The sequence below is a fragment of the Mesorhizobium sp. M1182 genome (genome assembly GCF_040318335.1).
Lineage (GTDB): Bacteria > Pseudomonadota > Alphaproteobacteria > Rhizobiales > Rhizobiaceae > Mesorhizobium.
Genome location: NZ_JAMYMD010000007.1, coordinates 1 through 224,675, shown reverse-complemented (window position 1 = coordinate 224,675; position 224,675 = coordinate 1). Strand labels below are relative to the sequence as shown.

Sequence of the window (224,675 nt, the reverse complement as noted above, 5' to 3'; positions counted from 1 at the left end):
AGATACGGTCCGTTCCGTTGGCTTCGAGCGCATCGACGATGAGTTGTCCGCCGGTCTTCATTTTCCTGACCTCTCCAGTTCGGCAAGGATTTCTTCGGTGTGTTCGCCGAGACGCGGCGACGGGCGCTCATAGACCAGCGGCGTGCCGGACATGACCATCGGCGCCCGCACCGAGGGCAAGAGATTGCCATGGCCGTCATCGAGGTCGAGCCGCATGCCGCGCGCGATGGTCTGCGGGTCGGCAAACATCTGGCCGATGTTGTTGATCGGGCTGGCTGGAACCCCGGCGGCTTCGAGCCTGGCCAGCAGCGGGTCGCGATCGAAGGCTTTCAGCGCCTCGATCATGTGCTCGCGCAGCTTCGCCCGGTTGGCGACGCGGGCGGGATTGGTGGCGAAGTCAGGGTTCGACGCCAGCTCGTCGAGGCCGACGGCAGCGCAGAACTTTGCGAACTGGCCATCATTGCCGACCGCCAGGATGATGTGGCCATTCTTTACCGGCACCACTTCGTAGGGCGCGATGTTCATGTGCGCATTGCCCATCTGCACCGGCGACTGTCCGGAGACGAGATAGTTGAGGTTCTGGTTGCCGAGCGTCGAGATCTGGGTGTCGTAGAGCGCCATGTCGATATGCTGGCCTTCGCCGGTCTTCTCGGCATGGCGAAGCGCCGCCTGGATGGCGATGACCGAATAAAGCCCGGTGAAAACATCCGAAATAGCGACGCCCGCCTTTTGCGGTTCGCGGCCGGCTTCGCCGGTGATCGACATCATGCCGGCCATGCCCTGGATGATGAAATCATAGCCGGCACGCGGCGCATACGGTCCCGACTGGCCAAAACCGGTGATCGAGCAATAGATCAGCCGCGGGTTGATTTTCCTCAGGCTGTCATAGTCGAGGCCGTATTTCTTCAGTCCGCCGACTTTGAAGTTTTCGATCAGCACATCCGATGTCGCGACCAGCCGGCGCACCGTCTCGGCACCCTCGGGCGTCGAGAAGTCGATGGCGATGGAGCGCTTGCCGCGGTTGCAGGAATGGTAATAAGCGGCCGAAAGGTTCTCGCCGTCATGGCCGATGACGAAGGGCGGTCCCCATTTGCGGGTGTCGTCGCCGCCGTCCGGGCTCTCGACCTTGATCACGTCGGCGCCGAGGTCGGCAAGCAGCTGTCCGGCCCATGGCCCGGCGAGGATGCGTGCGAGTTCGATGACGCGGATGCCTTTGAGCGGAGGCTCAGTCATGGATCACCGTGGTTGATCGAAAGCGCAGCCTCTATCAATCCCGCGCGCCGCTGTCACGGCCCTTGCAATGGGCCAGTATCACTGTGCCCTCAGCACGCGGTCGGCCCAGGCGGCAAAATCCTCCATGATGATGTCTCGGTTGACCTCGTTGAGGCTTTCGTGGCGGGTTTTGGCGTAAACCTTTGAAACGAGATTCGAAAAACCCATCATGTGCATCCGGCCGGCAAGATGGCTGACCGCCTTGCCGCCGTCCGAGGCCGGATCTTGCTCGCCTCCGACCAGATTGACGAACAGGTCGCGCCGCACGCCGGAAAAATTGCGGTCGCTGCCGCAATGCAGCGTCATCATGACGATGTCCTGCCACATCGACACCGATGCATCCCAGCCGCAAAGCGGGTCGGCGATGTATTTCTCGACTTCAGCGGCATCGCGCGACAGCCAGTCGAACGGCGTCCGGTGATTGGGCACCGCCTTGCCCCAGGCCCGGAACGTCAGCCGGGGCAGCAGGCGCGACGGCACGTCTGAGCCAAGCCGGAACTTTTCCCAACCAAGCATGGCCAGCGCGATTTGGCCGAGCAGTCCGGCCGAGAAATTGCCGTTCCAGATCGCGGCGGCATGGATGCGCGCCGAGTGGCGGAGGACAAAGTTCAGCGCGACCGACGCGCCCAAGGAGTGACCAAAGATGATGACCGGCAGGCCCGGCTGTTCCCTGGCGATGAGATCATGGACGGCGGCGACATCGGCGATGACCTTGGCACCGCCATCCGCATCGGCGAACCTGCCAGGTGGCGCGTCGGGCGCCTTGGTGGCGCCGTGGCCACGGTGGTCGTGCGCGTAGACCTGATAGCCGCGCTCGCCAAGGAAATCGGCGAAACGGGCATAGCGCGCCGCGTGCTCGGCCAACCCGTGATTGACCTGGACAATGGCGCGCGGTTGGCCGATGGCGTGTTTCACATAAAGGTTGAGCTCGGCGCCGGTCGGCGATGCCAGCATCCTCTGCTTGTCAAATGGCATGTCTCGCTCCCGTCGGCGACTGTTGGGCGACGCAGCGATCGACGTCAAGGGACGTAGGGTACCCATTCGACGGTAGTTGACAGCATGCTGTCAATGTGATTACATGACAGCATGCTGTCAAATGGTCAGCGGCAGATTGGGGGTAAGACTATGAAAACCACCGGGGCCATTTCGCGGCGTGCAATCTTGCTGGCGGGCTTCGCCTTCACGACGGCCACTCTGTTGTCAGGGATTGCTGCGTTCAGTCAGGAAACCAGGGAGATGACCATGATGACGTCCACTGTTCCAGGCCCGCAAGGCCAGCTTGCCACTTATAGGATCAACGCCGGCAATGGCCTGCCGATCATGTTCCTGCATGGAGATTGCAGCCGCGCTTCCCACTGGGACCGGGTGATGCAGCTCTCCGTCGAAGGCCGCGAGGCGGTAGCCTTCGATTTTCGCGGTCATGGCGCCTCCGCGCCGGCGCAGGACGGTGACTATGGTTATGACGGTCGTGCAATGGATGTCGGTGCCGTGGCCGACGCGTTTGGCCTGAAGCGGTTTCTCATTGTCGCGCACAGCGGCGGCGGTGGCGTGGCGCTCGCTTATGCCGCCAGCCATGCCGACCGGGTCGCCGGTGTCTTGCTCGTCGACCCGGCGACCGATCCTCGTGCGCTGCCGCAGGCGATTCGTGACGGCTTTGTCCGCGATCTGGCCGGTCCGCAAGGCCGTGATGTCCTGAACGCCTATTACACGTCGATTGCCGGCCCTAACGCGGTTGTTCGCCAGCGTGTTCTGGCCGATGCGGCAGTGGTCGATCCGGCGGCGAGGGCAGGTGTCGGCAAGGCACTGGCCGAATGGAACCCGGAGCCGGCACTCGATGCGTATCGCGGGCCTATGTTCGTATTGGCTACCGAGGCCAGTGACACTCCAGCCGCGCTCTACCGGCTGCGCACGGACATTCCGCGCCAGATCGTGGCGGGCAGCGGCCATTGGGTGATGCTTGACAAGCCCGAGGTCGTAGCCGAAGCCGTTAATAATTTCGTCGCGACCATCGAGGCCGGTCAGAAATGACGACCAGGACCGAGGCGGCAAATGTGCTCACCGAACTGGTGCTTGCCGTGTTCAGGATGAACGGCAGTTTTCTGGATGCGGCCGACCGGCTGGCCGCTCCAACCGGGCTGACGGCAGCGCGCTGGCAGGTTTTGGGTGCAGTTTTGAAGGAGCCGAAATCTGTGGCCGACATCGCCCGCGACATGGGTCTCGCCCGTCAGAGTGTACAGCGGCTGGCCGACATACTGGCTGCGGAGGGGCTTGCCGCCTACGCCGACAACCCGGCGCATCGCCGCGCCAAGCTGTTGTCGATAACCGATGCCGGCCGGGCAGCGGTCAAGAATATCGGCACACGCCAGCATGTTTGGGCGAACCGCGTTTCGGAGGGTATGGACGCCGACGTGCTGAAAGCCTCGCTTGATCTGCTGCGCACCCTGACGGAACGGGTGGAGGCGGGCGGATCCTGATCGACCACGCGCGAGCCGTCTCAATGCGCTGGCGATTGTTTTTACGGCCGGCGAAAGAAATCGTAATTCTGACATGTCGCAAGTTTCTAGCTTGCGGCGTGAATCACGAGGAGTGCCGGAATGCGGATTTGGGCGATATGGGGGGCGGTGTTTCTTGCGTTTGCTGGCGCAAGCGCGGCGCGGGCCGATGTGAAGATGACCGGCTCTTTCGTCGCCGATGCCGCCTGTCCGGCAACGCAGGCGATCAAGAGCGGCAAGAATCCCGGCAATGTCTCGACCGCGGCTGGTCAGAGTTATGATCTGCTGGCCGGCAACAAGGACGCGCCCACCCACTACCTCATTCGCGTGCCGGGCGCCGATCCGGAGCGCCGCTGGGTCAAGATCAGCTGCGGTCGTGTTTCGGGCGGCAGCGCGTCGACGATGCCGGCTGCACCGGCGCCTGCCGAGCCGAACAAGCCATCGGCGTCCGGAAAGCCGGAATATGTCTTCGCGCTGAGCTGGCAGCCGGCTTTCTGCGAGACCAAATCCAGCAAGGCCGAATGCCGTGCGCAGACCGCCGCCGGTTTCGATGCGACCCACTTCACCTTGCATGGGTTGTGGCCGCAGCCGAACGGAAATTTCTATTGCCAGGTCGCGGCAAGCGACAAGGCGAACGACGATCCGGCACACTGGCGGGATTTGCCGCCGGTCACCCTTGACCCGAAAACGCGAGCGGAACTCGACCAGGTGATGCCGGGCACCGCGTCCGCCCTCGAAAGGCATGAGTGGATCAAGCACGGCACCTGCTACGGCAAGAGCCAGCAGGAGTATTTCGCCGACGCCTTGAACCTGATGCGCGCGATGAATGCGTCGCCGGTGCGCGATCTCTTCATCAAGAACATCGGCAAGCAACTGACATCCGATCAGATCCGCAGCACCTTCGACAGTGCCTTCGGCAAAGGCGCGGGCGACCGGGTCCGCGTGTCCTGCGTGGTCGATCCTTCGAACGGCAGGCGGCTGATCGGCGAACTGACGCTCGGCCTGACCGGCCCGATCGCTCCGAACGCTTCGCTCGGTGCCCTGCTGCTTGCCTCGGCGCCGACAGCCAAGGCCGGCTGCCCGAAGGGCGCGGTCGATGCCGTCGGGTTCCAGTAAACAGGCCGTACGCGACTGTCGCTTTGCACCGGGGATGGTATGATCCCGGGCGCATCATTCATAGGGGGTGGCGATGAGTGGTATGACGAGCGGCGCGCTGGCGCGGCTGGCGTTCTGGGCCAAGGGCATGACGGCGATCCGCGACGGCCATATGGAGTGGCCGGGCTTTTCCTACACCGAAGTGGAGTGGGCTCGCATGACCACGCTCGCCAAACCCGTCGGCGGCGGCACCTACCAATTGTTTACGCTGGTCAACGCGGCGATCTTCATCGCCATCGCCGCGCTCGGGATGTTCTGTGTCTTCCTGCCGCTGGCGGCGCTGCTGTTCCCGGTACCGGCCGAAACCAGTGCGCTCAAGTTTTCGCTGCTCCTGGCGGCATGCGCCTTCCTGATCATCGGCATCGGCCTGCCGATTTCGCTGCGTCTTTCGACCACGCTCGTGGCGCCGAAGGCAATGCGGGCCGCGCTTGTCGCCGTGCCCGGCGACCAGGCGCTTGCGGCAAAAGTGTCATGGCAGATCAATCGGATCACGCTCGTGCTCTGCGGCCTGCTGGTACCGGGCATTCTTCTGTTCATTGCCTACGATATCGAAGCCGGCCCGATTATTACCGCGTTGAAATGGCTGGCGATCGCGCTGATGGCGGTTTCGGTTGCGATCGGCGGATGGCAGCGGCGCAAACAATCCTGATTGAGCCAATCGCAGGCCTGGGCAGCGTTACGCGCCGGCGCTGCGCTCCGGCCTGGTCCATGTGTTGCGGGCGTCTGCTTCGTTGCCGCCCGGTTCCCCGACAACGCGATCGCGTCCCGTGGATTTGGCCTTGTAGAGACGCTGGTCGGCCAGCGCAAAGAGATCGGCAAGGCAACGGGTCGTCTCGCTGACCGTCGAGATGCCGGCGCTGACGGTAATGTCGAACCGGCTGGTGCTCGCGGACGTCTTGACCGCTTGCCTGACGGTTTCACCCAGCAGCCTGGCGAGCGGCTGCGGACGCCAGCCGAGGATGGCGAATTCCTCACCGCCGATCCTGAACAATTGATCTTCGGTCCCGACAAGTTCGCCAAGCAAAATCGCCAGGGCTTTCAGCACCTTGTCTCCCTCGGCGTGGCCGAAGCGGTCGTTGATCGATTTGAAGTGGTCGACATCGATGATCAGCAGGCTGAGCGGCCTGGCGGTCCGCAGGCTGGCGGTAACGGCGGCCTCGCCATCGCTGTCGAAGCGCCCCCTGTGCAGGAGGCCGGTGAGGCCGTCGCGACCAACATGCTCGACCAGCGCCTCATAGCGCTCGCGATAGGTCAGCGTGTCGAAAATGTCGGAAAGCCCGCGCGGCGCCGGCACCTGCCGCGCCTCGAACCACCTGATATAGGCGACCAGCATGGTGCTGTAGACCAGGGCCGCTGCCATCTTGGCGAACCAGCCGCCGAAGAACACCGCGACCGGCGCACCGGTGACGAAATGCAGCGCCGTGAAAAAGCCTGCCTGGTCGAAGGTGAGCACGCAGGCGACGGAGACCAGGATGCGGGTGAAAAGCGCCTTGCGCAGGTATTTGCCGAGCTTTTCATAGAGCAGAATGATCAGGATGGCGTCGACGAACAGCAGTGTCGTGCCCCACACCATCAGCCAGCCCATCTCATCGATAAAGCCGATGTCGGGAAGCTTGCCGTCGGGCAGCAGTGCGATGTCGTGCAGGCGCAGGATCAGCACGAGCCCGACCATCAGGGCATTGCCGAGCAGCAGGCCGTAAATCGGCTGCCGGACAGTTGCCGCGTCCTCCTTGATGTAGAGCAGGAGAAGCATCACCAGCTTGCCGGAAAACAGCACGGCCGAACCCGGCGATACCATGCCGAACGGCAGCGCGACGTAGAAGACGCTGGCGAGATAGGTTTCCAGGAAATGCATGACGCCAAGGGCGCAAACAAAGACGCCGAGGCCGATGCGGCCCCTGAACCGGAAAAGCGTGACCATGATGCCGAAATAGAGAACCGCTTCGGCAAAAAGCAGGAAACTGTTCAACACGGCCCGATCTCTCTCCCCGAAATCGCGGCTGCCAGCGATTTCCCATCCAACATTGTTTGACGCGGAATGATTAACCGGAGCTTTCGCCTGGGCGCCGGCACGAAATGAAGCGGCTAAGCGTTTGCGGGTGCGACCAAATCCGCCTGGAGCGGGTCATCGTTTCACGGAACCGCTGAACCGCTCCATCTTTTTTGTTTTGACGCAATTCCGGACGGAAAACCGTTTCACATTTTTCCTGGAATTGCTTTAGGGCCAAAACTGTTTGCCGTTCGGGGCCGCATCGCTTACATAGCCCCCAACTTCCATCCAATCCGACATCAGTCGACTTTTCAGGGAAAGCGCGCGTGGCACGCCAGTTCATCTATCACATGGCCGGCCTCAACAAGGCCTACGGCACCAAGAAGGTGCTCGAGAACATCCATCTGTCCTTCTACCCGGACGCCAAGATCGGCATCCTCGGCCCCAACGGCGCCGGCAAGTCGACGATCCTCAAGATCATGGCCGGCATCGACAAGGAGTGGAGCGGCGAGGCCTGGCTGGCCGAGGGTGCTACCGTCGGTTACCTGGCGCAGGAGCCGGCGCTCGATCCGAACAAGAACGTGTTCGAAAACGTCATGGAAGGCGTCGCCGCCAAGACCGCCATCATCGAGCGCTACAACGAATTGATGATGAACTATTCTGACGAGACGGCGGACGAGTCGGCCAAGCTGCAGGACGAGATGGACCGGCTCAACCTGTGGGATCTCGAACAGCAGGTCGAGATGGCGATGGAGGCACTCGGCTGCCCGCCCAAGGAGGCCGATGTCACCAAGCTGTCGGGCGGCGAACGCCGTCGCGTCGCGCTTTGCCAGCTCTTGCTGCGCCAGCCCGACCTTCTGCTGCTCGACGAGCCGACCAACCATCTCGACGCCGAGACGACGGCGTGGCTGGAAAAGCATCTGCGCGCCTATCCGGGCGCGGTGATGATCATCACCCACGATCGCTACTTCCTCGACAATGTCACCGGCTGGATTCTCGAGCTCGATCGCGGCCGCGGTATCCCGTACGAAGGCAACTACACCAAATACCTCGAAGCCAAGGCCAAGCGGCTCAAGCAGGAAGGCCGCGAGGACGATGCGCGCCAGCGGGCGATCGGCCGCGAGCGCGAGTGGATCCAGTCCAGCCCGAAAGCCCGGCAGACCAAGTCGAAAGCCCGTATCCAGGCCTTCCAGGATCTGCTGGATGCAGCCGACAAGCGGCGTCCGAGCGACACCCAGATCGTCATTCCGCATGGCGAGCGGCTCGGCAATGTGGTGATCGAGGTCGAGGGCCTGTCGAAGGGCTTTGGCGACACGCTTTTGATCGACGATCTCGAATTCAAGCTGCCGCCGGGCGGCATCGTCGGCGTCATCGGCCCGAACGGCGCCGGCAAGACGACGCTGTTCCGCATGATCACCGGCCAGGAAAAGCCCGATGCCGGCACCATTCGCGTCGGCGAGACGGTCAAGCTCGGTTATGTCGACCAGAGCCGCGACGCGCTCGACCCGACCAAGACGGTCTGGGAAGAGATCTCGGGCGGCGCCGAAGTGGTCAAGCTCGGCAAGTTCGAAGCCAACACCCGCGCCTATTGCGCGTCGTTCAATTTCCGCGGCGGCGACCAGCAGCAGAAGGTCGGCAACCTGTCCGGCGGCCAGCGCAACCGCGTGCATCTGGCCAAGATGCTGAAGACCGGCGGCAATGTGCTGCTGCTCGACGAACCGACCAACGATCTCGATACCGAAACGCTGGCCGCACTCGAAGACGCGCTCGAGAGCTTCGCCGGCTGCGCCGTCATCATCTCGCACGACCGCATGTTCCTCGATCGTCTGGCGACGCACATCCTCGCCTTCGAGGGCGACAGCCACGTCGAATGGTTCGAAGGCAATTTCGAGGATTACGAGCAGGACAAGATCCGCCGGCTTGGGCCTGAGGCGGTCAATCCGCATAGGATGACGTATAAGCGGCTGACGCGGTAACAACGGATTGGTTGCAAGCGCCCCAGGCTGCTCGTAGAATTACCGGAAGGAGATAAACATGCTTAATGTCGAGCTTCCTACCGCGCTGGAAAAACGCCTCGAGATCGTCGCAAGGAAAACTGGCCGGACAAAACATGACGTAGTCGTTGAGGCCATTGTCGAGCAAATTCAGGATCTGGAAGACGGACTAATCGCCCTCGAGCGCCTTAACGATGGTGAAGGTGAATGGCTTTCTCTGGCCGAAGCTAAGGAACGACTGGGATTGGACGCAAGCGACCGCAGTGACGGTTGATCGTGTGGACAATTCGTGTCGAGAAGCGTGCACTGAAGGATATCTCCAATTGCAAAGGTCCGATCAGCGTCGGATTGTGGACTTCCTGGAAAACAGGCTCGCCTCGCGCGATAATCCACGCGAACTTGGCGAAGCGCTAACAGGACCACTGGCAGGTCTCTGGAAATATCGTGTGGGCTCATTCCGAATTCTGACAAGGATCGATGATAGCGCTGTCGCGATTTGGGTGGTTCAAGTAGGCGACCGTCGCGAGGTCTATCGATGAATACAGTCGCGAAGGTGAGACCCGACTGGTCCGCCGCCCTCTACCTGAAGTTTGAGGACGAGCGCACCCGCCCCGCGCGCGATCTCGTTGCGCAGGTGCCGGTGCCGGAACCGCGCCGGGTGGTCGACATTGGCTGCGGGCCGGGCAATTCGACCGAATTGCTGGTCGAGCGCTGGCCGCGGGCGCAGATCAGCGGCTTCGATACCTCGCCCGACATGATCGAGAAGGCCAGGGCGCGCCTGCCCGGTGTCAGCTTTGCCTTGGCGGATGCGGCGGCGTGGCAGCCGACCGAACCGGTCGACGTGATCTTTGCCAATGCGGTGTTTCAATGGCTGCCGGAGCATCCGGCGGTCTTCCAGCGGCTGATGGGATTTTTGGCGCCCGGCGGCGCGCTTGCCGTGCAGATGCCGGACAATATGGCCGAACCTTCGCACCGGCTGATGCGGGAGACCGCGGCCGAGATGCCGTCTGCCGAAAAGCTCGAGCGCGCGGCCCGCGCGCCGCTGCCGCCGGTCGCGTTCTATTACGACCTTTTGTCGCCATTCTCGGATCGGCTCGATATCTGGCACACGATCTACAACCATCCGCTGGCCGATGCCGAGGCGATCGTCGAGTGGGTGAAATCGACGGGGCTGAAGCCGTTCCTCGATCCGCTCGACGAAAACGAGCGGCAGCTTTTCCTGAAGCGCTACGCGGCCGGGATCAGCGAAGCCTATCCGAAAACGGCAAGCGGCAAGGTGTTGCTGCGCTTTCCCCGTCTCTTCATCGTGGCGCGGCGTTCCGCTTAGAAACGCTTAGCTACACCCAAAAACAGCCAGCAGCGGATGCTTGACCGGCTTTCGCCGTCATGCGCATCTCGCTGGGGCACGGCCCTTTATGGGCCATGGGGGTGGATGATGACACTGAAAAAGATGGGTTTCGGCGGCAGCATTTGTGCGGCCGCTGTGCTTGCCTTGTCTCTATCGGCGGAGGCCAAGCGAGCGCGCTGCTTCACCAGCGACGACGGCTATTTCTCGTGCAGCTATCGGGCGCTGGACGATGCCGGCAGCTTTCGCATCTCGGCGCCGGGTTATCCGACCTACGTCCTGGAAATCGACGGACCGGGTTTTGCCTATGGCTATGTCAATCTCGGCCGCCGCAACGTGCCGCTGCCCGGGCAATTCGTGCGCAGCGGCGATGACGGTGCCTGCTGGAACAACCCGCAGACCAATACCAAGCTCTGCGCCTGGTAAAGACCCGTCCCAGGGACTTGATTTAAACGGGCATAAACTGGCTAGGTGCAAAAGAGGTTGCGCCGAGCTTTTTGCGGCGTCGACATGAAGCCGCAACGCCTGCGCACGGGACGAACTGGAAATGCATCGCGTCATCATCAGCGGCATCGGCGTTGAAATCCCCGAAGCCTTGATCACCAATGAGGAACTCGTCGCCAGCTTCAACGCCTGGGTGGACATGGAGAACGTCCGCCGCGAGGTGTCGGGCGAGCCGCTGGTACAGAAATCGGACAGTGCCTTCATCGTCCATGCCTCGGGCGTCCAGACCCGCCATGTCATCGAACGGGAAGGCATCCTCGATCCGACCCGCATGGCGCCGCGTTTCGCGGCGCGGCCCGACGATGCGCTGTCGCTGGAGGCCGAGTTCGGCATCGCTTCGGCCCGCAAGGCGCTCGATCATGCCGGGCTGAAGCCTGGCGACATCGACCTGGTGATCTGCTCGGCCTCGCACCATCAGCGGCCCTATCCGGCGATCGCCATCGAAATGCAGCAGGCGCTGGGCACGAAAGGCGCCGGCTTCGATATGGGGCTTGGCTGCTCTTCGGCAGCGGCGGCGTTGCACATCGCCGTCAATCTGGTACGGGCAGGGGCGCATAAACGCGTGCTGGTGACGACGCCGGAGATCATCACCGGTCACCTCAATTTTCGCGACCGGCAGACGCATTTCATCTTCGGCGACGCTTCCGTGTCGATGGTCGTCGAAGGGCTCGCCCAGGGCGAGAAGCGGCCGGGCCGCTTCGAGGTGCTCGATACGCGCGCCTGGACGCAGATGTCGAACAGCATCCGCACCAATCTCGGTTACTATACCCGCGCCACCCAGGACGATCCGTACATGATCGATCTGGAAGGCAATCTGATCAAGCAGATCGGCAACAAGGTGTTCAAGGAAGTCACCGTCGCCGGCCACAAGTTCATCGTCGAATTCCTGGCCGAGCACGGGCTGACGCCGCAAGCGATCCGGCGCTTCTGGCTGCATCAGGCCAATGCGCGGATGAACGCCATGATCCTGAAACTGTCGTTCGGCCATGACGTCGACCACGACCGCGCGCCGATGGTGCTGGAGCGCCTCGGCAACACCGCCGCCGCCGGCGCCATCATCGCCCTGTCGGAGAATCATGCCGACATGAAGGCCGGCGACTACGGCCTGCTCTGCGCCTTCGGCGCCGGCTACTCGATCGGCGGCGCGCTATTGCGCATGCTTTAGATTTTTTGTTTTACGCATGTCGTTGTCCCAAAACCACTGCACACCCTCGGTTCAAGCCCGAGGGCATGCTTTTGGGCGACATGCATTAGCCCGGCGCGAACGGCACCAGCATCGGAACGCGCCTGGCATAGTCGTCGTAAGCGCTACCCAGTTCACCGCGCAGAAAACGCTCCTCCAGCCTTGCCTTCATGACGATGCCGACGGTGATGAGGATGGCGCCGGCAACGCCCCAGACAGTGCCTTTCGCCGCCATGGTGGCGAGGATCGCCAGAAGCAGGCCGGTATAGATCGGGTGGCGGACCAGCCGGTAAGGGCCGGTGTCGACGACGCGATGCGCGGCCTTGGCGGTGACCGTGGCCGACCACAGGCGGCCAAGATGCAGCCGCGCCCACCAGGCAAATGCCAGACCGGCGGCAATCAGCGCCACGCAGATCCACGCTTCGGCAAGGTTCGGCGTCCAAAGCCTCAGCGGGCCGGCATAACCGTGCGCCGGGATGAAGAGCAGGATCGTGCCGAGCACCATGACGGCGCGGGATGGAAGCTCCACCCCGAAGCCGGCGCGTTTTTCGGCCCGGTCGGCCCAGAAGGCGGCCGCGGCCCATGAAACCACCCAGAGCAGCCAGAGCTGTGCGATTGCCGATGCGGGATGCATGATAAACCTCCGCGGGCTTGACCTGATCGATATTATCAACCGATGCAGCGCGGCAGCAATGCGGCACGCTTTGCACGAGGCTGATTCAACCAGGACGCTGGTGGTGCCGACCCGTATCAGCCGTCTTGATTGGAGCATCAACGCTTTCGACTGGACCCTATGAATCGACTTCGGCTAACTGCATCCGGCAGCTAGGAATGAAACCAATGCCGGATATGTTTCCCGAAGCCGAAACTCCGGTCGAGATCGTCCCGTCGCGAAAACTCGCCGCCAGGGTGGCGGCGCTCTATCTCGCATCATTCGATCGTTTTGAGACACGAGCGGTGGATACGCTGCAACTCGGTTTCGACGGCATCGACGGCGATTTCCATGCCGGCACGACGCGGCGCTCCGGCGGGCGGGAACCCTGGTATCGGCGCGGCACCGAGATGCGCAACGAACGGCAATTGTCGATCGTGGCTGCGGACGAACTGGCAATCGTCGCCGAACGGATGGGCATCGCCGAGATCAAGCCGGAATGGATCGGCGCCAATCTCCTGATCGAAGGCCTGCCGCGCCTCTCCATGCTGCCGTCCGGCACGCTGCTGTTCTTCAAAGGCGGCGCGACCGTCAAGGTCGACGCGCAGAACGGGCCTTGCCGGATCGCCGGGCGATCGGTCGCCGAAAATGCCGGGATGGCCGACCATGAGGCCGGCGCGCTGCTGTTCCCGAAGGCGGCGAAGCGGTTGCGCGGGCTCGTCGCCTGGGTCGAGAAGCCCGGCACGATCGCGGCCGGCGAGGAGATATCGGTACGCGTGCCCGAGCAGTGGATTTACCGGGCCTAGTCCAGGCAAGGCGACCTCTAGTCACGGCGTATTTTGTTCTTGCTTTGTGCCGGCAGCTATGCTACTAATTTGGGTATGGTGCCAATTGGGCTCCAACGACCCGCCCGCGAGGCGGGTTTTTTATTTCAGGCTTTGAAAGTTCCGATGCTGCCGACCTGAGGTCGGCGGGACAGCGCCCCCCTCTGTCCTGCCGGACATCTCCCCCACGAGGGGGGAGATTGGCCGTCACCTTTCAATTTCGCCAATCACAACGGTGAAGCGCCGTAGAACTCGACGCGTGTGCCTGCCATTCTCTACGCCTCATCCTCATCGTCGAGCAGACGGGTGGCGCGCCAGCGGGTGAGCACATTGTTGGTCTGTTCGATGACGAAGAAGCGCGCGGAATCGCGGTCATAGCCTTCGGCCAGCAGCTTTTCGTAGTCGGTGTGCATATGGCGGATGTGGGCTATTGTCGCCAGCCACACGGCAATGCTCGGCGGCAAGGTCTTCATGTGCACGGCGCCGGCATCGGCACGGATCTTCTCCATGTCGGCATAGGGCGCCAGCGGCAGCAGCGCTGTCAGCGCCTTGGCGATAGCGCGGCGGCGGCCGGTCGGCGCGCTCATCACTCCACCGGCCCTGGCTCGTCCCGCCCAGCGATGGTCGCATCGGCAAAGGCATCAGTCGAGGCGAAATAAGGCTTGATGTCGATGACCGGCGTGCCGTCGAGCACGTCGATGGCATCGAGATCGACGCGGCCGGTGTCGATGTCGACGGCAACCAGCTTTGCGACATGCAGCCCAATTGGGTTCGGCCGGGCAGGGGAGCGCAGCGAAAAGACGCCTTTCGGTTCAGCCGCATGGCGGGGTTTCTGGACAATCAGTTGCCGCGGCGCATGGTGCAGCCAGGACAGGATGATCACGTGGCTGGCGCGTTCCAGCCCAAGCAAGCCGTCCCGATAAAGCGGGTCGATGACCAAGTGCGCCGGCTGTTCCGTCTCCCGCGCCGCCTTCATGTTTTTGGGGCAAGTCTCCCGCGTGATCCAAGGCGAAGCGATGCGGCCGATGAAGACGACATGGCCATCCGGCGGCATCGTTGCCGGGTCGGTTTCCAGGAGCTTTTCGCCGCTGCGCGTCTCGAACATGGTTCTCGCCCCGATCATGCGTCCGTTTTTGCGCGATCCGCCACGCATGCGTCATTTTCTTGTCCGGAAGCGACATAGCGCTTGCAAGCCTATCCAAACCGACATAAACATATGTTTATATCTTTTCAAAGAGAATGCTCGCATGCATGTCGCTCTCGACACGATGGTAGATACATTGAAGGCGGCGGCGGAATCCAGCCGGCTGCGCATATTGGCGCTGCTGTCGCGCGGCGATCTGACCGTTTCAGATCTCACCGAAATCCTCGGCCAGTCGCAGCCGCGCGTCTCGCGCCATTTGAAATTGCTGCTGGAGGCCGGGCTGATCGGCCGCTACCAGGAGGGCTCGTGGGCGTTCTTCCGGCTATCGGATTCCGATGCGTCGCGCGATTTCGTGCTTAGGCTGGTCTCCGGCATCCGCGGCGCCGATCCGCAGGTCGAGCGTGATCTCGAACGGCTGGCCGCAGTCAAGCGCAAGCGGCAGGACCGGGCCGCCGAATATTTCTCGGTCAACGCCGCAAGCTGGGACCATATCCGCTCGCTGCACGTGCCGGATCGCGCCGTCGAAGCAGCCCTCATCAAGCTCGTCGGCAAGCGGCCGTTCCAGTCGATGCTCGATCTCGGCACCGGCACCGGACGGCTGCTCGAGATATTTTCGCCGCTCTATCGGCGCGGTGTCGGCATCGACATGTCGCGCGAGATGCTGACGGTGGCGCGCGCCAATCTCGACAAGGCCGGCGTTTCGAATGCGCAGGTGCGCCAGGGCGACATTTTCGCGCCTCCGGTCGAACGCGACGCCTTCGATCTCGTTACCATCCATCAGGTGCTGCACTATCTCGACGATCCCGCCCGCGCCATCCGCGAGGCAGCGCGTCTGCTGCGCCCGGCCGGCCGGCTGGTGATCGTCGATTTCGCGCCGCACACGCTGGAGTTCTTGCGCGACGAGCACGCGCATATGCGTCTCGGCTTTTCCGACCGGCAGATTGGCGACTGGTTTTCCGAGGCCGGCCTCGACCTCGAGGACAGCCAGGAATTCGAGCCGCGCGGCGGCAACGAGGCCAAGCTCACCGTCAAACTCTGGCTCGGCCGCGATCGGCGCATGCTGATTGCCGAGCCTTCCAACGACAGACAACCGGCCAATGCGTATCCGATAGGGGAAACCGCCTGATGAACCAGTTCCGCTTCTCCCGCCGCCCCGACATCGGCGACAAGGTCAGGGTTTCGTTCGAGTTCTTTCCGCCGAAAAACGATGAGATGGAAGCAAGGCTGTGGGACACGGTCACCCGGCTTGAGCCGCTCAAGCCGAAATTCGTCTCGGTCACCTATGGCGCCGGTGGTTCGACCCGCGAGCGGACGGCCCGCACCGTCAAGCGCATCCTCAATGAAACGACGCTGACGCCGGCGGCGCACATGACTTGCGTCGATGCGGCGCGTCACGAGGTCGATGCGGTGATCCGGGAGTTCGCCGATATGGGCGTCAAGCGTTTCGTCGCCCTGCGCGGCGATCCGGCCGAGGGCGTCGGCGCGGCCTACCGGCCGCATCCGGAAGGCTATGCCAATGGCGCCGAACTGGTTGATGCGCTGAAGGGCGCCGGCGATTTCGACATATCGGTCTCGGCCTATCCGGAAAAGCATCCGGAAAGCCCGGATTTCGCCACCGACTTCGATATGCTGAAGCGCAAGGCCGACAACGGAGCGACGCGGGCGATCACCCAGTTCTTCTTCGACAACGATCTCTATGAGCGCTATGTCGAGCGGGCACGGCGGGCCGGCATCTACATACCGATCGTGCCGGGCATATTGCCGGTGCACAATTTCACCCAGGTCGCCAACTTCTCGGCGCGGTGCGGCGCCTTGGTGCCAGCATGGCTGGCCGAGCGTTTCGATGGGCTGCAGAACGATCCGCAAACGCATGCGCTGGTGGCATCTGCCGTGGCCGCCGAGCAGGTGCTGGACCTTGTCGAGCGCGGCGTCGGCGATTTCCACTTCTACACGATGAACCGAGCCGATCTGGTCTTCGCCATCTGCCACATGATCGGCATCAGGTCGCACGAAGTCGAGGCGGCGGGATCAGCCGCGGCGTAAGGCGGCAAGCTCCTTTTTGAAATGTCAAAGATCGGGGGAATGCAAAAGGCCGGGCAAAATGCCCGGCCTTTTCAAATGGTTTGGAGTATTCGGTGCTGGTCTTCCCCCGCTCAGCGGCCTTATGGAAGGACGCCCATAATGAGGGCGCCGATGAATGCAAACGCAGCACAAATCATCAATGCGTTGATCGGCCTCGTCAGTCCCATGTCATAGCCTCCTCTTAAAGAGCTATGGCGAGAGTCTAGGGTCATTTGTGCCACAGGCAAGCAGAAACTTTGCTGCAATGCGACGAGATTGTGGAATTTGCGACCTGCCGTTTGCCGTTAGGCATTGAAACTCTTTGTCAAAAGCCGGCCCGGGACCTGTGAATAATTTGTGGCAAAGCCGTGGCAGCAGCGAGAATGGCAGCGCTACCGCGGCGGAAATCGGAATCGATTTTCGGAACGACTGAAGATTCGACGCATCCTTTGCGCATCCAACCGGATGCTGCACGCTATACGCACGCTATACGAATGCGGTGGGCAACCGGCAGCGTTGTGAGATAGCCAGGACTTGAATTTTCTGCCAATTGGCAGTATATTGTCTGCCAAGTGATGGAGGCCGGAATGAGTGTCGGTTATGCGGTTCGCGATCCTGCAAATCAGGCTTTGCCGGCAAATCTGGCGGATGCCTCGGCACGGGCGCGGCTCACGCCAGCGGCTGTTGCCGGCATCGTCAGGCTCGCAGACATCTGGCATCTGACCAGCACCGAGATCTGTACCTTGATCGGCGACGTGTCGGAGAGAACCTGGTTCCGCATGAAGAAAGGCGAGTGGGAGGGCGTTCTCTCCCAGGATTCGCTGACACGCATCAGCGCCCTGATCGGCATCTTCAAGGGACTGCGGCTTCTGTTCTCCGAAGCGCTTGCCGATGAATGGGTGCGGTTGCCGAACAAAGGGCCGCTTTATGGTGGCCGGCGCCCCCTGGACGTGATGATCGAGGGCGGCATTCCGAAGCTGCTGCAGGTTCGCCAACACATCGACGCTTTGCGCGGTGGACTTTGAATGCAGATCCCGCCGCGCGCTGACATTTCCCAGCGCGACACGATCCGGCTGATTTCGACAGGCAGGCTCAAGGAACCGGTCCTGATGCCGTTGGCCAGGAATCATGGAGATTTGGAGGACCTTGCGGAGCTCGAAGGGGCCACCAGCGGCCGTCTTCAGGCGCAGCAAGGGGGATTGCCCGACCTCGATCCGCGCGAACTGGTTTTCGGGAGGCCGGGCTACACCTTCATCAATGCGGCTTTCGCTTACACCCGTCCGGGCGGCAATCGTTTCAACGATGATGCCAGGGGCGTCTGGTACTGTGGGTTCGATGCGGAAACCGCGCTCGGCGAGGTCTCTTTTCATCTGACGCGCGAGCTTGCCGCAATCGAACGGTTTGAAAACGTCACCGACTACGCGGAGCTCGTTGCCGACTTCATAGGCTCGTTTCACGATCTGCGCGGTGCTGAGTTCAGCAAGGACCCGGTGCTCGATCCGGATACCGCCTTAGCCTATCCTGCCGGTCAGGCGCTGGCGAAGCAACTCCGCAAGCAAGACGCCGCGACCGGTCTTGTGTATCCTTCCGTGAGACATGTCGGCGGGACCTGCCTTGCCGCCTTCCTTCCCGATCTCGTTCAGAATCTCAGGCAAGGCGGTATCTGGCGTCTGGAATGGCAGGGTTCATCTGTTCCCGCGATCACGCCCATATAGCGCACGATCGGGAGCGACAACTTCGCTGCGCCATCTCTAACGCCGCCCGAACAGGCGACCGTCGATGGTGACGAGGCCGAGGGCGATCAGCGCCATGCCGCCGAGTTCGAACAGTTCGAGCCGCTCGCCCAGGAACAGGAAACCGAGCAGGATGGCACTGGCCGGCACGATCAGCGTGACCAGCGAGGCGTTGGTGGCGCCGGCCGAGGCGACGAGATTGAAATAGAGGATGTAGGCGAAGGCCGTCGACAGCAGCGCCAGTGCCAGCACCGCCGCCCAGACCGGCGGCGAGGCCGAAAACAGATTGGCGGCATCATAGGTGAACAGAACGACCGGGATCATAATGATGGTCGAGCAGGTCAATTGGCCGGTGGCAATGACCGGTGACGGCACACCCTTGAAGCGGCGGGCGATCATCAGCGCAACCGCATAGGATAGCGATGCTCCGATGAGCGCGAATTTCGCCCAGACCGGACCGCCGAGCCCGGCGACGAGGCCGGGGCCGATCATCACCGCCGTTCCCGCGATACCGAGGGCGATGCCGGCAAGCTTGTTCCACGACAGCTTTTCGTCGCTGGTCAGGGCGTTGGCGAGGATCAGCGTCCAGAACGGCGTCGTCGAATTGAGCACCGAGGCGACACCGGCGCCAAGCTTGGTCTGGCCGGCAAAGATCAGCGAGAAAGGGATGACGTTGTTGGCGAGCGCCAGCAGGAAGAACAGGCCGGCATGCGGCAAGGCGAGGCGAAACGACGGGCCTCGGACCGCAAGATAGAGCTGCAACGCGATCGCAGCTATGGTGACGCGGAACAGCACCAGCACCAGCGGCGGAAGTTCCGCTACCGCAATACGGGCAAAGAAGAACGAGCCGCCCCAGATGGCGCCGAGCAGCAGAAGCTGCGCCCAGTCCTTGAGCACCATCGGACCGCGCATCGTGGTGGTGGCAGCTATCGCCATTGGTCGTCCTCCCAGACGAGATGCCTTCCTCTTCAGGCGTCTGTTCACGCCATACCCGATCCGGCCGCAAGGGCCACCCGAAACCTGAGCGATGGCCTAGCTCGCTCATAACCGGCGTGCAGCACCGGCGTAGCGCCGCGAAGCCAGGGCGGCGAGACATAGAATTGTTTTCATTAGCCGCTAGCTTGGATTAATTGTGCGCAGCCTCAGTCAAGGGATTCGTCCATGCAGCGATTCGAAAATGCCCGCGAGGCAGCGCTGGCGCTTCGCCCGGACGATCCGATCTATTGCTTCCGCCCGCAGGTGCTGAAGGCGGACGCCAAACAGTTCATGGGCATGTTTCCCGGCAAGACCGCCTATGCGGTCAAGACCAATGGCGAGCAGATCGTGCTCAACGCCCTGGTCGAGGCCGGCGTCGGTGCCTTCGATGTGGCCTCGCCCGGCGAATTCGCCGCCGTGCGCGCCGTCTCGCCGGACGCCGAGATGCTCTACATGCACCCCGTGAAGGCGCAGTCGGACATCAGGCTGGCGCTGGAAAAATACGCCATCCGCGTCATTTCGCTCGACCATGAGGACGAGGTCACCAAGCTGACCAGGGTGGTGCGGGCGCTCGACATCGATCCGGGCGCCATCACCGTGTTCGTGCGCATCCAGACGAAAGGCTCGGCGGCCTACGAACTGTCGAAGAAGTTCGGCGCCGGACCGGCCAATGCGGTCGAACTGGCCGAACGGCTGAACCGGACGGGCTACAAGGTCGGGCTGTGCTTTCACGTCGGCAGCCAGATCGAGGATCCCGACACCTATGAGCGGGCGCTGGCCTCCGCCGACTGGGTGCGCAACCGCGTCGGCTTCGACGTTGCCGGGCTCGATGTCGGCGGCGGCTTTCCCGCCGAATACGGTCATGATCCGAACAGCCGCAAGCCGGAAATGCCGTCGCTCGGCCAGATCATGTCGCGGCTGTCGGGCGACCTCCAGGAGTACCAGTTCGACCAGTTGCCGCTGGTGGCTGAGCCCGGCCGGGTGATCGTGGCGCGCTGCCTGTCGCTGATCGTGCGCGTGCTGCTGCGCAAGGGCAAAAGGCTCTACATCAATGACGGCATCTGGGCATCGCTGTCGGATTCATGGACCGGCAAGATCACGCTGCCGGCACGCTTCATCCCCGATCCGGCGATCCGCTCGCGCAATGGCGAGGACAAGACCATCGTGCCGTTCAAGGTCTGTGGCGCGACCTGCGATTCCGTCGACATATTGTCGCGGCCGTTCTGGCTGCCCGAGACAGTCGATACCGGCGACTGGATCGAGATCGGCCATATCGGCGCCTATTCGCTGTCGCTCAGAACACGGTTCAACGGCTTCTATCCCGACACATTCGTCGAGGTGGCGACGCCGTTCGACGAAGGCGATGCGCCGCAGGGGTTCGCCAGCCTGGAGACGATGGCGGATTAGTGGATGGTGGAATAGTGAATGGTGAATGGTGAATAGTGAATAGTGAATAAATGAATAGTGGTAATTCTGGTGCTCAATGCGGCTCCGGTGCTATTCTTTTCACCATTCACCATTCACCATTCACAGTCTCGCCAGCAGCTCCGGCGTCGGCCAGCCGTCGACCGGCAGGCCCAGCCGCTTCTGCTCCTTGCGGATCGCTTCGCGGGTGTTGGTGCCCAGGATGCCGTCGACGGTGCCGACGTCATAGCCTTTCGCCTCGAGCTTGGTCTGTAGCGCCTTCATCTGGTCGGCGTCGAGGCCGGGTTCGGGGTTGCGCGGATCGAATCGCGGCGCGCCCCCCAGTCGGGCGGCAAGATTTGCCGCGGTCAGGGCATAGGTGAAGGACTGGTTCCACTCGAGATAGACGTCGAAATTGTCGTAGGTCAGAAAGGCTGGCCCCTTGCGACCCATGGGCAGCGCCAGGCCGGCCTTCAGGCCGTTGTCGAGAAGCGGCGTACCGTCGGGCCTGGTAACGCCCCACTGGCTCCATTGCGTCAACGGCAGCTTGTTGGTGCGTCCCGTCTGCTCCCACGGCAAATCGTCAGGCACACGGACTTCCTCGATCCAGGGCTGGTCGCGCTTCCAGCCGCGCGACTGGATCTTGCTGGCCGTGCTCATGATCACGTCCGGCGCGCTGCCGCGCAGGTCGACCAGGCCGTCGCCGTCGCCGTCGACGCCGTGGCCGAGATAGTCGGAAGGCAACATCTGGGTCTGGCCGATCTCGCCGGCCCAGGCACCGGTGACGTCGGCCGGCACCACGCCGCGATCGATCAACATCAGCAGCGGCACGATCTGCGGCCGGAACAGCTGCGGACGGCGGCAGTCATGCGAGAGGCTCACCAGCGCGTTCAGCGTATGAAAATCGCCCTGCACGGCGCCAAAATCGGTCTCCAGGGCCCAGAAGGCGGCGATGACCGGCGCCTGCACGCCGTATTCGCGATCGGCGCGGACAAAGACCTCGGCATATTTTTGCAGATTGGCCGCACCTTGCTTCAGCCGATGGGACGAGATCATGCGGTTCGAGAATTCGATGAAGGTCTGGGTGAAGACGCCCTGGGCGCGGTCGCGTGCCAACGCCTTCTCATCGAGGGTGGCGTTTTCCAGCGCATCAAGGCCGGCAGCGCCGACGCCGGCCGCCCTGGCCTCCGCCGCCACGCCGTGCTTCCATGACTCGAAATCCCCGCCGCATTGCTGTGCCGCGGCCGGCACGGCGGTCAGGAGCAGCGCCGCGAGAAGTCCAAAGCGCAATCGCATCGCTATCCTTCCAAGAAGATTACCGGCGGTTGCAGGCATTCGTCGTTGGCTGTGTCGAAAAGCAGGCGGCAGGCCTGGTGTCAACGGGTGTTCTGCCGCAACCACTTCTTCCACGCGGCTTCGGAGCCGTTGAAGACGCTGATGTCGGCGTTTCCGGCCATGCCCGGCACGACACCCGTTCCGGTATACTGCCAGAAGGTGAAGGGATGGCTGCCGTATTTCTGGCGCGGGTGCCCGGCGACGGAGCGCAGCCAGTAGGGGTAATTGCGGAAGCCCGATAAACCGTTATCTTCGAAGAAATCGACAGACGTGTAGATGATTGGCTTCTTGCCGTAGTATTTTTCGACGATTTCGAGGAACGTGCTCATCTCGCTGCGTACCGTGGCCGGATCGGGCCGCAGCTTACAGGTCGGCGATTTCGGGTTCCATTCCATGTCGAGAACCGGCGGCATCGCCGAGCTGTCTTTGGGCACGTTCTGGATGAACCAGCGCGCCTGGGTAGCGGCCGGCGTGCAAAAGTAGAAGAAGTGATAGGCGGCGCGGGGAATGCCCGAGGCCTTGGTGCGGCTCCAATGCTCGCTGAAAGCTTCATCGAACCGGTCTCCGCCCTCGGTTGCCTTGATGAAGGCGAAGGAAATGCCGCTGGCCCTGGCCGCCGGCCAGTCGATCGAGGTCTGGTATTTGGAAACGTCGGTGCCGTGGACGGCATAGCTCCACGGTGCGCCGCTGTCCCATTCATGCGGGTCGGAATCGGCAAAACGCGGCGCGCGTACCGCAACCATCGAGGCGCTGGACGACGACAGCGATGGCGTCAGATCCTCGACCGTCGAGCAGGCACCAAGCAGCGTCAGCGTGATGAGAACCGCGAAACGGCGCATCGCTACTTCCCGAGCCGGTTTCAGCCGGCCGCTGATGGGTCTTTCCGCGGGTGCCCCTCGACCGGGCGCAGCGTGTCTGAAACCGACTTACGCGACGCACCTGGATCTTCGTTTCATGCATTCCCAAACCGTTACGCAGTTTTGGGACGCATGCATTCAAGCCCCGCCGGACGGTCACCCCACAGGATCGCCCGGTCTGTCCCAAGCGCGTCGCTTCGACGCGCTTAGCTCTTTTGTCTATGCATGTCGTTGTCCCAAAACCGCTGCGCACTTCTGGGCGACATGCACCTGTGATCGCCGATCATGGTTGATATTCGGTTGACGGCGCTCGACAAGAGCCGCGATTTTGCCGAAACAATGGCGGCAAATCGATGACATAGATCGCGCTCAGGGGAATTCGAAAAAATGCAGATCCTCCTGAAGTTCGTCAAATGGCTGCTCGGCCTGGCTGTGCTGGCCGCTGCGATACTCGCCGGCTGGCTGTATTTCGCGCCGCCGGAACTGATCCGCGTCGGTTCCGGCTATGCCGCCAAGATCGTCTGCTCGAACGTCTTCATCGCCGGGCGAGACGCCAACGACGTGCTCGCCGTCGATGTGCAGGCGCCGGGTCATCCGCTGCTGAAGCTGATGAGAGTGTCGGTGGACAAGGAGAAGGGAACGGTTTCGGCGGGCCTGTTCGGCGCGCTCGGCAAAAGTGTCGCGGTCGCCCGCGACGGGCTCGGCTGCGCCTCGGTTCCCGACGGCGATATTGCCGCCGCCAAGGCTGTCGCCGGAGCTGCACCGACGCCGGCGCCGCTGCCCGATCTGATCTGGCCGGAGGGCGACAAGGCCGATGCCTCGCAGGATCCCGATGTCGCGAAAGTCCTCGACGATCCAGCCATGACCGGCGCCGGCATGCGGGCGGTGGTGGTGGTCAAGAACGGCCGCATCGTCGCTGAGCGCTATGGCGACGGCTTTTCCGAAAAGACGCCGCTATTGGGCTGGTCAATGACCAAGACGGTGAATGCGGCGATCGTCGGCACGCTGGTGAAGGAGGGCAAGCTGGCGATGACCAACCAGGGTCTGTTCGGTCCCTGGAAGGGAGATGGCCGCGCCGTGATCAGCCTCGCCGATATGATGGCGATGTCGAGCGGGCTGGAATTCAACGAGGATTACGGCGACGTCGCCGACGTAACGCGCATGCTCTATCTCGAACCGGACATGGCGGGCTTTGCCGGATCCAAGCCGCTGACCGGCGAGGTCGGCAAGGTGTTTTCCTATTCGAGCGGCACGGCGGTGATGCTGTCCCGATTGTGGCAGGACGCGATCGGCGACAAGGACAAGGCACTGGCGTGGCCTAGGACCGCGCTGTTCTATCCGCTCGGCATGCAGAGTGCAGTGCTGGAGGCCGACGAGCACGGCACCTTCGTCGGCTCGTCCTACCTCTACGCCACGGCACGCGACTGGGCGCGCTTCGGCCAGTTCCTGCTGCAGGGCGGCGTCTGGAACGGCAAGGAGATGCTGCCCGCCGGCTTCGTCGACTGGATGCGGGAACCGGCAACTGCCTCGAAAGTCTACGGCAAGGGGCAATTATGGATAGAAGGACCGGGCGACGAAGAAAACCCCGGCGCCGGCACTACCGCCGGCCTGCCCAAGGACACCTATTGGATGGAGGGGCATGATGGGCAAACGGTTGCCATCATCCCCTCGGAGCAGCTGGTTGTGGTGCGGCTCGGGCTGACGCCGGCCAGGCTCGGCTATCGGCCGCAGGTGATGGTGGCGGGGCTGGTCAAGGCGCTACACTGAGGAATGCGGCGGTCGCAGTCTTGTCTATGCGGCTGTCGCCAAAGGCTTGGCGCGATCAACACGCGCCCGCTCGTCGGGTGAGTTCATAACCGTCCAAAGATCATTACGGCGCTGGACGTTCAACCAGAAATCCGGGCTGTTGCCAAACACCCGCGCCAGAATGAGCGCGGTAGCCGCCGTCACGTTGCGGCGGCCGTTGCACAATTCGTTCACATGCTTGCGCTGGACGCTCATAGCTTCGGCCAAAGCCGCCTGTGTCAGGCCGAGTGGTTGCATGAATTCTTCCGTAAGAATTTCGCCAACCGTTGCTGGCTTGCGTGCGGTCATCAACATGTCTCACCTCACTTATATATAACTGTGGTCGTCGAGATAGATGTCCGACGCCTCGCCCCGGCCCCCGTCCCAGCGGAAGACCAGCCGCCATTGTTTGTCGACACGGATCGAATGGAAGCCTTCGAGATTGCCGCGCAACTTCTCGAAATGGTTGCTCGGCGGCACACGCAAATCCTGATCGATCGCCGCGTCGTCAATCATCTGGAGCTTGCGGAACAAACGGCTTTCGAGATCGGACGGAATATTGCGGGAATGGGTGTCGTCCACGAAGAAAGCCCGCAGCCATCCATCTCTAAATCCGATGATCATCCCATGCTTCCGGCGAGGAGATAATGTACCACTCATTGGGTCACATGGCAATGTGTGATTTAGCCAATTAACTGATTTCAGCCACGGCCCCCATTTAGGATTGGAGCCCCAAAACCTTCCACGCCAAAATTGATATTAGATGGCGATCTTGATCACGGCGAGCCAGCTGTAGCCGCGATAAAGTGTTCTGAATCGAAGGCTTGCACCAACTCTCGCAGATTCCGATTCCAGAACGTCGCGCAGGGTTTCACGCGGCTGGACATGGAATTTTCTCAACCAGCCGCGCAGCAGCGTGCGGAACCAGCCGGGCAGGGCCTCCTGCTGGCCGAAATCGACGACGTGCAGCGAGCCGCCCGGTGACAGGGCAGCAAGAGCCGCGAACACTGTCTTCTCCCAGCCGGGAATCATCGACAGCGAATACGAGACAAAAATGCGGTCGAAACTTTTGACGCCGAACAGTGCTTTCGCGTCGAAATCCGTGGCGTCGCCGCGCGCCAGCGTGACGCGGCCGGAGAGGCCTTCGCGCGCGAGGGCGGCAGTGGCCGTCTCCAGCATCTCGGCCGAAATATCGAGGCCGAAGAAGCGCGCGGCGGGATAGCGGCGGGCGGCGAGGATGATGTTGCGGCCGGTGCCGCAGCCGAGCTCGAGCACGGTGCCGCCGGCCGGCACATCCAGTCCGGCGATAAGCCGGTCGCGGCCGAGCAGATAGTATTTGCGGGTCAGGTCGTAGATATGACGCTGCCAGCGGTAGACGCCGTCCATCAGCTCGGCATGGCTGGCCGGCAAGTCGGTCGTGCTCATCAGGACCGCTTCACATAGAGATGGAAGCCACCATAGATGGCCGAGCGGTCGCGCTCCGAAAACTCGCGCGAAGCGTCGTTCTCGTAGCGCCACTGGTCGAGCAGCGAATTCGAGACGCGGCCGGGCAGCAGGCTGGGTTCCGCTGCGGTGCGGAAGATGACGCGGGCGCCGGTTGAGGCGGTTCGGGTGATCTCGGCCCACAACCCGTTGAGCTGGTGGTCGGTCATCCAGTCCTGTGCATCGAGCAGCACGAAGCGATCCACCGAGCCGGCATCCTTGCCGGCAAGGAACTCGATCAGATTGGCGTGGTGGATGGCAACGCGATCGACATTGTTGCGGATCGTCTTGTAGTTGCACTTTTCGAGATAGGCGGGCAGGGCGGCCTCGCCCGGATCAGGGTAGCGGCGGGCGAAAGCCTGCCAGGCGAAATAATTGGTCTTCAGCGGAAAATCGCAGGCGAGCTTTTCCAGTCGTGCCTTCAGCACGCTGGCCATGGTGCCGTCACCCGAGGTGATCAGCGAATCGTACTGGGCCGGCGGAATGCCGAGGCCGAACAGCGAGGCTTTTCGCGAGGTCGCCCATTTCAGCAGCGGTTTTTCGAAGACCGGCGCCAGCTCTTCGTCAAAGAAGCGGCGCTGATCGGCGATGCTCTTGGCGTCCATGATGCCGGCCGGGTCGACGCCGAAGAATTTTGCCGTGCGGTGGCCTATGGCGATGAACAGGCCAAGCAGGCCGGTCTGGTAGAAATTGCGGTCGAACACAGCGATGCGGCGACGGCCGCGCCAGTTGCGGCGCTCCCAATAATGGCGGCTGACCGGGTCGAGATGCGGTGCGATGAAGCGATCGTAGGCCTGTGAATTGTGCCCGGTCTCAGCCGCGCCGAAGAAACGGAACAGGTCGCCCTGCGAGGGCAGGTGACGGACGGCTTCGAGCTTCATGCGGTTCAGCGCGATATGGGCAGCGTTGAGGTCGACGGCATCGATCCTTTCCGGCGAGCGGGTGAGATAGGCAAGGATGTTACAGCCGCCGGAGGCAATGGTGACGATGCGGTGGCCCGTCCCGAGCTGCATCGCGTCCATGTCGATTTCGGGGTCTTCCCAGATCTGCGGATAGACGAGGCCGGAGAACAGGAAGGCGAACAGGCGCTCGGAGATGCCGGCTTTCGACAGCGGGCGGTTCTGGTAGACGGCCTTGCCGACTTCCTTGCCGCGGCGAAAAACCAGTTCTCCAGAAATGTCCGTCATGGCAAGGCGATTCCCCGTTTGCTTTGCCGCAAGCGGGTAGCGCAGGGTGATGACAGGCCAGTGACAACCTGTTGACGCGAGTTCAGGCCTTGCCAAATCCACCTGGGGTCGGCGTCGTCACGATGACCGCCTCGCCGGCGTCGAGGATGGTCTGATCGCAGGCTTTCAGCGTCTCGATCGCGCCGGTCTTGCGGCGGACCTTGGTCGAACCGGCCTCGCCATCGCCGCCTCCGTCCAGTCCCCGCGGCGGGCGGTTGCGATGCGAGGACAGGATGGCGCATTCCATTTTTTCGAGGAAGCGGATGGTGCGCCTGGTGCCGTCGCCGGCATTCCATTTGCCTTCGCCGCCGGAGCCTTCGCGGATATGAAAATCCTCCAGCAATACCGGGAAACGCAGTTCCAGCACTTCCGGATCGGTCAGGCGCGAATTGGTCATATGGGTGTGGACGCCGGAGGTGCCGGCAAAACCGCGGCCGTCGTTCATCCGGCCGGCCGGCGAGCCCGAGCAGATCGTCTCGTAATACTGATACTGCTTGTTGCCGAAGGTGAGATTGTTCATCGTGCCCTGCGCATTGGCCATCGCGCCCATGGCGCCGAATAGCGCGTTGGTGACGTGTTGCGAGGTCTCGACATTACCGGCGACGACTGCCGCGGGATAGGCGGGTTTCAGCATCGAGCCGTCGGGAATGATGATGTTGATCGGCCGCAGACATCCGGCATTCATCGGGATGTTGTCTTCGACCATGACGCGGAAGGCATAAAGCACAGCGGCTCGGGCGACCGGCTCTGGCGCATTGAAATTGTTCTTCATCACCGGCGACGTTCCGGTGAAGTCGACGGTCGCTTCGCGCTTCCGCCGGTCGACCGATATCTTCACCTTGATCATTTGGCCGGTGTCGGTCGGGTATTCGTATTCGGAACTGTCGGGCAGCCGCTCCAGAACGCGGCGCACGCTTTCGGCGGCATTGTCCTGGACATGGCCCATATAGGCTTCGACCACATCGAGGCCGAAATGGGCGACCATCTTGCGCAGCTCGGCGACGCCCTTTTCGTTCGCGGCGATCTGCGCCTTGAGGTCGGCGATGTTCTGGTGCGGATTGCGCGCCGGGTAGGGGTGGTCGGTGAGCAGCGTCTCCAGGTCCTTCTCGCGGAACCGGCCGCGATCGACGATGCGGAAATTGTCAAACAGCACGCCTTCCTCGTCGACGGTTGTGGCAAGCGGCGTCATCGAGCCGGGCGCGGTGCCGCCGATGTCGGCATGATGGCCACGCGAGGCGACGTAGAAGAGGATCTTCGGCGATTGGCCGATCTCCCCCCTTGTAGGGGAGGTGGCGGCGAAGCCGCCGGAGGGGGTCGTTGCGGCAGTGCTCGACGCACTTGTGGTGCCTTCTGCGAGGACCCCACCCGGCCGCTTCGCGGCCACCCTCCCCTCAAGGGGGAGGGAAAACACCGGCGTCACCACTGTGATATCAGGCAGATGGGTGCCGCCATTGTAAGGTGCGTTCAGCGCAAAGACGTCGCCGGGATGGATGTCGCCGGAGTTCAACCGGATGATGGTTTCCACCGAGCGGTCCATCGAGCCGAGATGCACCGGCATATGCGGCGCGTTGGCGACCAGCGCGCCATTCCGGTCGAAGACGGCACAGGAGAAGTCGAGGCGCTCCTTGATATTGACCGAATAGGCGGTGTTCTGCAGCGTCACGCCCATCTGCTCGGCGATCGACATGAACAGGTTGTTGAAGACCTCCAGCATCACCGGATCGGCTTCGGTGCCGAGTGCGGCGTGTCGGCGCTTCTTCTCGACGCGCCGCATCAACACGTGATCCTTGGCGGTGATCTCGGCCTGCCAGCCCGGCTCGACGACAATGGTCTGGTTTGGCTCGATGATCAAAGCGGGGCCGGCGATCTTGTTACCAGGCTTCAGCGTTTCGCGAGGGAAAATGCCGGCGTCGCGCCAGACGCCGTCGACAAAGATTTTCCGGTTCCCGGAAGGACTTGCGGCCATGTCTTCAACAACTGAATCGCTTTCGTCGCGGCCGGTGCCGCCGGTATCGGTACCTTCGACGCCGATCGACTCAACGATCATCGGCTTGTCGTCGTAGACGAAACCGAACTGTGCCTTGTGCGCCGATTCGAAGTCCGCCTTGGCCTGCGCAATCGAGCCGTGCCCGAAGTTCACAGGCAGCGCGGTATCGGTGCCGTCGTAGCGGATCTGCAGCACCGGTCTCGAGACGACCGCGTCTTCGCTGATGCCTTGCGCGGCGAGTTCGTCGATGACGGCTTTGCGCAGCGTTGCGATGAGTTCATCGATCGCTGGCCCGGAATTGTCCGCCAGCGGCTTCAGCAGCGCCTGCTGGCGTGACGCAAATACAGAGGATAGGCCGATGCCGTATGCCGAGAGCAGGCCTGAGAAGGGATGGATCAGCACCGCCTCCATGCCGAGCGCATCGGCGACCAGGCAAGCGTGCTGGCCGCCGGCGCCGCCGAAGCAGTTCAGGAGGTATTCGGTGACATCGTAGCCGCGCTGCACCGAAATCTTCTTGATGGCGTTGGCCATGTTTTCGACGGCGATGGTGATGAACCCTTCGGCGACGGTTTCCGGGGAGCGGCCGTCGCCGATCTCGGCGGCAAGGGCCGCGAATTTTTCGCGAACCGTCTGGACGTCGAGCGGTTCGTCCTGGCCCGGTCCAAAAATAGCCGGGAAGAACTCGGGCTGCAGCTTGCCCAGCATGACATTGGCGTCAGTGACGGCCAACGGGCCGCCGCGCCTATAGGCGGCCGGGCCGGGATTGGCGCCGGCCGAATCCGGCCCGGCGCGAAAGCGGCCGGCCTCGTAATGCAGGATCGAGCCGCCGCCTGCAGCGACGGTGTGGATGCGCATCATCGGCGCGCGGATGCGCACGCCGGCGACCTCGGTGTCGAAGGCGCGCTCGTAGTCGCCATCGTAATGGGCGACATCGGTGGAGGTGCCGCCCATGTCGAAGCCTATGACCTTGCCGAAACCGGCGAGTTTTGCCGTCTCGACCATGCCGACGACGCCGCCGGCCGGGCCGGACAACAGCGCATCCTTGCCCTGGAACATGTCGGCGGCGGTGAGGCCGCCCGACGACATCATGAACATGAGGCGAGGGCTTTCCCTCCCCCTTGAGGGGAGGGTGGCGGCGAAGCCGCCGGGTGGGGTCGGCTCGACTGGGTTCGACCTACTCTCCCCCCTTGAGGGGGAGATGGCCGCAAAGCGGCCAGAGGGGGTCCTGTCAGAAGGCACCACAGGGGCGTCGAGCACTGCCGCAACGACCCCCTCTGTCGGCTCCGCCGACATCTCCCCCTCAAGGGGGGAGAGGACGCCCAGTTCCTTTGCCACCCTTTGCACATACCTAGCCAGGATCGGCGACAGGTAGGCGTCGACCACGGTGGTGTCGCCGCGGCCGACCAGCTTGATCAGCGGCGAGACCTCGTGACTGACCGAGACCTGCGAAAATCCGAGTTTTCTGCAGACCTTCGCAACTGCCTTTTCGTGATCGGGATGTTTCCAGGCATGCATGAAGACGATCGCGACCGCATCGATGCCGTCCGCCTTGGCTTGCTCAATAGCCGGGCGTACCGAAGCAATGTCGAGCAGGCGCTCGACACTGCCGTCGGCGCGAACCCTTTCGTCGATCTCGACGACGCGCTCATAGAGCTGTTCGGGAAGGATGATCTGCTTGGCAAAGATATCTGGCCTGGCCTGATAGGCAATCCTCAGCGCATCGCGGAAGCCTTTGGTGATGAGCAGCAGCACACGGTCGCCCTTGCGCTCGAGAAGCGCATTGGTGGCAACCGTGGTGCCCATCTTGACATCGCCGATCAGAGCGGAGGGGATTGGAGCGCCGGGTTGGACGCCGAGCAAATCGCGAATGCCCTGGATGGCAGCGTCGGCATAGGCTTCGGGATTCTCGGACAGCAGCTTGCGCGGGTGCAGCGCGCCTTGCGGGTCACGGCCGATGACATCGGTGAAGGTGCCGCCGCGGTCGATCCAGAAATCCCATTTTGCAGTCACAGCGGCGCTCCCGGGATTTTTCCCTGTTCGATCTGTTAGCTCGCGAGGCCCTGACCGGCAATCGTCAAGTGATTGGAATATGTTACAGGCAGAAATGCAACGTTACGAAACTCATGCGCAGCTTACGCATTGTGTCCTCGACCGCCGCTGGTAACGGAGGCGTGATTAGAGGAGAGATATCATGAAGAAACTCATTCTTGCGTCGGTGTCGGCGCTTGCGTTGCTTGGCCTTGCCGCCTGCAGCAACAGCGGCACCGACAACACCACGACGCAGAGCACCAACCCGCCGGCATCCGACCAGACGATGGAGCCGGCTGCTCCTGACGCCAACAAGCCTGCCGAGCCGGCTCCGGCTCCGGCACCTGCGCCTGCGCCGGCTGCTCCGGCTCAGTAGTCAATGTGACAGCCAAGGAAAGGCTGGCCTCACAGGCCGGCCTTTCTGCTGCTTACGATACCAGCGCCTGGCGGCCGAGTGCGACGACGTGAGCGCTGGCGCCAGCCGCCTCAGGCATTGCGCCAAATCGATTGGGCCAGCCCCTGCGGCACTGTCTTGGCTTGATAGCGATGGGTGGTTGGTCCTATGAAGCCCCCATGTCGATTTGGGACCGCCTTGGCGACTTCGTCACACGCGTTTCATCTTCAGCGTCGTCAGGCGTCGCCGAAGTGGTCGAGGCCGTGCGCACGGTTTTCTCCGGCGATGCCGATCTGCGCCGGCGCGTCGCCTTCTCGGTGGCGATGATCGCCCTGTCGGCCAAGATGGCCAAGGCAGACGGCATCGTCACGCAAGACGAGGTGCGCGCCTTCCAGGAAATATTCGAGGTGCCGAAGGAACAGAGGCGCAATGTGGCGCGGCTCTACGATTTGGCCAAACGCGACATTGCCGGTTTCGAGACCTATGCCGAGCGGATGGCGCAGCTTTGCGGTTCGGGCCATTCGAACTGCCTGATGCTCGAGGATATACTCGACGGGCTGTTCCACATCGCCAAGGCCGACGGGCTGGTGCATGAGCGCGAGGGCGAATTCCTGCATCGCATCGCCGAGATATTCCGCATCGATGAGGCGCATTACCAGAGCATCCTGGCCCGGCATGTCGATCTGGGTGCCGCCGATCCCTATGTTGTGCTCGGCATCGAGCGCGGGAAGCCGTTCGAGGAGGTCCGCAGGCGCTACCGCAAGCTGGTCTCCGACAATCATCCGGACCGGCTGATCGCACGCGGCCTGCCGCAGGAATTCATCAAGATCGCGACGACCAGGCTGGCGGCGATCAACGCGGCCTATGAAATGATCGAGCGAGGCCTGCGGCACGCATGAGCGGCTTTCCGCCCGATGAGCCGAGCGCCGAGGTCAGGGTATCGCCGAATTTCGGACCACGGCGCGGGACGCTCGGACCCGATATGATCGTGCTGCACTACACCGGCATGGCTACCGGCGCCGGTGCCGAGGCATGGTTGTGCGATCCGGCAAGCGAGGTCTCGTCGCACTACCTGGTCCATGAGGACGGCCGCATTGTTCAGATGGTAAGGGAAAGCGACCGCGCCTGGCATGCCGGCAAGAGCTCGTGGTTCGGACAGAGCGACATCAACTCCTGTTCGATCGGCATCGAGATCGTCAATCCGGGGCATACGCTCGGCTATCGCAACTTTGCAAAACCGCAGATCGGTGCGGTGATCGGCCTGTGCGCCGGCATCATCGAGCGCCATTCCATTCCGGCGCAGCGGGTGCTTGCCCATTCCGACGTGGCACCGGGGCGCAAGGTCGATCCAGGCGAGAAATTTCCATGGAAGGCCTTGTTTGCCGTCGGTATCGGCCATGTTGTGCCGGCAGCACCGATCCGGCGCGGCGCCGTGCTGAAGCCAGGCGATACCGGCGCCGAGGTAGAGGCGCTGCAGTCGATGCTGGCGCTCTATGGTTATGGCGTCGAGATCACCGGCGCCTTCGATCGGCAGACCGAAATCGTGGTAGAGGCATTTCAGCGGCATTTCCGGCAGCGCCTGGTCGATGGCATGGCTGATGGATCGACGATCCGCACGCTGGAAAGGCTGCTCGCTTCCGTAAGGATAGCCTCTCTCAAATAATCTTTTGCCAGCTTGAAAATTACAATCTGTTACTCAAAGTGACTTGCGTCGCCTTCTTTGGCGCCAATTCCGTCGTCAAAGGCGATCCGTACAGATTGTCGGACGTCTATCCCCCAAATGTTCCGATGTTGATTGAGGGTATCTGCGCGAAGTTCTTTGTGCAGATCAAACAGAACAGGATCACATGCAGAAATTGACCGTTTTAACGGCAGCCATTGCTGCCGGCGTAATGACTTTTGCCTTCAGTGCGGCAAACAGCGCACCGCTGAGCCAGCGGGCCGATCAGGGCTTCAGTGCCGCAGCCGGCAAAACCGCCGTGCCGAAAGCCACCCGTGGTGCAAAAGTAGAGAAGACCGCCACCGCAAAAGTGGAACAAGCAACCGCGGTAAGGACGAAAAAGCCGGCCCCTGCGAAAAAGCCAACCGCTGCAAGAAAGACAATCTCAAAACACTATGTGAAGCGTAACCGCAAAAGCATCGACCACATGGCAACGGCGTCAGTCGCTCCGAAGAGCAGGCCAGCGCCTCAGGCGGTGGTAGTCGGCGCCAGCGGACAGTATTCGGCGATCATTGCGCGTTATGCCGCCAGCTATGGCGTCCCGGTGTCGCTCGCCAACGCCGTCATCAAGATCGAAAGCAACTACCAACCGAACCAGGTCGGCAGCGCCGGCGAGATCGGCCTGATGCAGATCAAGCCGGCGACGGCGCGGATGATGGGCTATAGCGGTTCGGTTCAGGGCCTCTATGATCCAGATACCAACATCAAATACGGCATGAAGTACCTCGCCATGGCGCGGGATCTCGGCGGCGGCACGACCTGCGGCACGATCCTGAAATACAATGCCGGCCATGCCGCCACACGGATGAACCCGGTGTCCGCAGCCTATTGCGGCAAGGTCAAGGTCCAACTGGCTGCACTTGGAGCGCCCGCCTGACAAGCGACAACTTGCTTTTTCGTTTGCGTTTTCGGGCCTGAACCCCTTTATACGCCTTGCCAGCTGGCCGGGCGGCCGCACCCGCGAAGCCGAAAGGCTGCGGGTGAGGAAAGTCCGGGCTCCATGGAGACACGGTGCCGGTTAATGGCCGGCGGGGGCGACCCCAGGGAAAGTGCCACAGAAAGCAAACCGCCACGATCCAATCGTGGCAAGGGTGAAAGGGTGGGGTAAGAGCCCACCGCGCGACTGGCAACAGGAGCGGCACGGTAAACCCCACCGGGAGCAAGACCGAATAGGGGCGGTGCGAGGGGAAACCCTCGAGGGCTGTTTCCGGCTCACCGTCCGGGTAGGTTGCGTGAGGCGTATGGCAACATGCGCCCAAGATGAATGGCCGCCACGTTCTCGCCGTGTAAGCGGCGAGGGCCATACAGAACCCGGCTTACAGGCCAGCTGGCAGTTTTCCCCGATAAAAGGAAATCTCCTGATATCAGCAGGTTGCGTCTTCGGGCGCAGCCGTTGGTTCAGTTTTCGACCCGCAATTAAGCGCGGCATTCCTTGAAAATGGTGCGATTAAATCGTACCATTTGGATGACGGTATTCAGGAGCGCGTCATGGGACAGGTCGATAAACGCAGCATCACGCTGTCGCCGGAATTGGCGGCGGTGGTCGACGACGTGGTCGCCGCCGGCGAATATGCCTCGGCGAGCGAGGTGATCCGCGACGCGCTGCGGCAATGGAAGGACCGGCGCGACCTGCTCGGCTACACGGTCGAGGAATTGCGCAAGCTGGTGCAGGAAGGGATCGACAGCGGGCCGGGACGGTTTGCGTCGATCGACGAAATAAAGGCCGAAGCGCGGAGACGATTGAAACCCGACAGCGCGGCATGAATTTGCTGCCCATCATCCGAACCGCAAATGCGGAAGAGGATTTGATCGCGATCTGGCTTCATGTTGCGCAAGACAACGAGGCTGCAGCCGATCGATTGCTCGATCGGATCGAAGCCCGCTGGCAGCAAGTGGCCACTTATCCCTTCTCAGGTGCCCCGCGCGAAGACATCGCAACCGGAATCCGTCACCTGATCGTCGGCGAATACCTCACCTTGTATCGTGTCCGCGAAGAGGCGATCGAAATCATTCGCGTGCTGCACGGCCGGCGCAAGATCGACGCCGACGATCTAAGTTCGTGATTGCCGATTCAGCCACCGATTGCGTCCAGCGACGCCTCGATCGCCTGCCAAAGCTCTTCCACCGGCTCGCAGCCGATCGACAGGCGAACGAAGCCGGGGGGAACGGCATCTCCCCTTTTTGATCGCCGTTCGGCCGAAGTGTGTACGCCGCCGAACGAAGTCGCTGCCTGCATCAAGGCGCAGTTGTTGATGAAATCCTCGGCCTTGTCCTCCGAGGCGAGCACGAAGGAGATGAGAAAACCGAAGCGCTCCATCTGGGCGCGGGCAAGATTGTGCGATGGATCGCTCTCCAGTCCCGGAAAGCGCAAGCCGCTGATCGCGCGATGGTTTTTCAGTCGTCGCGCTATCATTTCGGCGGAAGCGCACATGCGGTCGAAGCGCACGTCCAGCGTTTCGAGGCCGCGATGCACCAGCCATGCCTCGAACGGCCCGGGGATGGCGCCCGACGTCTCGCGCCAGTCGGTCACCCTCGAGATAATGTCCGCGTCGCGGCTGGCGACATGGCCGAACAGCACATCGGAATGGCCGTTTGGTGCCTTGGTGTCGGCGGCAATGACGATGTCTGCGCCGAGATCGAGCGGGCGCTGGCCGAAAGGCGTCATCGTCGTGTTGTCGACCACAAGCCCCGCACCCGCTTTGTGCACGGCTTCGGCGACGGCTGCGATGTCGCATATATCCAGTCCCGGGTTGGCGGGCGTTTCGACGAAGGCAAGCCGGTATCCGTCGAAGCCGCCGTCGAGGAAGCTCGACGTCGGCCGGACATCATAAGCGACGCCGAAGGACTTCAGGAAGCGCTCTGCCAGCGCTCTCGTCGTGTGATAGCCGTCGGACGGCAGCAGGATACGGTCGCCGGCTTTGAGCAGGCCTAAAAATACTGCCGAGATGGCAGCCATCCCCGAGGGAAAGGCGACGCATGGGGCGTCTTCCAGATGCGCCAGCATGTGCTCGACCGCATCCCAGGTTGGATTGCTGAAGCGGCCATATTGATCGAAGCCGGTGGCGTCGCCGGGCGCATGAAAGATGGCGGCCATCGTCAGGGGCAAGGGGATCGGGTCGCCCTTGGCCAGCCCGCCGCGGCGCAGATGGGGAAGTGCCGCGGCGCGTGACTTGGCTGTTTCGGACATGGTTTCAACCTCGTTACTGACCGGAAAAGGGATGCCGAGGCTATGCGCGGCAGCGATCCGCAGCAAGTCGGCTCCGGTTGGGCCACACGGCTCTAAACGCTTCGTTAGGCTTAATAGAGGATAAAGACGGGAGTGCCGTCAAAGCTGCTCTCCCCAGTCGTGGCAGGCGTGTTTTGAAAACTGTTCCCGTTGACGCCCATAACACCCCATGATATCCCATTCCGATACTCGAGCCTTCGTTCCGTGTCAGGGTGAAGCGTACGCCAATCGGGCAGCCGCGGCGGCTGCGCGTTTGCCTGCGTTCGCCCGTCACAACGAAGCGGGTTTTGGACGTCGACCGGGCCGGGGCGGCGCGGACAGGAAGATGCAGAGGGGTGCGGCGGCGCAAGCGGCCGTAACGCGTAATGGACCGGTTTCTGTCGAACGCGGTGAACAGGATCGATGCGAAGGGACGGGTGTCCGTGCCGGCGCATTTCCGTGCCGTTGTGCAGAAACGCGGCTATTCGGAACTTTATGCGCTACGCTGCCTGGATCGCCCGGCGATGGATGTCGGTGGGCTCGACCTGCTCGATCGCTACGAGCAGCGCATCGCCCAGGAAGACCCGTTCCTGCAGACGGCGGACGACATGTCGTTCTTCTGCCATGGCGATGGAACGTTTCTGAAGCTCGACCAGGACGGCCGTATCACGATGAGCGATTTCATTCGCGAGCATACCGGCATTTCAGCGGAAGTGGCCTTCGTTGGCCGCGGCAATTTCTTTCAGATCTGGGAGCCGGGACGGCTCAGCGCCTATGGGACGGAAGCACGCGCCCGGCTTTTGCAGCTTCGGCAGGGGACGAAGCCCGAGGAGCGGCCGGAATGATGGCGGGCGACGGCGATGAAGTTCATGCCGTTGGCGGACCAGCCCGTCACATTCCGGTCCTCCTTGCCGAAGTTCTGGAGGCGCTGGCGCCGACAAAAGGCGAGGTGATCGTCGACGGCACGTTCGGTGCCGGCGGCTACACGAAGGCCATTCTGGCAAGCGGAGCCTCGGTCGTCGCCATCGACCGCGATCCGGATGCGATCGCGGCGGGGCGGGCCCTTGAACAGCAGTCCGGCGGCAAGCTCAGGCTTGTCCAGGCACCGTTCTCGACGCTCGACGAACAGGTTGAAAGTGCCGATGGCGTCGTGCTCGACATCGGCATCTCCTCCATGCAGATCGACCAGCCGGAGCGCGGCTTTTCGTTCCGGGCCGATGGGCCGCTCGACATGCGCATGGCGCAGGCGGGCCTGAGCGCCGCCGACGTCGTGAACACCTTCAAGGTGGGCGATCTTGCCCGCATCTTCGGTTTTCTCGGCGAGGAACGCCATGCCGGGCGCATCGCCCGCATGATCGAGAGCCGTCGCGAAAAACGCCCCTTCCAGCGCACGCTCGATCTTGCCGATGCCATCGAGACGCATATCGGTCGCGCGCCAAAGGACAAGATCCATCCGGCCACCCGCGTTTTCCAGGCGCTGCGCATCTTCGTCAACGACGAACTCGGTGAACTGGCCAAGGCACTGTTTGCCGCAGAGCGCGTGCTGAAACCGGGCGGGCGGCTTGTCGTGGTGACCTTCCATTCCCTGGAGGACCGCATCGTCAAGCGCTTCATCGCCGACAGAGCCGATTCAGCGACCGGATCGCGGCACCTGCCCGAGGCGCAGGCGCGCACCGCCACCTTCACCAAGAAGGGCGGCGGCGTAACGCCTGGCGATGCCGAGATAACGGCAAATCCGCGGGCGCGCTCGGCAAGGCTGCGCGCTGCGATCCGTACAGAGGCGCCGGCGCGCGCCGGCGATTTTTCGATTTTCGGCCTGCCAAAACTGCCTGGCCCAAAGCTTCCCGGCGCCGATCGACCGGGAGAGAGGTGAGCACGTGTTTCGTACCAGCGACATAGTCCTGATCGCCGTGATGGTTTCGGCGGCCGCCCTGACCTACAAGACCAAGCGCGAGGCCGAGGAGCAACTGGCGGCAGTGCACAAGATCCAGGCGCAGATCCGTTATGAGGAGGACACGATCGACCTGCTCAAGGCGGACTGGAGCCTGCTTACCCAGCCGTCGCGCCTGCAGAAGCTCACCGAAATCTACAAATCGCAACTCGGACTCGAGCCGGTCAATGCGCGGCAGATCGTCGGGCTGGACGATCTGCCGGCGAAACCCGTCAATATCGAGGACCTTTCATCGCAGCGGCTGGGCGGCATGGCCGATATCGGCGGCAAGGATCCCGTGGTGACCGGAGGCGTCGTCCAATGATCACCGGATTTCCAATGGCTGCCAGATTTCCAAAGATTGGCAGGCTGCTGAAGCGCGGTTCGAAGCCCGGTGCAGGCGGATCAATCGTGGTCGAAGGTGCCCGCAAGGCGACCGGTGGCAAGGGCAGGACCCGCATCGTCATGACGATGGCAGTGTTCTTCGGCATCTATTCGACCATTGCCGGGCGGCTGGTCTATCTGGGTTTCCAGAATCCCGACCTGTCGGGCGGCCCGCAGAGCCGGGTGACGGCATCGCGACCCGACATCGTCGACCGTAACGGCGAAGTGCTGGCGACCGACATCAAGACCGCGTCGCTGTTTGCCGAACCGCGCCGCATCGTCGATGCCGACGAGGCGATCGAAAAGCTGTCGACGGTGCTTCCCGAGATCGACTACGAGCAGACATACAACAAGCTGAAGAGCGGCGCCGGGTTCGTCTGGCTGCAGCGGCAACTGACGCCGAAGCAGCAGGCCGACATCATGCAACTCGGCATCCCCGGATTCGGCTTTCGCACCGAAAAGCGCCGGTTCTATCCGGCCGGCGAAACCTCGTCCTACATTGTCGGCCTCACCAACATCGACAATCAGGGCATCTCCGGCATGGAGAAATACATCGACGAACAAGGCTTGAGCGACCTTCAGGCGTCGGGTCTGGCGGTGGCCAAGGATTTGAAGCCGGTGCAGCTCTCGATCGACCTGCGCGTCCAGCATATCGTGCGCGATGAGGTCGCCACCGGTATGGAAAAGTACCACGCGATCGCGGCGGGCGCCGTCGTGCTCAACGTCAAGACCGGCGAGGTGCTGGCGATGGCGTCGGTTCCGGATTTCGATCCGAACAACCCCTATAACGCGCAGGACAAGGACAGGCTCAACCGTATGTCGGCCGGCCTCTATGAAATGGGGTCGACCTTCAAGAGCTTCACCACCGCTATGGCGCTCGATTCCGGCAAGATAACGCTGCAAAGCCGCTTCGACGCGTCGCGCCCGATCAGGATCGGCCATCAAACCATCCATGATTTCCATGGCAAGGGCCGGGTACTGTCGGTGCCGGAAGTGTTCATCTACTCCTCCAATATCGGCTCTGCCAAGGAAGCCGAAGCGGTTGGCATCGACGGACACCGCGAATTCCTGCATCGCCTGGGAATCCTCGAGAAGATGCAGACCGAACTGCCGGAAGTGGCTCGGCCGACCGAGCCCAAGGTCTGGAAGCAGGTCAATTCGATCACCATCGCCTTCGGCCACGGTGTGTCGACGACGCCGCTGCAGACAGCGGTCGGCTGCGCCGCGCTGATGAATGGCGGCTATCTGATGGACCCGACCTTCCTGCCGCGCACGCAGGAGCAGGCGATGGCGGTGGCCAAGAAAGTGGTCAGCGACAAGACGGTCGAGGGCATGCGCTATCTCTATGCCCTCAATGCCGAAAAGGGATCCGGCCGCAATGCACGGGTGCCAGGATACCGGGTGGGCGGCAAGACGGGAACGGCGGAGAAGGTTGTCAACGGCCGTTACTCGAAGGAAAAGAATTTCAATGCCTTCGTTGCGGCTTTTCCGATGGACGATCCGCAATACATAGTGCTTACGATCGCCGACGAACCGAAGCCGGAAAAGCCCGGCATGGGTGGTACGGCCGCCTCGAACGCGGGCATCATGGCTGCAAACATCATCCGACGTGCGGCTTCCATGCTTGGCGTGAAGCCAGATTTCAGCCATGAAAATGGTGCAACGCTGGTTTCCTATCAGTGATTCTTGGGGCGCGCCGGCAACTGCGCGCTATTTTGTTGCGATGAACGGGGTTCGATGAAGCTGAAAAATCTAGCCGGTATCCTGCCTGTCGAGGGGACAGCTTCCTTCGACATGGAGGTTACAGGGATTTCGTCGGATTCCCGCCAGGTAACACGGGGCATCGTCTTTTTCGCGCTCACCGGCTCCAAGGCGGATGGCGCAGCCTACGCAGCCGATGCCGCAAGCCGCGGCGCTGCAGCGATCGTGGTCGGCAAAGGCAGTGCGGTCGCCGGGCTGCCAGTCCCGGTTCTTGTCGTAGACGATCCGCGCCTTGCACTGGCGCTGAGTGCTGCACGTTTTTTCGGCATGCAACCGCAAACCATGGTCGCGGTGACCGGAACCAGCGGCAAGACCTCGGTCGCCGCATTCACCCGGCAGATATGGGAGCAGGCGGGTTTTGCCGCCGCCTCGATCGGCACGACCGGCGTGGTGGCGCCGGGCCGCAACGAATATGGCTCGCTGACCACGCCGGATCCGGTGGCACTGCACAGGCTGCTCAAGGAGCTGGCGGAGGCCGGCGTCACCCACGCCTCGATGGAAGCGTCCAGCCATGGCCTCGACCAGCGCCGGCTCGACGGCGTCAAGCTCGCGGCCGGCGGCTTCACCAATCTCGGCCGCGACCATATGGACTATCATCCGACGGTCGAGGAGTATCATCGCGCCAAATTGCGTCTGTTCGACGCGCTGCTGCCGAAGGGCGCGCCGGCGGTCATCTTTGCCGACGACCCGTGGTCGGAGCCGACGATCAAGGCGGCGCGGGCAGCGGGACTGAACGTGCTGACGGTCGGCCGCCACGGCGATTTCCTGCGGCTGAAGCGGGTCGAGCACGAGCGCCACCGCCAGCGCGCCGAGGTCGAAGCGGACGGCGTTCTCCACGAAGTCGACTTGCCGCTGGCCGGCGACTTCCAGATTGCAAATGCGCTGGTGTCGGCCGGACTCGCCATTTCGACTGGAACATCTGTTGCCAAAGCGTTGATGGCGCTGGAGAAATTGAAGGGCGCGCCGGGACGGCTCGACCTTGTCGGGACGGCCGCCAACGGCGCGCCGGTCTATGTCGACTACGCGCACAAGCCGGATGCGCTGGAAAACGTGCTGGCTTCGGTGCGCCCCTTTACCACCGGCCGCGTCATCGTCGTATTCGGTTGCGGCGGCGACCGGGACCGAGGCAAGCGGCCGATCATGGGCGAGATCGCCACAAGACTGGCCGACGTGGTCATCGTCACCGACGACAATCCCCGCTCGGAAGTACCCGAGACGATCCGCGCCGCGATCCTGGAAGCCGCACCTGGCGCCATCGAGATCGGCGACCGGCGCAAGGCCATCCACGAGGCGGTCGGGATGCTTCACGCTGGCGACACGCTGATCGTGGCCGGCAAGGGCCATGAGGAAGGCCAGACCATCGGCACCGAGACGCTGCATTTTTCCGATCATGAGGAAGTTCGCTCGGCGCTGCGGGAGCAAGCGGCGTGAGCTATCTGTGGACCTCCGAGGCGCTGGTTGCCGCCATGGATGGCCGGCCGCTCGGTCCGATGCCTGAAGCCATCGCCGGCATTTCCATCGACAGCCGCAGCCTGCAGCCGGGAGACGCTTTCTTCGCCATCAAGGGCGAGGCCATGGACGGCCATGATTTCGTCACCGCCGCTATCAAGGCGGGCGCCGGCGTGCTGGTCGTCGCCGAGGGCAAGCTGCCGTCGCTGGGGCGGCTGACGGCACCGATGATCGTCGTGGAGGACGTGCTTGTCGCTCTGGAAAAGCTCGGCGTTGCGGCGCGCGCACGCTCAAAGGCCAGGGTCATTGCCGTGACCGGATCGGCGGGCAAGACCACCACCAAGGAAGCGCTACGCCACGCTCTCTCCGCGGTCGGTACGGTGCATGCATCGGCCCAGTCGTTCAACAATCACTGGGGCGTGCCGCTGACGCTGGCGCGCATGCCGCAGGATTGCGACTATGCCGTCTTCGAGATCGGCATGAACCATCCCGACGAGATCCGGCCGCTGGTCAAGATGGTCCGGCCGCATGTCGCCATCGTCACGTTGATCGCGGCCGCTCACCTCGGCTTCTTCCGCAACCTGGACGAGATCGCCAAGGCCAAGGCAGAGGTTTTCGAGGGATTGGAGCCCGGTGGCGCCGCCCTTCTCAACCGCGACGATGCGCGCTGGAAGCTGCTGGAGAAGATGGCCAAAGAGGCCGGCGTCGAGCATGTCTACGGGTTCGGCGAGAATGCCCGGGCGACCTTCAAACTGATCAAATGCGAGCTCAATGCCGATCACTCGGTCATCACCGCCAAGATTGGCGGGCACGAGATTGTCGCCAGGATCGGCGCGCCGGGCCGCCATATGGTGCAGAACGTGCTCGCGGTGCTTGGTGCCGCGCATCTGGTCGGTGCCGACGTTAACAGGGTTGCGCAGGCGCTGGCCGATCTTTCGCCCGAACGCGGACGCGGCAAGCGCTATGTGTTGCGTCACCCCAACGGGCCGATCACACTGATCGACGAGAGCTACAACGCCAATCCGGCGTCGATGAGCGCTGCAATGGCACTGCTCAACACGACGCCGGTGTCGGGCGAGGGCAGGCGCATTGCCGTGCTCGGCGATATGCTCGAGCTCGGCAGCCATTCGGCGAAATTGCATGCCGCGCTTGCCGGTCTGATCGTCGGCACCGACACGCGCACGGTCTTTCTCGGCGGCCCGGAAATGCGGGCGCTGGCCGACGTTTTGCCCGACGAGATCAAGACGGAATACCGCGCCGGTGCGGAAGATCTGAAACCGGTTCTTCTATCGGAATTGAAGCCCGGCGACGTGGTCATGATCAAATCGTCGAAGGGCATAGGCTTTTCAAAGCTGGTCGAGGCGTTGCTCGGCAAGTTTCCGGCGGAAGCCACAACCAGCAGACAGACCTAGGATCGGTCCGGGGGACGCAAGCGCATGCTAACACTGCTCGTCGAATTTGCGGACAAGATCTCGGTCTTCAACGTCTTCCGCTACATAACATTCCGCACCGGCGGAGCGCTGATCACAGCGGCGCTGATCGTGTTCATCTTCGGACCGACCATCATCAATTCGCTGCGGCTGCGGCAAGGCAAGGGCCAGCCGATCCGTGCCGACGGGCCGCAGACGCATTTCAAGAAGGCGGGAACGCCGACAATGGGCGGACTGATGATCCTGTCCGGCATCGTCGGTTCGTCGCTGCTGTGGGCGAACCTGTCGAGCATCTACGTCTGGGTGGTCCTGCTGGTGACGCTGGGATTCGGCTCGATCGGCTTTTACGACGATTATCTCAAAGTAACCAAGCAATCGCATCTCGGCTTTTCCGGCAAGGCGCGGCTGGGGCTCGAATTCGTTATCGCCGGCATCGCCGCCTGGGTGATCATGCATAACGGCCAGGCGCCGTTCTCGTCATCGCTGACATTCCCTTTCGCCAAGGAGTTTCTCGTCAATCTCGGCTGGTTCTTCATCCCGTTCTCGTGCTTCGTCATCGTCGGCGCCGGCAATGCGGTGAACCTGACCGACGGTCTCGACGGGCTGGCGATCGTGCCGATCATGATCGCGGCCGCATCCTTCGGCGTCATCGCCTATCTCTCTGGCAACGCGGTGTTCGCCGAATATCTGCAGATCCATTTCGTGCCCGGCACCGGCGAACTTGCGGTGGTCCTTGGAGCGGTGATCGGCGCCGGTCTCGGCTTCCTCTGGTTCAATGCGCCGCCGGCGGCGATCTTCATGGGCGACACCGGCTCGCTGGCGCTGGGTGGGCTGATCGGCACGGTCGCGGTGGCGACCAAGCACGAGATCGTGCTGGTCATCGTCGGCGGTCTGTTCGTCGTCGAGATATTCTCGGTCATCATCCAGGTCGGCTACTTCAAGATGACCGGCAAGCGCGTCTTCCTGATGGCGCCGATCCACCATCATTTCGAAAAGCTCGGCTGGACCGAAAGCCAGGTGGTGATCCGCTTCTGGATCATCGCCGTCATCCTGGCGCTGGTCGGCCTGTCGACCCTGAAGCTCAGATAGGAGGCCGCTTGATCCCCGCCGCATCCTTTTCAGGCAAGCGCGTTTCGCTCTTCGGGCTCGGTGGCTCGGGGATTGCCACGGCGCGCGCGCTGATCGAGGGCGGCGCGGATGTGCTGGCCTGGGACGACAATCCCGACAGCGTCGCCAAGGCCGGCGCGGTCGGCATCACGACAGCGGACCTGCGCGGTGCGGACTGGGCGAGGTTTTCCGCCTTCGTGCTGTCGCCCGGCGTGCCGCTGACGCATCCCAAGCCACACTGGACCGTCGAGTTGGCGCGGGGCTCAGGCGTGGAGATCATCGGCGACATCGAGCTTTTCTGCCGCGAGCGGATGCTGCTGGCACCGGCAGCACCTTTCATTGCCATTACCGGCACCAACGGCAAGTCGACGACCACGGCACTGACGGCGCACATCCTAAAATCGGCTGGGCGCGACACGCAGATGGGCGGGAATATCGGCCGCGCAGTGATGACGCTCGATCCGCCGCAGCCTGAACGGCATTATGTGGTTGAGTGCTCTTCCTACCAGATCGATCTTGCCCCTTCGATCAACCCGACGGCCGGTGTGCTGCTCAACCTGACGCCGGACCATCTCGACCGCCATGGCACGATGCAACACTACGCCTCGATCAAGGAGCGGCTGGTGGCCGGCAGCGAGACGGCAATCATCGGTGTCGACGATTCCTGGTGCGCCCAGATCGCCGATCGGCTGGAGCGGGCCGGCCGGCAGGTCATCCGCATCTCCAAGCGGCTGCCGCTGACCGACGGCTATTTCGCTGACGGCACCAACTTAATGGAAGCCGTGCACGGCCGCTACAGCCGTGTCGCCTTCCTCGAAGGCATCGGCTCGTTGCGCGGCCAGCACAATGCGCAGAACGCGCTGGCCGCCGCCGCCGCCTGCCTCACGGTCGGGCTCGAGCTCGGCGAGATCCAATCCGGACTGGAGAGTTTCCCTGGGCTGGCGCACCGCATGGAGCAGGTCGGCCGCAAAGGGCATGTGCTGTTCGTCAACGATTCCAAGGCGACCAATGCCGATGCCGCTGCACCGGCGCTGTCGAGCTTTGCGCGTATCTACTGGATTGCCGGCGGCCTGCCGAAAGAGGGCGGCATCGAGCCATTACGCGGCTTCTTCCCGCGCATCGCCAAGGCCTATCTGATCGGCGAAGCCGCACCGGCCTTTTCGGCGACGCTGGGCGAAGCGGTGCGCTACGAGATATCAGGCACGTTGGCGGCGGCAGTCGAACACGCCGCCCGCGATGCGGCCAGGGATAGTAGCGGCGAGGCAGTGGTGCTGCTGTCGCCGGCATGCGCCAGTTTCGACCAGTTCAAGAATTTCGAAGTCCGCGGCGAGGCGTTCAGGCAAGCCGCAACCGCCATTGATGGCGTGAAGCCCATCGGAGGGACACGATAATGCAAAGCCGTCTCGACAAAAGCCCTGTGGCGACCTGGTGGTGGACGATCGATCGGTGGTTCCTGGCGGCGTTCCTGTCGCTGATGGGGCTCGGCATCGTTTTGTCTTTCGCCGCAAGCCCGGCGGTGGCCGAGCGCATCGGGCTAGACAGTTTCCACTTCGCGACGCGCCAGATTATCTTCACCATTCCGGCACTTGGGGTGATGCTGGCCGTCTCGTTCCTTGAATCCAGGCAGATCCGGCGCATGGCGCTGGTCATGCTGTGCATCATGCTGTTTTTGATGGTGGCCGTGCTCTATATCGGCGTCGAGGTGAAGGGCGCGCGGCGTTGGGTGTCGCTTGCCGGCCTCTCGATCCAGCCGTCCGAGTTCCTGAAACCGGCCTTCGTCATCATCTGCGCCTGGCTGTTCGCCGAGCACAAGCGCCAGCCGGACATTCCGGGCAATTTGTTCGCCATGTTGCTGCTTGCGCTGGTCATCTCGCTGCTGGTGGCGCAGCCTGACCTTGGGCAGACCATGCTGGTGCTCGGCACCTGGGGGGTGATGTTCTTCATGGCCGGGTTGCCGTGGCTGTGGATCGTCGCGCTGGGTGCTGCCGGCGTCGGCGGCGTGTTCGCTGCCTATGCGGTGTTCCCGCACGTTGCCGGCCGCATCGACCGCTTCATGACCGGCGAGGGCGACACGTTCCAGGTCGACATGGGCCGCGAGGCGCTGATCAATGGCGGCTGGTTCGGCGTCGGGCCGGGCGAGGGTACTGTCAAGCGGGTCATCCCCGACAGCCACGCCGACTTCGTCTTCTCCGTCGCCGGCGAGGAATTCGGGCTGATCATGTGTTTCTTCATGATGTCCATCTTCGGTTTCATCGTGCTGCGCGGTCTCAACACGGCGCTCAGGGAGCAGGACGATTTCACCCGCTACGCGGTTGGCGGCCTGGTCACGGTCTTCGGCCTGCAGTCGGTCATCAACATGGCCGTCAATCTGCAGCTGATGCCGGCCAAGGGCATGACGCTGCCGTTCATCTCCTACGGCGGCTCCTCGCAGATCGCGATCGCCATCTCGATGGGCATGGTGCTGGCGCTGACGCGCAAGCGCCCGGAAAAGCGCAAGCAGCTGGGCTTCATGCCGTCGCCGCGTGCGATGCCGGCGGAGTGAGATGGCGAAGGGGGTCATCCTTCTGGCGGCAGGCGGAACCGGCGGACATCTGTTCCCGGCCGAGGCGCTGGCGCACGAACTGACCGGGCGCGGCTGGGCGGTGCACCTGGCGACGGACGAACGCGCCGAGCGCTTTGCCGGGCAGTTCCCGGCGGCCGCCATCCATCCGATCCAGTCGGCGACGATGGGGTCGAAAAATCCTTTTGCCGTGCTCGCCGCATTTTGGAAAATCTGGCGCGGGGTGCGGCAGGCATCGGCCGTCATCGCCAGCGTCAAGCCCGCCATCGTGGTCGGCTTCGGCGGCTATCCGACGCTGCCGCCGCTCTATGCCGCGACCCGGCGCAAGGTGCCGACGCTGATCCACGAGCAGAACGCTGTGATGGGCCGTGCCAACCGGGCGCTCGCCGGCCGCGTCGACGCTATTGCCGGTGGTTTCCTACCGGAAGACACAAGTGCTACAGGCGTCAAGACGGTGACCACCGGCAATCCGGTCAGGCCGCAAGTGCTGGAAGCGGCGAAGACGCCTTATGCCGCATCGGCCGGTGAAGAGCCGTTCCGATTTCTGGTGTTTGGCGGCAGCCAAGGCGCGCAGTTCTTTTCCGATGCGGTGCCGGCGGCGATCGCCCGGCTTTCCGATGCACAGCGCAGGCGGCTGGCGATCACCCAGCAGGCGCGCGCCGACGATGTGGCGCGGGTGAAAGCGGCCTATGCCACGCTTGACATCGAGGCCGAGGTGTCGCCCTTCTTCACCGACATGGCGGCGCGGCTGGCGGCGGCGCATCTGGTGATGTCGCGCTCCGGCGCATCGACCGTATCGGAAATCGCGGTGATCGGCCGGCCGGCGCTGCTGGTGCCTTATCCGCACGCGCTCGACCACGACCAGGCGGCGAATGCGGCGGCCCTTGCGGCAGCGGGCGGCGCCGAGGTGCATCCGCAATCCACGCTTTCGGCGGAGCGGATCGCCGTGCTTGTCGGCGGGCTGATGGATGATCCAGGCAAGGCGGCGACAATGGCCGCGGCGGCGAAATCGTCCGGAAAACCGGATGCCGCGCGGTTGCTCGCCGATCTGACAGAGGCTATTGCGTCCAGGAAATCCGTTTCGGAATTCAGGAAGGAGACGCACGCATGAAGATGCCACAGACGATCGGCCTCGTGCATTTCATCGGCATTGGCGGCATCGGCATGAGCGGCATCGCCGAGGTGCTGCACAATCTCGGCTACAAGGTGCAGGGATCCGATCAGGCCGACAGCGCCAATGTGCAGCGGCTGCGCGACAAAGGCATCGAATGCTTCGTCGGCCATCAGGCCGAAAACCTCGGCGAGGCCGAAGTGGTCGTCGTCTCCACCGCAATCAAGAAATCCAATCCGGAGCTGAAGGCGGCGAGAGAGAAGTTGCTGCCGATCGTGCGGCGCGCCGAAATGCTGGCCGAACTGATGCGCTTCCGGCAAGCGGTGGCGATCGGCGGCACGCATGGCAAGACGACGACGACTTCGATGGTGGCGACGCTACTCGAAGCCGGCGGGCTCGACCCGACGGTAATCAATGGCGGCATCATCAATGCCTATGGCACCAATGCCCGCATGGGAGACGGCGAATGGATGGTGGTCGAGGCCGACGAGAGCGACGGCACCTTCCTCAAGCTGCCGGCCGAGATTGCCGTCGTCACCAATATCGACCCCGAGCACCTCGACCATTACGGCTCCTTCGACAAAGTGCGCGAAGCGTTTCGTCAGTTCGTCGAGAATGTGCCGTTCTACGGCTTCGGTGTGATGTGCACCGACCATCCCGAGGTGCAGGCGCTGGTCGGCCGCATCGAGGACCGGCGCGTCATCACCTATGGCGAAAATGCGCAGGCCGACGTGCGCTTCACCAATCACCGCATGGACGGCCCGACCTCGGAATTCGACGTGGTGATCCGCGACCGCAAGACGCACGGCCAGATAACGATATCAGGCCTGCGGCTGCCTATGCCCGGGCGCCACAATGTTTCCAATGCGACGGCGGCGATTGCCGTCGCGCATGAGCTCGGCCTTTCGGCTGAGGCAATCAAGAAGGGCCTGTCGTCCTTCGCCGGCGTCAAGCGCCGTTTCACCCATACCGGTTCGTGGAACGGTGTCGATGTGTTCGACGATTACGGCCATCATCCGGTCGAGATCACGGCGGTACTAAAGGCTGCGCGCAGCGCTACCAAGGGTCGCATCATCGCCGTTACCCAACCGCATCGCTTCACCCGGCTGCGCGATCTGTTCGACGAGTTTTCCGTCTGCTTCAACGATGCCGATACGGTAATGGTGGCGCCCGTCTATGCGGCCGGCGAGGAGCCGATCGACGGCGTTACGTCCGACGCACTGGTGTCGCGCATCCGCTCCGGCGGCCATCGCGACGCACGCTACATCGAAGGTCCGGCGGCGATTGCGCCGATTGTGCGCGAGGTGGCGAAGCCGGGCGATTTCGTCGTCTTCCTCGGCGCCGGCAACATCACGCAATGGGCCTATGCGCTGCCCAGGGAACTCGGCGGGACCATCTCATGATGCGCGGCCAGGCGTTGATCGAGAAGCTCGGCGACCGGCTTGCCGGACTGCGCGGCCGCATCATGCCCAATGCCGAGATGGACAAGATCACCTGGTTTCGAGCCGGCGGGCTGGCGGACGCATTGTTCCAGCCGGCCGACGAGGACGATCTTGCCACGTTCCTGAAGGCGGTGCCGGAGGAAATTCCGCTGACCATCGTCGGCGTCGGCTCGAACCTGCTTGTCCGTGACGGCGGCATTGCGGGCTTTGTCATCCGGCTTTCGGCCAAGGGTTTTGCCGAGACCGAAGTGATTGCGCCGACCACGATCAAGGCGGGCGCCGCGACACCCGACAAGCGCCTTGCGGCCGTTGCCTACGAGGCCGGCATCGGTGGCTTTCATTTCTACCACGGCATTCCCGGCGCCATTGGCGGAGCGCTGAGGATGAACGCCGGCGCCAATGGCGTTGAGACGCGCGAGCGCGTGGTCGAGGTGCGGGCACTCGACCGCAAGGGCAATGTTCATACGCTGAGCAATGCCGATATGGGCTATGCCTATCGCCATTCAGCGGCGCCGTCCGGGCTGATCTTCACGTCGGCGCTGCTCGAAGGCATTCCCGAGGACAAGGCGGCGATCAAGGCCGCGATGGATGCTGTCCAGAACCATCGCGAGACCGTGCAGCCGATCCGCGAAAAGACCGGTGGCTCTACCTTCAAGAATCCTGAGGGCACCTCGGCCTGGAAGGAGATCGACAAGGCCGGCTGCCGCGGCCTGATGGTCGGCGGGGCGCAGATGTCGCCGATGCATTGCAACTTCATGATCAACACCGGAACCGCCACGGGCTACGAGCTTGAATATCTCGGTGAGACGGTGCGTGCGCGCGTGCTCGAAAGATCAGGCATCCGGCTGCAGTGGGAGATCAAGCGCATCGGTAATTTTCGGCCGGGCCATGCCGTCCAGGAATTTCTCGGACAGTTGCTTTAGGCAAGCTGACCGCCGTTGCCTTTTGGACTCATGAATTCACATTTTGCTGCCGTTTTTGCGGAAAGTGAATCCATCGGAATCGTAAGCACTTGCCAGCGAATCAACTCTCTGATTCTCTGCCCTGAAGCGTTTCCTGATTTGAGTCGTTTCGACGCGTTACTCGCGTTTCCGTCTGGGGGGCAACCTGCCGGGAGACTCGGACTCAATGTTGCGGAAACACGGGAGCGAAGTTGCTCGGGCGCATTTGAGTGCGCGCGATGCTTTTCGGGGCATGCACGATGGTGCAGGCCTGCTGTGAGAGGAAATGACGGGGAATGACAAGCAAGCATGTGGCCGTCCTTCTGGGGGGATTCTCGTCCGAGCGGCCCGTGTCCCTGTCGTCGGGTAAGGCCTGCGCCGATGCGCTCGAGGGAGAGGGCTACCAGGTCACCCGCGTCGACGTCTCGCGCGATATCGGCTCGGTGCTCAGCGCGCTCAAGCCCGACGTCGTCTTCAACGCACTGCACGGCCCCTTCGGCGAGGACGGCACCATCCAGGGCATCCTCGAGTACCTCGCCATTCCGTACACCCATTCCGGCGTGCTTGCCTCGGCGCTCGCGATGAACAAGGAACAGGCCAAGAAGGTCGCCAAGGCGGGAGGCATTCCGGTGGCGGAATCGAAGGTGGCCAATCGCTTCGCCATCCAGAACAAGCACCCGATGAAGCCGCCCTATGTCGTCAAGCCGGTCAACGAAGGGTCGAGCTTCGGTGTCGTCATCGTCCATGAAGGCCAGTCGCATCCGCCGCAGATCATCGGCTCGTCCGAGTGGAGATATGGCGATACGGTGATGGTCGAGCGTTATGTGCACGGGCGGGAATTGACCTGCGCGGTGATGGGCGATGTGGCGCTCGGTGTCTGCGAGATCATCCCGACCGGCCATTCCTTCTACGACTATGATTCAAAATACGTCGCGGGCGGATCAAAACACGAATGCCCGGCAAAACTTTCACCGAATATTTACCAAAAAATACAGACACTGACGCTCAAGGCTCACCAAGCTATCGGCTGTCGGGGCGTTTCCCGGTCGGACTTCCGTTATGACGATCGTCACTCCGAAAACGGCGAAATTGTCTGGCTCGAGGTCAACACCCAGCCGGGCATGACGCCGACGTCTTTGGTGCCGGAAATCGCCGCGCAAGCGGGACACTCGTTCGGCGATTTGTTGAGTTGGATGGTGGAGGACGCTTCGTGTCTGCGTTGAAGTGGGGACAGGGCAAGGGGAAGGGCGCGGCCGGGCCGGCGCTGTTCGGCATGCCGTTGTCGTTCGACCATTTCGTGCTGCCGCGCCTGCTCCGCCGGCCGGTGCGTGTGCTGGCGCGCCTCGGCGAAGGCGACTTCGAAGCGCCGCCCTATTGCGCTGCCATGCTGTCGGCGGCACTGCTTGTTTCGAGCAGTGCCTATGGCGCCTATCTCGGCGGATATTCCGACGCCATCGTCCAGAGTGTCACCGCCCGCACCGGCTTTGCCGTCGACCAGGTCAAGGTCGTCGGCAACCGCGAAACGTCCGAGATCGATATTCTCGACAGGCTGGAACTCGACGGCTGGACCTCGCTGATCGGCTTCGATGCCGAAGCGGCGCGCGAACGCATCACCACGCTACCCTGGGTCGAAGCCGCGGCAGTGCGCAAGGTCTACCCGCATACGCTGGAAGTGCGCGTCGAGGAGCGCGAGCCGTTCGCGTTGTGGCAGCAAGGCAGCGCGCTTTCGGTCATCGAGAAATCCGGCACCGTCATTGCGCCGTTCTCCGGCGGCAAGCAGATATTGCTCCCGCTGATCATCGGCACCGGCGCGCCGGCCACAGCGCCGGATTTCCTGGCCAAGATCAAGAATTATCCGGAGCTCGCCGCGCGGATCAAGGGCTACATCCGCATCGGCGAACGGCGCTGGGATCTCAAGCTTGAAAACGGCATCACGATCAAGCTTCCCGAAGACGGTGAGGATCAGGCGATTGCCGACCTGGTCAGGATGGATCACGAGAACGGGCTTTTGACGCGCGACATCGCCGCCGTCGACATGCGCCTTTCCGATCGTCTGGTCGTCCAGTTGACGCCGGAAGCGGCGACACAGCGCCAAGCCGCGCTCGACGAAAAGCCCAAGATGCTGAAGCCCAAGCCGGAGACGAAGATATGAGCTGGCTTGGCGGCAATAGCGATGCCTCGTCGCGCCGGTCCGGCATCCTGACGGTGCTGGATGTCGGGTCCAGCAAGGTCTGCTGCGTGGTGGCCAAACTCAAGCCGCGCGAGGATGGCAAGCTGCTGCGCGGACGCTCGCATCGCGTCCAGGTGATCGGCATCGGCCACCAGAAATCGCAAGGCGTGAAATCCGGCGTCGTCATCGATCTCGACCGTGCCGAGCACGCCATCCGTCTTGCCGTCGACGCCGCCGAACGCATGGCGGGACTGACGGTCGATTCGCTGATCGTCAACATGACTGCCGGCCGGCTGAAGAGCGAGGCTTTTTCGGCCACCATCAATCTCGGCGGCCATGAGGCCGACGAGGCTGACATCAAGCGCGTGCTTGCCGCCGGCGCCAAGCAGGCGTTGCGGGCCGAGCGCGAGGTGATCCATTCGCTTCCCGTAGCCTTTTCGCTGGATGCCGAGCGCGGTGTTCGCGATCCGCGCGGCATGGTTGGCGACCAGCTTGGCGTCGACATGCACGTGCTGACAGGCGACGCAGCGCCCTTGCGCAATCTGGAGCTCTGCATCAACCGCTCGCATCTGTCGGTTGAACGCATGGTGGCGACGCCCTATGCCAGCGGGCTTGCTGCGCTGGTCGACGACGAGCTCGAAATGGGCGCAGCCTGCATCGACATGGGCGGCGGCACGACGACGATCTCGGTGTTTTCGGAAGGCAAGTTCGTCCATGGCGATGCCATCGCGATCGGCGGCAACCACGTCACGCTGGATATGGCCAAGGGCCTGTCGACCTCGCTCGATGCCGCCGAAAGGCTGAAAGTGATGCATGGCTCGGCGCTGCCTGGCAGTGCCGACGACCGCGACCTGGTTTCCATCCATCCGATCGGCGAGGACGGCGAGGTGCCGTTGCAGATACCGCGCTCGGTGATGACGCGCATCATCCGCGCCCGCATCGACGAGACGCTGGAATTGTTGCGCGACCGGCTGAACAAATCCGGCTACGGCAACGCCGTCGGCAAGCGTGTGGTGCTGACCGGCGGTGCCAGCCAGCTTGCCGGCCTGCCAGAAGCAGCACGCCGCATTCTCGGCCGCAATGTGCGCATCGGACGCCCGCTTGGCGTGGCAGGCTTGCCCGAGGCGGCCAAGGGGCCGGCTTTCTCGACCCCGGTCGGACTTCTGATCTATCCACAGATGGCGAGCTTCGAGAGCCGGCCGGCGAAGGGAATTTCCGGTCTTCGGATGACCGGAACAGGCGGAAAACTGCATCGAATGAGTCAGTGGTTGAGAGACAGTTTTTAATTTTGACGGGGACAGCCCCATAGGCGGCCGCGGCGGCGAAGCGGCGGGAAAGGCAAAGGACGGAGACAATGACCATCAATCTGCAGAAGCCGGACATCACCGAGCTCAAGCCGCGCATCACCGTGTTCGGTGTCGGCGGCGGCGGCGGCAATGCCGTCAACAACATGATCACCGCCGGCTTGCGCGGCGTCGAGTTCGTGGTGGCCAACACCGACGCGCAGGCACTGACGATGTCGAAGGCCGAGCGGCTGATCCAGCTCGGCGCGCATGTCACCGAAGGTCTCGGCGCCGGATCGCAGCCTGAAGTCGGGCGCGCGGCGGCGGAGGAATGCATCGACGAGATCATCGATCATCTCTCCAACACGCATATGTGCTTCGTCACTGCCGGCATGGGCGGCGGCACCGGCACCGGGGCGGCTCCCGTCGTTGCCCGCGCTGCCCGCGAAAAGGGTATCCTCACCGTCGGCGTCGTCACCAAGCCGTTCCACTTCGAAGGCCAGCGCCGCATGAAGACGGCCGACATGGGTATCGAGGAACTGCAGAAATGCGTCGATACCCTGATCGTCATTCCCAACCAGAACCTGTTCCGGCTGGCCAATGACAAGACCACCTTCGCCGATGCCTTCGCGATGGCCGACCAGGTGCTCTATTCGGGCGTTGCCTGCATTACCGACCTGATGGTCAAGGAAGGCCTGATCAATCTCGACTTCGCCGACGTCCGCTCGGTCATGCGCGAAATGGGCAAGGCGATGATGGGAACCGGCGAGGCTTCGGGCGAGGGCCGCGCAATGGCCGCGGCGGAAGCCGCCATCGCCAACCCGCTGCTCGACGAGACCTCGATGAAGGGCGCCAAGGGCCTGCTGATCTCGATCACCGGCGGCCGTGACCTGACCCTGTTCGAAGTCGATGAGGCGGCAACCCGCATTCGCGAAGAGGTCGACCAGGACGCCAACATCATTCTGGGCGCCACCTTCGACGAGGAACTCGAAGGCGTCATCCGCGTGTCGGTGGTCGCCACCGGCATCGACAAATCGGCGGCCGAAATCGCTGCCGCGCCGATCGCCATCCGCGCGGCTCCGCCGAAGCCGGTCAGCCGCCCGGCGGCCCAGGTCACGGAAATGCGCCCGGCGCCTGTCCAGCAACCAATCTATGAACCACGTGCTGCCGACCCGGTCGCCGAGGCCATTCAGCTCGCCGAAGCGAATGCGGCAGCGATGGCGCAGGCCCGCCCGGCACCGGTCGCGCATGCGGAAGACTTCCGTCCGCAGAGCAAGATTTTCCAGGCGCCTCCCGCTCAACCGCAGCCAATGATGCAGCCAGCGGTTCAGCAAGCGATGCAGCCCGCTCCGCATCGTGAAATGCCGCAGCCGGTTGCCGCGGCACCCCAGCGCATGCCGCGGGTCGAGGATTTCCCGCCGCAGGTGAAGGCCGAAGTGGAGGCCAAGGCGCGCCCGGCCGACCACGAAAACAGCGGCCCGATGGGCTTGCTCAAGCGCCTGACCAACGGCTTGACCCGCCGCGAAGAGGAGCCTGCAAGGCTGCAGCCGGCGCAGCCGCGCGAACCGAAACTGCGCCAGGCGCCGGCGGAAGTGCGCCGCCTTGCCAGCCAGGATCCGCAGCTTTACGCGCCGCGCCGCGGCCAGCTGGACGAGCAGGGCCGACTGACGCCGCAGAGCCGGGCTGTCCAGGAAGACGATCAGTTGGAGATTCCCGCCTTCCTGCGCCGACAGGCCAATTGATCTGTTAACGGTTCGTAACAGTTATTAACAGGCGAGCAGGAAACTGTTCGCCTGTTAACCTTAAAGTGATTGTAAAACAAGGACTTATGGGGCAATCCCGCGCTGGACCGCAGTTACAAAGAGTAAGAAACCGTGATTTGGAGTCTCCCCGCGGGACCATTATCTTCGCCACCGACCAAAGTCGGTTTGCTGGGAGTCTCGGGGAAGTGGCCCTGCCTGCCGATCAATCAAGAACCGCGCCCTCAGGGCAGAAGCGGACCTAGGCAGCATGGGCTATGGGGATTGTTTTGCACGACTATCAGACGACACTTAAATCGCGTGCGACGCTGACCGGCATCGGCGTTCACAGTGGCAATCCGGTCACCGTCCATTTCCTGCCGGCGGACGCCGATACGGGTGTCGTCTTCCAGCTTTCGAATGCAAGCGGAAGCCACGAATTTCGCGCGCTCGTTTCCGAGGTCGGTGCCACCGACCTCTGCACCATGCTCGGCGATCCGCAGGGCGAGCACATTGCCACGGTCGAGCATCTGATGGCGACGCTTTTCGGGCTTGGGATCGACAATCTCGTCATCGAAATCGACGGCCATGAGGTGCCTATCCTCGACGGTAGCGCAGTGATGTTCATCGAGGCCATTGACCAGGCAGGCGTCGAAACGCTGCCGGTCAAGCGTCGCTACATCAGGGTGGTCAAGCCGGTTCGCATCGAGAACGGCGCCTGCTGGGCGGAGTTCCGACCCTATGACGGCACGCGCTTCGAGATCGAGATCGATTTCGAAAGCCCGGCGATCGGGCGCCAGCTTTTTGCATCCGACATGAACGCCGACATTTTCCGGCGTGACGTCGCGCGGGCCCGCACTTTCGGTTTCATGAAGGACGTCGAGCGGCTGTGGGCGGCCGGCTATGCGCTCGGCTCCTCGTTGGAAAACTCCCTGGTGATCGGCGACGACAACCGCGTGATCAATATGGGAGGCCTGCGCTATCCCAACGAGTTCGCGCGCCACAAGACGATGGATGCGATGGGCGACCTGGCGCTCGCCGGTGCCCGGTTCATCGGCTGCTTCCGCTCCTATCGTGGCGGCCACAGGCTGAACGCAGCTGCGCTGCGCCGTCTCTTGTCCGACCGTTCGGCTTTCGAGATCGTTGAGACGACGCGCCGCGAGCGCGGGCGTACCGCGGAGATGAGCGCCGTCAACGCACCCCTCTATGCGCCCTGGATGATCTGATTCTTAAGGTCTTGCGGCTCCCGTTGCGGTCAAGCTGTGTTGCATGGATGCATCACCGGCCTGCCAAATTACACAGCTTTCCAGGTAGCGCCAAAGCGCCACAAAAAAGTGCGATTGGCCGGGGATAGCGTTGCCGGGCAAGGCAATTATGGTTTATGGCTGCTGCCGTCGACTGAAATGACGCCGAAAGGGCGGAATCCAAACATGTTTTTCAAGCGAGTTGGTCAATCGAAGGCGCCGCGGCGGGCTGTTTTCCTGGCGCTTTCGGTGGTCGTTCCATCGCTGTTTCTGTCGGCCTGCATGTCGTCCGAGAAGGACGTCGATCTGTCGACCTATGTCGATCAGACCGAGCCGGCCGACGTGCTCTACAATCAGGGTCTCGCCAATCTGAATGCCGGGCGACTGCAGGAGGCAAGCCGCAAGTTCGATGCCGTCGACCGCCAGCATCCATATTCCGAATTCGCCCGCAAATCGATGGTGATGGGTGCCTTTGCCGACTACCGTCAGGGCAATTACGATGAGGCGATCGGTTCGGCCAAGCGCTACCTGACCCTCTACCCGTCGACCGACGATGCAGCCTATGCCCAGTATATTATCGGGCTGAGCTACTACCGCCAGATCAAGGACGTCACCCAAGACCAGAAGGAAGCGCGTCTTACCGCGCAGACGATGCAGGATCTGGTAACGCGCTGGCCGACTTCCGAATATGTTGATGATGCCAAGGAGAAGATCCGCTTCGCCAACGATCAGCTCGCCGGCAAGGAGATGCAGATCGGCCGCTACTATCTCGAGCGCCGCGAATACATCGCGGCCGTCAAACGGTTCCGCAACGTCGTGGAGAACTATTCCAACACACGTCATGTCGAGGAGGCGCTGGCGCGTCTGACCGAGAGCTACTATGCGATGGGGCTGACGTCGGAAGCGCAGACCGCTGCGGCCGTGCTCGGCACCAACTATCCCGACAGCCAGTGGTACAAGGACTCCTACAAGCTCCTGCAGAGTGGTGGGCTCGAGCCGCGCGAGAATGCCGGATCGTGGATCTCCAAGGCCGGGAAGCTGATCACCGGCGCCTGAGCGGCGCGTCACCATGCTCTCCAGACTGTCGATCCGCGATATCGTTCTGATCGAGAAGCTGGACATCGACTTCTCGTCCGGCCTTTCGGTCCTTACAGGCGAAACCGGCGCCGGAAAATCCATCCTGCTCGACGCCTTGTCGCTGGCGCTTGGCGCCCGCGGCGACGCTTCGCTGGTGCGGCATGGCGCGGCACAAGGCCAGATCATCGCCGTGTTCGACGTGCCGCGCAACCACGCGGCTCGCATGTTGCTTGCCGAGAATGCCATCGAGGACGACGGCGAAATCATCCTGCGCCGCGTCCAGACGGCTGACGGCCGCACGCGCGTGTTCGTCAACGAGCAGCCGTCCAGCGTGACGCTGATGCGCGACATCGGCCGTGCGCTGGTCGAGATCCACGGCCAGCATGACGAGCGCGCTTTGGTCGATCCCGGCGCCCATCGCGAGTTGCTCGACAGTTTCGGCGGCCATCTCGGCGCTGCTCGGGCAACCGGCGAGGCGTGGCGGCATTGGCGTACCTGCGAGCAGGAATTTTCACGGCACCGGGCCAAAGTCGAGGCAGCTGCCCGTGAGGCCGATTATCTGCGTGCAGCGGTCGCCGAATTGACCAGGCTCGATCCGCAACCTGGCGAAGAGACCGAGCTGGCCGAATTGCGCGCCTTGATGATGCGTGCCGAAAAGATCGCCTCGGAAATCCACGATGCGCAGGATGTGCTCTCGGGTCCGTCCTCGCCCTTGCCGCAACTGGCCAGCCTGCTCAGGCGGCTGCAGCGCAAGGTCACCGAAGCGCCCGGGCTGCTCGAGGATGTCGTCAAGTCGCTCGACGAGGCGATGCTGTCGCTCGACGCGGCGCAGTCGGGCGTCGAAGCAGCACTTCGCGCCACCGAATATGATCCGCAGCGGCTGGAGAAGGCTGAGGAGCGGCTGTTTTCGCTGCGTGCCGCCTCGCGCAAGCACAGCGTCGCCGTCGATGACCTGGCGCAATTGCGTGACACCATGGCTGCCGACCTTGCCGATCTCGACGCCGGCGAGGAGCGCCTGCAGGCGCTGGAGAAACAGGCTGCGGCGGCGCGCCAGGCCTATGACACTACGGCGGCCCAGCTGTCGTCGCTTCGCCATGCGGCGGCTGTCGGGCTGAGCAAGGCGGTGATGGCCGAACTGCCGGCGCTGAAGCTCGAACGCGCCGAGTTCATCGTCGAGATCGCAAGCGATGCCGAGAGCCGCATGGAAGAAGGCATCGACCAGGTCGAGTTCTGGGTGCGGACCAATCCCGGCACCAGGCCAGGACCAATGATGAAGGTCGCTTCCGGCGGCGAGCTTTCGCGCTTCCTGCTGGCGTTGAAGGTCGCGCTGGCTGATCGCGGGTCGGCGCCGACCTTGGTCTTTGATGAAATCGACACCGGCGTCGGCGGCGCGGTTGCCGACGCCATCGGCCAGCGGCTGGCGCGGCTGGCAAAACGCGTGCAGGTGCTTTCGGTCACGCATGCACCGCAAGTGGCAGCGCGCGCGGCGACGCATTTCCTGATCTCCAAATCGGGCGGTGCCGACCGGGTCTCGACCGGCATCGCCGAGATGGACCGGGCGGCACGGCAGGAAGAGATCGCACGCATGCTCGCCGGCGCCACCATCACCGACGAGGCGCGTGCGGCGGCCGAGCGGCTGCTGCGGGAGAACACCGCGGCAGCGTAGAGCTGTTCATCGTTTCACCGAAACGCCGAACCGCTCTACCTCTTTGTTTCTGCGCAGTTCCGGACGGAAAACCGTTTCACACTTTTCCTGGAATTGCTCCAGGCGAGTTCGTTTCCGGCGCTCGTGACCTGAGTCAGGGTATGGCGCCATCCTGCTGTTCAGGAATGATTTTCTGTGTCTGGTCTCTCCCTCATGAGAAAATCCTGTTCTATTGTGTCGCGCCACCGTGGAGGGAGCAGTGCATGGACGAAAAACCAGTCGATTCGCTCAGCGAAAGCGAGGCGGCAAGCGAGTTGAAGCGGTTGGCGCAGGAGATCGCCGAGCACGACCGGCGCTACCATGGCGAGGACGCGCCGATAATCACGGATGCGGAATATGACGCGCTGACCCGGCGCAACCTCGCCATCGAGCAGCAGTTCCCGCATCTTGTGCGCGAGGATTCGCCCTCACGCAGGGTCGGCGCGCCGCCGGCGGAAGGTTTTGCAAAGGTGCGCCACGCGGTGCCGATGCTCAGCCTCGCCAAGGCCTATACCGACCAGGACGTCGCGGACTTCATAGAACGGGGCCGGCGATTCTTTGATCGCGACAAGGAGCTGAACATCGCCTTCACGGCTGAGCCGAAGATCGACGGGCTATCGGCTTCCCTGCGGTATGAAGGCGGTGTGTTCGTGCAGGGGGCAACGCGCGGCGACGGCGTCGTCGGCGAGGACATCACCGCCAATCTCAAGACCATCGCCGATATTCCCAAGACCTTGAAGGGACCGGACTGGCCCGAGGTCATCGAAATACGCGGTGAGGTCTATATGACCTACGCGGAATTCGAGGCGCTGAAGCAGCGTTCGGCGGCGATAGGCGGCCAGGATTACGTCAATCCGCGTAACACGGCGGCCGGATCGCTGCGCCAGAAGGACCCGTCCGTTACCGCCAGCCGCAACCTCAAATTCTTTGCCTACGCCTGGGGCTATACTTCAAAGGATCCAGCTCCGACCCAATACGATTCCGTGCAAAAATTCGCGGAGTGGGGGTTCAAGGTCAGTCCGCTGATGGTCCGGGCAAAGTCGGTCGACGAACTGATCGCGCATTATCACCTTATCGAGGCCCAGCGCTCATCGCTCGGCTACGACATCGACGGCGTCGTCTACAAGGTCGACCAATTGGAGTTGCAGCGCAGATGGGGCTTCGTCACCGGCGAACCACGCTGGGCGATCGCTCATAAATTTCCGGCCGAACAGGCGATGACGACCGTGCTCAGGATCGACATTCAGGTCGGCCGTACCGGTACGCTGGCGCCCGTTGCCCGGCTTGCGCCCGTCACGGTCGGCGGCGTCGTGGTCGAAAATGTCACGCTTCACAACGAAGACTACATCAAGGGTCTGGACAGCAACGGCCAGCCGATCCGCGACGGCAACGACATCCGTATCGGCGACACGGTGGTCATCCAGCGGGCGGGGGACGTCATTCCGCAGATCGTCAGCGTCGTCGTCGACAAGCGTCCGCCAGATGCCGTGCCCTACGAATTCCCGCACAAATGTCCGATCTGCGGCTCACCCGCAACGCGCGAGATCAACGAGAAGACCGGCAAGGAGGATTCCCGCCGACGGTGCACCGGCGAGCTGATCTGCCCCGCGCAGGCCGTGGAAGGATTACGCCACTTTGTGTCGCGCGGCGCCATGGATATCGAAGGCCTGGGCGCTGAAAACATAGACCTGTTCTTCAATGCCGGGTTGGTCAAGACTGCCGCCGATATCTTCACCCTCCGGGACCGCCGTCCCGCCGTCACCAAGGCGCTGGCGGAGCGACGGGAGGAGCAGGCCAGGCAGCGTGAGGCCGCATCGGGCAAAACGCGCAAGAATGTACGCAGCGTCGAGGAACGCAACTATGACGGCCTCGACAAGCTCTTCGCTGCCATCGACGCCCGCCGCGAACCCGAACTCGATCGCTTCATCTTTGCGCTGGGCATCCGCCATATCGGCGAAACGACGGCCGCTGTGCTCGCCCGAACCTTCTCGACGATCGAGGAGTTGATCCGCATTGGCAAGGAGACAGCAGCAGCAGCCGATCCACACACCGTTTTTCCTTCAATCAACGGCATCGGCGATACCGTGATAGGCGCGCTTCGCGATTTCTTCGGCAATGAACGCAACGACGCCGTGCTTGAAGCGCTGCTCACACAGATCCACCCGAAGCCGTACATTGTGAACGTCTCAGCCGATAGTGCGGTCGCCGGCAAGACAATCGTGTTTACAGGCACGCTGGAAAAGATGACGCGCCCGGAGGCCAAGGCGATGGCCGAACGTCTCGGCGCGAAGGTCGCCGGCTCGGTTTCCGCGAAGACCGATCTCCTGGTGGCAGGCCCGGGCGCCGGTTCCAAGCTGAAGGACGCGACCAAATTCGGCATCGAGGTGATCGACGAGGACACCTGGTTGCAGCGGATCGGCAAGGGCGCGTGATGGCTGCTGCGTTCAATGGTTTTGGGCAAAAGGCCATTCCCTTCCTCAAGGCGCTGGATTTTCATCAGAGCCGGGAGTGGTTTTTGGAAAACCGCGATCTTTTCGAGCGCGACCTGCGCGATCCCTTCGGCGATCTGGTCGAGACGCTCTCCGAGCGCTTCACAGCATTGGGGTTCGGCCTGCGCGGCGACCGCAAGAAATCGCTGTTCCGGATTAATCGCGACGTGCGTTTTGCCAAAGACAAACGGCCTTACAACCAGCATCTGTCGGCGATCCTTTCGCCCGACGGCACCAAGATGGAACAGGGCGTGTTTTACGTCCATATCGGGCTCGAGCGATGCTTTGCCGCCATTGCCTGGTGGCAGCCCGGACCGGAGCTATTGCTGGCGCTGCGCAACGCGATCGCGAAGCGGCCCGCTGAATTCCGCAGCCTCGTCGCGGCGCTGAAGAAGAATGGTCTCGAGCTCGACCCGGACGGCTGCATGAAGCGCACGCCGCGCGGCTTCGAGCATATCGCCGAGCCCGATCTCGCTGCCGCGATCCGCAACCGGCATTTTGCCGTCCGGCACGCAATCGAGCCGGCGGATATCTACGGAGCTGGATTGGTCGACGACCTTGTCGACTTCGCCATGCGGGCAAAACCGCTGCTCGACTGGGGCAGGGCGATCGAAGGCAAGGCTTCGCCGCGCTAGGCACGGAAGCGTGCTTGCCGCGACGCTTCAGCTGTCATTTCCGCTGATCGTTTGCCTCAAGCGAATTGGTGTGACAAGCCGGACCGCCCTCCCTACATACGGCCGTTCCCGAGGAGCGGTCGATGTCGGCGGAAGCAATCTCCGAAAACAGTGCGAAAAGCGATTTCTGGGACGGCGTGCGGCTCAGCATGCCCGTCGTGGTGGCGTCGGCGCCGTTTGCGTTGCTGTTCGGAGCGCTCGCAGTCGACAACGGGTTTTCCGTGCTCGAAGCGTTCCTGATGAGCGCAACGGTGTTCGGCGGCGCCAGCCAGATGGTCGGCATCGAGCTGTTCGGCCAGCATGTCGCGCCGTGGCTGATCGTGCTGTCGATCTTCGCCGTGAATTTTCGCCATGTGCTCTATTCGGCTGGCATCGGCCGGCGCATTGCGCATTGGCCGCTGGTGCAGCAGGCGATAGGCTATTTTGTGCTGACCGATCCGCAGTTCGCGGTGGCCGAGCGCAAGGCGGAGGCCGGCGAGACCGTCGGGTTCACCTGGTATATGGGGCTTGGGCTGCCGGTCTATGTGTTCTGGATCATCGAAAGCGCGCTCGGCGCGATGTTCGGCAAGCTTATTCCCGACACCCATGCGTTGGGCATCGATTTCCTGCTGCCGATATATTTTCTCGGCCTGGTCATGAGCTTCCGCAAGCGGCCGCTGTGGCTGCCGGTGGTCGTCGCCAGCGCTGCCGCCTCCATCATTGCATACAAAACGGTCGGCTCGCCCTGGCATGTCTCCATAGGTGCGCTGGCCGGCGTGCTGCTCGCCGTCATCCTGCCGCCCCGCCACAGCGGCGTGGAGGCACGGCCATGAGCACGACCTTGTGGATCATCATCGCCGCTTCGATCGCGACCTATCTGACCCGCATCGGCGGTCATCTGGTGATCTCGCGTTTCGATCAAATCCACCCGCGCGTCGAAGCCGGGCTCAGCGCCGTTCCGGCGGCGGTGCTGACCACGCTGGTGGCGCCGGCGGCGCTCAGCGCCGGGCCGGCGGAATGGGCAGCCTTGATCGTCGCCGGCCTTGTCTCACTGCGCGGCGGCCTTATGGCGATGTTCCTGGCGGGTGCTGCCGTGCTGATCCTCGCGCGGCAGCTCGTCGGCTGATCGACTTTTGCCTTGGCGGCGAGAGCACACATGCGCTTTACCGCAGCGACTATTGCCGCGCCGACCCGCGACAGGCTCAGCCGGATCGCCTCCGCTCTCTCCTGGTGGGCGCCACGCACGGCGTCGCTATAGAGCGCTTCGCGCTGCTTCGGCGTCAATGCGCTTAGATCGATCGGCTGGATGCCGAAGGGCTCACGCGACATTTCCATCTCCCCTGGTTTGCCGTGTTGATCGGCAGCTACACCGGCGATTTACGGGAAAGGCATAATCAGTTAAAATGAATAATTAAGATCGTTATGTTCTCCAGGAGAGATGTATGGATTTGGCCGATCTGCGCATCTTCCGCACGGTGGTGCGCGAGGGCGGAATCACCAGGGCGGCGGAAAAACTGTTTCGCGTGCAGTCGAACGTGACCACACGCATCCGGCAGCTCGAGGAGGATCTCGGCGTGCAGCTGTTTATCCGGGAGGGCAAGCGCCTGCACGTATCGCCGGCCGGTCACAGATTGGTCGGCTATGCGGATCGGCTGCTGGCGCTTGCGGAGGAGGCGCGAACGGCGATGCTCGATCCACGCCCGCGCGGCACTCTTCGCCTAGGTGCCATGGAGAGCACCGCCGCGGCACGGCTTCCAAGTCTGCTCGCCGAATACCATGCACGGCATCCCGAAGTGGAAATCCAGTTGCGCACCGGCAATCCGCAGGTTCTCGCGACCGCCATGCTTGCCGGCGAACTCGATGCAGCCTTCGCCGCCGAGCCGATCGCTGACGTTCCGTTCGAAAAGCTGCCCGCATTCCACGAGCAGCTGGTCATTGTCTCGGCGGCATCGCGCGTTTCGGTCGAAGACCACCTGGACATGCCCAAAACCATGATAGCCTTCGAGCACGGCTGTCCGCACCGCAAGCGGCTGGAACAATGGTATGCGCGCAGAGGGTTCATGGCCGAGAAAACCATCGAGCTTGGCTCATACCATGCCATCCTTGGTTGCGTGGTGGCTGGCATGGGCATAGCGCTGATGCCGAAAAGCGTGCTTTCGGGTTTTCCGGAAAGCCGCTGGCTAAAGCTGCACGAACTGCCCGCTGACGAAGACAATGCCGTCACAGTGTTGTTCTGGCGCAAGGGAGCCGGTTCTCCCAACGTCACCGCTTTGCAGGGACTGCTTGCGGAGCAAAGCCTGTCAACCGGCGTTGCCGCCGCGGCTATTGCTTGAAGTCGTGCGGCAGCGGCGCGGTTGCCTTTTCCAGCCAGGCCAGCGTTTCGCCGTCGAGCATCGGTCCGATCTCGGCCAGTACGCGCGCATGGTATTCGTCAAGCCAATGCAACTCGTCGCGGGTTAAAAGGTCCGATCGGACCAGCCGCTTATCGATCGGCGCCAGCGTCAGTGTCTCGAAGCCGTGCATGGCGATGTCGCCGCCCTCGATTGCCTCGGCCGGTGTCACCAGAATCAAGTTCTCGATGCGGATGCCGTAGGAACCTTCCTTGTAATAGCCGGGCTCGTTGGAGACGATCATGCCGGCCAGCAGCTTCTCGGTACCGGTCTTGGCGATACGCTGCGGGCCCTCATGCACGGCAAGATAGGAGCCGACACCGTGCCCGGTGCCATGGGCGAAATCGCAGCCGTGTCTCCATAGCGCCAGGCGCGCCACTGCATCGATTTCGGAGCCGCGCGTGCCCTGGGGGAAGCGCAGCATGGAGATGCCGATCATGCCTTTCAGCACCAGCGTGAAGCGCTCGCGCATCTCCTCGGTTGGCGCGCCAATCGGAACCGTGCGGGTAATGTCGGTGGTGCCGTCCTGGTACTGCCCGCCGGAATCGAGCAGGAACAGCTCGCCATCGCCCAGCTTGCGATTGGTGGCGCGGGAGACGCGGTAGTGCATGATAGCGCCGTTAGGACCAGCGCCGGAGATGGTATCGAACGATACGTCGCGCAGCGGCATCTGCGTTTCTTCGCCGGTCTGACGGCGCGTCTCCTCAAGCCTGGTGACAACGGCGATTTCGTCGAGCGTGCCGGGCTTCTGGCGGTCGAGCCAGCACAGCAGCTTGGCGACCGCGGCGCCGTCGCGGCGATGTGCGGCGCGTGCGCCGGCGATCTCAGCTTTGTTCTTTGTTGCGCGTGGAATGCGGGCCGGATCGGCCGTGGCAATGACGGTGCCGCCATTATCCTCGACCAGCATTCTGAGCTTGTCCGCCGCGAGAACCGGGTCCAGCGCGATTTTTGCGCCGCCCTTGGCCCGGGTGACGATTGCCGATTCGAATTCACCTGGTTCGTGCAATTCGGCGAGCTGCGTCAGGTAGGCCGCGACGGTGCGCGAAAACTTGCGCTGGTCCATGAAAAGCAGATGCGAGCCGTCGGCGGCGAGCACGGCAAAGCCGAGCGCCAGCGGTGTGTGCGGTACGTCGCCGCCACGAATGTCGAAGGCCCAGGCAATGGAGGAGGGGTCGGTCAGTACGGCATGGGTGGCGCCGTCCTTCTCGATGGCCGCCGCCAGCCGCACCAGCTTGTCCTTGGCCAGTTCGCCGGCAAAGCCGATCGGGTGGATCTCGACCGGCGCCAGTGGCGGCCCGGGCTGGTCCTGCCAGATCGCGTCGATCGGATTTTGTTCGAGCGGCACCAGTATCGCGCCGGATTTCTCGGCCGAGGCCTTCAGCGCCTTGACGTCACTGATCGTATGGAGCCACGGATCGAAGCCCAACCGCACGCCCTTGCCGAGATTGTCCTTGATCCAGTGGGCCGGCGGGTTGTCGACAAGGCTCTCGATCGAAAAGATGTCGAGATCGACCTCCTGGCGCACCTGCAGCGTGTAGCGCCCGTCGACAAACATGACGGCGCGCTCGCCAAGCACAATGGCGACGCCGGCCGAGCCGCTGAAGCCGGTCAGCCATTTCAGCCGCGCCGAGCGGTCGGCGACATATTCGCCCTGGTGCTCGTCGGCACGGGGCACGATGAAGCCATCCAGCCCGTTCGCCGCCAACCATTGGCGCAACAATGCCACGCGCGGCTTGCCAACGGCCGGATCGCCGGCGGAATCGAAGGTCTGGAACATGTCGGCTCTCCTCGAATGCTGGTGCGACCGTAGCGCATGACTTCGAAAATCGGAATCGATTTTCGGACCGATCATTCCCGGTTGCTGCGTGTCTCTTTGCGCATGGACGCCATGCAGAATCGACGATTTCAAAAAGCGTCAGCGGAGCTTACCTTCTTAATGTGGAGGAAAAGTCCTGTTGCCCTGCAAAGGAGACCGTCATGTCCACGATTTCACCTAGACGCGGATTTTTCAAAAACGCTGTGAAAGCGCTGATCGAAGCTCGCCAGCGCGAAGCGAGCCGGTATGTAAGCGGCGTTCTGCTTGGCTTTGACGACGAAACGCTGAAAGCTCACGGCTACGATCGCGAACAGCTAAAGAAAGCGGCGAACTCGCGCTAAGTCCGAGCGGATTCCGGCTTGCGTTGAAGGCGTCGCGCCTCAGCGCTTGAGGTGAATCGTCACCCAGCCCTCGCGGTGCAAGGTGCGGACGTGCCGGAATTTCTGGCCGACATAGGCCGCGATTACCGCATCGCGCTGGCGCTCGAGGATGCCCGACAAAACAATCGAGCCACCGAGCGCGATATGCTCCGCCATTTGCGGCGCCAGGCGCATCAGCGGCCGCGCCAATATGTTGGCGACGATCAAGTCGAAGGGCGCGCGCGCGGCAAAGATCGGGTGGTGGAATCCGGGCGCCATCACTGTTTCGACGAGCCCCTTGACGTGGTTCAGCCGCGCATTGGCGGCGGCCACCTTGACGGCGACCGGGTCGATGTCGGTCGCCAGCACCGGTATATGCGCGAGCCTGGCCGCTGCGATCGCGAGCACCGCGCTGCCGGTGCCAAGGTCGAGCGCGTTGCGTGGATGCTCGCGCCGTACGACCTGCTCCAGCATTTCGAGGCAGCCGGCGGTGGTGCCGTGATGACCGGTGCCGAAAGCAAGGCCGGCCTCGATCTCTATGGCGATTTCGCCGCTGTGGCGCTTCCTGCGGTCATGCGCGCCATGGACGAAGAAGCGCCCGGCCCGCACCGGCTTCAATCCCTCCAGCGAGCGCGCCACCCAGTCGATGTCGGGCAGCGTTTCGCGCGCTATCGGTTTCGACAGCGACAGTCCGGCAAGTACATCCCTGAGCCGCGCCTCGACCGCATCGACGTCGTCGCCGGCATAGAGCGATACTTCGTGGATGTCGCGGTCCTCGTCGACCTCGAGCACCGCAATCGGCAGGCCCTCATCGTCGAACGCCGCACCGAGCGCCGCGAAGATGCGATCAGCCTCGATCTTGCCCGCGGTGAAATACAAACGCGTCTGCGTCATTACCGGATGTGTCAACCTTCCGCCGCCAGCCGTTTGAGCTTGGCGATGGCGGCGTCCGGGCTTTCGCCATAGGCAATAGTGCCGGCGAAATCGCCCTTGGCATTGAGCAGCAGCACCGAAGCGGTGTGGTCCATCGTGTAGTCACCGTCGTTCGTGTCGACTTTCTTCCAGTAGATGCCGAAGGACTTGGCCATGGCGTGGACCTTATCCGGATCGCCTGATATGCCGAGGATGCGATCGGAGAAATTGCTGACATAGGTGTTCATGATTTCCGGCGTATCGCGCTCCGGATCGACCGTAACGAAATAGGCACGCAGGTTCTTGCCGTCGTCGCCCATCGTCTTCAGCCAGCCGGCCAACTCGAAAAGCGTGGTCGGGCAGACTTCCGGACAATGCGTGAAGCCGAAGAAGACGACGCTGGGGTGGCCGCGAAACGCGGCTTCGGTGACCGGCGCGCCCTTCTGGTCGACCAGCGTGAACGGTGCTCCGAACGGCTCGCCGCCATAATGTCCGCGGTACCAGTCGAAGGTGAGCCAGCCGATTCCGGCGGCCATCAGGACGAGAATACCGACCAGAATTGAACGCATCATCAGTGAAAGTCCGTCGTTATTCCATCGGGCGCCGGGTTGGCGCCGTGAAGGCCCTGGCTTGGCGAACACTCTTAGCGGTTCGGTCGCGCCGACGCAAAGATGTCGCGTTGCCGCAACCGGCAATCCTGTGGGAGGCGATCTGCTTGCAAAGCACTGCCGTTCGTCCCACCTGAGGTCGGCAAAATTTGAACCGCAGGAGGCCTCTTTGCGAAAACGGATTGGCGGCGCGTTAGCCGCATGCCTTGTCATTGGCGCCGGCGCGGCCGCCGCCGAGGAAGTCGGCAAGGTCGGCGTCGATTGGCTCGGCAACGATATCATCGTCGAGGCGATCAAGGATCCGAAGGTCGAGGGCGTGACCTGCCACGTCTCCTATTTCGACCGTGGCGTGATCGACCGCCTGCAGAAAGGCAACTGGTTCGAGGACCCGTCCGATTCCTCGATCTCCTGCCGCCAGACCGGGCCGATCACCATTGGCGACATCGACATGAGCGAGGCCGGCGAGGAGGTGTTCAAGCAAGGCATCAGCCTGATCTGGAAAAAGCAGGTGGTGAACCGCATCTACGACAAGGCCAACGAGACGCTGATCTACCTGTCGCATTCGCGCCAGGTGCAGGATGGCTCGGCAAAAATGTCGGTCACCACCGTGCCGCTCTACGGCCAGAACGTGGTGTGGACCAGCGGCAAGCCGAAATAGAGACTTAAGGTGCTACAGGGTCCTTGGCGCGTCCAAACTGATGCGCGGCGCTGCACTCGGCTTGCGAGACTATGCGCGCGGGCGTAAAGCGCCCGCATGGACCGTCCTGAACACCTTGTCCTAAAAGATCCCGAGCCGCGCATCCATCCGACGGCGGAGCTGAAGGCGTGCAAGCTTGGACGTTATGCGTCGATCGGCGAGCGCGTCATCCTGCGCGAGGTGATGGTCGGCGACTTTTCCTACTTCGAGCGCCACGCCGAGGCGATCTATACGACGATCGGCAAATTCTGCTCGATCGCCGCCAACAGCCGCATCAATGCGCTGGAGCACCCGGTCGAGCGGCTGACGCAGCACAAAATCAGCTATCGGCCCAACGAGTACTTCCGCTGGCTGGGTGTCGATCAGGCATTCCGCGACCGGCGGCGGGCGAGAGCCGTCAGCATCGGCCACGATGTCTGGATCGGCCATGGCGCCGTGATCATGCCGGGCGTGGCGATCGGCAATGGCGCGATCGTCGGTGCCAACTCGGTGGTGACGCGCGACGTGCCGGCCTATGCAATCGTCGCCGGCGTTCCGGCCACGCCATTGCGGCAGCGCTTCAGCGCGGGAACTGCGGCCCGGATCGAACGTCTTGCCTGGTGGGACTGGCCGGTCGAGAAACTGGCCAGGGCAGTCCCCGACATGCAGGCCTTGCCCATCGAGGCTTTCCTCGACCGCTGGGAAAACGGCGCCCCCTGACTTCGGGGCGTATCTGCAAGCGGTCCGACGGCCTGCGCGATCTGCTCCTCCAACAATGTACCCGCGATCTTCCGCCACGAGGGAACCAGGAGCGGCTGCCAACTGTTTCTGCAGACACAATGAACTCGGCTTCCGTCCGGGTTCGTCGCCCGGCTGTTGAGGGAGTTTGAATGATTGAGAAGCTTTTCACCAGGATCGCCAACAACGTCGCCCATTTTGCCGGCCTGCCGCCGACGTTTGCCGTCTGTTTCCTGATCATCGTCGTCTGGGCGGCAAGCGGGCCGATGTTCGGCTTTTCGGACACCTGGCAGCTCGTCATCAACACCGGCACGACGGTCGTCACCTTCCTGATGGTGTTTCTCATCCAGAACACCCAGAACCGCGATGGCGCCGCGATCCAGGCGAAGCTCGACGAATTGATCCGGGTCAGCACAGCCCAGAACACCTTCATCGGTATCGAACACCTGACTGAGACCGAGGTCGAAGAGATCCGCAAGAAATGCGAACAGGCAGCGAAGCGGCATGATCAGAAGCTTGCCGAGTTGGCAGCCGAGAAAGCCATGGCGAAGAAGCGGAACACGAAGAAGCACGCAGCGGCGTGATATAAAGGTCCGGCGCATACCTGCGAAGATCGGATCCGATTCTTTGCTCTGGTGATCTTCGGTTCGGGATCATGCGCTGCGTGTCATGAATGCCGCGAAAGCATCCTTGTAGTCCGGATGCCAGCGCGACAGAGCAGGACGGTTCTCAATGATATCGCCAATTGCCCAGGCCATGCGCTTTTCGTCCATGGGCCGGGTCGCCTCGTTATCGGGACACAGGATGTAGAAATCGCCACGCAGCAGCGAGGCCAGCATGAAGTCGATGACCTGCTCGCCGGTCCAGGCGCCGGCCGGCTTTTCGGTCGCACCTTCGGTCAGGCCGGTAAAAGTGAACCCGGGAATGAGCAAATGCGCCGCGACATTGGCGCCGGGCTCGTTGCGCAGCGCGTGTGCAAGGCCCTCGGTATAGGTCTTCACGCCAGCCTTGGAGACGTTGTAGGCGAGGTTGCCGGGCGGCGTGGTGATACCTTGCTTGGAGCCGGTGTTGACGATCAGGCCGGGCTTTCCCGCCGCCAGCATGCGTGGCGCGAACGCCTCTACGCCATGGACGACACCCCAGAAATTGATGTCCAGCAGCCGCTTCCAGGCGTCACGGTTCTCCCAGGGCTTGCCGGGGTTATTGCCGACGCCGGCATTGTTCATCAGCAGCGACACGTCGCCGAAAGTGCCGGATGTCCGTTCGGCCAGCCGGTCGAGGTCTTCGGCCTTCGAGACATCGGTGGCGACGGCAAGTACGGCGCTCTGCCCGCCGATAGCAGCGACGGCGCGGGCAGCCTCATCAAGGCGTTCGCCGCCGATATCGGCCAGCACGATCTTCATGCCCATCGCCGCCAGCCGTTTGGCGGCGGCAAGGCCGATGCCGCTGGCCGCGCCGGTAATGACGGCGACATTGCCGGAGGCAAGTGCAGGCAGGGCGGTCTGGATCTCGGCGTCGGTGGTCATGATTTTCTCCTGTTCTGGCCGCGGCGAACTTAGCGCGGAAAAAGGCTCGCGCAAGCCGATCCCGGCATCTTCGGGTTGACCGCATCGGCGGGCGCTGCGCATGCTGATATCGAAAAAGGAGACCTGACGATTGACCGACTGGATCGAGATCCTGAAAGAACAGACCGCCACCGGCGACCAGATGAGCCGCGAGGTACCGCAGATGCTCGCCAATCCCGACATCAGCGAAGCGCAAGTTATGACGCTGTTTTCGGCGCTCGAAAAACAGGCCGAATTCGTCGAAAAGCTGCGTATGGCGCTGGAAAAATTCGGCCATGATTTTTCAGTGATCAAGGCGGCCGAGCGGCTGGAGGAGCGCTACGCCGACCTTGCCGCTTCGGTAGCGGAAAAGCTGAAAGCAATGCGAGGCTAGACGGGGCCTATTTTCTCGATCAGCCGCTCGAAGCGTCTGTCCGGCACGAACCAGATCATCGCCACCAGGACATAGATCGAGACACCGATCCAGTGATTGACGAAGGTCAGCGCGATGGCGGAAAGATAGAGGACCAGCGAGATCTTTCCCTTGAGGTCATTGCCCAACGCCCTGGCGAAGAGAGTCTCGTTGCCGTGCAGTCGATGCAGGGCCATGGTGAGGATGTTGAAGCCGATGGCGCAGAGCGCTAGGTCGACGCCATAGACAGCAACCGGCACCGGCGCGAAATGGTTCTCACCCATGAAGGCTGTCGTCGCCGGCATCAGCGATAGCCAGAACAGCAGGTTGAGGTTCGCCCACAGCACGCGGCCGTCGACCCGCTGCACGGTATGGAACATGTTGTGCAAATTGTTCCAGTAGATGCCGACATTGATGAAGGACAGCACATAGCTGAGGAAGATCGGCCAGAGTGGTGCCAGCGCGGAAAAATCCTCGCCATGCGGCACCTTCAATTCCAGCACCATGATGGTGATGATGATGGCGACCACGCCATCGGTGAATGCCTCGACTCGTCCCTTGCCCATGAATCTCCCCTGACAATCCGCTGAAGTTAAAAGAGGATCTCGCTCAGCGCCATCGGCAAAGCTGCCAAACTTGTCAGGAGCAAGCCGGGGAGGGGGAACGGCTGACGCGAAAAAGGCGTTAGGATGTCAGATCCCGAACAGCAAAAGGTCGAAAAAATGACCGCTCACGCTCAAGTCATGACGCGCGATTACGAACTCGGCGGCCGCGCTGCAGCGGCCACCGTGGCCGCTATGATCGCGGCTCTTTTCGCCGGCAGCACGGCGCTGACGCCGCTTTACATCATCTACAAGCAGGTCTTCGGCTTCTCACAGATCACTTTGACGCTGGTCTACGCCGTCTATGTCATCGGCAATCTGGCGGCGCTGCTGATGTTGGGGCGTGTGTCCGATGTCATCGGGCGCCGTCCAATGGCATTGGCCGGGATGGCGGTGGCCGTGGTCAGCGCGGTGGTTTTCCTGTTCGCCGAAAATGTCGCCTGGCTCGACATCGCCCGAATTCTGAGCGGACTGGGAATCGGCGTCGGCGCGGGCACCGGCACCGCCTGGCTCGCCGAATTGCTCCCGACCGACGACAAGTCACAGGCGGCGACGATTGCCACCAGCACCAATTTTCTCGGCCTCGGCCTCGGTGCGCTGGGGGCCGGGTTGCTCGCCGAATACGCGCCTTGGCCGCTCAGGCTGACATTCGTCGTCTACCTGGCGATGCTCGCGACTGTAACCCTGCTCGTCTGGCGCACGCGGGAAACCGTTTCGCGGCCGGGGAAACTGGCTGACGTTTCGATGCGGCCGCGGCTTTCCGTACCCGATGACATCCGCGCAAGTTTCGTTGCGCCGGCGGTGACCGGCTTTGGCGCAATGGCGCTGGTCGGCTTTTATGCAGCACTCGCACCGAGCATTTTGGCGCAGCAACTGCAGGTAACCAACCATGCCGAAGCCGGCGCTCTGTTCTTTGAATTGGCGATCGTGACGGCCGCCACCATTGTAGCGACGGCACGTCTTTCGAGCCGAGCCGCGATGTTCGCGGCGCTTGCGCTGATGATCCCAACCGTCGCGATGATTGTTGCGGCGCAGGTCTTCGCCTCGATGACCATAATGATTGCCGGCACCGCCTTGTGCGGCGTGGCGGCAGCGCTCGGCTATCGCGGCGGCTTGCAAGTGGTGAACGAGATCGCGCCGGCGGACCGGCGCGCCGAAGTCGTCTCGGCCTTCTTCATCTGCTGTTTTTGCGGCAACGCGCTGCCGGTCATCGGCATCGGCGTTCTGTCGACGGTGGCAGGTGCGACCGCGGCAAGCGTGGCCTTTGCCGGCATGATTGTCGTCTTTTCCCTGGTCGCTCTCGGGTTTGGCGCGAAATACGCGCGCTGAGCCGACCTTTCAGCCGTTCGGTGTCTCGGGCGAAAGGTGCGCGCGCTGGCGCGGTACGCCGAGGCCGGTATCCGGCGGTTCGCCGGCAGCCGGCCGGCTCTCGATCATGTGCAGGCTGCGCCAGCGGCCGAAGCGATAATAGGCCGCGGCCAGCACGAGCGAGGTTATAGAGCCAGCCGGAAAGCTCCACCACAGAGCTTCCTCGCCGATCACGCTTCGGAAGAAATAGGCGAAGCTGGTGCGCACCAGCAGCACCGAGATCACCAGGATGATCAGCGGCGGCATCACCGCGCCGGTGGCACGCACGGTGGCGAAGAGCACGATGGTGATGCCGAACAGGATGAAGGACCACGACGCGATCTTGTTGATGTGAGTGGCGATGTCGATTGCTGCACTGTCGCTGCCAAGGAAGAGGCTGAGCACCGCGCGATCGAATACGAACAGCAGCGCGACGAGCATCCCGGTGAGCACAAGGTTGAAGCCGACGCCGGAGGTGGCGATGCGTCCAATCCGGTCCCAGCGCCTGGCGCCGACATTTTGCGCCGCCATGGACGACACCGCGGCGCCGATGGCGAGCGCCGGCATCTGGATATAGGTCCAGAGCTGTGCGGCTATGCCGTAGGCAGCTGCAACCTGCGAGCCGTACGAGTTGACCATGCCCATCACCGTCAGCGCCGCGGCCGAAACGACGATCATCTGCAGGCCCATCGGCACGCCCTTGAAGACGACGATGCGCAGCAGCGCCGGGTCCGGCCGCAGCAGAGCGAGATTAGGGCCGGCCAGCCGCAGCGGGTGCTTGCGCGCATAGAGCACAATCAGGATGGCAACCACGCTTACCGTCTGGCCGATCAGCGTCGAGGTGGCCGAGCCGGCGATGCCGAGTTCGGGGAACGGGCCGATGCCGAGGATGAGCAACGGGTTCAAAACGACGTCGAGCATGACGGCCAGCGCCATGAACAGGAAAGGCGTGCGCGAATCGCCGGCGCCGCGCAGCACCGTCATGACGAAGGACAGCAGGTTCATCATCGGCACGGCGAGGAAGATGATGCGCAGATAGGAGCGCGCCAGCGGCAACGCGTCGGCCGGCGTGCCGAGCGCATCGAGGATCGCATCGACCCAGATCCAGCCGCAGACCGCGAACACCACCGAGACGAGGAAGAAGAAGGTGGCGCTGGTTCCGACGATGCGCCGGGCTTCGGGCAGGTCACGAGCGCCGACGGATTGTGCGACCAGGATGGTCGCCGCCATGCCGATGCCGAAGACGGTGCCGAGGATGAGAAACAGCACGAGGTTGGCATTGGACGTGGCGGTCAGCGCCGCTTCACCGAGGAAACGGCCGACCCACACGGCATTTATCGAGCCGTTGAGCGACTGCAGCACATTGGAGCCGAGCACCGGCAGGGCAAACAGCAACAGGGTGCGCGGGATAGGCCCACTGGTGAGGTCGCCGGTCTGCCGGCGCGGGGGCATGTTGTCGTCCATGGCAGGCAACTCGGCGAAGGCTTGTCTGAGTCCGCAATGATTGCCGATTTAACGGGAGAGGTCGATGCGGCGCTGTAAATTCCGCCTGGCGTGCCTTGATCTAAGCATTTCTCAACCTTCCGGAATCGTATATTGATCCCGCACGCGTGGGGCCGCATTTTCCTGGATCTCATGGGTAGGCCGGGGGGCTCATGTCCGATATTCCGTTGTTTTTTGAGCGCCTGAACCGGCGCGCCTTTCTTGGTGCATCCGCTCTGGGCGCGGCCTCCGTGGCTCTTTCGTCGTGCACTACGACGGACGTGGCGGCGCCGGTGCCCGCGGCACCAAGCGATCCGGCTTTCGGCGATGCCGCAAGCATGTATGCCGCGCGCATGGACGAGGGCTATCAGCTGCCGGCAATCCCGGTAGCCAAGGTCGATCCGAAATTCGTGCGGCAAATCGTGGCCGACCCGACTGGAGAAAAACCCGGCACGATCGTCGTCGATACTTCCGAGCACTTCCTCTATCTGGTGCGCGACGGCGGCAAGGCAATTCGCTATGGCGTCAGCCTCGGCAAGGCCGGTTTCGGATGGACCGGCAGCGCCGTGGTACAGGCGAGGAAGAAGTGGCCGGTCTGGACGCCGCCGCCGGAAATGATCCAACGCCGGCCGGAACTGGCGAAATACAAGGACGGCATGCCGCCCGGCCCGCAGAGCCCGCTTGGTGCCCGCGCGCTGTATCTCTTCCGTGACGGCAAGGACACGATGTATAGGCTGCACGGCACGCCGGAGTGGGATTCCATTGGGAAGAACGCTTCCTCCGGCTGTGTGCGCTTCATGAATCAGGACATTATCGACCTCTACAGCCGCGTCGACGGCGTCGCGCCGGTCTTCGTGCGCCCGAACCTGTCGGCCGCCGGGAAGATCGCCGCCGTGTCGAACAGGACGGCCGAGCCGATCGATGCCGGCGTGCCAAAGGACGCGGAGATGTTGAGGTAAGTGCCTTCGACTGGATCGTCAGTCGCAGGTTTTTGCAACGCACCAGGACACCGTCCTTGCGCGGGCGAGCCGCAACTGAAGGTACAACCGCTCAATCGCGCCAGCTCAGGCGGACGCGTTCGGCGCGTCCGCCTGTATGGGTGCCGCTACTTCTTGGCGAGGCCTGGGAGCGTGACCTGATAGACCAGGAACATGGTGTCGACATCGGCGCCATCCTCGGCCTTGTAGGCCGCGCCGACCTGGAAGCCGTCCTGCGTGAGGAAATCATTGTCATTGGCGACGAACAGGAAATAGTCGTCGGGCAGCTTTGGATCGAGGACGCTCACCACCGACATCGCCTCCCATTTCTCCGAAAGGTTGTTGCGGTCGTTGGGCGCGCCATTGTGCAGCCCGAAGCGGCCGAGCTCGGTCTTGTCGTTGATGTCGATGAGCGGCGTCAGCTTGGCCGGCGTCACCGATGGATCGAGCTCACCCTTGGGCGCCAGCGGCTTGTCCTTGTCGAATTCTGTGCCGGCGACATCGGTTGCCGCAGACACATCGACGACGCTGATCTCGCGGTGGAGCGAGGTGTCGCCCTTCAGCCCCTGGCCATTGCCGCTGTCGCGCGCCAGCATCAGGAAGGTCTTGTCCGACAGCGCCACGATTTCGCTCTGCGCGGCGATCTTGGTTTTGCCCTTGGCATCGGTGAACACCGGCAGCGGCACGACATATTCATGCGCGAGCTTGAGCTGGCCGGGATCCGAGGCATCGTAGACCAGCGCGCGCGTGTTCTGACGCGTCGAGGCGGAATCGCCGCCATCCTGCCTTGGGGCCGACTGCAGCACGGCAATCAGGAACTTCCCGTCCGGCGTCAGCGCCATGCCTTCGAGGCCCTGGTTGTTCTGACGGCCGGTTTCGGGATCCTTCGGATCCGGGTCTGCCGCGCCAAGTCCCGGATTGTTGGAAGCAAAGTTTGGCGTCTCGTGACGCATCGGGACAAGCGCCGCCGGCGGCTGCGTTGCCGACATCAGACGCCCATCGGCGGAGAAGCGGTAGATGTTCGGACCGTATTCGTCCGAGATGAACATCGTGCCGTCGGGCAGCCGTGCGATCGCTTCGTTATCGAGCGCGAGCTTGCCGTTGGCTTCGGGCAGGATCGGCATGTCGTCGGTCGCGGCACGCACGCCGTTGAGCGGATCGAGGCCGGTTGCGTCGGCGCCCTTGTCGTCGGTCAAAAGCATGGTGTCGGCAAGCGTCGCCGTGAGGCCCGATTGTTCCTGGCCGGTGGCCGGTGCCGCACCCGGCGCGATCGGCGCGAACTCGAGGGCGATCGTGTTGAGGCGCGGACGGTAATCGGTGGTGCCGACGACATTGTAGCCGCGATCCGGCAGCAGCCACAGCGAGCCCTTATAGCCATCGGCGCCATGCGTCCAGCCGGCAGCGTCGATCGACATACCCGAGCCCGAGCCAAACGTCTCGCCGAACTTGTCCTTCTGGCTGGCCGGGATGCGGCCGACACCGACCAGGCCCTTGTTGACGAAGCCGACGCCGCCGACGGTCGCGGCGTTTTCAGCCAAGGCCGGGGTCAAGGCGGTGAACATCGCCAGCGCGACGGCGAGGGACGCGGTTCGGTGCAGGTTTTTCATGGATATCCTCTTTTGAGACAAAGCTGCCGGGATATGAAAAAGCGCCGCGTGGCATCGAGGATGCCGCGAAAGCCTTCGGAGAAGCGATCTAGGACGCGAACATGATACTTGCGTGACAGTGCCGCGCTTGCTTGTCCCCCATGGTCGCAACTGGCCTGGGTATGGCGAATTCGTCGTCGCCGAGCGAGCAATTAGCAACTTTACAAATAATCGTTCTAATGTAAAGTTATGACAATGGAAGGTCCCCGATGACTGCCTATCGTTTCGCCACCCGCCTCAATTCCTTTGCCTCGCGGCCACAGTCCGAGTGGCCCGATCTTGTCGGCAAACCGTCCATGCTGCAAATGGCGGCACGTGCGGCGAAGGTTGCGGAGTTGACCGATCTCGACCTCAACTTCCCCGACCATGTCGATGAAAAGCCTGCGGAAATAGCGCGCAAACTCGGCGATATCGGGCTTTCCATCAATGGTTTCGCCATGCGCTACTATTCCAATCCGGCTTTCAAGCTCGGCGCCTTCACCAACCCGGATCCTGCCATTCGCCGCGAAGCCATCGACCTGACCAAGGCCGGCATCGACGCCACCCGCGAGGCGGGCGCCAGCCTGATGACCTTGTGGCTCGGGCAGGATGGCTTCGACTATGCCTTCCAGGTGGACTACGCAGCGCTCTGGCAACACGAAATCGATGGCATTCGTGAAGTTGCGGCGCATGATCCGGGCTGCCAAATCAGCCTTGAATACAAACCCAACGAGCCGCGCTCCTACAGCCTGATGCCAGATGCGGCGACTACATTGCTGGCGATCCGCGAGATCGGCCTGCCAAATCTCGGCGTGACGCTCGATTTCGCCCATGTGCTCTATGCCGACGAGCAGCCGGCCTTTGCCGCAGCACTCGTGGCGCGACACAGCAAGCTGCTCGGCGTGCATCTCAACGACGGCTACGCCAAGCGCGACGACGGCCTGATGGTCGGGGCCGTGCATACGCTGCAGACGATCGAGCTGCTCAGGCAGATCCGTCGAGACGGCTATGCCGGCGCCATCTACTTCGACACGTTCCCCGACATGACCGGGCTCGACCCGGTCCACGAATGCGAAGTCAACATCGCGACTGTCAAGCGCATGCTGCGCTTCGTCGATCGGCTGGAAAAGGACAATCGCCTGTCCACTGCCGTCGACCGTCAGGACGCGGTCGCCTCGCAGGCCATCATCCAGGAAGCCATGCTCGGGCCGGACAGCTGAGGCCGGCGGCATAGACCGTTTTTCAACAAGGGAGGAAGATCATGAAATTTCTACTTGCCACCGCTGCCGCTGCCCTGATGGCGCTGTCCATCGGCTCGGCTTTTTCCGCGGACCTCGCGCCGCTCAATTCCGACACCGAGAAGGATCGCATCGACTGGTCGCAGCTCGAGGCCAAGTTCGGGGCCTTCCCCAAGCTGCCCGAGGGCACCAAGGCGGGTGCGGTCTCCAAGACGCTGACCAACGAATACTGGCGCTCGCTGGGAGAGGGCTACAAGTCGTTCGGCGACCGCACCGGCGTGCCCGTGGTCTACCAGGCGGCGCAGAGCGAGGGCGACCAGCTCGGCCAGCTCACCATCGCCGAAGGCCTGGTCACGCAAGGCTACAACGTGCTGCTCGTTTCGCCGCAGACCGACTCCAACCTGCAGCCGATCATGGAACAGGCCAAGGCAGCCAATGTGCCGGTGGTCAACGTTAACGACGCGGTCATCCCGCAGGCTGAGCACTATGTCGGCAATGTCCAGCGCGACAACGGCGTGCGCGTCGCCAAATGGTTCATCAAGAACCGGCCGGACGGCGGCAAGGTCGCCATCGTCGAAGGCCAGGCCGGCGTCTACGCCGCCGTCCAGCGCACCGACGGTTTCAAGACAACGATCACCGAGGCCGGCAAGTTCGACGTCGTCGCCAGCGTCCCCGGTAACTGGGATCGCCAGACCTCCTACGACGCGGCCACCAACATCCTGCAGCAGCACCCCGACCTGATCGGCTTCTATGCCAACAATGACGGCATGGCGCTGGGCATCGTCGAGGCGGTCAAGGCTGCCGGGCTGCAGGACAAGGTTGCGGTCTTCGGCACCGACGGCATCTCCGACGCCTATGCCTCGATCCGCGCCGGCGAGCTGACCGGCACCGTCGATTCGTTCCCGGTGCTGACCGGCGAGGTGGCGCTGGAATCGGCGCTGCGGCTGGTGGCCGGGCAGAAGCTGCCGCGCGTCGTTGCCACGCCGCAGGCGCTGATCACCAAGGACAATGCCGACCGTTACTCCGGCGGCGGCGATGCCGTGCGCAAGGCGCTGCTCGAGGACGCGGCAGCGGGCCAGTAGAGCAGGGCCGGCAGGTGCCGGCCTTGGGTCGGCACCTTGCCTGGAGAACCGAAGCAATGTCAGCGCGGCTGCAATTCGAGGGCATTTCCAAAGAGTTTCCGGCTGTGCGGGCGCTGAGCGAAGTGTCGTTTTCGGTCGGCGCCGGCGAGATCCATGGCCTGCTCGGTGAAAACGGCGCCGGCAAATCGACGCTGCTGCGCATATTGTCAGGCGTCTACCGGCCGACGGCGGGAAGCGTGCTGATCGACGGCAAACCGGTGACGCTGAACAACCCGGTCGCGGCGCGCGCCGCCGGCGTGGCGATGATCCATCAGGAATTACAGCAGGTGCCACGCCTCAGCGTCGCCCAGAACATGTTCCTCGGCCATCCGTTGAGGCGCGGCGGCGTCTTCGTCGCACGGCGCGAGCAGGAGAGCCGCGCTGCGGAAGCGTTGGCCGCCATCGACCCGACCATCGATCCGGCAGCCCCGCTTGGCAGCCTGAAGGTGGCGCAGCGGCAGATCGTCGAGATCGCGCGGGCGCTGCTCGACCGCGCCAGGATCGTGGCGATGGACGAGCCGACGTCGAGCCTCACGCCGAGCGAGTTCGAACGGCTGGCGGAAGTCATTGCCGGTCTGGCACGCGACGGTGTCGCGGTCGTCTATGTCTCGCACAAGCTGGACGAGGCGTTCGGCATCTGCCAGCGCGCAACCATCATGCGCGATGGCGTTGTGGTCGAAACCGTCGATCTCGCAAAGGTGTCGGAAAAGGCCGTCGTTTCGATGATGGTCGGCCGCGAGCTTGCCCAGGAACAACACCGCTCGCATGCTTCCCCCGAGATCAGGCTGAGCGTGCGTGGCCTCGCCTCGGCAACCAAGGTCCGTGACGTTTCGTTCGACCTGCATCACGGCGAGGTGTTGGGCATTGCCGGCCTGGTCGGGTCCGGCCGCACCGAACTGCTGCGGCTGCTGGCCGGCGCCGACCGGGCCTCATCAGGCGCAATAGAGATCGACGGCAAGGCGGTAAAGCTTTCCAGTCCGCGCGACGCCATCGCGGCCGGCATCGGCCTGGTGCCGGAGGAGCGCAAGCGCGAAGGCATCGTGCCGTTGCGGTCGATCTCCAGCAACATGGCGCTGGCCTCGATGGGCGTGTTCGCGCCGCGCGGCGTCATCGATCACAAAAGGCTGAAACGGGTCGCGGCCGAGAAGATGAAGCGGGTCAATCTCAGGCCGTTCCTGCTCGACCGGCCGATCCGCCTGTTCAGCGGCGGCAACCAGCAGAAAGCGATCATCGGCCGCTGGCTGGCGGCGGGAACGCGGATCCTTCTGTTCGACGAGCCGACGCGCGGCATCGATGTCGGCGCCAAGGCGGAGATCTACCACCTGATCGAGGAACTCGCCGCCGAAGGCCATTCGGTAATCGTCGTGTCGTCCGAACTCCCCGAGGTGATCCGGCTCGCCGACCGCGTGCTGGTCATGCGCGACGGCACGGTCGCCGCCGAACTGGGCCGCGCAAGTCTCAGCGAACAGGCGATCGCCGCGTACGCCATACCCCAAACGGAGATTGAGGCCGGCAAGGCGCAAGGCCATCGGGCCGGTGCATAACAGACAGGACCAGCGGATGACCGATATAACTCAACACACAGCAGCGCGCCCAAGGGCAGATTTCCTGCACCGGTTTTCCGTGCGCGACGCCGGCACGCTGATCGGCCTGGTGGTGATCCTCGCCGTCTTCGGGGCGCTGGTCCCCGGCTTCTTTGCCGAGCGTAACCTGATCAACATCCTGCAGCAATCGAGCATCAATGCCTGCCTGGCGTTGGGCATGACGCTGGTCATCATCTCGGGCGGCATCGACCTGTCCGTCGGGCCGACGGCAGCCCTTTCGGCGGTCATCTCGGCCTCGATGCTGGTTGCCGGTGTGCCGTTTCCGCTGGCCATCGCCGCCGGCTTCGCCATCGGCCTCGCCTGCGGACTGCTCAACGGCGTGCTGGTTGCCTATGTCGGGCTGCAGCCCTTCATCGTCACGCTGGGAACGCTCAGCACCTACCGGGCGCTGGCGCTGATCTATACCGGCGGCAATCCGGTGCTTGGCCTGCCTGCCGGCTTCCGTGCCATCTTCAACGGCTCGCTGTTCGGATTGCCGTTGGCGGTCATCATCGTGGCCGTGGTCGCGCTGATTGCCTGGATCATCCTCAAGAAGACACCGTTTGGCGAATATCTGCTCGCCGTCGGCGGCAATGAGGAAGCGGCCTACATAGCCGGCGTGCCGATCGCCCGCACCAAGATCGCCGCCTATATGATCTCGGGCCTGCTGGCAGCGCTTGCAGCGCAGATCCTGATCGGCCGGCTGGGTGCCGCCGAACCCATTCTGGGCAATCTCTGGGAGCTCGACGCCATAGCAGCGGCGGCGATTGGCGGTGCCTCGCTGATGGGCGGCAAGGGCAGCGTCGTCGGCACCATCCTGGGTGCCGTCATTCTTGGCAGCATGCGCAACGGCCTGACGCTGATGAACGTGCAGTCCTTCTATCAGCTCCTGGCAACTGGCCTTATAATCCTCGCCGCGATGCTTATCGATCGCGTGACGAGGGGACGTGGATGACCTTGACCGGGCTGGACCTGAAAGCAGTAGGACCGCGCATTCGCATGATGATGCCGCATCTGACGCCGCTCGAGGCGAAGGTGGTTGAAACCGTATTCGGACGGCGCGGCTTCGACGAGACCATACAGCTCAAGCAGATCGCCGAGGAGGCCGGTGTGTCGGAGGCGATGGTGGTCAAGATCGCCAAGAAGCTGGGTTTTTCCGGCTATCGCGACTTTCGCACGGCGGTCTATGAATACAGTCGCCTGCCGACCGCCGAGATGCATCAGGAGCTGTCGGTGGACGACAGTTCGGCCGAGATCGTGCAGAAGGTGTTCCGCACCTCCATCCAGGCGCTGGAGGAGACGCTCGCCATCCTCGACATGGACGATTTCGACCGTGCCGCCGATCTGCTTTACCGCGCCAGGAACCGCGATTTCTACGGCGTCGGCGGTTCGGCGCAGATCGCACGCGACGTCTCGCACAAATTCCTGCGCATCGGCATCCGCACCTCTGTCTACGACGATTCGCACATGATGCTGATGTCGGCCTCGCTGCTCGGCGCCGACGACATTGCTGTCGGCTTCTCGCATTCCGGCAACACGAGCGCCGTCATCGACGCCATCCAACTTGCGCGCAAAAGCGGCGCGCGTACGCTGGCCATCACCAACTATGACAACTCGCCATTGGCAGCCGTCGCCGACATCGTGCTTTGCTCGACCGCGCAAGGCTCGCCGTTGATGGGTGAGAACGCAGCGGCCCGCATTGCCCAGCTCAACATTCTCGACGCGCTGTTCGTCGCGGTCGCGCAACGCGACTACCAGGCGGCGGAGCGCAATCTCGGCCGCACCATGTCTGCGGTGACGTCGAAACGGAAAGACAAGGGCACATGACGGCTTCCCCGCCGCTGGTGACCGTATTCGGCAGCCTGCATTACGATATCATGGTCGAAGCCCCCGATCGCCCGCGCAAGGGCGAAACGGTCACCGGCCATGCCTGGCATCCGAAATGCGGCGGCAAGGGCGGCAACCAGGCGGTGTCGGCAGCGCGGGCCGGCGTGCATGCGGCGATGATCGGAGCTGTCGGCGACGATGATTTCGGCCGCGCGCTTCTCGACAATCTTGATCGCAACGGCGTCGACCAGCGCTTCGTGGGAGTGGCTTCGGGCGCCGGCTCGGGCATGAGCGTAGCGATTTTCGACGACAGCGGCGACTATGGCGCGGTGATCGTCTCGGGCAGCAATCTCACTCTCGGCGAAAAGGACATTATTGAGGCGGCCGAGTTGATCGCGCAAACGGCGGTTCTGCTGCTGCAAAACGAGGTACCGGAAGCCGCCAACATTGCCGCGGCGCGAGCGGTGAAGGCGCATGGCGGCCGCGTCGTTCTCAATGCGGCGCCGGCGCGAAAGCTGACAGCCGAACTGATCGCGCTGACCGACATCGTCATCGTCAACGCCATCGAGGCGGAGTTCCTGGCCGGCGTTCCGGTCGTCGACACGCTCGAGGGTGCTGCGAAGGCGGCCGGCATACTCGTCGGTTCCTATCCGGCTGCAATCGTCACGGCCGGCGGCGAGGGCGTTGCCTATCGCGACCGCAACGGCCAGGCATTCGCCTTGCCGGCGATGCCGGTGGAGGTGGTCAGCACCCACGGTGCCGGTGATGAATTCGTCGGCGCCTTTGCGGCGTGGCTTGCGCGTGGAGAGCCCGTCGAGGCGGCACTTGCCGCCGCCAATGCCGCCGCTGCCTCGCTGGTCGCAACGCCGGAGCGCGAGCGCGGGGGTCTTGATCAATCTGAGCCTGCTCAGTGACCGCCGCGATTCAATCGCTGTCGCGCGCGATCAGTTCCAGTGGCCAGACTTCACGGATGATGCGTGCGCCTTCGGCGCCGGCGTAAGCCGGGATCGATGCCAGCAGCATTTCGGCCAACCGCTCGCCCATCGGCTCAAGCGCCGGGCGGAAGCCGGTCAGCGCCGGCGAAAAATAGCGGCAGAGCGGGGTGTCGACGATGACGATCACCGCAACGTCGTGGCCGGGCCTGATGCCCGCCTCGGCCAGAGCCTTGCAGCCGCCAAGCGCCATCGCATCATTGTTGAAGATGATGGCCGTCGGCGGGTCCTTGGAGCGCATGACCTTCGGCGTCACCGCGTAGCCGCCGGCCTCGTTGATGAAGCCGTCGGCGATCAACTCGGGGTCGAATTCGATGCCGTGCCGCCGCAACGCCGTGCGATAGCCGGCGAGGAACAGATAGCCGAAATTGAGGTCGAGCGACGGGCGGATGGCGGCGATGCGGCGATGACCGCGCGCGACGAGACGATCGACCGCGTCAGCCCCGGCTTTTTCGAAATCGAGGTCGAGCGAGGGATAGGCATCGCCGCCGGAGCGGCTGCGGCCGAGCGTCGCGAACGGGAAACCGGCCTGGGTCAGATAGTCGATGCGCTCGTCCTCGCGCCGCGTCCAGGCCAGCACCACCGCATCGGCCCGCCGCGTCTCGACGACACGGCGCAGGCGCTCCTGCTGATAGTCGCCCGGCGCGCCCATCACTACGATCAGGTCAAGGCCGCTTTCGGCGAGCTTGGCCTGCAACCCGGTCAGGAACGGAATGAAGAACGGCTCGCCATATTCCTGGTCGCCCGGATGCGGCTGCAGCATGAAGGCGATCGAATGGGTGGCGCCGCGCCGCAGGCTGCGGCCGGACTGGTTCGGTGAATAGTTCAGCTTCTTGGCCGCATCGAGCACGCGCTGGCGTGTGTCGGCATTGACGTCGGCGCGGCCGTTGAGCGCGCGCGACACCGTGCCGATGGAAATATTCAGGTGACGCGCAAGGTCGTGAATGCTGGACGCCAAAGGACAGTTCTCCCCCTTGCTTGGCTAGCACCGGCTGCTCTCCGGGCCAAGCCGACGCCACGATTTTTCACAGCCGGCCAATTGACATTCTACGCCATCGGGTGTGTTCTCGTAAACGTTTACGGAAGAACGTTTGCGGCTCTGCCGTGAACGCCGTGACGATCGGTCTGGAGGGGCCGAGAGGGAGGAGTGCTGGATGATCAATGTCGTCCTGGTCGGCTGCGGCGCGATGAGCAAGGCCTGGCTCGATGCGGCCAAGCAGATCGACGGGCTCGCCATTGTCGGCCTGGTTGATCTCGACGCTGAAAGGGCGCGGGCAAGGGCGCGCGAATACGAGCTTTCCGGCGCCGTCATCGGAACCGACCTCGACGCCGTGCTCGACCAGACCAGGCCCGACGCGGTATTCGACGTCGTGGTTCCCGCCGCCCGCCGCGAGGTCGCGCTTTCCGCCTTTGCCCACCATTGCCATCTTTTGACCGAAAAGCCGCTGGCCGACAGCCCGGACAATGCGCGTGCCATTGTCGAGGCGGCCCGCAGTGCCGGCCGCATCCATGCCGTCGTGCAGAACCGCCGCTATGTCGCCAATGTCAGGCGCATCCGGCGCTTTCTCGATTCCGGCGCCATTGGTGCGCCAACCAGCATCCACGCCGATTTCTTCGTTGCGCCGCATTTCGGCGGTTTTCGCGAAGAGATGCGCCATGTGCTGCTGCTCGATATGGCGATCCACACATTCGATGCGGCCCGCTACATGGTGGCCGGCGAACCGGCCGGCGTCTATTGCCAGGAGTGGGAGCCGACCAATTCCTGGTATCGGCAAGGGTCGTCGGCAACCGCAAGCTTCGACCTCGGCGGCGGCAAGCTGTTCACCTATGCCGGCAGCTGGTGCGCGGCCGGCTTCCGTACCAGCTGGGACAGCACATGGCGGATCGTCGCCGAGCGCGGCAGCATTGTCTGGGACGGCGCGGACGGGTTGAAGGCGGAAGTCGTGCGGCCGGTCCGTGAAGGCCTGTTCGACCGCACCGAACCGATAGCCGTGCCGCCGCTCGACCCGGCAGATCGCGTCGGCGGCCATCTCGGCATCATCCAGGATTTCGTCCGCGCCGTCGAGACCGGCACCGAACCGGAGACGCGCGGCGCCGACAACATCAAGAGCCTGGCCATGGTTTTCGCCGCAATCGAGAGCGCCGAAACCGGGCGCCGGGTCGCTATCGCCTCACAGGAAGGATCATGATGCCAAACCCGCTGCTCGACATCAGGATCGGCACCATGGTGCGGGCCAATCTGGACGACCCGGCCGCCTATGTCAGGCAGATCCTGCCGCTCGGCTTCGAGAGCATCCAGCCGTTCTTCTGGCAGACGCTGGGCGGCAAGAACATTCCGCGGTTGGCGGGCGAGATCCGCGAGGCGATCGGCGATGCCGATGTCGTCGTCTCGTCAATCGGGGTGTTCGGCAATCCGCTGGAGAGCGGTGAAGTCGATCGCGGCGTGCTCCAGGCGTGGGAAACGATCATCGACAACGCGCATCTGTTCGGCACCAATGTGGTCAGCGGCTTTACTGGCCGCATCCGCGGCAAGCCGCTGCCCGACAGCCTGCCGCGCTTCCGCGAGGTCTGGGGGAAGCTGGCAAAGCGGGCCGCCGACAAGGGCGTGCGCATCGCCTTCGAGAACTGCGCCATGGACGGCAATTGGGCCAGCGGCGACTGGAACATCGCCCATAATCCGGACGCCTGGGAGCTGATGTTCAACGAATTGCCAAACGACAATCTCGGCCTGGAGTGGGAGCCCTGTCACCAGTTGGTCTATCTGATCGACCCGATCCCGCAGATCCGCAAATGGGCGCCGCGCATCTTCCACGTCCATGGCAAGGACGCGACGGTGCGCTGGGACGTGATCCGCGAACATGGCGTGTTCGGCCGCCTGCCGTTCGTTCAGATGCGCACGCCGGGTTTCGGCGACAGCGACTGGGCGCGGGTGATCAGTGAGCTGCGGCTGGCCGGCTACAAGGGTGCCATCGACATCGAGGGCTGGCACGACCCGGTCTATCGCGGCGATCTCGAGATCACCGGCCAGGCGCGTGCGCTGGATTATCTCCAACAATGCCGGGGAGGCGCGAGCTACCTGCCGAACCCGGTGTGAGGCTAATGCATGTCGCGCAAAAGTGCCCAGCGGTTTTGCGATAACGACATGCATAAAAACAGGACAAGCCGGCGGGAGGTGCCGGCCAGCGAAAGATTGCGGCGCAATGCCGAAGCGATCGTCAAAACCCCTCGGCTAGCGAGGGAACAAAGGGAGGATAAGTGCATGAGCATTACGATGAGAAGGACAGTTCTGCGCTCGACCGTCGCGGCGGCCGCGATGGCGCTCGCCGCCGCACTCTCGATCCTGCCGGCGCAGGCGCTCGATGCCCAGTGGTGTAAGGATGTCCATATCCGTTTCTTCGTCGGCGGCGCCGAGGGCGATGCCTTCGGCACCATCGTCTATAATGGCGCCAAGCAGGCGGCGGCCGATCTCGGGCCGAAGGTCGACTACATCTTTTCCCAGTGGGATGTCGAGAAGATGGTGCAGCAATTGCGCGAGGCTGTCGCGGTCAAGCCCCAAGGCATCGCCATGATGGGCCACCCCGGCGACGCCGCGATCATGCCGCTGGCCGAACAGGCGCACAAGGACGGCATCAAGATGATGTACCAGAACGTGCCGGTGCCGACGGTCACGGCGGCGTTCGGCGGCGGCTATGTCGGTGCCCAGCAGGAGCAGCAGGGCCGCGCGCTTGGCGCCGAGGCGGTCAAGCTGGCCGGGCTCAAGGCCGGCGACAAGGCGATCATGATCGGCCCGTTCGAGAACGAGAGCCGCGGCGCGCGAGAACGCGGCACTGTCGCTGCCCTCAAGGAAGCGGGCGTCGAGGTCATACAGCTCTCCTCGCCGCCAAGCGGCGAATGGGCTTCTGACCCAAATCTGGCCCTTCCGGTGATCACCGCGGCACTGCTCAACAATCCCGACGTCAAGGCGGTTGGCTATCCCGGCGGACAGATGCTGGGCAACGTCCCGACTTACATGCAGGCGGCGGGCAGGAAGCCGGGCGATATCTTCAACTTCGGCTTCGACACCAGCCCGCAGATCGTCGAGGGCTTCAAGGGCGGCTGGGTGCAGCTGACGGCCGACCAGCAGCCGTTCCTGCAGGGCTATCTGCCGATCCTCAGCCTCTGCCAGCAGGTTGTGCTGGGTCTCGCACCGATGAATGTCGATACCGGCGCCGGCTTCGTCACGCCGCAGAATTACGAGATCGTCGCCGAGCTCGCCAAGCAGGCGCTGCGCTGACCTCCCAAGCCGTCGGCCGGGATCGAGCCCGGCCGGCGGGACCGCCGGCGAAAAGGCCGGCACGCGACAATCAAGCGAGGATCGCCATGGCCGAACGCATCATCGAACTGCGCGACATCACCAAGTCCTACGGCCAGGTCTATGCGCTGGGCGGGGTCAATCTCAGCGTCGATCGCGGCGAGGTGGTCGGCCTGATCGGCGACAATGGCGCCGGCAAGTCGACGCTGATCAAGATCCTGTCCGGCGTGGTCAAACCGACCAGCGGCGAGATTCTCGTCCGCGGCAAGCCGGTGACCGGATGGAGCCCTGCGCGCTCGCGCGACGCCGGTATCGAAACGGTGTTCCAGGACCGGGCGCTCGCCGTGCAGCAGACGATCGTACGCAATATCTTCATGGGCCGCGAACTCACCGGCTGGCTTGGCTGGCTGAAGGTCAACAAGGAGATCGCGGAGGCGAGCCGGCTGATGCGCGAGATCGGCTTCACCTCGAAAGTGTTCACGCCACAGTCGATCGTCGGCCAGCTCTCGGGCGGCGAACGCCAGGGCGTGGCGATCGCGCGGGCCATCTATAAGAAGGCGGAGCTGATTGTCCTCGACGAACCGACGACCGCGCTATCGCTGACCGAGACCGCCAAGGTCTTCCACTTCGTGCGCCAGGTGCGGGCGAGCGGTCGCTCGATCCTGTTCATCGGCCACAACATCCACCACGTCTTCGATATCGCCGATCGCTTCGTGGTGCTGGATCGCGGCAAGGTCGCGCTCAGCGCCGACCGCAGCGAGGTCAAATCGGCCGAAGACCTGATCAATTTCATGGAAGACGTCGCCCACCCCAGCGGATTGCCGGGGTTGCACGACGCGGGCGATGCGGGGAGGGCGGCACGATGAGCAAGACCATGGAACCCGATCTGCAGAGCCCCCTCGGCGGCACGCATAATGAGGCCGCCGGGAAAGAGTGGAGACACCCGTCCGACAATTGGCTGCGCGGGTTCATCCTCGACAACCGCGCCGCGCTCGGCACGCTTGCCGTGTTCATCGTCATGATGGCGGTGTTCATGATCGCCAACCCGATCGTCTTCACCACCTGGTATCTCTACAGCTCCGTACTCACCACGCTGCCGGTGGCGCTGTTCGTGGTGGTGCCGCTGGTCTTCGTCGTCACCTGCGGCGAGATCGACCTGTCGTTTCCGGCGACGATGGGCTTTGCCTCCTGGGTGTTTGCGCTGGTCGTGCAGGCCGGCTACGACCCGTTCCTCGGCATCGCCGCCGCAATCGTCACCGGCATGCTGCTCGGCTTCCTGGTCGGCTCGCTGGTCGTCTATGGCGGGCTGTCGTCGCTGATCGCCACGCTCGGCATGAATTTCCTGCTGCGCGGCCTGATCCAGATCATCAACGAGGGCAGGTCGACGGCACTGACCGGTCTTGCCGACAGCTGGGCCTACAAGATCTTCTCCAGCCAGCTTTATGGCATTCCGGTGCAGATCTTCTGGGCCATCGGCTTCGTCGTGCTGTCGGCGCTGCTTTACAACCGCCATCGCTTCGGCGCGCAGGTCAAGGTGGTCGGCGACAATCCAGACAGCGCCCAGCAGATGGGTATCGACGTCAAGCGCGTCAGGGTGAAGGTGTTCGTCTTCGTCGGTATCGGCGCGGCGATCGCCGGCACCTTTTCGGTGATGATCAACTTCACCTGGTGGCCGACGGCGGGCGACGGATACCTGCTGCCGGTGCTGGCATCGGTGTTCGTCGGCGGCACCCCGACCTGGGGCGGCATCGGCACGGTTGTCGGCGGCGCGATCGGCGCGGTCACGGTCTCGTTCATCCAGACCGGCGTCGTCGCGGCAGGCCTGAGCGGCTTCTATGTCCAGTTCTTCAACGGCCTGATCATCATCCTGTCGCTGCTCGGCCATAAGTGGAACCAGGCGCGGTATCGCTAGCGCCCGGCGGCCTCACACCCCGGTGACAAATCCATCCAGCACGCGTTTCTGGCCCGCCTTGTCGAAGTCGATGGTCAGCTTGTTGCCTTCGATGGCGGAGATGTTGCCGTTGCCGAATTTCTGGTGGAAGACGCGGTCGCCGACGCTGAAGGGGGACGGCGTGTCGGCGACGGATTTGGCGACCAGCTCGCCGTCGATGGTGCGGCCCTTGACCGAGGTGCGGCCGGCGCCGTAGCCGGAGTCGGTTTCGCCATAGCCGATGCGCTCGACCTGGTGGCCGGAGCGGGTGCCCCAATTGCGGTCGGTCGCCTCGGTGCGGTTGGCCTGAGCGCGCTGCCAGCCCGGTGTCGCATAGGTGCTGGAGAAAGCGCCGGATTTTTCAGCACCGTTATTGCCGCCAATGTTGTCGAAGCGCGATGCCCCATAAGGGTTCTGCCTGCCTGCACCTTGGCCGCCACGACCGGAGGCGAACGAGCCGCCGCCATAGGCATTGCCGTAGCCGCCGTAGGAGTTGCCGCTCTCGGAAACTTCGACATGGGCTTCCGGCAGCTCGTCGATGAAGCGTGACGAGATGGTCGATTGCCAGAGGCCGTGGATGCGGCGGTTGGAGACGAACCAGATGTGCAGGTTCTTCTTGGCGCGGGTCAGCCCGACATAGGCGAGGCGGCGTTCCTCCTCCAGCCCTGAGCGGCCGCCCTCGTCGAGGGAACGCTGGTGCGGGAACAGGCCTTCCTCCCAGCCGGGCAGGAACACGGTTTCGAATTCGAGGCCCTTGGCCGAATGCAGCGTCATGATGTTGACGGCATCGAGTTCGGCGTTCTGCTCGGCGTCCATCACCAAGGCGACATGTTCAAGGAAGGAGCGCAGCGATTCATACTCCTCCATGGAGCGGATCAGTTCTTTTAAGTTCTCGAGCCGACCGGGCGCTTCGACCGAGCGGTCGTTCTTCCACATGTCGGTGTAGCCGCTCTCCTCCAGAATGGTCTCGGCGAGCTCGGTGTGCGGGGTGGTTTCCAGCGCCTTCTGCCAGCGCTCGAAATTGGCCGCGACCTCACGAAGTGCGGCGCGTGGCTTCGGCTTCAGCTCGTCGCTCTCGGCGAGTTTTGCCGCCGCCTCCAGCATCGGGATGCGCAGCGAGCGTGCGGTGTCGTGGATCTGGCGGATGGTGGCCTCGCCCAAGCCGCGCTTCGGCACGTTGACGATGCGCTCGAAGGCGAGGTCGTCGGCGCCTTGCGCAACGACGCGGAAGAAGGCCAACGCATCGCGGATTTCGAGGCGCTCGTAGAAGCGCGGGCCGCCGATGACGCGGTAGTTGAGGCCGAGCGTGACGAAGCGGTCCTCGAATTCGCGCATCTGGAAGGACGCGCGGACGAGGATCGCCATGTCGTTGAGATTGTGCTTCTGGCGCTGATAAGCCTCGATGGTCTCGCCGACGGCGCGGGCCTCCTCTTCGGAATCCCAGGCGGCGTGGACATGCACCTTCTCGTCGTCCTCGGCGATCTTTTCGGTGAACAGCGTCTTGCCGAAGCGGCCCTCATTGTGGGCGATGAGGTGGGAGGCGGTGCCGAGGATGTGCGCGGTCGAGCGATAGTTGCGCTCCAGCCGGATGATGGTGGCGCCGGGAAAATCCTTGTCGAAGCGCAGGATGTTGTCGACCTCGGCGCCGCGCCAGCCATAGATCGACTGGTCGTCGTCGCCGACGCAGCAGATATTTACGGTGGACAGGCGCGGGCTTCCCTCCCCCTTGAGGGGAGGGTGGCCGGGCGAAGCCCGGTCGGGTGGGGTCCGTGCGGCAGTGCTTGACCTACCGGCGGCAGTGCTCGACGCTCTAGCGGTGCCTTCTGCGGCAACCCCCTCCGCCCGCTTCGCGGGCACCTCCCCCTCAAGGGGGGAGGATTGCGGCCGCTGTGCCAGCAGCCGCAGCCACATGTACTGGGCGGTGTTGGTGTCCTGATATTCGTCGACGAGGATGTAGCGGAAGCGCTTGTGGTATTCCTTCAGCACGTCCGGATTGGCGCGGAAGATGCGGATCGGATGGCACAGGAGATCGCCGAAGTCGCAAGCGTTCAGCGTTTTCAGCCGCTCCTGATAGGCCTTGTAGAGCTCGCGGCCCTTGCCGTTGGCGAAGGCACGGGCATCGCCCTCGGGGATGTCGGCGGGGCCAAGGCCCTTGTTCTTCCAGCCGTCGATCATCTGGGCGAACTGCTTGGCCGGCCAGCGCTTGTCGTCCAGCCCTTCGGCCTGGATAAGCTGCTTGATCAGGCGCACGACATCATCCGTGTCGAGAATGGTGAAGTCGGATTTGAGCCCGGCCAGCTCGGCATGTCTGCGCAGCAGCTTCACTCCAATCGAGTGGAAGGTGCCGAGCCACGGCATGCCCTCGACATTGCCTTCACCGATCAACAGGCCGATGCGCTGCTTCATCTCGCGCGCCGCCTTGTTGGTGAAGGTGACGGCGAGGATCTGCGAGGGGAAAGCCTTGCCGGTGGCAAGGATGTGGGCGATGCGGGTGGTCAGGACGCGCGTTTTGCCGGTGCCGGCGCCGGCCAGCACCAGCACCGGGCCTTCGGTGGTTTCCACCGCCAGCCGCTGCTCGGGGTTGAGGCCGTTGAGATAATCGGGCGCGTTGTTCTGGTTGCTGCGGGCAGCCATGGCGCGCGCGGCAATGCCCGACGGGGCCGCGGGCCGCGCGTTCGGTTCGTCAAAAAAAGGCATGTCTTCCGAAAAGCCGGACATCTCCCCCCGAATGTAGTGATTCGGCAGCGAAAGGCCAGAAGTGTCTCCGTTTTGTTCTCTGTCCAGTCGGTAGACTCACAATCTGAATGGGTCCGCTAACCAAAACGCCGGGCTTGCTGAGGGTCGGCACCGTAAAACGCCGAGCTTGCTTGACAGGGGAAGCGGGCCGGAGAAAGTTGCGTGGGGGCAGGAGCGCAATGCCGGGTTGCCCATGGACGCGTCGCGGAGCGCACCAGTCGAAGGAGCACCGTCTTGGCTGTGGTCATTACCTCCCTGATCCTTTTCCTCATCGGCTTGGCGGTTGGCGGCGGCGGCATCTGGCTCGTGACGCTGGGCGGCAGCTGGTACTACGTCATCGTCGGTCTAGCTTTCCTTGTCGCGGCCTGGCTGCTCTACAGGCGCAGATCCACGGCGCTGTGGCTCTACGCGGCGATCGTGCTCGGCACGCTCGCCTGGGCGGTCTGGGAGATTGGCTTCGACTGGTGGGAGCTCGGCCCGCGCGGCGGCATCATCGTGCTTGTCGCGCTATGGCTGTTGACGCCATGGGCGCGGCGCGGGCTTACCGGTCCCGACGGACGCGCGCCGCTTATCCTCGCCGTGCTGGCATCGCTTGCCGTCGCCGGCTATTCGATGACGACCGATCCAAAGGATATTGCGGGTGAACTCAACACCGACAAGGTGACGCCGACGGCCGATCTTGGCGGCAACGTGCCGGCTGGCGAATGGCACTATTACGGTCGCACGCAATATGGCCAGCGCTATTCGCCGCTCGACCAGATCACCGCTGAAAACGTTGCCAATCTGCAGCCGGCCTGGACCTACCGCACCGGCGACGTGAAAGGGCCCGACGACATCGGCGAGACGACCTATCAGGTGACGCCGCTAAAAATCGCCGACACGCTCTACATCTGCACGCCGCATAATTTCGCCATCGCCATCGATGCCGCGAGCGGCAAGGAGAAATGGCGGTTCGATCCGCAGGTCAAGCTCAACAAGGACCGCCAGCACCAGACCTGCCGCGGCGTGTCCTATTATGCCGATGCCAAGGTCGCCGCCGGCCAGCCCTGTGCCACACGCATCTACCTGCCGACATCCGACGCCCGGCTGATCGCGCTCGATGCGGCGAATGGCCAGGTCTGCCCGACTTTCGCCGAAGGCGGCACGCTGAACCTGCTCGCCAACATGCCATATCCGAAGCCGGGCTATTATTATTCGACCTCGGCGCCGCTGATCGTCGCCAACAAGATCATCGTCGGCGGCGCGGTCAACGACAATTATTCGACGCAGGAGCCGTCCGGGGTCATCCGTGCCTACGATGCCGACACCGGCGCGCTGTTGTGGAATTGGGATTCCGGCAATCCGGACCAGACGACGCCGCTGCCGCCGGACCAGACCTACACCAACAACTCGCCCAACATGTGGTCGACGGCAAGCGCCGACGAGAAGCTCGGCCTGCTTTATGTGCCGCTCGGCAACAAGACGCCGGACCAGCTCGGCGCCGGGCGCAGCGCCAATGACGAGAAATTCTCCTCGTCGATCACCGCGCTCGATCTCAACAGCGGACAATTGCGCTGGGTGCGGCAGACCGTGCACCACGATCTCTGGGACATGGACGTGCCGGCGCAGCCGACGCTGGTCGACATCACCACGGAAAGTGGCGTGGTGCCGGCGCTGGTCGGGCCGACCAAGCAGGGCGACCTCTATGTGCTCGACCGGCGCAGCGGCGAGCCGATCGTTCCGGTCAAGGAAGTGCCGGCACCGGGCGGCGCGATCGAGGGCGACCATACCTCGCCGACGCAGCCGGTCTCGGATCTCAGCTTCAGTCCGAAACCGCTGACCGGTGCCGACATGTGGGGCATTACCATGTTCGACCAGCTGGCCTGCCGGATCGAGCTCCGGAAGTTGCGCTATGAGGGCCGCTACACGCCGCCGTCGCTGCAAGGCTCACTGATCTATCCCGGCAATTTCGGCACCTTCAACTGGGGCGGCGTGGCAGTCGATCCGGTCCGGCAGGTGATGTTCGGCATGCCGACATACCTGGCGTTCATCTCCAAGCTGGTGCCGCGCGCCGACGTGCCGCCGCCCGGTGACACCAAGGGCAGCGAACAAGGCCTGAACCGCAATGACGGTGCGCCTTACGCAGTGATATTGAAGCCGTTCCTGTCGCCGCTCGGCATTCCCTGCCAGGCGCCGCCCTGGGGCTATGTGGCGGGTGCCGACCTTCGGACCGGCAAGATCGTCTACAAGCATCGCAACGGCACCGTCTACGACATGACGCCGCTGCCGCTGCCGTTCAAGGTCGGCGTGCCCGGCATTGGCGGGCCGATGATCACTGCCGGCGGCGTCGCCTTCCTCGGTGCGGCGGTCGACGACTATGTGCGCGCCTATGACCTGACGACCGGCAAACAGCTCTGGCAGGCGCGGCTGCCGGCCGGCGGGCAGTCGACACCGATGACCTACACGGTAGCCGACGGACGCCAGTTGGTCGTCATCGTTGCCGGCGGCCACGGCTCGGTCGGTACCAAGCCGGGCGACTATGTGATGGCCTATACGCTGCCGAAATAGAGAAGTTCCTTCAGAGCCCGAGATGCCCTTTCAGGTCGGGTACCGATGCAAGTACCTCACTGGTCAGCTGCGGGCCGGCGGCTGTCTCGGCCTGCTGGACCAGCATCGTGCCGGCCTGGCTGATCTGAGCGAGCGTGAGGCCTGATGCCTTGAGTATGGCGACGCCGTTGATCAGCGCGCCGGTCTTTTCGCCGAGAGCGCCACCGAGCGCGCCCTCCAGCGAGGACAGGAGGCCACCACCGGAAGCTGCGCCGGGAGCCATGACATCATATTGCTTGGCCAGGGCGTCGGCTCCCGGGATTTTGGCGAAGAAGCTGGACAGGGTCCTGCCTTCCGCCTCGTGTTCGAGCACCGAGAAAATCGTGCCGGCGATCTTTTCCGTCAAAGCCTGGTTGAGACCGGATTTCTGGGAGACGGTGTTGATGATGTCCTGAACGTCCATGACCTTTCCTCAGGCTTTGGTGTTTGCGGGCGGGTGCCGGTTGGCGCGGATCTTGATCAACGATCGTTTGAATGCGGTGAAGGCAGTGAACCGCAGCGCCAGCAAAGCCATAGCGGCGAGGGCGAACCCACTTGCCAGAAGCGGGGAGGGAAAGGTCATGGCATATTCCTTCGTCGTCAATCAGGCATTCTTTTCCCGCCGAATGGCCATTCTCGTTCGCCAAATGGCCCGAGTGAGGCATAGCCCGGTAACTTCTTTTTACATCGTGGTGCGTGCATTTAGCATTGCCACAAAGGACCAAAATTTAACGACAGTGCGGCGCGCGGCATCACGGCGTCGTGCAGGGACTTACGGCAGCCTCACTCAGCCGTGACTGGACCAGGCAAGCTTCGGCTCTATGTTGCCGCGGGGGGCGAGGAGCAAGCCATGACAACACCTGCCGGACCCACTGCCGCCGAGCCTGTCATTACCCAGGCGATGATCGATGCCTATGACGAATACACCCATCTGACGCTCGACCGGCGGCGCTTCATGGAGCAGTTGACCAGGCTTGCCGGATCGGGTGCGGCAGCTGCCGCGATCGCGCCGCTGCTGGCGGCGAACTCGGCCCAGGCGGCAATCGTGGCGGAAGACGATCCGCGTGTGAAAGGCGAGGACATCAGCTATCCCGGCAGCGCCGGCGAGATGAAGGGCTATCTGGTCAGGCCGGCGGACCAGACCGGCAAGCTTGGCACCGTCATCGTGGTGCACGAGAACAGGGGTCTCAACCCGCATATTCGCGATGTGGCGCGGCGCGTTGCGCTGGAAGGGTTCGTGGCGCTTGCGCCGGACTTCATGACACCGCTCGGCGGCACACCGGACGATGAAAACAGGGCACGTGACCTGTTTTCCCAGCTCGATCCAGCACAGGTCGCCGCCAATGCCGTGGCAACCGTCGCCTACCTCAAAGGCTACAAGGACGGCAACGGCAAGGTCGGCGCCGTCGGCTTCTGCTGGGGCGGCGGCACGGTGAACATGCTGGCCGTCAACGCGCCGGACCTCGCCGCCGCCGTCGCCTATTACGGCATGCAGCCACAGGCCGAGGACGTGCCGAAGATCAAGGCCGCGCTCATGCTGCATTATGCCGGGCTCGACACCCGCACCAATGCCGGCATCGATGCCTTCAAGAAGGCACTCGACGCGGCCCATGTCGAATACTCGGTCTATGTCTATGAAGGCGCCAACCATGCCTTCAACAACGACACGTCGGCGGCCCGCTATGACAAGAAGGCGGCTGACCTCGCCTGGGGCAGGACGATCGCCTTCCTCAAGGAGAAACTGGCCTGATCAGTCCGGCGCCGGCTTATGGAACGCCACGCCGGCCACCACCAGGGCGATGCCAAGGCAGTCGGTGAGGCTCGGCACCTGCCGCAGCACGATGACGCCGATCAACGTTGCGGTGACCGGCAGCAATGACAGCATCAGCGCGAAGCTGGAGCGCGGCAGCCGCGACATGGCAAGCTGGTCGCAAATATAGGGAATGACCGACGAGCAGATGCCGACGCCGACCGCCGCAAGCAGCAGCGGCGGCGCCGAGAAAGCCGGCAGAGCATCGGCGAAACCGATCGGCAGAACGACGAGAAGGGCGACCGCCATGGCGGCACCCAGCCCGGCGATGCCGTCGCCGGCGCCGCCGCGCGCGACGCGGTGGCCGAGCACGATGTAGCCAACGAACAGCGTGCCGTTGAGGAAGGCCCAGAACAGGCCGACGGGATCGCTCGACCATTTGACGTCGATCAGCAACAGGGTGCCGGCGACAGCGATTGCGAGGGCGGCGAGATTGCGCGGGCTTTTGAGGCCAACAAGCGCAACGCCGATGGTGCCGACGAATTCGATCGCCGCCACCAGCGAGATCGGCAGCCGGTCGAGCGCCAGGTAAAACGAGCAATTCATCACCCCAAGGCAGACGCCGAAAGCCACAAGCAACAACCGCGTCGAGCGATCGGCGCGGGCGAAGACCGCCCATGGCCGGGTCAATGGGGCAAAGACGAGTGCCGCGGTGGCGATGCGCAGCCAAGCCATGCCGAGCACGCCGACATGCGGGAACAGCAGCACCGCGAAGGCCGGTCCGAGATAGTGGAACACGGCGCTGACGCCGAACCAGAGATGCGGCGGGACCGCGTTTGCCAAGGTAAAGGCGGGGCCGGCGAGTGCCGGACTTGCCGCTGGGGCTTGCGTCCGATCTTGCATGGGATCAGTATCGCAGGCGATTTTTGCCATTGATATGGATGATGGCCGGGCATTGCGGCCATTTCCTTTCCGAAAGCAAGGAGTATTCCGCTGAAACGCCTTCGAAATGAAAATATCGATCTGGATCCGGCGGATCTGAAAATCCTGCGCCTGCTGGAAAAGGACGCGCGCACCAGCACCGCCGAACTGGCGCGGTCGGTCGGCCTGTCGGCGCCGAGCGTGGCCGAGCGCATCAAGCGGCTGCAGGAGAGCGGCGTGATCGAGGCCTATACGGTGCGCATCAATCCGGCCGCGCTCGGCATGAAATTGTCGGCGTGGCTGCGCATCAGGCCGGTGCCGGGCCAGCTCGCTGTCGTGGCCGAAATCATCCGCGACCTACCGGAGATCGCCCAATGCGACCGGGTCACCGGTGAAGACTGTTTCATCGCGCTGGCGCATGTCGCCTCGGTGGCCGAGCTCGAGCGGGTGATCGACCGGATCATTCCGTTCGCGATGACCAATACGGCGATCATCCAGTCGTCGCCGGTGGTGCCGCGATCGCCGCTGGGTGCGGTGAAGCGCCAGCCTTGACACTTGGGATCGTTCGTCAGCACATCATCAGAAATGCAAACCGGACGGCCGGTCTGTTTTTTCCCCCACCGTTCAGGCGTGGCCGCGTTTCATCCGCGCCTGCTTCAGGATGGCGCGCCAGCGGATCATGGCGAAGGGGATCGGCTCGTTGTTGTTGGCGATGTGGAAGATCTCGTTATTGAGGTTCTTCAGCGAGCGCCAGAAATCATAGTCGGTGATGCGTGGATCAGCCGCCAGCCTGTCCGCCTCGACCTTGATATCGGTTTTCATGCACGTTCCCCGAACCGCTGCTGCTCCGCCGCCCGTATCGCAATTCGATGCGGACGGTTTTCCAACGCCGCGCTGAGTCGTTCAACGTCTCAATTCGGCTTGTTCACGTTAAAACCTCGGTAAGGTTAACGGCGGTTGGACCGTGGTTCAAGCCTGCTTACGACGAATCCCGATCGAGCGGCCGGCGCGCTCCGGCATCGGCAGGGCGGCATGGGCGGCGCGCATCGCTTCCACCCTGGCCAGGACGTCGGCGGGGAAGGGCGCTACCTTCGGGCCAGCCATGTCGACGTGCAGCGACAATGTTTCTGAAGTGGCGGCGAGCCAACCGTCGACATGACGGATTTCCTGATAGGCCCTCAGCCGCTTCTCGTCATGGTCCAGCAGCTGGAACGAAACGGTGACCTTGTGGTCGAGATGCAACTCCTGGACGTAGCAGACATGGACTTCCGCCGTGTAGATGGTCAGCCGTCGTTCTTTCACGTAATCCGGCCCCATCCCCATCATCTCGAAGGCTTCGTCGGAGCAACGATCGAAAAGCACGTTGTAGTAGGCCATGTTGAGATGGCCGTTGTAGTCGATCCAGGCCTCCTCGATGTCCATGGCGCGGGAGACGAAAGGGGCGGGGATGGGCATCGGAAACTTCCTTCTCGTCATGCCGGGATGAGCGTGGACTGGACAGAGCGTGGTTCGTGAGACTACGCATCCGTAGATGCAGAACAAGGGTGGACGCTGGTCCATTCGCGGAGGAATCGATGGCTCTAAGCGACCTCAATCCGGTCGAGCGCAACGAAGAAGGCATTGCCGCCGTACTCGGCATCCTCAAGCAGCGGCTCGGCGAGCGATTCCAGACCGGCCAGGCGATCCGGGCCCAGCACGCGCACACCACGACCTATATTCCGACGCAGGCGCCGGACGGCGTCGCCTTTGCCGAGACGACGGAGGAGGTGCAGGAGATCGTGCGCGCATGCGCGGCGCATCGCGTGCCGGTGATCGCCTTTGGCGTCGGTTCCTCGCTGGAAGGCCACACCAATGCGCCGGGCGGCGGCATCTCGCTCGATACGTCACGCATGAACCGCATCATTGCGGTCAATCCGCAGGACCTCGACTGCACGGTCGAGCCCGGCGTGACGCGCGAGGACCTCAACCGGCATCTGCGCGACACCGGCCTGTTCTTTCCGATCGACCCGGGCGCCAACGCCTCGCTCGGCGGCATGGCGGCGACACGAGCGTCGGGCACCAACGCGGTGCGCTACGGCACGATGCGCGAAAACATCCTGTCGTTGACGGCGGTGATGGCCGACGGGGAAGCAGTGACGACCGGCAAGCGCGCCAAGAAGAGCTCGGCCGGCTATGATCTGACGCGGCTGCTGATCGGTTCGGAAGGCACGCTTGGCATCATCACCCAGCTGACCTTGAAGCTGCAGGGCATTCCACAGGCGATTTCAGGCGGCGTCTGCCCGTTTCCCAGCCTCGAGGCGGCGTGCAACGCGGTGATCGCGACCATCCAGATGGGCATTCCGGTGGCGCGCATAGAATTGGTCAACGCGCTGCAGATGCGGGCGATGAAGACCTATTCGAAGGTCGACTATCCGGAGAGCCCCTGCCTGTTCGTCGAGTTCCACGGCAGCGATGCCGGCGTCGCCGAACAGGCCGAGACCTTCGGCATGATCGCCGAGGAAAATGGCGGCGGTCCGTTCCTGTGGACCAGCGTCGCCGAAGAGCGGACAAAATTGTGGAAAGCCCGGCACGATGCCTACTGGTCGTCGCTGACGCTGCGGCCGGGCGCCAAGGGCCTGTCGACCGATGTCTGCGTGCCGATCTCGCGCTTTGCCGAATGCGTCACGGAGACCGAGGCGGATATCGCCGAGATGGGCCTGATCGCCCCGATCGTCGGCCATGCCGGCGACGGCAATTTCCATGTGCTGGTGCTGATGGACGTGGATGACCCGAAAGAGATCGCACTGGCCGAAAAATTCGTGGCGCGGCTCAATATGCGCGCCATCGCCATGGACGGCACCTGCACTGGCGAGCACGGCATAGGGCAAGGCAAGATCGGCTTCCTGCGGCATGAGCTCGGCCATGGCGTCGACATCATGCGCACGATCAAGCAGGCGCTCGATCCGCTGAATATCATGAACCCGGGGAAGATACTGCCGGGAAAGGACTGACGTCAGGTCGCCGCCGTGCCCCTATTTGCCTCTTTATCGACACGCTGATGCGGGTAGAGTGCCACTGACTTTCAATCAACTATCCAGGAGTTTATGCTCGCACGCCTGTTCGTGATCTTCGGTGGGCTTCTCGTGCTGGTGCTGTGTGCGGCGCTGGTGGTGCCGTACTTTGTCGACTGGACAGGTTACCGTGCCGATTTCGAGCGCGAGGCCAGTGCCGTCCTGGGCCGCAAGGTGACCGTGCGAGGCGATGCGACGGCAAGGCTGTTGCCGTTCCCCTCGGTGACCTTTTCCAACGTCGCCGTTGCCGGTGGCCCTAACGGCCAGCCGGCGATGACCGTCGAAACTTTTTCGATGGATGCAGAACTCGCGCCATTCCTGCGCGGCGAGGTGCTGATCTTCGACATGCGCCTAGTGCGGCCGAAGGCGACGATTGACATCGCCGCCGACGGCACGGTCGACTGGACGATACGGCCGTCCTCGCCCTTCGATCCCGGCCAGATCTCCATCGAGAAGCTGACGGTGACGGAAGGACAGATCGCGCTCAGCCACGCCGCCGGCGGGCGCAGCCATCTTATTTCCGAGATCAACTCGACGATCTCGGCCAAGTCGCTGGCCGGCCCCTGGCGGCTGGACGGCTCGCTGTTGCTGGACGGGTTGCGGACCACGATCGCCGCTTCCACCGGCAAGGCCGAACCGGACGGGCAAATGCGGCTCAGGCTCAAGGCCGATCCGGACGCCTATCCGCTGGTCATCGAGACCGACGGCAATGTGGGCCTCGTCGAGGGCGCCGCCGTCTATTCGGGCCAGTTCAAGATATCGGGCGCAGACCAGACTGCGGCGCGGCAGCTGGGCACCGGCGGCGAGGCGCTGAAAGTCAGCGCCGGCAAACCGGACCCGGGCTTCAGGCTGAACGGCAAGTTTTCGCTCGACCACCAGAAGCTCGGCGTCGACGAATTCCGCTTCGAGACCGGGCCGCGCGACAATCCCTACACTGCCGACGGCAAGGCTGCGGTCGACCTTGGGCTGAAGCCGCATTTCTCGATCGAGGCCAATGGCGCGCAGGTGCAGTTCGACGAGGCCGTGGGGGCGGCGGCCGGTGCCGGATTGACGCTGTCCGAGCGGGTGGCGGCGCTGGAGCAGGCGCTGCTCGACCTGCCGAAGCCGACCATACCGGGCACGGTCGAGGTTAAACTGCCGGCGGTGGTGGCAGGCGATACCACCGTTCGCGACGTGCACCTGTCCGCCGAGCCAGCCGAGGGCGGCTGGGCGGTAAAATCGCTGGCCGCCACGCTGCCCGGCCGCGCCAAGCTGGAAGCCAACGGCATGGTCAGCGTCGAGGACCATTTCGGTTTCACCGGATCGCTGCTTCTGGCGGTGGCGCAGCCCTCCGGCTTCGCCGCATGGCTGTCGAAGGACGTCGACGAGGCGATCCGCCGCTTGCCGGCCGCCGGCTTCAAGGCCAAGGTGGATTTGAGCGAGAAGCACCAGGCCTTCAGCGATCTCGAACTCATCCTCGGCAAGGCGAAGTTCTCCGGCCGCATCGATTCCAGCCAGCCCGACGACACAAGGCCATCGGTGCTGATGCAACTGGAAGGTGGCGAACTCGATGTCGACGGGCTCGCCGCCTTCGCCTCGATCTTCGTCAGCGACAAGGGCGCCAACCGCTTTTCCGACCGCGACCTCGATTTCCAGATCAAGGCCGGGCCGGTCAGCGCCGGCGGGTTGACCGCCGATAGCGTCGACACCGCGCTTAGATTGCGCGAGGGGCTGCTTGAGATCGACCGACTGTCGGTCGGCGGACTTGCCGGCGCCTCGATCAGCGCCACCGGCCGGATCAAGGATTTCCCGGCGAGCCCGACCGGCAAGCTCGACGCCTCGGTGGTCGCCGTCGACCTCAAGCCGCTGATCGACGTCGCCGTCCAGCATTATCCCGGCAATGCAGTGCTGAAGGGCCTGGCGGAGCGTGCTGCTGCCTATCCCGAGCTGTTCCAGGATGCGCGTATCGATGCGGTCACGAGTGCCGCAGACAATGGCGATGGTACGACCGGACTGGCAATGAGCGCACAGGGCAAGGCCGGTGGCTCGGCCTTTTCGGCGTCGTTATCCGGCAAAGGGGCGCTCGACCGGCCTCTCGAAGCGCCGGTGACGCTGACCTTCAACGCAAGGAATGCCGACGCCACGGCGCTGCTGGCGCTTTACGGTTTGCCGGCGCTGCCACTCGGCATGCTCGGCGAGGCGACCACCGAGGTCTCGGCCAAAGGCACGCTTGGCGGTGGCCTGGCGACACGATTCAGCCTGGCCGGCAACGACTTCAAAGCTGGTTTCGACGGGACAATTGCCGACACGGCTCAAGGCGCGGCCGCCAAGGGCAAGGTCAGCCTTGAAACGGCCGACATCGAGCCATGGCTGATGACGACCGGCGTTGGCCTGCCCGGCATGGGCACCGGCATGTCGACGTCGCTTGCAGCCGATGCCGATTACGGCAATGGTCTCCTGGTGCTGAGCGGCCTCAGCGGCGCCGTCAACGAAGCGGCGGTCTCCGGTGACGTAAATATCGACATCAAAGAGGGGCTGCCGCATCTTGCCGGCGCGCTGTCGCTGGACGAGCTGGACCTCGATCCGATGGCGGTGATGCTGTTCGGCGACCAGGCCTTCCTTGTCAATGACAGGACCTGGCCGACAGCACCGTTCAGCCAGAAATCCAGTCTGCCATTTACCGCCGATCTCGATCTGACGGCGGCGTCGCTTGCCGCCGGCCCGCTTGCCACCGCCTATGACGCTGCGCTGTCGCTGCAGCTCGACCAGGAGGGCATCCGCGTTTCCGACCTCAAGGCAAAGTTCCTCGGCGGCGCGTTGACTGGCCTGTTCGAGCTCAAGAACAATGACGGCACCGGGCTTTTCTCCAGTCAGATGAAACTCGCCGGCGCCGATCTGGTAGCCGTGCTGCCGGAGGCCGGCATCAGCGGAAGCGGCGAGTTCTCGACGGCGCTTTCGACCAGCGGCAAATCGGTCGACGCGATGGTTGCGGCGCTGTCCGGTTCCGGCACGGCGACGCTGAAGGGCATGACTATTGCCGGCTTCAATCCCGATGCCTTTGGCGCATTCATTGCCAAGGCCGACGCGATAGGGCGCGATATCGACGCGTCGAAGACCGCCGGCTTTGTGCCGCAGATCGCCGCGGCGGGCAGTTTTCCGGCGCAGGACACCGATATTGCCTTCACCATCGCCGGCGGCACGCTGAGGGCGCCGCCGGTCAAATTCGAAAGCCCGGGCGCGACGCTGTCCGCCGACATCACCGCCGATCTGAACACCAGCACCGTCGATGCCAAGGGCGAGATCGCCTACCGGCCCGGCGATGAGGCGCTGGTCGGCTCCGAACCGATTTTGAATTTCAGCGTCGACGGGCCGTTTGGCGCCACCAAACGGCAGTTCGACAGCGAGCCGCTGGCACAGTTCCTGACCCAGCGTGCGCTGGAAAAGGAGCAGCAGCGGGTCGAAGCCATGCAAGCCGCACTGCTCGAGAAACAAAGGCTGCGGCGTGAGGTGCGCTACTACGCTGCGCTGCAAACCGAGCGTGAAAGAGCGGCGGAGGAACTGCGCAGGCAACAGGAAGCAGCGCGGCTGAAGGCCGAGGCCGACGCCAAGGCAAAGGCCGAAGCCGAGGCTCAGGCCCAGGCCGAAGCCGAGGCGAGGGCGCAGGCTGAAGCCAAGGCGAAGGCTGAAGCGGACGCCAAGGCACAGGCGGATGCGGAGGCGAGGGCGCAGGCTGAGGCCAAAGCGAAAGCTGAAGCGGACGCCAAGGCAAAGGCCGAAGCTGAGGCGCAGGCCCAAGCCGAAGCGGAGGCCAGGGCGCAGGCTGAAGCCAAGGCAAAGGCGGATGCAGCGGCGAAAGCCGAAGCCGAGGCCAGGGCGAAAGCCGAGGCGGCTGCAAAGGCCGCAGCGGATGCCGAAGCCAAAGCCAAGGCGGCGCAACAGGCTGCCGAGGAAGCAGCGCAGGCCGAAGAACAGCAACGCCAGAGGGCGGAAGAGGCGTTGCGGATCGCCTCGGAAGAGAAGGCAAGGCTCGACGCCGAACGCAAGGCCGCGGCGGAGCGCGCGGAACGGGAGCCACCGGCCGCAAACAACGTGCCACCGCCAGTGCAGCCTCCGCCAAAGCTCAAGCTCGATCCCTCGTCGATCGACGATCTGCTGAAATCGCTGAATGGCGGGTGACGGCGCATCCCTTATGTGTCGCCTCCAGCAAGCAAGCGCTTCAGCATCGGCTCGATCCGCCCGAGTTCGTCGAGATGAGCGGCTGACAGATCGGCGAGACTGTCGTCGGCGCGCTCGGTCAGCCGCAGCAGCACGCGGCGGTGGTCCTCCTCGTCGTGGTCCCTCGCGACCAGCCCGGCTTCGCAAAGACGGTTGACCAATTCCACTGCGCTGTGATGGCGGATGCGCAGGCGCTCCGCGAGGTCGCCAATGGTCACTGGCCCTCCGCCGGGGAACCCTTTGATTGCAAGCAGGGCCTGATGCTGGCGTGGTGTCACCAACATCGCTCGTGCCCGCCATCCTCGGTGGCACGGCCGGCGACCCATCCGCAAGTCGGCACGCCGCCAGAAAGCAAGGTCTGCAAATGAAGTCCGATCACGCCAACCCCGGCCATCTGCGCGATTTTACCACCGATGCCCGGGTGCTGCTCATTGCCGGCATAGCGGTGGTGGTTGCGACGGCGGGGTTGTTTGCCGGCATTGCCCTCTTGAAGCTGATCCGGCTTGCCACGAACATCGCCTATTTTGGCCAGTTCACGCTCGCCGACCTGAAACTGCAGGATACGCTGCTTGGCAGGCCGAAGAACGCGACCGCTCGGCTTTGCTGGGCTTCCGTATCCGGCGCAGGAAACAGGATAGCGTTGCCTGAAGGCTACAACTTGCTGCGCTTGGCCCAATCCAGCACATAGAGCCGGAGCGCCGAGGAGAGATTGGCATCCCGCGGACGGCTCTCGTCGATTTCGGCGACAAGGGCGGCGAGCGTCAGTTTTCGCACGGCCGCGATGGCGACCAGGTCGTCGTAAAAAGGCTTTTCGAGCGAATAGCTGGTGCGGTGGCCGCGAATGGTGACCGAGCGCTTTTCCACCGGGCTCACGAGACGATCCTACTCACACTTCAAGCATCGGATTTGTCCGAATCGCCCGAATTTTCGCGGCGATGGCCGGCGACGAATTTATCGGCCTTGTCGGCGATCAGGCGGTCGCGATCCCGGCTGGGTTTGGAACGGCCATGCAGCGCCCGGTTCTGTTCGGCCAGGCGCTCCTTCTCGGCTCGCGCCTTCTGCTTGCGTGCCTGACGGAGATTGACGATCTCGGCCATGTCACGCCGCCCGTCCGGTCACTTCTTGCGGAAGGCGTCAAGCGACACCACGTCGGCGCCCTTGGCGCCGGCGTCGGCCGCGGCAGGCTTCTTTTCCGCCTCGGCGGTTTTCTTCTTCGTCTCGGGCTTTTTCTCGGCGACGATGGCCAGCGGTTCGGGAGCAGGCTTGGCCTTTGTCTCCTGTTCCGCCGGGGTATCGGTCTTGACGTCGAATTCGAGCTCGAAGTTGACGGACGGGTCGTAAAAGCCGCGTACGGCCGAGAACGGGATTTCCAGTTTCTCCGGCACGTCGGAAAACGACAGCCCGACCTCAAAGCCGGTGTCGCTCACCTTCAGGTCCCAATACTGGAACTGGATGACGATGGTCATCTGTTCGGGATAGCGCTCGCGCAGCCGCGACGACACGCGCACGCCCGGCGCGCCGGTGAGAAAGGTGATGAAGAAATGATGGTTGCCCGGGAGACCGGTGCGCGCGACTTCGGCCAGGACCTTGCGCATGACGCCGCGCAACGCCTCCTGGGCCAGAATGTCGTAGCGGATGTGGTCGTCGGCCATGTGGCTGTCGGGTTCCGTTGAATCGTCCTGATAGCTGTAATCAAGCTTGAGCGCGGCGTAAACCGGATATAGATCGCCGGCGTGCGGAAGCGAAGCCCATTGGCGACGATTTGATCGCCAAACGGCTTTGATCGTCAAGCGCTGGCGAGCGCGCCCTGATTGCTCGCCCGGGCCATAGGCTGCCGCTTGCCGAAGGCGCGCAGGAAGGTGCGCACGCCATTTGTCGCCGATTGCACCACCTCGTCCTCGGTCGGTGTGCCGCCGAGCATGAATGTCGTCTGCAACTCGGCATTGGCAAGCGCCATGAACTGGCGCGCTGCGACATCGGGATCGTCGATGTCAAGGAAGCCGGCATGAGCGAGGCGGGCGAAGCGGGCGGCGATCGCCGGCCATGTCCTGCCCGGTCCTTCTTCGCGCCATTCGGCGAACAACTCGGGATAGCGCCCGCCCTCGGTCTGGATCAGCTTGCGCAGGAATTTGCCGTCGCGGTTGCAGATGCAGTTGTGGTTCATCCGCACAGCAAAGGCGATGAGGTCGGCCTCGAGATCCTTCGGCTGATCGGGAAAAGTGGAAATCGTGGCAAAGATGCCGGCATTGCAACGTTCGGTGAGGTCGCGGACGATGGCAACGAAGAGTTTTTCCTTGTCGCCGTGATGATTGTAGATGGTCTGGCGGGAGACGCCGGCCTCGGCGGCAATCATGTCGATATTGGCACCGGCAAAGCTTTCGCGGCAGAAGACCGAGGCGGCGGCATCGACAATCGATATGCGCTTGGCCTCGTGGCCCCGCGGCGGGAAAATGTCAGGAGAGACGTTGGCCTTCATGCAAAACTATATAGAGGTGGTTGACGAATTAGACAAGCCTGTCTAAATTTGTGGACTTGCACGAAGGGGGTTTCGTTCCGCAGAAGAGTCGGAACTCCACGGGATGGAACGTCCTGGGGTTACACGCCGGTCCTCGGCGGCAACCAGAATTCGAAAGAGCCTGCTACCATGAACGCCAAATTCCTCCGCATTGCGGTCGTGCTCGGCCTATTGTCCGCGATCGGCCCGTTTGCCATCGACATGTATCTTCCGGCCCTGCCTTCAATCGGTGAGGATCTGCATGCCGGCACTGCCGCGGTGCAGATGAGCCTGCTGATCTTCTTTCTTTCCATGGGCTTCGGCCAGATCGTCGTCGGACCGATCTCCGACATGGTCGGCCGTAAGCTGCCACTCTACGGCGGCCTGGCGCTGTTCATGGTCGGCGGCGTCGGCTCGGCGCTGGCTCCCTCGATCGAATGGCTGATCGCCTTCCGCTTCCTGCAAGGGCTCGGCGCCAGCGCCGGCATGGCCGTGCCGCGCGCGATCGTGCGCGATCTGCATACCGGCACCGAGGCCGCCAAGCTGATGTCGCTGCTGATGCTTGTGTTTTCGGTGTCGCCGATCCTGGCACCGCTGACCGGTAGCCAGATCATCGAGAATTTCGGCTGGCGCGCCGTGTTCTGGACGGTGACGGGCGCGGCCGTGCTCGCCACCATCCTGCTGGCGACCTCGCTCAAGGAGACACGGCCGGTCGAGGAGCGCGCCGGGTCGTCCTTCGGGACGGCACTTTCCGGCTACCGCTTCCTGATGGGTGACCGCAACTTCCTTGGCCTGACGGCCATCGCCGGCTTCGGCATTGCGAGCTTCTTCGTCTATCTGTCGAGCTCGTCCTTCATCCTGATCGACCATTATGGCTTGTCGCCTTCGGTCTACAGCGTGTTCTTCTCGATCAATGCGGTTGCCTTTATCGGCATGTCGCAGCTGACCGGGTTGCTGTCGGAGCGGTTCGGGCTGCAGCGCGTGGTGCGCGTCGCGGTGACCGGCTATGCGACGACGATGGTGGTGCTGTTCGCGGTGATGGCATCGGGTGTCGACCGGCTCGACGTGATGGCGGCGCTGCTGTTCATCGGCTATGGCTTTCTCGGCCTGGTCATCCCGACGACGTCGGTGCTGGCCATGGAAGAGCATGGCGAGATCGCCGGTACCGCGTCGGCGCTGATGGGCACGCTGCACTTCGCCATCGGCGCGGTCGCCATGGGCGTCGCCGGCGTGTTTTTCGACGGCACGCCGCTGCCGATGGTGGCGGGCATCACGCTCTGCGCGGCGATCTCCTTCACACTGGCCAAAATAACGCTCGGCCGCAGCCGGGACGTCGCGGAAGCGCCGGCGGAGTAAACTTCGCTTATCGAGACAAAAAGGCCGGCCGATGTTCCCGGCCTTTTCACGTTTGCGGTCCCGGTTCAAAGCAGTCTATGCCTATATGACGGGTTCAGGACATGCAGCTTCGACATCTCAAAACCTTCGTAGCGGTCGCCACCACTTTGAACATCACACGCGCCTCCGAGCGGGTTCATCTTGCCCAATCGAGCGTGACCGAACAGATCCAGGCGCTGGAAAGCGATCTAGGCACGTCGCTGTTCGACAGATCACGGCGTGGCTTGAAGCTGACGGCGGCGGGACAACGCCTGCTGGACTATGCAAACGATCTCCTCGACCTCGCGGACGAAGCCCGTTCCGCAGTCGCCGACGCGAGCGGCACGGTTGCCGGTCGCCTGACTGTCGGCGGCCTGGAGACGCTTTGCTCGACACGCTTGCCAGCTGTGCTGGCGGAATTCCATCGGCGCCATCCCGATGTGGAACTGAACCTCAGGGCGGACGATAGCAGTGGGTTGCGTGCCGGCGTGACAAGCGGGGCGCTGGACGTATCTTTCCATTTCGGAGCCGTCCCGGCGGCGGCGCCGGAGCTGCGAAGCGAGCAAGTGGCATTAGAAGAGCTCGTCACCATAATGCCGGCAAATCACCGGTTGGCCGGATATTCTGCCATAACGCCCGACGATCTGGCCGACGAGGCCTTCCTCGTCACCCAGCCCGGTTGCGTCTATAGGCGGATGTTCGACGAAACGTTTGCCGCAACATTGCCTGACCGTCCAAAACTCGTCGGCGAGTTCGCCAGCATGGGCGCGATACGGAGCCTTGTTGAAGGCGGTCTTGGATGCGCGCTGGTCCCGCGTCTGGTGGCTTCCGCGGCTGACGCCAATATCGTCGTGCTGCCCTGGGTCGGAAGCAGCCCGGTGACGCCGGTCACCATGGTATGGCGCCACCGGCGCATTCAAGCGCCGGTGCTGCGGCTGTTCCTTGCAATGGTCCGCGAAATTTTGGCCATCGCTAGACCAGTCGCTGGCCACCATCGACATGAAGCACGGTTCCGGTGATGAAGCCGTTGTGCATGAGGGACGTGATGGCTTGGGCAATGTCGGCTGCCTGGCCGATCCGGCCGACGAGCAGACGCTTTGCCATGGCGTCCAGCGCGGCTGTCTTTCCGCTGCCGACGACGGCATCCCAAATCGGCGTGTCGACCCAGCCGGGCGAAACGACGTTGACGCGGATCGGCGCCAGTTCGACGGCAAGCGCGTAGGCGAGTGAGCCAAGTGCCCCATTAACGGCTGCCACCACCGAGCCTTTCGCCGCCGGACGATAGGCGGCGATGCCCGAGGTCAGCGTGATCGATCCCCCGGGCGTCAGACGAGGCGCGCCATGTTTGGCAAGAAGAAGCGGTCCGACGACTTTGGAATCCATCACTTTGCGCGCCACCGAGATATCCATCTCGGGAAGCAACACATAGACGCCGGTAACGTCGGCGGCGGTCGAGACGATGTGGTCGAGCGTGCCGACATCCTGGAACAGGCGCTGGACCTCGTCCTCGCTTGTGACGTCGGCTGCGATCGTCCTCAGCCTTTCCGGGTGAGGCAAGCGCTGCCGTGCGGCCGACAACCGGTCCTCGGAGCGGCCGACGATCGTAACCTCGGCGCCGGCGGCAAGCTGCTGTTCGGCCAGCGACAGCCCCATGCCGGAACTGCCGCCAACGATCAGGATGCGTTCGTGTTTTGGTGTGGTTTCCTGGTTCATCTTATCTCTCCATGAGGCAGCTCGCCGGGCATGACCACACGCGGCGAGAAACTGAGGCCTTGTCCCGCAAAGGCGTGGAAGAAGGGAAACGGGAAGAAACGAATACTGCCATCGGAGGTTCCGATGATGGGAGGCCCTTGGGCTTTCGCCTCAGCCTGAGACGCCTCAGCCTGAGACGTTGACGATGCGCGATTTTCTGTGTAGCAGCGATCATCATGAAGATCGCAATGGTTCTTGCAGTGGTAGGAAAGCGCACGGGCAGGATGGTGTAACCATCCGGCGACAGCCACCCGTGCGCGACAAACAGGCTCCCGACGGGGCCTTTTTTTATGCCCGAAATTCTTCTTACGCCCGATTTCGGCGATGCCCCGTCAGCCCATCCTCATCACGCTACGGGACAGAACCATGACAAGCGATAATTCCATTCAGCATACGAGCAACCGCATGACAGGAGCGGAGATCGTTCTCCGCGCACTCAAAGACAATGGTGTGGAGCATATTTTCGGCTATCCCGGCGCGGCCATATTGCCGATCTACGACAAGATATTCCAGCAGGACGACATCAAGCATATCCTCGTGCGCCACGAACAGGGCGCCGGCCATGCCGCGGAGGGTTATGCCCGGTCCACGGGCAAGGTCGGCGTGATGCTGGTCACATCAGGCCCAGGCACGACGAATGCCGTGACGCCCCTGCAGGACGCGCTGATGGATTCAGTGCCGATCGTCTGTCTGTCCGGACAAGTGCCGACAACATTGATCGGCTCCGATGCCTTTCAGGAATGTGACACGATTGGCATCACGCGATCCTGCACCAAGCACAACTCTTTGGTCAAAGACGTCAATGACCTGGCGTCAGCAATCCATACGGCGTTCCACATCGCCCGGTCGGGGCGACCGGGGCCTGTTCTCGTCGACATGCCAAAGGACGTTCTGTTTGCGTCCGGCGTGTATACGCCGCCATCGGGTGTTGCTGCGCTGAAAAATTATCAACCGAAGCTTCAGGGTGATATCGGCAAGATCGGCCAGGCGATAGCACTGATGGCCAATGCCAGCCGTCCCGTTATCTATGCCGGCGGCGGCATCGTCAATTCCGGCCCGGAAGCATCGAGATTGCTCAGGGAGCTGGTTCAACTGACCGATTTTCCGGTCACCTCGACGCTTATGGGCCTTGGAGCTTACCCCGCCTCCGGCAAAAACTGGCTCAAGATGGTCGGCCTGCATGGTTCCTATGAGGCGAACATGGCGATGCACGATTGCGACGTCATGATCTGTATCGGCGCGCGCTTCGATGACCGCGTGACCTCGCGTGTGGATGCTTTTTCGCCGAACTCCAGCAAGATCCATATCGATATAGATCCGTCCTCGATCAACAAGAACGTCCACGTCGATATCGGCATACAAGGCGATGTCGGCAATGTTCTGGATGACATGGTTCGTCTATGGCGCGCATTGCCTCAGAAACCGGATGGAGGCCGCCTCCAGGACTGGTGGAGAAGGATCGTCGGCTGGCGCGCACGCAATTCATTCTCCTACGAGATGAACAAGGATGTGATCATGCCGCAATATGCGGTGCAGCGTCTCTACGCGCTGACGAAGGATCGCGACACATACATCACCACTGAAGTGGGCCAGCATCAGATGTGGGCGGCCCAATTCTACGGCTTGGAAAAGCCGAACCGCTGGATGAGTTCGGGCGGCCTCGGGACGATGGGCTACGGCCTGCCGGCGGCGCTGGGCGTGCAGATCGCACATCCGGACAGCCTCGTCATCGATATCGCCGGCGACGCATCGGTTCAGATGACCATGAAAGAGATGTCGACGGCAGTCCAGTACGACGCGCCGATCAAGGTCTTCATCCTGAACAACGGATATATGGGCATGGTTCGCCAGTGGCAGCAAATTCTCCACGGCAACCGCCTCGCGCATTCCTATTCCGAGGCTTTGCCCGATTTTATCAAATTGGCCGAGGCGTTCGGAGCGGTCGGCCTGCGCTGCGACAAACCAGCCGACCTTGATGATGCGATCCAGGAAATGATCGATGTGGACCGGCCGGTGCTCCTTGACTGTCGTGTTGCCAAGCTCGCCAATTGTTTTCCGATGATCAGGACGGGCAGGGCGCACAATGAGATGTCACATGAGGCTGCCGACGAGACCTTTGGCAGCGCGATCGAAACGATCAGCCAGGGACTGGTATGAACGCAGCGGCGCCAAGGCGTATCAGGGCGTAAAAAGCCCAGGCCCGCAGCTGCACATATCGGGCGAGCCTGCGGCTGCGCATATCAAAAAGGGGGAGAAATGGAGGTTTCTGTTGCCAGGTACCTCCGAACCCCGCCTAGAAGTGCGAACCACTAGGGCTTGAATTGAAGCTATCGCACCGCTTACGCGGCGAGACGTGCTTCCGCATAGTTGTCGTTGGCAACTATAAGTTTAGCCCGATAACGGTGGTACAATGCCGGGCAAAAGTACGATCTTTACACCTTCGTCGATCCTATTTCGCCCCCAGCAAAAGCCGCTCCTGAGCAGCGGTTTTTGGTGGAGGCGCCGGGTACCGCCCCCGGGTCCGAACGGCTTATTTCATCGCCTGTTTATCGCCATAGTCGGTCGAGCCGACGAAGCGAATATAGAGACTGGCGGTGGAAAATGAAAGGCCGGAATGCCACTTTCGTCCGTGCCAAAGTGGATCATGAAGGGTTGACTTGCAGCCGGTCTCAACCGAAGCTTTGTGGCGGTGAGGAGACCTAGCGCATACTTGCGGCAGCGCGCCACAATCCTCATCGACCGGATCCCGTGGCGCCGACGAGGGGAATTTCGATGGCCGATTATCTCGCAGACGTAAAGAAGTATGATGCGGCGGCGGATGCCGACGCGGTCGCCAAGATCGTCAAGCATCTGGGCATCGCGCTCAGGAACCGCGATTCCTCGCTAGTGTCCTGCACCGACCCGGAGGAACTGAAGCGCGTCAGGAACAGCTGGGTCGCCGGCAAGCTCGGCGTCACCGACGGTGCCAAGGCGGATGCGGCTATCGAAAAGACCTGCAAGGCTATGGCGGCCGACAACAGCAAGAGCCGGGTGACATTCTATTACCTCGTCGCCAAGGATCTGGGCATGCTCGGCTCGCTCTGAGCAACCTCGCCGCCGGTGCTGGTGAGACTTCTGCTGGAATCGTCTCGCTTTGCTGTGTTCGGCCGACGGTCATTCGGCTATGATGGCTGACAACCCGAATCGGACCGGAGCCGATGCGCCAGTATCTCGACCTTCTGAAGCATGTGCTGGAAAACGGCGCTGATCGCGGCGACCGCACGGGCACCGGAACGCGCTCGGTATTCGGCTACCAGATGCGCTTCGACCTGGCCCGCGGCTTTCCGGTCACCACCACCAAGAAGCTGCACCTGAAGTCGATCATCCACGAACTTTTGTGGTTCCTGGCCGGCGACACCAACATCAAATATCTCAACGATCACGGCGTCTCGATCTGGGATGAGTGGGCCGACGAGAACGGCGATCTCGGCCCGGTCTATGGCAAACAATGGCGGTCGTGGCCGGACGGCCATGGCGGCGCTATCGACCAGATTGCGAATCTTCTGAAGGAGATACGCAAAAATCCTAATTCGCGGCGGCTGATCGTTTCGGCGTGGAACCCGGCCGAGGTGGAGGCCATGGCCTTGCCGCCCTGCCACTGCCTGTTCCAGTTCTATGTTTCGGAAGGCAAGCTTTCCTGCCAGCTCTACCAGCGTTCGGGCGATATCTTTCTCGGTGTGCCGTTCAACATCGCTTCCTATGCGTTGCTGACGCTGATGGTGGCGCAGGTGACCGGATTGAAACCCGGCGATTTCATCCACACGCTCGGCGACGCGCATCTTTACTCGAACCATTTCGAGCAGGCGCGCGAACAATTGCGGCGCACGCCCAAGGCGTTGCCGACGCTGTGGATCAATCCCGAGGTGAAGGATCTCTTTGCCTTCCGCTTCGAGGATTTCCAGCTCGAGAACTATTTCGCCGACGCGACGATCAAGGCGCCGATCGCGGTCTAGCACCATACCTGACCATCCATATCGAAATTGCCTACTGCGGCTGCGCCTTCGGGCCTTGTCAGCATCAATCTCGATCGGCCGACGTCGACTTGACGCGCAATCCGGGTCGCTGATTTTCATGTGAATATTTCCTTCGGCCTCGGTGCCGCTGTATCCAACGAAGATTATCGCAGGCCGGGAAAACCTCAGCTCAGAATGCCGTAGGCGGTAAAGAGCCTTTCCTTGTTATGTTCACATGGATATATCGATGGACGGCTTCGGGCGTTCCGAGACGAGGAGAGTTTCATGCTGGCGCGCAAAGGTTCGACGACGATTGCCATCGCGGGTCTCGCCGCCATGCTGATGGCCGCGGTGCCGGCGGCCCATGCCGATGACAAGGTGGTCGTGTTTGCCGCGGCGAGCCTGAAGGACGGGCTCGATGCCGTCAACAAGGCCTGCGAGGCCGATGTCGGCGAGGCGGCGACCATTTCCTACGCGGCGAGCTCGGCGCTGGCCAGGCAGATTGAAAGCGGCGCGCCAGCAGACCTGTTCATCTCGGCCGATCTCGACTGGATGAAATATCTTGCCGACAGGAAGCTGACCAAGCCCGAAACCGAAGTGAAACTGCTCGGTAACCAGATCGTTCTGGTTGCGCCACGGGATTCCAAGGTTGAAACCAGGATCGAAAAGGGTTTCGATCTTGCCAAGCTCGTCGGTGACGGCAAACTTGCCATGGGCGATGTCAAAGCTGTGCCGGCAGGCAAATACGGCAAGGCAGCCCTCGAATCGCTCGGTGCCTGGTCTTCGGTCGAAGGCAAGGTGGCGCAGGCCGAGAATGTCCGCGCCGCCCTAAAGCTGGTGTCGACCGGCGAGGCAGCACTCGGCATCGTCTACGCCACGGATGCGCATGCGGAGCCTGGCGTGAAGGTGGTCGGCACTTTCCCCGCGGGTACCCATCCGCCGATCATCTATCCAGTCGCCCAGCTTGCGGATTCGAAGAGCAGGGATACTCCGGCATTCCTGAAATGCCTGCAATCCGCCAAGGCTGGCGAACTCTTCAAGGCGCAAGGTTTTACAATCCTCGCGCCGAGCAACTGACGTACGGCACCGCACATGAACTGGCTGCTGGATCTCGCTCCCGACGAATGGAATGCGGTCCAGCTGTCGATCAAGGTGGCGACCGTGGCGATGATTGCCAGCCTGCCGCCAGGCATCCTGATCGCTCTTGTGCTTGCCCGCGGCCAGTTCTGGGGCAAGACGCTGCTCAATGGTCTGGTGCATCTGCCGCTGATCGTGCCGCCGGTGGTGACCGGCTATTTGCTGCTGTTGACTTTCGGCAAGCGTGGTCCGGCCGGCGCTTTCCTGGCCGAACATTTCGGGATCGTTTTTTCCTTCCGCTGGACTGGCGCCGCGCTCGCCTGCGGCGTGATGGGCTTTCCGCTGATGGTGCGGGCCATCCGGCTGTCGATCGAGGCCGTCGACCGCAAAATCGAGGCGGCCGCCGGCACGCTCGGCGCCAATCCGCTATGGGTATTCGGCACGATCACGCTGCCGCTGATCCTGCCCGGGCTGATCGCCGGTGCGATCCTCTCCTTCGCCAAGGCGATGGGCGAATTCGGCGCGACGATCACCTTTGTCTCCAACATTCCGAACGAGACGCAGACGCTACCGTCGGCGATCTACACTTTCACGCAGGTTCCCGGCGGCGACGCCGGCGCGCTCAGGCTGACGCTGATCTCGATCGTCATCTCGATGGCGGCACTTGTTGCCTCGGAAGTGCTGGCGCGGCGTGTCGGCCGGCGGATGGACATCGAATGACGGTTCAGGTCGACATCAGCCACCGGCTTGGCGATTTCATCGTCAATGCCCGTTTCGAAAGCGCCGGGCGGCTGACTGCGCTGTTCGGGCCTTCCGGCTCCGGAAAGACGACGCTGATCAATTTGATTGCCGGGCTGATCCGCCCCGACAAAGGTCGCATCGCGGCCGAGGGCCGCGTGCTGGTTGATAGCGATGCCGGTCTGTTCGTGCCGAAGCACAAACGGCGGATCGGCATGGTGTTCCAGGATGCGCGGCTGTTTCCGCATATGAGCGTGGCGAGCAATCTGCGCTATGGCCGCTGGTTCACGCCGGCTGCCGAGCGTTACGCCGATATCAATGCTGTGGTCGAACTGCTCGGGATCGGCCATTTGCTCGATCGGCGGCCGGCAAAACTCTCCGGTGGCGAGAAGCAGCGCGTGGCAATCGGCAGGGCGCTGCTTGCCAGTCCGAAATTGCTGCTGATGGACGAGCCGCTGGCGTCGCTCGATGAGCGGCGCAAGGCCGAGATCTTGCCTTACATCGAGCGGCTGCGCGACGAGACGAAAATTCCGATCGTCTATGTCAGCCACTCGATCGCCGAAGTGGCGCGGCTGGCGAGCGACGTCGTGGTGCTGATGCAAGGAAAGGTCGCCGCTTCCGGTCCGACCGGTGCGATCATGCAGCGTCTGGATCTATTGCCGGCCGAAGAGCGCGGCGAGGGCGGTGGCGTGCTGGATACCGCGGTTCTGCGCCACGACGAAGCCTTTGGCATGACGGTGCTAGGCTCATTGGCGGGCGAGATCCGGGTGCCGCTTCTGGCAACGCCAGTCGGTGCGCCGGTGCGCGTCCGCATCCGTGCCCGCGACGTGATGATCGCCACCGAGCAGCCGGTTGGCCTCAGCGCGCTCAACATATTGCCGGGCACGATCGTGGCGATAGAGCCGGGCGAAGGGCCCACGGTCGAGATCGGCATCGACTGCAATGGCGCAACCGTGCTTGCCCGCATCACCGAACAGTCGCGGCAGACATTGGAGCTTCGGCTTGGTCGACAGGTCTTCGCCGTGGTCAAGACGGTGAGCTTCGACCGGGCGAATACCGGCGCCGGCCTGCCCGCCGAGGCGGATGAGTGAACGGCCGATGATTCGCTATATCGTTTTGGAATAGCGGTATCGCCGCGGAACTTGTAGAATAGCGTGACCGCGGAGGAGCAAATGCCGTCGCTGAGTTTGCGGATAAATCTCGATCCAGATGGCCGCATCGGACCGGGCAAGATCGAGCTTCTGGAACAGATCGCCGCCTTCGGCTCGATTTCGGCCGCGGCACGCGGCATGGAGATGTCCTACAAGCACGCCTGGGATCTGGTCGAAGACATGAACCGCGTGTTCGGCAAGCCGCTGGTTGCGGCACAGACGGGCGGCAAAAAAGGCGGTGGCGCCCAGTTGACGTCGGTCGGGCTTGCTGTGGTCAGCCGCTTCCGCGCGATCGAGCGGGCTGCGTCTTCAGCAGCGGCGGCGCATATGGAGGCGCTGCAGGCCGAGATCGACGCAGCGTGACGCCGGCGGAATTCATGCCGCGTGTGATCCCTGTTACTTCTTAGGCTCGCCCGGCTTGCGCAGCAGATAGGTGTCCATGATCCAGCCTTTTTTCCGGCGGGCCTGCTCACGGGTGGTCACGATCTTGTCGCCGACGTCGCCAATCCGGCCCGAGATGACGATCTCGTCAGGCGTCCCGAGATAGGCGCCCCAGTGAACGGTGACGTCGTTGTCGTCCAGCGTGTTGAAGGCGCATTTGCCGTCCAGCATGACGATGGTGCTGCCGGCGTTTTCGGGCAGACCTTCCTCGGCGAGCCGGCGGCCGGTGGTGATCAAAATGGCGTCGCCGATCCGGTTCAATGCCATTTTGTGGCTGGCTGCGAGTGCCTGGATGGCGGTGATGCCAGGGACGACCTCCAGCTCGAACGCTACATTGCCTCTGAGGCGCACGCGCTCGAGGATGCGCAGCGCACTGTCGTAGAGCGACGGATCGCCCCAGATCAGGAAGGCGCCGCAGCCATCTTCAGGGAGTTCGTCGCGGATCAGGCCTTCGTAGATCGCGGCGATCGCCTCGTGCCAGTCGTCGACGGTCGAGCGGTAGGAAGGCGCCGGCTCGGCGCGCACCGGCACGTCGAATTCGACACGGCGCGAGTTCGGATTAATGACGAAGCGGTCGCAGATCTGGCGGCGCAATTCGGCGAGATCGTTCTTCTTGGCGCCCTTGTCGGGAATGAACAGCACGTCGGCCCGATTGAGACCGTTAATGGCCTGGACCGTCATGTGCTCCGGATTGCCGGCGCCGATGCCGATGACGAGAAGCTTGCGCATGGGCGAACTCCTGCCCGATCGGGACCGGCGTGTCCAGACCGACACGACATGCCGGCAGGCGCCGGCGCATTTGCCGAAAGGCTTTGAAACGCCACATTGAACAGCTAGAGTCATGTTGGCATTCTCGCCGGGGGAGTTTCCATGTTCCGTTACGTCCTGACCGCAGCCTTGGCGCTCTCGGCTACGCCTGCGCTCGCCAATGATTCGGTCGCCGAACTCGGCACCGGTGGGCTGATTCTTTCGCGCAGCGATGCGGTGGCGATGGAAAGCGAGGATCTCTACATCTCGCCGGAAAAAGTGATGGTCGATTACGTCTTCCGCAACAATACCGACAAGGATGTCGATGCGATCGTCGCCTTTCCGATGCCCGACATCGAAGGCGACCCCGAAGAAATACCAGCGATTCCGGAGGCGCAGAGCGACAATTTCCTCGGCTTCGAAGTGACGATCGACGGGGAGCCGGCAAAGCCGCAGCTCGAGCAGAAGGTGTTCGCGCTCGGCATCGACATCGGCGCTGACCTGAAGGCGCAGGGCGTGCCGTTCTATCCGTTCGGCGATGCGGCCAAGGCAGCGCTGGCAAAGCTGCCGCAAGCGGTCGCCGACGACTGGGTCAACCGCGGCATCATCATCGAGGACACTGCTGACGACGGTTCGGGCATGAAGACCGTCTATACGCCGTTCTGGCAATTGCGCTCGACCTATTGGTGGCGCTCGACGTTTCCGGCCAACAAGGCGGTCCATGTCTCGCATCGCTACAAGCCGAGCGTCGGCGGCACCTCCTCGGTCAGCTTCTTCTATGACGGCCAGTTCCAGGGTCAGTATGCCGCCTACAAGACACGCTACTGCATGGACGATGCCTTCGAGAATGCCGTGCGCAAGGCAGCCAAGGACGATCCCGACGGCTACCCCAAATATTTCGAGAACCGCATCGCCTATATCCTGACCACGGGCGGCAACTGGGCGTCGGGAAACATCGGCAGTTTCAAGCTGACCGTCGACAAGGGCGATGCGAAGAACCTGGTCTCGTTTTGCGGCGAAAACGTCAGGAAGATCGGACCGACGACGTTCGAGATGAAGGCGCAGAACTTCTACCCCGAGCATGACATCGACATATTGCTGCTGGAGCCGTCGGATGGCGGAAACGGCGGCTGATGGACCTCGCGCTTTATGTCGCCATCGCCGAGAACGGCGTGATCGGGCGCGAGGGTGGGTTGCCGTGGCGGCTGTCCACCGATCTCAAGCGGTTCAAAGCCGATACGATGGGCAAGCCCATCATCATGGGCCGCAAGACCTATGAAGGCATCGGCCGCCCATTGCCGGGCAGGCTCAACATCGTGGTGACACGAGACAAGGCATGGCGCGCCGAGGGCGTCGAAGTCGCGCACTCGATCGAGGACGCAATCGCGCTGGCGACGGTGCGCGGGCGCTGCATGGCCGGCGCCGACGAGATCTGCGTCATCGGCGGCGGCGAAATCTACGCTCAGGCGCTGCCGTTGGCCGATCGGCTGCACGTGACCCATGTTCTGGCCGCGGTCGACGGCGATGCCCATTTCCCGCCGATCGATCCGGCGCTGTGGCGGATCGTCCGCTCGCAGGAGGTGGAGGCTGGCGAAAAGGACAGCCATGCGACACGCTATTCGGTTTACGAGCGGCGCCGCGACGTGCATTGAAGGCGACAAAGGGGTCGCGACAGGTCTAGATGGACCCAAAGGCGGACAGTGGCGGCAGCCGATCGCGTTGAAAGCGTGCCGTCGCATCCCTATAGAAGAATAATATTGGATTTTGCGCCGGTGAGCCGGCGCTTGAGGGAATTCCAAGCGAAAGGACATTCATGCCCTGGAACGACAAGAGCGGCGGCGGCGGCCCGTGGGGCGGCGGCAACAATCAGGGGCCTTGGGGTCAGGGACCAAAAGGACCCAGCGGCCCGCAGGGCTCGCCTCCCGATCTCGAGGATATCATCCGGCGCGGGCAGGACCGGTTGCGGCGCGCGCTGCCGGGCGGCGGTGGCGCGAGCCCTGCCGTGTTCGGGCTGATTGCCGCGGCGCTGGTGGTGCTATGGGCGTTCAAGGCAGTGTACACCGTCCAGCCAGATGAAGTTGCGGTGGAGCTCAGGTTCGGCAAGCCGAAGGCGGAGCTGTCGCAGCCGGGCCTGCATTTCCATTGGTGGCCCATCGAAACGGTCGAGACCGCTAACATCGCCGAGCAGCTTGTCAGCATCGGCGGCGGCAGCACCAGCGGCGATGGCCTGATGCTTTCCGGCGACCAGAACATCGTCAACGTGCAATTCTCGGTGGCCTATCAGGTTTCCGACCCGAAGGCCTATCTGTTCGACGTGTCCGACCCGGGCGGCATGCTGCAGCAGGTCGCCGAAAGCGCGATGCGCGAAGCGGTCGGCCGGCGCCCGGCGCAGGACATTTTCCGCGACGACCGGCAAGGCATTGCGGCGTCGGTGCGTGAGATCATCCAGACGACGCTGGACGGCTACAAGGCCGGCCTCAACGTCAACGCAATTTCCATCGAGGACGCCGCGCCGCCGCGCGAGGTGGCAGACGCGTTCGACGAGGTGCAGCGGGCCGAACAGGACGAGGACAAGTTCGTCGAGCAGGCCAATCAGTATTCCAATCAGAAGCTCGGCCAGGCGCGCGGTGCGGCCGCACAGATCCGCGAAGACGCGGCCGCCTACAAGAACCGGGTCGTGCAGGAGGCCGAAGGCGAGGCGCAGCGCTTCATCTCGGTCTATGACGAATATGCAAAGGCGCCGGAAGTGACGCGCAAGCGGCTCTACCTGGAGACGATGGAGAGGGTGCTGAAGGATTCGAGCAAGGTCATCGTCGAGCAAGGCAACGGGCAAGGGGTGGTTCCCTACCTGCCGCTGCCGGCATTGCAGCAGAAGGCGCCGGCACCGGCCACCGGAGGAAACCAGTGATGGCCAACCGTCTTCCCGTCATTGCGGTCATCGCCGCGGTCATCCTGTTCCTGCTCTATTCGTCGGTCTTCGTCGTCAATGCGCGCCAGCAGGCGCTGGTGCTCAGGTTCGGCGAAATCGTCGACGTCAAGAACCAGCCGGGCATCTATTTCAAGGCGCCATTCTCCTTCTTCGATGCCGACACCGTCCAGCTGATCGAAAACAGGGTCCTGCGCTTCGACCTCGACAACATCCGTGTCCAGGTTTCGGGCGGCAAATTCTATGAGGTCGATGCCTTTATCGCCTATCGTATCTCGGACCCGCGTGTGTTCCGCGCCGCGGTTTCCGGCCAGATCGAACTGGCCGAGGCCCGGCTGAGGACGCGTCTCGACGCTGCCTTGCGCCGCGTCTACGGCCTGCGCGACTTCGAGGCGGCACTCTCGGAAGAGCGCGCCGTGATGATGCGCGAGGTGCGCGATCAGCTGAGGCCTGATGCCACCTCGCTTGGCCTGCAGATCGAGGATGTCCGCATCCGCCGCACCGATCTCACGGCCGAAGTCTCGCAGCAGACCTTCGACCGCATGAAGGCCGAACGTCTCGCCGAAGCCGAGCGGCTGAGGGCGCGCGGCAACGAGGCAGCACAGCGGATCAGGGCTCGCGCCGACCGCGAAGTGGTCGAAATCGTCGCCGAAGCGCAGAAAGAGTCTGAAATCCTGCGCGGTGAAGGTGAAGCCCAGCGCAGCGCGACGTTTGCCGGGGCCTATCAGCGCGATCCGGCCTTCTTCGATTTCTACCGGTCGATGAATGCCTATGGCACGGCGCTGAACAGCGCAGGAACGACGATGGTGCTGTCGCCGAATTCCGAGTTCTTCCGCTTCTTCCGCGACCCGGACAGCAAGGAAACGCCTGCGGCACCGGCGGCACCACCGCCAGCACCTGCCGCTCCCGCGCCACCGGCGGCTCAGCCAAGCACCGGCCAGTAGGGCCGGTGCAGGGATAGCCGGCGTAACAGAGGATTTATTCTCTGGCGGTAGCCATAGCCGCAAACGTGCCTTATTTCTTGCCAACATGACGCGACGCGGCGTTTTTTGCCGAAGCGCTTTTTTCAGAACACCCGGAGGCCTTTCGATGACATCCACCACCCTTCTGCGTGCAGCGAGGCGGACGTTCATCGCCGGGGCCGCTGCGCTTCTGGTCGGCGGCGTTGCCGTTCCGTCGTTCGTGGCGCCGACGATGGCAGCCGACGGGCCGCCCTCGGTTGCCGATCTCGCCGCCGGCCTGCTTGGCGCCGTGGTCAACATCTCGACGTCGCAGACTGTTAAAGGCACTGAGGGGCCGGGCGCAGTGCCGATGCCGCAGCTGCCGGAGGGCTCGCCCTTCCAGGACTTCTTCGACGATTTCTTCAAGAACCGTGGCGGCGACAAGGGCGGCGGCGGGCAAAAGGTGCAGTCGCTGGGCTCCGGCTTCGTGGTCGACGCCGAGCAGGGCATCGTGGTGACCAACAACCACGTCATTGCCGATGCCGACGACATCGAGGTGAATTTCTCCGATGGGGTGACGCTCAAGGCGACGCTGGTCGGCACCGACACCAAGACCGATGTCGCGGTGCTGAAGGTCGATCCGAAAGGGCACAAGCTGACGGCGGTGAAGTTCGGCGATTCCAACACGATGCGTGTCGGCGACTGGGTGATGGCGATCGGCAATCCGTTCGGTCTCGGCGGCACGGTGACGGTCGGCATCGTCTCGGCACGCAATCGCGACATCAATTCCGGCCCGTATGACGACTTCATCCAGACCGATGCCGCGATCAACCGCGGCAATTCCGGCGGACCGCTGTTCAACAGCAGCGGCGAGGTCATCGGCATCAACACGGCAATCATCTCGCCATCGGGCGGCTCGATCGGCATCGGCTTCTCGATCCCGTCGCAGCTTGCCTCGGGCGTCGTCGACCAGCTTCGCCAGTTCGGCGAGACGCGGCGCGGCTGGCTCGGCGTGCGCATCCAGCCGGTGACCGACGACATTGCCGAAAGCCTGGGCATGGCGACCGCCAAGGGCGCGTTGGTCGCCGGCGTTATCAAGGGCGGGCCGGTCGACAACGGCACCATCCAGGCCGGCGACGTCATCATCAAGTTCGACGGCAAGGACATCCATGAAATGCGCGACCTGCCACGCGTCGTGGCGGAGAGCCCGGTCGGCAAGGCGGTCGACGTGATCATCGTGCGCAAAGGGGTCGAGCAGACCGTCAAGGTGACGCTCGGCCGGCTCGAGGACGGCGAAAAGCTTGCCAGCGGCGGTGAAAACGGCAACGCCGACCAGGACGATGCCGACAAGGCGCCTGCGGTTTCGACGGCTGCCGTGCTCGGCATGACGATCGGCGAGCTCAATGAGGAGACGCGCACGAAATTCGGCATCGCCGCCGACGTCTCCGGAGTCGTCGTGACCGACGTCTCCAAGGATTCGGCGGCTGCCGAACGCGGCATCCAGCCGGGCGAGGTGATCACCGAGATCGCGCAGGAATCGGTCGCCACGCCCAAGGATGTCATGGACCGGATCGGCGCGCTGAAGGAGCAGGGGCGCAAGAACGCGCTTTTGATGCTGGCGTCGAAGACCGGCGAGCTGCGGTTCGTTACGATCCGGATGGATTGAGTCCGGAAGAGCCTGCAACGCTCTGATGTTAAAAGGAAAAGCGCGGCTAGCGGGCCGCTTTTTTTCTTGCCTGCCAGTCTGTGCGTGACAGCCTGTAGAAGACATGTCGCCTGAGTGCGGTGTGGCTGTCCGGAACACCGGGATGGTCGAAATCGGAGGCGGGGTCGGCGATCATGCCCAGGCGCTCCATGACGCCAGTGGACCGGCTGTTATCCTTGACTGCGAAGGACACGATTTCGTCGAGGCCAAGTCTTTCAAAGCCATAGGTGAGCCAGGCTTCGGCTGCTTCGGTGACATAGCCGCGGCCCCAGAATTCGGGTGCCAGCCGCCAGCCGATCTCGATCGTGCCGCGCGGCAGGAATGGCAAATGATCGGTTCCGGTTATGCCGACGAAGCCGATGCATTCACCTGTGGCTGCGATCTCAGCGGCCGCGAAGCCGAAGCCGTCGCGATCGATAGCCGCGCGCAACTCCTCCATCTTGGCGTCAGCCTGGGCGCGGTCGCGGCGAAACGGAAAGAATTCCATGACCAACTCGTCGGAATTGATGCGATGGAAGAGCTCGCGGTCACGATCTCCCCAGTTGCGCAGGATCAGGCGCTCGGTGCGGATCGGCGTCATTCGACAAATTCCTTCCGGCGATAACCCTGCAGATAAAGCAAGGCGGTGAGGTCGCCGTGGTCGATACGGATCTTTGCCTCGGCTGCCACGGCCGGCTTGGCATGCAAGGCGACGCCGATCCCGGCAAGACGGATCATGTCGAGATCGTTGGCGCCGTCACCGACGGCAATGGCATCGGCAGGCGTCAGGCCGAGGCCGGCGGAAATCTCGATAAGGGCTTCGGCCTTGGCGGCGCGGCCGAGGATCGGTTCGGCGACCAGGCCGGTGAAGCGGCGATCCTGCTCGATCAGGCGGTTGGCGCGATTTTCGTGAAAGCCGAGCAATGCTGCGATGCGGGTGGTGAAGATGTCGAAACCACCGGAGATCAGGGCCGTCCAGGCGCCATTGGCCGCCATTGTCTGGACGAGCGTGCGGCCGCCGGAGGCTAGCGTCAGGCGATTGTCGATGATGCGGTCGATGATTGCGGCATCGAGACCCTTGAGCAGCGCCACGCGCTCGCGCAAGGCCGGCTCGAATGCGATCTCGCCGTTCATCGATCGCGCCGTGATGGCGGCGACGCGATCCTTGACGCCGATCTCGTCGGCAAGCTCGTCGATGCATTCCTGGTCGATCATCGTCGAATCCATGTCGGCGATCAGGATCTTCTTGCGCCTGTTCTCGGCCGGCTGGACGGCCACGTCGATCGGTTCGGAAGCCAGCGCGGCACGCAGGCGCGCCGTTATTTCGGAAGCGTCGGCGGTCTCCGGCAAGTCGAGCTCGCAGGCGATGCCTTCGGCCAGCCAGCGAACAGCGCTTGCGCCGACCGACCGCGAGGCCATATTCGCTAGCGTCGGCGTCAATGCGCGGCCGGCGGGATGGGATAGAAGCGTGGCGATCAGCGGCATCGAAAATTCCAGCGGACGGGCGGGCGGCGGCCGCCTGAAGAACGCGATCCTGATAGCCGGGCCGACCGCCAGCGGCAAGTCGGCGCTCGCACTCGACCTCGCCGAGCGCAATGGCGGTGTCATCGTCAACACCGATTCCATGCAAGGCTATTCGGTGCTCGACGTGCTGACGGCGCGGCCTGGTCCTGCCGAACTCGCCCGCGTCCCCCACTTTCTTTATGGACACGTCGATCCGTCCACCGCCTATTCAACCGGCGCCTGGTTGCGTGATGTCATAAAGCTGATCGACGACGGCACGCTTTCGGAGCGGCCAGTGATTTTCGTCGGCGGAACCGGGCTTTATTTCCGGGCGCTCACGGAAGGTATCTCGGAGATGCCCGACATTCCGAAGTCGATCCGCGACCGCTGGCGCTACGAGCTCCAGGAACAGGGCGCAGTGAGATTGCACCGCATCCTGTTGCGCGAGGATTCTGCGGCCGGCATGATGCTGAAGCCGACGGATGGCCAGCGCATCGTGCGGGCGCTGGAGGTGCTCGACGCGTCGGGCCGTTCCATCCTGGACTGGCAGGCCGCGCGTGGCCGGCCGTTGATCGACGGGAGCAGCGCGCGTTTTTTCGTCATCGAGCCGGAGCGAGCGGCTCTGGTGGAGCGGATCGATGCCCGCTTCGACCGCATGCTGGATGAGGGGGCACTGGACGAGGTGAAACAGCTTTCAGCGCTCGGCCTCGATCCCGACCTGCCGGCGATGAAAGCAATCGGTGTTCGCGAGCTTCAGGCCGCGCTGGCCGGCGCCTTCAGTTTTCCCGAGGCCATCGAGCGCGCGAAAATCGCGACGCGGCAATATGCCAAACGGCAGGCGACCTGGTTCAGGCACCAATTGGGCCCGGAATGGCAGAGATTGCGTCCTGATGGGGGGATCGACTCGATGCTCTCACTCCCTCCTTCGAGCGCAACCTGAAAAGTCGACACCGAGGGGACATTTCGCGTTGAAGTTGTCCAGGTTAACTGTCCGTAAGTTCCCGCATGCCATAAGATCGCTACGAACTTTCCAACGGGGAGCAGATGCGTTTCCACAAGGCGGAATCAGCCTTTTTCGTCTTTATTTTTGTGATCCTGGCCGCCGGCCTGGTGACGCTTTACGCCTATGGGCTCCTGCAAACCCTGGCCGCCGACATTAGCAATACGCCTTCAAAACTCGATGAAATCGTCTATCTCAACAAGCTGCTGTTTGCGACGGGCGTGCTGTTGGCGACTGCGCTGTTCTTCGGCATTTTCTTCATCTACCCGCTGATCCGAAAGCAGGCGACGGAAGAAGGCAAGCTGCGCGCCATGACCGTTTCGCTCAGCGCGCGTTCGGAGACGCTGGAGCATGCGGCGCTCACCGACAGCCTCACCGGCATGCAGAACCGGCGTTATTTCGACGATGCGCTGAAGGAATATCTCGAAGAGTTCCGCCGCATCGAGAAACCAGTAGGGCTGATGATCCTCGACCTCGACCATTTCAAGCAGGTCAACGACAGCCACGGCCACGATGTCGGCGACGAGGTGTTGCGGGCGGTCGCCAACTGTCTCAAGGACATGACACGCTATCACGACGTGGTGGCGCGCCTGGGCGGCGAGGAGTTCGCGGTGGTCACGCCCAATATGGACGCCGAGCTGCTATCCAAATTCGCCGAGCGCATCCGCAAGGCGATCGCCAACATGTCGGTGCTGACGGGCAATGTCCGACTGAAAATCACCACCAGCGTCGGGCTTGCCGTCTGGGATCGCAAGGAAACCGCCGAGGAGTTCTATCGCCGCGCCGATCGCCAGCTCTATGAGGCGAAGAGGCAAGGGCGCAACCGCGTCTGTGCCTGAATTCCGTCATTGAATTCGTGATTCCGGCCGTCTGGTATCGTTTTCTTCGTTTCCGGTGCACGCAGACCGACATCACCCCGTCAAGCTGAGATGCTGCCTTTGCGGGGCTTGCCGGAAATAGAGGTGTTGCCGTGACTAAATCCGATCTCTCCGGTCTTTACCGAGGCTATATTGCATGCCTGAACAAGCAGGATTGGCCAAATCTGGGGAGGTTTGTTCATGATGAAGTGACCCACAACGGTCGCAAGCTCGGATTGTCCGGCTATCTCGAAATGTTGGTGAGAGACTTCGACGAAATTCCGGACCTTTATTTCAACATTCAGCTATTGGTTGCCGATCCGCCTTATGTAGCGAGCCGGCTAAGCTTCGACTGCGCGCCAAGGGGAACGTTCCTTGGGCTCGATGTAAGCGGGAAGAGAATTTCGTTTGCCGAGAACGTATTTTATGAGCTTCAGAGAGGGAAAATTCGCCAGGTGTGGTCAGTTATAGACAAGACAGCCATCGAAACTCAGCTTTGATATCTGCGAGCGCTGCCTAAAAGTCGCTCGGCTCAATCATTCTGGGGGACGCAGGCCGAAGGTCGCCGGCTTGAGGCCGTAGCGCAAGTCGAAATCGTCGTTTCGCTGGGTGCGTGCGGCCGACGGCTTGCGATAGTCCGAATCGCCGGCCTGCCGGCCCGGATCGACGACTTCCGCGAAAGGCATTGCCTGTTGTGATTTCGGCACGTTGCGCAGCCGTTCGACGATTGCCACGAGGTCGACCTCGTCGCCGGTTTCGGACGGCAAGGCATTCTCGCGTCTGGCGGTGCCGGGGATCAAATCCTCGGAGAGCTTTTCGAACTTCATCCGCATCGTCGTCGCCACGCCTTCCCCGAAGGCGATAGCCTCGCGCTGGCCCATGGAAGACAGGAACGCGAGCGTCGAAGCCGAGGAATCGGCGATCGCCGAGCGGATGATCGCCTGGTCCTGCTCGTTGGCGAGCCGCATGGCAAAGAACGTCGAGCACTGCGACAGGATGGTCGGGTCGAGTTCGCCCGGGCGCTGGGTGACGACGCCGAGATAACAGCCATATTTGCGGCCTTCCTTGGCGATGCGCGACAGCGCGTGCCGCGTCGGCGCGAAACCGAGGCGCGGATCGGCCGGCATATAGCGATGCGCTTCCTCGCACAGGAAGAGCAGCCGCAGGCGGCCTTCGCTCCACAACGCCAGGTCGAAGGCCAGCCGCGCCAGGACCGAGCAAACGGAATTGACCACCTCGGACGGCATGCCGGCCATTTCGAAGCAGGTCACCGGGCGGCCGTGATGCGGCACGCGGAAGATGTTGCCGATCGTCTCGTGGATGGTGTCCTCGATCAGGCGCGAGTTGAACATGAAACGGTAGCGCGGATCGGATGCCGCCGATTCGATACGTGTCTTCAGTGACCTGAGGGTCGGGCGATCGTTCTTGCTTTCCAGCAGCCCCATGCGCTCGTCGACCAGCTTGATGAGGTCGGCAATGCGATAGGGCACCGGCGCGTCTGCGGTCAGCGCATCGGTGCTGCGCCGTAGATAGTTGCCGGAGTTCGGATTGCGGTAGAGGTTCTTGGCCGCGGGGATGAGATCGCGCAAGGCGTCGACCTCTTCCGGGACCGTCTCGCGGCCGCGAAACAGCACCTCGGCAAATTCCTCTAGCTTGAACATCCAGAAGGGCAGGTCGAGCGTCGTCGAATCGACCCTGACGCAATATTCGGGCAACGACGCGGCGAACTCGTTGTGTGGATCGAGGATGAGCACGCGCAGGTCGGGCCGGGCGGCGATCGACTTGCGCAAGAGCAGCGACACGGCGGTCGATTTGCCGACCCCGGTGGTGCCGACAATGGCGAAATGCCGCGCCAGCGTATCGTCGATGGCGATATTGGCGTCGATCGCCTCGTCCTGCGACAGCGTGCCGATGGTGATCGAATGACGACCTGCGAGATCGTAGACGGCCTGCAGGTCGCGGCTGCGGATACGATGGGCAATGGCGCCGATATGCGGGTAGGTTGTGATGCCACGGTCGAAGATCGGCTTCGCGCCGGGTTCGGCCCCGTCGCGCACCTCGCCGATCAATTCGATGCTGACCTCGATCGGATTCTGGCCCTCGCTGCTCCACGCACGATCCGACTTGCCGATTTCATAGACCAGGCCGACGGTTCGTGATGTACCGAGATTGATCGAGATCATCTTGCCGACGCTCCACAGGCCGGTGACCGTGCCTTCGATATCGTCGGCATAGGCGCTGATGGTGGCGCGCGCGCCGTCGCATTGTACGACATTGCCCAGAATGCGCTTGTCGTTCTGCTCCGCCCTGCGGCGCTCCAGCAAAGTCGGTTCCCCAATGGAGGCTTCGCGTTCAACGAGCATGGATACGCCGGTCCCCTTTTCCCAAGCGATGAGCCTAGGCGAACGGGGTTAAGGTGGGATGAGGCCGGATGGTTTAGCGGACATTAAGGAGTTTGCGAAAACTGGATGAAACGGCCGTTGCTCTGTAGAAGAATTTCGATATATTGGATTAATGGATGATATAGCGAACGACATCTCCTCGACCATCGGCAGAAGAATACATACCGAAAGAGTGGCTCGAGGCTGGTCCTTGGCAGAACTGGCGGAGCGGTCCGATGTTTCGAAAGCCATGCTGAGCACGGTAGAACGCGGCATGACCAGCCCGACGGCGGCACTCCTTGTGCGTATTGCGGCCGCCTTCGGCATGACGCTGTCCACATTGATCGCAAGGGCGGAATTGCAGGGCGGTGGCCTGCTTCGCGAACGTGACCAGCCGCTCTGGCGCGATCCGGCTACGGGATATGTGCGGCGGCATCTTTCGCCGGTTTCGGACATGCCCCTCGAACTGATCCGGATCCAGTTGCCGGCCGGCGCCAAGGTAAGTTTCCCGGCGGCGTCTTATGCCTTCATCAGGCAACAGATATGGCTGATCTCCGGGCGGCTGGAATTCACAGAGGGAGACATCGTTCACCGGCTCGAACCGGGCGACTGCCTGGCGCTCGGCGCGCCATCCGATTGCGTCTTTCACGCTCCGGGGCCGGACGCCGCCGACTATCTGGTTGCGTTGGCCAGGAGCTGAGGTGAAGGCGCGCCGTCCAAAACGCTGCGACAATGGCGGTCCGCCGCTCGACGACTATGACGGTCCGCCCTGGGGCAAGGGCGACCCCTATGTGTTTCTTGCCTGGCAGACCGCCCATGCCCAGGCATGGAAAGTGCCGAGCCGCGAGATCATGCTGATGCGGCTGCACAAGGCCGAGCGGCTGGGCCTGACCTATGAGGAATACACGCTCGAACTGCTGGAACGCGGGCGACATCTGCAAGAGGAAGACGCCGATCGCATCGCGGAAATCCGGCGGGCCAGGAAGCGGAAGCGGACCAGTCGTTTCGACTGACGGACGGCGACAGGGGAACGACATGAGTTCGATCGAAATCAGGCCACTCAGCAATGCTGACGGAACGCAAAAAATGCTGACGGAACTGCTGATCGGGACAGTCGCTGCCGGCGGCTCGGTCAGCTTCATGCATCCGTTGGTGCCGGAGATGGCCGCGGCCTTCTGGAACAAGTCGCTTCAGGCGGCCGCCAGAGGCGAAAGGGCGGTGCTTGGGGCCTGGAACGGCGAGGCTCTGGTCGGCACCATCACCTTGCTGCTCGACTGCCCTCCCAACCAGCCGCACCGGGCCGAGATCGCCAAGCTGATGATCCGCCTCGATTACCGCGGCAAGGGCATCGCAACCCGCCTGATGGAGGCGGCGGAAGCCGTTGCTGTGGAGAAAGGCCGCACGCTGTTGGTCCTCGACACGGCAAAAGAGGAGGGGGCTTCCGGGCTCTATGAAAAGCTCGGCTTCACGCTGGCCGGCGAAATACCGGATTATGCGCTGAAGCCGCATGGCGGGCTCACAGGCACCCTCATCTACTGGAAACGCGTCGGCCGGACACGCTGATGGCGACAACGATGCACCTTTGCAACACCCGTCAGACCATCGCGGGCGTGGAAAGAATAGCTCTTGCGTCAAATTGGCGGCGAGCTTAGAGAAGCCGCCCATTCTGATCCGTCGTCCTGAAAGGAGACCTGTCAATGACCCGGCGATCCAGATCGACACATTCCGTGCCGACGCTGGAATTGCGTGCGGCTGACAGGGTTCCAATCAGGAAGAACGGCCATGGCAAAGTCCATGATCCAGCGCAGGCAGGATGCCGAGCGCGAACGCATTGAAGCATATGCCGTAACGCTGCGGCGGGTTTTTCCTGTCCCGCGTCCCGCTCCGGATTTCGAGCGGGCGCTCGACGAGGCACGTCGGGGCTTTGCCGGCATGGCGATCCGCGACGGCGCGCTGTGGCGTCCAAAGCTGAAGACGCGCGACCCCGCGCGGCTGCGGCTGGCCGCGGCGCGCCATCTCTATGCGCGCTACCCGGTTACAGCCGCGCTCGAGGGGATCTGGCTGGACAGCTCGGGGTTGAATGCCGGCGAGATTGCGCTTCGCAAGGCTTGGTATACCGCAGTGGCGCGTGGTGACTCGCTTTACAAGGCGGGCGCCTGTGCGTGGCTGTCTCGCAAGGAGGTGCATTGCTTCTTGAACTTGCCCGGCGATTTCACGTTCGACGAGGCATTTTGGGTGGTGATCGCCCGGTCCTACACGGATGATTCCGGGTTGGCGGCCCGACTTGCCAAGTCGAAAATCGCGCGCACGCCACGTAACGATCTGGCCTTCTGGCGCGACGTGACACGGTTCTTCTGCGGGCAACCCGCGTCGAAGGAGGAGATCGACGATCTTTGCGACTATATCGGCGCCGTGCACCAGCGCGATGCGGCGTACAGCCTGAAGGGTCGCACGCTTGCCTCGCTGCGTCGGCAGATGCTGGAATGGCATCGAGACATTGCCGCGATCGAACGCATCGAGGCAATGCGCCGCCGCGCTGCCGGGCGGACCACGCGTACTGCCGGGACGCAGTCGCAGGGTCGCGCCTGGGACGGCTCGTGCCTGGACGACTGGGACTGGCAGCCGTCGACCAAGGAGGCAAAGGCGCATGGCGAGCGTTTCTTCGTCCGTCAGTTGAAGACAGCCGAGGATCTGGTCGCCGAGAGCCGGGCGATGCATCATTGCGTCTCGATATACGCGGCCAAATGCATCGCCGGCAATGCCTCGATCTGGGTGCTGCGGCGCTCGGCGCTGGGCAAGATCGAGCGGTTGCTGACGATCGAACTCGACCCGCAAAACCGTGCGGTGCAGGTGCGCGGTTTCGGCAATCGTCTCGCCTCGCTCGAGGAGCGCAAGATCATCGAGCGCTGGGCCAAGGCGAGGGGTGTGGTGCTCTGCGCCTGAAACGGAACACCCGCGCGGCGGAAAGGCGGCGCGGGTGCATAATGGGCGGATGTGCCGACGTCGGGCCAAGTGCACATTCGCCGTTGACAGCGGCGTCAAACCAATTCTATTGTCCGCCACCATGAAAAAGGCACTCATTCTCGTAGGAAAGCGCGTGGGCAAGGCGGTGTAACCGCCGGGCGGTGACCTCCCATGCGCAAGACACAGGCTCCCTCGGGGGCCTTTTTTATTGCCCGAAACACGACTAAACGACGAGCAATCGCCAGATGGCGAACAGTACGGGACCAGAACGATGAGCAGTGGACAGAATGAGCGGCGCGAAATGCCAAGAACTGAAATGCCAAGGAGCGAAATGACGGGTGCCGAAATGGTGGTGCAGGCGCTGAAGGACAATGGCGTCAAGCATGTTTTCGGCTATCCGGGCGGCGCGGTTCTGCCAATCTACGATGAAATCTTCCAGCAGGACGAGGTCGAGCACATCCTCGTCCGCCACGAGCAGGGCGCGGGCCACGCGGCGGAAGGCTATGCGCGCTCGACTGGCAAGGCCGGCGTCATGCTGGTGACCTCAGGGCCGGGCGCCACCAATGCGGTGACGCCATTGCAGGACGCGCTGATGGACTCGATCCCGCTGGTCTGCCTGACCGGCCAGGTGCCGACTTCGCTGATCGGCTCGGATGCGTTCCAGGAGTGCGACACGGTCGGCATCACGCGGCCCTGCACCAAGCACAACTGGCTGGTGAAGGACGTCAACGAGCTCGCGGCAACGATCCACGAGGCCTTCCATGTGGCAACGACAGGGCGCCCCGGTCCGGTCGTCGTCGACATCCCGAAGGACGTGCAGTTCGCCAGGGGTATCTATGTCCCGCCGCAGACGGCGCCGCGCACCAGCTACCAACCGAAGGTCCAGGGCGATCTGGAAAAGATCAAGGCGGCGGTCGAGCTGATGGGGGCTGCCCGAAAGCCGATCATCTATTCGGGCGGCGGCGTCATCAATTCCGGCCCGGAGGCGAGCCATCTGCTGCGCGAGCTGGTCGACCTCACCGGCTTTCCCATCACCTCGACGCTGATGGGCCTCGGCGCCTATCCGGCGTCGGGCAAGAACTGGATGGGCATGCTCGGCATGCACGGCACGTATGAAGCGAACATGGCGATGCACGATTGCGACGTCATGCTCTGCATCGGCGCGCGCTTCGACGACCGCATCACCGGGCGGCTGACGGCGTTTTCGCCGAATTCGAAGAAGATCCACATCGACATCGACCCGTCGTCGATCAACAAGAACGTCCACACCGACGTGCCGATCATCGGCGATGTCGGGCGTGTGCTGGAGGATCTGGTGCGGCTGTGGCGGGCAACCGCCAAGGCCGACAAGAAAGCGCTTCACCCGTGGTGGGAGCAGATTGCCAAATGGCGCGCGCGCGATTCGCTCGCCTACAAGATGAACCACGAGGTGATCATGCCGCAATACGCCGTCCAGCGGCTCTATGCGCTGACCAAGGACCTCGACACCTACATCACCACCGAGGTCGGCCAGCATCAGATGTGGGCGGCGCAGCACTATCATTTCGAGAAGCCGAACCGCTGGATGACCTCTGGCGGACTGGGCACGATGGGCTACGGCCTGCCGGCGGCACTCGGCGTGCAGATCGCGCACCCGGATGCGCTGGTCATCGATATCGCCGGCGACGCCTCGGTGCAGATGACGATGCAGGAAATGAGCGCGGCGGTGCAGCACGAGGCGCCGATCAAGATCTTCATCCTCAACAACCAGTATATGGGCATGGTGCGGCAGTGGCAGCAGCTGCTACACGGCAACCGGCTGTCGCACTCCTACACCGAGGCGATGCCGGATTTCGTCAAGCTCGCCGAAGCCTATGGCGGCCACGGCATTCGCTGCGACAAGCCGGACGAACTCGATGATGCCATCAAGGAGATGATCGCGGTCAAGAAGCCCGTCCTGTTCGACTGCCGCGTGGCGACGCTCGCCAACTGCTTCCCGATGATCCCGTCCGGCAAGGCGCATAACGAGATGCTGTTGCCGGACGAGGCGACGGACGAAGCTGTCGCCAACGCGATCGACGCCAAGGGTAGGGAACTGGTGTAGTCTGGTTCAAGGAAGCTGTGCGAAAACAGCAGATTAGCGCAAAAGTTTGAAATCGAGATTCATGTCATGAACGCACAGTTGCAACCGACCGGCTCCGCCTATTTCATCGCCAAGGAGACGGAAAAACCAGAGAACCACACGCTTTCGGTCCTGGTCGACAACGAGCCGGGCGTGCTTGCGCGGGTCATCGGCCTGTTTTCGGGACGTGGCTACAACATCGAGAGCCTGACGGTCTCGGAAACCGAGCACGAAAAGCACCTGTCGCGCATCACCATCGTGACGCGCGGCACGCCGCACGTGCTGGAGCAGATCAAGCACCAGCTCGAGCGCATCGTGCCGGTGCACCGCGTCGTCGATCTCACCGTGCGGTCGCAGGAATTCGGACAGGAGCGGCCATTGGAGCGGGAACTCGCGCTGGTCAAGGTCGCCGGCACCGGCGAAGCCCGCGTCGAGGCGCTCCGGCTCGCCGATGCATTCCGCGCCAGCGTCATCGATGCCAACACCGAGCATTTCATCTTCGAGATCACCGGCAAGGGCTCCAAGCTCGATCAGTTCATCGCCATCATGAAACCGCTCGGGCTGGTCGAGATCTGCCGTACCGGGGTGGCGGCGATGAACCGCGGCCCGCAAGGGATGTGATCATGATGCTCGCGGCGGCAATTCGAGCAGGCGCCGGCGCAATCGTTCTTGCGGTCACGACGGCGGCGGCCAGCCAGGAGCCGGTATTCGACAAGTCAGTGCTGCCGAAATTGTTTGAAGAAATCGACCGCAGGGGCACACCGAGCTATTATTTCCAACAATGCCCGGCCGATATTTGGCGCAGGGCGTCGGGCGTCGATGACGCGCTCTTTTCCACGCCGGGAATAGATTACCAAGGTTGTGAGAAAGACGTCTTGGCCTGTGCCAGGCGGTGTTTCGACGGACGCAGGGGCGAAGCCTGTTTCGAGACGGCCAGGGTCATCCAGGAGCACTCGCCAGAAGACAAGCAATGGACCGAGGAGATGTTCGCCCAGGCCTGCGCAACTGGCAGTATCGGCGGCTGCACAAATCGCGGCGCGGGAATTCTTTTGGGTCGGCTTGGGCTAAACAAACTGCTTGCCGCCGGTAGTGCAAACGAATCTTGCCCTTATCGCACATTCAAGCTGAGCTGCAATGAGGGCGATGCCTGGGGTTGCACCATGTATGGCGGCGCCCTTCAGCATGGTGAAGGCGTCTCTGCGGACGAAGCCGAGGCGATGGCCGCTTACAAAAAGTCTTGCGAGATCGCTGTGGAATTTGACGCCTGCCGATACGCCAAGGCGCTCATGAAAACGATGCAAAGCCGCTAGGGCTTTTCAGATTTGCGCAAGTGCGATCTTTGCGCTGCCTCGCCTCGACCAAGTTCTTTGCTTTCTCTCTTGATAGGGCGCGATACCGGGCAGACATCCTGAACAAATCCATTCAGCGTGTTCACAAGATTGTTCTGGACCAGAGAATAGTGGATGAACTGTCCGTGCCGCTCCTTGGCGATGAGCCCGGCCGTCTCCAGAATGCTCAAATGCTGCGAGATCGACGGCTTCGACATCTCGAAGCGCGCCGCGATCTCGCCCGCCGTTAGGGAAGAGTGCGCAAGATAGGCGAGGATCTTGCGCCGGGGCGCTGAAGATAGCGCTTCAAACACGCGCTGTATCGCGCCATTTGCGTGAGCAGCCGTTTCGGCATCCGCTGCGTGCTCTGCATCTTCGATCACTGTCTGCCACCTTGTGATGCCGAGGCGTTGGCTGCGCCTCGGTCCGCTTTTCTTATTTTCATTTAGACTATTGCCTAAATACCTAATTCGCAGTAGTAGACGATTAGCTTACTGCCTAAGTAACGGACGACGCGCCAGAAGGCAAGGCTGTGGTCCGGAAATGTTCATGCAGGAGGAGGGGTACCGATGAAAACCATATCCACGGGCAGAATGATTTCCCAACAGGACAGTGACGCCGAAGACGGCAAAGTCGTGTGGGTGCCGGCAAAGTCGATCTGGGTCGGGGCGATGACGATCGCCGCCATTGTGTTGGGACCGATGACATTTAGCTGGAGTGCCTTCGCCTTATTCGTTGCGACAACGGCGGCGACAATCTGCGCCGGACACTCGGTGGGGATGCACCGTCTGCTCATCCACCGGTCGTTCAAGGTTCATATCTGGGTCGAGCATGCGCTGGTCTACCTTGGCGTGCTCGTCGGCATGGCCGGTCCTTTTGGGATGATCTATGCTCACGATATTCGTGACTGGGCTCAGCGCCAGACCGCATGTCACGATCTCCATGCCCATCGTCGGCCATTTTTCACCGATGCCTTCTGGCAGATGCATTGCGCGGTCGCTTTGCGCAATCCACCCACCTTCATCATCGAACCCTCGATTAGGAATGACCCGTTCTACAAGTTCGTCGAACGCACCTGGATGCTGCAACAACTGCCCTGGGCGATCCTCTTTTTCGCGTTTGGCGGCTGGGATTGGGTGGTATGGGGAATCGCGGTGCGCGTTTCAGTGTCGCTTGCCGGGCATTGGTTGGTTGGGCATTTTGCGCACCGAGATGGGGAGCAAGGATGGCGCGTCGACGACGTTGCCGTGCAAGGATACAATTTGCCGCGTTTCGGGCTGGTAACGTTCGGCGAGAGTTTCCACGGCAACCATCACGCGTTTCCCGAGTCTGCACGGCTTGGTTTGGAACACGGACAGATCGATCTCGGCTGGCTATTCATTCAGGTTCTGGCGATCCTGGGTCTGGCGCACAGCGTCAAGATTCCGGAGAATACGCCGAGACGCAAAGGGCTGCGACGCGTGCGCCGTCAGCGCGAAACTGCCCCGGATTCAGATCTATGGTCGGTGCAGCCCTACCGCAGATAGATGTTCTCAGCGGATATTGGCCTAAGATATGAAAGAACGCTGGGCGCGCGTGGACCAACGAATTGCATTTGCACTCAGCACCTCATCGATTTAAGTCAGTATTTCAATATTATTGATCTTTGCGATCCTCCATGACCTTCGATGCATTCCTTGCTCTGCTGGTTTATGCCTTCGTGACCTCGATCACACCGGGTCCCAACAATTTCATGCTTTTGGCCTCGGGCGTGAATTTCGGCTTGGTCAAAACCGTGCCACACATGCTCGGCATCGGCTTCGGCTTCCTCGTGCTGTTGCTTGCCGTAGGCTTCGGGCTTGGCGCCGTGTTGACGGCCTTTCCGGTGCTGCATACCGGGTTGAAGATCGCTGGCGGCCTCTACCTGCTTTATCTCGCCTGGAAGATCGCCATGTCGCGCTCGCTCGGCGGCGAAGGCGAGGCGAAGGGCCAGCCAATGCGCTTCATCGAGGCTGCGGCATTCCAGTGGGTTAATCCCAAGGCCTGGGTGATGGCGATTACAGCCATGGCCGTCTATACCAATCCGGAACGCCCGTTTGTGTCGGTGGTGCTGATCGCAGCCGCTTTCGCCGTCGTCATGCTGCCGAGCATTTCGACCTGGGCCGGTTTCGGCATGGCGCTGCGCGGCTTTCTGGCGGATGCGGTGCGGCTCAAATGGTTCAACATCGCCATGGGTGTGATGCTTGCGGCGACGCTGTGGCCGATGCTGCGTTAGCTGCCGTTCTATTGTGCACTGCACATTAAATCTTCGTAATGACGGGTTTTGGCCCTTTTTCGCCTTCGGCATCCTCTATTATCTGGCAAAAGCGCGGCAAGAGGCTGCGAGTTGAGCTAGACTACGGCCACCGGATAGCGGCGTGTCGGATCGAGAGGTCTTTTGTCGATGCGCGGAAAGATCGTATTAGCGGTGATCGCTGCAGCCTGCGTTGCCGCGGCGTGGCTCTATCTTTCGCCCAGCGCAATGAGCGGTCTTCAGCAGATGCTGTCGGCGAAGCAGACGGCGACAGCGGACAAGCCCACTGCAGCGGCAAATGCCGCGCGTACGACTTCAGTGGTTGCCGCCACCGCTGCGACGGCCGATTTCCCGGTCCGGCGCTATGCCATCGGCTTTGTGTCCTCTCCTGCCGTGGTCAGCATCAACGCGCGGATATCGAGTCAGATCGTCGCAATCGCGGTCAAGGACGGACAAATGGTGAAGGCCGGCGACGTTCTGTTCTCGCTGGACGATCGCTCGTTGAAGGCACAACTGGCACGCGATCAGGCGACGCTCGCGAAAGACCAGGCGCTGCTTGCCAGCGCCACGGCCGATCTTCAGCGCGCCAAAAATCTCGTCGCCAAGCAGGCCGGAACACAGCAGACCTACGATCAGGCCGTCGCGGCGCAGAAATCCGCCGCGGCCACCGTCGACGCCGACAAGGCAACGATCGATGCAGACCAAATCCAGCTTGGCTTCGCCACGATCAGGGCGCCGATCTCCGGCAGGCTTGGCGCAGTCAACGTCGCCGTCGGCGATCTCGTCACCACCAGCAACGGCAGCAGCACGTCGACTCCACTGGTGACGATCACGCAGGTCGACCCGCTGCAGGTGAACTTCAATCTCCCCGAAAGCGATCTTGCCTTGCTGCACAAGGCGCTGGCAGCGCCGCAGCAAGGTGCGGTGACGCTGACCAAGGACGGCGACCCGAAGCCGATCGGCAAGGGAACGCTGGATTTCGTCGATTCCAGCGTAGACACGGCGTCGGGCACGATCGCAACGCGGGCCAGTGTGCCCAACGCCGATCTTTCGCTATGGCCGGGCCAATATGTCAACGTCGTGCTCGATGCCGGCATCATGCCACAAATGACGTCCGTTCCGACGGTCGCCGTCCAGCCCAGCCAGAAGGGCCCGTTCGTCTATGTGATCAAGCCGGACAACACCGTTGAAATGCGGCCCGTGCAGGTCGCGCTGACAGAAGGCACCAACACCGCGATCAGCCAAGGATTGAAAAGCGGCGAGCGTGTCGTCGTCGAGGGTCAGACCAAACTGAAGAACGGCGCGGCGGTGCGCGAAGGCAAGGCTTCGACCGGCACCGGCGATCAGGCGGCTCCGAAGGTTGCCGAGGCTGACCGGACGGGCGGAACACAGCCATGATTTCCGAATTCTGCATCCGCAGGCCCGTCGCCACGCTGCTCATGTCGTTCGCCCTGGTTCTGGGCGGACTATTTGCTTACAAATTCCTGCCGGTCGCGGCGCTGCCAAGCGCCGAATTTCCGGTTGTCAACGTCTCGGCCTCGCTGCCCGGGGCTTCGCCGGAAACCATGGCGACCTCGGTGGCAACGCCTCTGATCAAGCAGTTTGCCACTATCGCAGGCATCGATTCGATCTCGACGACCAACTCGCTCGGCTCGACCTCGATCGCCATTCAGTTCGTGCTCAACCGCGACATCGATGCAGCCGCCGCCGACGTGCAGGCAGCGATCGCACGCACGCAACGACAATTGCCGCCGGAGATGACCAGCCCGCCGAGCTACCGCAAGGTCAATCCAGCCGACGCGCCGATCCTGCTGATGTCGCTGGTCAGCGACACAATTCCGCTGACCGATCTCGACGCGTTTGCCGAGAATGTGATTTCGCCGTCGCTGTCGACGATCGACGGCGTTGCGCAGGTTTCGATCTACGGCCAGCAGAAATATGCCGTACGCGTCCAGATCGATCCTACGGCGCTCGCCGCACGCGGCATCTCGATCGACCAGCTGCAGACGGCCATTGCCTCGGCCAACAGCAACACGCCGCTCGGCGTGCTCAAGAACAACAAACAGCAGCTGACGATCACCGCGAACACGCAGCTGACCGATGCGGCGGGATTCTCCAACATCATCATCGCCACCAAGAACGGCCATCCGGTGCGGCTCGGCGAGGTGACCCGCGTCATCGATTCGGTCGAGACCACGACGACGGCAAGCTGGTATGACGGCACCCGCGCCATCATTATGGCGGTGCAGCGCCAGCCGGATGCCAATACCGTCGACGTCGTCGACCGCGTCAAGGCGATGCTGCCTTCCTTCGACGATCAGATGCCGGCGGCGGCGAGCATCCAGTTGCTCAACGACCGCTCGACGTCGATCCGCGAGGCGGTCGACGACGTGCAGTTCACGCTGCTGCTCACCATCGCGCTGGTGGTGATGGTGATCTTCCTGTTCCTGCGCCGGGTAACGGCGACGGTGATCCCGGCCGTGGCGGTGCCGATTTCGCTCATCGCCACGCTGGGCGTGATGTACCTGTTCGGCTTTTCCATCGACAACGTCTCATTGATGGGGCTGACGCTGGCGGTCGGTCTTGTCGTCGACGATGCAATCGTCATGCTCGAAAACATTTTCCGCCACATGGAGGAGGACGGGCTCTCTGCCCTCGAGGCGTCGCTCAAGGGCGCCCGCGAAATCGGCTTCACCATCATCTCGATCTCGATCTCGCTGGTCGCCGTGTTCATTCCGGTGCTTTTGATGGGCGGCGTGATCGGGCGCATCTTCAACGAATTCGCGGTGGTGGTGACGGTCGCCATCCTGGCGTCGATGTTCGTCTCGCTGACGCTGACGCCGATGCTGTGCTCGCGGCTGTTGTCATTATCGAAAGCCGAGCAGAAAGCAGCGCACGAAGGCCATAGACAAAACGTCTTCATGCGGGGCTATGAAAGGCTGCTGACATTCTGCCTGCGCCACAATTTCCTTGTCTTCCTTGTCTTCCTCGTGACCGCCGGGCTGTCGGTGTGGCTGATCCAGATTTCGCCGAAAGGCTTCTTCCCGCAGGAGGATATCGGCCAGGTCTCGGTGACGACCATCGCGCGCCAGGACATTTCGTTTGACGCGATGGTGAAGCTGCAGGGGCAAGTGGCGGATGTCTTCACCCATTCGCCCTACGTCGCGCATGTCGGCTGGTCGGCGGGCAGTGGAAACAATGCGCTCAACCAGGGCCAGCTGTTTGTGCAGCTGAAAGACAAGGACCACCGACCGAACATCGACAAGGTGCTTACGGACCTGCGGCGCCAGCTGGCCAATGTGCCCGGCATCGAAACCTACATGCAGCCGGTGCAGAACCTGCGGCTCGGCGCGCGTTCTTCGGCGAGTGCCTACCAGCTTGCCGTTCAGGGCCTCGATACCGGCCTGACGAACGTCTGGGCGCAGAGGCTGACGGACGCGATGGCTGCCGATCATGCCGCCTTCACCGACGTCACCAATGACCTGCAGAACAACGCGCTACAGGCGACGCTGGTGATCGACCGCGACAAGGCGGCGAACCTCGGCGTCGATACCGACACGCTGCGCTCCAGTCTCTACGGCGGTTTCGGCACCCAGCAGGTGTCGACCATCTTCGGTTCGGCCGACAGCTACGACGTGATCATGGAGCTCGATCCGAAGATCGAGTGGTCGCCCGAGCGGATGCTGGCCATCAAGGTGAGAACGGCGAGCGGCAGCCTAGTGCCGCTCGGTGCGTTCGCCCGCGTCGATCGGACCGCCGGTGCTTTGACCGTCAACCAGCTCGGCCAACTTCCGGCAGTGACCATCTCCTACAATCTGCCGCAAGGCGTGGCCCTCGGCGACAGCGTGAGCCACATCAACGCGCTGAAGGACAAGATCGGCATGCCGCCGACGATCTCGACCGCCTTCTCGGGCACGGCCAAGACGTTCCAGGATTCGCTTTCCAACCAGGGGCTGCTGATCGGCGGCGCGATTCTGACCATCTATATCGTTCTCGGCATGCTCTATGAGAGCTTCATCCACCCGCTCACCATCCTGACCGGGCTTCCATCGGCGGTGCTCGGCGCGCTGGTGGCACTGCGGCTGGCGGGGATGGATCTGTCGGTGATCGCGGTGATCGGCATCCTGATGCTGATCGGCATCGTCAAGAAGAACGGCATCATGATGATCGACGTGGCGCTGGAACTCAGGCGCGAGGGGATGTCGCCCGTCGAATCCATCCACAAGGCCTGCCTGATGCGCTTTCGGCCGATCATGATGACCACGCTTGCCGCGCTGATGGGTACCATCCCGATCGCGCTCGGCACCGGCGCCAGCGCGGAATTGCGCCAGCCTCTCGGCGTGGCGGTGGTCGGCGGTCTTGTCGCCTCGCAGGCACTAACGCTGTTCGTCACACCCGTCATTTACGTCTACATGGAGCATTTTTCCGGCTGGCTGGTCAGGCTGTGGGCGCGGCGCCGGGGCGAGCCGAGCCCGGTCGAAGCGGTCGACCAGCCGTCACTGTTCGACGAGGAGGAAGAACCGGTGCCGCAAAAGGCGGCAGCCGAATAGCGCTGGCCCAAGCCGTGGTGCTTGCGGCCGGAGGTCCGCGATCGTAATTTGACGCCATGCCGCACAATCACGACCACGACAACGAGCTTGATCCCTTTGCGGCGCGGGTGCGCGCGCTGGAGACGATTCTCACCCGCAAAGGCCTGATCGATCCGGCGGCGATCGATGTTATCGTCGACACCTATGAGACTAAGATCGGGCCGCGCAACGGCGCAAAGGTGGTGGCGAAGGCTTGGGTTGATCCCGGGTTTGCCGCATGGCTGAAGCGTGATGCGACGGCGGCAATCGAATCGCTCGGCTACACCGGCCGGCAAGGCGAGCACATGCAGGCGGTGTTCAACACGGCCGACACGCACAACCTCGTCGTCTGCACGCTATGCTCCTGCTATCCGTGGTCGGTGCTCGGCCTGCCGCCGGTCTGGTACAAGGCGCCGCCCTACCGTTCGCGCGCAGTGATCGATCCGCGCGGCGTGCTCGAGGAATTCGGTCTGACCTTGCCGGCGAGGACGACAATCCGGGTGTGGGATTCGACCGCCGAGCTGCGCTATCTGGTGGTGCCGATGCGCCCCCGGGGTACGGAGGGCTGGGATGAGGCAAGGCTCGCCGATCTGGTGACGCGCGATGCCATGATCGGCACGGCGTTGGTGCGGGAACCGGCATGAACGGGCCGCAGGATCTCGGCGGCCAGATGGGTTTCGGGCCGGTCGCGCCCGAACCTGACGAACCCTATTTCCATGCCGATTGGGAAAGGCGGGCGCTGGGCGTGACGTTGTGCGCCGGCGCCATGGGCGCCTGGACCATCGACGAGAGCCGGCACGCGCGGGAATCGCTGCATCCAGCGGATTATTATGCCTCCAGCTACTACCAGATATGGATCAAGGCGCTGGAGGTGCTGCTCAAACGCCATGGTTTCGTCAGCGACGGGGACCTGACTACGGGCGACGCAGTCGACCCGGCAGCGACACCCAAACGGGTGCTGAAGGCTAAGGACGTTCCGGCGGTGCTGGCCAAGGGCGGGCACTGCGATCGGCCTGTCGCCGCGCCTGCGCGGTTCAAGGCGGGCGACCCCGTGCGAACCAAGAACTTTCATCCGACCGGCCACACCAGACTGCCGCGCTATGCACGCGGCAAGCGAGGCGTCGTCGAGGCTGTGCGCGACGGCTTTGTCTTTCCCGACACCAATGCGCACGGCCAGGGCGAAAACCCGCAATGGGTCTATACGGTGGCCTTCACCGGCGGCGAAATCTGGGGCGAGGGCGCCGATCCGACACTTCTCGTGTCGATCGACGCCTGGGAGAGCTACCTTGAGCCGGCGTGAGACGGGCTCAGTTGCCGCCATGCTGCCCGCCGGTGTCGAGGCGCCTGTGTTTGCCGAGCCGTGGCAAGCAGAGGCCTTTGCCATGACGGTAGCACTGCACGACAACGGGCTGTTTTCGTGGAGCGAATGGGCGGATGCTTTGTCGGCAGAGGTGAAGCGGCCGGGCGCCGCGCGCGACGGTCACGATTACTACGAGCACTGGCTGGCAGCGCTGGAAAAGCTGCTTTTGGCCAAGGGCGTTTCCGGAAAGCGCGACGTCGATGCGCTCGCCGCTGCCTGGGAACGCGCCGCGCACGCAACGCCGCATGGCAAGCCGATCCAGCTGGAGAACGATCCACAGCGGGCCGGGTAAGCTGCGGCCGCCCGGCCTTGTTCTCTTTACGTTCCTGTTCGTCACTGATAGCCTGACCCTGTCGCAGCGGCGTGATTGCCGGCGATGAAAACTTGCCGGTGACGGCAGTCACCTTGTCTTTCCCTCGCGAATCCGGTCTGTCGCGCTGATGGAATTCTCTCCTCAACAAGACGAGGCGCTGAAGGCGGTGGCCGGCTGGCTGAAAGCCGGCAAGCCGCAGCTGTTCCGGCTGTTCGGCTATGCCGGCACCGGTAAGACGACGCTGGCGCGCTATTTCGCCGAGCATGTCGACGGCCAGGTGCAGTTCGCCGCGTTTACGGGTAAGGCGGCGCAGGTGCTGCGTTCCAAGGGCGCGGTCAATGCCCGCACCATCCATTCGCTGATCTACCGGCCGAAGGGCGAGGAATCGGTAGCGGACGAGGTGACCGGCAAGACATCGATGTCGCCGACATTTTCGCTCAACCGGCAGAGCCCGATCTCGCGGGCCAAGCTCGTCGTCATCGACGAATGCTCAATGGTCGACGAGCAACTCGGCCGTGACCTGATGAGCTTCGGCACGCCGATCCTGGTGCTCGGCGATCCCGGCCAGTTGCCGCCAATCTCCGGCGGCGGCTTCTTCACCGACCATGAGCCGGACATTCTGCTCACCGAAATCCATCGCCAGGCGCGAGACAACCCGATCATCCGGCTTGCGCTTGACGTGCGCGAGGGCCGCGAGTTCATGCGCGGCGACTATGGCGCGGCGCAGGTGATCGGCAAGGAAGACGTCACCCAGGAATTGGTGCTGAAAGCGGACCAGGTGCTGGTCGGCACCAACCGCACGCGCCGCCGTTACAACCAGCGGCTGCGCGAACTGAAGGGGTTCAACGCCGATTATCCGCAAGCCGGCGACAAGCTGGTCTGTCTGCGCAACGATCCGGCCAAGGGACTGCTCAACGGCTCGTTGTGGAAGGTGATGACCTCGTCGCGCGAGACGGTCAAGCCCGGCATCAATCTGCTGGTTTCGCCGGAGGAAGACGACCCGGATCGCGGCGTCGCCAAGATCAAGCTGCTCAAGGCGGCATTCGAAGATCCGGACGCCGACATTCCCTGGCAGCAGAAGAAACGTTTCGACGATTTCGACTATGGCTATGCACTGACCGTGCACAAGGCGCAGGGCTCGCAGTGGAACGAGATCGTGCTTTTCGACGAAAGCTGGGCGTTCAAGGAAACCCGGCAGCGTTGGCTCTATACCGCTATCACGCGCGCGGCCGAACGGCTGACGATCGTCCGATAGGGCGGTCGTATCAGCGCTGGGCGATTGGGTTGGCGCCAAGCCATTCCCAGGCGGCGGCCTCGTCCTCGGCCTCGAAATGCCGGAGTTCGATAGGCAAAGAGGCAGGTAAAAAGGCTCTTGCCTCCGGTATCCAGTTCGGCTCACCGATCGCCGCGCAGCGGCCGATATGCTCCACGGCATGAGCTATGCCCTGTTCGATCGTCTCGTCCGATACGTCGGCCCAGTCGACACCCTCATGGTCGATCAGGCGCACCAGCACGTCGATCTTCGGATGCAGCGCATAGGCCGCCTCCAGCAATCCGAACAGGTTTTCGGCGTCAGCCGCTGCGACATGGCCGACGACATCGATGGCGAAAAGATCTTCGCGATCGGTATCGATGCGGCGAACCGCCGGCACAGCCTCGAGAAAATTCAACAGGGAACTCCTTGCGCTCGATTTTCTTCGCACACCTTGGAACACCTGAAACCCTCTGTCTGTTCCCGTTAAAGGCGGTATAGATGCGCGCCAAGATCAGCCTGGAGCCGTGCAAATGCCTGCAAAGCTTTCCGTCAACCTCAACGCCATCGCCATGCTGCGCAACCGGCGCGACCTGCCGTGGCCAAGCGTGACCGGGCTCGGACGCATCGCCCTTGCCGCCGGCGCGCATGGGCTGACGGTGCACCCGCGACCCGACGAGCGGCACACCAGGCATTCCGATCTGCCTGAGATCAGGGCGCTGATCGACGACGAGTTCCCGAATGCGGAATTCAACATCGAGGGCTATCCGACCGAGGAGTTCCTGGCGCTTGTGGAAAAGCATCAGCCCGAGCAGGTGACGCTGGTGCCCGACGACCCGGCGCAGGCGACTTCCGACCATGGCTGGAACTTCGCCGCCGAGGCTGCGTTTCTGACACCGGTTGTCAAGCGCCTGAAGAAGGGAGGCTTTCGCGTATCGCTGTTTTCCGATCCGGATCCCGCTGCCGTGAAAGCCGCTCGCGACACCGGCGCCGACCGGATCGAACTCTATACGGGTCCATATGGCAGCTATCATTCCGATTCGGCAAAAGCGGCGAAGGAATTGGAGAAATTGGGAAAGACGGCGGATGCCGCATTGGCCGCAGGGCTCCAGGTCAATGCCGGGCACGACCTTGTGGTGAGCAATTTGCCGGCGCTGGCCAGGCGCATCCCGGCATTGGCCGAAGTGTCGATCGGACATGGGTTGACAGCCGATGCGTTGGAGTATGGCATGGCCGCAACGGTCAGGCGGTTTCTGAAGGCTTGTGGCTGGTAGGAAAGGCGAGCCGATAGGCCATGCGTTCCCGGCACGGCAGCGCGTCCTTTCCATCCCGCAGCATAGAGCGCCGCACGTCTATGGGAGTGTCGTCCATGGCCCTTGCCCACGCTGGTAGCGAGGCAGAACCCATCGAACAATCCAGCCACTCCAAGGCCGAGCAGCACAGCACCAGAGTTTTGATGCTGGGCGCGTTGGGCGTGGTTTACGGCGATATCGGCACGAGCCCAATCTACGCGTTTCGGGAAGCGCTGCACGCATCGTCGGGACCGGTAGCGCGCAACGATGTTCTCGGCGTGCTGTCGCTTATCGTCTGGGCGCTGACGATCATCGTCACGATAAAGTACGTCGCTTTCGTGCTCAGAGCCGACAACAAGGGTGAGGGCGGCACGCTGTCGCTGATGGCGCTTGCGCGCAACGCTTATCCAAAGGGAGCCCGGTTCATTCTGGGGATCGGACTTTGCGGCGCGGCGCTGTTTTTCGGCGACGCCATCATAACGCCGGCCATCTCCGTGCTTTCGGCGGTCGAGGGCCTGGAAGTGGTGACCCCGACGCTGGAAACTTATGTTGTTCCGATCACGCTGATCATCCTGGCAATGCTTTTTGCCGTGCAACGCTTTGGCACCGGCAGGGTGGCGGCCGTGTTCGGACCGGTGACGGCAGCGTGGTTCCTGGCGATCGGCGCCGCCGGGGTCTACCATCTGCTGGACGACCCGTCGGTCCTGCTGGCGATCAATCCCTATTACGCCGTCGCTTATCTGGCCAATACGCCCACCGGTGCGTTCGTCACGGTCGGGGCGGTGTTCCTGGCGGTCACCGGGGCCGAAGCCCTTTATGTCGATCTCGGCCATTTCGGCCGCAGGCCGATCGTGCTGGCGTGGTTCTCCGTGGTGTTCCCTTGTCTGCTCCTCAACTATTTCGGACAAGGCGCGTTCGTTCTGGCCAACGGCGGCAAACCCACCAATCCATTCTTCCAGATGCTGCCGGATTGGGCGCTAATGCCCATGGTTGGGCTGGCCACGGCAGCGACGGTGATCGCCAGTCAGGCGGTGATCTCCGGCGCTTTCTCGCTGACGCGGCAGGCGGTGCAGCTCAATCTGCTGCCACGTATCGAGGTGCAGCATACTTCCGAGATGCAATCCGGCCAGATCTACATGCCGCGGGTCAATCTGGTGGTCGCACTCGGCGTGATGCTGCTGGTGGTCGGCTTTGGCAGTTCGAGTTCGCTGGCTTCCGCCTATGGCATTTCGGTGACTGGCGAAATGCTGATGACAACCATCCTGTTGTTTGTGGTGATGCGGTTCCGGTGGAAATGGCAGCTTGCACTGGCAGCCGCGCTCACACTGCTGTTCGGCACGATCGATACTGGATTTTTCCTCGCAAACGTCGTCAAGATCCTCGAAGGCGGGTGGGTGTCGATCACGGTCGCCTGCGGCATGGGGCTGATCATGTCCACATGGATACGCGGCACCCGCTATTTGTTCGACAAGACGCGCCGGAACGAGATCCCGCTGGATTTCCTCGCCGGCAATCTGCTGAAGAAGAAGCCGCATCTGGTGTCGGGCACCGCGGTGTTCCTGACGAGCGATCCGCTGAGCGCGCCGACCGCGCTGATGCACAGCCTGAAGCACTACAAGGTGCTGCACGAGCAGAACGTCATCCTTTCGGTGGTGACGGCACCGCAGCCGGTTGTGCCCGACAGCGAGCGCGTCAAGATGGAAATGGTCAACGAGCTGTTCATGCGGGTGACGCTGACCTTCGGCTACATGGAGCAGCCCAACATCCCGCGTGCGCTGGCGATCTGCCGCAAACAGGGCTGGAAGTTCGACATCATGACGACGTCCTTCTTCCTGTCGCGGCGCTCTCTCAAGGCCTCGCCCAATTCCGGCATGCCGGTCTGGCAGGACAAGCTGTTCATCGGGCTGGCGCGCTCGGCGGCCGATGCAACGGAATATTTCCAGATCCCGACCGGACGCGTCGTCGAGATCGGGACGCAGGTGGCTATTTAAAAACGTGTCCGTTGCGACATTCCAGGTGGTCTGCCGATCGGACTGAGTCTGCCAAGTCGTGGAGGGCTCGCAATATCGGGACGGAGCCATTACGTGACGGCACTTGATATTGCAGCGCAGCAAGCGTAGAGCACCGCCCGCTTACCGGAGTGTCGTCCATGGCCCTTACCAATGCTGGTAACGAGGCAGAACCTGTCGAACAATCCAGCCATTCTGAGGTCGAGCAGCACAGCACCAAGGTGCTGATGCTGGGCGCGCTCGGCGTGGTTTACGGCGATATCGGTACCAGCCCGATCTATGCATTTCGCGAGGCGTTGCACGCATCGGCCGGTGGCAACGTCGCCAACCGTGGCGACATCCTCGGTGTGTTGTCGCTGATCATCTGGTCGCTGACGATCACCGTCACCATCAAATACATCATGTTCGTGCTCCGCGCCGACAATCGAGGCGAGGGCGGGGTGCTGTCGCTGATGGCGCTGGCGCGCAACAGCTTCCCGACGCGCTCTGCGGTGATCCTCGGCATCGGCATCGTCGGCGCGGCGCTTTTTTTCGGCGACGCAGTCATCACGCCGGCGATCTCGGTGCTATCGGCGGTCGAAGGTATGAACGTCGTCACGCCGACATTCCAGCCCTATGTGGTGCCACTGACACTGGCCATCTTGGCGATCCTGTTTGCGGTACAGCGATTCGGCACCGGCGGCGTAGGTTTGGTGTTCGGGCCAGTCACCGCGCTGTGGTTCCTGGCCATCGGCCTTTCCGGCATTAACCACATCATCGCCGATCCGGAAATCCTGCTGGCGATCAGCCCGCATTACATCGTGTCGTTCCTGGTCAACTCGCCCGATGTCGCCTTCGTCACGGTTGGTGCGGTCTTCCTCGCCGTCACCGGCGCCGAGGCGCTCTATGCCGACCTCGGCCATTTCGGCCGCAAGCCGATCGTACTCGCCTGGCTGGCAATCGTGTTTCCTTGTCTGTTGCTCAACTATGTCGGGCAAGGCGCCTTCGTGCTGGCAAATGGCGGCGTTGTCGGTCATCCATTCTTCGAGATGAACCAGGGCTGGACGCTTATTCCGATGGTCGTGCTGGCGACGGCGGCGACCGTCATCGCCAGCCAGGCGGTGATCTCCGGCGCTTTTTCGCTGACCAGACAGGCGGTGCAGCTCAATATGCTGCCGCGTTTCGTTATCCAGCATACGTCGGAAAAACAGTCGGGCCAGATCTATCTGCCGCGCATCAACCTGATGCTGGCGCTGGTGGTGATGTTGCTGGTGGTCGGCTTCGGCGAATCCAGCCGCCTGGCCTCGGCCTACGGCATTTCGGTGACCGGCAACATGCTGGTGACGAATGTGCTGCTTTTTGTTGTGATGACGCGCATCTGGAAATGGCCGCTCGGCGTCGCGATCGCCTTGATGGCCGTGTTCGCCTTCGTCGATACCGGCTTCTTTGCCGCCAACATAGTCAAGGTGTTTGAAGGTGGCTGGGCATCGCTTGCCATCGCCGCAGTTATCGTGATGACTATGTGGACCTGGATCCGCGGCAGCCGCTATTTGTTCGACAAGACGCGCCGGAACGAGATCCCGCTGGATTTCCTCGCCGGCAATCTGCTGAAGAAGAAGCCGCATCTGGTGTCGGGCACCGCGGTGTTCCTGACCAGCGACCCGCTGAGCGCGCCGACGGCGCTGATGCACAGCCTCAAGCACTACAAGGTGCTGCACGAGCAGAACGTCATCCTTTCGGTGGTGACGGCACCGCAGCCTGTCGTGCCCGACAGCGAGCGCGTCAAGATGGAAATGGTCAACGAGCTGTTCATGCGGGTGACGCTGACCTTCGGCTATATGGAGCAGCCCAACATCCCGCGTGCGCTGGCGATCTGCCGCAAACAGGGCTGGAAGTTCGACATCATGACGACGTCCTTCTTCCTGTCGCGGCGCTCTCTCAAGGCCTCGCCCAATTCCGGCATGCCGGTCTGGCAGGACAAGCTGTTCATCGGGCTGGCGCGCACGGCGGCCGATGCGACGGAATATTTCCAGATCCCGACCGGACGCGTCGTCGAGATCGGAACGCAGGTGGCTATCTAAATAAATGGCCGTGCCCTTCGAAGGGCACGGCCATTTGTCAGGCTCAGCTCACCAGAGCCGCCTTATTTGCTTCAAGAAATTGCTTCAGCGGCCGCGGCTTCCTGCCGGACAGCGTCTCGATCTCGTCCGTCACCATGCTGATGCGGCCGGAACGTGTGTTGGTGTCGAACGAAACGATGACCGGGGCGAAACCTTCGGGGACGCCGGCTGCCTTCAATCCCCCGGTCAGCGCTTCGTCCGAAAGCTGGACGACCTCGATCGGCTTGCCGGTAACTTCGGTGACGAGGGCCGCGATTTCAGCCACCGTATAGGCCTGCGGACCCGTCAGCGTGTATGTCTTGCTTTCGGTTGCCCCCGATGCGAGACAGGCGGCGATCGCCGCGGCTATGTCGTCGCGTGCGCCATGGGCAATGCGGCCGTCTCCAGCGGATGTGTACCAGTGCCCCGAGGCGATGGCGTGCGGCAGCGCCATGAACAGGTTCTCCTGATACCAGCCGTTGCGGAAGATGGTGTAGGGGATACCGCTCGCCTTGATCGCCTGCTCGGTGCCGTGGTGATCAGGCGCAAACAGTACCGGCGATCCTGGCTCCGGACTGGGCATCGACGTGTAGAGCAGATGCGAAACGCCGGCGCTTTTTGCGGCGGCGACCGCAGCCTCATGTTGCTTCAGGCGCTTGCCCGGAACGGCGAGCTCGTTTGTCGAAATGATCAGAACCCTGTCCGCGCCGGTAAATGCACTGGCCAACGACGTGGCGTCGTCGAAGTCGACTGCCCGGATGGTGACGCCTCGGGCTGCCAGATCGGCCAGATTTTCCGGGTTGCGGGTGGCGGCGATGATGCGCTGAGGGGAGACCTTGAGCGTGTCAAGCAGATGATTAATGACGCCGCGGCCAAGCTGGCCGGAGGCGCCGGTGACGAGAAGGGTGTCGGTCATGAGATGTCCTGACGTTGCGCCGGAGCGGCGGGTGCATATGTTAGTCTCAAAAAGAGACCAGCACTAAAATAGGAATTGACCCATCCTCGTAAAGAAGGCAGTTTTGCGGGAGGTAGGCACACCCAGGGAACCAGCCATGGACGGCAAGATCGTCAATCTGAGATCGAAGCTCGAGATATACAAAGCAGGCAGCGGTGGCGGAAACCTTGCGGATTGCCCGGTTCGCGACGTGATCCAGGGCATAAGCAATAAATGGAGTTCACTGTTGATGGAGGCCTTGGCCGAGAAGCCGTACCGCTTCGGCGAATTGCGGCGGCTGGTGCCCGATATTTCACAGCGGATGCTCACCCAGACGCTGCACGATCTGCAGCGCGACGGCTATGTGCATCGCCAGGTGTTTCCGACCAAACCGCCGAGCGTCGAATACAGCCTCACCGATCTCGGGCGCTCGATGTTTGGACCCTTGCATCAGCTGATCCAATGGGCCGAGCTCAATCACGGCGCTGTACGCGAGGCGCGGAAGGTTTTCGATGCTGCCGAAGGCTGAGCCTCCAGGCCGAGACGGCGGCTTGATTTAGCGGCGGTGCTGAAGGATTGTCCGGCCTGGGTTGGGGCGGGCAGATGGGCAATTCTCTGGACATCGCGATTGCCGGCGCCGGGCCGGCTGGACTTGCCGCCGCGCTCTATCTCACGCGCGCCGGACATAGGGTCACCATCTTCGAGCGCTTCAACCAGCCACAACCGGTCGGGTCCGGGCTGATCCTGCAGCCGACCGGGCTGACGGTGCTTGCCGATCTCGGCCTGCTCGATGACATTCTGGCGCTGGGCAGCCGCATAGACCGCCTGCATGGTGCAGATGCCAAGACCGGCCGCACAGTGCTCGACGTCCGCTACGATGCCCGGAGTGGCGGCCGCTTCGGGCTGGCGGTGCACCGCGCGGCTCTGTTCGGCGTGCTTTTCCGCGCCGCCCGGCGCCAGGCGCTCACCATTGAGACAGGTATCGAGCTCGAGACGCTGGAAACCGGCGAGCGGGCAACATTGATCTGCGGCAACGGACAACGGATAGGGTCGTTCGACCTGGTAGTGGATGCCAGCGGTTCGCGCTCCAAACTGCGGCGGTGCGTGAACAATCCGGGCGAACCGCGATCGCTCGCCTATGGCGCGTTCTGGGCATCGCTTGGCTGGCGCGGCGAGGGTTTCGACGAGCACGCGCTGCTGCAGCGCTACGACAGCGCGAGCGTGATGATCGGCGTGCTGCCAATCGGCCGGCCCGAGCCGGATGCCCAGAAGATGGCGGCATTCTTCTGGAGCCTCAAGCCGGCGGATGCCGAGCGCGTCTGGGCGGCAGGTCTCGATGCATGGAAGGCGAGATTGGCCGGGCTGTGGCCTGAATGCGCGGCCTTCATCGACCAGATCGACAGTTTCGAGCAGCTCTCGCTGGCGCGCTATGGCCATCACACGATGAAGACGCCAGCCGGACGGCGATTGGCCGTTATCGGCGACGCGGCCCATTCGACAAGCCCGCAGCTCGGGCAGGGCGCGAACATGGCGCTGCTCGATGCAGCCGCGCTCAACTACGCGCTCATAGGAACGGACCGTATCGATACTGCGCTGGGGGCCTATGTCCGGGCGCGGCGATGGCATGTGCGGGTCTTCCAGGCGCTGTCGCTGGTGCTGACGCCGTTTTATCAGTCGGATTCGATTGTGATGCCGTTCGTCCGCGACAGGCTGGTGGCGACGCTGGCAAAAGTCCCGCCGGCGCCGCAGTTTCTTGCTTCCATGGTTACAGGAACGGTGCTCAATCCATTCAAGCCGATAGGGCTTGCGGAAGCGCTGTGGCCGGATCGTTTTGGCGGATGATTTCCGAAAGGTGCGAACCCTTAGCCTGCAAGAATGCATGGAGGCGTTGCGGATAATCGGGAGCGACCGCGCCCTTCACTGATGGGCGTTTGCGCAACGCCTCGCGCCACACCTGGACATGCGGCTTTCCGTCCAGGATGCCGAAATCGCCGATCCGGTCGAAGACGTCGAAATAGCGAAAAATCGGGCCGTAGACCGCGTCGACCAGTGAGAAGCGCTCGCCGTCGAAGCATGGCCCAGCCGCGCCGTTCGCCAGTTCCACTTCCAGGCGATCGAACATTGCCGATAGCGCCTCGCTTTCAGCGAGCAACGCGGCTTCCGTAGGCGCTGAATAGAAGCGGCCGATGCCGCTCAGGATTGCTGAGCCGAATTCGATCCAAGCGCGATGCCGGGCACGGGCATAGGGGTCGGTGGGATGCAGCGGATTGGGCTGGGTTTCCTCGAGGAATTCGAGGATGACGAGCGATTCGAAGATCACCGTTTCCTGGCCGTCATGCTCAACGCGGAGCAGCGGCACCTTGCCGAGCGGCGATATCGCCTTGAACCAGGCAGGCTTGTTGGCGAGATCGACCGTGATGCGCTCGAATGGAACGTCCTTTTCGCGAAGTGAAATCGCCGCGCGCTGCACATAGGGACAAAGATGGTGGCTGACGAGGATGAGCTTGTCGGTCATCTCACTCTCCCCAGACATAGTTCAATGCGCCGTCCTCGACGCGGGTGGAGAGGAACATCAGGCGGGAGCCCTTCGGCGTCGGGCCTTCGAGGCGATCACCGTTAGCCATGTCGAACGAGGCGCCGTGCCACTGGCAGACGAGCTTCCCGTCCTTGCAGTCGAGCGGGCCACCGAAATGCAGGCAGACGTTGGCGGCGGCGCGGATACGCTCGCCGCTGCGGTAGACATGGACCTCGCGGCCGAAAAACGGAGCGATGAGGCTGCCTGTTTCCGGAATGTCGGCGATCTTGCAGATTTCATGCTTCATCGGAATTGCCTCTCGTGATTGATGCAATTGCATCTATATAGATGCATTTGCATCGATCGTCAAGCTTGATGCAATTGCATCTATCGCCTACGATGCAATCATGACCGGGATTCCTTCACCTCCAGCCATCAAGGCCTGGGCTCGCCTGATGCGGGTTTCGCGCCAGTTGTTGGAAAGAGCCGAGGACGCGCTGAAGGACAGTGGCCTGCCGCCGCTTGCCTGGTACGACGTCCTGCACGAGCTTGCCGAGGCGGGCGAGGGCGGATTGCGGCCGTTCCAACTCACCGAGCGCACCCTGTTTGCGCAGTACAACATCTCCCGGCTGCTGGCGCGGCTCGAAGCCGACGGGCAGGTCGAGAAGCTTCCAGTTGCCGATGACGGCCGCGGGCAAACAGTCCGCGTCACAGACAAGGGACGCGAGACGCGCCGCCGCATGTGGGCTGTCTACGGCCGGTCGATCGCGGAGTTGGTCGGCTCCCGGCTTTCCAATGTTGAGCTGGACGCGCTGTCAGCTCTGCTTGGGCGCCTGCGAGATCCGCCCGCCCTGGAGTGACACGCCTTCATGACGAAGATGGCGACCGATTGGCGAGGTCAGGCACTGCCCAAGAGGAATGCCAACGTCGCCAGAACGCCAAGCCCGACGCGGACCAGATGCAGATTGCCCCATTTGGCGATCAATGTCCGAGCTTCAGGATTGACGGAGTTCGCGTCCATCGCCTCCAGCAACCTGTTTGCCGGCATCATCACCAGCAGCGTCCATGGCCAAGGCAGGATGATCAGCACGGCGCCAGCCAGATAAGCGAGATTGCCAGTCAGCCACCACGCGACGAGGCCAAGAAAACAGGCGATGACGGCAATCGAGGCCTGCATGGCGGCGCCGCGCTCGTAGGAAGGCTGCCATTCCTGCAGCAATGCTTTGTCCTCGAGGCGAAGCCGCGCCGGCTGTTCGGCGACGCTGACGTAGATAGCCGCACCCGCGAACACTGCGGTAACGGTCAACGCAAGCAATCCGGCGAGCATGATCAGTGTCTCCCGTGATGCCCCGCATGGAGCAAGCTACAGAAATAAAGGCTTGCGTCGGGTCGGGCAATACGCCATAAAGCCGAACCGTAACGTACGGTACGCCATCGAGCTCGTATCTGAACTGCGGTGAGTTTGCCTCCTGAGGAAAAACTGTGTTGCACGCTGTGACCGACATCGAAACCAGCGAGGCGCTGACGGAGCGGCAGAAGGACGTGCTCGACGCCGCCCTTCGCCTGCTGGTCGAAGAGGGCGATCAGTTGACCATGACCGCCGTGGCGCGGCGGGCGAGCTGCTCGAAGGAGACGCTCTACAAATGGTTCGGCGATCGCGACGGGCTGTTGACGGCAACGGTACAATGGCAGGCGTCTAAGGTGCGGGTAGTGCCGGTCGACCGCAAGGGGCTCGACCTCCCTTCGCTGACGGCGAGCCTCGAACGCTTCGCTTCGGACTGGCTCAAGGTAATTTCGAGCGACACCTCGATCGCGCTGAACAGGGTGGCGGTCGGCCATGCTAGTTCGGGGAAGGACGATCTCGGCGCCATCGTGCTGGAGAACGGCCGCTTCGCACTGGCCCGGCGCCTTAAACCGGTGCTGGAGGCAGGCAAGGAAGCTGGTTTCCTCGAGTTTTCCGACGCGGAGACGGCGTTCCGCACCTTTTTCGGGCTGGTCGCCCGCGACGTGCAGATCCGCCTGCTGCTTGGCGACCGGCTGGAATTGACTGATGCGGCGATCGGCGGCGATGCCGTCCGGGCGACGCAGCAGTTTCTCGCTCTTTACGGGGCAAAAACCGGGCCGCAAGGCCTCTGAATTCAAAACGGGAAGGAACAAAAATGCGTGTCTATTACGATCGCGATGCCGATCTCAACCTGATCAAGGGCAAGAAGGTCGCCATCATCGGCTATGGCAGCCAGGGCAGGGCGCATGCGCTCAACCTTAAGGATTCCGGCGTCAAGGACATCGCCATCGGCCTCAAGGCCGGCTCGGCGACCGCCAAGAAGGTCGAGGCCGACGGGCTCAAGGTGATGAGCGTAGCCGATGCCGCCAAGTGGGCCGACCTGATGATGATGGCCACGCCGGACGAGCTGCAGGCCGACATCTACAAATCCGAGATCGCGCCGAACATCCGCGATGGCGCAGCGATTGCCTTTGCCCACGGCCTCAACGTGCATTTTGGCCTGATCGAGCCCAAAGCTTCGGTTGACGTCGTGATGATCGCGCCGAAGGGGCCTGGCCATACGGTGCGCGGCGAATACCAGAAGGGCGGTGGTGTGCCGTGCCTGGTCGCGGTCAACCAGGACGCTTCGGGCAATGCGCTCGACCTGGCGCTCTCCTATGCCTGCGGCGTTGGCGGCGGCCGCTCGGGTATTATCGAGACCAATTTCCGCGAGGAGTGCGAGACCGACCTGTTCGGCGAGCAGGTGGTGCTGTGCGGCGGCCTAGTCGAATTGATCCGCGCCGGCTTCGAGACACTGGTGGAAGCCGGCTACGCGCCGGAAATGGCCTATTTCGAGTGCCTGCACGAGGTCAAATTGATCGTCGACCTGATCTATGAAGGCGGCATTGCCAACATGAACTACTCGATCTCGAACACCGCCGAATGGGGCGAATATGTCTCGGGCCCGCGCATCATCACCGCCGAGACCAAGGCCGAGATGAAGCGCGTGCTGAAGGATATCCAGACCGGCAAGTTCACCTCGGAATGGATGCAGGAATACCGCGCCGGCATGTCGCGCTTCAAGGGCATCCGCCGCAACAACGACAGCCACCAGATCGAGGAAGTCGGCGCCAAGCTGCGCGCGATGATGCCGTGGATTTCGAAGAACAAGCTGGTTGATAAGGCCAAGAACTGAAGGACACCCACGTTCGTTTCGTTACCCGTCCTCGGGCTTCGCCCTGCGGGCGCGTGGGAATTTCCATGAACAAGCTGGTCGACAAGGCCAAGAACTGATCGCAATTTCATTGCCGATCAAGAAAGGCCGGCGGAGCGATCCGCCGGCCTTTTCGCATCAAGATCGTGTGGTTTCCAGGCTTCTGGACAGGCGCATTATCCTCATCACCGTGATATGCCTGTGCGGGGCATGGCGCAAAAGTGCCAAGGGGGTGAGAGTTGGAACTCAAATTTCTGTTGGTCGGGTTTGCCTGCGCGGTTGCCGGCATGCTCTCCCTCGTCACCTTGCTGAAGTGGTGGGAGGTGAGGGCGGTCAGCCGCTGGTCTCCGACGCCGGGAAAGATCATCTCGTCGCAGGTCGAGGCTCGCGAGGTGACCAGTTCGGGATCCGGTTCGGACAGCAGAGGGTCGACCGAAATCCGCAACTTCCCGGCAATCACCTTCGAATACAAGGTGAACGGCAAGACATTTCGCAGTTCGCACTACAGCGTGCAGGAGAACCTTGGAAACTTTGCAGTGGCGGAAACCCTTGCGAAATTTCCAAACGGGGCCGGCGTAACCGTCTTCTACAATCCGGCCGATCCAGCCAAGGCGGTGATCGAACGCACCATGCCCGACGGCTCCTTCAAGTTCATGGTCCAGCTTTCGTCCGGGCTGGTGGTCGGCGCGCTTGTATTGGTCTTCTCCGTCGGCGGCCTCCTCGAAGCGATCCGGCCGTTTTTGCCCAGGCCGCAGAACCTCGGCGCCGCTGCCCTGCTGCTTTTCATGGGATTGTTTGTGCTGCGCATGGGCTTTGCCCAGAAGTCACTTGCGGAACAGGCGGCCAAATGGCCGATCACGGCAGGACGCATCGATGCTTCGGGCCTGCAGAAATTCGAGACCCGCGACAGGTCCGGAGGCAGCTATCGGCCCTGGCGGACAGTCTTCAAATCCCGCGTCGTCTACAGCTATAGCGTCGCCGGCCAGCGCTACGCCGCCGATCGCATCGCGTTCGGCGCAAACGTGACGGCTTCGCTGCCGAGCCTCGTCAGCGGTCGATCGCAGCGCTACCTCCAGGGCGACAAGGTCGAGGTCCACTACGATCCCGACAACCCAGTTGCAGCGGTACTCGAATGCAGGGTTAGCGGGCTTTGGCTCCTGTGGGGCTGCGCAGTTGGCCTCCTCGGTGGAGCCGCGCTGCTGGTAGGCGTCATCTGAAGCTGCTGTCCTAGGCTGCATATCCAGCGGAAAAAGATGCCTGTCTTCAGCATCTGACAAGAACTCCGCTGTCGAAGCCAGGCCATGTCAATCTCACCGTCGCCCCGTCGACCACAATATGGATGACACGGGAGAACGGCTCTTCGGCCGACGGGTCGGATCCGTAGCATTGGCTGGCCCGAGCCACCCAGCCCGTAGGCGTCTTGAGAAACGATGCGTGTTCGCAGCCGAGAGCAGGGACCGACAGCGCGTCGCGGTACAATGTGTAGACAGTCTGGCGTTGAACATCCGCAACGGCGGTACAGTTCGATCTGTCCCCGGACCATGTGCCCACATAGGGTTCCGTGGCAAAGGCGCTGCCGCACGTAAATGTTAAGATCGAAATGAGCATCAAGAGATTTCGCATCATCGATTCTTTCTTTTCGACGCGGCCTTGGGCCATGTTAAAGCATCGATGCTCAGGCTTCACAATGATGCTGCTCCAAGGGACTTAAATGATCATCCGCAAAGCAGCAGCTATTTTTCTGAGCATGCTGAGCCTGTTGCAAGCAGCGAACGCAACAGAATGTTCGCTCAGCCATGCGACCTATCGCGAGCCGCGTTCGGGAGCGACGATACAGTTCCGGCCAACCAACAACGAGCTGGCCGCGCTAACGACCGAGGTCTTTTCGTTGATCGTGCCCAATACCGACATTCGTCTGCCGTCGGACATTACCTGGACCAATGGCAAGTACTCCTTTCCTGTGGGCACTATCCGGCACACCTGCACCGACGACGATCGTGAGGCTGGTCTCGAGGACGGCACCGGGCTGTGCAGAGTGTGGGATGGGCAGGTCTATGCGTTCAATGCAGGCGGTGCCGAGCAGTTGAATTCCCGCGAAGCCTCGCCGGCACCGGCAGGGTTGCTGTTGCCTGACTTCGGCGCGATTTTTACCGAATGGCCCGATTTCGCCAAAGCCAATCCCGACGGTTCAGCCTGGGACGCCTTTAGTTTGACGGGTTGTAGCGATGAATAGCAAGAGACCGCCGGCCTGCATGTTCGCCCTGCCGGTCCTTATGGCCATGGCAACCGGCGCTCGTGCCGACCAAAGCAAGCCGTCGCGTCCGCCTGTCGACAAATGCGCTTGGGAACGGCTGGCGGACAAGGATGTCGGGCTGGCTGCCTGGGTGCAGCGCTGCGATTTCGGTTTTCGCCGGATTCATTTCGAGCTTGGCGGCAATGCTCTTGCCATCGAATACAGCGACGGCGGGCCGGCCGATCCCGTCGTCGAAGTCTTCGATATGCTGCCTGGCGAGGCCGCCGATGCTGCGTTGCAGCGCATTTTTACTCAGAAGACCGAGAAAGCCATCAGCACACGTTGCGTGCTCATGCCTTACACCGAAGGGCCGACGCCCGCGCGCATCCTCCGGTATGTTTTCAGTCCCGATGCCGCCTATCGTGAGGAATTGAAGACCGTCGCCAACCCTGACGAGGTCGGCGAACCGCCTTGTGGCGAATGGGGCGAAGCCCCGGACGGCATTCAGTATTTCGAGGTGCAATCACCCGAACTGCGAAAGCTTCTATTCGTTCGCGTCGGCCAGGATGAGCCGCTGTTTGACGAGCAGACACTGCGAGTCCTGCCACCCGGATAGCGCCGGGATCTCAGCCGTAGTGCCAACTGGGCTTTGGTTCGGTACCGGTGAACATCACGCCGATACGATCTTCGCGGCGCCAGCGGACCACGGCCTTGTAGGCAATGCCGTCGGTCGGAACATAGAGCAGGAACTCATCGGGCACGCGCGCGTCGATCGAGACCTTCAATTCGGCGCCGCCGGCGTGCATGTTGCGCAGCGTGCATGTGACCTCGGAATTGCTCACGCCGGTCAGGATCGTCGCGCCCTTCAAGACGCGCTGCCGGTGTTTGTCCCTCTGTTCGTCCTCGGCCATCGCACGCAATCCAGCCATTTTTCGCGTCTCGGGCGTTCTGATCGGGAGGATTATTAGACCTGCCTGATAAAAATAGCGTTATCAGCAGTCGGGACTGGGCGATGTTCGCGGTTCCTGGCTGGAAGAAAAAGGCGCCGCGAAGCACGGCGCCGAATGATGCTTGTTGTCGGCCTGCTTACCTATAGGGCGAGTAGCATTGCTGGCGCGGCCCGTAATAGGGCTGGAAGGTGTTGTCCCAGGCGCGGTACGACCGGTAGCGATTGTAACACCATTGGACATGTGCACTGGAAAGCCGCCCTGCGCGATAATAGCGGCGCGGTGGCGGCGCGTCGTAGTAGTTGTAGCTGTTGTACAGGCTGCCAAGGCCGAGGCCCAGGCCCAAGCCAAGAATCGCGGCACCCGCACCATCATCATAGTAGCCGCCGCGGTAATGGCGGCGATGGTGGCGCCAGCGCCAGCTGTCGTCCCAGCCGCCATTGTCCCAGTGTCTCGAAAAATGACGGCCGCGGAAATTGTGGGACCGCCATCTCCAATCGTCGCCGCCGTGCCATTGCCGAAAGCCGCGATTGCGCCAACGCCAGATCTGCCTGTCATTGCCGCCTGCCCAATCTTCACGAATTTGCACGATGTCGGCAGCGTTGCCCGCCACCGGCAGCAGGGGTTTGGGTATCGGCCCGGCAAGCGACGGGGCCGAGAGGCTGGCGATCAGACCGAGGGCCATCAGCCCGGATCTGACGGAAGATAAAAAGAGCGGTTTCATCGCACTCTCCGAAATTCAGGCCCCACGCCCAGAAACCTCGGGGAAGAGCCTATTGATGGAACTTTCCATCTGAACGGAAGATGAACAAAAAGGTTCCGTCAACCATGGCGAGCGCGCGATCAATCAGAGCCTCCTGGTTTCTGCGCCCTTGTTTTCGGGCGCGCTTGCGGGCAAAGCTCAAAGCCATGTCGCTGCGCCTTGCCACCTTCAACGTCGAAAACCTGATGAACAGGTTTGATTATTCCGGATACCGCAATCAGCTCAACGAAGATCGCACACTGGCGCTTTTCGACATCCAGAGCGAGGCCGAATACAAGATGCTCGAGCAGGCGCGGGCGATCGCGCAGTCCGACGACACGCGCCAGTTGACGGCGCTGGCGATCGCGGCCACCCGCGCCGACATCATCTGCATGCAGGAGGTCGACAATATCGAGGCGCTGAAGGCCTTCGAATATGGCTATCTCTTCAAGATGGTGGGGCAAGGCTATCGGCAGAAATACACCACCGCCGGCAATGATTCGCGCGGCATCGACGTCGCCGTGATGATGCGCAACGAGACCGCGCAGGGCCAGCCAATCGAATTCGTGCGCATGACTAGCTACGCCTATGTCACGTTCGAGCAATTCGGCCTGCACACGGCGGAATTGGCAGCGCTTGGTCACCAGGCCAATGAACGCATCTTCCGACGCGACTGCCTGGAAATCGATCTGACGGTCGCTGGCGCGCCGTTGACGCTGTATCTCGTGCATTTCAAGTCGATGGGCTCGCCCCGTAACGGCCTCGACGGCCGCGAGGCGACAATGCCGCTGCGCATCGCCGAGGCGCAAGCGGTGCGCCGGATCATCGAGGAGCGCTTCGGCAAGGATAATGCCGCCGACAAGCGCTGGGCAATCTGCGGCGACATGAACGACTACCGGCAGCGCGTGAAGATCACTGGCGATGTTTTCGACGGCCATCGCTTCGAGGTGATCGACGAGACCCGGTCCTGCATCGACGTGCTCACTGCCGGCGGTTTTTGCGAAAACGCGGTCGAGCGGCGGCCGGAAATGGACCGCTGGACTTTCTATCACACGCGCGGACCGGAAGAGCGGCATCTCTGCCAGCTCGACTACATCCTTTTATCGAGGGCGCTAGCCAGGCAGAACGCCACCGCCGTTCCCGATATCATCCGTAGCGGACAGCCTTGGCGCACCATATTTCCGGCGGGCCAGGAGGTCGAGCGCTTCCCACGCGCCGGGTGGGACCGGCCGAAAGCATCCGACCATTGCCCAGTAGCAATTGCCCTCGACATGGTGTGAGACAGGCGTGAGTTTCGATTTGCCGCGCAACGTCATCCTGCCGGTCGATGCCATCGACGTCAGGCTCGATTCCGGCCCGCATCCGTTCGAGCGCGATCATGCCGACGCGATCGCGGCGAACTGGCGGCGTGAGACCGCGGCCAAGCCGGCGCTTTTCGACGGCACCGTGGTGCTGCTTTCCGCTCTCAGCTATCGCGACAATCGCCTAGTCGGCCGTTGCCATGCGGTGCGTTATTCGACCTTCATGCTTTGGCGCAGCAATCGACAGGTGCCTGGCGCCGAACATGCCTACGCGCACGCCATGCTGGTCGCCGGCGACAACGCGTTGGTGGCGATCCGTATGGCACCGCATACGGTCAATGCCGGGCGCGTCTACTTCGCCGCCGGTTCGTTCGAGCCAACCGATTTCCGCGACGGCATTGTTGACGTCGACTTCAACATGATCCGCGAGGTACTGGAGGAAACCGGGCTCGATCTATCAGGTGCGACACGCGGCAGGCGCCATTACGCCCTGTCGACGGCAACCGGCACGGTGATCTTTCGCCGCTACCGCGAGACGGCCTCCGCCGACGACCTCGCACAGCGGATCAGTGCATTCGTCGCCGCCGAATCAGAGCCTGAAATCGAAGGCCCTGTAATCATCCGCAATGCCGCCGATCTGCCGGACGGGCTGATGCCGCATATGAGACCGCTGATCGAATGGCACTTTGCGAGCGAGCAAGGTTTCCAACTCTAACGTCGTAGCCTACCTTCAATAGCCTTGCGGTCGTTGCGGGCGGCAACAAAATACAACAGCACGCCGAGACCCAGGAGCGCCCCCATCGCTGTTCCCATCGTCTGCCCAATCACCTGCTGGAAGTCAGCGGTGACGCGATCGGGATTCTCCATCCCATAAAGGATCAAATTCCACCAAAGCCCTGCCAAGGCGGCTTCGACGATCACAATCGCCAGAGCCAGTCGCGCTTTCTTGCTCATCCATTGTTCCCCCCTTAGTCCCCAACAGCATTGTTATCATTGCAGAATGTGCTGCGACAAGGGCAGGTTGCATAAAAAATTGGCAGCGTCTGAAGGCGACACTTGCTGCAATGCCTATTCATGCCTCAGCGCGTCGATCGGGTTAAGCCGCGCGCCGCGCAGCGCCGGGAAGAAGCCGAACATCATGCCGATCAGCGCGGAAAAGCCGACAGCAAGCAGGATGACCGCCGGGCTTGGCGCAAACGGGATCGTCAGCGTCAGCGAGGCGAGGCCGGCAAGGGCCAGGCCGATCAGGATGCCGATGATGCCGCCAAGCAGCGACAGCACGGTTGCCTCGACCAGGAACTGGATGAGGATGTGCTTTTCGTGGGCGCCGATGGCGAGCCTGATGCCGATCTCGCGCGTGCGCTCGGTTACCGACACCAGCATGATGTTCATAATGCCGATGCCGCCGACGAGCAGGCTGACGCCGGCGACGGCACCGAGCATGCCAGTCATGGTGGTGGTCGCGCTGGCCATGGCATCGGCGATCTGGGTCATGTCGCGGATCGAGAAATCATCGTCGCGGTCGGGCGTGATGCGGCGTGTGTCGCGCAAGATGTCCTCGACGCGCTGCTGCAGCACCGTGGTTGGCGTACGGTCGTCGGCGGCGACATAGATCGAATCGATGTCGCGATTGCCGGCAATGCGACGCTGATAGGCGGCGAGCGGCATCAGCACGACATTGTCCTGGTCCTGGCCGAAACCGGTATAGCCCTTCGGTTCGAGCAAGCCGATGATCTTGCAGGAAGTGCGGTTGACGCGGATGATCTCGCCTTCAGGGTCGCCGGCGCCGAAGAACTGCTGGCGCACCGTCTCACCGATGAGGCAGACGCCGGTGCCCGAGCGGGTTTCCGAATCGCTGAACGGGCGGCCCAAAACCAGCTTCCAGTCGCGGGCATCGAGATAGGCGCTGTCGGTTCCGGTGACGCCCGAGGTCAGGCTTTCGGTGCCGAAAATGACGCGCACCTGCTTTTGCGACGCCGGCGAGATGGCGCGCGAGCCGTCCAGATGCGCGGCAAGCGCGGTGAGATCCTTGTAGGCAAGAGGTCGGACGACCTGATCGAGCCCTCCAGGTCCGCCAGGCCCGGCCGGACGGCCGGAACGGATGACGAGCAGATTGCTGCCGAGCTTGGAAATGTCGGATTTGACCTTCTCGGTGGTGCCCGAGCCGATGGTCAGCATGGCGATGACGGCGGCGACGCCGATGACGATGCCGAGCAGCGTCAGGAACGAGCGCAGCACGTTGCGGCGGATGGAGCGGAGCGAGAGGCGAACGGTTTCCCAGATCATGGCTAGGCCATCTCGAGATTGGCTGTGTCCAAGGCGACATGGCCATCGAGGAAACGGATCGTGCGCTGCGCATAGCCGGCAACATCGGCTTCGTGCGTGACCATGGCGATAGTCAGCCCGAGCTCGCTGTTCAGCTGCATCAGGAGTTCCATGATCTCGTGCGTGCGTGCGGTGTCGAGATTGCCGGTCGGTTCGTCGGCGACGAGCAGCGTCGGCCTGGTGACGATGGCGCGGGCGATCGCCACGCGCTGCTGCTGGCCGCCGGACAGCTCGGCTGGCGTATGATGCTCGCGGCCGACAAGGCCGACCTCGGCAAGCGCCTGCATGGCAAGGCCGCGACGCTCGCGGGCACCAACGCCGCGGTAGATCAGCGGCAGTTCGACATTCTCCGCCGCCGTGGTGCGCGGCAAGAGGTTGTAGCCTTGGAAGACGAAGCCGACATAGAGGTTGCGCAGTACGGCGCGGCGATTGCGATCGAGACGGCCGGCGTCGATGCCTTCGAAGCTGTAGGTCCCAGCGGTCGGCGTGTCGAGGCAGCCAATGATGTTCATGGCCGTCGATTTGCCCGAACCGGACGGGCCCATAATGGCGACGAATTCGCCGCGCCTGATGGCGAGGTCGACGCCGGCCAGCGCATGCACCCGGGCTTCGCCCTGGCCATAGCTTTTCCAGACCTTGTCGAAGCCTATGAGGGTGGTCGCGCCCGATGCCACGATCAGCTCCGCTGCTGCGAGGCGGTAATGACTTGCGCGCCTTCCTCCAGGCCGGAGACGATCTCGGTCAGTTCTCCGTCTGTCGAGCCGACCCTGACGTTGACCGGATGCGGCCGCCCATTCTCCAGCACGTAGAGCGTGCGCGAGCCGTCGGTGGGCTTCGCCGCCGCCTGGTGCTGGCGGTTGCCGCCGGGGCGTCCCATGCGGCCGGTGAACAGGTCGGTGAGGCTCCAGCCGCGCTCCGCCGTCTGCGCCGGCCGGTAGCGGAAGGCGATCGATGGCACGGTGAGCACGTTCTTGGCCTGCTTGGTGACGACCGAGACGGTGGCTGTCATGCCGGGCCGCAACAGAAGCTCGCTATTGTCGACGTCGAGCCTTGCATCATAGGTAACGACACCGTCGGTGGTGACCGAGGCATAGGAAATGTCGCGGATTTCGGCGTCGAATGGCCGTTCGGGGAACGCGTCGACGGTGAAGCGCGCATGCTGGCCGGGTTTGACGGCGCCGATATCGGCCTCGTCGACCGCAGCCTTCAATTCCATGTTCTTCAAATCCGCGGCGATGACGAACAGCACCGGCGCCTGCAGCGAGGAGGCGACCGTCTGGCCGGGGTCGACCGAGCGCGTCAGTATGATGCCGTCGATCGGAGCGTAGATGGTACTCTTGGCAAGATCCGTCTGTTGCGCCTTGAGATCGGCATTGGCCATGGCGAGGTTGGCTTTGGCGATGTCAAGCGCCGCCTTCGAGCGGTCGCGGGTGGCGGTTGCCGCTTCGAGCGACTGGTCCGTCGCCATGCCGCGCTTGGTCAGTTGCGCCGCGCGCACCAGCGCCTTTTCGTTTTCGGCCAGGGTCACGGTGGCGTCCTCGACGCTCGCCGCCGCTGCCTTGGCGGAGGCCTGGGCGCGCTCGATCTGCACCTCCAGCTTTGCGGTGTCGAGCGCGGCCAGCACATCGCCCTTCTTCACCAGCTGGTTCTCGTTGACCGAAACCGAGCGGACGACGCCGGAGAGTTCGCTGGAAATATCGACCTGGGTGAGAGGCTGCAGCGCGCCGGTAGCCGAAACGGCGACGGTAAGGTCGGCCATGGCGGCCAGTGTCGTGGTATACTCGATCTTGGCGGGCGAGCCCGCATACCACTGGTAGCCGACGACACTCGCGGCGACGGCAAGCAGTGCGAACACTGCGTAACCCCAACCGCGACGGCGTTTTGTCTTCAGGCCCTGGTGGTCGAGCCCGAGCGCCGTCTCGATGGCGGAAGCGGATTCCGTCTTTGGCAGATTGACAATCTGGTCCACGCCGGACCCCTATGTTCAGTGATATCCCATCGGTGCACAAATCAGGCCTTATGGTTCAAAATTCAAATTAAATTTCGCTCATGTTTGGAATGAGGCAGAGGACTTACTGAGATGCAGCCGCGGAATTACTTGCTTTACGACGTATTCACCACCAACCGGCTGGCCGGCAATCCGCTGGCCGTGGTGCTCGACTGTGATGGGCTGGACGTTGCGACGATGCAGGCGGTGGCGCGCGAGTTCAACCTGTCCGAAACCGTCTTCGTGCTGCCGCCGGACAACCCGAAGCACCGGGCCCGCATCCGTATCTTCACGCCCGATTATGAAATGCCGTTCGCCGGCCACCCAACCGTCGGCTCGGCGATAGCGCTCGCCGAAATTGCGGGAGAGGCCGCCGGCATCTTCGTGCTCGAGGAGAATATTGGCCCGGTGCGCTGCGCTGTCAGCAAGCACGACGGTTCGACCTTTGCCGAGTTCGACCTGGCGAAACTGCCGGCGCAGCTGGCATTGTCGGCCGATCCCGAGGCGATCGGCGCGGCCCTTGGCCTTGGGCCGCACGAGATCGGCTTCGAGAACCACCGCGTTTCGTTCTGGTCGGCGGGCGTGCCCTACGTGACCATCCCCGTCGCCAATCTGGAGGCGGCCGCCCGGATCAGGCTGGACAACCAGGCCTGGTCGGAGCTCGCACCACGCAAGAGCGAATGGGCCTTCGCCAGCCCCTATGTCTATTGCCGCGAGACGGTGCATCACGACAGCGCCTTCCATGTCCGCATGATGGTGCCCGGCAATCCGTCCTACGAAGACCCGGCGACCGGCTCAGCGGCGGCCGCCTTCGCCGGCGCGATCATGCATTTCGACGGCCCGACGGACGGCGTTTCACAACTGTGGATCGAGCAGGGGCTGGAGATGGGCCGGCCTTCGCGCATTCGCCTCGAACTGAATGTCGAAGGCGGCAAACTGGCGGCCGCCCGCATCGGCGGCCATGCGGTGAAGGTGGCTGAAGGCAGGCTTTTTGTTTGACGGGCGCGGCACTTCGGCGATTTGTCGGGAAATGAATCCCGCGGGGCTGGACATGGCGGATATCGGCGGCTATATGCCCGCCAACGCCGGTTTTGCCGGCCGAGTGGGTGCGTAGCTCAGTTGGTAGAGCAGCTGACTCTTAATCAGCGGGTCCACAGTTCAATCCTGTGCGCACCCACCAAAAATCTCCAGGATTTGGTGGAAGGACCTTAACGAGCTGGGAACGCGAGACGGCGTTTTGCAGGTTTGCACGTATCAGCCAGCTGCGGTCGGCTCGCCCGACTATTGGATGGTGGGCCTCAGATAGGTCAGGATTGCTCGCGTTATGGCTATCACGCCGTCGACGGCATCGAAGTTTGTTTTGCTCTTGCCTGCGATCCATTCGAGTTCAGGATGCCTGGGCAGTCGAAGTGCATTGAATAGCGCCTCGCCCGAGAGACCGCCCAGTCCAAAGGATGTAGGTTCATCGTCTGCGTAGTAAGGAAAGTGAAAATCCAGCCGGATAGGCCCACCATATCCAAGCTTAAAGGTCATTATGACTGTAACATCGTGACCAAATCTGTTCTCAAAAATTCCGCAGAACCTAAGGTCCTTGGCATCATAGCTATGCCACTGCGTCGATAATCCCAAAGAATCCCCAAGCCCTGAGGGTATGCGCTTTCAGTTCTTTGCGATTGGGGAATTTTGCCTCTTCAGGATCGTAGGGAAGCGGTGGATCGATGTAGTCTGTCTCGGTTCGCCAATCTTCCGCGGCGCTGCGAAGATCTTCAAAAATCTGAACGATTCTCGGGTCTGTCTGCTCGCCAGAAAAGATTGAGATTCGCCATTGAGAAATCATCTCGCATAGCTCTTCGACCGTATGGCCCGATCGCTCTGCCCAATCCTCGGTGGCGAGTATCCACGGCGAATTGTATTTCAGCCCGGCAAAGGCGCCGCTCTTGCTGTCGAAATCTCTGATGATCCGAGCAAGAATATCGCGAAGCCCCTGTTTGGGGTCTCCGAAGATCTGTGAGCGTTTGTTCATCAACGCGATCCGCGCTTGGCTCCGCCTTACTTCTCCGACACGCCGGCCTCGGCGAAGCTTGCCATGCGGGCATGGCATTCGAGCGCCGAGCGGACGATGTTGACCGCCAGGCAAGCGCCTGAGCCTTCGCCGAGACGCATGCCGAGATCAAGCAGCGGCGGCAGACCGAGCGCTTCGAGCAGGCGGCGGTGGCCGGACTCGGCCGAGACATGAGCGGCCATGGTGTGGGCAAGGCCGGCAGGATGCAGCCCGGCCAAGGGTGCCGCGGCGGCGGTGCAGACGAAGCCGTCGAGCAGCACCGGCACGCCGAGATGGCGCGCCGCCAGTGTAGCGCCCAAGATCGCCGCAAGCTCGCGGCCGCCGAGGGCTGCCGCTACCTTCAGGGGATCGGCCAGCGCCGGGGCGTGGCGCTTCAGGCCGGCCTCGATGGCGATGATCTTGCGCTCGAGGCCGGCGTCGTCGACGCCGGTGCCGCGCCCGGACCATCTTTCCGCGCCGCCGCCGAACAGCGCGGTCGAGATGGCCGCCGCCGGCGTGGTGTTGCCGATGCCCATTTCACCGAAGCAGACAAGGTCGAGTTCCCTGCTGATCGCGTCGTAGCCGGCGGAGACAGCGGCGAGGAAGGCCTCGTCGTCCATTGCGGGCTCTTGCGTGAAGTCGCCGGTCGGACGGTCGAGGTCTAGCGGGATGACGTCCAGCTCCGCGCCGGCGACGCGGGCAAGTTGGTTGATGGCGGCGCCGCCGCCGGCGAAATTCGCCACCATCTGCACGGTGACCTCCGACGGGAAGGCCGACACGCCTTGCGCGGTGACGCCGTGATTGCCGGCGAAGACCAAGACCTTGACACGGTCGAGCTTTGGCATGTCGCGGCCCTGCCAGCGCGCCAGCCAGGCGACTATTGTCTCCAGCCGGCCAAGGCTGCCTTGCGGCTTGGTCAGCGTGTCCTGGCGGCGGGCGACGGCATTGGCCGCGGCGTCGCTGCCAATGGGCAGGTCGAGGCAGGCGGCGCGCAGTTCATCGAGCGATTTGAAAGGCATGGGGGCAAAATCTCCGAAACAGAGTCAGGAAAGGGAAATGGAAGCGACGAGCAGGATTGCGATCTCGCCGAGCTGCTGCAGGGCGCCGACGGTGTCGCCGGTCTGGCCGCCGATCTGGTTGAGGCAAAGCGCTCGAAACGCGGCAAACAAGAACGCAAGCAGGATGAGCGCGAACATGGCAGCACTGAACCCAAGCGCCAGCAGCGCGACGGCGCCGAGCACGGCACCGACACCCGCGGTTTCGGCGGTGACTAAGCCTGCATCAGCCGAGAGGCCGTCGGCGCGGGCCGGCGGCAGCAGGTGCATGAAGGCGCCGAGCAGGCCGCGCGAGCCCGCATGCGCGGCAATAAGGGCCCAGAAGACATGGGCCGGGCCGGCGAATCCAGAGAGCACGCTCCAGCGGATCAGCAGCGAGATGCCGAGCGCGCAGGCGCCGTAGGCACCGATGCGGCTGTCGCGCATGATCTCGAGTTTCCTGTCGCGCGTCTTGCCGCCGCCAAAGCCGTCGGCGACGTCCGAAAGCCCGTCTTCATGCAGGCAGCCGGTAGCGAGCAAGATCGCGGCAAGGGTCAATGCGGCAGCGGGAGCCGTGGCAAGGCCGAGCCTTGTGCCCACGGCGTAGACCAGCCCACCGACAACAGCAACGGCGAGGCCGGCAACGGGTGCAGCCCAGATCGCAGCGGCAAGGCTGCGGCCACGGAAGTCGGCTTGCGGCAGCGGCAGCCGGGTAAAGAAGACGAGGCAAAGCGCGATATCATCGAGAATTTGCTGTTGCGAGGGGATCTGGAGGTTGAGCATGATTCTATTCCGAAAACCGGCTACCACTTTTCGCTAACGCGGTCCTTCGGTTCGGGATCATGCTCTCGCCCCTCGCAATGGCATGGAAGAACGTGCCGCTGACATTGCCGCGCCGGTAGCCCGAGGCGCCGAGCGGATTTCCTTGACCGTCGGCGAGGTCGGCCAGCGGCTCGTCATTGCCGGTCGCAATCATCTGCGCGTAGTGGAATTCATGGCCGCGGATCAGCGTGCCTTGGCTGCCGAGCGGACAGCCGGACCGCAGCCGCGCCTCGCGGTAGCCGAGATTCATCTTGCGCTTGGCGAAGCTGGTCGAATGGCCGAGGAGGCCAAGCATCCGATGCGTCTCGCCCGACGCGTCCTCGAGCGCTTCGCCCAACACCATGAAGCCGCCGCACTCGCCGTGCACCGACCGCGTGGTGGCGAACCGAGCCATGCCGGCCCTGAAATTCGCCGCGGCCGCGAGGCGGCCGGCATGAAGCTCGGGATAGCCGCCGGGCAGCCAGCAGACATCGCAATCGTCGCCTGGCGCCTCATCGGTGAGCGGCGAGAAGGGAACGATCTCGGCGCCGGCCTTGCGCCAATGCGTGGCAACGTGCGGATAGAGGAAGGTGAAGGCGGCGTCCTCTGCCAGTGCGATGCGCTGGCCGGGCGGCGGCAGCGCGTCGTCGAAATTGCCTGGCGCGGGCGTGAATGGCGCCGCCAGCGCCATAATGGCGTCAAGGTCGAGCGAGCGCTCGACCATGTCGGCCAGCCGGTCGAGATGCGCCATCAGATTCTCATATTCGCCGGCCTGGACGAGGCCGAGATGGCGCTCGGGCAGGTTGAGCGAGGGATCGCGCAGGATGGCGCCGACGACAGGCAGGCCAAGTGCCTCGATGGCATCGCCGCATAGCCGGCGGTGGCGCTCGCTGCCCAGCCGGTTGAGCACGACCCCGGCCATGCGCACATCGGGGTCATAAATAGCAAAGCCCTTGGCGACGGCCGCCGCCGTGGTCGACTGTCCGGAGACGTCGAGCACCAGCAGCACCGGCAGGCCATAGAGCCGGGCGAGATCGGCGGCCGAGCCGGAACGGCCCGGAGCAGCAGGGATCCCGTCGAACAGGCCCATGGCGCTTTCGAGGAAGATGAAGTCGGCGTCCTCGGTCGCTTCGCCGGCCAGTGCGTTGAGCAGGGCGGGCGGCATTGCCCAGCTGTCGAGATTGACGCCGGACAACCCGGTGGCGGCGGTGTGGAAGCCGGGATCGATATAGTCCGGGCCGGATTTGGCGCCGCGCACTTTTAGGCCGCGCCGGGCAAGTGCGCGCAAAATGCCGATGGTGACGCTGGTCTTGCCCGAGCCCGAGCGCGGCGCGCCGATGATGATGGCGCGGGTCATGACTCACCCGCCAGTGCCGCGCGCATCCCGACGATCCCGCCGACGACGATCAGCGCCGGCGAGGTCAAGCCGGCTGCGGCCGTTTCCTCGGCAATCGTCGCGAGCGTGGCGACGACGATACGCTCCTGCGGCGTCGTCGCGGCAACGATGGCCGCGGCGGGCGTCGAAGATGGCAGGCCGCCCTCGAGCAGCGAAGCGGCGATCAGCGGCAGGTTGGCCATACCCATATAGATGACCACCGGCTGGCCGGTGCGAGCGATTGCCGCCCAGTCGAGATCATCATCGGTGCCGGCGGCATGGCCGGTCGCCAGGATCAGCGCCTTGTTGATGCCGCGCATGGTGCCGGGAATGCCGGTCGCGGCCAGCGCGCTGAGGCCGGACGTCAGGCCAGGCAGGATGCGGAACGGGATAGTTTCCCCGGCCAGCGCCAGCGCCTCTTCGCCGCCACGCCCGAAAATATAGGGGTCGCCGCCCTTCAGCCTGACGACGCGCCGGCCCGCGCGCGCCAGCCGGACCAGCAGAGCGGTTATGTCGTCCTGCTTCATCGACGGCTTGCCGCCGCGTTTGCCGGCATAGAACAGTTCCGCGCCCTCGGCGACGGCGACGACCGCGGGCGAGACCAGCGCGTCATAAACCAGCGCGTCGCACTGTCCGAGGGCGGCCAGCACTTCCAGCGTCAGGCAGCCGGGATCGCCAGGGCCGGCACCGGCTAGCCAGACGTGACCGGGCTCCAGCTGGCGCGGCTTGAAGTTCAGCCGGGTGAGCGCCTGCTCGACCGTAGTGTTTCTATTGCTGCCGCTCACAATCCGTCCCGTCCGCGAAAGCGCCGCTGGTAATGCGCGTCATACAGTGAACTTTCGCCAAAGCCTTCGGCCGCCAGCGAGCGGCCGACGAAGATGATTGCCGTGCGTTCCATCGGATCGGCGGCCAATTGCGCCTCGATGGTGGCCAGCGTGCCGGTCAGCACGCGCTCGTCCGGCCAGGAGGCACGGAAGACGACCGCGACCGGGCAGTCGGCGCCGTAATGCGGCGTCAGCTCGGCGACGACGCGGTCGATGGCGTGGATGGCAAGGTGGATGGCCAGCGTGGCGCCGGTGCGGCCGAAGCCGGCCAGCGTTTCGCCAGGCGGCATTTTCGAGGCGCGGCCGGAGATTCGGGTCAACACCAGGCTTTGCGCGACTTCTGGAATGGTCAGCTCGCGGCGCAGCGCTGCCGCCGCAGCGGCGAATGACGGCACGCCCGGCGTCAGCGTATAAGGAATGCCGTGCTTTTCCAGCCGGCGGATCTGCTCGGCAACGGCGCTCCACACCGAAAGATCGCCGGAATGCAGGCGGGCGACATCATTGCCGGCCGCGTGGGCGGCCAGATATTCGGCCTCGATCTCATCGAGCGACATCGGCGCGGTGTCGATCAACCTCGTTCCGGGCGCGCAGTGCTGTAACAGCTCCGGCGCGACGATCGATCCGGCATAGAGGCAGACGGGACAACTGCCGAGCAGTCGGCTGCCGCGCAAGGTGATGAGGTCGGCAGCACCGGGGCCGGCACCGATGAAGTGAACGGTCATGCCGCATCTCCGCTGATGGCGATGGCGCAGGTGACAGCGCCGAGCACCGTGCGCGGCCCGAGCAGTTTTGCGCCTTTGCCGGCGACGGCAAGCGCCGAGGCTTCGGAAACTGACGGCGTGCCGGCATGCTCCTGCGATAGGTCGGAACGGCTGGTCGTAGATGCGGCTTTGAGTTCGTCCTGCCCGACAACGATTACCGGAAGGCGGAGTTCGCGTCCGGCGTCGAAGATTGCCGCCTCATCCTGCTTGAGAGACGCGGTCGCGAGGGCCGAAAGCGCGGGCAGGGCAAGCCCGTGCGCCTCCAGCGCGGTTTCTACCGCGGCAAGCACGTCCGTTGCGCTGACGCCTTTGCGGCTGCCGATGCCCGCGACCATCATGGCTTGACCCAACTCCATTGGGTAACCGGCATAGCCGGCCGCCACGCCTGCATCGAACCGACCGGCGAAGCACGGGATATAGCAATGCGGGTGAGCTGACCGCCGTGCGCGGCGTGACGGGAAAGCAGCAGCGCCTCCATCTCCAGGGTCACCGCATTGGCGACGAGGCGGCCGCCGGCAGGCAAGGCATCCATGGCTCCCTCCAGCACGCCGGCATCGCTGCCGCCGCCGCCGATGAAGATCGCCGCGGGCGTCTCCAGCCCGGCAAGAGCTTGCGGTGCCGAACCTTCGACGACGGTGAGACCGGGAACGCCGCAAGCCGCGGCGTTGCGTCGGATGCGCGCGGCGCGGGCCGGATCGGCCTCAACGGCGATCGCGCGCATGGAAGGATGGGCCAGCATCCATTCGATGCCGATGGAGCCCGATCCGGCGCCGATGTCCCACAGCAGTTCGCCGCGCCTTGGCGCGAGAGCGGACAGGGTGACGGCGCGCACTTCGCGCTTGGTGATCTGGCCGTCATGCTCGAACAGATGATCGGCAAGTCCCGCTGTCAGCGGCACGATGCGCGCTTGCGAAGTCGATTCAACTTCGATCGCGAGCACGTTGAGTGGGTTGATCTTTTCGAGGTCGAAGGCGCCGGCGCTCGCCGAGCGCAGCCCTCCGTTCGGTCCGCCCAGCGCCTCCAGCACCGTCAGCCGCGAAGCGCCGAAGCCGAGCTCGGTCATAAGACGGGCAATCGCTGTTGGCGCATCGCTGTCCGAGGTCAGCGCGAGAATGCGGGTGCAAGGATGCAGCAACGGCCGGATCAGGTCGAGTGAGCGGCCGTGCAGCGAAATGGTCTCGACGTCCTGCAACGCCCAGGCCAGGCGTGAGGCGGCCAGCGAAAAGGCCGAGGGCGCGGGGATCACCCGCATATCCTCTGCCGCGACCTTGCGGGCGAGGGTGACTCCGACACCGTGGAAGAGGGGATCGCCGGAGGCCAGCACGCAGACGCGTCTGCCGGAGAGCGCCAGCACGCCGCGCATCTCGGCATCGAAAGGTGTCGGCCAGGCGCGCGCTTCACCTTTGGCGAGCGACGCGACGAGGGCAAGGTGGCGCTTGCCGCCGAAGACGAATTCGGCCTCCGCGATCAACCGCTTGGCCTCGTCGCCGAGAGCCGCTACACCGTCCTCGCCGATGCCGATGATCGTGAGCCACTTTGAGGTGAGCTTGGCGCCGCGCGGAGCTTCAGCAGGCATAATGACCCACCGCATACTGATCCTCGGCGGAACCACCGAAGCCCGGCAAATGGCCGGAAAGCTGGCCGCGCGCGCGGATATTTCGGTCATGCTGTCGCTGGCCGGCCGCACCGAAAACCCGGCCGCGCAGGGGGTGCCGGTGCGGGTCGGCGGCTTCGGCGGTGCCGGCGGGCTGGCGGCGTATCTCCGCCAGAACAAGATCGACCTGCTGATCGACGCCACGCATCCCTATGCGGCGCGAATCTCCGCCAATGCGGCGGAAGCAGCGCGCATGACCGGCGTGCCTATCGTTGCGCTCAGGCGTCCCGGATGGGAGGCGGTCGAAGGTGATCGCTGGATGTTGGTCGACACCGTTGCCAGCGCGGTGACGGCTTTGGGACCGGTGCCGCGCCGCGTGTTCCTGGCGCTCGGGCGACAGGAGGTCGCTGCCTTCAAGGCCGCTCCCCAGCATCATTATCTCATCCGCAGTGTCGACCCGGTCGAGCCCAGGCTCGCTGTGCCCGATGCGACCTATCTCTTGGCGCGCGGGCCGTTTCGGGAAGTCGACGAACATGCACTGCTTCTGCAACACCACATCGAAGTCGTTGTTTCCAAAAACAGCGGCGGCGAGGCGACCTACGGCAAGATCGCGGCGGCGCGAGCGCTGGGAATCGAGGTGGTGATGATCCGCAGGCCGGCGCTGCCGGACGTCACGTCGGCTGAGACCGTCGAATCTCTTGCCGCGATGGTCGATCATGTTCTGGTCGGTCATGTTCTTGGGCCCGCTGCCGAACGCGGCGTGTAGACCAGCGCGGCCTTGTCACCCCGCTTGATGATCCTGGTTTCCGGCGAGCCGATGATGATGCAGGTCGACATGTCGGCCTTCGCGGCATCGGCGTCGGCCAGCAGAAAAACCTCGATGCGCTCGTCGGGACGGCCGGCGGCACGGCCGAAGATCACCGGCGTGGTGCCGGGCAGGATCGCAGCAAGGCATTCGAAGGCGCGGCCTAGCTGCCATGGGCGCGCCTTGCTGATCGGGTTGTAGAGCGCGATTACGAAGCCAGCGCCGGCTGCCGCCAGCAGGCGTAGCTCGATCAGATCCCACGGCTTCAGATTGTCGGACAGGGAGATGGCGCAGAAATCATGGCCGAGCGGCGCGCCGATGCGGGCGGCGACGGCGAGCATGGCGGTGATACCGGGCACGATGGCGATGTCGACCGCGCGCCATTCGGGTGGGCCCGCCTCCATCGCCTCGCAGACGGCCGCGGCCATGGCGAAGACGCCGGGATCGCCGCCCGACACGACGGCGACATCGTGGCCTTCCGCAGCCTTGAGCAGCGCGTCCCTGGAGCGCGCGAGTTCCTCGCGATTGTCGGAAGCGACGCGAATCTGGTCGGGGCGCAGATCGAGCCGGTCGAGATAGGGTTTATAGCCGTAGAAGAATTTTGCCTCGGCAACGGCGCGGGTTGCCTCCGGCGTCACCTGGTCGGCGTTGCCGGGCCCGAGGCCGATGACAGTGAGGCGGCCGCTCATGCTTCGGCTTTCAATGCGCTTGGCCGGCCCGACCAGCCGGCCACCAGCACGATGGCGAAATAAGGCGCCTGGTCGTCCTTTTTATCGGCCAGCCGCATCGAGACGCCGCCCGGCATGGTGCCGCGCTCGACATAGATGGCCCGCGCCAGCTTGTCGGTTGCCTCCAGCGCGCGCCTGATCTTGGGCAGGTTGCGGCCGACCTTCATGATCACCGCAGCGTCGGTATCGGCGAGGCGACGCGTCAGCTCGAATTCGCTCATGGTGCCCGGCAGCACCGTCAGCACGTCGTCACCCTGGACGATAGGCAGGCCGGTCGCCGACCAGCAGCCGGACATGGCGGTGACGCCGGGAATGACTTCGCTCGGAAAGCGGTGCGCCAGCCGGACATGAAGATGCATGTAGGAGCCGTAGAAAAGCGGGTCGCCTTCCGAAAGCACAGCGACCATCCTGCCGGCGCTGAGGTGCGCGGCGACCTTTTCGGCCGATTGCTCGTAGAAATCGGTTATCTGCGAGCGGTAATCGCTGTGGTCCTTGTCGATCTCGGTCGTCACCGGGTAGAGCAGCGGCAGTTCGATCAGATCAGGGCGAAAATGCGCGCCGACAATGGCGCGCGCATTGCTGTTGTTGCCGCGCTTGGCGAAATGCGCGACGACATCGGCCTCGGCGAGCGCGCGCGCTGCCTTCAGCGTCAAGAGTTCCGGGTCGCCGGGTCCGGTGCCGACGCCGACAAGCCTGCCTTTTGCAATCGTATTCATAGGCCCGGCCTCGCCAATGCATTGAGTGCGGCGGCGGTCATGGCGCTGCCGCCCAGCCGGCCGCGCACGATGGCGTAAGGCACGCCATAGGAATTTTCGGCCAGCGCATCCTTCGATTCGGCGGCACCGACAAACCCGACCGGCATGCCGATGATCGCCGCCGGCTTCGGCGCGCCGTCGCGCAGCTTTTCCAGCAGATAGAAAAGGGCTGTCGGCGCATTGCCGATGGCGACGACCGAACCGGCCATGCGCTCGCCCCACAGGTCGATCGCGGCGGCCGAGCGGGTGTTGCCGATCTTTTTCGCGATGTCGGCGGTCCGCGGATCGCGCAGCGTGCAGATCACCTCATTGCCGGCCGGCAGCCGGGCGCGCGTGACGCCATGCGAGACCATCTGCGCATCGCAGAAGATCGGCGCGCCGGCCGCCAGCGCCGTGCGCGCGGCGGCGACGAAATCGCTCGAGAAAACGAAGTGCCTGCAAGCATCGACCTGGCCGCAGGCGTGGATCATGCGGATAGCGATTTCGGCCTCGGCTTCGGAAAAGCGCGAAAGGTCGGCCTCGGCGCGGATAATGGCGAAGGAGCGCTCGTAGATCGCCGTGCCATCATGGATGTAGTCGTAGGCGTTCTGGGCGGGCATGCTCATTCCTGTCGGTAGATTTCGGTGATGCCGGCCGCGCCGAGCCTTGCCAGGCAGGCGGCAGCAGTCTCGCCGGAATGTCGTGCGCTGCGGATCGCCGCTGCAACGCGGCCGATGCCGTGCGCGGCGTCGTAGCCCGGCCTGTATCCGGCGGGCAATGCCTTTGCCGTCCCGTCCACGACAAGTCCGGCTCCGTTTTCGCCACCGACCAGGGTCAGCGCCGCCGGACCGGGATGGGCACAGCCCTTGGCGCAGCCGGAGATGTGCAGCGTCAGCGAGGAATCAAGGATGTCGCGGTTTTCTGTAGCGATGATCTCGGCGATGTCGCGGGTGGCGATCCGGCCGGAGGCGCAGGCGGGTGCGCCGGGGCAGGTGGCGATCCTGGTGCGCGGATCGGCTCCGTCGGTGACAAAGCCGAGGGCTGCGGCGGTTTTCTGGAGTGAAAGACATGCGGCTGGGGAGAGGCCAAGCAAAAGCAGCGCGCGACCCGGCGCCAGGCGGATTTCGGTGGTGCCGAGGGTGAGGGCGTATTGGGTGAGATTGATAAGTTTTTGCGCTGGTATGCTGCCGAACGGCAGACCGATGCCGAGGGAGGTACTGCCGGCTGCCAGATCGAAAACTCCGATGGGCCGGCGATCCTTCGCGCCCCCCTCTGTCCTGCCGGACATCTCCCCCTCTAGGGGGGAGATTGCGCCTTCGTCTCCGATTTCGCCAATCGCCGAAGGTGCTGGGGGGAAGCCGCCGGCGAAGCTGCCGATCTCCCCCCTTGTGGGGGAGATGTCCGGCAGGACAGAGGGGGGCGCGACGGATCGCCAACTTGCGAGAGATCTCAGCTGCCTCGCCGTCAAATCCCGCGCATGGGCATCGCGGCCCTTTTCGGCAACCATCCTGAGAATGGCGACGGCGATGTCACAAGCCGCATCTTCCTCGGACATCGCCAGCGGCGTGGCACCCTGCGCATCTCCGGCGAGCGATACCCGCCACTTAATTCCGTCGGCGGCCCGCACCCCGACCAGCCTGACATCGGCCGTAACCGCATCCATCGTCAGTTGCCCGCGGCCGTCAACAATCACCGACACCTTCGGGCCAAGGCGTTGCGTAACACCGGCGTCCTCAATTGCCGCCCGAATCCGCTGCGCCATTGGGCGCGGGTCGGCTATCTCCTCCTGGTCGAGCCCGGCCAGCGGGCCGGTCTCGACCGGCACGCCGGTGCGCACCGCGATGCCGAGCACATCGACCTCCATCGCCAGCAGCCGCGCGCTTGCCGGCGTCAGGCCGCGGATCTGCAGGCTGCCGCGGGCGGTCACTTCCATGATACCGTTGCCATGGCGCAAGGCGGATTCGCAGAGTCCGATCCACGATTTCGGCAACAGTCCTCCAGCGACCGGATTGAGCCGCACCAGCAGCCCGTCGCCGGTCTGCATCGGCGCGGACAAGGCAGGGCAGGCGCCACGGAGCGAGAAAGCGTTCATGCCGCCACTCCCAGCGCTTGCGCTTCGGCAATCAGTGCGGCGAGATCGCCATCGATCGAATTGCGCAGCGGATGCCAGAGCCCGCGCCGCCGTGCCGACAGCAAACGCTCGGCGATCACCTTCGCCGCCGCCGGGTTCTCGCGCAGGATGAAGGCGCGCACCACGGGGTCGCCAAGATAGGCGTCGTGCACCGCCTCGATCAGCGTGCCCGATATGGCATGGGTAGTCTCGGCAAAGCCGACCAGCCGGTCGACCGTCTCGGCGAATTCCGAGGCGCCGCGCGGCCCGTGCCGCAGCTGGCCGGCGATGAAGCGCGGGTTGACCGCGCGGGCGCGAACTACCCGGGATACGGCCTCACTGATCGAGCGCGGCTTCGGCTTTTGCGGGTCCGTGGTGTCGAGCACGATCACGTCGGCGTTCTTGCCGAGCGCGGCAAGCGCTGCCGAAAAGCCGCCGATGAAGGCGACGTCGGCCGAGCCTTCGAGGATGTCGCGGCCGGGGTCGTCGCCGGTATGAACCAGAAGGTCGGCCTCGGCGAGGCGATCCTCGAACGCGCCGGGCGCCGAAATGCCTTTGCCCTCGGAGCCGCCATAGGCGTGCGAGGTGGCGGCGAGATAGGTGCGGCCGATCTCTTCGCGCGCGGCCCAGTCGCCGCTCGACAACAAGTCCTCGACGCCCGCGCCGTAAGTGCCCGGCGAGGTGCCGAAAATGCGCGGGCTGATCTTGCCGTCGATGCGGGTCCTAGCGGCGAGCGGGTTTTCCGAATCATCCTCGTCGCGGGTCGCCACCGCGTTGGCCGCGGCGTCGATCAGCGCGATCTGGGTCGGGAACATGTCGCGGAACAGGCCCGATATGCGCCAGATGACATCGATGCGCGGACGGCCGAGTGTTGCCGGCGGCAGCACATCTATGCCGGTGATGCGGCCGGTGGCGGAATCCCATTGCGGCCGGCAGCCCATCAGCGCCAGGCCTTGCGCGATCTCCTCACCGCCGGTGCGCAGCGAGGCCGAGCCCCACAGGTCGATGACCAGCGAGCGCGGCCAGTCGCCATGCGATTGCATGTAGCTGCGGACCACTTCTTCCGCTGCCACCTTGCCCAGATCATAGGCGGTCGGCGTCGGCATGGTGCGCGGGTCGGCGGTAAACAAATTGCGGCCGGTGGGCAGCACATCGCTCCGGCCACGCGCCGGCGCACCGGCCGGACCGGCAGCGACGTGGCGGCCGTCGAGGGCGGCAAGCAGCGCGGTTTTTTCAGCTGCCGCGCTTTGCCGCCGCAACGGATCAGCCTCGCCTTCCGGCGAGCGGCCGTAAATGTGCAGGCCGTCCTTGATGGCGAAATCCTTGAGATCGCAGAGCCAGGCGTCGATGCGGCGCAGCGCTTCGTCGGGGACGTCGGTTTGGGCAACCCCGGCTTCCGAGGCGAGGCCGGTCTTTTCCGCCGTCTCGACGATCAGCTTCGCCAGGCGGTCGCGGCGGCGGCGGTCGAGCCCGTCGGCCTGGGCATATTCGTCAACCAGTCGTTCAAGCCGGTGCTGGTTTTCGTCCAGCCCGGCGCCGGTCAGCGGCGGCGGCAGATGGCCGAGCGTGACGGCGGCAATGCGCCGCTTGGCCTGCGCTGCCTCTCCCGGGTTGGAGACGATGAAGGGATAGATGACGGGCAGGGGACCGGTGACTATCTCGGGAAAGCAGTTTTTGCTGAGCGCCACGGTCTTGCCGGGCAGCCACTCCAGCGTGCCATGGGCGCCGACATGGACAATTGCATGGATGCCGAGCGACTTGCGCAGCCAGAGCCCAAAGGCGACCAGCGCATGGCGCGGCGGCAGCGTCGGGTCGTGATAGTCGGCGCGGCGGTCGGCTGAGCGCCCGCGGTCAGGGGCGAGTGCCACGGTGACGTTGCCGAAGGTGGCTGTGCGGAAGGCGAATTGTTTTTCGCTGACCAGCAGCGAAGGTTGGCGTTCTGTCGCGCCCCCCTCTGTCCTGCCGGACATCTCCCCCTCAAGGGGGGAGATTGCGCTGTTGTCTCTACTTTCGCCAATTACCGAGGGCCTTAAGGGAGAGCCGGTGGCGGAACTGCTAATCTCCCCCCTTGAGGGGGAGATGTCCGGCAGGACAGAGGGGGGTGCCTCGCACAAACCTGTCTCATCTTCTGGATTTCCCCATGCGGCTTCCACCGCAGCGATGGCCGACGGCGGCAATTCCGTCGAGAAGGTCAAATACTCCTTCAATGCCAGCCCTTGGCTGTCCTTTTCCAACGCATCCAGCAACTCGCGCGGCGTTTGTGGAATGCTTTCAACGGCGTAGCCCTGTTCGCTGAGGTCGCGCAGCATTGCCAGCACGCTGGACGGCACGTCGAGACCAACCGCGTAGCCGGTGCGACCGGGGGCGCTCGGATAGTCGGGGATCAGGATGGCGAGCTTGCGCTCCGCACGCGGCGTCCGCTGCAGGCGCACGAAGGCCTCGACACGGTTCGCCACTTGCGCCACGCGGTCGGGCTCAGGCCGGTTGGCGAAGGCGCGGAAGGCCAGCGCCGGGTCGGTTTCGCTTTCGCCCTTGAATGAAATGGCGCCGGCCAGGATGCGGCCGTCGAGCTCGGGCAGGACGACATGCATGGCAAGGTCGGCGGGCGCCAGGCCGCGCTGATTGGTTTGCCAGATGTCGCGGCGGGTGGTTGCGACGATGACCTGGAACACCGGCACGCCGGCGCGGTCGAACAGGGTTTCAACGCCGGGCTCGGCACCCGAGGCGAAAGCTGTGGCGGTGATGATGGCGGCAGGCTTCAGGGTTGCGAGCGCGGTTTCGACAAAGGCGAGCGACGCCGGGTCCTTGAGGCTGGAGACGAACATAGGCACGGGAACCATGCCGCGGTGGCGCAGGGCTTCGAAAAGCGCGTCGATGGGCGCGACATCGGCCGCGAGCAGCATCGAACGGTAGAAGAGAATTGGCACGACGTCCCCCTCCCCCTCGAGGGGAGGGTGGCCCGCACGGCCGGGTGGGGTCGTCACGGCAGTGGTCGACGTTTTGTGTAGGCGCGCTTCGGAGAGGATCCCGCCCCCGGCCTGCGGCCGGACCCTCCTCTCGAGGAGGAGGGGGACGCCGCGTTCTGCGACCCCCAGTCCCGGCTCGTAAAATCCCGCCTTTGGCACGCTGACAGGTTCGGCTACAGCCGCACCCGATCCAGCGAGACTTGCCAGCCTCTGCACCAGCGCCGTCATATTTGCCGGTCCGCCCTCGCGGAAATAGCCAAGCAGGCCGTCCAACTCCTCGCGCGGCAGCGTCGAGCCTTCGATCAGCCGCAAATCCTCGTCGTGGCTCTCGCCCGGCAGCAGCGCCAGCTTGATACCGCGATTTCGCGCGATAGCGGCGAGCTGGTCGCAGCCATAGCGCCACCAGTCATAGCCGCCGAGGATGCGGACCAGAATGACCTTGGCGTGGCGGGCGACGCTGTCGATCCACAGGTCGACGGACATCGGATGGCGCAGGTCGCGCAAGGCGGCGAGCCGCATCGACGGCAGGCGGTGCGCATCTGCCCTCCACGCCGCCGCCAGCCCGGCCAGGTCGCTGTCGGTGAAGGACAGCGCCACGACATCCGCAGGCGTTTGCCTGAGATCGACAGGCTCGGCGAGATCGTCGAGCGAGGCGGATGTGGTGGTGAGGATGTGCATCGCGGCTCGTACCTGGGGTCAGCCGGCGAGGATACGCTCGATGGCCGGGCGGTTCAGCCCTTTCAGGCCGATGACGACCAGGCGCGAGCGGCGGTCGTCTTCAGCGGTCCAGGCGCGGTCGTAATAGTGGTTGACGCGCGGACCGACGGCCTGCAGCAGGAGCCGCATCGGCTTGCCGCCGACTTCGACGAAACCCTTGACGCGCAACACGTTTTCTTCCTCCGCCGCCGTGGCGACCCGTTGTGCGAGCTCGTCCGGGTTGGACACAGACGCGATGTCGATGACGAACGAGTCAAAATCGTCATGTTCGTGGTCGAGCTCGTCGTCGTGGTGGGTCTTGCGGTTCTCGATGTCGTCCTCGACGGCGAGGCCGAGGCCGAGCAGCACCGACGGGTCGACCTTGCCTTGCGAAGTCGGTACGATCTTCACCGCCCGCGCAACGTGCTTGCCGATGACGGCATTGGCACGGGCCGAGCCGGCTGCGTCCATCAGGTCGCTCTTCGACAGGATGATCAGGTCGGCGCAGGCGAGCTGGTCTTCGAACACTTCCTCGACCGGATCGTCATGGTCGAGCGTCTCGTCCTGCGCGCGCTGGGCCTGCAGGGCGTCCATGTCGTTGGCTACGCGGCCATCAGCCAGCGCCGGTCCGTCGACCACGGCAATGACGCCGTCCACCGTCACGCGGCTTTTCACCGACGGCCACTGGAAGGCCTGGACCAGCGGCTTGGGCAAAGCGAGGCCGGATGTCTCGATCAGGATGTGGTCGACCCTCGGCGTCAGCGACAGGATCTGGTCCAGCGCCGGTACGAAATCATCGGCGACGGTGCAGCAGATGCAACCATTGGCCAGCTCGACGATGTTTTCCTCGGGGCAGGTGTCGATGGCGCAGCCCTTCAGAATCTCGCCGTCGATGCCGATGTCGCCGAACTCGTTGACGATGATGGCCAGGCGCTTGCCTTTGGCGTTTTCGAGCAAATGGCGGATCAACGTCGTCTTGCCGGCGCCGAGAAAGCCGGTGACCACGGTGCAGGAAACGCGTGAAAGGGAGGCAGCGGTCATGTCAGGTCCTTCAAAAGGTCGAGGGGAGGGATGCGGGCAACAAGGCCGCGCTTCAGGCAATCGGGACGGCCGCGCCAAGGAATGAGCCCATCCGTCGAGGTGGCAAACAGCTTTGCCCCGGTGACGAGATCGGCGCCGCTGGTCGTGGTCAGATCACCGAAGACGTAACTCCAGCAGCCGTCGCGCAGCATGGCCGCGCTGAGCCGGCGCTTGCAATTGCCGAGGCATTCGACGGTGCGGATTTTGATGTTTTCGCTGGAAGCGGCGCGGCGCGTGTCCTCTGCGAGCAGTTCGCCGGCGCGCGGATGAGCGTCCGAACCGGTCTCGTCACGGCATGACGAGCAGACGATGACGGTAACGCCGGCCGGGGAATCACCAAGGCCGGACAATAAATCCGCTGTCTCAGCCGGAAAACTGCTGTCGCGTTCCAAATCAGGCTCCTTGCCCGGAAAACCCGCCAGGCGATCGGATTCTTATGTCCTAGACGGCAGGTCTCCTGGCTCGCGGGTCATCGCCTGGGTGCCGCCTTCCCGGGAACATCCCAGTGGTTTTCGGCCTTGGCTCGTCGCTTACAGTTGCGGGGACAGCCGCGGATTTGAAATCGAGATTTCGCACCGCATTCCCTCTTGGCCCTTGCCGTTGCGGGCAGGGGACCGTCTGGAACGGATTTAGGCTTGTGGGGGCAGTCGTGTCAACGCACGTCTATGGCGCGGCGATATCCGCGAGCGGCCGGCCGAGGTCGCCGGCAGCGGTCACCTCGATGCGTTCCAGGCCGAGCCAGCCCTGCATCTGCTTCAATTCTTCGAAAAGCTCGGCTGCGGTTTGCAGCGAGGCGCCGGGCTCCGCATAGGCGGCATGAACGCGCAGTACGCCGGCCGGGCGGTCGGCCCTGAGGTCAACGCGCCCGACGATGCTGTCGCCGAGCAGGAATGGCAGCACATAATAGCCATACCGGCGCTTTTCGGCCGGCGTGTAGATCTCGATGCGGTAGTGGAAATCGAACAACCGCTCGGTGCGCGACCGCTCGAAGACGACAGGATCGAACGGCGCGAGCAAGGCGCGCGCCTCGATCTTGCGCGGCAAACGGGCGTCCTTGTGGAGATAGGCTGTTTTGTTCCAGCCTTCGACGCTCACCGGCAACAGGTCGCCGGCCTCGACCAACTCCTCGATGCGGCCCTTGATGTCGGCGGGCGAGAGGCGGAAATAGTCGCGCAGGTCTCCTGCCGTGGCGATGCCGTGGGCGCGGGCCGAGATGCGCAGCAATTCGCGGTGAGCGTCTTCGGTGGAGGGCGTTGGCAGACTCAGTATTGTTGGCGGCAGCACGCGCTCCGGCAGATCGTAGAACCGTTCGAAGCCGCGGCGATGCGCCGTGGTGATGCGGCCGGCCCAGAACAGCCATTCGAAGGCGTGCTTGGCATGGCTCCAGCCCCACCAGCCGCCCGAACCCTTCTGCCCTTCGAAAGCCGACGCCGCGATCGGGCCTCGTTCGGCGACCTCGCGATAGATGTCTTCGATATAGGCGGCGTGCTCGCGGCCCCATTTGGCCAATCCGCTGTACATTTCGTCGCCGCACTCGGCCCGCTGCATGCGCCAGCGCATCAACGGATAGGTCTCGACCGGCAAGAAGGAGGCTTCGTGCGCCCAATATTCGAAGACCATGCGCTTGCGCGTTACGGCGGCGTCGTCGAGCAGCGCCAGCTTGTAGGGGCCAAGCCGCGAATAGAGCGGCATATAGTGGGCGCGCACCACGGCGCTGACGGAATCGATCTGCAGCAGGCCGGTACGGGCAAGCACGCGGGCCAGATGCCGGCGGTCAGGCGTGCCGGTGGGTCGCGGGTCATTGAATCCCTGTGCCGCGAGCGCGATGCGGCGGGCCGTGGCAAGCGAGATTTTTTCCTTCATGAAGGCGGCATCCGGAGGATTTTAGACAGAGAAAATGACCTGCGATTCCGTGCCATGCTAGCAGGGTTTTGGCGGCATCCATGTCAGGAGAGAAAAGTGGAGTAAAAAGTGAAGGAAATCAAACAGGAGCGGATCGGACCAGTTTTCCCGGATATGCCGTCCAGCACCGCGATTTGAACAAGGTTTGACTTGCTTCGCCGAAAGCGCTGCGCTAACCCTCGCCGCGTTGCAGCATAGAGCCCCCTTAAAACGGTTCAGTGGTTAAACTGTCACGCTTCCGCAAGTGGGTCCGGTGCTGTAATCAGAGTGGATTGGCCGCCAACGGAAACTGCAGCATGAACGCACTTTTAGGTTCGTACCTGCCCATCGTCCTGTTCATCGGCGTGGCGCTGATCGTCGGGCTGGCGCTGCTCGCTGCACCGTTCCTGGTGGCCTACCGCAACCCCGATCCGGAAAAGCTTTCCGCCTATGAGTGCGGCTTCAACTCGTTCGACGACGCCCGCATGAAGTTCGATATCCGCTTCTACCTGGTGTCGATCCTGTTCATCATCTTCGATCTGGAGGTGGCCTTCCTGTTTCCTTGGGCGGTGTCGTTCAGCCAGATCGGCATGCTCGGTTTCTGGTCGATGATGGTGTTTTTGGCGGTGCTGACCATCGGCTTTGCCTATGAATGGAAAAAAGGAGCGCTGGAATGGGATTGAACGACAGTTCCGGTACGCTCGTCGCGCCGAAGCCCAAGGGCCTCATCGACCCCAACACCGGCAGGCCGGTCGGGTCCGACGATCCATTCTTCCTGGAGATCAACAACGAGCTCGCCGACAAGGGCTTTCTCGTCACCTCGACCGAGGCGCTGATCACCTGGGCGCGCAGCGGCTCGCTGATGTTCATGACGTTTGGCCTCGCCTGCTGCGCCGTCGAGATGATCCATACGTCGATGCCGCGCTATGACTCGGAGAGGTTCGGTGTCGCGCCGCGCGCGTCCCCGCGCCAGTCCGACATCATGATCGTCGCCGGCACGCTGACCAACAAGATGGCGCCGGCGCTGCGCAAGGTCTACGATCAGATGCCGGAGCCGCGCTACGTCATCTCGATGGGCTCTTGCGCCAATGGCGGCGGCTATTATCATTATTCCTATTCGGTGGTGCGCGGCTGCGACCGCATCGTGCCGGTCGACATCTACGTGCCCGGCTGTCCGCCGAGCGCCGAAGCGCTGCTCTACGGCATCCTTCTGCTGCAGAAGAAGATCCGCCGCACCGGCACGATCGAGCGGTGAGCGGCATGACCCAGGCGTTGAATGACCTCTCGACCTATCTCGGCGAGAAGCTGATCGGCCGGATCGGCGCGGCGGTGCTCGCCTATGGCGAACTCACTATCTCGGTCGAGCCGCGCGACCTGATCGAGGTGGTGACCTTCCTGCGCGACGACCCGAAATGCCAGTTCATTTCGATCATCGACGTTTGCGGCGCCGATTATCCGTCACGGGCAAAGCGCTTCGACGTCGTCTATCACCTGCTGTCGCCGAAGCAGAATATCCGCATCCGGCTCAAGGTCCAGGCCGACGAAGAGACGCTCGTGCCGTCGATCACCGGGATATATCCCGGCGCCGACTGGTTCGAGCGCGAGACCTACGATCTCTACGGCGTGCTGTTTTCGGGCCATCCCGATCTGCGGCGGATCCTGACCGACTACGGCTTTGAAGGCCATCCGCTGCGCAAGGACTTTCCGCTGACCGGCTTCGTCGAGGTGCGTTACGACGACGAAGCCAAGCGCGTCATCTACGAGCCGGTGGAGCTCAAGCAGGAATTCCGCAATTTCGATTTTCTGTCTCCGTGGGAAGGTACGGATTACGTGCTTCCAGGCGACGAAAAGGCGAAACAATGATAAAAATATCACGGCATTGGCTTCCGATCGTGATCGTATCGTTTTTCGCGCTGTTGGCCGGTGACTTGACGGGTCGAGCGGATAGCATTCCTGACGGCAATTTTGAGTCTAAGCTGCAAAAATATGATCCCAAAGCGGTCAGCGCTGCCTTGCGCTATGTTCGAAATTTCAACATGAACGCAAATTTCAAAGCGATGGCGCCCGCCTTGCGGCAGCAAACGATAGCTGAATTGAAAGGAGCCAATCCCTCGATTTCAGACAGCGATGCGGGTGAGTTTGCTGATGACTTCATCAAGCGAGCATTGCTGGATAACTCGGAGACTCTAGAGCATCTGACGGCGTTGATGCTGCTGGAAGCCTTCGATCCCGATGAAGTGGAGGCGATGGATGACTTTTACGCGTCGCCGATGGGGTCGCGTATTTTGGCAAAGACGCCGGCCTATATGGCCAAACTGCCGTATCTGGCCGAGTACTTCCAAAAAACCATCGTCCCTGAGGCACTCCGGCAGACACAAGCTGCCCTGAAGGCACAGGGTAAGGACATCAAAATCTGATTTGTTGAGGATCGAAGCTCCGGTACTGGGGCAATGAGTATATAGAAAAAATGGCTGAAACCTCCGTCCGCAATTTCAACATTAATTTTGGCCCTCAACACCCTGCGGCGCATGGCGTTTTGCGCCTTGTGCTGGAGCTCGACGGCGAAGTCGTCGATCGCGTCGATCCGCATATCGGTCTGTTGCATCGCGGCACGGAAAAGCTGATCGAGGCCAAGACTTATCTGCAGGCCGTGCCCTATCTCGACCGGCTCGATTATTGCGCGCCGATGAACCAGGAGCATGCCTTTGCGCTTGCCGCGGAGCGGCTGCTCGGTATCGAGGTGCCGAAGCGGGGCCAGTTGATCCGAGTTCTCTATTCGGAAATCGGCCGCATCATGTCGCATATCCTCAACGTGACGACGCAGGCGATGGATGTCGGCGCGCTGACGCCGCCGCTGTGGGGCTTCGTCGAGCGCGAAAAGCTGATGGTGTTCTATGAGCGCGCCTCGGGCTCGCGCATGCATGCTGCCTATTTCCGCCCCGGGGGCGTCCATCAGGATCTGCCGCAGAAGCTGATCGAGGACATCGGCAAGTGGATCGACCCATTCCTGAAATCGGTCGACGATCTCGACGCGCTTTTGACCGGCAACCGTATCTTCAAGCAGCGCAATGTCGACATCGCGACGGTGTCTCTGGCCGACGCATGGGCCTGGGGTTTTTCCGGCGTCATGGTGCGCGGCTCGGGCGCGCCGTGGGACCTGCGCAAATCGCAGCCCTACGAATGCTATGCCGAGCTGGATTTCGACATTCCGATCGGCAAGAACGGCGACTGTTTCGACCGTTATCTGGTACGCATGGAAGAGATGCGGCAGTCGGCGAAAATCATGCGCCAGTGCGTCGACCTGTTGCTCGGCAAGGAAGGCAGCGGGCCGGTGTCTAACCTCGACGGCAAGGTGGTGCCGCCGAAGCGCGCGGCGATGAAGCGCTCGATGGAAGCGCTGATCCATCACTTCAAGCTCTACACCGAAGGCTACCGCGTGCCGGCCGGCGAGGTCTATGCGGCGGTCGAGGCGCCGAAAGGTGAGTTCGGCGTCTATCTGGTCTCCGACGGCACCAACAAACCCTATCGCTGCAAGCTGCGCGCGCCCGGCTTCGCGCACCTCCAGGCCATGGACTTTTTGTGTCGCGGCCACATGTTGGCCGACGTCACCGCCGTTCTCGGCTCCCTCGACATCGTGTTTGGTGAGGTGGATCGGTAGCAATGAACGCGCTTGTCACCGCAGCGGTTCTGACCATGGCGGCCCAAGTTCCTGCTTGGGCCCCGGATGGTCGATTGCTTTCGCGAGACCTGCTCAAGATCGGGTTTGAGCTGGTCTCGGAGGGCGACTTGCTGATGGGGCGTACATACGAGAGGCATGCGCCGATGGATGACGGGATGGGTTTTCATTCTCTTCCGTGTCCGATCGAGTCGTTTGTTGCCCAAGTGCCCAGCCGGCCGAGGCCTTACTGTGTCTCTTGGGTTGACGATCGTTATGATGAATACATCCGTCTGAAGCGCGGTAAGGAAGAGTTTGTATGCGTGTTAGGGCAATCTGAGAACTGCTATCGCGTCTCCAGTTCGGTTCAATAAGAAAACATAAAAGCGAAACTCCATGTCAGTCCGCCGTCTCGCAGAAGCCAGCCTCCAGCCAGCCTCCTTCGCCTTCAACCGGGCGAATGCGGCGGCGGCGAAGCAGTGGATCAAGAAATATCCGAAGGGGCGCGAGCAATCCGCGATTATCCCCTTGCTCATGCTGGCGCAGGAGCAGGAAGGCTGGGTGACCAAGGCGGCGATCGAAACGATCTCCGACATGCTCGACATGCCCTATATCCGTGGGCTGGAAGTCGCCACCTTCTATACGCAGTACCAGCTCAATCCGGTCGGTACCCGCGCGCATATCCAGGTCTGCGGCACCACGCCCTGCATGCTGCGCGGCTCGGAAGCGCTGATGGATGTGTGCCGCTCGAAGATCCATCACGACCAGTTCCACACCAACGACAAGGGCACGCTGTCGTGGGAGGAGGTCGAGTGCCTCGGCGCCTGCGTCAACGCACCGATGGTGATGATATTCAAGGACACCTATGAGGATTTGACGCCGGAGCGGCTTGCCGAGATCATCGACCTCTATGACGCCGGCAAAGGTGCTTCGGTGACGCCAGGACCGCAAAACGGCCGCATCACCTCTGAGCCGGCCAGTGGCCTGACGACCCTCAAGAGCGAAAAGGCGATCCTCAAGGCGACCCGCGACCGGGAAACCAGGGCGGCGACCAAGGCCGCCAAGGATGCAGAGCCGGCGGCTGCCGCCGCAGCATCAGTTCCGCCAGCTGCTCCTGCCGCGCCGGCGCCGGTTGCGCCCTCGAATGCCAGCAAGCCGAAGACCGACGCGGTCGAGACCAACCCGGCGCTGAAATCGCCGTCGGCGACGAAAGTCGCGCCCGCGGCGGAAAGGGCGGCGAGCGTCGCAGCGCCTCTGCATTCGGCCGCCAATGCCAACAAGGCCGAACCGCAGGTCGAGGACGTCTCGAAACAGCGCAAGGGCCCCAAGAACAAGGCCGAGCCGGCGTCTGCTTTCAAAGCGCCGGAGGCCAAGGTCAAACCGGCGAAGGCTGCCGCCAAGGCGGCCAAGCCGTCGCCCGGAAACAGGAGCCGGCCGACCGGCAAGAAGCCGGTCTGAGGAACGAGCAATGCTTCAGGACAGAGACCGCATCTTCAACAACATCTACGGCCGCTTCGACAAGTCGCTGGCCGGCGCCATGGCGCGCGGCGCCTGGGACAACACGCCCGGCATCGTTGCCAAGGGGCGCGAGTGGATCGTCAACGAGATGAAGGCATCGGGCCTGCGCGGCCGCGGCGGCGCCGGTTTCCCGACCGGGCTCAAATGGTCGTTCATGCCCAAGCAAAGCGACGGCCGGCCGAGCTATCTCGTCGTCAATGCCGACGAATCCGAGCCCGGCACCTGCAAGGACCGCGACATACTGCGCCATGACCCGCACACGCTGGTCGAAGGCTGCCTGCTTGCCGGCTTCGCCATGGGCGCGGTCGCCGCCTACATCTATGTGCGCGGCGAGTTCATCCGCGAGCGCGAGGCGCTGCAACGCGCCATAGACGAGGCCTATGCGGCCAAGCTGATCGGCAAGAACAATACCTCCGGCTACGATTTCGACATCTACATGCACCATGGCGCCGGCGCCTATATCTGCGGCGAGGAAACGGCGCTGCTCGAAAGCCTCGAGGGCAAGAAGGGCCAGCCGCGGCTGAAGCCGCCATTTCCGGCCAATGTCGGCCTCTATGGCTGCCCGACGACGGTCAACAATGTCGAGTCCATCGCTGTCGCGCCGACCATCCTGCGCCGCGGTGCCGCCTGGTTCTCGTCCTTCGGTCGGCCCAACAATGTCGGCACCAAGCTGTTCTGCATCTCCGGCCACGTCAACAATCCGTGCACCGTCGAAGAGGCGATGTCGATCCCGTTCCGCGAACTGATCGAGACGCATTGCGGCGGCATTCGCGGCGGCTGGGACAACCTGCTGGCGGTCATTCCGGGCGGCGCCTCGGTGCCGCTGGTGCCGGCCGAGCAGATCATCGACGCGCCGATGGATTTCGACGCGCTGCGCGACCTGAAATCGGGCCTCGGCACGGCGGCTGTCATCGTCATGGACAAATCGACCGATATCGTGAAAGCGATCGCGCGGCTGTCCTATTTCTACAAGCACGAGAGCTGCGGCCAGTGCACGCCCTGCCGTGAGGGCACCGGCTGGATGTGGCGGGTGATGGAACGGCTGGTGCGCGGTGAGGCGCAGAAGCGCGAGATCGACATGCTGCTCGACGTGACGAAGCAGGTCGAGGGCCACACGATCTGTGCGCTGGGCGATGCGGCAGCATGGCCGATCCAGGGCCTGATGCGGCATTTCCGCGGCGAGGTGGAGCGGCGCATCGACGAGTTTTCGCGCAACGCACACCGCGCCGAACCGGTGCTGGCGGCGGCGGAATAGAAGAATTCAAAATGCGGGCGAATGTCCGAAACGAGGAAACGAGCGCGGGGCAGACGGAAACGACCAGGAGACCACCTATGTCGCTGTTTTCGACACCCGACGATTTTACGCCCGATATGGACCCGTTGTTGAAGATGAACCAGGATCTGACCAGGATGATGCCGAAGGAGATGGCCAATGCCGTCAATCTCCTGGCGCATCCTGTCGCGGGCGCGGCGGCGATGACGGCACTCGGCATCGGCCTTGCCAACCACGCCTTTGGTATCTGGATGGGCGTGCTTTCAGGCGCCGCTGAGACCTCGCAGCGGCTTTGGCAACCGGTCGCCGAGGATTTCGAGGCGCGAACGGAACGCTTTTCCGCAACCGGCAAAAGCTCCTCGACAAAGGCGCGCGCGGCGACCAAAACCCTGATTGCCGAGGCGCAGTCCTTTGCCAATGATGTGACCGACATTGCGACGAGCACCGCGGCGCGGAGCTTGGCGAATGCGAGCACCGTTGCAGCGGATGCGTCGGCCGGGCTGATGCCGGAGGATTTCAAGCAGCCCAAGCCGATGGATCGGCCAGCCGAGCCGGCCGACCTCAAGGCGATATCGGGCATCGGGCCGAAACTGGAAAAGGTGCTGAACGGCCTTGGCATCTGGACATACGCCCAGATCGCCGCGTGGACGCCGCAAGAGATCGCCTGGGTCGAAGATTACCTGTCGTTGAAGGGCCGCATCGGCCGTGACGGCTGGATCGGTCAGGCGGCCGCGTTGGCCGGGGACAAAAAGTGAATTCAACATCGTGCGCGGTCTCGGCTGCGCCCGGAAGGAAAGATTGCGGAACGTCCGCAGGGGTTTGAGGCGAAATGGCAAAGCTCAAGGTCGACGGGAAAGAGATCACTGTACCCGACCATTACACGCTGCTGCAGGCGGCCGAGGACGCCGGCGCGGAAGTGCCGCGCTTCTGCTTCCATGAGCGGCTGTCGATCGCCGGCAATTGCCGCATGTGCCTAATTGAGGTGAAAGGCGGCCCGCCCAAGCCGCAGGCGTCCTGCGCCATGGGCGTGCGCGACCTGCGCCCCGGCCCGAACGGCGAGCCGCCGGAAATCTTCACCAACACGCCGATGGTCAAGAAGGCGCGCGAAGGCGTGATGGAATTCCTGCTGATCAACCATCCGCTGGACTGCCCGATCTGCGACCAGGGCGGCGAGTGCGACCTGCAGGACCAGGCGATGGCGTTCGGAGTCGATTCCTCGCGCTACCATGAGAACAAGCGGGCGGTCGAAGACAAGTATATCGGGCCGCTGGTCAAGACGATCATGAACCGCTGCATCCATTGCACGCGCTGCGTCCGCTTTACCACCGAGATTGCCGGCATATCCGAGCTCGGCCTGATCGGCCGCGGCGAGGATGCCGAGATCACCACCTATCTCGAAAGCGCGATGACTTCGGAACTGCAGGGCAATGTCATCGACCTTTGCCCGGTCGGTGCGCTGACCTCCAAACCCTATGCCTTCCAGGCACGGCCGTGGGAACTGACCAAGACCGAATCCATCGACGTGATGGACGCCGTCGGCTCGGCGATCCGCGTCGATAGCCGGGGCCGCGAAGTGATGCGCATCCTGCCGCGTACCAACGAGGCGGTGAACGAGGAATGGATTTCCGACAAGACCCGCTTCATCTGGGACGGCTTGCGCACGCAGCGCCTCGACCGCCCTTATGTCCGCAAGGACGGCAGACTGGCCCCGGCAAGCTGGGCCGAGGCTTTTGCCGCGATCAAGGAAGCGGTGTCGAATGCGGCACCCGAAAAGATCGGTGCCATTGCCGGCGATCTTGCCGCCGTCGAGGAGATCTACGCGCTGAAGCTTCTGATGGCTTCGCTCGGCTCGAAGAACACCGACTGCCGCCAGGACGGCGCCGCACTCGATCCGTCGCTCGGCCGGGCGAGCTATGTGTTCAACCCGACCATCGAAGGCATCGAACAGGCCGATGCGGTGCTGATCATCGGCGCCAATCCGCGCTTCGAGGCATCCTTGCTCAACGCCCGCATCCGCAAGCGCTGGCGGGCCGGCAATCTGCCGGTCGGCGTCATCGGCGATGTCGGCGATACGCGCTATGATTACGAGCAGCTCGGCGCCGGGCCGGAATCGCTGAAGGATCTGGCCGACGGTAACGGCAAGTTCTTCCAGCTGCTGAAGAAGGCGACGCATCCGCTGATCATCGTCGGACAGGGTGCGCTGGCGCGTCCGGACGGGGCGGCCGTGCTCGGCCAGGCGGCGAAGCTCGCCGTCGCCGTCAACGCCGCCAGGGCCGACTGGAACGGCTTTGCCGTGCTGCACACCGCCGCGGCACGCGTCGGCGGCCTCGATGTCGGCTTTGTGCCGGGCAAGGGCGGCAGGAACGTCGCCGGCATGCTGGGCGAGACCGATGTGCTGTTCCTGCTCGGCGCCGACGAAATCGATATGGCCAAGACCGGCGGCGCTTTCGTCGTCTATATCGGCACGCATGGCGACAAGGGCGCACACCGCGCCAACGTCATCCTGCCGGGTGCCGCCTATACCGAGAAGTCGGGCACCTTCGTCAACACCGAAGGCCGCGTGCAGCAGACCAACCGGGCCGGCTTCGCGCCGGGCGAGGCGCGCGAGGACTGGGCGATCGTTCGGGCACTGTCGGATGTGCTCGGCAAGAAGCTGCCGTTCGATTCGCTGCCGCAGCTGCGCGCTAAGCTCTATGCGGAATACCCGCATCTTGCCCGCATCGACCATGTCGCGGCCGGCGACCCGGCCGACATCGCCAGGGTTGCCAAGCTCGGCGGGCGGCTGAACAAGGGCACCTTCACCTCGCCGGTCAAGGATTTCTACCTGACCAACCCGATCGCGCGGGCTTCCGCGGTGATGGCGGAGTGCTCGGCTTTGGCGAAGAACGGCTTCAGGCAGGCGGCGGAGTAGACATGGACACCTTCTTCTCCTTCTACGTGCTGCCGGCGCTGCTGATCCTTTTGAAGTCGGTCGTGCTGATCGTCGTGCTTTTGATCTTCGTCGCCTATGTGCTTTACGCCGACCGCAAGATCTGGGCGGCGGTGCAATTGCGCCGCGGACCGAATGTCGTCGGCCCGTGGGGCACGCTGCAGGCCTTCGCCGACCTTTTGAAATTCGTCTTCAAGGAGCCGGTGATCCCGTCCGGCGCCAACAAGGGCGTTTTCCTGCTGGCGCCCTTGGTGTCGGCGGTGCTGGCGATCTCTGCCTGGGCGGTCATACCGGTCAATGAAGGCTGGGCGATCGCCAACGTCAATGTCGGCATCCTCTATGTCTTCGCCATCTCCTCGCTCGAGGTCTATGGCGTCATCATGGGCGGCTGGGCGTCCAATTCGAAATACCCTTTCCTCGGCGCGCTGCGCTCGGCGGCGCAGATGGTGTCCTACGAAGTCTCCATCGGTTTCGTCATTGTCACCGTGCTGCTTTGCGTCGGCTCGCTCAACCTGTCCGACATCGTCTTGTCGCAACAGGACGGGCTGGGCACGCGGCTCGGCCTGCCCAACACCTTCCTCGACTGGCATTGGCTGTCGCTGTTCCCGATGTTCATCGTCTTCTTCATCTCGGCGTTGGCCGAGACCAACCGGCCGCCCTTCGACCTTGTGGAAGCCGAATCGGAACTTGTCGCCGGCCATATGGTCGAATATTCCTCGACGCCGTTCCTGTTGTTCTTCCTCGGCGAATATGTCGCCGTCGTCCTGATGTGCGCGCTGGCCACCATCCTGTTCCTTGGCGGCTGGCTGCCGCCCTTCAACTTCGCGCCGTTCACCTGGGTGCCGGGGCTGATCTGGTTCGTGCTCAAGGTCTGCCTGGTGTTCTTCATGTTCTCCATGGTGAAGGCGTTCGTGCCGCGCTACCGCTACGACCAGCTGATGCGGCTCGGCTGGAAGGTGTTCCTGCCGATCTCGCTGTTCATGGTGGTCGCCACCGCCGCCTTCCTCAAGATCACGGGGTTTGCGTGATGACATATGAAATTGGGGGAGCGATCGGTGGCGTTGCTTTTGCGGCTGTCGAGTTCTTTCTACTTCGCGCTTACTGGTTGAAGCCCGAACTTCCACTGAAAAACCGACGTGTCCTAAGAGGCGTTGCCTTTTTCGGTTTTGCCTTTCTGCCAATAGTTGGATGGATTCAAGGTATGAAACTTTCGGGAGCCCTTTGATGTCCGCTCTTTCCCAGGCCGCCAAGTCGCTGCTTCTGCAGGATTTCGTCAGCGCTTTCTTCCTGTCGATGCGCCAGTTCTTCGCGCCGAAGGAAACGATAAACTATCCGCATGAAAAGGGGCCGGTCAGCCCGCGCTTCCGTGGCGAACATGCGCTGCGCCGCTACCCGAACGGCGAGGAACGCTGCATCGCCTGCAAACTATGCGAGGCGATCTGCCCGGCGCAGGCCATCACCATCGAAGCCGGCCCACGTCGCAATGACGGCACGCGGCGCACCGTGCGCTACGACATTGATATGGTGAAATGCATTTACTGCGGCTTCTGCCAGGAAGCCTGCCCGGTCGACGCCATTGTCGAGGGCCCGAATTTCGAATTCGCGACGGAGACGCGCGAGGAGCTTTATTACGACAAGGACAGGCTCCTGGCCAATGGCGACCGCTGGGAGCGTGAACTGGCGCGCAACATCTCGCTGGATGCGCCTTACCGCTGATATTTGACGCATGGACGGGGCGAGGGCCCTCGTTTAAGGAACACGCAACTTGCCGACCGGAGGCGGTGGCAAAAAACAGGACGAACGTCCTGTTCTGACAGGAAACCCGGGGGAACCCATGCTGAGTGGACTAGAGGCGGCCTTTTTCTACCTCTTCGCCTTTGTCGCGGTGGCATCGGCGTTCATGGTCATATCGGCGCGCAATCCCGTGCATTCGGTGCTGTTCCTGATCCTGACCTTCTTCAACGCCGCCGGCCTTTTCATGCTGACCGGCGCCGAGTTCCTGGCGATGATCCTGCTCGTCGTCTATGTCGGCGCGGTGCTGGTGCTGTTCCTGTTCGTCGTCATGATGCTCGACGTCGACTTCGCCGAAATGAAGGAAGGCGCCCTGCAATATGCACCGATCGGCGCGCTGGTCGGGCTGATCCTGGCGGCGGAGCTGATCGTGGTGCTCGGCGGCTATACATTCGCGCCGAAACTGGCGGCGACGGTCGCCAAGCCCATTCCGGACCTGGCCGCGCGCTCGAACACGGCAGCGCTCGGCGACATCCTCTATACGGATTACCTCTATTACTTCCAGGTGGCGGGGCTGGTGCTGCTGGTCGCCATGATCGGCGCCATCGTGCTGACGCTGCGCCACAAGCCGGGCGTCAAGCGGCAGTCGATCGCCGCCCAGGTCGGCCGCACGGCGGCAACCGGAGTGGAAATCCGCAAGGTCAAGACGGGCGAAGGAGTCTGAGATGGTCGTCGGCATCGCGCACTACCTGACCGTATCGGCGATCCTGTTCACGCTCGGCGTGTTCGGCATCTTCCTGAACCGCAGGAACGTCATCGTCATCCTGATGTCGATCGAGCTGATCCTGCTTGCCGTCAACATCAATTTCGTCGCCTTCTCGGCGGCGCTCGGCGACCTGGTCGGCCAGGTGTTCGCACTGTTCGTGCTGACGGTCGCGGCGGCCGAAGCGGCGATCGGCCTTGCCATTCTCGTCGTCTTCTTCCGCAACCGCGGCTCGATCGCGGTCGAAGACGTGAACATGATGAAGGGTTGACGGAACCACCATGTATCAGGCCATCGTCTTCCTTCCGCTGCTCGGCTTCTTGATCGTCGGCCTGTTCGGCACTTCGCTCGGCGCCAAGGCTTCAGAATACATCACCTCCGGCTTCCTGGTGATCGCGGCTGTGCTGTCGTGGGTCGCCTTCTTCTCGGTCGGCTTCGGCGGCGGCGAGGTGTTCACCGTGCCGGTGATGCGCTGGATCCAGTCGGGCGGGCTGGAGGCGTCCTGGGCGCTAAGGATCGACACGCTGACGGTGGTCATGCTGGTCGTCGTCAACACGGTGTCGTCGCTGGTCCATATCTACTCGATCGGCTACATGCATCACGATCCGGACCGGCCGCGCTTCTTCGCCTATCTGTCGCTGTTTACCTTCGCCATGCTGATGCTGGTGACGGCCGACAACCTCGTGCAGATGTTCTTCGGCTGGGAAGGCGTCGGCCTTGCCTCCTATCTGCTGATCGGCTTCTGGTACAAGAAGCCGTCGGCCAATGCGGCTGCAATCAAGGCCTTCGTCGTCAACCGCGTCGGTGATTTCGGCTTTGCGCTCGGCATATTCGGCGTGTTCGTGCTGTTCGGCTCGGTCAATCTCGGCACCATCTTCGCCAATGCGGCGACGTTCATTCCGGCCGAAGGCGCGCCGCAAGGTGCGGCCGTGCTGACCTTCCTCGGCTATGCGCTCGACAAGCAGGCTGCGATGACGGTCGTCTGCCTGCTCCTGTTCATGGGCGCCATGGGCAAGTCGGCGCAGGTGCCGCTTCACACCTGGCTGCCGGATGCCATGGAAGGCCCGACGCCGGTCTCGGCACTAATCCATGCCGCGACCATGGTGACGGCAGGCGTGTTCATGCTGGCGCGGTTGTCGCCGCTGTTCGAGCTGTCGCATTCGGCATTGACCGTGGTCACTTTCATCGGCGCCTTCACCGCCTTCTTCGCGGCGACAGTCGGTCTCGTCCAGAACGACATCAAGCGCGTCATCGCCTATTCGACCTGTTCGCAGCTCGGCTACATGTTCGTGGCGCTCGGCGTCGGCGCCTATGGCGCGGCGATTTTCCATCTGTTCACCCACGCCTTCTTCAAGGCGCTGCTGTTCCTCGGCTCGGGCTCGGTCATCCACGCCGTCTCCGACGAGCAGGACATGCGCAAAATGGGCGGCCTGAGGACGCTCATCCCGAAGACCTACTGGATGATGGTGATCGGCACGCTGGCGCTGACCGGTGTCGGCATTCCGGTAACGATCATCGGCACCGCCGGCTTCTTCTCCAAGGACGCCATCATCGAAGCGGCCTTCGCCGGCCACAATGCGGTCGCCGCGTTTGCCTTCATATTGCTGGTCATTGCCGCCTGCTTCACCTCGTTCTACTCTTGGCGGCTGATCTTCATGACCTTCCACGGCGAGCCGCGGGCCAGCCACGAGGTCATGCATCATGTCCATGAATCGCCACCGCTCATGCTGGTGCCGCTGTTCATCCTGGCGGCGGGCGCTCTGTTCGCCGGCGTGATCTTCCACGGCGCCTTCATCGGCGAGGGCTATGCCGAATTCTGGAAGGCGTCGCTGTTCACGCTGCCGGACAACCACATCCTGCACGAAATCCACGAAGTGCCGTTGTGGGTCGAGCTGTCACCGTTCATCGCCATGCTGATCGGCTTTGCGATTGCCTGGCAGTTCTATATTCGCGCGCCGGAAATGCCTCGGAGCGTCGCCGCCAACCATCGCCTGCTCTACGCCTTCCTGCTCAACAAATGGTATTTCGACGAGCTCTACGACTTCCTGTTCGTGCGGCCGGCAAAGCGCCTCGGCAGCTTCCTGTGGAAGACCGGCGACGGCACCGTCATCGATGGGCTTGGGCCGGACGGCATTTCGGCGCGCGTCGTCGACGTCACCAACCGGGTCGTCAAGCTGCAGACCGGCTACCTCTATCACTATGCCTTCGCCATGCTGATCGGCGTTGCCGCACTCGTCACCTGGATGATGCTCTGATGACCGCCTGGCCGATCCTATCGCTGGTCACCTTCCTGCCGCTGGTTGGTGTGCTTCTCATCCTTTTCGTGCGTGACGACAGCGAGAACGCGCGCCGCAACATCCGCGCCATCGCGCTGTTCACGACTGCGTTCACCTTCGTGGTTTCGCTGTTTATCTGGACCGGCTTCGACAATTCGCAGCCCGGCTTCCAGTTCGTCGAGAAGTTTGCCTGGCTGGATTCCGGCATCTCCTACCATATGGGCGTAGACGGCATCTCCATGCTGTTCGTCATCCTGACCACCTTCCTGATGCCGCTCTGCATCCTCGCCTCGTGGGAATCGATCGAGAAGCGCGTCAAGGCCTATATGATCGCCTTCCTGCTGCTCGAGACGCTGATGATCGGCGTGTTCTGCGCGCTCGACATCGTCTTGTTCTACGTCTTCTTCGAAGCCGGCCTGATCCCGATGTTCATCATCATCGGCGTGTGGGGCGGCAAGCGGCGCGTCTATGCCTCGTTCAAGTTCTTCCTCTATACGCTGGCCGGCTCGGTGCTGATGCTGCTCGCCATCATGGCGATGTTCTTCCAGTCCGGCACCACCGATATCCCGACGCTTCTGACGCATAACTTCCCAGCCAATATGCAGACCTGGCTATGGCTTGCCTTCTTCGCGTCCTTCGCGGTGAAGATGCCGATGTGGCCGGTGCATACCTGGCTGCCGGACGCACATGTCGAGGCGCCGACGGCCGGCTCGGTGATCCTGGCCGCCATCCTGCTCAAGATGGGCGGGTACGGCTTCCTGCGTTTTTCGCTGCCGATGTTTCCGATCGCATCCGAAATGTTCGCGCCGCTGATCTTCACGCTTTCCGTCGTCGCCATCATCTACACCTCGCTGGTGGCGCTGATGCAGGAGGACATGAAGAAGCTGATCGCCTATTCGTCGGTCGCTCACATGGGCTTCGTCACCATGGGAATCTTCGCGATGAACCAGGAAGGCGTCCAGGGTTCGATCTTCCAGATGCTGTCGCACGGCCTGGTCTCCGGCGCGCTGTTCCTCTGCGTCGGCGTCGTCTACGACCGCATGCACACGCGTGACATCGACGCCTATGGCGGGTTGGTCAACAACATGCCGAAATATGCAACCGTGTTCATGATCTTCACCATGGCCAATGTCGGCCTGCCCGGCACCAGCGGCTTCGTCGGCGAGTTCCTGACCATGCTCGGCGTGTTCCGGGTCAACACCTGGGTGGCGTTCTTCGCCGCCACCGGCGTCGTCCTTTCGGCGGCCTATGCGCTCTGGCTCTACCGCAAGGTGATCTTCGGCGCGCTGACCAAGGAAAGCCTGAAAGGCCTGCTCGACCTGTCGACGCGCGAGAAGGTGATCATCTATCCGCTGGTCGCGCTGGTCATCTTCTTCGGCGTCTATCCGGCGCCGATCTTCGACGCGACCGCCGAATCGGTCAAGGCGCTCGTTACCAATGTCACCGCATCCATCGGCGCCGCGCAGACCGCGGCGGCGAACTGACTGGGGGTTTGCGAACCATGACGCCGGACCTTCTCTCAAGCCTGTCGCTCTCGACGCCAGAGCTGATCCTCGCCATCGGCGCCTTGGCGCTGTTGATGCTCGGCGCCTATTCGCGCGCCAACACCACTGTCACGGTGAGCGGCCTTGCTGTTGCCGTGCTGGTGATCGCCGGCGCCTGGCTGATCTTTTCCCCAGGGCAGGGCAATGCCTATGGCGAAGCCTTCATCCAGGACCCATTCGCCCGCTTCATGAAGGTGCTGGCGCTGATCGGCTCGGCGGTGACGCTGGTCATGTCGGTCCGCTTTGCCCAGGCGGAGCGTTTCGACAAGTTCGAATATCCGGTGCTGATCCTGCTCTGCACGCTCGGCATGATGCTGATGATCTCGGCCAACGGCATGATCGGGCTCTATCTCGGCCTCGAGCTGCAATCGCTGGCGATCTACGTGCTGGCGGCGATCAACCGCGACAATCTGCGCTCGACCGAGGCTGGGCTGAAGTACTTCGTCCTTGGCGCGCTGTCGTCGGGCATGCTGCTTTACGGCATCTCGCTGGTCTACGGCTACACCGGCAACACCGGCTTCCAGGAGATCGCCGCGGCGCTGAGCGGCGGCGAGCGCCAGCTCGGCCTCGTCTTCGGCCTGGTTTTTGTGCTGGCCGGCCTTGCCTTCAAGATCTCGGCGGTGCCGTTCCATATGTGGACGCCCGACGTCTATGAGGGCGCGCCGACGCCGGTGACGGCTTTTCTGGCGGCGGCACCGAAGATGGCGGCAATGGCGCTGATGGTGCGCGTCACCATGGGCGCCTTCAAGCCGATCGCCGCCGACTGGCAGCAGATCATCGTCTTCATCTCGATCGCCTCGATGGCGCTTGGTGCCTTTGCGGCCATCGGCCAGACCAACATCAAACGGCTGATGGCCTATTCCTCCATCGGTCATATGGGTTATGCGCTGGTCGGCCTTGCCGCGAACAGCCAGGACGGCGTGCGCGGCGTCGCCATCTACATGCTGATCTATCTGGTGATGACGCTCGGCACCTTCGCCTTCATCCTCGCCATGCGGCGCAAGGAGGGCAATGTCGAGCAGATCAGCGATCTCGCCGGCCTGTCGGCAACCAATCCGATCATGGCGACGATCCTCACCATCCTGATGTTCTCGCTGGCCGGTATCCCGCCACTCGCCGGCTTCTGGGGGAAATGGTACGTGTTCCTCGCCGCCATCAATGCCAACCTCTACGCGCTGGCGATCATCGGCGTGCTGGCGTCTGTGGTGGGCGCCTATTATTATCTGCGCATCATCAAGATCATGTGGTTCGACGAACCGGTCGGCGGCTTCGTGCCGATGGCGACCGAACTGCGCGTCGTACTCGGCGCCTGCGGCGCTTTCGTGCTGTTCTACGTGCTGATCGGCGGCCCGATCGGAACCTACGCCGCTGCCGCAGCCAAGACCTTCTTCTGACGGAATGACGTTCAGGCTGGCTCCAACCGCGGCTTCGGACGGGTTCCGGCTCGAGGCGCACGACACGGTCGGCTCCACCAATGCGCTGGCGCTGGAGCACGCGCGGGCCGGCGATCCGGGCAAACTCTGGGTCGTCTCAAAAAAGCAGGAAGCCGGGCGTGGCCGCCGTGGCCGCGCCTGGGCGACGCCCGAGGGCAATCTGGCAGCGACGCTGCTGGTGATCACCAACACCGAGCTTCGGCTTGCCGCGACGCTCGGCTTCGTTGCCGGACTGGCGCTGGCCGACGCGCTCGACGCTGTCGTGCCGAAGGGCAGGATCGGGATCGGCCTCGATGGTGCGAGCCAAGGCAAGAACCGTTTCGAACTGAAATGGCCGAACGATGTGCTTGCCTCGGGCGCCAAGCTCGCCGGCATCCTGCTGGAATCGGCGATGCTCGATGGCGACCGTTCGGCGGTGGCTGTCGGTATCGGCGTCAACGTGGTGGCTTATCCCAAGGATTTGCCTTATCCAGCGACGTCGCTCAGCGCGCTGGGGTCTGCTTGCGATGCCGAGACGCTGTTTCTGGCGCTGTCGGATGCCTGGAGCGAGAATGCGCGGCTGTGGAACGAAGGGCGTGGGCTTGCCGCCGTCAGGCGGCGGTGGCTGGCGCGTGCGGCGGGGCTTGGCGGGCAGGTTGCTGTCAGAATTGACGGTAATGTGGTGCGCGGCACCTTCGAGACCATTGACGAGGACTGCCGTTTCGTGATCCGCGACGATGAAGGTTCGGTTCTGACGATCGCCGCCGGCGACGTGCATTTCGGCGCGGTTGCCTCGGCCGGCGTTTGACCGGCCAATACGTTTGACTGGCCAGGTATTTGACCAGCTTGAATTTGACCGGCCGACAATTTTGACCGGCCCGCAATTTTGACCGGCAAGGAAGGAAAGACCATGGCGACAGCGGAAAACGCCGAACTTGTCTTCGTGCCGCTCGGCGGTGTCGGCGAGATCGGCATGAACTTTGCCCTCTATGGCTATGGACCGGCCAATGCGCGCGAATGGATCGTGGTCGACGTCGGCGTCACCTTTCCCGATGCAACCCTGCCCGGCGTCGACCTGGTTCTGCCCGACACACGCTTCATCGAGGAGAATGTCGCCAATCTGCGCGGCATCGTCATCACCCATGCGCATGAGGACCATTACGGCGCGCTCCACGACATCTGGCCGAAGCTCAAGGCGCCGGTGTGGATGACGCCGTTCAGCGCCGGCCTGCTGGAAGCCAAGCGGCAGGGCGAGCAAGGGGCGCCGAAGATCCCGGTGACGATCTACCGGGCCGGCGAGAAATTCACCGTTGGCCCGTTCGAGATCGAGGCCATCCCTGTTGCGCACTCCATTCCCGAACCGATGTCGCTGGCGATCACGACGCCGGCCGGTGTCGTCATCCATACCGGCGACTGGAAGATCGATCCGGCGCCGACGGTCGGGCCGATGACCGACGAGGCGCGCTTCCGAGCCTATGGCGACAAGGGCGTGCTGGCGCTGGTCTGCGATTCCACCAATGCGATGCGGGAAGGGGAATCGCCGTCCGAAGTGGCGGTGGGCGAGGGCCTCAAGAGCGTCATCCAGAACGCCAAGGGCCGGGTCGCCGTCACCAGCTTCTCCTCCAATGTCGGGCGTATCGTCTCCATCGCCAAGGCGGCGCGGGATGCCGGCCGCCAGTGCCTGGTGATTGGCCGCTCGATGAAGCGAGTCATCGATGTGGCTGATGAACTCGGCTATATGGACGGGTTGCCGGAATTCATCGCCGAGGAGGATTACGGCTTCATCCCGCGCGAAAACCTCGTCATCATCTGCACCGGCAGCCAGGGCGAGCCGCTTGCCGCACTTGCCAAGCTGTCGCGCGACGAGATGAAGTCGGTGGCGCTGACGGCCGGCGACACGGTGGTGTTTTCCTCGCGCACCATTCCCGGCAACGAGAAGGCGATCCTCGAAATCAAGAACCGCCTGATCGATCTCGGCATCAAGATCATCGAGGACGGCGATGCGCTGGTGCATGTCTCCGGCCATCCACGCCGCAGCGAATTGCGCAAGATGTATGAATGGGTACGGCCGCAGATCGGCGTTCCCGTGCATGGCGAAGCGGCGCATCTGGTGGCGCAGGGCTCGCTGATGTCGACGTCCGGCATCGGCCAGGTCGCGCAGGTGCGCGACGGCGACATGCTCAGGCTGTATCCGGGTGCCGCCGCCATCATCGACCAGGTGCCGTTCGGCCGCATCTACAAGGACGGAAGGCTGATCGGCAGCGACCAGGCGATGGGCATTCGCGATCGCCGCAAGCTGTCCTTCGCCGGCCATGTCGCCGTCAATGTCGTGCTCGACGACAAATACGAGCTTGCCGGCGATCCCGATCTGGTCGCCATCGGCGTCGCCGAGGCCGACGGCAGCGGCGAGAGCCTGGAAGACCTGATGATCGATGCGGCAATCGGCGCCGTGGACTCCATCCCCCGCCAGCGCCGAAAAGACCTCGACCTGGTCCAGGAGGCGGTGCGCCGCGCGGTGCGCGGCGCGGCCAACGAAGCCTGGGGCAAGAAGCCGCTGGTGACGGTGTTCGTCACAAGATGAGGGAGTAGGGGAGTATGGCAGTAGGGGAGTAGGGAAGAACAGATAGTTTGCACTCTCCAAACTTGTTTTCCCTACTCCCGTACTCCCCTATTCCCCTACTCCCCTAACCGGGAGCACTCTATGCTCGGACGCCTCAACCATGTCGCGCTTGCGGTGCCGGATCTGGCCGCGGCTGCGGCGGTCTATCGCGATACGCTTGGCGCGCGCGTGACCGCGCCGCAGGCGCTGCCGGAGCATGGCGTTACGGTGGTGTTCGTCGATGTCGGCAACACCAGGATCGAGTTGCTCGAGCCGCTCGGCGAAGCCTCGCCGATCGCCGCATTCCTCGCGAAGAATCCGTCCGGCGGCATGCACCATGTCTGCTATGAGGTGGACGACATTGTTGCGGCGCGCGACCGTCTCAAGGCCAGCGGCGCGCGCGTGCTCGGCGACGGCAATCCGAAGATCGGCGCACATGGCAAGCCGGTATTGTTTCTGCACCCCAAGGATTTCTTCGGCACGCTGGTCGAACTGGAGCAAGCATGAGTTGGGTTTCGTTTATCGCCCTGTTCTTCGCCACATGGTGGGTGGTGTTGTTCGCCGTCCTGCCGTTCAGCATGCGGACGCAGGACGAGGATCGGGACGTGACGCTTGGCACGGTTCCGAGCGCACCGCGCGGACCGCACATGCTGCGCGCCGCGCTGCGCACGACGATCGCCACGCTGGTCCTCATGGGTATCTTCTACGGCATCACGAGAGGGCTTGGCCTCGGTATCGACGACATCCCGCACATCGTGCCGGATTTCAACCAGAGCCCAGCGCATTAGCCGGCTACCTATCGTGTCCGACTATCCCAGCCTAGCCGAGGCTCTGAAATCAAGCTGAGCCAGCAAGGTCAACCCAAAGTAAAGGCCGGGGCGGGTTTGGGCTGACGCAACGTCATGTGGTTTGATAATCTGTCGTGCTAACCAGATGATTGCACAAAAAAAATGCAAGGCGCGAGGCCTTGCAATTTAAACGCGTCCGATCTGTTTCCGGTGTCCGGCGGCAGCGAGTTACCGCGCCTAGATCGCATCCTCCCAAGACTTTGACCGCGTAGGAGGGCAGATTTTTCTCTACCCTCTCGGTTATGGGGGCACACTAGCCTAAGGCGGGTGAAAATGTCACGAAGAATTTTGCCCAGAAACAGGCAATCTCGTGCTGCAGTGCACAATAGTACGGCAGGCGTTGCTTGCGAAACGCCCAGCAAGCCGCGTGCGGCAATTGCGGCGCCTGTGCAGCGCCTGGGCCGGGTTTCCATTCCGCCATGAAATGGCTATGAAGCCGGGGCAAGCAAGCCTGCGCTGCGCCGATTCCGGCGCCGCCATCCTCTCTCACGGACCAGTTCATGCGTTTGTCGCGCTATTTCCTGCCCATCCTCAAAGAAAATCCGCGCGAGGCCGAGATCGTCTCGCATCGGCTGATGCTGCGCGCCGGCATGATCCGCCAGCAGGGGCAGGGCAGCTTTTCCTGGCTGCCGCTCGGCAAGCGGGTGCTGGACAAGGTCTGCCGGATCATTCGCGAGGAGCAGAATCGCGCCGGCGCACTCGAAATCCTGATGCCGACCATCCAATCGGCCGAGCTGTGGCGCGAAAGCGGCCGCTATGAAGACTACGGCAAGGAGATGCTGCGCATCAAGGACCGGCAAGACCGCGATATGCTCTACGGGCCGACCAACGAGGAGATGGTCACCGAGATCTTCCGCTCCTATATCAAGTCCTACAAGGACCTGCCGCTCAACCTCTATCACATCCAGTGGAAGTTTCGCGACGAGGTGCGCCCGCGCTTCGGCGTCATGCGTTCGCGCGAGTTCCTGATGAAGGACGCCTATTCCTTCGACCTCGATTATGAAGGCGCCAAGGCCGCCTATAACCGCATGTTCGTTTCCTATCTCAGGACGTTTACGCGCATGGGGCTGCAGGCCATCCCGATGCGCGCCGACACCGGGCCGATCGGCGGCGACCTCAGCCATGAGTTCATCATCCTGGCCGACACCGGCGAGAGCCAGGTGTTCTGCCATCGCGATTATCTTTCGCTGGCAGTGCCCGGCGCAGACACTGATTTTTCGAACGACGCCGAGATCGGCGGCATCGTCACGACGTGGACGACGCCCTATGCCGCCACCGACGAGATGCATGACGAGGCGGCGTGGGAGAAGGTGCCCGCGAGCGACCGGGTCTCGGCGCGCGGCATCGAGGTTGGGCATATCTTCCATTTCGGCGACAAATATTCCAAGCCGATGGGCGCCAAGGTGACCGGGCCGGACGGCAAGGATCATTTCGTTTCTGGCGGTTCCTACGGAATCGGCCCGTCCAGGCTGGTCGCGGCGATCATCGAGGCCAGCCATGACGATAACGGCATCATCTGGCCGGAGGCGGTGGCACCGTTCGATGTCGGCCTGATCAACATGAAGGCTGGCGATGCCGAATGCGACCGCGTCTGCGGCGAGCTGAATGCCGCCTTTGCCGCCGCCGGCAAGGAGGTGCTCTACGACGACACCGACCAGCGGCCGGGCGGCAAGTTCGCCACCGCCGACCTGATCGGGCTCCCGTGGCAGGTGATCGTCGGGCCGCGTGGTGTCGCCGCCGGCGAGGTCGAGATCAAGAACCGCAGGACCGGCGAGCGCGAGACGCTGCCGATCGGCGACGTGAAAAAGCGTTTCGGTGCCGCCGCATGAACGAAGCGGCGGCAGCAAGACCATCGGGCGCCGGGCCTTTTTCCGGCTTCGAACGCTTGGTGGCGTGGCGCTATCTGCGCTCGCGTCGCAAGGAGACGGTGATCTCGGTGATCGCCTCGATCTCCTTCCTCGGCATCATGCTGGGCGTCGCCACGCTGATCGTCGTCATGGCGGTCATGAACGGCTTTCGCGCCGAACTTTTGACGCGCATCCTAGGCGTCAACGGGCACCTGATCGTGCAGCCGCTCGACATGCCGCTGGAGGACTATGCCCAGGTTGCCGGCCGCATCAACGGCGTGCCCGGCGTTAAATACGCCATCCCGCTGATCGACGGGCAGGTGCTGGCGCAAGGCAATGTCGGCGGCGGCACCGGCGCGCTGGTGCGCGGCATACGCGGCGAGGATCTCGGTAAGATCACCATCGTCGCCAACAACATCAAGGAGGGCTCGATCGTCGGCTTCGACACCGGCGAAGGCGTCGCCATTGGCAGCCGCATGGCCGAAAATCTCGGTCTTGTGCTCGGCGATACCATCACGCTGATCTCGCCCGAGGGTGACATCACGCCGCTCGGTACGACGCCGCGCATGAAAGGCTATCCGGTCACCGCGATCTTCGAGGTCGGCATGTCGGAATATGACAGTTCCATCGTCTACATGCCGTTTTCGGAAGCGCAGCTTTACTTCAACATGGACGGCCGGGCGCAGACGATCGAGATCTACGCCGACAATCCCGACAATATCGACGCGCTGAAGCCGAAGGTCGAAGAGGCGGCGCAGCGGCCGATCAGCCTTGTCGATTGGCGGCAGCGCAACAAGACGTTCTTCGACGCGTTGCAGGTCGAGCGCAATGTCATGTTCATGATCCTGACGCTGATCGTGCTGGTGGCGGCCCTCAACATCATTTCGGGCCTGATCATGCTGGTCAAGGACAAGGGCCACGACATCGCCATCCTGCGCACCATGGGCGCGACGCGCAGTGCCATCCTGCGCATCTTCCTGATGACCGGGGCTGCGATCGGCGTTGTCGGCACCATCGCCGGCGTGCTGCTCGGCATCGTGATCTGCCTCAACGTCGAGCGCATCCGCCAGTTCTTCTCCTGGCTGGCCAACGAGCGGCTGTTCAATCCCGAGCTTTATTTCCTAAGCCAGCTGCCGGCCCGCATGGATGCCAGCGAGACGATCTCGGTCGTTCTCATGGCTTTGGCGCTGTCGTTCCTGGCGACCCTGTTTCCGGCCTGGCGCGCGGCCAGGCTCGATCCGGTCGAAGCGCTGAGGTACGAATGATGGCCGAGGCCATTATCGAGCTGAAGAGCGTCGAACGGCACTATGTCCAGGGGCCGCGCAAGCTGACCATCCTGAACGGCGCCGATTTTTCGCTGAAGCGTGGCGAGATGGTGGCGCTTGTGGCGCCGTCGGGCACCGGCAAGTCGACGCTGCTCCACACCGCCGGGCTGCTGGAGCGACCGGACGCCGGCGACGTGATCCTAGCGGGGCGCGCCTGCGGCCGGCTTTCCGACGACGAACGCACGGCGATCCGCCGCAACGATGTCGGCTTCGTCTACCAGTTCCATCATTTGCTGCCTGAGTTTTCTGCGTTGGAAAACATCATGATGCCGCAGCTGATAAAAGGGCTGCCGCGCAAGGAGGCGGCCGAGCGCGCGGCGCAATTGCTCGACTATATGCAGATCGGCAAGCGGGCACAGCATCGCCCCTCCGAGCTCTCCGGCGGCGAGCAGCAGCGGGTCGCCATTGCGCGTGCCGTCGCCAATGCGCCGCTGGTGCTTTTGGCCGACGAGCCGACCGGCAATCTCGACCCGGTGACCGCTTCCTATGTGTTCGAGGCGCTGGCGGCACTGGTCCGGCAATCGGGCCTGGCGGCGCTCATCGCCACCCACAATCACGAGCTCGCCTCGCGCATGGACCGCCGCGTGACGCTGGCCGACGGCAAGGTCGTGCCGCTTTAGAGTGCGCTGCAATTGAGGCGATGACGGCCTGCGAGCTGCCGTGCGCCGTCCCGCCGCTTTCGCGCGCCTGTCGGCCGCGAAACGCTCGGCATTTCCCTCTCAACCCTTTCTTAACCCTGTCGAATTGACCGGGCGCAAATTCCGGTGACGCCCGGACTGCGATCGTTGACATTCGAACAAAATTAGAACAAAATACGAACATACTAACAACAGGAGAGAGTTATGACCGATCTTGTTCAGGATGTCGTCTCGCTGGTGTGCATGAGCACGTTCCTCATTTCCATGGCAATCTGGATCGGCGCGATGTGAGGATTGAGCTCAAGGGCGGGCTCGATGCTGATGAGCGAGGGCCGCCTTCGCATATTGGCGCAGGCATTGGGCGAGTGTTTCAGCCGGCCTTGCGGGATACTTCGACAGGCGACACCGCGGCGGGCCCGAACACGTCCTCGAAAGCGGATTTCAGCGCCAGGTCGAGGTCGGCCATGGTTACGGGAAGGCCGAGGTCGACAAGGCTGGTGACGCCGTGATCCTGGACGCCGCACGGCACGATGCCGCTGAAATGGCTAAGGTCCGGCTCGACATTGATGGCGATGCCGTGAAAGCTCACCCAGCGCCTCAGCCTGATGCCGATGGCGGCGATCTTGTCCTCGGCCGCCGAGCCGTCGGGCAAAGCGGGGCGGTCCGGCCGAACCACCCAGACGCCGACGCGGTCCTCGCGGCGTTCGCCGCGTACGTTGAAGGCGGCCAGCGAGCCGATGATCCATTGTTCGAGTGCGGCGACGAAGGCGCGGACATCCTCGCGCCGCCGCTTCAGGTCGAGCATGACGTAGGCGACGCGCTGGCCCGGCCCATGATAGGTGTATTCGCCGCCACGCCCGGCGGCAAAGACCGGGAAACGGTCCGGCTCGATCAGGTCCTCGATGCGGGCGCTGGTGCCGGCGGTGTAGAGCGGCGGGTGCTCGACCAGCCAGACCATCTCACCGGCGGCGCCGCTGCGGATTGCCTCGGCGCGCGCCTCCATCACGGCTAGCGCATCGGGATAGGCGGTGAGCCCCGGCTCGATGCGCCATTCGACCGGCGCCGAGCCGGGCAAGGGCAGGAACGACGTGGCGATCTGGCTGCGTTCTGTCATGATATCTCGTCTCGCCACTCATATGGCGGCAATCGGTACAAACGTCCAGTTCCGGCACGTTCGGCCCTTGAACAGTTATGCCGATGTCCGGTCCGATTATTGCTGGCCGCGCACTTGTTTCACCGGAAACGATTTGCTACACGCCGCGGGCCGGTTGGTTCCGGCTCCTACCACGTGCGGTCGTGGCGGAATTGGTAGACGCGCAGCGTTGAGGTCGCTGTGGGGCAACCCGTGGAAGTTCGAGTCTTCTCGACCGCACCATTAAATTCGAAAGCGGAACCTCTAACCCGTTGAATTCGAGCATGGCGGGGAGCGTCCTTGTCGGGCGCGAGGCTTTTTGCCTGGTTGCGATCACGAATGTGGCCCAGTGAAGAAGCAATCGGCGCGCGGAGCCATCTATGCGGTTGGCGTGCAAACTATTCGCGCACCAGGCGTCCGGTTGCCCACCAGATCACAAATACAACAACGATCGATGCGTAGCCGTTCACGGCATGGTGGCAGCCAGTGTACACCGATCCGTACAGGATCAGGGCTGCAAAGGTCCAACCGAGAACGAGCCGGCGCTGGGTGTGGTTCGAGGGGCAGCTCGATCTCGACGCTGATCGGATGGTTCATGGCCTATGGTCCAGCGACGATCGCAGCGAAAATAAGCACCTTTGCGCTTGCCTTGAAGGCATCCTATTCTGGAGGGTAGTAGCCGCTCGTGGGCATAGAATGTCGGTACTGCCTTTCTTAAGAATTTACGCGCCGCTCAACGCGGTGCTGGCTGCGACTGGGCTTGTGGTGGTGGCTACGCTCACGACACCGGACCTGTCCGGACGAAGCAGACTGGCTTTGGCTGCCGTGCTCGCGGTCATTTGGGGCGTCTATCTCCTGGAATTGGCCGAGAAACTGCTCAAGCGCCGGGCGGGAGACGTTCGGGACAGGACGCCGGCAATCGCCATTGATGTGCTCGCGGTTTTGGTTCCACTCGCCGCATTTCTGCTCGTCGGCACGCCCGACCGGAGCCTCTACTGTGCTGTCTGGCTGCTGAAACCGCTGCGCGACTCAACTTTCTTCCCGCTGCTGGGCAGAATCCTGACCAACGAAGCGCGCAACCTGATCGGCGTCGCCACCGTCTTCGGCATCGTTCTTTTCGGTTTTGCGCTCGCAGCCTATGTCATCGAGCGCGACGTCCAACCGCAACAGTTCGGCAGCATCCCCCAGGCAATGTGGTGGGCGGTGGTCACGCTGTCCACCACCGGCTATGGCGACGCTATTCCGGAAAGCTTCGCCGGCCGCGTCCTTGCCGGGGCGGTCATGATGAGTGGCATCGGCATCTTCGCGCTCTGGGCTGGCATTCTTGCCACCGGCTTTTATCAAGAAGTCCGTCGCGAGGATTTCGTCCGCAATTGGCAATTGGTCGCCGCCGTGCCGTTGTTTCAGAAGCTCGGCCCGGCCACACTAGTCGAGATCGTGCGCGCATTACGACCTCGCATCGTGCCGGCGGGCGCTGTGATCTGCCGCAATGGCGAGACCGGTGACCAGATGTTCTTCGTCGTGGAGGGGCGCGTCAGCGTCGCGACGCCGAACCCGGTGGATCTGGGCCCTGGCGCCTTCTTCGGCGAGATGGCGCTGATCACCGGCGAACCGCGCTCGGCGACCGTCAGCGCCACAACGGTGGTCTCACTCCTGTCGCTACACTCGGCGGATTTCCAGATGCTGTGCAGCAGCAGCCCGGAGATCGCAGAAACCATCCGCAAGACCGCGCTCGAGCGGCGCGGCGCGGCAGCTAAGGGTTGACCGTACTAGGTGTTCGTCAGAGGAGGATGTGATGGCAAGGCTGCCAGCTGCCTGCCGATGGTGGCTGGCTGGAACTACATGCTTTGCCGCTGCCGACCCATCCTCAATACAAATCGCCACGGAATCGTAGAAAAATGCTTTAAAAATCAACGCGGGAGGCGTTGCGGCGCTGCATCTCGACCGCACCATCAAATTCGAAAGCGGAATCTCTTGCCCGTTGAAATTCGAGCACGGCAGGGAGCGTCCATGTCGGGGCACGTGCTTTTTGCCTGATTGCGGTCGCGAGTTTGGCTTATGCGAAGTGGCCATCGGCAGGCATGGCCATCTATCGACAAGCGCACATAACTATTCGCGCACCAGGCGTCCGGTCGCCCACCAGATCACCGATACAACAACGATCGATGCGTAGCCGTCCACGGCATAGTGCCAGCCGGTGAACACCGATCCGTACAGGATCAGGGCTGCAAAGGTCCAACCCAGAACGCCAAGCCAGCGATTGATCGATGACAGCAAATAGGCGTTCAATGCGGCAAAGGCGACATGCATGCTTGGCATGGCCGAGATGCCGCCGCCAAGACTTGGCCGGCCGCTTTGGTAAGCCATCAGGAGATATGCCGCGGGTTCCCGCACCATGTAACTATGGTCCAGCCTGTCCAAGGCCACATTCAATCCGTGGAAGCGATCCACGCCGACAAAGTGGTGGTAGTAAACCGGTCCGACCGATGCCAGCGCCACGGCCAAGACCGTTCCGAGGACGGACAACGTCAGCGCTGCTGCGCAGAGATAGCGGATGCGGGCAATCTCGTCCGACCAGAGCGACACGAAAAGGATGGCGCCGAACCACTGGTAAAACCAAATGACTTCATAGCTGTTGAAGACGACGAACGACCAATTGTTGCTGTCGAGCTTATGGACGATCTCCCATGGCGGCATCCCGTGCAGCCATTCATCAGCGTCGGCCAACCAGTTGTCGGCATAGTATGGGACGACGGACGGGATGGCGATCTTGTAGGTAGAGAACGCGGTCAAGCTGGCAAAGAAGAACAGCAGCACCAGCAGACAACCGCGCCAGCGCCCTTGAACCAAATCCAGTGCGTAGCGAACCGGTTGCCGCCGGCCATGGATTAGCGCGGCACAGCAGACGCCACCGATAAACAACACCGGAATGCCAACAAGAAACTTGTGAGAATAGATTAAGGCGGACGTATAGAATATTTCTGGATATAATGCAGATGCGCCTAAAACGTATGTCGCCATGAACAAGGAGAGGCGCAATTGCCATATGGCGGAGGGCCTGTAGCGAGAGGCTTCCGTGGTTAGGGCCAAACCAATTTACCTGTTCTTAACGTTTCGCCGGAGAGACACATACACCGGTAAGGTAAAAACCTTGCCGCCAGGTTTACTTTTCGCCGGTGGTCGACATTTGCCGGCCGGCCCGCATGCGGTGGGTCGATTCCCTGAGCAGTCTTGCATCCGCATCGCTGTCCATGCCCCCGCGTGAAGGAATTGCCCCGGAGCCTCGGGGCCGAGCCGGCCGGTTGCTTGAAGACGGGCCCGCCACGCCCTCGGTTGACTTATCATAAGTTTTAGCTTATCATAAGTCATGATTTATGATTATGCAGGAATGGTGGCCTTGGCCGATCCGACGCGCCGCAAGGTGTTCGAGCTCATCGCCGATCGGCCACGCTCGGTCATTGATCTGACGCGAGTGCTTCCGGTCTCGCAGCCGGCGGTATCGCAGCACCTCAAGGTCTTGAAGGAAGCCCGGCTGGTCCGCGCAGAGCCGAAAGGTGCTAGCAACATCTATCATCTCGACCCGCATGGGCTCGGCGAGATGCGTGCCTGGCTCGACCGCATGTGGGGCGATGCGCTCGACGCCTTCAAACGGGAAGTCGACAACAGCAAGGAGAAGAGGAAATGACGACCATGATCAAGCCCGCGCCGGTCAGGAAGTCGGTGACCGTGGAGGTGCCGCTCGACAAGGCATTCGATGTGTTCACCACAGGATTCGGGCGCTGGTGGCCGGCTTCGCACTCGATCGGCAAATCCGCCCTGACGACCGCGGTGATCGAACCGAAAGCTGGCGGCCGCTGGTACGAGATCGACGAGGATGGGTCACAATGCGATTGGGGCGAGGTTCTCGCCTGGGATCCGCCGTCGAGGCTGACGCTCGCCTGGCGCATTGGAGCCGGCTGGCGCTACGATCCGGCATTGCTGACCGAAGTCGAGATCCGCTTTGTCGCGCTCGGCGAGAACGCGACGCGCGTGGAACTCGAGCACAGGCTTCTGGAGAACATGGGCGAAACCGCAGAGGCGATGCGCGAGGCCTTCGAATCGGAGGGTGGCTGGAGCGGTCTCCTGGAGCGCTATGCGGCTGAGGCCAAGCGTCACGCCGCCTGATCGGGAAGCCGTTAAGTCCAATATCCAGCGAGGCCGTCGCACCGTCGGCCTCGCCGTTTTTGAATCAGTGTCGATCTGCCCATCTGGTTGACCGGGGCGGGGAGATACGCTGCCCTTTACCTGCCGCCGCGAAGGTCTGCAGCGCCGCAGGTTTGTAGAACGTCCTCTCCTCCTGCCATCCGGTATGCGCCGCGTCGTTTGGACGCGCGAACGGCGCTGTAGCAATTTGTCGTTGTGCATGGTCCTTTCGCAAAATCGATTCCGATTGTCAGGGTCATGCGTTAGACCTGACAGGCACCTTATCCGGAAATCCGATGGCGGGAGGCGCTGGTGGAAGGCCAGGACGAACAGATGACCGGCGCCAGGGCCGCCGAGGAGCGCCGCGCCGACATCTATGACGAGGACGGCGTCATCCTGTCGTCGTTCCTCGCCCAGATCGGTGCCGCGATCGCCGATCGCGATACGCTGACGCTGAAGCGTGAAGTCGACGATCTGCACCAGTCGGAACTCGGCCACCTGCTCGAGGCCCTGCACCCGGAACAGCGACGCGCGCTGGTCGAATTGCTGGGCAAGGATTTCGATTTTTCCGCGCTGACCGAGGTTGACGAGGCGATCCGCCGCGACATCGTCGACAGTCTGCCCAATGCGCAGATCGCCCAGGCGGTGCAGGATCTCGATTCCGACGACGCGGTCTACATTCTCGAAGACCTCGACCAGGAGGACCAGGACGAGATCCTGTCGCGGCTGCCGTTCACCGAGCGGATCAGGCTGCGGCGTTCGCTTGACTATCCCGAAGAGACCGCCGGCCGCCGCATGCAGACCGAGTTCGTCGCGGTGCCGCCCTTCTGGACGATCGGCCAGACCATCGACTACATGCGCGAGGACAACAATCTTCCCGATCGTTTCAGCCAGATCTTCGTCATCGATCCGAGCTTCAAGCTGCTCGGCGCCATCGACCTCGACCAAATCCTGCGTACCAAGCGCTCGGTCAAGGTCGAAGAGGTCATGCATGAGACTAGGCATGCCATCCCGGCCACCATGGACCAGGAGGAGGCGGCACGCGAATTCGAACAATACGATCTTCTGTCCGCCGCCGTCGTCGACGAGAACGAGCGGCTGGTCGGCGTGCTGACCATCGACGACGTCGTCGACGTCATCCAGCAGGAGGCCGAGGAAGATCTGCTGCGCATGGGCGGCGTCGGCGACGAAGAACTCTCGGACAGCATCTTTTCGACCTCGCGCTCGCGCGTGCCCTGGCTGCTGGTCAATCTTTTGACGGCTTTCCTCGCGGCCTCGGTGATCGGCCTGTTCGACCGCACCATCGAGCATATCGTGGCGCTGGCGGTGCTGATGCCGATAGTCGCCGGCATGGGCGGCAATGCCGGCTCGCAGACCATGACGGTCACGGTGCGGGCGCTGGCGACCAGGGACCTCGACATCTACAATGCCGGCCGCATCATCCGCCGCGAAATCGGGGTGGGCTTCATCAACGGCATCATCTTTGCCATCCTGATCGGCCTCGTCGCTGCTGCCTGGTTCCACGATCGCAATCTCGGCGGCATCATTGCGGCTGCGATGATCATCAATATGTTCGTGGCGGCTCTGGCGGGCATCCTTATCCCGCTGCTGCTCGACCGCTTCAAGATCGATCCGGCTGTGGCTTCGGCGGTTTTCGTCACCACGGTCACCGATGTCGTCGGTTTCTTTGCCTTTCTCGGGCTCGCCACATGGTGGTTCGGCGTGCGCTGAACGTCACCTCAATTGACTTTTACGTAAATGCCATGCGAGGCTTTGAAAGGTGCCTTGTCCGCCGATTCTGGTACGCGCCTGGGCGCCGGCGGCGCCGGCCAGTTGGAACTCGCGGCGTGGCCGGGGCATTGGAGTGACGATGCGGGAATATTATTCGATCACGGAGCTGACCCGCGAATTCGACGTGTCGACGCGGACGTTGCGCTTCTATGAGGACGAAGGGCTGGTGCAGCCGGTAAGACGCGGCCGCACTCGGCTGTTCCGTCCGTCGGACCGGCATCTCATCCGCCAGATCATGCGGGGAAAAAGACTCGGCTTCTCGATCAACGAAATCCGCGAGATCATCCAGATGTACAGGGAGCCGCCCGGCGAGGTAGGCCAGCTCAAGCTGATGATCAAGCGCATCGAGGAAAAGCGCGAGGATTTGCGCCAGAAACGCCGCGACCTCGAAGAGACGCTGGCCGAGCTCGACCAGGCCGAGGAATCCTGCGTCGAGCGGCTGGTGGAGCTCGGCGTCACCACCTAAGCCGGTGTCTGCCTCGGCTCAAATCCAGCGCCGCACCCTTTTGGCGTAGTCCCGGTATTTCTTGCCGAATTTGGCCGTCAGCACTTTCTCCTCGCTCTCGATCGTCAGCTTCTGCGTCAGGAACGCCGCGATGACCGCCAGCGGCAGGAACCAGGCGATCCCAGTGACAAAGGCGAGGCTGACCAGCAGCAGCGTGTTGGCGAGGTAGATCGGGTTGCGGCTGACGGCGAAGGGTCCGGTAGTCACCAGATGGTCAGGCACGCCGTTCGGGTTGAGCGTCGTCTTGGCGCGGATCATGGTGCGGATTGCCGTGAACCAGAGCGCGGCAACCGCCACCAACCCCACAAGGCCGGCGGCGAACAGGATGTCGCCGAGAAGATCGCCGATCCACGGCAGCGGATAGAACAGCCCTAGCGCGACGCTGACGATGATGGCAGCGATATAGATCAGCGGCGGCCATGGGATGTGCCCCAGCTTCGGCTGCCCAGGATTTTGCTGCACGGGTTTCGGGTGACTGTCGCTCATTATTGTCCTCCCTCGATTAGCGCGTTCCCGGTTCCGCCGCATCGGTTTGGGCGGTGCAGGTGCCGGCGAGCTCGCCAATATGCGCCTTCCACTCCGGGGACTGGTCGTCGCTGTAGAGCCGGTCAAGCGAGGCTTCGCCCTGGAGAGTGTCCAGCATGCAGGCACAATAGCTGGAGCAGAACTCGGTGTCGCGTGCCTGCTCGCAGGATATCTGGCAGGATTTCAGAAATCTCACCTCCCTGGTTTCGGCCTGCGCCGGCATGAATTGCGAAAACAGCCAGACCGAGCCGATCAGCACCGGTTGATGGATCAGGTAGAAGGCAAGGCTGTGCCGGCCGATGAAGACCAGTGGATTTGCCCAGCGGCCGGGCGCCAAGGCCGACAGCCGCGTCAGCGCGCCGGAGGTGGCAGCGAGCTTGGTAACCGCGATGCCGGCAAGTACGGCGCCGAACCAGGGCAGCAGCGGAACGTAGTCGTTGGAGCGCGGGTTGGTCGCCGACAGGCCGACCCACCACAAAGCCGGATGATCGAAAAGCTCGGATCGCAGGTAGAAAGGCGCAGCGACGACGAATACGGCGACAAGCAGCGTCAGCAGCGCCGGCAGGCGCAGGAACGCCAGGCCGAGCAGGCTGGCGAGCGCGATCTCATGCAATATGCCGAAGAAGATGAAGCCGTCGGGCGTGGCGATGCGGGTGACCAGCGATATTGCGAGCGCTGCCCCGGCAACCATGGCGAAGCGCTTCCAGAAGCCGGTCCAGCGGATTTTTTTGCCATGGGCGAGATAGAGGCTGATGCCGACCAGGAACAGGAAGCTCGAGGCGATGCAGCGCGCGTAGATTTTCCACCAGCCGAAGGCGGTGAGGCCGGGATCGGTGTAGCCGAAGAATTCGAGGTCCCAGGTGAAATGATAGCTCGCCATGGCAAGCAACGCGATGCCGCGTGCAATGTCGATAGCGGCGATGCGCTTCGACTTCGGTTGATCCTGAACGGCTGCGCTCGGCGTGTCGATGCTCATGGTCTCGCTGTCTTGGTTCAGCCCCGGCAAGACGACTATCACGGTTGCCACCGTCAAAAGAAGCAGGGCCTTGCGTCGCGTTGGCGCCGGTCGGCATCAGGGCTGCTTTAGGCCAGAGCCGGAAAGCCTTTGGCCGGCGTGCTGGCGTTCTTCGGCCTGGGCGCGGTTTTCGCGACGCTCGGGCTGCTGGCGGTGGCCTGCGGCTTCGTCACCTGGCGTTATCTGCCCAAATCGCTTTGATGTGCGAGCGCCGCATGGCGCTCGCGCAGCCAGTTGTGGAAGCGGTGCAAGTCGTATTCCTCGGGCATCAGCACGCCGGCCTTGTGGCGCATCGAGCGCAGGCCCATCAGGTTGACCTCGCAGATATCAGCATCCTCCTCCAGCACCTGGGTACCGAAGGCGACGATGTTGTCGATATCGGCGGCCGGATCGGCGAGCGCTTCGCGTCGCGGCAGACGAGCAGCCAGTTGCGATACCAGATGGCCTCGAGATCGCGCTGATAGGCCGCGATGTCCCAATAGGCTGTTGACGGCAGCGTCGGCTCGGGCCGCGTCAGGCCGTTGTAGGGATCGCTTGTTCGGGCTGGGTTGCATGCCGGCTTCCTCCCCACCGCCAGCCGACACCCGGCTGCGAAAATTGTCAATCGCGGCGCCGGTCTGCGAACTTGGCGAGGCGGCGCATTCGCCACACGATCCGGCGGAATTTGGTTTGCCGGGCGCGGCGATTCTGCCTATAGTCGCTGATGTCGTCGGTTCCGTTTGGAACCAAGAGGGAATGCGGTTAGGGCAAGTTGTTTGCCCAATGCCGCGGCTGCCCCCGCAACTGTGTGCGGTAGTCCTCTCCATATGCCACTGAAGGTTCGCCTTCGGGAAGGTGGGGAAGGGCGCTGATCCGCGAGCCAGGAGACCTGCCGGCGACAGGAAACTGACTTCTATGCCCTCGGGTGGAGGGCGAAAGGACAAGACATGAATACCGCTTCCGTTTCGCTCGGCGCTTCCGCCTCCTCGCAGTCGCGTCTCATGCAGCTGGCGCTTGCTGCATTCCTCGGCATTTTCGTCATGGGCTTTGTCGGCTTTTCGCATATCGATGCGGTCCACAATGCCGCGCACGACTATCGCCATTCGATGGGCTTTCCCTGCCACTGACAAGGGGCTGACATCATGACACTGTTTCGCAACGTCGTGTTCATCGCGGCGATCGCAGGGCTTGTGGCCGGCGTGGCTCTCGCCTGCATGCAAGCCTATGCCACGGTGCCGCTCATCCTGAAGGCGGAAGTCTACGAACAGGCCGGCGGCGGCCATGACCATGCCGCGGCACCTGCGGCACCGGCCGAAAACGCCGCGGGCACGACGGCTATGAGCAGCGCCGCGCCGGCACCGGCTGAAGCAATGGCTCCGGCGGAAGACGAAGGCTGGGCGCCGGCCGACGGTTTCGAGCGCTTCGGCTTCAGCGTCGTTGCCAATATCGTCACCGGCATCGGCTTCGCGCTGGTCCTGGTTGCGGTTTCGGAATTCGCCGGCGGCATCGGCAACTGGCGCCAGGGCCTGTTCTGGGGGCTTGCCGGCTTTGCCGTGTTCACGCTGGCGCCGGGCCTCGGCCTGCCGCCGGAACTGCCGGCGATGCCGGCGGCCGACCTTGTCCAACGCCAGATCTGGTGGTGGGCAACAGTGGTGGCGACCGCCGCCGGGCTCGGCCTTATCGCCTTCCGCAGATCGTTGCCGCTGGCGATCCTTGCCGTAGCGTTGATCGTGGCGCCGCATATTGTCGGCGCGCCGCAGCCCGATAGCTTCGAGACCGCGATCCCGGAAGGCCTGCACCACCAATTCGTGGTGGCGGTGACGCTGACCAATCTGGTGTTCTGGCTGGTGCTCGGCGCGGTCGTCGGCGTGGTGCGCGGACGCTTCACGGGCACGGCGACCAGCCTGCGCGACAGCTTTGCCTGACCGCGCTGCCGGGGCACTGACCCTGGTCATCGGCGGTGGGGGGGGGGGGGGGGACGGGGCGGCCCCGGGGGGACTGGGCCGCCCCGCCCCCCCCGGAGGGCGCGGGACGGGCGCCCCCGACGACCGTCGAAGTACAATAAAGAAACACAGAGCCGCGCACACAAAAAAAA

The 224,675-nt window shown here is 63.1% G+C and carries 223 protein-coding genes, 2 tRNA genes, 2 other RNA genes, 1 pseudogene and 2 riboswitches (1 of these 230 running past the window's edge); of the genes and pseudogenes, 152 read left to right on the top strand and 76 right to left on the bottom strand.

What is annotated here, in order from left to right; all coding sequences use genetic code 11:
- The 3 genes from NKH33_RS11935 to NKH33_RS11925 all read right to left on the bottom strand — a co-directional run.
- Positions 1–61, bottom strand: partial view of a thiamine pyrophosphate-binding protein gene (locus tag NKH33_RS11935; RefSeq protein ID WP_352919599.1) — the start only. It extends 1,589 nt beyond the left edge of the window; only the first 61 of its 1,650 coding nucleotides appear in the window; the start codon lies at positions 59–61; the stop codon falls past the left edge of the window.
- The gene (locus tag NKH33_RS11930; RefSeq protein ID WP_352505567.1) at positions 58–1,233 is read right to left on the bottom strand and encodes a CaiB/BaiF CoA transferase family protein; all 1,176 of its coding nucleotides are present in this window, start codon (positions 1,231–1,233) and stop codon (positions 58–60) included. The genes NKH33_RS11935 and NKH33_RS11930 overlap by 4 nt, the downstream gene beginning before the upstream one ends.
- Positions 1,234–1,311: 78 nt before the next feature.
- On the bottom strand, positions 1,312–2,247 hold the full coding sequence (locus NKH33_RS11925; protein WP_352539491.1) for an alpha/beta fold hydrolase: 936 nt from the start codon (positions 2,245–2,247) through the stop codon (positions 1,312–1,314).
- Between the two features lie 267 nt (positions 2,248–2,514).
- Here NKH33_RS11925 and NKH33_RS11920 point away from each other — a divergent pair, with 267 nt between their 5' ends.
- The 4 genes from NKH33_RS11920 (at position 2,515) to NKH33_RS11905 (ending at position 5,568) form a co-directional block, all read left to right on the top strand.
- Positions 2,515–3,300, top strand: coding sequence for an alpha/beta fold hydrolase (locus NKH33_RS11920; RefSeq protein ID WP_352539492.1), 786 nt, complete (start codon positions 2,515–2,517; stop codon positions 3,298–3,300).
- The gene (locus NKH33_RS11915) at positions 3,297–3,746 is read left to right on the top strand and encodes a MarR family winged helix-turn-helix transcriptional regulator (RefSeq protein WP_352681842.1); all 450 of its coding nucleotides are present in this window, start codon (positions 3,297–3,299) and stop codon (positions 3,744–3,746) included. The genes NKH33_RS11920 and NKH33_RS11915 overlap by 4 nt, the downstream gene beginning before the upstream one ends.
- Positions 3,747–3,866: 120 nt before the next feature.
- Positions 3,867–4,880 (top strand): ribonuclease T2 family protein, encoded by a 1,014-nt coding sequence (locus NKH33_RS11910; RefSeq protein WP_352919596.1) that lies wholly within the window; start codon positions 3,867–3,869, stop codon positions 4,878–4,880.
- A gap of 73 nt (positions 4,881–4,953) precedes the next feature.
- Entirely contained in the window at positions 4,954–5,568 is a 615-nt protein-coding gene (locus NKH33_RS11905) for a hypothetical protein (RefSeq protein ID WP_352820350.1), read from the top strand.
- A 27-nt stretch (positions 5,569–5,595) separates the two neighbouring features.
- Here the strand turns inward: NKH33_RS11905 and NKH33_RS11900 are convergent, their stop codons facing one another.
- Entirely contained in the window at positions 5,596–6,891 is a 1,296-nt protein-coding gene (locus tag NKH33_RS11900; RefSeq protein ID WP_352919593.1) for a GGDEF domain-containing protein, read from the bottom strand.
- 344 nt (positions 6,892–7,235) lie between these two features.
- Here NKH33_RS11900 and ettA point away from each other — a divergent pair, with 344 nt between their 5' ends.
- From ettA to NKH33_RS11870, 6 genes are all read left to right on the top strand, one after another.
- Positions 7,236–8,885, top strand: a complete 1,650-nt coding sequence (gene ettA, locus NKH33_RS11895) for an energy-dependent translational throttle protein EttA (RefSeq protein WP_352453385.1) — start codon at positions 7,236–7,238, stop codon at positions 8,883–8,885.
- Positions 8,886–8,943: 58 nt separating this feature from the next.
- Positions 8,944–9,177 (top strand): type II toxin-antitoxin system RelB family antitoxin, encoded by a 234-nt coding sequence (relB, locus tag NKH33_RS11890; RefSeq protein WP_352471524.1) that lies wholly within the window; start codon positions 8,944–8,946, stop codon positions 9,175–9,177.
- The gene (locus NKH33_RS11885; RefSeq protein WP_352919590.1) at positions 9,098–9,442 is read left to right on the top strand and encodes a type II toxin-antitoxin system RelE family toxin; all 345 of its coding nucleotides are present in this window, start codon (positions 9,098–9,100) and stop codon (positions 9,440–9,442) included. The genes relB and NKH33_RS11885 overlap by 80 nt, the downstream gene beginning before the upstream one ends.
- Positions 9,439–10,230 (top strand): trans-aconitate 2-methyltransferase, encoded by a 792-nt coding sequence (gene tam / locus NKH33_RS11880; protein WP_352919588.1) that lies wholly within the window; start codon positions 9,439–9,441, stop codon positions 10,228–10,230. The genes NKH33_RS11885 and tam overlap by 4 nt, the downstream gene beginning before the upstream one ends.
- 105 nt (positions 10,231–10,335) lie before the next feature.
- The gene (locus tag NKH33_RS11875; protein WP_352919585.1) at positions 10,336–10,674 is read left to right on the top strand and encodes a hypothetical protein; all 339 of its coding nucleotides are present in this window, start codon (positions 10,336–10,338) and stop codon (positions 10,672–10,674) included.
- Between the two features lie 121 nt (positions 10,675–10,795).
- Positions 10,796–11,917: a beta-ketoacyl-ACP synthase III gene (locus tag NKH33_RS11870; protein ID WP_352919582.1), complete on the top strand. Its 1,122-nt coding sequence runs from the start codon at positions 10,796–10,798 to the stop codon at positions 11,915–11,917.
- A gap of 85 nt (positions 11,918–12,002) precedes the next feature.
- Here the strand turns inward: NKH33_RS11870 and NKH33_RS11865 are convergent, their stop codons facing one another.
- Positions 12,003–12,569, bottom strand: a complete 567-nt coding sequence (locus NKH33_RS11865) for a methyltransferase family protein (RefSeq protein ID WP_352471529.1) — start codon at positions 12,567–12,569, stop codon at positions 12,003–12,005.
- Between the two features lie 206 nt (positions 12,570–12,775).
- Between NKH33_RS11865 and NKH33_RS11860 the strand changes: the two genes are divergently transcribed.
- Positions 12,776–13,393: an MOSC domain-containing protein gene (locus tag NKH33_RS11860; RefSeq protein ID WP_352681828.1), complete on the top strand. Its 618-nt coding sequence runs from the start codon at positions 12,776–12,778 to the stop codon at positions 13,391–13,393.
- 293 nt (positions 13,394–13,686) lie between these two features.
- On the opposite strand, the gene NKH33_RS11855 is transcribed toward NKH33_RS11860, so the two are convergent.
- Positions 13,687–13,998, bottom strand: coding sequence for a DUF2293 domain-containing protein (locus NKH33_RS11855; RefSeq protein ID WP_352769083.1), 312 nt, complete (start codon positions 13,996–13,998; stop codon positions 13,687–13,689).
- Positions 13,998–14,516, bottom strand: a complete 519-nt coding sequence (gene tsaA / locus NKH33_RS11850; protein ID WP_352769080.1) for a tRNA (N6-threonylcarbamoyladenosine(37)-N6)-methyltransferase TrmO — start codon at positions 14,514–14,516, stop codon at positions 13,998–14,000. The genes NKH33_RS11855 and tsaA overlap by 1 nt, the downstream gene beginning before the upstream one ends.
- Positions 14,517–14,658: 142 nt before the next feature.
- Between tsaA and NKH33_RS11845 the strand changes: the two genes are divergently transcribed.
- From NKH33_RS11845 to NKH33_RS11830, 4 genes are all read left to right on the top strand, one after another.
- Positions 14,659–15,681 (top strand): ArsR/SmtB family transcription factor, encoded by a 1,023-nt coding sequence (locus tag NKH33_RS11845; RefSeq protein WP_352501078.1) that lies wholly within the window; start codon positions 14,659–14,661, stop codon positions 15,679–15,681.
- Complete coding sequence (metF, locus tag NKH33_RS11840; RefSeq protein ID WP_023676795.1) at positions 15,681–16,598, top strand: methylenetetrahydrofolate reductase [NAD(P)H]; 918 nt, start codon at positions 15,681–15,683, stop codon at positions 16,596–16,598. The genes NKH33_RS11845 and metF overlap by 1 nt, the downstream gene beginning before the upstream one ends.
- 605 nt (positions 16,599–17,203) lie before the next feature.
- Positions 17,204–17,641: an antitoxin Xre/MbcA/ParS toxin-binding domain-containing protein gene (locus tag NKH33_RS11835; protein ID WP_352501077.1), complete on the top strand. Its 438-nt coding sequence runs from the start codon at positions 17,204–17,206 to the stop codon at positions 17,639–17,641.
- An 84-nt stretch (positions 17,642–17,725) separates the two neighbouring features.
- A complete protein-coding gene (locus tag NKH33_RS11830) occupies positions 17,726–18,331 on the top strand; it encodes an RES family NAD+ phosphorylase (protein ID WP_352919577.1) in 606 nt (201 codons plus the stop codon).
- A 36-nt stretch (positions 18,332–18,367) separates the two neighbouring features.
- Here NKH33_RS11830 and NKH33_RS11825 read toward each other — a convergent pair whose 3' ends face one another.
- On the bottom strand, positions 18,368–19,285 hold the full coding sequence (locus NKH33_RS11825) for a DMT family transporter (protein ID WP_352767723.1): 918 nt from the start codon (positions 19,283–19,285) through the stop codon (positions 18,368–18,370).
- A gap of 225 nt (positions 19,286–19,510) precedes the next feature.
- Between NKH33_RS11825 and NKH33_RS11820 the strand changes: the two genes are divergently transcribed.
- Positions 19,511–20,731 (top strand): alanine racemase, encoded by a 1,221-nt coding sequence (locus tag NKH33_RS11820; protein WP_352919576.1) that lies wholly within the window; start codon positions 19,511–19,513, stop codon positions 20,729–20,731.
- A gap of 120 nt (positions 20,732–20,851) precedes the next feature.
- On the opposite strand, the gene NKH33_RS11815 is transcribed toward NKH33_RS11820, so the two are convergent.
- Together NKH33_RS11815 and NKH33_RS11810 are read right to left on the bottom strand one after the other, a co-directional pair.
- A complete protein-coding gene (locus NKH33_RS11815) occupies positions 20,852–22,024 on the bottom strand; it encodes a lytic murein transglycosylase (RefSeq protein ID WP_352471540.1) in 1,173 nt (390 codons plus the stop codon).
- Positions 22,025–22,104: 80 nt separating this feature from the next.
- A complete protein-coding gene (locus NKH33_RS11810) occupies positions 22,105–22,902 on the bottom strand; it encodes a glycoside hydrolase family 25 protein (RefSeq protein WP_502896455.1) in 798 nt (265 codons plus the stop codon).
- A gap of 405 nt (positions 22,903–23,307) precedes the next feature.
- On the opposite strand from NKH33_RS11810, the gene NKH33_RS11805 reads away from it, so the two are divergent.
- Positions 23,308–24,687 carry a serine hydrolase domain-containing protein gene (locus tag NKH33_RS11805; RefSeq protein ID WP_352919573.1) on the top strand — a complete coding sequence of 460 codons (1,380 nt, stop codon included), beginning with the start codon at positions 23,308–23,310 and terminating at the stop codon, positions 24,685–24,687.
- 24 nt (positions 24,688–24,711) lie between these two features.
- Here NKH33_RS11805 and NKH33_RS11800 read toward each other — a convergent pair whose 3' ends face one another.
- The 5 genes from NKH33_RS11800 to NKH33_RS11780 form a co-directional block, all read right to left on the bottom strand.
- Positions 24,712–25,020 carry a HigA family addiction module antitoxin gene (locus NKH33_RS11800; protein WP_352453138.1) on the bottom strand — a complete coding sequence of 103 codons (309 nt, stop codon included), beginning with the start codon at positions 25,018–25,020 and terminating at the stop codon, positions 24,712–24,714.
- A gap of 12 nt (positions 25,021–25,032) precedes the next feature.
- On the bottom strand, positions 25,033–25,329 hold the full coding sequence (locus tag NKH33_RS11795) for a type II toxin-antitoxin system RelE/ParE family toxin (RefSeq protein WP_352919570.1): 297 nt from the start codon (positions 25,327–25,329) through the stop codon (positions 25,033–25,035).
- A 135-nt stretch (positions 25,330–25,464) separates the two neighbouring features.
- The gene (locus tag NKH33_RS11790) at positions 25,465–26,130 is read right to left on the bottom strand and encodes a class I SAM-dependent methyltransferase (RefSeq protein ID WP_352919567.1); all 666 of its coding nucleotides are present in this window, start codon (positions 26,128–26,130) and stop codon (positions 25,465–25,467) included.
- Positions 26,130–27,374, bottom strand: a complete 1,245-nt coding sequence (locus NKH33_RS11785) for a BtaA family protein (protein ID WP_352919565.1) — start codon at positions 27,372–27,374, stop codon at positions 26,130–26,132. The genes NKH33_RS11790 and NKH33_RS11785 overlap by 1 nt, the downstream gene beginning before the upstream one ends.
- A gap of 82 nt (positions 27,375–27,456) precedes the next feature.
- Positions 27,457–31,410 (bottom strand): hydantoinase B/oxoprolinase family protein, encoded by a 3,954-nt coding sequence (locus tag NKH33_RS11780; protein ID WP_352919563.1) that lies wholly within the window; start codon positions 31,408–31,410, stop codon positions 27,457–27,459.
- A gap of 181 nt (positions 31,411–31,591) precedes the next feature.
- Between NKH33_RS11780 and NKH33_RS11775 the strand changes: the two genes are divergently transcribed.
- The 7 genes from NKH33_RS11775 (at position 31,592) to NKH33_RS11745 (ending at position 35,605) form a co-directional block, all read left to right on the top strand.
- The gene (locus NKH33_RS11775) at positions 31,592–31,804 is read left to right on the top strand and encodes a hypothetical protein (RefSeq protein ID WP_352919560.1); all 213 of its coding nucleotides are present in this window, start codon (positions 31,592–31,594) and stop codon (positions 31,802–31,804) included.
- A 197-nt stretch (positions 31,805–32,001) separates the two neighbouring features.
- Positions 32,002–32,721 carry a TerB family tellurite resistance protein gene (locus NKH33_RS11770; RefSeq protein WP_352471547.1) on the top strand — a complete coding sequence of 240 codons (720 nt, stop codon included), beginning with the start codon at positions 32,002–32,004 and terminating at the stop codon, positions 32,719–32,721.
- A complete protein-coding gene (locus NKH33_RS11765) occupies positions 32,718–33,485 on the top strand; it encodes an N-acetylmuramoyl-L-alanine amidase (protein WP_352471548.1) in 768 nt (255 codons plus the stop codon). Before NKH33_RS11770 ends, NKH33_RS11765 begins: the two co-directional genes overlap by 4 nt.
- Before the next feature lie 184 nt (positions 33,486–33,669).
- On the top strand, positions 33,670–34,419 hold the full coding sequence (locus NKH33_RS11760; protein ID WP_352471549.1) for a lytic transglycosylase domain-containing protein: 750 nt from the start codon (positions 33,670–33,672) through the stop codon (positions 34,417–34,419).
- 59 nt (positions 34,420–34,478) lie between these two features.
- Positions 34,479–34,877: RNase P RNA component class A (gene rnpB, locus NKH33_RS11755), an RNA gene on the top strand.
- Positions 34,878–35,030: 153 nt separating this feature from the next.
- Positions 35,031–35,306 carry a type II toxin-antitoxin system ParD family antitoxin gene (locus tag NKH33_RS11750; protein ID WP_352831214.1) on the top strand — a complete coding sequence of 92 codons (276 nt, stop codon included), beginning with the start codon at positions 35,031–35,033 and terminating at the stop codon, positions 35,304–35,306.
- Positions 35,303–35,605, top strand: a complete 303-nt coding sequence (locus NKH33_RS11745) for a type II toxin-antitoxin system RelE/ParE family toxin (RefSeq protein ID WP_352831213.1) — start codon at positions 35,303–35,305, stop codon at positions 35,603–35,605. The genes NKH33_RS11750 and NKH33_RS11745 overlap by 4 nt, the downstream gene beginning before the upstream one ends.
- A gap of 8 nt (positions 35,606–35,613) precedes the next feature.
- On the opposite strand, the gene NKH33_RS11740 is transcribed toward NKH33_RS11745, so the two are convergent.
- Positions 35,614–36,729: a cystathionine gamma-lyase gene (locus NKH33_RS11740; RefSeq protein ID WP_352831211.1), complete on the bottom strand. Its 1,116-nt coding sequence runs from the start codon at positions 36,727–36,729 to the stop codon at positions 35,614–35,616.
- 404 nt (positions 36,730–37,133) lie between these two features.
- Here NKH33_RS11740 and mraZ point away from each other — a divergent pair, with 404 nt between their 5' ends.
- The 24 genes from mraZ to NKH33_RS11620 all read left to right on the top strand — a co-directional run bounded on the left by mraZ (position 37,134) and on the right by NKH33_RS11620 (position 65,534).
- Positions 37,134–37,592 carry a division/cell wall cluster transcriptional repressor MraZ gene (mraZ, locus tag NKH33_RS11735; protein ID WP_352456172.1) on the top strand — a complete coding sequence of 153 codons (459 nt, stop codon included), beginning with the start codon at positions 37,134–37,136 and terminating at the stop codon, positions 37,590–37,592.
- Complete coding sequence (gene rsmH, locus NKH33_RS11730) at positions 37,589–38,620, top strand: 16S rRNA (cytosine(1402)-N(4))-methyltransferase RsmH (RefSeq protein WP_352501065.1); 1,032 nt, start codon at positions 37,589–37,591, stop codon at positions 38,618–38,620. The genes mraZ and rsmH overlap by 4 nt, the downstream gene beginning before the upstream one ends.
- Positions 38,621–38,624: 4 nt before the next feature.
- Positions 38,625–39,002: a cell division protein FtsL gene (gene ftsL, locus NKH33_RS11725; protein WP_352501064.1), complete on the top strand. Its 378-nt coding sequence runs from the start codon at positions 38,625–38,627 to the stop codon at positions 39,000–39,002.
- A gap of 14 nt (positions 39,003–39,016) precedes the next feature.
- The gene (locus NKH33_RS11720; RefSeq protein ID WP_352471555.1) at positions 39,017–40,744 is read left to right on the top strand and encodes a peptidoglycan D,D-transpeptidase FtsI family protein; all 1,728 of its coding nucleotides are present in this window, start codon (positions 39,017–39,019) and stop codon (positions 40,742–40,744) included.
- A gap of 54 nt (positions 40,745–40,798) precedes the next feature.
- Positions 40,799–42,253 (top strand): UDP-N-acetylmuramoyl-L-alanyl-D-glutamate--2,6-diaminopimelate ligase, encoded by a 1,455-nt coding sequence (locus NKH33_RS11715; protein WP_352919557.1) that lies wholly within the window; start codon positions 40,799–40,801, stop codon positions 42,251–42,253.
- The gene (locus tag NKH33_RS11710) at positions 42,250–43,683 is read left to right on the top strand and encodes a UDP-N-acetylmuramoylalanyl-D-glutamyl-2,6-diaminopimelate--D-alanyl-D-alanine ligase (protein WP_352471557.1); all 1,434 of its coding nucleotides are present in this window, start codon (positions 42,250–42,252) and stop codon (positions 43,681–43,683) included. Before NKH33_RS11715 ends, NKH33_RS11710 begins: the two co-directional genes overlap by 4 nt.
- Positions 43,684–43,707: 24 nt before the next feature.
- A complete protein-coding gene (gene mraY / locus NKH33_RS11705) occupies positions 43,708–44,790 on the top strand; it encodes a phospho-N-acetylmuramoyl-pentapeptide-transferase (RefSeq protein ID WP_023676767.1) in 1,083 nt (360 codons plus the stop codon).
- Positions 44,791–44,798: 8 nt separating this feature from the next.
- Positions 44,799–46,199: a UDP-N-acetylmuramoyl-L-alanine--D-glutamate ligase gene (gene murD, locus NKH33_RS11700; RefSeq protein WP_352831208.1), complete on the top strand. Its 1,401-nt coding sequence runs from the start codon at positions 44,799–44,801 to the stop codon at positions 46,197–46,199.
- Complete coding sequence (gene ftsW / locus NKH33_RS11695; RefSeq protein WP_352919555.1) at positions 46,199–47,350, top strand: putative lipid II flippase FtsW; 1,152 nt, start codon at positions 46,199–46,201, stop codon at positions 47,348–47,350. Before murD ends, ftsW begins: the two co-directional genes overlap by 1 nt.
- 1 nt (position 47,351) lies before the next feature.
- Positions 47,352–48,479: an undecaprenyldiphospho-muramoylpentapeptide beta-N-acetylglucosaminyltransferase gene (murG, locus tag NKH33_RS11690; RefSeq protein WP_352453155.1), complete on the top strand. Its 1,128-nt coding sequence runs from the start codon at positions 47,352–47,354 to the stop codon at positions 48,477–48,479.
- Positions 48,476–49,882 carry a UDP-N-acetylmuramate--L-alanine ligase gene (gene murC / locus NKH33_RS11685; RefSeq protein ID WP_352471560.1) on the top strand — a complete coding sequence of 469 codons (1,407 nt, stop codon included), beginning with the start codon at positions 48,476–48,478 and terminating at the stop codon, positions 49,880–49,882. Before murG ends, murC begins: the two co-directional genes overlap by 4 nt.
- Entirely contained in the window at positions 49,879–50,844 is a 966-nt protein-coding gene (gene murB / locus NKH33_RS11680) for a UDP-N-acetylmuramate dehydrogenase (protein ID WP_352471562.1), read from the top strand. Before murC ends, murB begins: the two co-directional genes overlap by 4 nt.
- A gap of 314 nt (positions 50,845–51,158) precedes the next feature.
- Positions 51,159–52,085, top strand: a complete 927-nt coding sequence (locus NKH33_RS11675; RefSeq protein ID WP_352471563.1) for a D-alanine--D-alanine ligase — start codon at positions 51,159–51,161, stop codon at positions 52,083–52,085.
- Positions 52,073–53,014, top strand: coding sequence for a cell division protein FtsQ/DivIB (locus tag NKH33_RS11670; RefSeq protein ID WP_352501059.1), 942 nt, complete (start codon positions 52,073–52,075; stop codon positions 53,012–53,014). Before NKH33_RS11675 ends, NKH33_RS11670 begins: the two co-directional genes overlap by 13 nt.
- A complete protein-coding gene (gene ftsA / locus NKH33_RS11665; RefSeq protein WP_352471565.1) occupies positions 53,011–54,318 on the top strand; it encodes a cell division protein FtsA in 1,308 nt (435 codons plus the stop codon). The genes NKH33_RS11670 and ftsA overlap by 4 nt, the downstream gene beginning before the upstream one ends.
- 68 nt (positions 54,319–54,386) lie before the next feature.
- Complete coding sequence (ftsZ, locus tag NKH33_RS11660) at positions 54,387–56,057, top strand: cell division protein FtsZ (protein ID WP_254818983.1); 1,671 nt, start codon at positions 54,387–54,389, stop codon at positions 56,055–56,057.
- A gap of 275 nt (positions 56,058–56,332) precedes the next feature.
- Positions 56,333–57,280, top strand: a complete 948-nt coding sequence (lpxC, locus tag NKH33_RS11655; RefSeq protein WP_352471566.1) for a UDP-3-O-acyl-N-acetylglucosamine deacetylase — start codon at positions 56,333–56,335, stop codon at positions 57,278–57,280.
- Between the two features lie 204 nt (positions 57,281–57,484).
- Positions 57,485–58,354: an outer membrane protein assembly factor BamD gene (locus NKH33_RS11650; RefSeq protein ID WP_352501057.1), complete on the top strand. Its 870-nt coding sequence runs from the start codon at positions 57,485–57,487 to the stop codon at positions 58,352–58,354.
- Between the two features lie 13 nt (positions 58,355–58,367).
- Positions 58,368–60,041 carry a DNA repair protein RecN gene (gene recN / locus NKH33_RS11645; protein WP_352501056.1) on the top strand — a complete coding sequence of 558 codons (1,674 nt, stop codon included), beginning with the start codon at positions 58,368–58,370 and terminating at the stop codon, positions 60,039–60,041.
- A gap of 242 nt (positions 60,042–60,283) precedes the next feature.
- Positions 60,284–62,491, top strand: a complete 2,208-nt coding sequence (gene ligA, locus NKH33_RS11640; RefSeq protein ID WP_352919552.1) for an NAD-dependent DNA ligase LigA — start codon at positions 60,284–60,286, stop codon at positions 62,489–62,491.
- Positions 62,491–63,183 (top strand): DUF2461 domain-containing protein, encoded by a 693-nt coding sequence (locus NKH33_RS11635; RefSeq protein WP_352815445.1) that lies wholly within the window; start codon positions 62,491–62,493, stop codon positions 63,181–63,183. Before ligA ends, NKH33_RS11635 begins: the two co-directional genes overlap by 1 nt.
- A gap of 122 nt (positions 63,184–63,305) precedes the next feature.
- Positions 63,306–64,034: an AzlC family ABC transporter permease gene (locus NKH33_RS11630; RefSeq protein WP_352919549.1), complete on the top strand. Its 729-nt coding sequence runs from the start codon at positions 63,306–63,308 to the stop codon at positions 64,032–64,034.
- Complete coding sequence (locus NKH33_RS11625) at positions 64,031–64,327, top strand: AzlD family protein (RefSeq protein ID WP_023676751.1); 297 nt, start codon at positions 64,031–64,033, stop codon at positions 64,325–64,327. Before NKH33_RS11630 ends, NKH33_RS11625 begins: the two co-directional genes overlap by 4 nt.
- A 316-nt stretch (positions 64,328–64,643) precedes the next feature.
- Positions 64,644–65,534 (top strand): LysR family transcriptional regulator, encoded by an 891-nt coding sequence (locus NKH33_RS11620; protein WP_352450117.1) that lies wholly within the window; start codon positions 64,644–64,646, stop codon positions 65,532–65,534.
- On the opposite strand, the gene NKH33_RS11615 is transcribed toward NKH33_RS11620, so the two are convergent.
- A complete protein-coding gene (locus tag NKH33_RS11615) occupies positions 65,524–67,368 on the bottom strand; it encodes an aminopeptidase P family protein (protein ID WP_352919545.1) in 1,845 nt (614 codons plus the stop codon). The two genes, NKH33_RS11620 and NKH33_RS11615, sit on opposite strands and share 11 nt — an antisense overlap.
- Before the next feature lie 200 nt (positions 67,369–67,568).
- Between NKH33_RS11615 and NKH33_RS11610 the strand changes: the two genes are divergently transcribed.
- Positions 67,569–67,748 carry a hypothetical protein gene (locus NKH33_RS11610; protein WP_352450114.1) on the top strand — a complete coding sequence of 60 codons (180 nt, stop codon included), beginning with the start codon at positions 67,569–67,571 and terminating at the stop codon, positions 67,746–67,748.
- A 39-nt stretch (positions 67,749–67,787) separates the two neighbouring features.
- Here the strand turns inward: NKH33_RS11610 and NKH33_RS11605 are convergent, their stop codons facing one another.
- Together NKH33_RS11605 and NKH33_RS11600 are read right to left on the bottom strand one after the other, a co-directional pair.
- Complete coding sequence (locus tag NKH33_RS11605; protein ID WP_352919543.1) at positions 67,788–68,660, bottom strand: 50S ribosomal protein L11 methyltransferase; 873 nt, start codon at positions 68,658–68,660, stop codon at positions 67,788–67,790.
- Between the two features lie 11 nt (positions 68,661–68,671).
- Complete coding sequence (locus NKH33_RS11600; RefSeq protein ID WP_352450110.1) at positions 68,672–69,250, bottom strand: SCO family protein; 579 nt, start codon at positions 69,248–69,250, stop codon at positions 68,672–68,674.
- A gap of 205 nt (positions 69,251–69,455) precedes the next feature.
- Here NKH33_RS11600 and NKH33_RS11595 point away from each other — a divergent pair, with 205 nt between their 5' ends.
- The 3 genes from NKH33_RS11595 (at position 69,456) to NKH33_RS11585 (ending at position 71,284) form a co-directional block, all read left to right on the top strand.
- Entirely contained in the window at positions 69,456–69,944 is a 489-nt protein-coding gene (locus NKH33_RS11595) for a CreA family protein (protein WP_352919540.1), read from the top strand.
- Positions 69,945–70,040: 96 nt separating this feature from the next.
- Positions 70,041–70,682, top strand: a complete 642-nt coding sequence (locus NKH33_RS11590; RefSeq protein ID WP_352471576.1) for a DapH/DapD/GlmU-related protein — start codon at positions 70,041–70,043, stop codon at positions 70,680–70,682.
- A gap of 170 nt (positions 70,683–70,852) precedes the next feature.
- Entirely contained in the window at positions 70,853–71,284 is a 432-nt protein-coding gene (locus tag NKH33_RS11585; RefSeq protein ID WP_031211766.1) for a low affinity iron permease family protein, read from the top strand.
- 69 nt (positions 71,285–71,353) lie between these two features.
- Here the strand turns inward: NKH33_RS11585 and NKH33_RS11580 are convergent, their stop codons facing one another.
- Positions 71,354–72,226 (bottom strand): SDR family NAD(P)-dependent oxidoreductase, encoded by an 873-nt coding sequence (locus NKH33_RS11580; RefSeq protein WP_352815434.1) that lies wholly within the window; start codon positions 72,224–72,226, stop codon positions 71,354–71,356.
- A 130-nt stretch (positions 72,227–72,356) separates the two neighbouring features.
- Between NKH33_RS11580 and NKH33_RS11575 the strand changes: the two genes are divergently transcribed.
- Positions 72,357–72,638 (top strand): hypothetical protein, encoded by a 282-nt coding sequence (locus NKH33_RS11575; protein ID WP_023676741.1) that lies wholly within the window; start codon positions 72,357–72,359, stop codon positions 72,636–72,638.
- On the opposite strand, the gene NKH33_RS11570 is transcribed toward NKH33_RS11575, so the two are convergent.
- Entirely contained in the window at positions 72,635–73,222 is a 588-nt protein-coding gene (locus tag NKH33_RS11570) for a TMEM175 family protein (protein WP_352919536.1), read from the bottom strand. The genes NKH33_RS11575 and NKH33_RS11570 overlap by 4 nt on opposite strands.
- A gap of 156 nt (positions 73,223–73,378) precedes the next feature.
- On the opposite strand from NKH33_RS11570, the gene NKH33_RS11565 reads away from it, so the two are divergent.
- A complete protein-coding gene (locus NKH33_RS11565; protein WP_352501046.1) occupies positions 73,379–74,587 on the top strand; it encodes an MFS transporter in 1,209 nt (402 codons plus the stop codon).
- A 9-nt stretch (positions 74,588–74,596) separates the two neighbouring features.
- Here NKH33_RS11565 and NKH33_RS11560 read toward each other — a convergent pair whose 3' ends face one another.
- Entirely contained in the window at positions 74,597–76,069 is a 1,473-nt protein-coding gene (locus tag NKH33_RS11560; RefSeq protein ID WP_352820397.1) for an MATE family efflux transporter, read from the bottom strand.
- Between the two features lie 191 nt (positions 76,070–76,260).
- Here NKH33_RS11560 and NKH33_RS11555 point away from each other — a divergent pair, with 191 nt between their 5' ends.
- The gene (locus tag NKH33_RS11555; RefSeq protein WP_352501044.1) at positions 76,261–77,046 is read left to right on the top strand and encodes a L,D-transpeptidase; all 786 of its coding nucleotides are present in this window, start codon (positions 76,261–76,263) and stop codon (positions 77,044–77,046) included.
- Positions 77,047–77,192: 146 nt separating this feature from the next.
- Here NKH33_RS11555 and NKH33_RS11550 read toward each other — a convergent pair whose 3' ends face one another.
- Entirely contained in the window at positions 77,193–78,671 is a 1,479-nt protein-coding gene (locus NKH33_RS11550) for an esterase-like activity of phytase family protein (RefSeq protein WP_352919533.1), read from the bottom strand.
- 248 nt (positions 78,672–78,919) lie between these two features.
- On the opposite strand from NKH33_RS11550, the gene NKH33_RS11545 reads away from it, so the two are divergent.
- The 6 genes from NKH33_RS11545 to NKH33_RS11520 are packed head-to-tail and all read left to right on the top strand — an operon-like array spanning position 78,920 to position 85,372.
- Positions 78,920–79,909 (top strand): TIM barrel protein, encoded by a 990-nt coding sequence (locus tag NKH33_RS11545; RefSeq protein WP_352919530.1) that lies wholly within the window; start codon positions 78,920–78,922, stop codon positions 79,907–79,909.
- A gap of 41 nt (positions 79,910–79,950) precedes the next feature.
- Positions 79,951–81,009, top strand: a complete 1,059-nt coding sequence (locus tag NKH33_RS11540) for a sugar ABC transporter substrate-binding protein (protein WP_352831192.1) — start codon at positions 79,951–79,953, stop codon at positions 81,007–81,009.
- A gap of 56 nt (positions 81,010–81,065) precedes the next feature.
- Positions 81,066–82,592 carry a sugar ABC transporter ATP-binding protein gene (locus NKH33_RS11535; RefSeq protein ID WP_352919528.1) on the top strand — a complete coding sequence of 509 codons (1,527 nt, stop codon included), beginning with the start codon at positions 81,066–81,068 and terminating at the stop codon, positions 82,590–82,592.
- Between the two features lie 16 nt (positions 82,593–82,608).
- Positions 82,609–83,586, top strand: coding sequence for an ABC transporter permease (locus NKH33_RS11530; RefSeq protein WP_352456543.1), 978 nt, complete (start codon positions 82,609–82,611; stop codon positions 83,584–83,586).
- A complete protein-coding gene (locus NKH33_RS11525; protein ID WP_352919526.1) occupies positions 83,583–84,458 on the top strand; it encodes a MurR/RpiR family transcriptional regulator in 876 nt (291 codons plus the stop codon). Before NKH33_RS11530 ends, NKH33_RS11525 begins: the two co-directional genes overlap by 4 nt.
- A complete protein-coding gene (locus NKH33_RS11520) occupies positions 84,455–85,372 on the top strand; it encodes a ribokinase (RefSeq protein ID WP_352919523.1) in 918 nt (305 codons plus the stop codon). The genes NKH33_RS11525 and NKH33_RS11520 overlap by 4 nt, the downstream gene beginning before the upstream one ends.
- 10 nt (positions 85,373–85,382) lie before the next feature.
- Here NKH33_RS11520 and NKH33_RS11515 read toward each other — a convergent pair whose 3' ends face one another.
- Complete coding sequence (locus NKH33_RS11515; RefSeq protein WP_352919521.1) at positions 85,383–86,408, bottom strand: LacI family DNA-binding transcriptional regulator; 1,026 nt, start codon at positions 86,406–86,408, stop codon at positions 85,383–85,385.
- 196 nt (positions 86,409–86,604) lie between these two features.
- Between NKH33_RS11515 and NKH33_RS11510 the strand changes: the two genes are divergently transcribed.
- The 5 genes from NKH33_RS11510 to NKH33_RS11490 all read left to right on the top strand — a co-directional run bounded on the left by NKH33_RS11510 (position 86,605) and on the right by NKH33_RS11490 (position 91,653).
- Positions 86,605–87,639, top strand: a complete 1,035-nt coding sequence (locus NKH33_RS11510; RefSeq protein ID WP_352919518.1) for a Gfo/Idh/MocA family protein — start codon at positions 86,605–86,607, stop codon at positions 87,637–87,639.
- The gene (locus NKH33_RS11505; RefSeq protein WP_352919610.1) at positions 87,639–88,544 is read left to right on the top strand and encodes a sugar phosphate isomerase/epimerase family protein; all 906 of its coding nucleotides are present in this window, start codon (positions 87,639–87,641) and stop codon (positions 88,542–88,544) included. The genes NKH33_RS11510 and NKH33_RS11505 overlap by 1 nt, the downstream gene beginning before the upstream one ends.
- A gap of 165 nt (positions 88,545–88,709) precedes the next feature.
- Positions 88,710–89,723, top strand: coding sequence for a substrate-binding domain-containing protein (locus NKH33_RS11500; protein ID WP_352919516.1), 1,014 nt, complete (start codon positions 88,710–88,712; stop codon positions 89,721–89,723).
- Between the two features lie 86 nt (positions 89,724–89,809).
- Positions 89,810–90,607 (top strand): ATP-binding cassette domain-containing protein, encoded by a 798-nt coding sequence (locus tag NKH33_RS11495; protein WP_352539545.1) that lies wholly within the window; start codon positions 89,810–89,812, stop codon positions 90,605–90,607.
- The gene (locus NKH33_RS11490) at positions 90,604–91,653 is read left to right on the top strand and encodes an ABC transporter permease (RefSeq protein WP_352450091.1); all 1,050 of its coding nucleotides are present in this window, start codon (positions 90,604–90,606) and stop codon (positions 91,651–91,653) included. Before NKH33_RS11495 ends, NKH33_RS11490 begins: the two co-directional genes overlap by 4 nt.
- Positions 91,654–91,665: 12 nt before the next feature.
- Here NKH33_RS11490 and NKH33_RS11485 read toward each other — a convergent pair whose 3' ends face one another.
- Positions 91,666–94,389 (bottom strand): ATP-dependent helicase, encoded by a 2,724-nt coding sequence (locus NKH33_RS11485; RefSeq protein WP_352919512.1) that lies wholly within the window; start codon positions 94,387–94,389, stop codon positions 91,666–91,668.
- 252 nt (positions 94,390–94,641) lie between these two features.
- Between NKH33_RS11485 and NKH33_RS11480 the strand changes: the two genes are divergently transcribed.
- Positions 94,642–96,954, top strand: coding sequence for a glucose/quinate/shikimate family membrane-bound PQQ-dependent dehydrogenase (locus NKH33_RS11480; RefSeq protein ID WP_352767781.1), 2,313 nt, complete (start codon positions 94,642–94,644; stop codon positions 96,952–96,954).
- A gap of 10 nt (positions 96,955–96,964) precedes the next feature.
- Here the strand turns inward: NKH33_RS11480 and NKH33_RS11475 are convergent, their stop codons facing one another.
- Both NKH33_RS11475 and NKH33_RS11470 read right to left on the bottom strand, forming a co-directional pair.
- Positions 96,965–97,396 carry a hypothetical protein gene (locus tag NKH33_RS11475; protein ID WP_352471597.1) on the bottom strand — a complete coding sequence of 144 codons (432 nt, stop codon included), beginning with the start codon at positions 97,394–97,396 and terminating at the stop codon, positions 96,965–96,967.
- 9 nt (positions 97,397–97,405) lie between these two features.
- Positions 97,406–97,576, bottom strand: a complete 171-nt coding sequence (locus tag NKH33_RS11470; RefSeq protein WP_352471599.1) for a hypothetical protein — start codon at positions 97,574–97,576, stop codon at positions 97,406–97,408.
- A gap of 246 nt (positions 97,577–97,822) precedes the next feature.
- On the opposite strand from NKH33_RS11470, the gene NKH33_RS11465 reads away from it, so the two are divergent.
- A complete protein-coding gene (locus NKH33_RS11465) occupies positions 97,823–98,722 on the top strand; it encodes a dienelactone hydrolase family protein (protein ID WP_352820423.1) in 900 nt (299 codons plus the stop codon).
- Here the strand turns inward: NKH33_RS11465 and NKH33_RS11460 are convergent, their stop codons facing one another.
- Positions 98,723–99,625, bottom strand: a complete 903-nt coding sequence (locus tag NKH33_RS11460) for an EamA family transporter (RefSeq protein WP_352820425.1) — start codon at positions 99,623–99,625, stop codon at positions 98,723–98,725.
- A gap of 90 nt (positions 99,626–99,715) precedes the next feature.
- Here NKH33_RS11460 and NKH33_RS11455 point away from each other — a divergent pair, with 90 nt between their 5' ends.
- On the top strand, positions 99,716–100,195 hold the full coding sequence (locus NKH33_RS11455) for an Lrp/AsnC family transcriptional regulator (protein ID WP_352919608.1): 480 nt from the start codon (positions 99,716–99,718) through the stop codon (positions 100,193–100,195).
- 72 nt (positions 100,196–100,267) lie between these two features.
- On the opposite strand, the gene NKH33_RS11450 is transcribed toward NKH33_RS11455, so the two are convergent.
- Both NKH33_RS11450 and NKH33_RS11445 read right to left on the bottom strand, forming a co-directional pair.
- On the bottom strand, positions 100,268–100,465 hold the full coding sequence (locus tag NKH33_RS11450; protein ID WP_023676715.1) for a hypothetical protein: 198 nt from the start codon (positions 100,463–100,465) through the stop codon (positions 100,268–100,270).
- 147 nt (positions 100,466–100,612) lie between these two features.
- The gene (locus NKH33_RS11445; RefSeq protein ID WP_352820427.1) at positions 100,613–101,098 is read right to left on the bottom strand and encodes a thioesterase family protein; all 486 of its coding nucleotides are present in this window, start codon (positions 101,096–101,098) and stop codon (positions 100,613–100,615) included.
- A gap of 119 nt (positions 101,099–101,217) precedes the next feature.
- Between NKH33_RS11445 and NKH33_RS11440 the strand changes: the two genes are divergently transcribed.
- Both NKH33_RS11440 and NKH33_RS11435 read left to right on the top strand, forming a co-directional pair.
- Positions 101,218–102,633: an FAD-binding oxidoreductase gene (locus tag NKH33_RS11440; RefSeq protein ID WP_352919506.1), complete on the top strand. Its 1,416-nt coding sequence runs from the start codon at positions 101,218–101,220 to the stop codon at positions 102,631–102,633.
- Between the two features lie 93 nt (positions 102,634–102,726).
- Positions 102,727–106,848: an AsmA family protein gene (locus NKH33_RS11435; protein ID WP_352919503.1), complete on the top strand. Its 4,122-nt coding sequence runs from the start codon at positions 102,727–102,729 to the stop codon at positions 106,846–106,848.
- A gap of 11 nt (positions 106,849–106,859) precedes the next feature.
- Here NKH33_RS11435 and NKH33_RS11430 read toward each other — a convergent pair.
- A pseudogene (locus NKH33_RS11430) lies at positions 106,860–107,165 on the bottom strand (MarR family winged helix-turn-helix transcriptional regulator); the annotation flags it as partial.
- Positions 107,166–107,251: 86 nt separating this feature from the next.
- On the opposite strand from NKH33_RS11430, the gene NKH33_RS11425 reads away from it, so the two are divergent.
- Positions 107,252–107,575 (top strand): hypothetical protein, encoded by a 324-nt coding sequence (locus NKH33_RS11425; RefSeq protein WP_352919500.1) that lies wholly within the window; start codon positions 107,252–107,254, stop codon positions 107,573–107,575.
- On the opposite strand, the gene NKH33_RS11420 is transcribed toward NKH33_RS11425, so the two are convergent.
- The 4 genes from NKH33_RS11420 to NKH33_RS11405 form a co-directional block, all read right to left on the bottom strand.
- Positions 107,539–107,760, bottom strand: a complete 222-nt coding sequence (locus tag NKH33_RS11420; protein WP_352539555.1) for a ribbon-helix-helix domain-containing protein — start codon at positions 107,758–107,760, stop codon at positions 107,539–107,541. The genes NKH33_RS11425 and NKH33_RS11420 overlap by 37 nt on opposite strands.
- Positions 107,761–107,780: 20 nt before the next feature.
- A complete protein-coding gene (locus NKH33_RS11415; protein WP_023676708.1) occupies positions 107,781–107,984 on the bottom strand; it encodes a DUF4169 family protein in 204 nt (67 codons plus the stop codon).
- A gap of 18 nt (positions 107,985–108,002) precedes the next feature.
- On the bottom strand, positions 108,003–108,539 hold the full coding sequence (locus NKH33_RS11410; protein WP_023676707.1) for an SspB family protein: 537 nt from the start codon (positions 108,537–108,539) through the stop codon (positions 108,003–108,005).
- Between the two features lie 134 nt (positions 108,540–108,673).
- Positions 108,674–109,363: a TetR/AcrR family transcriptional regulator gene (locus tag NKH33_RS11405; RefSeq protein ID WP_352919497.1), complete on the bottom strand. Its 690-nt coding sequence runs from the start codon at positions 109,361–109,363 to the stop codon at positions 108,674–108,676.
- Between the two features lie 168 nt (positions 109,364–109,531).
- Between NKH33_RS11405 and NKH33_RS11400 the strand changes: the two genes are divergently transcribed.
- Together NKH33_RS11400 and NKH33_RS11395 are read left to right on the top strand one after the other, a co-directional pair.
- Positions 109,532–110,737 (top strand): multidrug effflux MFS transporter, encoded by a 1,206-nt coding sequence (locus NKH33_RS11400; protein ID WP_023676705.1) that lies wholly within the window; start codon positions 109,532–109,534, stop codon positions 110,735–110,737.
- Between the two features lie 101 nt (positions 110,738–110,838).
- Positions 110,839–111,774: a LysR family transcriptional regulator gene (locus NKH33_RS11395; RefSeq protein WP_352471607.1), complete on the top strand. Its 936-nt coding sequence runs from the start codon at positions 110,839–110,841 to the stop codon at positions 111,772–111,774.
- Here NKH33_RS11395 and NKH33_RS11390 read toward each other — a convergent pair.
- Positions 111,728–112,468, bottom strand: coding sequence for an SDR family oxidoreductase (locus NKH33_RS11390; protein ID WP_352501027.1), 741 nt, complete (start codon positions 112,466–112,468; stop codon positions 111,728–111,730). The genes NKH33_RS11395 and NKH33_RS11390 overlap by 47 nt on opposite strands.
- Positions 112,469–112,873: 405 nt before the next feature.
- Here NKH33_RS11390 and NKH33_RS11385 point away from each other — a divergent pair, with 405 nt between their 5' ends.
- Positions 112,874–114,664: an acetolactate synthase 3 large subunit gene (locus tag NKH33_RS11385; RefSeq protein ID WP_352919493.1), complete on the top strand. Its 1,791-nt coding sequence runs from the start codon at positions 112,874–112,876 to the stop codon at positions 114,662–114,664.
- Between the two features lie 98 nt (positions 114,665–114,762).
- Here the strand turns inward: NKH33_RS11385 and ssrA are convergent.
- Positions 114,763–115,118, bottom strand: a transfer-messenger RNA (tmRNA) gene (gene ssrA / locus NKH33_RS11380).
- A gap of 161 nt (positions 115,119–115,279) precedes the next feature.
- Here ssrA and NKH33_RS11375 point away from each other — a divergent pair.
- From NKH33_RS11375 to NKH33_RS11350, 6 genes are all read left to right on the top strand, one after another.
- Positions 115,280–115,591, top strand: coding sequence for a DUF2853 family protein (locus NKH33_RS11375; protein ID WP_023676702.1), 312 nt, complete (start codon positions 115,280–115,282; stop codon positions 115,589–115,591).
- A 113-nt stretch (positions 115,592–115,704) separates the two neighbouring features.
- Positions 115,705–116,499, top strand: a complete 795-nt coding sequence (locus tag NKH33_RS11370; RefSeq protein ID WP_352471610.1) for a thymidylate synthase — start codon at positions 115,705–115,707, stop codon at positions 116,497–116,499.
- Positions 116,500–116,784: 285 nt separating this feature from the next.
- Positions 116,785–117,576, top strand: a complete 792-nt coding sequence (modA, locus tag NKH33_RS11365) for a molybdate ABC transporter substrate-binding protein (protein ID WP_352831166.1) — start codon at positions 116,785–116,787, stop codon at positions 117,574–117,576.
- 15 nt (positions 117,577–117,591) lie between these two features.
- Positions 117,592–118,296, top strand: a complete 705-nt coding sequence (modB, locus tag NKH33_RS11360) for a molybdate ABC transporter permease subunit (protein WP_352831164.1) — start codon at positions 117,592–117,594, stop codon at positions 118,294–118,296.
- Positions 118,293–119,405 (top strand): molybdenum ABC transporter ATP-binding protein, encoded by a 1,113-nt coding sequence (gene modC, locus NKH33_RS11355; protein ID WP_352850177.1) that lies wholly within the window; start codon positions 118,293–118,295, stop codon positions 119,403–119,405. Before modB ends, modC begins: the two co-directional genes overlap by 4 nt.
- Positions 119,406–119,486: 81 nt before the next feature.
- Positions 119,487–119,828, top strand: coding sequence for a winged helix-turn-helix domain-containing protein (locus NKH33_RS11350; RefSeq protein ID WP_023676697.1), 342 nt, complete (start codon positions 119,487–119,489; stop codon positions 119,826–119,828).
- Between the two features lie 33 nt (positions 119,829–119,861).
- On the opposite strand, the gene cobF is transcribed toward NKH33_RS11350, so the two are convergent.
- Positions 119,862–120,635 (bottom strand): precorrin-6A synthase (deacetylating), encoded by a 774-nt coding sequence (gene cobF, locus NKH33_RS11345; RefSeq protein WP_352539563.1) that lies wholly within the window; start codon positions 120,633–120,635, stop codon positions 119,862–119,864.
- A 141-nt stretch (positions 120,636–120,776) separates the two neighbouring features.
- Between cobF and NKH33_RS11340 the strand changes: the two genes are divergently transcribed.
- The 5 genes from NKH33_RS11340 (at position 120,777) to NKH33_RS11320 (ending at position 126,186) form a co-directional block, all read left to right on the top strand.
- The gene (locus NKH33_RS11340; protein WP_352471617.1) at positions 120,777–121,787 is read left to right on the top strand and encodes a DUF4424 domain-containing protein; all 1,011 of its coding nucleotides are present in this window, start codon (positions 120,777–120,779) and stop codon (positions 121,785–121,787) included.
- Positions 121,787–122,305: a dihydrofolate reductase gene (locus NKH33_RS11335; RefSeq protein ID WP_352471618.1), complete on the top strand. Its 519-nt coding sequence runs from the start codon at positions 121,787–121,789 to the stop codon at positions 122,303–122,305. The genes NKH33_RS11340 and NKH33_RS11335 overlap by 1 nt, the downstream gene beginning before the upstream one ends.
- A 161-nt stretch (positions 122,306–122,466) precedes the next feature.
- A complete protein-coding gene (gene hflK / locus NKH33_RS11330; protein ID WP_352471619.1) occupies positions 122,467–123,561 on the top strand; it encodes an FtsH protease activity modulator HflK in 1,095 nt (364 codons plus the stop codon).
- Positions 123,561–124,523 (top strand): protease modulator HflC, encoded by a 963-nt coding sequence (gene hflC, locus NKH33_RS11325; protein ID WP_352471620.1) that lies wholly within the window; start codon positions 123,561–123,563, stop codon positions 124,521–124,523. The genes hflK and hflC overlap by 1 nt, the downstream gene beginning before the upstream one ends.
- A gap of 145 nt (positions 124,524–124,668) precedes the next feature.
- The gene (locus tag NKH33_RS11320; RefSeq protein WP_352919492.1) at positions 124,669–126,186 is read left to right on the top strand and encodes a DegQ family serine endoprotease; all 1,518 of its coding nucleotides are present in this window, start codon (positions 124,669–124,671) and stop codon (positions 126,184–126,186) included.
- Between the two features lie 46 nt (positions 126,187–126,232).
- On the opposite strand, the gene NKH33_RS11315 is transcribed toward NKH33_RS11320, so the two are convergent.
- Complete coding sequence (locus NKH33_RS11315) at positions 126,233–126,805, bottom strand: GNAT family N-acetyltransferase (protein WP_352831160.1); 573 nt, start codon at positions 126,803–126,805, stop codon at positions 126,233–126,235.
- Complete coding sequence (serB, locus tag NKH33_RS11310) at positions 126,802–127,689, bottom strand: phosphoserine phosphatase SerB (RefSeq protein ID WP_352820445.1); 888 nt, start codon at positions 127,687–127,689, stop codon at positions 126,802–126,804. The genes NKH33_RS11315 and serB overlap by 4 nt, the downstream gene beginning before the upstream one ends.
- Here serB and miaA point away from each other — a divergent pair.
- The 3 genes from miaA to NKH33_RS11295 all read left to right on the top strand — a co-directional run bounded on the left by miaA (position 127,679) and on the right by NKH33_RS11295 (position 130,064).
- Positions 127,679–128,647 carry a tRNA (adenosine(37)-N6)-dimethylallyltransferase MiaA gene (gene miaA, locus NKH33_RS11305; protein WP_352820466.1) on the top strand — a complete coding sequence of 323 codons (969 nt, stop codon included), beginning with the start codon at positions 127,679–127,681 and terminating at the stop codon, positions 128,645–128,647. The genes serB and miaA overlap by 11 nt on opposite strands.
- 104 nt (positions 128,648–128,751) lie before the next feature.
- Positions 128,752–129,546 (top strand): GGDEF domain-containing protein, encoded by a 795-nt coding sequence (locus tag NKH33_RS11300; RefSeq protein ID WP_352501016.1) that lies wholly within the window; start codon positions 128,752–128,754, stop codon positions 129,544–129,546.
- A gap of 131 nt (positions 129,547–129,677) precedes the next feature.
- Positions 129,678–130,064: an ester cyclase gene (locus NKH33_RS11295; RefSeq protein ID WP_352539569.1), complete on the top strand. Its 387-nt coding sequence runs from the start codon at positions 129,678–129,680 to the stop codon at positions 130,062–130,064.
- A gap of 36 nt (positions 130,065–130,100) precedes the next feature.
- Here NKH33_RS11295 and NKH33_RS11290 read toward each other — a convergent pair whose 3' ends face one another.
- Positions 130,101–131,927, bottom strand: a complete 1,827-nt coding sequence (locus tag NKH33_RS11290; protein WP_352820447.1) for an ATP-binding protein — start codon at positions 131,925–131,927, stop codon at positions 130,101–130,103.
- 151 nt (positions 131,928–132,078) lie between these two features.
- Here NKH33_RS11290 and NKH33_RS11285 point away from each other — a divergent pair, with 151 nt between their 5' ends.
- From NKH33_RS11285 to NKH33_RS11255, 7 genes are all read left to right on the top strand, one after another.
- Entirely contained in the window at positions 132,079–132,645 is a 567-nt protein-coding gene (locus NKH33_RS11285) for a helix-turn-helix domain-containing protein (RefSeq protein ID WP_352768935.1), read from the top strand.
- Between the two features lies 1 nt (position 132,646).
- A complete protein-coding gene (locus tag NKH33_RS11280; RefSeq protein ID WP_352471626.1) occupies positions 132,647–132,958 on the top strand; it encodes a hypothetical protein in 312 nt (103 codons plus the stop codon).
- 22 nt (positions 132,959–132,980) lie between these two features.
- Positions 132,981–133,508: a GNAT family N-acetyltransferase gene (locus NKH33_RS11275; protein ID WP_352471627.1), complete on the top strand. Its 528-nt coding sequence runs from the start codon at positions 132,981–132,983 to the stop codon at positions 133,506–133,508.
- Positions 133,509–133,727: 219 nt separating this feature from the next.
- Positions 133,728–134,888: a PcfJ domain-containing protein gene (locus NKH33_RS11270; RefSeq protein WP_352919489.1), complete on the top strand. Its 1,161-nt coding sequence runs from the start codon at positions 133,728–133,730 to the stop codon at positions 134,886–134,888.
- A 352-nt stretch (positions 134,889–135,240) separates the two neighbouring features.
- Positions 135,241–136,992, top strand: coding sequence for an acetolactate synthase 3 large subunit (locus NKH33_RS11265; protein WP_352471629.1), 1,752 nt, complete (start codon positions 135,241–135,243; stop codon positions 136,990–136,992).
- Positions 136,993–137,058: 66 nt separating this feature from the next.
- Positions 137,059–137,631, top strand: coding sequence for an acetolactate synthase small subunit (gene ilvN / locus NKH33_RS11260; protein ID WP_023676680.1), 573 nt, complete (start codon positions 137,059–137,061; stop codon positions 137,629–137,631).
- Between the two features lie 2 nt (positions 137,632–137,633).
- The gene (locus tag NKH33_RS11255) at positions 137,634–138,320 is read left to right on the top strand and encodes an SEL1-like repeat protein (protein WP_352471630.1); all 687 of its coding nucleotides are present in this window, start codon (positions 137,634–137,636) and stop codon (positions 138,318–138,320) included.
- On the opposite strand, the gene NKH33_RS11250 is transcribed toward NKH33_RS11255, so the two are convergent.
- Positions 138,317–138,721, bottom strand: coding sequence for a metalloregulator ArsR/SmtB family transcription factor (locus NKH33_RS11250; protein WP_352570428.1), 405 nt, complete (start codon positions 138,719–138,721; stop codon positions 138,317–138,319). The two genes, NKH33_RS11255 and NKH33_RS11250, sit on opposite strands and share 4 nt — an antisense overlap.
- Before the next feature lie 186 nt (positions 138,722–138,907).
- On the opposite strand from NKH33_RS11250, the gene NKH33_RS11245 reads away from it, so the two are divergent.
- The 8 genes from NKH33_RS11245 (at position 138,908) to NKH33_RS11210 (ending at position 148,106) form a co-directional block, all read left to right on the top strand.
- The gene (locus tag NKH33_RS11245; RefSeq protein ID WP_352471632.1) at positions 138,908–139,864 is read left to right on the top strand and encodes an acyl-CoA desaturase; all 957 of its coding nucleotides are present in this window, start codon (positions 138,908–138,910) and stop codon (positions 139,862–139,864) included.
- Between the two features lie 131 nt (positions 139,865–139,995).
- Positions 139,996–140,592 (top strand): LysE family translocator, encoded by a 597-nt coding sequence (locus NKH33_RS11240; RefSeq protein ID WP_352589601.1) that lies wholly within the window; start codon positions 139,996–139,998, stop codon positions 140,590–140,592.
- 168 nt (positions 140,593–140,760) lie between these two features.
- Positions 140,761–142,008, top strand: coding sequence for an efflux RND transporter periplasmic adaptor subunit (locus NKH33_RS11235; protein ID WP_352919484.1), 1,248 nt, complete (start codon positions 140,761–140,763; stop codon positions 142,006–142,008).
- Positions 142,005–145,160: an efflux RND transporter permease subunit gene (locus tag NKH33_RS11230; RefSeq protein WP_352919482.1), complete on the top strand. Its 3,156-nt coding sequence runs from the start codon at positions 142,005–142,007 to the stop codon at positions 145,158–145,160. The genes NKH33_RS11235 and NKH33_RS11230 overlap by 4 nt, the downstream gene beginning before the upstream one ends.
- Positions 145,161–145,216: 56 nt before the next feature.
- Entirely contained in the window at positions 145,217–145,822 is a 606-nt protein-coding gene (gene nthA / locus NKH33_RS11225) for a nitrile hydratase subunit alpha (RefSeq protein ID WP_352501008.1), read from the top strand.
- Positions 145,819–146,478, top strand: a complete 660-nt coding sequence (gene nthB / locus NKH33_RS11220) for a nitrile hydratase subunit beta (protein WP_352919479.1) — start codon at positions 145,819–145,821, stop codon at positions 146,476–146,478. Before nthA ends, nthB begins: the two co-directional genes overlap by 4 nt.
- Before the next feature lie 19 nt (positions 146,479–146,497).
- Positions 146,498–146,830: a nitrile hydratase accessory protein gene (locus tag NKH33_RS11215; protein ID WP_352919605.1), complete on the top strand. Its 333-nt coding sequence runs from the start codon at positions 146,498–146,500 to the stop codon at positions 146,828–146,830.
- Positions 146,831–146,978: 148 nt separating this feature from the next.
- Positions 146,979–148,106 (top strand): ATP-dependent DNA helicase, encoded by a 1,128-nt coding sequence (locus tag NKH33_RS11210; protein WP_023720791.1) that lies wholly within the window; start codon positions 146,979–146,981, stop codon positions 148,104–148,106.
- Between the two features lie 10 nt (positions 148,107–148,116).
- Here the strand turns inward: NKH33_RS11210 and NKH33_RS11205 are convergent, their stop codons facing one another.
- The gene (locus NKH33_RS11205; RefSeq protein WP_352456501.1) at positions 148,117–148,521 is read right to left on the bottom strand and encodes a SpoIIAA family protein; all 405 of its coding nucleotides are present in this window, start codon (positions 148,519–148,521) and stop codon (positions 148,117–148,119) included.
- 115 nt (positions 148,522–148,636) lie between these two features.
- Between NKH33_RS11205 and NKH33_RS11200 the strand changes: the two genes are divergently transcribed.
- The 3 genes from NKH33_RS11200 to NKH33_RS11190 all read left to right on the top strand — a co-directional run bounded on the left by NKH33_RS11200 (position 148,637) and on the right by NKH33_RS11190 (position 153,464).
- Entirely contained in the window at positions 148,637–149,377 is a 741-nt protein-coding gene (locus NKH33_RS11200) for a pyridoxine 5'-phosphate synthase (RefSeq protein ID WP_352681724.1), read from the top strand.
- A gap of 95 nt (positions 149,378–149,472) precedes the next feature.
- The gene (locus NKH33_RS11195) at positions 149,473–151,386 is read left to right on the top strand and encodes a potassium transporter Kup (protein WP_352539580.1); all 1,914 of its coding nucleotides are present in this window, start codon (positions 149,473–149,475) and stop codon (positions 151,384–151,386) included.
- 158 nt (positions 151,387–151,544) lie between these two features.
- Positions 151,545–153,464 (top strand): potassium transporter Kup, encoded by a 1,920-nt coding sequence (locus NKH33_RS11190; RefSeq protein ID WP_352450049.1) that lies wholly within the window; start codon positions 151,545–151,547, stop codon positions 153,462–153,464.
- 43 nt (positions 153,465–153,507) lie between these two features.
- Here the strand turns inward: NKH33_RS11190 and NKH33_RS11185 are convergent, their stop codons facing one another.
- A complete protein-coding gene (locus NKH33_RS11185; protein WP_352815358.1) occupies positions 153,508–154,398 on the bottom strand; it encodes an SDR family oxidoreductase in 891 nt (296 codons plus the stop codon).
- 136 nt (positions 154,399–154,534) lie between these two features.
- On the opposite strand from NKH33_RS11185, the gene NKH33_RS11180 reads away from it, so the two are divergent.
- Positions 154,535–154,945 (top strand): winged helix-turn-helix transcriptional regulator, encoded by a 411-nt coding sequence (locus tag NKH33_RS11180; RefSeq protein ID WP_352466906.1) that lies wholly within the window; start codon positions 154,535–154,537, stop codon positions 154,943–154,945.
- 74 nt (positions 154,946–155,019) lie between these two features.
- Positions 155,020–156,258: an FAD-dependent oxidoreductase gene (locus NKH33_RS11175; protein WP_352815356.1), complete on the top strand. Its 1,239-nt coding sequence runs from the start codon at positions 155,020–155,022 to the stop codon at positions 156,256–156,258.
- Here NKH33_RS11175 and NKH33_RS11170 read toward each other — a convergent pair.
- Positions 156,206–156,931: a glutathione S-transferase family protein gene (locus NKH33_RS11170; RefSeq protein ID WP_352919474.1), complete on the bottom strand. Its 726-nt coding sequence runs from the start codon at positions 156,929–156,931 to the stop codon at positions 156,206–156,208. The genes NKH33_RS11175 and NKH33_RS11170 overlap by 53 nt on opposite strands.
- Position 156,932: 1 nt before the next feature.
- Positions 156,933–157,238 carry a Rieske (2Fe-2S) protein gene (locus NKH33_RS11165; protein WP_352681719.1) on the bottom strand — a complete coding sequence of 102 codons (306 nt, stop codon included), beginning with the start codon at positions 157,236–157,238 and terminating at the stop codon, positions 156,933–156,935.
- Between the two features lie 100 nt (positions 157,239–157,338).
- On the opposite strand from NKH33_RS11165, the gene NKH33_RS11160 reads away from it, so the two are divergent.
- Complete coding sequence (locus NKH33_RS11160; RefSeq protein ID WP_352470199.1) at positions 157,339–157,791, top strand: MarR family winged helix-turn-helix transcriptional regulator; 453 nt, start codon at positions 157,339–157,341, stop codon at positions 157,789–157,791.
- A gap of 38 nt (positions 157,792–157,829) precedes the next feature.
- Here the strand turns inward: NKH33_RS11160 and NKH33_RS11155 are convergent, their stop codons facing one another.
- Positions 157,830–158,258, bottom strand: coding sequence for an anthrone oxygenase family protein (locus tag NKH33_RS11155; protein ID WP_352919470.1), 429 nt, complete (start codon positions 158,256–158,258; stop codon positions 157,830–157,832).
- A 155-nt stretch (positions 158,259–158,413) separates the two neighbouring features.
- On the opposite strand from NKH33_RS11155, the gene NKH33_RS11150 reads away from it, so the two are divergent.
- The 5 genes from NKH33_RS11150 to NKH33_RS11130 all read left to right on the top strand — a co-directional run bounded on the left by NKH33_RS11150 (position 158,414) and on the right by NKH33_RS11130 (position 162,977).
- Positions 158,414–159,067, top strand: coding sequence for a TetR/AcrR family transcriptional regulator (locus NKH33_RS11150; protein ID WP_352539587.1), 654 nt, complete (start codon positions 158,414–158,416; stop codon positions 159,065–159,067).
- Positions 159,068–159,090: 23 nt separating this feature from the next.
- Entirely contained in the window at positions 159,091–160,110 is a 1,020-nt protein-coding gene (ilvC, locus tag NKH33_RS11145; protein WP_023676662.1) for a ketol-acid reductoisomerase, read from the top strand.
- Positions 160,111–160,367: 257 nt separating this feature from the next.
- On the top strand, positions 160,368–161,345 hold the full coding sequence (locus NKH33_RS11140; protein ID WP_352820460.1) for a DUF3592 domain-containing protein: 978 nt from the start codon (positions 160,368–160,370) through the stop codon (positions 161,343–161,345).
- A gap of 494 nt (positions 161,346–161,839) precedes the next feature.
- Complete coding sequence (locus NKH33_RS11135) at positions 161,840–162,361, top strand: hypothetical protein (RefSeq protein ID WP_352470203.1); 522 nt, start codon at positions 161,840–161,842, stop codon at positions 162,359–162,361.
- Entirely contained in the window at positions 162,354–162,977 is a 624-nt protein-coding gene (locus tag NKH33_RS11130; protein WP_352681713.1) for a hypothetical protein, read from the top strand. Before NKH33_RS11135 ends, NKH33_RS11130 begins: the two co-directional genes overlap by 8 nt.
- 10 nt (positions 162,978–162,987) lie before the next feature.
- Here NKH33_RS11130 and NKH33_RS11125 read toward each other — a convergent pair whose 3' ends face one another.
- The 3 genes from NKH33_RS11125 to NKH33_RS11115 form a co-directional block, all read right to left on the bottom strand.
- Positions 162,988–163,272: a PilZ domain-containing protein gene (locus NKH33_RS11125; RefSeq protein ID WP_352470452.1), complete on the bottom strand. Its 285-nt coding sequence runs from the start codon at positions 163,270–163,272 to the stop codon at positions 162,988–162,990.
- Between the two features lie 175 nt (positions 163,273–163,447).
- Positions 163,448–164,032 carry a BA14K family protein gene (locus NKH33_RS11120; protein WP_352768897.1) on the bottom strand — a complete coding sequence of 195 codons (585 nt, stop codon included), beginning with the start codon at positions 164,030–164,032 and terminating at the stop codon, positions 163,448–163,450.
- A gap of 49 nt (positions 164,033–164,081) precedes the next feature.
- Complete coding sequence (locus NKH33_RS11115; RefSeq protein ID WP_352768894.1) at positions 164,082–164,219, bottom strand: hypothetical protein; 138 nt, start codon at positions 164,217–164,219, stop codon at positions 164,082–164,084.
- On the opposite strand from NKH33_RS11115, the gene NKH33_RS11110 reads away from it, so the two are divergent.
- Together NKH33_RS11110 and NKH33_RS11105 are read left to right on the top strand one after the other, a co-directional pair.
- The gene (locus tag NKH33_RS11110; RefSeq protein ID WP_352768891.1) at positions 164,218–165,330 is read left to right on the top strand and encodes an endonuclease/exonuclease/phosphatase family protein; all 1,113 of its coding nucleotides are present in this window, start codon (positions 164,218–164,220) and stop codon (positions 165,328–165,330) included. The genes NKH33_RS11115 and NKH33_RS11110 overlap by 2 nt on opposite strands.
- Positions 165,331–165,337: 7 nt before the next feature.
- Positions 165,338–166,066, top strand: a complete 729-nt coding sequence (locus NKH33_RS11105; RefSeq protein ID WP_352539593.1) for a hypothetical protein — start codon at positions 165,338–165,340, stop codon at positions 166,064–166,066.
- Here the strand turns inward: NKH33_RS11105 and NKH33_RS11100 are convergent.
- The 4 genes from NKH33_RS11100 to NKH33_RS11085 all read right to left on the bottom strand — a co-directional run bounded on the left by NKH33_RS11100 (position 166,063) and on the right by NKH33_RS11085 (position 169,645).
- Positions 166,063–166,305, bottom strand: a complete 243-nt coding sequence (locus NKH33_RS11100; protein ID WP_023720771.1) for a hypothetical protein — start codon at positions 166,303–166,305, stop codon at positions 166,063–166,065. The two genes, NKH33_RS11105 and NKH33_RS11100, sit on opposite strands and share 4 nt — an antisense overlap.
- Before the next feature lie 114 nt (positions 166,306–166,419).
- Positions 166,420–167,637: an ABC transporter permease gene (locus NKH33_RS11095; protein WP_352919464.1), complete on the bottom strand. Its 1,218-nt coding sequence runs from the start codon at positions 167,635–167,637 to the stop codon at positions 166,420–166,422.
- Positions 167,638–167,639: 2 nt separating this feature from the next.
- Positions 167,640–168,350, bottom strand: a complete 711-nt coding sequence (locus tag NKH33_RS11090; RefSeq protein WP_352470209.1) for an ABC transporter ATP-binding protein — start codon at positions 168,348–168,350, stop codon at positions 167,640–167,642.
- A gap of 2 nt (positions 168,351–168,352) precedes the next feature.
- Positions 168,353–169,645 carry an efflux RND transporter periplasmic adaptor subunit gene (locus NKH33_RS11085; RefSeq protein WP_352539596.1) on the bottom strand — a complete coding sequence of 431 codons (1,293 nt, stop codon included), beginning with the start codon at positions 169,643–169,645 and terminating at the stop codon, positions 168,353–168,355.
- A 111-nt stretch (positions 169,646–169,756) separates the two neighbouring features.
- On the opposite strand from NKH33_RS11085, the gene NKH33_RS11080 reads away from it, so the two are divergent.
- Both NKH33_RS11080 and NKH33_RS11075 read left to right on the top strand, forming a co-directional pair.
- Positions 169,757–170,662, top strand: coding sequence for a PhzF family phenazine biosynthesis protein (locus NKH33_RS11080; protein WP_352681705.1), 906 nt, complete (start codon positions 169,757–169,759; stop codon positions 170,660–170,662).
- Between the two features lie 105 nt (positions 170,663–170,767).
- Positions 170,768–170,843, top strand: a tRNA-Lys gene (locus tag NKH33_RS11075).
- A gap of 101 nt (positions 170,844–170,944) precedes the next feature.
- Here the strand turns inward: NKH33_RS11075 and NKH33_RS11070 are convergent.
- The 9 genes from NKH33_RS11070 to cbiE all read right to left on the bottom strand — a co-directional run bounded on the left by NKH33_RS11070 (position 170,945) and on the right by cbiE (position 178,075).
- On the bottom strand, positions 170,945–171,196 hold the full coding sequence (locus NKH33_RS11070; RefSeq protein ID WP_352681703.1) for a hypothetical protein: 252 nt from the start codon (positions 171,194–171,196) through the stop codon (positions 170,945–170,947).
- Positions 171,197–171,266: 70 nt separating this feature from the next.
- A complete protein-coding gene (locus NKH33_RS11065; protein ID WP_352831137.1) occupies positions 171,267–171,686 on the bottom strand; it encodes a hypothetical protein in 420 nt (139 codons plus the stop codon).
- A 26-nt stretch (positions 171,687–171,712) separates the two neighbouring features.
- Positions 171,713–172,723: a nicotinate-nucleotide--dimethylbenzimidazole phosphoribosyltransferase gene (gene cobT, locus NKH33_RS11060; protein ID WP_352919461.1), complete on the bottom strand. Its 1,011-nt coding sequence runs from the start codon at positions 172,721–172,723 to the stop codon at positions 171,713–171,715.
- A gap of 24 nt (positions 172,724–172,747) precedes the next feature.
- Entirely contained in the window at positions 172,748–173,521 is a 774-nt protein-coding gene (locus NKH33_RS11055; protein WP_352919458.1) for an adenosylcobinamide-GDP ribazoletransferase, read from the bottom strand.
- A gap of 4 nt (positions 173,522–173,525) precedes the next feature.
- Positions 173,526–174,896 (bottom strand): cobyrinic acid a,c-diamide synthase CobB, encoded by a 1,371-nt coding sequence (locus tag NKH33_RS11050; RefSeq protein WP_352919455.1) that lies wholly within the window; start codon positions 174,894–174,896, stop codon positions 173,526–173,528.
- On the bottom strand, positions 174,893–175,699 hold the full coding sequence (cobA, locus tag NKH33_RS11045; protein WP_352919452.1) for a uroporphyrinogen-III C-methyltransferase: 807 nt from the start codon (positions 175,697–175,699) through the stop codon (positions 174,893–174,895). Before cobA ends, NKH33_RS11050 begins: the two co-directional genes overlap by 4 nt.
- A complete protein-coding gene (gene cobM, locus NKH33_RS11040; RefSeq protein WP_352470218.1) occupies positions 175,696–176,460 on the bottom strand; it encodes a precorrin-4 C(11)-methyltransferase in 765 nt (254 codons plus the stop codon). Before cobM ends, cobA begins: the two co-directional genes overlap by 4 nt.
- On the bottom strand, positions 176,457–176,837 hold the full coding sequence (locus NKH33_RS11035) for a cobalamin biosynthesis protein (protein ID WP_352919449.1): 381 nt from the start codon (positions 176,835–176,837) through the stop codon (positions 176,457–176,459). Before NKH33_RS11035 ends, cobM begins: the two co-directional genes overlap by 4 nt.
- Positions 176,834–178,075 carry a precorrin-6y C5,15-methyltransferase (decarboxylating) subunit CbiE gene (gene cbiE / locus NKH33_RS11030; RefSeq protein WP_352919446.1) on the bottom strand — a complete coding sequence of 414 codons (1,242 nt, stop codon included), beginning with the start codon at positions 178,073–178,075 and terminating at the stop codon, positions 176,834–176,836. The genes NKH33_RS11035 and cbiE overlap by 4 nt, the downstream gene beginning before the upstream one ends.
- Position 178,076: 1 nt before the next feature.
- On the opposite strand from cbiE, the gene NKH33_RS11025 reads away from it, so the two are divergent.
- The gene (locus NKH33_RS11025) at positions 178,077–178,859 is read left to right on the top strand and encodes a cobalt-precorrin-6A reductase (protein ID WP_352919443.1); all 783 of its coding nucleotides are present in this window, start codon (positions 178,077–178,079) and stop codon (positions 178,857–178,859) included.
- Here NKH33_RS11025 and NKH33_RS11020 read toward each other — a convergent pair.
- The 8 genes from NKH33_RS11020 to NKH33_RS10985 all read right to left on the bottom strand — a co-directional run bounded on the left by NKH33_RS11020 (position 178,823) and on the right by NKH33_RS10985 (position 189,075).
- Entirely contained in the window at positions 178,823–179,587 is a 765-nt protein-coding gene (locus NKH33_RS11020) for a precorrin-3B C(17)-methyltransferase (protein ID WP_352919440.1), read from the bottom strand. The genes NKH33_RS11025 and NKH33_RS11020 overlap by 37 nt on opposite strands.
- Positions 179,584–180,342 carry a precorrin-2 C(20)-methyltransferase gene (locus NKH33_RS11015; protein ID WP_352817140.1) on the bottom strand — a complete coding sequence of 253 codons (759 nt, stop codon included), beginning with the start codon at positions 180,340–180,342 and terminating at the stop codon, positions 179,584–179,586. The genes NKH33_RS11020 and NKH33_RS11015 overlap by 4 nt, the downstream gene beginning before the upstream one ends.
- Complete coding sequence (locus NKH33_RS11010; protein ID WP_502893717.1) at positions 180,339–180,986, bottom strand: precorrin-8X methylmutase; 648 nt, start codon at positions 180,984–180,986, stop codon at positions 180,339–180,341. Before NKH33_RS11010 ends, NKH33_RS11015 begins: the two co-directional genes overlap by 4 nt.
- Positions 180,983–182,452, bottom strand: a complete 1,470-nt coding sequence (cobG, locus tag NKH33_RS11005) for a precorrin-3B synthase (RefSeq protein WP_352919437.1) — start codon at positions 182,450–182,452, stop codon at positions 180,983–180,985. Before cobG ends, NKH33_RS11010 begins: the two co-directional genes overlap by 4 nt.
- Positions 182,449–186,114: a cobaltochelatase subunit CobN gene (locus tag NKH33_RS11000; RefSeq protein WP_352919434.1), complete on the bottom strand. Its 3,666-nt coding sequence runs from the start codon at positions 186,112–186,114 to the stop codon at positions 182,449–182,451. Before NKH33_RS11000 ends, cobG begins: the two co-directional genes overlap by 4 nt.
- 18 nt (positions 186,115–186,132) lie before the next feature.
- Entirely contained in the window at positions 186,133–187,173 is a 1,041-nt protein-coding gene (cobW, locus tag NKH33_RS10995; RefSeq protein WP_352817129.1) for a cobalamin biosynthesis protein CobW, read from the bottom strand.
- Positions 187,170–187,604 (bottom strand): DUF1636 family protein, encoded by a 435-nt coding sequence (locus tag NKH33_RS10990; RefSeq protein ID WP_352817126.1) that lies wholly within the window; start codon positions 187,602–187,604, stop codon positions 187,170–187,172. Before NKH33_RS10990 ends, cobW begins: the two co-directional genes overlap by 4 nt.
- 38 nt (positions 187,605–187,642) lie before the next feature.
- A riboswitch (cobalamin riboswitch) is annotated at positions 187,643–187,846 on the bottom strand.
- 29 nt (positions 187,847–187,875) lie between these two features.
- On the bottom strand, positions 187,876–189,075 hold the full coding sequence (locus NKH33_RS10985; RefSeq protein WP_352817123.1) for a winged helix-turn-helix domain-containing protein: 1,200 nt from the start codon (positions 189,073–189,075) through the stop codon (positions 187,876–187,878).
- Between the two features lie 335 nt (positions 189,076–189,410).
- On the opposite strand from NKH33_RS10985, the gene NKH33_RS10980 reads away from it, so the two are divergent.
- The 24 genes from NKH33_RS10980 to NKH33_RS10865 all read left to right on the top strand — a co-directional run bounded on the left by NKH33_RS10980 (position 189,411) and on the right by NKH33_RS10865 (position 213,433).
- Entirely contained in the window at positions 189,411–189,776 is a 366-nt protein-coding gene (locus tag NKH33_RS10980; RefSeq protein WP_023676631.1) for an NADH-quinone oxidoreductase subunit A, read from the top strand.
- Positions 189,767–190,348, top strand: a complete 582-nt coding sequence (locus NKH33_RS10975) for a NuoB/complex I 20 kDa subunit family protein (RefSeq protein ID WP_023670824.1) — start codon at positions 189,767–189,769, stop codon at positions 190,346–190,348. Before NKH33_RS10980 ends, NKH33_RS10975 begins: the two co-directional genes overlap by 10 nt.
- Before the next feature lie 5 nt (positions 190,349–190,353).
- Positions 190,354–190,956: an NADH-quinone oxidoreductase subunit C gene (locus NKH33_RS10970; protein WP_352470230.1), complete on the top strand. Its 603-nt coding sequence runs from the start codon at positions 190,354–190,356 to the stop codon at positions 190,954–190,956.
- Positions 190,953–191,510 (top strand): DUF2059 domain-containing protein, encoded by a 558-nt coding sequence (locus NKH33_RS10965; RefSeq protein ID WP_352470231.1) that lies wholly within the window; start codon positions 190,953–190,955, stop codon positions 191,508–191,510. Before NKH33_RS10970 ends, NKH33_RS10965 begins: the two co-directional genes overlap by 4 nt.
- A 50-nt stretch (positions 191,511–191,560) precedes the next feature.
- Positions 191,561–192,751 (top strand): NADH-quinone oxidoreductase subunit D, encoded by a 1,191-nt coding sequence (locus NKH33_RS10960; RefSeq protein ID WP_352470232.1) that lies wholly within the window; start codon positions 191,561–191,563, stop codon positions 192,749–192,751.
- 2 nt (positions 192,752–192,753) lie between these two features.
- Entirely contained in the window at positions 192,754–193,122 is a 369-nt protein-coding gene (locus NKH33_RS10955) for a hypothetical protein (protein ID WP_352919428.1), read from the top strand.
- Positions 193,123–193,144: 22 nt separating this feature from the next.
- On the top strand, positions 193,145–194,206 hold the full coding sequence (gene nuoE / locus NKH33_RS10950; RefSeq protein ID WP_352919425.1) for an NADH-quinone oxidoreductase subunit NuoE: 1,062 nt from the start codon (positions 193,145–193,147) through the stop codon (positions 194,204–194,206).
- A 10-nt stretch (positions 194,207–194,216) separates the two neighbouring features.
- On the top strand, positions 194,217–195,521 hold the full coding sequence (gene nuoF, locus NKH33_RS10945; protein ID WP_023676626.1) for an NADH-quinone oxidoreductase subunit NuoF: 1,305 nt from the start codon (positions 194,217–194,219) through the stop codon (positions 195,519–195,521).
- A gap of 77 nt (positions 195,522–195,598) precedes the next feature.
- Positions 195,599–196,294: a helix-hairpin-helix domain-containing protein gene (locus NKH33_RS10940; protein ID WP_352919422.1), complete on the top strand. Its 696-nt coding sequence runs from the start codon at positions 195,599–195,601 to the stop codon at positions 196,292–196,294.
- A 74-nt stretch (positions 196,295–196,368) separates the two neighbouring features.
- The gene (nuoG, locus tag NKH33_RS10935) at positions 196,369–198,450 is read left to right on the top strand and encodes an NADH-quinone oxidoreductase subunit NuoG (RefSeq protein ID WP_352919419.1); all 2,082 of its coding nucleotides are present in this window, start codon (positions 196,369–196,371) and stop codon (positions 198,448–198,450) included.
- Between the two features lie 2 nt (positions 198,451–198,452).
- On the top strand, positions 198,453–199,496 hold the full coding sequence (gene nuoH, locus NKH33_RS10930) for an NADH-quinone oxidoreductase subunit NuoH (RefSeq protein ID WP_292663045.1): 1,044 nt from the start codon (positions 198,453–198,455) through the stop codon (positions 199,494–199,496).
- 196 nt (positions 199,497–199,692) lie between these two features.
- Positions 199,693–200,184: an NADH-quinone oxidoreductase subunit NuoI gene (gene nuoI / locus NKH33_RS10925; RefSeq protein ID WP_023676622.1), complete on the top strand. Its 492-nt coding sequence runs from the start codon at positions 199,693–199,695 to the stop codon at positions 200,182–200,184.
- Positions 200,185–200,302: 118 nt separating this feature from the next.
- Positions 200,303–200,923 (top strand): NADH-quinone oxidoreductase subunit J, encoded by a 621-nt coding sequence (locus NKH33_RS10920; protein WP_023676621.1) that lies wholly within the window; start codon positions 200,303–200,305, stop codon positions 200,921–200,923.
- A gap of 1 nt (position 200,924) precedes the next feature.
- Positions 200,925–201,233, top strand: a complete 309-nt coding sequence (gene nuoK, locus NKH33_RS10915; protein ID WP_023676620.1) for an NADH-quinone oxidoreductase subunit NuoK — start codon at positions 200,925–200,927, stop codon at positions 201,231–201,233.
- Positions 201,234–201,243: 10 nt separating this feature from the next.
- Positions 201,244–203,217 (top strand): NADH-quinone oxidoreductase subunit L, encoded by a 1,974-nt coding sequence (gene nuoL / locus NKH33_RS10910; protein ID WP_352919416.1) that lies wholly within the window; start codon positions 201,244–201,246, stop codon positions 203,215–203,217.
- The gene (locus NKH33_RS10905) at positions 203,217–204,722 is read left to right on the top strand and encodes an NADH-quinone oxidoreductase subunit M (protein WP_352681670.1); all 1,506 of its coding nucleotides are present in this window, start codon (positions 203,217–203,219) and stop codon (positions 204,720–204,722) included. Before nuoL ends, NKH33_RS10905 begins: the two co-directional genes overlap by 1 nt.
- Before the next feature lie 17 nt (positions 204,723–204,739).
- Positions 204,740–206,176, top strand: coding sequence for an NADH-quinone oxidoreductase subunit NuoN (gene nuoN / locus NKH33_RS10900; RefSeq protein ID WP_352539624.1), 1,437 nt, complete (start codon positions 204,740–204,742; stop codon positions 206,174–206,176).
- A 4-nt stretch (positions 206,177–206,180) separates the two neighbouring features.
- Entirely contained in the window at positions 206,181–207,002 is an 822-nt protein-coding gene (locus NKH33_RS10895) for a biotin--[acetyl-CoA-carboxylase] ligase (RefSeq protein WP_352470240.1), read from the top strand.
- 102 nt (positions 207,003–207,104) lie between these two features.
- Complete coding sequence (locus NKH33_RS10890) at positions 207,105–208,775, top strand: ribonuclease J (RefSeq protein ID WP_352919412.1); 1,671 nt, start codon at positions 207,105–207,107, stop codon at positions 208,773–208,775.
- 120 nt (positions 208,776–208,895) lie between these two features.
- Positions 208,896–209,300 (top strand): methylmalonyl-CoA epimerase, encoded by a 405-nt coding sequence (mce, locus tag NKH33_RS10885; RefSeq protein WP_352450005.1) that lies wholly within the window; start codon positions 208,896–208,898, stop codon positions 209,298–209,300.
- The gene (locus NKH33_RS10880) at positions 209,297–209,581 is read left to right on the top strand and encodes a DUF1467 family protein (RefSeq protein ID WP_352470241.1); all 285 of its coding nucleotides are present in this window, start codon (positions 209,297–209,299) and stop codon (positions 209,579–209,581) included. The genes mce and NKH33_RS10880 overlap by 4 nt, the downstream gene beginning before the upstream one ends.
- Positions 209,582–210,141: 560 nt before the next feature.
- Positions 210,142–211,470 carry a proline--tRNA ligase gene (gene proS, locus NKH33_RS10875; protein WP_352919408.1) on the top strand — a complete coding sequence of 443 codons (1,329 nt, stop codon included), beginning with the start codon at positions 210,142–210,144 and terminating at the stop codon, positions 211,468–211,470.
- The gene (locus NKH33_RS10870; RefSeq protein WP_352617265.1) at positions 211,467–212,753 is read left to right on the top strand and encodes a lipoprotein-releasing ABC transporter permease subunit; all 1,287 of its coding nucleotides are present in this window, start codon (positions 211,467–211,469) and stop codon (positions 212,751–212,753) included. The genes proS and NKH33_RS10870 overlap by 4 nt, the downstream gene beginning before the upstream one ends.
- Positions 212,750–213,433 (top strand): ABC transporter ATP-binding protein, encoded by a 684-nt coding sequence (locus NKH33_RS10865; RefSeq protein ID WP_254818120.1) that lies wholly within the window; start codon positions 212,750–212,752, stop codon positions 213,431–213,433. The genes NKH33_RS10870 and NKH33_RS10865 overlap by 4 nt, the downstream gene beginning before the upstream one ends.
- A 388-nt stretch (positions 213,434–213,821) precedes the next feature.
- Here the strand turns inward: NKH33_RS10865 and lipB are convergent, their stop codons facing one another.
- On the bottom strand, positions 213,822–214,565 hold the full coding sequence (lipB, locus tag NKH33_RS10860) for a lipoyl(octanoyl) transferase LipB (protein ID WP_352450002.1): 744 nt from the start codon (positions 214,563–214,565) through the stop codon (positions 213,822–213,824).
- A gap of 176 nt (positions 214,566–214,741) precedes the next feature.
- On the opposite strand from lipB, the gene NKH33_RS10855 reads away from it, so the two are divergent.
- Both NKH33_RS10855 and NKH33_RS10850 read left to right on the top strand, forming a co-directional pair.
- Positions 214,742–214,826, top strand: a tRNA-Leu gene (locus NKH33_RS10855).
- A gap of 453 nt (positions 214,827–215,279) precedes the next feature.
- A complete protein-coding gene (locus tag NKH33_RS10850; protein ID WP_352919405.1) occupies positions 215,280–216,347 on the top strand; it encodes a cyclic nucleotide-gated potassium channel in 1,068 nt (355 codons plus the stop codon).
- 345 nt (positions 216,348–216,692) lie between these two features.
- Here the strand turns inward: NKH33_RS10850 and NKH33_RS10845 are convergent, their stop codons facing one another.
- Positions 216,693–217,604, bottom strand: a complete 912-nt coding sequence (locus tag NKH33_RS10845) for a phosphatase PAP2 family protein (RefSeq protein WP_352470453.1) — start codon at positions 217,602–217,604, stop codon at positions 216,693–216,695.
- Positions 217,605–217,950: 346 nt separating this feature from the next.
- Here NKH33_RS10845 and NKH33_RS10840 point away from each other — a divergent pair, with 346 nt between their 5' ends.
- The 4 genes from NKH33_RS10840 (at position 217,951) to NKH33_RS10825 (ending at position 221,022) form a co-directional block, all read left to right on the top strand.
- Positions 217,951–218,268, top strand: a complete 318-nt coding sequence (locus tag NKH33_RS10840; RefSeq protein ID WP_023676569.1) for an ArsR/SmtB family transcription factor — start codon at positions 217,951–217,953, stop codon at positions 218,266–218,268.
- On the top strand, positions 218,265–218,747 hold the full coding sequence (locus NKH33_RS10835; protein WP_352919402.1) for an SRPBCC family protein: 483 nt from the start codon (positions 218,265–218,267) through the stop codon (positions 218,745–218,747). The genes NKH33_RS10840 and NKH33_RS10835 overlap by 4 nt, the downstream gene beginning before the upstream one ends.
- 351 nt (positions 218,748–219,098) lie before the next feature.
- Positions 219,099–220,496, top strand: coding sequence for a magnesium transporter (gene mgtE / locus NKH33_RS10830; protein WP_502897560.1), 1,398 nt, complete (start codon positions 219,099–219,101; stop codon positions 220,494–220,496).
- Positions 220,497–220,635: 139 nt separating this feature from the next.
- Positions 220,636–221,022 (top strand): MerR family transcriptional regulator, encoded by a 387-nt coding sequence (locus NKH33_RS10825; protein ID WP_023676566.1) that lies wholly within the window; start codon positions 220,636–220,638, stop codon positions 221,020–221,022.
- An 18-nt stretch (positions 221,023–221,040) separates the two neighbouring features.
- Here the strand turns inward: NKH33_RS10825 and NKH33_RS10820 are convergent, their stop codons facing one another.
- The 3 genes from NKH33_RS10820 to NKH33_RS10810 all read right to left on the bottom strand — a co-directional run bounded on the left by NKH33_RS10820 (position 221,041) and on the right by NKH33_RS10810 (position 223,155).
- Positions 221,041–221,547 (bottom strand): methyltransferase family protein, encoded by a 507-nt coding sequence (locus tag NKH33_RS10820; protein WP_352454650.1) that lies wholly within the window; start codon positions 221,545–221,547, stop codon positions 221,041–221,043.
- Between the two features lie 16 nt (positions 221,548–221,563).
- Positions 221,564–222,562: a heparan-alpha-glucosaminide N-acetyltransferase gene (locus tag NKH33_RS10815; protein ID WP_352919399.1), complete on the bottom strand. Its 999-nt coding sequence runs from the start codon at positions 222,560–222,562 to the stop codon at positions 221,564–221,566.
- Between the two features lie 218 nt (positions 222,563–222,780).
- The gene (locus NKH33_RS10810) at positions 222,781–223,155 is read right to left on the bottom strand and encodes an SRPBCC family protein (RefSeq protein ID WP_352919396.1); all 375 of its coding nucleotides are present in this window, start codon (positions 223,153–223,155) and stop codon (positions 222,781–222,783) included.
- A gap of 139 nt (positions 223,156–223,294) precedes the next feature.
- Positions 223,295–223,491, top strand: a riboswitch (cobalamin riboswitch).
- 36 nt (positions 223,492–223,527) lie between these two features.
- Between NKH33_RS10810 and NKH33_RS10805 the strand changes: the two genes are divergently transcribed.
- Positions 223,528–223,707: a CbtB domain-containing protein gene (locus NKH33_RS10805; protein ID WP_023676561.1), complete on the top strand. Its 180-nt coding sequence runs from the start codon at positions 223,528–223,530 to the stop codon at positions 223,705–223,707.
- Positions 223,708–223,722: 15 nt separating this feature from the next.
- A complete protein-coding gene (locus tag NKH33_RS10800; protein WP_352618917.1) occupies positions 223,723–224,505 on the top strand; it encodes a CbtA family protein in 783 nt (260 codons plus the stop codon).
- Positions 224,506–224,675 lie beyond the last annotated feature (170 nt).

Bases quoted from the DNA above. Each gene is read 5' to 3' on its own strand.
- NKH33_RS10840 (WP_023676569.1), top strand. From the start codon at position 217,951: ATGATTTATGATTATGCAGGAATGGTGGCCTTGGCCGATCCGACGCGC.
- cbiE (WP_352919446.1), bottom strand. From the start codon at position 178,075: ATGCCTGCTGAAGCTCCGCGCGGCGCCAAGCTCACCTCAAAGTGGCTC.
- NKH33_RS11175 (WP_352815356.1), top strand. From the start codon at position 155,020: ATGGGCAATTCTCTGGACATCGCGATTGCCGGCGCCGGGCCGGCTGGA.
- NKH33_RS11110 (WP_352768891.1), top strand. From the start codon at position 164,218: ATGTCGCTGCGCCTTGCCACCTTCAACGTCGAAAACCTGATGAACAGG.
- NKH33_RS11080 (WP_352681705.1), top strand. From the start codon at position 169,757: ATGCAGCCGCGGAATTACTTGCTTTACGACGTATTCACCACCAACCGG.
- NKH33_RS11600 (WP_352450110.1), bottom strand. From the start codon at position 69,250: ATGATGCGTTCAATTCTGGTCGGTATTCTCGTCCTGATGGCCGCCGGA.
- NKH33_RS10825 (WP_023676566.1), top strand. From the start codon at position 220,636: ATGCGGGAATATTATTCGATCACGGAGCTGACCCGCGAATTCGACGTG.
- NKH33_RS11505 (WP_352919610.1), top strand. From the start codon at position 87,639: ATGCCAAACCCGCTGCTCGACATCAGGATCGGCACCATGGTGCGGGCC.
- NKH33_RS11010 (WP_502893717.1), bottom strand. From the start codon at position 180,986: ATGAGCATGCCCGCCCAGAACGCCTACGACTACATCCATGATGGCACG.
- NKH33_RS11570 (WP_352919536.1), bottom strand. From the start codon at position 73,222: ATGGGCAAGGGACGAGTCGAGGCATTCACCGATGGCGTGGTCGCCATC.
- NKH33_RS11585 (WP_031211766.1), top strand. From the start codon at position 70,853: ATGATTGAGAAGCTTTTCACCAGGATCGCCAACAACGTCGCCCATTTT.
- tam (WP_352919588.1), top strand. From the start codon at position 9,439: ATGAATACAGTCGCGAAGGTGAGACCCGACTGGTCCGCCGCCCTCTAC.
- NKH33_RS10805 (WP_023676561.1), top strand. From the start codon at position 223,528: ATGAATACCGCTTCCGTTTCGCTCGGCGCTTCCGCCTCCTCGCAGTCG.
- NKH33_RS11765 (WP_352471548.1), top strand. From the start codon at position 32,718: ATGAGCGGCTTTCCGCCCGATGAGCCGAGCGCCGAGGTCAGGGTATCG.
- NKH33_RS11255 (WP_352471630.1), top strand. From the start codon at position 137,634: ATGATGCTCGCGGCGGCAATTCGAGCAGGCGCCGGCGCAATCGTTCTT.
- modA (WP_352831166.1), top strand. From the start codon at position 116,785: ATGCTGGCGCGCAAAGGTTCGACGACGATTGCCATCGCGGGTCTCGCC.
- NKH33_RS11460 (WP_352820425.1), bottom strand. From the start codon at position 99,625: ATGCAAGATCGGACGCAAGCCCCAGCGGCAAGTCCGGCACTCGCCGGC.
- NKH33_RS10890 (WP_352919412.1), top strand. From the start codon at position 207,105: ATGGCGACAGCGGAAAACGCCGAACTTGTCTTCGTGCCGCTCGGCGGT.
- hflC (WP_352471620.1), top strand. From the start codon at position 123,561: ATGGCCAACCGTCTTCCCGTCATTGCGGTCATCGCCGCGGTCATCCTG.
- NKH33_RS11625 (WP_023676751.1), top strand. From the start codon at position 64,031: ATGAGCACGACCTTGTGGATCATCATCGCCGCTTCGATCGCGACCTAT.
- cobG (WP_352919437.1), bottom strand. From the start codon at position 182,452: ATGAACGCTTTCTCGCTCCGTGGCGCCTGCCCTGCCTTGTCCGCGCCG.
- NKH33_RS10865 (WP_254818120.1), top strand. From the start codon at position 212,750: ATGATGGCCGAGGCCATTATCGAGCTGAAGAGCGTCGAACGGCACTAT.
- NKH33_RS11320 (WP_352919492.1), top strand. From the start codon at position 124,669: ATGACATCCACCACCCTTCTGCGTGCAGCGAGGCGGACGTTCATCGCC.
- ftsZ (WP_254818983.1), top strand. From the start codon at position 54,387: ATGACCATCAATCTGCAGAAGCCGGACATCACCGAGCTCAAGCCGCGC.
- NKH33_RS11795 (WP_352919570.1), bottom strand. From the start codon at position 25,329: ATGATCATCGGATTTAGAGATGGATGGCTGCGGGCTTTCTTCGTGGAC.
- NKH33_RS10870 (WP_352617265.1), top strand. From the start codon at position 211,467: ATGAACGAAGCGGCGGCAGCAAGACCATCGGGCGCCGGGCCTTTTTCC.
- nthA (WP_352501008.1), top strand. From the start codon at position 145,217: ATGCCGCACAATCACGACCACGACAACGAGCTTGATCCCTTTGCGGCG.
- NKH33_RS11745 (WP_352831213.1), top strand. From the start codon at position 35,303: ATGAATTTGCTGCCCATCATCCGAACCGCAAATGCGGAAGAGGATTTG.
- NKH33_RS11830 (WP_352919577.1), top strand. From the start codon at position 17,726: ATGCCGTTGGCCAGGAATCATGGAGATTTGGAGGACCTTGCGGAGCTC.
- NKH33_RS11530 (WP_352456543.1), top strand. From the start codon at position 82,609: ATGACCGATATAACTCAACACACAGCAGCGCGCCCAAGGGCAGATTTC.
- NKH33_RS11870 (WP_352919582.1), top strand. From the start codon at position 10,796: ATGCATCGCGTCATCATCAGCGGCATCGGCGTTGAAATCCCCGAAGCC.
- NKH33_RS11120 (WP_352768897.1), bottom strand. From the start codon at position 164,032: ATGAAACCGCTCTTTTTATCTTCCGTCAGATCCGGGCTGATGGCCCTC.
- murG (WP_352453155.1), top strand. From the start codon at position 47,352: ATGGCGAAGGGGGTCATCCTTCTGGCGGCAGGCGGAACCGGCGGACAT.
- NKH33_RS11740 (WP_352831211.1), bottom strand. From the start codon at position 36,729: ATGTCCGAAACAGCCAAGTCACGCGCCGCGGCACTTCCCCATCTGCGC.
- nuoL (WP_352919416.1), top strand. From the start codon at position 201,244: ATGTATCAGGCCATCGTCTTCCTTCCGCTGCTCGGCTTCTTGATCGTC.
- NKH33_RS11195 (WP_352539580.1), top strand. From the start codon at position 149,473: ATGGCCCTTGCCCACGCTGGTAGCGAGGCAGAACCCATCGAACAATCC.
- recN (WP_352501056.1), top strand. From the start codon at position 58,368: ATGCTCTCCAGACTGTCGATCCGCGATATCGTTCTGATCGAGAAGCTG.
- NKH33_RS10880 (WP_352470241.1), top strand. From the start codon at position 209,297: ATGAGTTGGGTTTCGTTTATCGCCCTGTTCTTCGCCACATGGTGGGTG.
- cobW (WP_352817129.1), bottom strand. From the start codon at position 187,173: ATGACCGCTGCCTCCCTTTCACGCGTTTCCTGCACCGTGGTCACCGGC.
- NKH33_RS11445 (WP_352820427.1), bottom strand. From the start codon at position 101,098: ATGCCCATCCCCGCCCCTTTCGTCTCCCGCGCCATGGACATCGAGGAG.
- NKH33_RS11015 (WP_352817140.1), bottom strand. From the start codon at position 180,342: ATGAATACGATTGCAAAAGGCAGGCTTGTCGGCGTCGGCACCGGACCC.
- NKH33_RS11230 (WP_352919482.1), top strand. From the start codon at position 142,005: ATGATTTCCGAATTCTGCATCCGCAGGCCCGTCGCCACGCTGCTCATG.
- nuoH (WP_292663045.1), top strand. From the start codon at position 198,453: ATGGACACCTTCTTCTCCTTCTACGTGCTGCCGGCGCTGCTGATCCTT.
- ftsW (WP_352919555.1), top strand. From the start codon at position 46,199: ATGCAAAGCCGTCTCGACAAAAGCCCTGTGGCGACCTGGTGGTGGACG.
- NKH33_RS10955 (WP_352919428.1), top strand. From the start codon at position 192,754: ATGAACGCGCTTGTCACCGCAGCGGTTCTGACCATGGCGGCCCAAGTT.
- NKH33_RS11810 (WP_502896455.1), bottom strand. From the start codon at position 22,902: ATGCGCCGTTTCGCGGTTCTCATCACGCTGACGCTGCTTGGTGCCTGC.
- NKH33_RS11335 (WP_352471618.1), top strand. From the start codon at position 121,787: ATGGACCTCGCGCTTTATGTCGCCATCGCCGAGAACGGCGTGATCGGG.
- NKH33_RS11440 (WP_352919506.1), top strand. From the start codon at position 101,218: ATGGCTCTAAGCGACCTCAATCCGGTCGAGCGCAACGAAGAAGGCATT.
- NKH33_RS10820 (WP_352454650.1), bottom strand. From the start codon at position 221,547: ATGAGCGACAGTCACCCGAAACCCGTGCAGCAAAATCCTGGGCAGCCG.
- NKH33_RS10985 (WP_352817123.1), bottom strand. From the start codon at position 189,075: ATGAAGGAAAAAATCTCGCTTGCCACGGCCCGCCGCATCGCGCTCGCG.
- NKH33_RS11485 (WP_352919512.1), bottom strand. From the start codon at position 94,389: ATGTCCGGCTTTTCGGAAGACATGCCTTTTTTTGACGAACCGAACGCG.
- NKH33_RS11820 (WP_352919576.1), top strand. From the start codon at position 19,511: ATGCAGCGATTCGAAAATGCCCGCGAGGCAGCGCTGGCGCTTCGCCCG.
- NKH33_RS11590 (WP_352471576.1), top strand. From the start codon at position 70,041: ATGGACCGTCCTGAACACCTTGTCCTAAAAGATCCCGAGCCGCGCATC.
- NKH33_RS11630 (WP_352919549.1), top strand. From the start codon at position 63,306: ATGTCGGCGGAAGCAATCTCCGAAAACAGTGCGAAAAGCGATTTCTGG.
- NKH33_RS11855 (WP_352769083.1), bottom strand. From the start codon at position 13,998: ATGAGCGCGCCGACCGGCCGCCGCCGCGCTATCGCCAAGGCGCTGACA.
- NKH33_RS11160 (WP_352470199.1), top strand. From the start codon at position 157,339: ATGACCGGGATTCCTTCACCTCCAGCCATCAAGGCCTGGGCTCGCCTG.
- NKH33_RS11770 (WP_352471547.1), top strand. From the start codon at position 32,002: ATGTCGATTTGGGACCGCCTTGGCGACTTCGTCACACGCGTTTCATCT.
- NKH33_RS11490 (WP_352450091.1), top strand. From the start codon at position 90,604: ATGAGCAAGACCATGGAACCCGATCTGCAGAGCCCCCTCGGCGGCACG.
- modC (WP_352850177.1), top strand. From the start codon at position 118,293: ATGACGGTTCAGGTCGACATCAGCCACCGGCTTGGCGATTTCATCGTC.
- NKH33_RS11155 (WP_352919470.1), bottom strand. From the start codon at position 158,258: ATGCTCGCCGGATTGCTTGCGTTGACCGTTACCGCAGTGTTCGCGGGT.
- NKH33_RS11450 (WP_023676715.1), bottom strand. From the start codon at position 100,465: ATGAAAACCGATATCAAGGTCGAGGCGGACAGGCTGGCGGCTGATCCA.
- NKH33_RS11615 (WP_352919545.1), bottom strand. From the start codon at position 67,368: ATGTTCCAGACCTTCGATTCCGCCGGCGATCCGGCCGTTGGCAAGCCG.
- NKH33_RS11035 (WP_352919449.1), bottom strand. From the start codon at position 176,837: ATGATGGTCGCGGGCATCGGCAGCCGCAAAGGCGTCAGCGCAACGGAC.
- cobM (WP_352470218.1), bottom strand. From the start codon at position 176,460: ATGACCGTTCACTTCATCGGTGCCGGCCCCGGTGCTGCCGACCTCATC.
- cobF (WP_352539563.1), bottom strand. From the start codon at position 120,635: ATGCGCAAGCTTCTCGTCATCGGCATCGGCGCCGGCAATCCGGAGCAC.
- rsmH (WP_352501065.1), top strand. From the start codon at position 37,589: ATGATGGCGGGCGACGGCGATGAAGTTCATGCCGTTGGCGGACCAGCC.
- NKH33_RS11170 (WP_352919474.1), bottom strand. From the start codon at position 156,931: ATGACCGACAAGCTCATCCTCGTCAGCCACCATCTTTGTCCCTATGTG.
- NKH33_RS11495 (WP_352539545.1), top strand. From the start codon at position 89,810: ATGGCCGAACGCATCATCGAACTGCGCGACATCACCAAGTCCTACGGC.
- NKH33_RS10980 (WP_023676631.1), top strand. From the start codon at position 189,411: ATGAACGCACTTTTAGGTTCGTACCTGCCCATCGTCCTGTTCATCGGC.
- NKH33_RS11370 (WP_352471610.1), top strand. From the start codon at position 115,705: ATGCGCCAGTATCTCGACCTTCTGAAGCATGTGCTGGAAAACGGCGCT.
- nuoG (WP_352919419.1), top strand. From the start codon at position 196,369: ATGGCAAAGCTCAAGGTCGACGGGAAAGAGATCACTGTACCCGACCAT.
- NKH33_RS11270 (WP_352919489.1), top strand. From the start codon at position 133,728: ATGGCAAAGTCCATGATCCAGCGCAGGCAGGATGCCGAGCGCGAACGC.
- NKH33_RS11465 (WP_352820423.1), top strand. From the start codon at position 97,823: ATGACAACACCTGCCGGACCCACTGCCGCCGAGCCTGTCATTACCCAG.
- NKH33_RS11500 (WP_352919516.1), top strand. From the start codon at position 88,710: ATGAGCATTACGATGAGAAGGACAGTTCTGCGCTCGACCGTCGCGGCG.
- NKH33_RS11070 (WP_352681703.1), bottom strand. From the start codon at position 171,196: ATGACCTTTAAGCTTGGATATGGTGGGCCTATCCGGCTGGATTTTCAC.
- NKH33_RS11200 (WP_352681724.1), top strand. From the start codon at position 148,637: ATGCCTGCAAAGCTTTCCGTCAACCTCAACGCCATCGCCATGCTGCGC.
- NKH33_RS11375 (WP_023676702.1), top strand. From the start codon at position 115,280: ATGGCCGATTATCTCGCAGACGTAAAGAAGTATGATGCGGCGGCGGAT.
- NKH33_RS11905 (WP_352820350.1), top strand. From the start codon at position 4,954: ATGAGTGGTATGACGAGCGGCGCGCTGGCGCGGCTGGCGTTCTGGGCC.
- NKH33_RS11675 (WP_352471563.1), top strand. From the start codon at position 51,159: ATGACAAGCAAGCATGTGGCCGTCCTTCTGGGGGGATTCTCGTCCGAG.
- NKH33_RS11475 (WP_352471597.1), bottom strand. From the start codon at position 97,396: ATGGACGTTCAGGACATCATCAACACCGTCTCCCAGAAATCCGGTCTC.
- NKH33_RS11300 (WP_352501016.1), top strand. From the start codon at position 128,752: ATGCGTTTCCACAAGGCGGAATCAGCCTTTTTCGTCTTTATTTTTGTG.
- mraZ (WP_352456172.1), top strand. From the start codon at position 37,134: ATGGACCGGTTTCTGTCGAACGCGGTGAACAGGATCGATGCGAAGGGA.
- NKH33_RS11215 (WP_352919605.1), top strand. From the start codon at position 146,498: ATGCTGCCCGCCGGTGTCGAGGCGCCTGTGTTTGCCGAGCCGTGGCAA.
- NKH33_RS11845 (WP_352501078.1), top strand. From the start codon at position 14,659: ATGCATGTCGCTCTCGACACGATGGTAGATACATTGAAGGCGGCGGCG.
- murB (WP_352471562.1), top strand. From the start codon at position 49,879: ATGATGCGCGGCCAGGCGTTGATCGAGAAGCTCGGCGACCGGCTTGCC.
- NKH33_RS11835 (WP_352501077.1), top strand. From the start codon at position 17,204: ATGAGTGTCGGTTATGCGGTTCGCGATCCTGCAAATCAGGCTTTGCCG.
- NKH33_RS11535 (WP_352919528.1), top strand. From the start codon at position 81,066: ATGTCAGCGCGGCTGCAATTCGAGGGCATTTCCAAAGAGTTTCCGGCT.
- NKH33_RS10845 (WP_352470453.1), bottom strand. From the start codon at position 217,604: ATGGCGACATACGTTTTAGGCGCATCTGCATTATATCCAGAAATATTC.
- NKH33_RS10970 (WP_352470230.1), top strand. From the start codon at position 190,354: ATGACCCAGGCGTTGAATGACCTCTCGACCTATCTCGGCGAGAAGCTG.
- NKH33_RS11165 (WP_352681719.1), bottom strand. From the start codon at position 157,238: ATGAAGCATGAAATCTGCAAGATCGCCGACATTCCGGAAACAGGCAGC.
- NKH33_RS11390 (WP_352501027.1), bottom strand. From the start codon at position 112,468: ATGAACCAGGAAACCACACCAAAACACGAACGCATCCTGATCGTTGGC.
- NKH33_RS11410 (WP_023676707.1), bottom strand. From the start codon at position 108,539: ATGGCCGACGACCACATCCGCTACGACATTCTGGCCCAGGAGGCGTTG.
- nuoI (WP_023676622.1), top strand. From the start codon at position 199,693: ATGTCCGCTCTTTCCCAGGCCGCCAAGTCGCTGCTTCTGCAGGATTTC.
- NKH33_RS10815 (WP_352919399.1), bottom strand. From the start codon at position 222,562: ATGAGCATCGACACGCCGAGCGCAGCCGTTCAGGATCAACCGAAGTCG.
- NKH33_RS11315 (WP_352831160.1), bottom strand. From the start codon at position 126,805: ATGACGCCGATCCGCACCGAGCGCCTGATCCTGCGCAACTGGGGAGAT.
- NKH33_RS11750 (WP_352831214.1), top strand. From the start codon at position 35,031: ATGGGACAGGTCGATAAACGCAGCATCACGCTGTCGCCGGAATTGGCG.
- NKH33_RS11285 (WP_352768935.1), top strand. From the start codon at position 132,079: ATGGATGATATAGCGAACGACATCTCCTCGACCATCGGCAGAAGAATA.
- NKH33_RS10895 (WP_352470240.1), top strand. From the start codon at position 206,181: ATGACGTTCAGGCTGGCTCCAACCGCGGCTTCGGACGGGTTCCGGCTC.
- NKH33_RS11760 (WP_352471549.1), top strand. From the start codon at position 33,670: ATGCAGAAATTGACCGTTTTAACGGCAGCCATTGCTGCCGGCGTAATG.
- ilvN (WP_023676680.1), top strand. From the start codon at position 137,059: ATGAACGCACAGTTGCAACCGACCGGCTCCGCCTATTTCATCGCCAAG.
- NKH33_RS11610 (WP_352450114.1), top strand. From the start codon at position 67,569: ATGTCCACGATTTCACCTAGACGCGGATTTTTCAAAAACGCTGTGAAA.
- murC (WP_352471560.1), top strand. From the start codon at position 48,476: ATGAAGATGCCACAGACGATCGGCCTCGTGCATTTCATCGGCATTGGC.
- modB (WP_352831164.1), top strand. From the start codon at position 117,592: ATGAACTGGCTGCTGGATCTCGCTCCCGACGAATGGAATGCGGTCCAG.
- mce (WP_352450005.1), top strand. From the start codon at position 208,896: ATGCTCGGACGCCTCAACCATGTCGCGCTTGCGGTGCCGGATCTGGCC.
- NKH33_RS10965 (WP_352470231.1), top strand. From the start codon at position 190,953: ATGATAAAAATATCACGGCATTGGCTTCCGATCGTGATCGTATCGTTT.
- NKH33_RS11875 (WP_352919585.1), top strand. From the start codon at position 10,336: ATGATGACACTGAAAAAGATGGGTTTCGGCGGCAGCATTTGTGCGGCC.
- NKH33_RS10810 (WP_352919396.1), bottom strand. From the start codon at position 223,155: ATGCAACCCAGCCCGAACAAGCGATCCCTACAACGGCCTGACGCGGCC.
- mraY (WP_023676767.1), top strand. From the start codon at position 43,708: ATGCTAACACTGCTCGTCGAATTTGCGGACAAGATCTCGGTCTTCAAC.
- NKH33_RS11560 (WP_352820397.1), bottom strand. From the start codon at position 76,069: ATGGACGACAACATGCCCCCGCGCCGGCAGACCGGCGACCTCACCAGT.
- NKH33_RS11395 (WP_352471607.1), top strand. From the start codon at position 110,839: ATGCAGCTTCGACATCTCAAAACCTTCGTAGCGGTCGCCACCACTTTG.
- NKH33_RS11860 (WP_352681828.1), top strand. From the start codon at position 12,776: ATGCCGGATATGTTTCCCGAAGCCGAAACTCCGGTCGAGATCGTCCCG.
- NKH33_RS11790 (WP_352919567.1), bottom strand. From the start codon at position 26,130: ATGAGCACGACCGACTTGCCGGCCAGCCATGCCGAGCTGATGGACGGC.
- NKH33_RS11135 (WP_352470203.1), top strand. From the start codon at position 161,840: ATGATCATCCGCAAAGCAGCAGCTATTTTTCTGAGCATGCTGAGCCTG.
- NKH33_RS11785 (WP_352919565.1), bottom strand. From the start codon at position 27,374: ATGACGGACATTTCTGGAGAACTGGTTTTTCGCCGCGGCAAGGAAGTC.
- NKH33_RS11245 (WP_352471632.1), top strand. From the start codon at position 138,908: ATGAAAACCATATCCACGGGCAGAATGATTTCCCAACAGGACAGTGAC.
- nuoK (WP_023676620.1), top strand. From the start codon at position 200,925: ATGGTCGTCGGCATCGCGCACTACCTGACCGTATCGGCGATCCTGTTC.
- NKH33_RS10800 (WP_352618917.1), top strand. From the start codon at position 223,723: ATGACACTGTTTCGCAACGTCGTGTTCATCGCGGCGATCGCAGGGCTT.
- NKH33_RS11550 (WP_352919533.1), bottom strand. From the start codon at position 78,671: ATGAAAAACCTGCACCGAACCGCGTCCCTCGCCGTCGCGCTGGCGATG.
- nuoN (WP_352539624.1), top strand. From the start codon at position 204,740: ATGACGCCGGACCTTCTCTCAAGCCTGTCGCTCTCGACGCCAGAGCTG.
- NKH33_RS10920 (WP_023676621.1), top strand. From the start codon at position 200,303: ATGCTGAGTGGACTAGAGGCGGCCTTTTTCTACCTCTTCGCCTTTGTC.
- NKH33_RS11815 (WP_352471540.1), bottom strand. From the start codon at position 22,024: ATGCGATTGCGCTTTGGACTTCTCGCGGCGCTGCTCCTGACCGCCGTG.
- nuoE (WP_352919425.1), top strand. From the start codon at position 193,145: ATGTCAGTCCGCCGTCTCGCAGAAGCCAGCCTCCAGCCAGCCTCCTTC.
- NKH33_RS11920 (WP_352539492.1), top strand. From the start codon at position 2,515: ATGATGACGTCCACTGTTCCAGGCCCGCAAGGCCAGCTTGCCACTTAT.
- NKH33_RS11910 (WP_352919596.1), top strand. From the start codon at position 3,867: ATGCGGATTTGGGCGATATGGGGGGCGGTGTTTCTTGCGTTTGCTGGC.
- NKH33_RS11095 (WP_352919464.1), bottom strand. From the start codon at position 167,637: ATGATCTGGGAAACCGTTCGCCTCTCGCTCCGCTCCATCCGCCGCAAC.
- NKH33_RS11125 (WP_352470452.1), bottom strand. From the start codon at position 163,272: ATGGCCGAGGACGAACAGAGGGACAAACACCGGCAGCGCGTCTTGAAG.
- NKH33_RS11340 (WP_352471617.1), top strand. From the start codon at position 120,777: ATGTTCCGTTACGTCCTGACCGCAGCCTTGGCGCTCTCGGCTACGCCT.
- NKH33_RS11545 (WP_352919530.1), top strand. From the start codon at position 78,920: ATGACTGCCTATCGTTTCGCCACCCGCCTCAATTCCTTTGCCTCGCGG.
- NKH33_RS11805 (WP_352919573.1), top strand. From the start codon at position 23,308: ATGCAGATCCTCCTGAAGTTCGTCAAATGGCTGCTCGGCCTGGCTGTG.
- NKH33_RS11180 (WP_352466906.1), top strand. From the start codon at position 154,535: ATGGACGGCAAGATCGTCAATCTGAGATCGAAGCTCGAGATATACAAA.
- NKH33_RS11235 (WP_352919484.1), top strand. From the start codon at position 140,761: ATGCGCGGAAAGATCGTATTAGCGGTGATCGCTGCAGCCTGCGTTGCC.
- NKH33_RS11385 (WP_352919493.1), top strand. From the start codon at position 112,874: ATGACAAGCGATAATTCCATTCAGCATACGAGCAACCGCATGACAGGA.
- NKH33_RS11265 (WP_352471629.1), top strand. From the start codon at position 135,241: ATGACGGGTGCCGAAATGGTGGTGCAGGCGCTGAAGGACAATGGCGTC.
- NKH33_RS11025 (WP_352919443.1), top strand. From the start codon at position 178,077: ATGACCCACCGCATACTGATCCTCGGCGGAACCACCGAAGCCCGGCAA.
- lpxC (WP_352471566.1), top strand. From the start codon at position 56,333: ATGGGGATTGTTTTGCACGACTATCAGACGACACTTAAATCGCGTGCG.
- NKH33_RS11055 (WP_352919458.1), bottom strand. From the start codon at position 173,521: ATGCTCAACCTCCAGATCCCCTCGCAACAGCAAATTCTCGATGATATC.
- NKH33_RS11065 (WP_352831137.1), bottom strand. From the start codon at position 171,686: ATGAACAAACGCTCACAGATCTTCGGAGACCCCAAACAGGGGCTTCGC.
- NKH33_RS11190 (WP_352450049.1), top strand. From the start codon at position 151,545: ATGGCCCTTACCAATGCTGGTAACGAGGCAGAACCTGTCGAACAATCC.
- NKH33_RS11800 (WP_352453138.1), bottom strand. From the start codon at position 25,020: ATGTTGATGACCGCACGCAAGCCAGCAACGGTTGGCGAAATTCTTACG.
- NKH33_RS11405 (WP_352919497.1), bottom strand. From the start codon at position 109,363: ATGAAGGCCAACGTCTCTCCTGACATTTTCCCGCCGCGGGGCCACGAG.
- nuoF (WP_023676626.1), top strand. From the start codon at position 194,217: ATGCTTCAGGACAGAGACCGCATCTTCAACAACATCTACGGCCGCTTC.
- mgtE (WP_502897560.1), top strand. From the start codon at position 219,099: ATGACCGGCGCCAGGGCCGCCGAGGAGCGCCGCGCCGACATCTATGAC.
- NKH33_RS11510 (WP_352919518.1), top strand. From the start codon at position 86,605: ATGATCAATGTCGTCCTGGTCGGCTGCGGCGCGATGAGCAAGGCCTGG.
- tsaA (WP_352769080.1), bottom strand. From the start codon at position 14,516: ATGTTCGAGACGCGCAGCGGCGAAAAGCTCCTGGAAACCGACCCGGCA.
- NKH33_RS11435 (WP_352919503.1), top strand. From the start codon at position 102,727: ATGCTCGCACGCCTGTTCGTGATCTTCGGTGGGCTTCTCGTGCTGGTG.
- lipB (WP_352450002.1), bottom strand. From the start codon at position 214,565: ATGACAGAACGCAGCCAGATCGCCACGTCGTTCCTGCCCTTGCCCGGC.
- ftsA (WP_352471565.1), top strand. From the start codon at position 53,011: ATGAGCTGGCTTGGCGGCAATAGCGATGCCTCGTCGCGCCGGTCCGGC.
- NKH33_RS11210 (WP_023720791.1), top strand. From the start codon at position 146,979: ATGGAATTCTCTCCTCAACAAGACGAGGCGCTGAAGGCGGTGGCCGGC.
- NKH33_RS11100 (WP_023720771.1), bottom strand. From the start codon at position 166,305: ATGAGCAAGAAAGCGCGACTGGCTCTGGCGATTGTGATCGTCGAAGCC.
- NKH33_RS10960 (WP_352470232.1), top strand. From the start codon at position 191,561: ATGGCTGAAACCTCCGTCCGCAATTTCAACATTAATTTTGGCCCTCAA.
- NKH33_RS11885 (WP_352919590.1), top strand. From the start codon at position 9,098: ATGGTGAAGGTGAATGGCTTTCTCTGGCCGAAGCTAAGGAACGACTGG.
- ilvC (WP_023676662.1), top strand. From the start codon at position 159,091: ATGCGTGTCTATTACGATCGCGATGCCGATCTCAACCTGATCAAGGGC.
- NKH33_RS11635 (WP_352815445.1), top strand. From the start codon at position 62,491: ATGGCTGCTGCGTTCAATGGTTTTGGGCAAAAGGCCATTCCCTTCCTC.
- ligA (WP_352919552.1), top strand. From the start codon at position 60,284: ATGGACGAAAAACCAGTCGATTCGCTCAGCGAAAGCGAGGCGGCAAGC.
- NKH33_RS11915 (WP_352681842.1), top strand. From the start codon at position 3,297: ATGACGACCAGGACCGAGGCGGCAAATGTGCTCACCGAACTGGTGCTT.
- NKH33_RS11130 (WP_352681713.1), top strand. From the start codon at position 162,354: ATGAATAGCAAGAGACCGCCGGCCTGCATGTTCGCCCTGCCGGTCCTT.
- NKH33_RS10940 (WP_352919422.1), top strand. From the start codon at position 195,599: ATGTCGCTGTTTTCGACACCCGACGATTTTACGCCCGATATGGACCCG.
- NKH33_RS11525 (WP_352919526.1), top strand. From the start codon at position 83,583: ATGACCTTGACCGGGCTGGACCTGAAAGCAGTAGGACCGCGCATTCGC.
- NKH33_RS11350 (WP_023676697.1), top strand. From the start codon at position 119,487: ATGCCGTCGCTGAGTTTGCGGATAAATCTCGATCCAGATGGCCGCATC.
- NKH33_RS11865 (WP_352471529.1), bottom strand. From the start codon at position 12,569: ATGCATCCCGCATCGGCAATCGCACAGCTCTGGCTGCTCTGGGTGGTT.
- NKH33_RS11620 (WP_352450117.1), top strand. From the start codon at position 64,644: ATGGATTTGGCCGATCTGCGCATCTTCCGCACGGTGGTGCGCGAGGGC.
- NKH33_RS11605 (WP_352919543.1), bottom strand. From the start codon at position 68,660: ATGACGCAGACGCGTTTGTATTTCACCGCGGGCAAGATCGAGGCTGAT.
- NKH33_RS11275 (WP_352471627.1), top strand. From the start codon at position 132,981: ATGAGTTCGATCGAAATCAGGCCACTCAGCAATGCTGACGGAACGCAA.
- NKH33_RS11580 (WP_352815434.1), bottom strand. From the start codon at position 72,226: ATGACCACCGACGCCGAGATCCAGACCGCCCTGCCTGCACTTGCCTCC.
- NKH33_RS11425 (WP_352919500.1), top strand. From the start codon at position 107,252: ATGAAGTCCGATCACGCCAACCCCGGCCATCTGCGCGATTTTACCACC.
- NKH33_RS11000 (WP_352919434.1), bottom strand. From the start codon at position 186,114: ATGCACATCCTCACCACCACATCCGCCTCGCTCGACGATCTCGCCGAG.
- NKH33_RS10905 (WP_352681670.1), top strand. From the start codon at position 203,217: ATGACCGCCTGGCCGATCCTATCGCTGGTCACCTTCCTGCCGCTGGTT.
- NKH33_RS11555 (WP_352501044.1), top strand. From the start codon at position 76,261: ATGTCCGATATTCCGTTGTTTTTTGAGCGCCTGAACCGGCGCGCCTTT.
- NKH33_RS10850 (WP_352919405.1), top strand. From the start codon at position 215,280: ATGTCGGTACTGCCTTTCTTAAGAATTTACGCGCCGCTCAACGCGGTG.
- NKH33_RS10835 (WP_352919402.1), top strand. From the start codon at position 218,265: ATGACGACCATGATCAAGCCCGCGCCGGTCAGGAAGTCGGTGACCGTG.
- NKH33_RS11290 (WP_352820447.1), bottom strand. From the start codon at position 131,927: ATGCTCGTTGAACGCGAAGCCTCCATTGGGGAACCGACTTTGCTGGAG.
- NKH33_RS11400 (WP_023676705.1), top strand. From the start codon at position 109,532: ATGAACGCCAAATTCCTCCGCATTGCGGTCGTGCTCGGCCTATTGTCC.
- NKH33_RS11925 (WP_352539491.1), bottom strand. From the start codon at position 2,247: ATGCCATTTGACAAGCAGAGGATGCTGGCATCGCCGACCGGCGCCGAG.
- NKH33_RS11185 (WP_352815358.1), bottom strand. From the start codon at position 154,398: ATGACCGACACCCTTCTCGTCACCGGCGCCTCCGGCCAGCTTGGCCGC.
- cobT (WP_352919461.1), bottom strand. From the start codon at position 172,723: ATGCCTTTCAAATCGCTCGATGAACTGCGCGCCGCCTGCCTCGACCTG.
- NKH33_RS11715 (WP_352919557.1), top strand. From the start codon at position 40,799: ATGAAGCTGAAAAATCTAGCCGGTATCCTGCCTGTCGAGGGGACAGCT.
- NKH33_RS10975 (WP_023670824.1), top strand. From the start codon at position 189,767: ATGGGATTGAACGACAGTTCCGGTACGCTCGTCGCGCCGAAGCCCAAG.
- metF (WP_023676795.1), top strand. From the start codon at position 15,681: ATGAACCAGTTCCGCTTCTCCCGCCGCCCCGACATCGGCGACAAGGTC.
- NKH33_RS11540 (WP_352831192.1), top strand. From the start codon at position 79,951: ATGAAATTTCTACTTGCCACCGCTGCCGCTGCCCTGATGGCGCTGTCC.
- NKH33_RS11520 (WP_352919523.1), top strand. From the start codon at position 84,455: ATGACGGCTTCCCCGCCGCTGGTGACCGTATTCGGCAGCCTGCATTAC.
- NKH33_RS11650 (WP_352501057.1), top strand. From the start codon at position 57,485: ATGTTTTTCAAGCGAGTTGGTCAATCGAAGGCGCCGCGGCGGGCTGTT.
- NKH33_RS11115 (WP_352768894.1), bottom strand. From the start codon at position 164,219: ATGGCTTTGAGCTTTGCCCGCAAGCGCGCCCGAAAACAAGGGCGCAGA.
- NKH33_RS11050 (WP_352919455.1), bottom strand. From the start codon at position 174,896: ATGACCCGCGCCATCATCATCGGCGCGCCGCGCTCGGGCTCGGGCAAG.
- NKH33_RS11825 (WP_352767723.1), bottom strand. From the start codon at position 19,285: ATGGCGATAGCTGCCACCACCACGATGCGCGGTCCGATGGTGCTCAAG.
- NKH33_RS11415 (WP_023676708.1), bottom strand. From the start codon at position 107,984: ATGGCCGAGATCGTCAATCTCCGTCAGGCACGCAAGCAGAAGGCGCGA.
- NKH33_RS11240 (WP_352589601.1), top strand. From the start codon at position 139,996: ATGACCTTCGATGCATTCCTTGCTCTGCTGGTTTATGCCTTCGTGACC.
- serB (WP_352820445.1), bottom strand. From the start codon at position 127,689: ATGCCGCTGATCGCCACGCTTCTATCCCATCCCGCCGGCCGCGCATTG.
- proS (WP_352919408.1), top strand. From the start codon at position 210,142: ATGCGTTTGTCGCGCTATTTCCTGCCCATCCTCAAAGAAAATCCGCGC.
- relB (WP_352471524.1), top strand. From the start codon at position 8,944: ATGCTTAATGTCGAGCTTCCTACCGCGCTGGAAAAACGCCTCGAGATC.
- NKH33_RS11020 (WP_352919440.1), bottom strand. From the start codon at position 179,587: ATGAGCGGCCGCCTCACTGTCATCGGCCTCGGGCCCGGCAACGCCGAC.
- NKH33_RS11930 (WP_352505567.1), bottom strand. From the start codon at position 1,233: ATGACTGAGCCTCCGCTCAAAGGCATCCGCGTCATCGAACTCGCACGC.
- hflK (WP_352471619.1), top strand. From the start codon at position 122,467: ATGCCCTGGAACGACAAGAGCGGCGGCGGCGGCCCGTGGGGCGGCGGC.
- nthB (WP_352919479.1), top strand. From the start codon at position 145,819: ATGAACGGGCCGCAGGATCTCGGCGGCCAGATGGGTTTCGGGCCGGTC.
- NKH33_RS11565 (WP_352501046.1), top strand. From the start codon at position 73,379: ATGACCGCTCACGCTCAAGTCATGACGCGCGATTACGAACTCGGCGGC.
- NKH33_RS11720 (WP_352471555.1), top strand. From the start codon at position 39,017: ATGGCTGCCAGATTTCCAAAGATTGGCAGGCTGCTGAAGCGCGGTTCG.
- NKH33_RS11775 (WP_352919560.1), top strand. From the start codon at position 31,592: ATGAAGAAACTCATTCTTGCGTCGGTGTCGGCGCTTGCGTTGCTTGGC.